This is a genomic window from Burkholderia mayonis (assembly GCF_001523745.2).
GTDB classification, from domain to species: domain Bacteria; phylum Pseudomonadota; class Gammaproteobacteria; order Burkholderiales; family Burkholderiaceae; genus Burkholderia; species Burkholderia mayonis.
In genome coordinates, this window is the sequence record NZ_CP013387.1 from 1,667,151 (window position 1) to 1,897,836 (window position 230,686).

Consider the following 230,686-nt stretch of genomic DNA (forward strand, 5'->3'; position numbering starts at 1 on the left):
CAGAGCATCGCGTCGGCCGATCGGCAGATCGCCGGCCAGCAAGCGTTCCTCGGCAAGGCGGAGGAGACATACGCCCGCCTCGCTTCGTCGGTCGGCCAGTCGTTGAAGGACAGCGTCGCCGAAAGCGCGCGCGTCGCCGGCGCGGCGCTGCAACCGGTCATGGAAACCACGATGGCGGGTCTCGCGCGCGAGACGGCCGCGCTGCACGACGCTGTCTCGCATGCGGTGCAGCGGCAACTGGATGGCCTGTCGGCCGGCTTCCAGGCGGCGGCCACGAACGTCGCCGACATCTGGAGCAAGGCGCTGGCCGAGCATCAGCGCTCGAGCGACGCGCTCGCGCAACGCCTGCATGGCTCGGCGGATCGGTTCGTCGAATCGTTCGAGAAGCGTTCGGCGGGCCTGCTGGACGGCGTCTCGGCGCGGCTGGACGCGACGGCGGGCAACGTGTCGGCGGCATGGAACGACGCGCTGTCGCGGCAGGAACACGCCAACGAGAAGCTGGCCGAGCGCAATCGGCAAGCGCTGGAGGCGGCCGCCGCGACTTTCGAGCGACATTCGGCGGCGCTGCTGCGCACGGTGGATCAATCGCATGCGGATTTGCAGACGGAACTCGCGTCGCGCGACGAGCAACGCTTGGCCGCCTGGACCGATGCGCTCGCGTCGATGGCCGCCAAGCTCGGCAACGAATGGGAACAAACGAGCGCACACGCCGCAGCCCGCCAGCAGGCAATCTGCGACGCGCTCGCGCAGACCTCGCGCGACATCTCGACCCAAGCCGCGACCTTCGAACAGCACTCCGCTTCGCTGCTGCGTGTGGTGAGCCAGTCTCATTCGGATTTGCAAACAGAACTCGCGTCGCGCGACGAGCAACGCTTGAGTGCCTGGACCGATGCGCTCGCGTCGATGGCCGCCAAGCTCGGCAACGAATGGGAACAAACGAGCGCACACGCCGCAGCCCGCCAGCAGGCAATCTGCGACGCGCTCGCGCAGACCGCACGCGACATCTCCGCCCAAACGCAAGCGCACGCGAGCGACACGATTGCCGAGATCTCCCGGCTCGTGCAGGCCGCGTCGGAAGCGCCCAAGGCCGCGGCCGAGGTCGTCGCCGAGCTGCGCCAGAAGTTGTCCGACAGCATGGTCCGCGACACCGCGATGCTCGAAGAGCGCAGCCGGCTGCTCGCGACGCTCGACACCCTCCTCGACGCAGTCGACCACGCGTCGACCAAGCAACGCTCGGCCGTCGATGCACTCGTTTCGACGTCCGCCGAGCTCCTGCAGCGCGTCGGCGCCCGGTTCACGGACATGGTCGACGCCGGGACCGGCAAGCTCGGCGCCGTCGCCGCGCAAGTCACCGGCAGCGCCGTCGAGGTCGCGAGCCTCGGCGAAGCGTTCGGCGCGGCGGTCCAGTCGTTCGGCGAATCGAACGACAAGCTCGTCGCGCACCTGCAGCGCATCGAAGCCGCGCTCGACAAGTCGCTCGCCCGCAGCGACGAGCAGCTCGCCTATTACGTCGCGCAGGCGCGCGAAGTCATCGACCTGAGCATGATGTCGCAGAGGCAGATCATCGAAGACCTGCAGCGCGTCGCCGGTCAGCGGGCGTCCGCCGGAGCCGAAGCGGCATGAGCGACGAAATCGACGGCGGCATCGAGCAGACCGCGCCGATCTGGGCCGCGTTCGGCGACCTGATGTCGGTGCTGCTGGGCGCGTTCGTGCTGATCCTGGTCGGCGTGATCGGCGTGCAGTTGGAGCTCTCGTCGAAGCTCGACGCCGAGGTCAGGCAGCGGCAGATCGAAACGCAACGCCGCAAGACGCTCGAGCAGGCGTTGGCGGGACCGCTCGCGGCGGGACGCGTGACGCTCGTCGACGGGCGCATCGGCATCAGCGGCAGCGTGCTGTTCGCGCTGAATTCCGACGAGTTGCAGCCGGCGGGCCGCGATCTGCTGAAGAGCCTGGCGGGGCCGCTCGCCGCCTATCTCGAGACCAATCGCGAGATCCTGATGGTGAGCGGCTTCGCGGACGACCAGCAAGTACGCGCGGGCAACCGCCACTTCGCGGACAACTGGGAGCTGTCGGCAAAGCGTGCGCTGACGGTGACGCGTGCATTCATCGACGAAGGCGTGCCGGCGGCGTCGGTGTTTGCGGCCGCGTTCGGCTCCGAACAGCCAGTCAGTTCGAACTCGGACGACGAAGGACGCGCGAAGAACCGGCGCGTGGAGATCGCGCCGGTCCCGCGGCCGACGACGGGCGACGGGCGGCGGTGAGCGCCATGAATAACGCCGCGGCGCACGCACGGGAAACGCTCGACGCATGGCGCGCGCGCGGCGCCGATCGGCTGGACCCCGTGCGCTTTCGCTTCATCGACGCGCTGCATCGCCGGACGGCCGGTCAAACGGGCGACGCGCGCCGCATTCTGGACGCGCGGCTGTCCGCGCTGCTCAACGCGTACGCCGATGATCTCCAGCACGCCGAATCGAAGGCCGACGCGGCCGAACGCGCGACGCCGACGCCTATGCCGACGCCCAAGCCGACGTCTATGCCTATGCCGCCCCCGATGCCGGCCGAGGCTGCGTGCGGACCGCTCGCCGCATTGCTCGACTACATCGGCAGCCAGGCGCGCCCGGACGCCGGCGGGCTCGCCGCCGGCGCCGCTGGCAGCGCCGCGAATCGCAGCCGCCTCGCCCTTCGCCCGGAGCCGGAGATGCTCGCCTACTTCCGGGAAACCTGGTCGAGGGTCAGCGCGGACAGCCAGTTGCGCGAATCGCTCGAACAAGTGCCGAGGAACGCCGGCCCGCTCAATTCGAGCAGCCTCGTGCATCGGTCGCTGTCGCTGATGCGCGAGCTGTCGCCCGAATATCTTCGACAGTTCCTGTCGTATGTCGACGCGTTGTCGTGGCTCGAGCAGATGAACGGCGACGAGGCCGCCGCGAGCGACGACGCGGCGCGCGGCGGAAGCGCGAAGAAGAGCGTGCGAAAGAAGTCGCGGTAGCACGGCGAACGGGGCGTCAGGCGCCGTGCACCGCAAACATGCCGCATACAGCGCAATTCGGCTCCGTATCGCCGTCGGCCGCTAACCGTCCGTCGCCACGAACGGGCCGTCGCCCTGCAACCGCCCATCCGCGCCGATGCGGGCGATAACGCCGCCCTTCTATCACGGTCATCCCTCGCCATTTCGCTGTTCCGCACAATCCACGCGCAATAGACATCGTGCATCGAGCACAGCACGAGCGGCATCAATGCGGCCGTGCCGCCGCGCGCGCCGACTACCGGGTGCTCAACCGCACCTGCTCACCGCTTCCATTGCGGATCAACGAAAACAATATCGAGCTCCCGCGCCGTTTCCACGTCACGATCATCGATATCTCGCTTCAGCCGCGACATTTCCATACTCGACGAACTTTTACTCGAAATCGAGCCGCTTTCCATTGCGGAAACATGCGGCGGCAATCCACGTCTCGAAATTTCTAACAAATGCGATATTGCATGCGACGCAAGCTTATTTAAAATCACCATCGTTCGCACCACTCGATCACACAAGGATAGCCAGTGGAATACCGCCCGAACCGATGCAGAAAATCTCTCGCGTCGCATGAATCTTCCAGAATCGCATGATCCGCCATTAACAAACACCACTCTCGATAGAGTCACTGCGAAATCCGGTAATTCATGCATTCGCACATTATTTTTCTCGACCTACATTCCCAGCACACTCCCATCACATAAAAATCAACCCGCATAGTTATTTGGCTCCACATCCAAATTATCATGCAAGGAGTTCGCAATGCGATTCGTCAAATATCTGATCGCCGTGTCCGTTATCGCTCTGCTCGTCATTTATGGCGCCACGCACTGGATTGCCCGGAAAGTTCCGAGAACGACAGCCGAAACATCGGCGCCGTCCGGTATTGCGACAAATCCGCCCCCCGCGCTCGCCAACCAGTTCACCGATGCAAACCGCCGATCGTCCGAGCCGGACATCGGTTCAGCGTCGGCAAGCAACAGAGAAGCCGCTGAATTCCAGCATTTCCAGGCAGCCGTCATTGCATTTCAGCAGAAACGCGACTCTCTATCGACCGAGACACGGCAAACCACGGTCAAGTCACTCGTGAACGCATTGCCGGATCGCGTACGAGCCGGACAAGTGCTGCCGATCCAGGCGCTTGCTCTTGGCGAAACGCTCCTGAACGAAGCAAATTTCAATCCAGCAGAGCGCGCGAAATTGTCTTCGAACTTGCGTCAACAGATCGAAGACTATTCAGCCCGATCGGTCGGCAACCCGCCAACCGACGATCCCCGATATCGGCGTTATCAAGAGCAGAGTGCGAGCGCGATAGACGATATCTCACATACGGTCGCACCTGAACAGCAACAAGCGGCTATCTCCGCGCGATTGCAACAACTGCGCGTACAGCTTTACGACAAGCAGGCCAATTGAAAATCACGACTCTCTTGACAAACATGATATGGGGGGAAAACATGAAACATGTCATCTCGCTGAACCGCAAGGCCTATCTGGGTGTGATGGCGGCGCTGTGGTCGGGCGCTGCATGCGCCGCACTGCCGTACGTGTGGGAACAAGTGACGTTGCCCGCGTCGAGCGGCGCGACTTGTGCGAACGGTACGCCGTACCGTTTCTACGTCAACCGATCGCTTCAGCTTTTCTCAAAGAACGTGCTGGTTGCCATAGAGCCGGGCGGCGCATGCTGGGACTACGCGAGTTGCCAAGGTAACGGCGAACTCGGCGCGTCGAATCCGAATGGTATTCCCGATGGTTACGTAAACGTTATCCATAACTGGGCATTCAATCCGTCCGGTCTCGTCGTCGCCATGCTCTCGCCAATCCTGAGCCGGCTTCCGATATTGGCGCTTTCCAGCACATGGCAGGCGCCGCCGACCATGAACTGGCATTACGTATATTTGCCTTATTGCACGGGCGACATCCATGGCGGCAACGCGGTGCGTGTCTACACAGCCCCGGACGGGCGCTCGACGCGCATTCAGCAATTCGCCGGCTTGGCCAATGTCAAAGCCGCAATCGAATGGATGACACAGAATGGACTAAGCAAACCTGATCAATTGCTGGTGTGGGGAGCAAGCGCGGGCGGATATGGCTCGGCGTTGAACTACGCTTCCATTCGCACGGCACTGCAACCTCGCAAGAGCGCGCTTTTCGATGATTCGGGGACGATATTTCCCGCGAACCTGAGTGGCGACGCCACGCAGCCAAGTCACGCTTATCGCATGTACGCCAAGGCGTTCGATGAATGGAACTTTCTTCGACCTGGCGGCGCAGTCGATCGGATTACGAACCTGCCCAATCTAAGCACGGCCGAAAAAAACAGCGTGATGAACAACCCGGCCGAGCTTTACGACATACTGGCACGCTCCTTTCCTAACGATCGCATGGGATTGTCGACATTCCAACGCGACGAAGTCATCGCGCAATTCACGTATGATCAGTTCTACCCCGAAATTGCCGCCGCCCCGGATGCGGCAACCAAGCAAGCGTTGCGCCAGGCACTGTTCACGAACGACCTGAGATTACTGACGAACGAACTCAAGGGACACCATCCCAACTTTGGCTACTTCATGCCGGAGGATCGCGCGGGGTTACTCGGCAACCATATGGTTTCCGCACTCACCTTCTTGGGATCGGAAATCAATGGCAACGGTCAGAACGTCGGCGCGTTCCTGAGCGATCTGCTGTCGAACCAAGATCCGCAGCACACGCCTGTCATGCAGGCGTACTCCACGAGTACGGATCGACCGCCAATCATCCGGGCGATATTCGACTTCGTCATGTCGACGCTCAAGGCATTCGGTCTTGGCACATAAATCGAGTCGACCTCGCATTCCCCCAACTGGTGCGGCATTCATTCGAGACGTAGATCCCGGTTTCCAGAGCTTACCGTGTCCCGCCGACGTATTCAGGCCCGTCGGCGGTCGCCCGGTTGCGACGGCGCGAAACAGGCCTGCATGACCAGTTACTTTGTCATCAGTTCGCTCATCGCATAGCCAACGATTTCGCCGCTGTGCAGATCTTTCAAGCCGGCGGGATACAGCCAACTCTCGTCGGTCGCGATTGACGTGATATCGCCGCATCAGGCCTGATTGGGCGCCGCCGCTGAAGATTGGGCGCCGCCGCTGAAAAATCCTGGTTTGACAGATTCGGCACGATAGCGCCGATCGTGCTTCGAATTGGCCGTAGCCTTGAACCGACGTTTCCGCTTGCAGTGCAGCCCCGGTTTCTTGCGCAATCGCTTGATCCGATACACGCCAATTCGGATGCCGCGCGCCTCGAGATGCTGTTGCCTGCGTTCGGAATCGCAACTTTTTCGCGTCCGCCGACGGGTCGCGAGCGCTTCCGCTTCCAAACGGGGGCCTGCTGCACTCTTTCGGCAGGCTTTCGCTTACGCGACGCATAGTAGCCGCTCATCGATACGCCCAGCAGGCTGGCAGATTGACGGTACGGGAGTCCGGTCGCATTCGTTCAATCTCGCCGCACCCACCACGACTCCTTCGCGAAGTACGTTGCGAATTTTCTCAAGAGATCGCGCTCCATCCTGACTTCCGCCAGTTCGCGCTTCATCTGCGCCAACCCGGCTTCCAATTCCATTAGCGGCTTCCGGTGGCGAGCGACATCCTTCAGCTTGCCGGTCTTCGCGGCTCGGATCCAGTTTGCCGGCGTCTTGATCGATATCGATAGCCGCCGGGCAGTTTCCGGCAATCCAACACCTTCGGTCAAAGCCGGCCTCATCGCCTCATCGCGAGCTCTTCCGCATAGACCGCTCTCGGAATTCGATTCACACATGCCTCCGTTTCTCAATTTTGCGAAACGTCGGCTTCCATTTTTTCGACCGGCCTCGGATGACCGACCACCCGCCAACGCGTTTCACAACGGCATCTGTCGCAACGATGTCAGTCGATGCGTGCCACGGTAAAATTCACCCGTTTCATCTTACTCGGCTCGTGCAGGCACCATGTGGGCAAATCGGCCGCAAGCACATCCATCTCGATCCACGTCGATCAGGGCGCGACATTCCCCGCTTCATCGATTTTTCTTGATTCAACAGCATCCCGAACATGACCTACACGCTCGCCGCCCGCTACACGCGCGAACTCGACATCCGCAAGAGCCGCTTCATCGCGTATGCGATCCCGGTCGAGGACCGCGACGCGGCGATGGTCGAGTTGCAGCGCCTGCGCGCCGAGCATCCGACCGCGACGCACGTCTGCTGGGCGCTGCTCGCGGGCGGCCAGTCCGGAATGTCGGATGACGGCGAGCCGTCCGGCACCGCTGGCCGGCCGATCCTCGAGGTGCTGCGCCATCACGATCTCGACGGCGTGCTTGCGGCGGTCGTCCGCTACTTCGGCGGCGTGAAGCTCGGCGCGGGCGGCCTCGTGCGCGCGTACACCGACGCGATCGCCGCCGCGCTCCTCGATGCCGAACGCATCGAGCGGATCGCGTACGCACGGCTTGCGATCGAAGTCGGCTATCCCGACGAGGCGCGCGTGCGCCGCTGGATTGAGCAGGAAGGGCACGATCTCGTCGACAGCGCGTACGGGATGACGGTCAAGCTCGTGGTCCGACTGCCCGCGACCGCGGTCGATGCGGCCCGCGACACGCTGTTCGATCTGACGCAAGGGCGCGCCGGGTTTCCTTCAGTCGATTGAACGCGCGACGCGCGCTCGGCTCGGCTCGGCGCAGCGTTCACGGACTGCCGGCCGCCGCGTCCGCATCGCGTGTCCGACATCGCGCGCCGTATCCGCCGAGCCTTCCGGTATCGATCGACGGCATGCCGAAGCGCTTTGGCACGAGGCGCCCCCCAACGACCCGCCTCGCTGCCGCCCGATCGGACAAGCCATCTGCGGCCCACCCTAAACGCACCATCCCGCCCCCGCGCCTCGACAAAACGGATGACCGCCGCCCCCGGTTTGCGCTATCGTGGCGTCACTTTTCCACGTCAATCCGCGCCGACCACGCAACGCCCCCATGCCCGCACGCCTGCACGCGGCGTTCACCGCCCTCCTCGCCGCCGCGCTGTTCGGCGCCGCCACGCCGCTCGCGAAGACGCTGCTAGGCTCGCTCACGCCGTTCATGGTCGCCGGCCTCTTCTATCTCGGCAGCGGCGTCGGCCTCGCCGCGTTCATGCTGATTCGCCGGCTCGCGCGCCGCGCCGACGCATCGCAGGCCGAGCAGTCGCGGCTGCCGCTCGCCGAACTCCCATGGCTCGCGGGCGCGGTCGCGGCAGGCGGCGTCGCGGGCCCCGCGCTGCTGATGCTCGGCCTCGCGACGACGCCCGCCGCAACGGGCGCGCTGTTGCTGAACCTCGAAGGCGTCTTCACCGCGGTGATCGCATGGGTGGTGTTCCGCGAGAACGTCGATGCGCAGATCTTCGTCGGCATGGTCGCGATCGTCGCGGGCGGCGTGCTGCTGTCGTGGCATCCGGGTGAGGCGGGCGTGCCGCTCGGTGCGCTGCTCGTCGCGGCCGCGTGCGCGTGCTGGGCGATCGACAACAACCTGACGCGCAAGGTCTCGACCCACGACGCCGCGACGATCGCCTGCATCAAGGGACTCGTCGCGGGCTCGGTCAATCTTGGGATCGCGCTTGCGCTCGGCGCGAAGCCGCCCACCGCCGCCGCGACGGCCGCCGCGATGCTGACGGGCTTCGCCGGCTACGGCGTGAGCCTCGTGCTGTTCGTCGTCGCGCTGCGCAACCTCGGCACCGCGCGCACCGGCGCGTATTTCTCGATCGCGCCGCTGTTCGGCGTCGGGCTGTCGCTCGCGCTGTGGCCCGAATGGCCGCCGCTATCGTTCTGGGCGGCCGCGGCGCTGATGGCGATCGGCATCTGGCTGCATCTGCGCGAGCGGCACGAACATTCGCACACGCACGACGCGCTCGAGCACAACCACCGGCATCGTCACGACGAGCATCACCAGCACACGCACGATTTCGCCTGGGACGGCGCGGAGCCTCACACGCATCCGCATCGGCACGCGCCGATCACGCATACGCACGCGCACTTCCCGGATATTCATCATCGGCACTCGCACTGAGTAACCGTCTGCCGAGTCAAGTGCGATGAAGGGAATTGTCCCAAGGGGTGTTGGATCTGACCATGGCATTGAGCATGGTCAGGGGCTTGCGCATGCAGACGACCAGCGCGACCTTGGGCAGTTTGCCGCCAGTGATCAAGCGCTGGTAGAAGGCGGTGATGGCGGGATGGCGGCTCGCGGCCGGCTTCGCGGCTTCGGGCTTGGCTTGGCGCGGCTTAGCTTTGGCCTCGGCCAGCAGCAAGCCTCGCGGCTTGGCCTCAGCGTCGACGTCGGCAAACCACAGGTCCGCTACCGCAGCGTCGCTCGCGTGCCAGCGTCACGATGTCACGACAACACGCCCGACGCCGCGCCGACGACCCCGGCGACGCTCACCGCCGCCGCCGCCACCGCCACGATCCACAGATAAGCGCCGCGCGGCCGCTGCGCGGGCGGCAGCGCGATCGCCGCGAGCGCGACCAGCAATCCGGCGACGAGCGGCAGCATCACCGCGTTGACCACCTGTGCGGCGACGTTCAGCGACACCAGATCGGGGGCAATCCAGACGATCGCCGCGCAGCCGGCGACCGACGCGACATAGATCCCGTAGAACCACGGCGCGCGCGTCGGCCGATCGTCGAGCGAGCGCTCGTAGCCGGCGACTTCGCCGAGCCCCCATGCGAGCGACAATGAGCAGACGATTGCCGCAACCATCGACGCGCCCAGCACGCCCGCGCCGAACAGCACGCGCGCCGCGTGCGGGCCGACCGCCGTTTCGAGCGCCGTGCTGATTTCGCCGACGCTGCCCAGCGCGCGGGCCGCGCCGTCGCCTGCGAGCGTCGCCGCGGCCGCGACGAGCACCGCGCCCGTCAGCAGTTGCGTCAGCACGGCGCCCGCCGCCGTCTCGGCGCGCGCCGCGCGATGGTCGCCCGGTCCGAGCCGCTTGTCGGCGACGGCCGCCTGCTGATAGAAGACCATCCAGGGATTGAACGTCGCGCCGATCAGCGCGGCCGCGAGATAGCCGAACGGCGCGCCGGCGGACACCGGCTGCTCGGCGTGCGAGAACAGCCCGCGCCACTGCGGATGGGCTTTCCACGCGACGACGAAGAACGTCAGCTCGAACGCGCCGATCACGATTGCCGCCTTGTCGACGCGCTTGTGCGAGCCCGTCATCACGATCGCGATCAGCAGCGCGACGGCGAGCGGCAGGCTGACCGCGCGCGGCACGCCGAACATCTCGCCGATGCCGGCGACGCCCGTGAACTCGGTCACGAGCGAGCCGAGCACCGCGACGACGAGGCCCGCCGCGGACAGCCACGCCCATCCCACGCCGAAATGCTCGCGGATCAGCTCGCCGTGGCCACGCCCGGTGAAGATGCCGAGCCGCACGGTCAACTCCTGGATCATGTACAGCAGCGGCACGAGGCCGAGCAGCAGCATCAGCGGGCCGACGCCCCACTGCACGCCCGCTTGCGCGGCGGTGACGACGTTCCCGGCGTCGCAATCCGCGAGCATGACGAGGAGTCCCGGCCCCCATAGCGCCGCCCATCGCCGGCCAGCGGGCAGATTCGATTTCGACGGAAGGGAAGAGCCCGGCATGGATACTGAAAGGTTACATCGGTAGTATGCGGCGGCCGATTGTAGCGCGCCGGACGCGGCCGACGCGAGCGGCGCATCGGCGCATCGGCGCGCATAGTACGCAGTTCCCCGCGACGGCGAACACGGCATCCCCTTCACTTCGATAATCGATATGGAAACCTACATTCTGCTTGGCGTCGGCCTCGGCGCAGGCCTGCTGATTGCGATCTGGGGCATCAGCCAGCTCAAGTAAGCGAAGGCGTGTCGAATGTGCGTGGGCGGCCGCGCGTGAAAGCGCCGCGCCGTCGTGCGCGCATGGCGCGGACATCGGCGAGGCTGACCAGGAACACAGGCGCCCAACGGGCGTGAGTCGGAACGAGACTCAGACGTCGCAACACGACGCCGCATGCCGCCGCACACGCAGCCATTGGAAAGCACACGTTCGCCGGACGCGCCCCCTCGCGACGCCCGCATCCCCGCCTCCGCCTCACCGTCGGTCCACGGCGAGCCCAGGTAATCGCCCGCGAGCAGCATGCGTCGGCGCGCGTCCGCGCTCGCGCGGTACGCGGCGATCGCGCGCGGCCGACGCGCGACAGCGGCTCCGCCGCTTCCCAGCGCCGAACGCGCACCGCCGTCACCGCGTCGGCGAGGCCCGGCGACAGCGCGTTCGCGTCGTCGAGCACGACACACGCGATCTCGTCGTCCGACGCGTCGCGCGGCGCGCTCGCACTGTCGTGCCCGAGCATTGCCGACACGACGTCGCCGTGCCCGCCGCCGATTCGGCGCCCGCGCTCGAACGTCAGCGCCGCGATGCGGCGCGCGCCCGGCGACAGCAGCGCGCCGTAGACGCATCGCAGCCGCGACGGCCCGCGCCAACGCGACGACAGGCCGAACGCGACGTGCACGGCGCGCGCATAGCCGGTCGGCGAGCAGTACGCGCTCGGCATCGGTATTGCGCGCGCCAGATGCGGCGCGCGACGGTCGCGGGCGTCGCGACGATCGCGGCGTCGAAGCGCAACGCGTGATCGCCGACGCGCGCCGTGACGCCGCGCGCGCGTCCGCCGACAGCGCGTCGACCGGCATCCCGTAGCGCACGTCGAGCCGGGCGGCGAGCGCGCCGGGCAAAGCAGCGTGGAGCGCGCCGACCGGACACCGAGCGTCAGCCGAGAAACAGTCGATAAGCGGGATTGCCGGTTTCCTCGCGAAACGGATAGCCGAGCGCCGCGAGGAAGCGGTCGAACTCCGCGTGGTCCGCCTGCGGCACCTGCAGGCCGACGAGGATCGAGCTGTAGTCGGCGCCCTGGTTCCGGTAATGGAACAGGCTGATGTTCCAGTCGGGCGCCATCGACGACAGGAACTTCATCAGCGCGCCCGGCCGTTCGGGGAATTCGAAGCGGAACAGCCGCTCGTCGTGCGCGAGCGGCGAGCGGCCGCCGACCATGTAGCGGATGTGCTGCTTCGACAGCTCGTCGCCGGACAGATCGACGGTCGTGAAGCCGTGCGCGGCGAAGGTGCGCGAGATCTCGTCGGATTCGTCGCGCCGCTTGATCTGCACGCCGACGAAGATGTGCGCCGATTGCGCGTCGGCGATCCGGTAGTTGAACTCGGTCACGTTGCGCTCGCCGACGAGCGAGCAGAAGCGCCTGAAGCTGCCGCGCTCCTCGGGGATCGTCACCGCGAACACCGCCTCGCGCGCTTCACCCACTTCCGCGCGCTCGGCGACGAAGCGCATCCGGTCGAAGTTCATGTTCGCGCCGGACGTGATCGCGACGAGCGTCTCGCCCTCGATGCCTTCGCGCTCCGCATACAGTTTCGCGCCCGCGACCGCGAGCGAGCCGGCCGGTTCGAGCACGCTGCGCGTGTCCTGGAACACATCCTTGATCGCCGCGCAGAGCGCGTCGGTGTCGACCGTCACGACATCGTCGAGATACGCGGTGCAGAGCCGGAACGTCTCTTCGCCGACGAGCTTCACCGCAGTGCCGTCGGAGAAGAGGCCGACCTCGGGCAGCTCGACGCGCTTGCCCGCCGCGAGCGAGCGCTTCATCGCGCACGAATCGTCCGTCTGCACGCCGATCACCTTGATCTCGGGGCGCACCGCCTTCACGTACGCCGCGACGCCCGCAGCCAGGCTGCCGCCGCCGATCGGCACGAAGATCGCATGGATCGGCCCCGAATGCCGATGCAGCACTTCCTTCGCGACCGTGCCCTGCCCGGCGATCACGTACGGATCGTCGAACGCCGGAATGAACGCGAGCCCGTCGCGCTGCTGCAGGCGCAGCGCGTGCGCATAGGCGTCGCTGTACGACTCGCCCGCCTGCACGACGTCGACGAACGCGCCGCCGTGCGCGCGCACCGCATCGACCTTCACCTGCGGCGCCGTCTGAGGCACGACGATCGTCGCCTTCACGCCGAGCCGCGCCGCCGCGAGCGCGACGCCCTGCGCGTGGTTGCCCGCCGATGCGGTGATCACGCCGCGCGCGAGCGCGTCGGCGGATAGATGCGCCATCTTGTTGTACGCGCCGCGAATCTTGAACGAGAACACCGGCTGCGTGTCCTCGCGCTTGAGCCAGACCGTGTTGCGCACGCGCGCCGACAGATTCCGCGCGCACTCGAGCGCCGTCTCGCGCGCGACGTCGTAGACGCGCGCGTTCAGAATCAGCTTCAGATAATCGTCGAGTGCGCTCGCGCAGGCCGCGATCGTCGCGGCTGCATCGGGCATGCGGGTTTCGGGCGTTTCCGTAACGGCGTCGGCTGACTGCATGACATGCTCTCCTGGGAATGGACGCCCGGGAGACGGAAACAAAAAACCCGCCTCACGAGGCGGGTTGCTGTGATTGCTTTCGGACGCGCGCTAACCCACCATTCGATGAATGGTGCGAATAATGTGCGCAATGCGGAAGCAACGGGAATTCATGTGCGCAAGCTTGAGCCGGCGCGCGCGGTTTGTCAATCCTTCGCCGACATCCTTCGCCGATAGGCCCGCGCGCCGCCGCACTGCGGGGCGGACGCCGGTTGCCCGGCCGCAGTCTCAGTAAATCTCCGGGACGATCATATCCGCCGGCACCGGACGCCGGATGTAGTCGTCGTGATGCTCTCGCTGCGGCAAATGCACCGGATCGCGTTCGATCTCGTAGTACGGCACGAGGCTCAGCAGATGGTGTATGCAGTTGAGCCGCGCGCGCTTCTTGTCGACCGCCTGCACGACCCACCACGGCGCCTCGGGGATGTGCGTGCGCATCAGCATCTCCTCCTTTGCCGCCGTATACGCCTCCCAGCGGCGCCGGCTCTCGAGATCCATCGGGCTCAGCTTCCATTGCTTGAGCGGATCGTCGATGCGGTTCTGGAAGCGCACTTCCTGCTCTTCGTCGGTGATCGAGAACCAGTACTTGACGATCTGGATCCCGCTGCGCGCGAGCATCTTCTCGAATTCCGGCACCGACCGGTAAAACTCTTCGTGCTCATCGTCGGTGCAGAAGTTCATCACGCGCTCGACGCCCGCGCGGTTGTACCAGCTCCGGTCGAACAGCACGATTTCGCCGCCCGCGGGCAGATGCGCGACGTAGCGCTGGAAATACCATTGCGTGCGCTCGCGATTGCTCGGCGCCGGCAGCGCGGCGACCCGGCACACGCGCGGATTCAGCCGCTGCGTGATGCGCTTGATCACGCCGCCCTTGCCCGCCGCGTCGCGCCCCTCGAAGATCACGACGAGCCGGTGCCCGGTGCGCACGACCCAGTCCTGCAGCTTCACGAGCTCGCCCTGCATGCGGAACAGCTCGCGGAAATAGTGCTTGCGCGCCTCGCGGCGCTCGGCGGAAAAGAGCGGCTCGTCGTCTTCGAAGCGACGATCGTCGAGCTCCATCTCGAGCTCTTCGTCGTACGCGTCGACGAGATCCTCCTCGAAGCGGCGTTGCCGCTCGTGCAGCGGCGCCGTGTCGCGCCGTGTTTCCTTCTCGCTCATGTCGGCCTCCTTGCTGCGCGTCGCAGACGCGTTCCGCGGACATTATCGCAGGCTCGAGTGTCGCGGGAATGACTGCGCGCCGGTGTTCGCGAGGCCAAAGGCTGCGAGCGGTGCCGGACGGCCGGTTGCGGTTGCGGTTGCGGTTGCGGTTGCGGTTGCGGTTGCGGTTGCGGTTGCGGTTGCGGTGGACGGTGGACGGTGGACGGTGGGCCGTGGGCGGTGAACGGTGAACGGCGGGCGGCGGGCGGCGGGCGGCGGGCGGCGGGCGATGGTCGACCGGCGGTCAGAAAACGAAGAAAGACGGTCGGTAAACGGCGAACGGCTAATGGCCGACGGCAACCGGCAGCGGACGATCCGACCGTAGAGGCGCGGTTGCAGCAGGCAGTTCTCGGCAGACCGCTCGCCGGGTCCGCGCATGGGCGGCGCGCCTGCCGAGCGCCGGTTGCAGCGCGCCGCTGTCGAAGCGCCGCTCGCGGACAGCCGACGGAACAGGCCGGCCGACGCCGCGCAGACACACCGCTCAGAACCGGTAATTGAGCAGCATCGTGCAGAGCAGGACGTTCGCGGAAAGCGTCGTCGTATTCGAGGCGAGGATCCGTTTCGCATCGTTGATGTTGACCGTGATCGCCGCCTTCAGCGGAATGTACGAGAGCGCCGTCGACAGCGACAACTGCCGCGTCAACTGATAGTTCGCGCCGATGACGAAGACGGGCGTCCACGCGCTCTTCACGCTCGCCGTCGCGCGGACGCCGTTCGGCAGCACGAGATTCGCGCCCGCCTGCAGCAGACGATCGAGCGCGCCCGGATCGGCGAGCAGCGATTGCAGGTCGCCGAGCGAGATGCCCGCCGATAGCAGGCCGCCGAGCGATGCGAGCTTGTTCGCGAACACCGGGTTCAGGTTCGTGTTCGTAAAGCGCGTGTAGCTGATGCCGAGGCCGAGATACGGCCGGAACCGGTCCTCGCGCTTGCCGAGGTAATACTTGAACACGGTCGACGCGAGCCACGCGCGCGTCGTGCCGAGCGGGTTGCTCTGCGTGTTGCCGAGGTCGACGAGCGGCAGCCGGCCCTGCACGCCCGGGAAAATCTTGTCGAACGGCAAACCGATGCTGCCATGGCCGCGCATCGTCAGCTCGGGCGGGATCCCGCCGACGATCTCGGCCGCGACGTGCTCGCCGAAGAAATGGGTGAACGTGAACGCGGGCGTGTTCGCGTTGCTGATCGACACCGCGGAGCCCGGATTCACGAAGCTGCCGATCCCAAGCGCCCCCGTCGACGTCGTCACGGGCGTCGAGCGTCCCGTCGACAGCACATAGTGCCAGCCGATTCCGATCATGTTGCTGTCGTCGCCCTGTAACTGCTCGAGGAGCGTCGGGCCCTGCGCCTCCGGCAGGTCGGGCAGCATCTCCGGGTCGATCGGATGCAGCTCGTACGGCATCCGGTCGTAGCGCACGCCGGCGATGAAGCGCGGCGACGCGTCGGCGGGCGGGCGCTGCGGCGCGCCGCTGTCCGGCGCGCACGGGCCGTCGCCGCACGCGGCGGCGGCGGCCGCGGCGGCGGACGACGCGCCGTCCGCCGCCGAGCCGCCCGGCGCGTCGGCGAAGCCGATGCCGTCGTCGCCTTCGGCGCGCGCGCGCAGTCCGCCCGGCGGCAGCGCGGCGCGCTGGCCGAGCGTGATCTTTTCTTCGGTGAGCTTGCGCGGACGCGGCGCATTCGGGTCCGAGGCGGATGCGGCCGATGCGGCTGCCCCATCGGCAGCCGCGCCGCCGTTCGGCGCCGAGCCGCTTCCCGCGTCCGACGACGCGGCGCCCGCCGCCTCCCGCCGCGCGCCGCCCGGCACCGCCCCCCACGCGCTCGCGCCGAAGCCCGGCGCGTCGCCGCCCGGAAAGAAGCCGATGCCGTCCGCGCCGTCGCGCCATCTCGCCGCGCCGCTGTCCTGCGCGTGCGCGGACCACGCGCACGCGAGCAGCGTCGCGCCAAGCCAGCAGGACACCGGGGCGCGCCAGCCACGGCGCGCTCGTTGACGGCGATGCTTGTCACCCATCTGCATCGAACGTCACGCGGGCGTACCGAACATCCGCTGCCGGATCCGATACAACGGTTCGAACAGCCATTCGAGCAAGCTGCGCTTCTCGAGCACGATGTCCGCCCGCAGCGTCATCCCGGCCTTCAGCGCGAGCGGCGTGCCTTCGAATGCCGGCTTGCGGTCGGCGAGCTCGACCCAACTCTTGAAGTAGGTCTGCGGCGAACCCGCGTCGGTCGGCAGATTCAGCTCCTTCGCGGTGAACGCGACGGGCGACACCGACACCAGCTTGCCGCGATAGGTGCCGAACTTCTCGACCGGATAGCTGCCGTACGCGAGCTTCACTTCCTGGCCGGGCTTGATGAATCCCGCCTTCGACGACGGGATGTATAGCTCGGCGATCAGCCCGTCCGCTTTCGCGGGCAGGATCTCGACGACGCGCGTGCCGGGCGGATCGATCACGCTGCCCTGCACGACGTCGAGCCGCACGATCTGCCCGTCGGCAGGCGCGTACAGCACCTGGTTGACGCTCTCGTCGATGTTGTATTCCTTCGAGTTCAGCTCTTCCTGCTTGATCTTCAGCTCGGCGTTCGAGCCGTCGTACTTGCTCTGCACCGTTTCGAGATCGCCGCGCAGCTTCATCGCGTTCTTCACGAGATCGGCGCGGCGCAGCATCAGGTCCTGATACGCCTGGCCCGCCTGCAGGTACTGCGTGTTCACCTGGTTGTACTGCTCGAGCGTGACGACCTGCTCGTTCAGCAGTTGCTTCACGCGATCGCGGCGTTCCTGGTATTCGGACACGATCCGCTTCTGGTCCTGGATCTGCTTGTCGATGAGCGCGCGGCTCTCCGACAGCGCGGCAATCTGCTGCTTGATCTGCTCGATGGTCGACTGGTATTCGAGCTTCGCCGCGCCCATTTGCTGATCGACCTCGACGCGCTGCCGCTTGATCGACTCGCGCATCCCCTGCACGTTGTTCGCCTGCGACACGAAGCTCGTGTCGCGCGTGACGCTCAGAAGCTTCTGCCCGGCTTTCACGTGCTGGTCCTTCGCGACGTACAGCTCGCGCACCGCCCATCCGGGCGGCGCGCCGACGCCGATCAGGCCCGTGCGCGGCGTCAGCATGCCCATCACGTTCTCGGTGTTCGCATACGTCAGACGAACGAGCGCGACGACGAACATCGCGAACATCGCGATCGACAGATAGCAGAAGAAGCGCATCGACACCGGCACGTCGACGACGCCGTTGATCACGGCGCCGAACGTCGTGCCGCGCGTCAGCTTGCGCGGCGTCTTCTGCTCTCTCAGGGTGGTCATCCAGGTAGGCATGGGCGAAACTCGTCAGGCGCTGCGCAGCGTCTGCGCGGCGGCGCGCGCGTTCTGCTCGAGCAACGGTGATGGCATCAGGTAAGGCGTGAAGTGCTCCCAGAAATGCCACTGTTCGGGCTGCTTCACGAGCGCATCCTCGAGCTTGTCGGCGATCCGCTGATGGGTCGCCGCGACGCGCGACGTCTCGTCCGCGACACCGAGCATTCGCGACGCGGGCCGCGCGTCGAGCTCGACGAAATGCATCCTGCACGCGTCGCGAAACGGCACGCCGGTCGCGTACGACACGAGGAGCGGAACGCCGTGCTCGACCGCGAGCTTCACGCCGCCGCCCGCGAGCCGCACCCAGCGGCCGCCGAGCCGGCATGCGTTGGTCTTGCCGAAGCGGCCGTGCAGGTCGGAGAACAGCAGGAACACGGGCGCTTCCTTGCGCAGCCCCGTGACGAGCCGGCGCAAATGCACGCGCTGCTCGATGTCGATCAGCTCGATCTTGCCCGCGCCGTATTCTTCGACGAGGCGCAGCGCATCGTCGAAGAACGCACCCGGCGCGTCCTTGTGCATCACGATCATCATCTTGCGGTCTTCGGGAATCATCAGCCGCAGCTTCGTGACGAACAGCATCAGGTTGCCGAAGTGCAAGCCCGCGAGCATCAGCGGACCGCCGCGCGCGAGCGCCGCGCGCAGCGCGGGCTCGCCTTCGCATTCCATCCGGTCGAGCATCGCCTTCATCGACGCGATGCTGTGCGAGCGCAGCATCAATCCGGCGACCTCGGCCTCGAACAGCTCGCGGACGATGCCGTCCGCGACGCCGCGAATGCGCACCGGATCGTCGTTCAGGTGCGCGCTCAGCATGTGCCTAACCGACATCTCGATCGAACAGCGGATCGACGGAAAGAGACGCAGGCACGCGCCCGCGCACCAGCGCATCATGCCGAGCCCGCGCTCGGGCGAGCGGCCGAGCGCGATCCGCTTGAAGATGCGCCGCACGAAAAAGCAATACGAGAACGCATTGAACAGAAAGAGCCGCATCAACGTCATCTTGGCGCCTCCAGCTCCGGTTGCCGCTCGGGCGTGATCTCGGCGAGGCGGCCGTCGCGCATCTCGTAGATGCGGTCGACCATCGACAGGATCGACGCATCGTGCGTGACGAGCACGATCGTGCACGGCAGCGTCAGCACGTTGCGGCAGATCTCGTGCGTCGTCGCCTGATCGAGATTCGACGAGAATTCGTCGAGGATCAAAAGTCGCGGCTCGCAGTACAGCGCGCGCGCGATCAACAGGCGCTGCATCTGCCCGGCCGACAGGAACTTCTGCGTGTCGCCGAGCGGCGTGTCGTAGCGGTTGTCGAGCACGTCGATGTCGCGGTCGATGCATGCAAGGCGCGCCGCCTCGTGCATCGCGCCCAGGCGCGGCGCGGGCGCGAAGTTCGTGATGTTGTCGCGGATCGTGCCGCGAAACAGTTGATCCGACTGCGTGACGGCCGCGACGTGTTTGCGGTAGAGCCTCAGGTTCACCTCGGACAGATCGACGCCGCCGACGAACAGCATGCCTGGCGTCGACTGATAGAGCCCGCAGATCAGGTTCAGCAGCGTCGTCTTGCCGCTGCCGGTGCGGCCGACGATCGCCACCTTCGCACCGGCCGGCACGTCGAGATCGATGTCCTCGAGGATCGCACGGCGGCCGCCCTTCGGTGTGTACGTCAGCGCACGGATCGACAGCGAGCCGTCGAAATGCTCGATCGAGCGCACCGGCGCGTCGGGCGCAGGCTCTTCGGTTTCGGTCTGAAGCACGTCGGCGACGCGGTCCATGTGGACCTGCAGCACCTTGCGCCGCACGTAGAGCTGGATCGAATCGATGAACTTGTCGGCGAACAGGTTCTTGTATTGGATGAACGCGTAGATGATCCCGATCGTGCTCTGCCCGTGCATCACGAGCCACGCGCCATACGTGACGATGACCAGCTGTTCGATGTGGACGATGCCCTTCGAGATCGCATCGAACAGCAGTTGCAGCCGCTCCTGCTGGCGAACCGCCTGCAGCTTCTGCGTGAACGCGTTCACCCACAGGCTGCTGCGCGACGTCTCCGACGACAGCAGCTTGATCGAATGCGCGGAGCGGATGTTCTCGATCAGGAGCGCGTCGGCCTCGGCGCCGCGCGTCAGGATCTGCGACATCGCATCCTGCAATTGCGGCTGGATCGCGAGCCGCGACAGCGCGAACAGCACCATCCCCGCGAGGCTGATGCCGGCGAGCACCGGGCTGTAGTACAGCATCAGCACGAGCGTGACGACGCACGTGAAGATATTGAGCAGCCCGCCGATCAGCCCATCGACGAGAAAGCGGCCGATCTCGGACACCGACGCGACGCGCGAGATCGAATCGCCCGTGTTGTGGAACAGGTAATAGCTGATCGGCAGCCGCGCGAGATGCCCGACCATGTTCGACGACAACTGCTGCGACACGATGTTGCGCAGGTAGCTCTTGATGTTGCCGACGAGGTTCGCGTACAGCGTGTCGAACAGGAACACGATGCCGAACAGGATCGTCAGCAGGTACAGGATGTCGACGTCGGTCTTCTTCAGCGCCTCGTCGATCGTCAACTGCACATACGACGGCCCGAGCAGCAGCAGCAACTGCGCGGCGATGCCGCCCGCGACGCCGAGCAGGATGCTCTTGCGAATGCCCGTCAGGCCGGCCAGATAGTCGCGCAGATGGATCTTGTCGGACGTGCCGACGTGCTTGAAGCCGATGTCCGGGTTGAGCTCGAGCGCGTAGCCCGTGATCTGCGCGAGCGCCTGCGCGAGCGGCAGCTTCGTCTCGCCCAGCGCCGGATCGACGATGTGCACGCTGCCGTAGCACACCTTCGTCAGCACGACGTAGTGGTTCATCCCCCAGTGCAGGATGCAGGGCAGCTTCAGCGCATCGATCTCGTTCGCCTCGAACTGAAGCCCGCGCGCGCGCATTCCGAGGTCGTTCGCGATCTCCATCAGGTCGAAGAACGACAGGCCGGAATCGATCTTGACGGGATACCGGTTGCGCAGCGTGCGCAACGTCGTGTCGCGGCCGTGCCAGGTCGCGATCATCGCAAGGCACGCGAGACCGCACTCGGTCACCTCGTCCTGAAGAATGGGCCTGACTTTATTGGTGTTGAACCACATAGCTTGCGAATCGCTGGACACGACAATACCGGCCCGCGCACGGCGCGGCCTGGCTCGAAGCCATCGCGCGAGCGCGGCGTGAACGCCGCGTCCGGCCTCGGCGGAACGCGGCTCTGGCGATACCTGGGATCGGCCTTAGCTGCCGGACCCCAGCGCCATCTTGAATTGGTTGACGGCCTCGGCCTGGTATTGGGTCAAGAGCCCGTTGACGACGGGACCGATCGATTGATTCGCAAGGGAAACCGTGTAGGCGGCCGAGTTGGCGTAGGCGGAACCTCCACCGCGGATCGCACGGGCTTGCTGCTCTGATATGGCTTGCATCGGGGTGGCCTTTACTCTTGTAGCGATGTCATCGACCCGAATCCGCATCCGCCAAAGCGGATGACACCATCCGGAGCTGCCTCGACATCACTGTCTCCTGATCATTTCCTCCGATTGCCAACCGAGACGAATGAATAATGTTTTTATATCTCGATTGACGACGGATTACCGTTTTTGCAGCTTGAAATTCAGATTATTTTACGCGGGGGGCGCCTCCCCGCGCAAATGCAACGGCTAGTGCTTACTTGCCGTTGCTATTGTAGTTCTTCGGGTTCTGCAGATAGCCGCCGAGCGTCGGCATGAACTGGCCGAGCGCCGTGAACAGCGGACCGGACGCTGCTGCCAGCGTGCCCAGCGAGCTGATCGGACCGCCACCGTGAATCGCCTTCGCCTGCTCCATCGTCATGACCTTCATAACTATCTCCTCGTAAAGAATAAAGACGGCGTCAAGACTTCTCTAATAATGCCAATGGCCGTAAATAACCGAACGACGTTTATTTTTTATCGCTGCGATTACAAGCCGGAATCAGGCTATCATGCGCTCAAGACAGAAACAAGATGGCCGGCCGCGTCTTATATAAGTTTTTGACGTTTTGGAATTCACCAAAAAGATGCATGCGTTTCAACTCATTATTTAAAACGTTTAATTTGCAGCGTCGGCGGCTTGACGCAAGGCAGGAGATGGAGACGAAGATGTTTGAAACAGCGAATTTGGGTGCCTCGTCTAAATTTTGGCATGCGGGTTTTCACTTAACGACAAAATCCTTTCGAGTCCGCGCCAATGTGGCTTACGTTACCGTTTGCGCAGCAATCGCCGCGCTCGGCACTGGTTCCGAATCGGCTCGCGCATTCTGTCTCGACGAGGCATATCAGCACGCCGTCTCGAACGATCCGAAATTCCTGCAGGCGCAGGCCGAATACGACGCCGCGCGGCAGAAATACCCGCAGGCCCGCGCGCAGATGCTGCCGCAGGCGAGCGCACAGCTCGAATGGGGCCGCTACGGCACGCACGCGAACCTGTTCGGCATCGACGTGAGCGGCAACAGCACCGCGGCGTACGGCGCCGCGCAGGTCACACAGGCGCTCTTCAACATGCCGTACCTGTACGACATGAGCCGTGCGAGGGAATTCGAGGAGTCCGCGCGGCAGCAGCTCGAAGTCGCGAAGCAGGAACTCATCATGCGCGTCGCGAACGCGTGCTTCGATCTGCTGTCGGCGCGCGAAAAGCTGCAGCTCGCCGACGACGAAGTCGACGCGCTCACGCGCCTCGAAAGCGATACGCGCAGGATGGCGCAGCTCGGAATGAAGACGATCGGCGACACCGCCGAGATCGAGGCGCGCAGAAGCCTCGCGCAATCGGACGAAGCGCTCGCGCGCACCGACGTCGAGGCGCGCCGCGCCCGCTACGAGACGCTGCTCGGCTCCGCGATCGACTTCACGCGCTGGCCGCGCCTCGCGATGCACGGCACGTCGCCGCGCATTCCGACGGGCGACTACCAGCCGCAGGACAATCCGTCGTATCAGCAGGCGTACCGCGATCTGCGCGTCGCGCGGCTCGCCGCGAAGCGCATCGGCGCCGAGCACCTGCCGACCGTCGACCTGTTCGCGTCATATTCGCGCGGGCTCAATCCGAACCTGCGCGGCCTCACCGACAAATCCGATTTCCATCAGAGCGCGGTCGGCGTGCAGGTGACGATTCCGATCTTCTCGGGCGGCAGCGTGCACTACCGGCAGGTCGAGGCCGAGCACGTCGCGACGCAATACCAGAACCGGCTGCGCGAAGTCGAGCAGCAGCTCAGCACCGACCATCGCGAGACGCTCGCGGGACTGCAGTCGATCGGCGCGCGGATCCGCGCGCTGCAGCAGTCGCTGCTGGCCGCGCGGCTCGCGTACGACTCGTCGATGAAGGCCCACCAGGTCGGCTACAGCACGACGTACGAGACGCTCAACCTGCGCACCGACATCTCGAACATCCGCCAGAAGCTGTTCGAAAGCTATCTCGACGCGCTGAAGCTGCAACTGAAGTTGAAAGGGATTCTCGGCACGCTGAACGAGCAGTCGCTCGCGGCGGTCGACAGCTTCCTGACGAGCAACGCGGTTTCGTCGGATCAGAAGAGCGAATGAGCATTTGACCGCGAGAACGCGGCCGTCGCGCGCCCGCCGCGTTCTCGCGCGCGTCGGAATGCGACGTCCCGCTTTCCGTCACAGAAATGTCATGATCTTCATGTGACGAAAGCGGGACGTCGTCGTTTTCGCCGCGCGCGCCGCGACGAACGGCGGGACGACGGCGCGATAAACGCGCAAAAGCAGCAGGAACAAGGCGAAGGCGGCGCGACCGCGACGCATGCGGAAAGCATCGCCGATCGACGCGCCGCGCGTTTGCCGCCGCGGCCGCCCTCGCCGCTTCCGCCTTCGACGCTACGCGCTCACTGGATCACGCGCGACACACCGCGGCCGCGCGGATCGGACACGGCCTCGGGCGTCTTGCCGTCGATCTGGATCGCCTGAATGTCGCCGCTGAAATCCTGGCCCTTCAGCGTGTAGCCCTTCGCTTCGATGCCCTTCGCGAGTTCGCCGTCGATCGGGTGGTACGGCTCCCAGAAGATCGTGTTCGGCGGCAACAGCTGATGGTGGAATCGCATCGCGCCCACCGCGTCCTTCAGCGGCATCTTGAAGTCGTACAGGTTCGTGACGACCTGGAAGATCGACGTGAAGATCCGCGAGCCGCCCGGCGTGCCGATCACGAGCGCGACCTTGCCGTCCTTCGTCAGGATCGTCGGCGACATCGACGACAGCGGCCGCTTCTTCGGCTCGATCGCGTTCGCGTCGCTGCCGACGACGCCGAACATGTTCGCGACGCCCGGCTTCGCGGAGAAGTCGTCCATTTCGTCGTTCAACACGATGCCCGTGCCTTCGGCGACGACGCCCGAGCCGAAGTAGCCGTTGATCGTGTACGTGTTCGACACAGCGTTGCCCCACTTGTCGACGACCGAGAAATGCGTCGTCTCCGCCTTCTCCGGCATCGTCGCGCCGAGGCCCGGCTGCACGCTCTTCGTGTCGGAAGGCTTCTCCGGATTCACTTCGGCCGCGCGCTTCGCGATGTACGCGTCGTCGGTCAATTGCGCGACGGGCACCTTGTAGAAATCCGGATCGCCGAGGTACTGCGCGCGATCGGCGAACACGCGCTTCTCGATCTCGGCGATCAGGTGCACGTATTGCGGCGAGTTCAGCGTGACGCCGTCGAAGTCGGCCTTGCGGTCCGCCTTCATCTTCAGCAGCTGGACGAGGCCGATGCCGCCCGAGCTCGGCGGCGGCGCGGTGATCACGCGATAGCCGTTCCAGCTCGCCTGGATCGGCTGGCGCCAGACCGCCTTGTATTGCACGAGGTCCTGCTTCGTGATCAGGCCGCCGTCCTTCTTCATCGACGCGGCGATCAGGCCGGCCGTCTTGCCGTCGTAGAAATCCTTCGCGCCGTCGTTCGCGATGCGCGTCAGCACCGCCGCGAGATCCGGCTGCTTGAAGTTCGCGCCCGCCTTCAGGCCGCTGAAGTATTGATCGAAGTTCGTCTTGCCGCCGAACTCCTTCGACGCGTCGACGCCGCGCTGCGCGAGCTGTTCGTCGACGATGAAGCCGCTGCGCGCGTAGCGGATCGCGGGCGCGAGCACCTGCTTCCACTTCAGCTTGCCGAAGCGCTTCTGCGCCTCCCACATCCCGGCCACCGTGCCCGGCACGCCGACCGCGCGATCGCCGTACAGGCTCATGCCCTTGACGACGTTGCCGTCCTTGTCGAGGTACATGTCCTTCGTCGCGGCGAGCGGCGCGCGCTCGCGATAGTCGAGGAAGTACGGCTTGCCGTCCATGTAGACGGTCATGAAGCCGCCGCCGCCGATGTTGCCCGCCTCTGGATAGGTGACGGCGAGCGTGAACGCGATCGCGACTGCGGCGTCGACCGCGTTGCCGCCTTCCTTGAAGATCTGCTCGGCGGCGTCGGCGCTGTACTTGTCGGCGACGGCGACAGCCGAGCCGTCCAGCACGACGCGCTGCGGACCTTTCGCGCAGGCGGGCGCGCTCGGCAGGAAGCCGACCGCGGCTGCGCTCACGAGCGCGGCGAGCACCGTCGACTTGAAGCGATTCGTTGCGTTCATTGCATGTCTCCCATTTTGATCTCCTTGCTAATTGGGGCACGAAAACCGGATGAATAGGCTTATAGCACGGCCGCGCGCGTATACAAAAATGACGTTTCGTAGGCGAGCCTGCCGACGCAGAGCGAGCGGACGACGCGCGGAAACGACCTCGCATCGCATGACGAGCGATTCACATCGAACGACAGGCGATGCAGACGGCAGATCCGTGACCGCACGTCGACGCCGCACACGAATCGTACGAAGCGGCGATTGCTTGGACGCATGACGCACTGGCGGATGACACATGGACGCCGTCCGTGCATCGGCAGAACGACTGCGTTCGCGTCTTCGCCGCGCCAGCAGCATCATCAATGGTGGTGAGTTGCATCGAGAAATTCGACGGCATTCCGTGTCTCGGCGGCGACCGCCCTCGCCATGCCGACATCGCCTGCGACATCCGCGGCATCCGCCGCTTCGCGCGCGCATCGCGTCGCGTCGCGTCGCTTGCAATTTCACGTTCGCCTCGCCCGATGCGCGCCGAAAACTTTTCTTCTCCGCCCCTGCGCGCCGCGCGCCAAATCTGCGAAGATAGCGCCCCTTTTCGATTTCACGGCGCGTCAACGCAACACCGGCATGGCATCACACGCAGCACATCATGCAAGCGGCTTGGCCGCGGGTCTCGTCGCCGCGGCGCTCGTCGGGCAGGCGGGCGCGGCAGGACCGTGGCATCTCCACAGCCTCGCCGCGTTCGCGGCAGGCGTCGCGGGCGGCACCGCGCCCGACTGGCTCGAAGTCGCTTGGTGGAGCCGCTCGCGACGGCTCTGGATCACGCATCGCACCGTCACGCACTGGGGCGTCGCGTGGGTCGCGATGCTCGTCTTCGCCTACCGGTCGCTCGACCATCGCCATCTTTGGGCCGCGCCGCTCTTCGGCTTCGCGTGCGGCGGCCTCGTCCATCTGATCGCCGACTGGCCGAATCCGCTCGGCGTGCCGTGGCTGTGGAAGCGCCATTCGCTCAACTGGTGGAACAGCGGGCACTGCGACCTGATCGTCGTCGCGACGGCCTGGGCCGGCGCGTTGTGGATCGCGCAGGCGGCGTGGGGACACGCGGCGCCGCTCGTGCACTGGCTCGGCTGGCTGCGCACCGTGTGACGCCGCGCCGTCCGACGCCGCCGCATCAGCGGACGGATTCGCGCGCGAGGCCCGCTCGCCGCACGCCGACAGGTCGACGCGATCCCCGCCGGTAGAATGGCGGGCGCGGCCCCGCCGCCCCCTTCGACGATCAGGCCGGATCGTTCGCACGACAACACACAAGAACATGACCGATGACATCACGACGCCTTCGTCCGCCACGCGCCCGGCGCCGGGATTCGGCCCGCTTCGCTGGATCGTGCGGCACTGGCGCGGCGACTATTCGCTCTCCGTCAGCTTCTGGCTGAACCCGTTGCCGCTCTCCGCGCTCCGGACGATCAGCAGCCACTTTCTGATGAGCCGCGCATTTTCAGCGTTGGATCAAGGGCCGGGCGGCGATTCACTGGCTCACGCGATGGCGGCCATCCCGACCGCCGTCTTCGCCGACGCCGCGCTGTCGCTCCTCAACATCTGGTGGATCGTCGGCGTCTGGCGCGCGGCCGCGCGTCACATCGATCGCACCGGCCGGCGCTTCTGGGCGCGCGCGGCACAGGTCGTGGCGGCGCTCGCCGCCGTGAAAATCGTCTACGGGATCGCGATCATTGCGCACACGATCGAGACGCTCCAACTCCTGCTCGTCAATCCGATGAGCGCGTTCACGGACCCGATCGGCACGCTGACGAAACTGCTGTTCTGACGACTATCGGCGCCGGCGCGCGATCGCCGTGACGCGGCGATCGCGCGCGCGGATGCCGCCTCTGCCGATGCCGATGCCGATGCCGATGCCGATGCCGATATCGACGCCAACGCCGATACGCAGCCGACGACGCGAAACCGCAATCCCATCCAATCGTCGCAACCAATGTGTTCGGCGCATTTCCTCCATCTGCGCCGCATGACTCGCGCCGTCTCGATCGCCCACGTCCCCTGCGAAACGCGATCCAGCGGTTAGTCGCATCCAGCGACTGCCCCCGCTTCCCGCCGCCGGGTCCGCACGGCGCATCGCGCCGCGCCCCTGTCTGCAGACCGCCCGCGCGTCTGGCACACTGTGTCGCCGGGCCGGGCCTTGCGACGCCCGCGCCCGCCCTCATTTACGGTTGCGATGAACGTCACCACACCCCGCCCCGCTGCCAGCGCGCTCGACGCGTTCCACCCCGTCGTCGCCGCCTGGTTCTCCGGTACCTTCGCCGCGCCGACCGGCGCGCAGGCGCTCGCGTGGCCGCACATCAAGGCCGGCCGCTCGACGCTCGTCGCCGCGCCGACGGGCTCCGGCAAGACGCTCACTGCATTCCTGTCCGCGCTCGACGATCTGGTGCGCGATGCGCTCGCGCACGACGGCGCGCTGCCGGACGAGACGCTCGTCGTCTACGTGTCGCCGCTGAAAGCGCTGTCGAACGACATCCACGTGAACCTCGACGCGCCGCTCGCCGGCATCGCCGCCGAGATCGCAAGGCGCGGGCTGCCGGCGCCGCAGATCCGCACCGCGGTCCGCACGGGCGACACGACGCAGGCCGAGCGCGTCGCGCACCGCAAGCATGCGCCGCACATTCTCGTCACGACCCCGGAATCGCTGTACGTGCTGCTGTCGTCCGAATCGGGCCGGCGGATGCTCGCGAGCACGCGCACCGTGATCGTCGACGAAATCCACGCGCTCGCGAACAACAAGCGCGGCAGCCATCTCGCGCTGTCGCTCGAGCGGCTCGACGCGCTCGCCGGCCGCAGGCTGCCGAGGATCGGGCTGTCCGCGACGCAAAAGCCGGTCGAGGCGGTCGCCCGCTTTCTCGTCGGCGGCTGCGGCGACGCGCCGCTCGACTGCGCGATCGTCGACACGGGCCACACGCGCACGCGCGACCTCGCGCTTGAATTGCCGCCCGTGCCGCTCGGCCCGGTGATGGCGAACGACGTGTGGGAGCGCCTCTACGACCGGATCGCCGAGCTTGCGGCCGCACACCGGACGACGCTCGTGTTCGTCAACACGCGCCGGATGGCTGAGCGCGCCGCGCGCCATCTCGCCGACCGCCTGGGCGCGGACGCGATCGCCGCGCATCACGGCAGCCTCGCGAAGGCGCATCGCCTCGACGCCGAGCAGCGCTTGAAGCACGGCAAGCTGAAGCTGCTCGTCGCGACCGCGTCGCTCGAGCTGGGGATCGACATCGGCGACGTCGATCTCGTCTGCCAGCTCGGCTCGCCGCGCGGAATCGCGCCGTTCTTGCAGCGCGTCGGGCGCTCCGGGCACCGCGTCGGCGGCGTGCCGAAGGGGCGGCTCTTTGCGCTGTCGCGCGACGAGCTCGTCGAATGCGCGGCGCTCCTCGACTGCGTGCGGCGCGGCGAGCTCGACCTGCTGCGAATCCCGCACGCGCCGCTCGACGTGCTCGCGCAGCAGCTCGTCGCCGAGGTTGCGTGCCGCGAGTGGGACGAGGACGCGCTCTATCGCTGCATGACGCAGGCCGCGCCGTACGCGGCGCTTTCGCGCGAGCAGTTCGACGGCGTGCTGACGATGCTCACCGAAGGCTTCACGAGCCGGCGCGGCGCGCGCGCCGCGTACCTGCATCGCGACGTCGTTTCGCACACGGTGCGCGGGCGGCGCGGCGCGCGGCTCGCGGCCGTCACGTCGGGCGGCACGATTCCCGACAACGCCGACTACGCGGTGCTGCTCGAGCCGCAAGGCGTGAACATCGGCACGGTCAACGAGGATTTCGCGGTCGAGAGCCTCGCGGGCGACGTGTTCCAGCTCGGCAACCAGTCGTACCGGATCATCCGGATCGAGACGGGGCGCGTGCGCGTCGAGGATGCGCATGGGCAGGCGCCGAACATCCCGTTCTGGCTCGGTGAGGCGCCCGCGCGCAGCGACGAGCTGTCGGCGGGCGTCGCGCGGCTGCGCGCGCATGTCGACGCGCTGCTGGCGCGCGGGGATGCGCGCGGCGCGCACGATGACGCGGATGTGGACGATGCCGATGCGGAGAACGCCGGCGCGGCGGTCGCGATCGGCGGCGTTTCGCGCACGGGCGACAACGCGCGGAATGCGCGGCCGAATGCGCCGTCAGCCTCACGCACGACGGCGAGCGCGCGACGCGATGCGCCGCTCGCGCGCGCCGATTCGCCGGCGTCTCGAACCCGCGTGCGGCTGCGCGCGGAAACCGGCACGCCGCCGCCCGGCAAAGCCGCTGCCGCCGCGCGCGCCGCGTCGCCTGGCGACGCAGGCACGCCGTTTGCCCGCGACGGCGAGGCCGCCCCTTTCGCGCAAGGCGACAGACAAGTCGCCGCCGCGGCTGCGGACGCCGCGGACGGCGACACATCGCGCAGTCGCGCCGCCGCCCGCCTCCCCGCTCCGGCCGCACCGGCCGCTGCGTCGCGGCCCGCCGCCGCATCCATCGACGCCGCGCCGTCCGAAGCCGCCCCCGAACCGCGCCGACTCGCGCCCGTGCTCGCGTGGCTGACGGGCGAACTCGGCCTCGACGCCGCAGCCGCGCGACAGATCGCCGACTACCTCGCGCGCGCGCGCGCGGCGCTCGGCGCGCTGCCGACGCAGGACACGCTCGTGATGGAGCGCTTCTTCGACGAATCGGGCGGCATGCAGCTCGTGATCCACTCGCCGTTCGGCAGCCGGATCAACCGCGCATGGGGCCTCGCGCTGCGCAAGCGCTTCTGCCGCACGTTCAACTTCGAGCTGCAGGCGGCCGCGACCGACGACGCGCTGATCCTGTCGCTGTCGCTCGCGCACAGTTTCGCGCTCGACGAAGTCTGGCGCTATCTGCGCCCGGCGAGCGCCGAGCACGTGCTGATCCAGGCGCTCCTCGACGCGCCGCTCTTCAATGCGCGCTGGCGCTGGAACGCGACGACCTCGCTCGCGCTGCCGCGCTTCGCGGGCGGCCGCAAGGTCGCGCCGCAGTTGCAGCGGATGAAGAGCGACGATCTGCTCGCGACCGTGTTCCCCGATCAGGTCGCGTGCGCGGAAAACATCGTCGGCGAGCGCGAAGTGCCGAAGCACCCGCTCGTCGACCAGACGCTCGACGACTGCCTGCACGAAGCGATGGACACCGAAGGCTGGCTCGCGCTGCTGCGGCGGATCGAGTCGGGCGGCGTCGCGCTCGTCGCGCGCGATTTGCCCGCGCCGTCGCCGCTCGCGGCCGAGATCCTCAACGCGAAGCCGTACGCGTTCCTCGACGACGCGCCGCTCGAAGAGCGCCGCACGCAGGCCGTACTCGCGCGGCGATGGAGCGATCCGGCATCCGCCGACGATCTCGGCGCGCTCGACGCGGGCGCGATCGATTCGGTGCGCGACGAGGCCTGGCCGCTCGTGCGCGACGACGACGAGATGCACGACGCGCTCGTCGGCCTCGCATGCGTGTCCGACGGCGAAATCGGCGCGAACGACGGCTGGCGCACGTGCGCCGAGCGGCTCGCGGCCCGCAGGCGCGCCGCGCGGCTCGCGCTCGCGGACGGCCGCGGACTATGGATACCGGCCGAGCGCGTCGCGTGCATGCGCGCGCTATACGGCGGCGACGCCGCGCTCGCGCCGCCGCTCGAGCCGCCGCCCGGCTTCGACGCGCCGTGGGAACCCGACGCGGCGCTCGTCGACGTGATCCGCGCGCGGCTCACGGGCTTCGGGCCGCTGACGGCCGACGCGCTCGCGACGCCGCTCGCGCTGCCCGCGTCGTCGGTCGCAATCGCGCTCGCTGCGCTCGAGCGCGAAGGCTACGCGATGCGCGGCCGCTTCACGCCGGGCGCGCGCGACGAAGAATGGTGCGAGCGGCATCTGCTCGCGCGCATCCACCGCTACACGGTGAAGCGGCTGCGACGCGAGATCGAGCCCGTCGAGCTCGCGGACTTCATGCGCTTCCTGTTCCACTGGCAGCGCGTCGCGCCCGACACGCGCGGGATGGGCGTGGATGCGCTCGCATCGGTCGTCCATCAGCTCGAGGGCTTCGAGGCGGCCGCGAGCGCATGGGAGGATGAGTTGCTGCCCGCGCGGCTCGCCGACTACGTGACGGGCGGCCTCGACGAGCCGTGCCGCGCGGGCAAGCTCGCGTGGGCGCGGCTCGGCGCGCCGGCGAAGGCCGCGAGCGCGCCCGTGAAGACGACGCCCGTCGTGCTGCTGCCGCGCCGCGAGCTCGCCGTCTGGCAGGCGCTGCGCGATCCGGCCGCGCAGCCGGCGCTGTCCGCACGCGCCGAGCGCGTGCGCGCGACACTCGCCGCGTACGGCGCGATGTTCTTCGACGAGCTCGTCGCGCACGCGCGCCTGTTGCCCGTCGAGCTCGAACGCGCGCTCGGCGAGCTCGTCGCGGCGGGCCTCGTCAACGCGGACAGCTTCGCGGGCCTGCGCGCGCTGATCAAGCCGGCCGCGCAGCGCAGCACGCACCGGTCGTCGCGCACGCGGCGCGGCGGCGCGCTGATCGGCGGGATGGACGACGCGGGACGCTGGGCGCTCGTGCAACGGCTGCCGCTGACTCGCGTCGATTTCGGCGGCGGCGGAAACGCGTTCGAAGACGTCGAGAACGGCAACGGCAGCGGCTACGCTCGCCATCCCGGCGATCCGGACACCGTCGCGCTCGGCGACGCGCGCGTGGCCCGCGCGATGCGCGCCGCACCGCCGCCGACGGGCCGCCATACGATCGCGCCGGCCGCGCTCGAGCACGTCGCGCGGACGCTCTTGCGCCGCTACGGCGTCGTGTTCTGGCGAATCCTCGCGTGCGAAGCCGAATGGATGCCGAGCTGGCGCGAGCTGCTGCCCGTCTATCGGCGGCTCGAGGCGCGCGGCGAGATCCGCGGCGGCCGCTTCGTCGCGGGCCTCGCGGGCGAGCAGTTCGCGCTGCCCGACGCGATCCCGATCCTGCGCGACCTCCGCCGCCGGCCGGCCGAAGGGCTGATGCTGTGCGTGAGCGGCGCCGATCCGCTCAATCTGACGGGCACGCTGCTGCCGGGCGACCGCGTGCCCGCGCTCGCGGGCAACCGGGTCCTGTTCCGCGACGGCGTGCCGATCGCGTCGCTCGTCGGCGGACAGTTCGTCTACGCGCGCGGGCTCGACGCCGTCGAGCAGGACGACGCGCGCGCGAGGCTCGCGCGGCATCGATGACGCACGCGACTGCCTCGACGACGCAAACGCCTGAGCCGCGACGTTCGGCCCGACACCGGCGCGCGCCCCGCCATCGACACGGCCGCCGCTTCGCCGCACCCGCGACGTCGACGCCGCATGCGGGACGGCGCGCTGCCCCCTGCTGGTTCGCGCGAGGCAGCCAGCCGGGCAACGCGCCCCGCGCAGTCTCGCGGTGATCGCGGCGCTGGCGGGCTGCGCGCTCGGCGTGACGGTCGCGACGGGGATGGGCCCGAAGCCGCTCATGCTCGCGACGTCGGGCAACTTCGTGATGGCCTACGTGCTCGGCGCGGCGGCGGCCGCGAAGCTGCTGCCGCGCGGCGGATTCGCGCATCGCAGTTCGATCGTCGCGTTTCTGTCGGCGATCCTGCTGCTCGCGACGACGGGATGGTATCTGCTCTGGCCGCTGCTGCTGACGGGCGCGGCGATCGGCTATCTTCAGGCGGCGGACAAGCGAGCGGCGGCGAGGCGGTAAAGGCCGCCGCCGCGGCTCGCGACGCCCACAGCCGCGTGCCCGCAGTCGCGCGGACATGCGCGCCGACGTCGTCGTCGATACGCTGCTGTCGATTCGCGAGTTGCCGAAGCGCATGGCGGACGCTTGGTCGAAGGCGCCCGCATCCGGCGCCGCGCGCCGTTTCGGATTCGATTCGTTCGCGGTCCTGCGACGCGACGAGCGCGAGCTGTCGCTCGGTCTCGTCGGCCGGTTCTGGCGACCGAATGTCGGGCTCGCTTCGATCCGCGATGCCGACGCATTCGAACGCCACCGCGATTCACGCGATACGAAGCTCGTGTTGCGGTTCAGCGTCGCCGACGCGCCGCAGCGCGGCCATCTTCTCAGGACCGAGACGTTCGTTTATTGTCCGAACCGTTCCGTGAAGCTGCTGTTGCTGTCGACGCCTTACTGGCTCGCGATCCGGCTCGCGAGCAGCTGGATCCGGCGACGCACGCTGAATGCCGTCGAGACATCGCCGCGAAATTCGGGACGCTGACCGACAGGCCGTCGCACCCTCGAGCGCATGCGCGACATGGCCGCCCGCAGCGCGCTCCTGGACACCGGCTTCCGAACGCCCCGGCCATCGACATAAAGTTTCGCCCGCTTCGGCCGATAACGCGAAAGCCGCCGATCGACGCGCATTCGAAGACGCGCTCCGCTCGCAGCGCGACCGGTGCGTCGTCCGCGCACTGCCGCACTGCCGCACTGCCGCACCGCCGTTCACCGATGACGATCCGTGAGCCCGGCGCGGCGCGCCCCCAACTCGGTACAAGAACCTCGCATCGTGATCGCCTGCATCCCGACCAGCCGCCTCGCCGTCCTGACCGGCCGCCATCCGTGGATCGTCGGCGCGCTGGGCACGCTGATGGCGTTCGGCGTGCTGTCGATCAGCCTGCTCACGCTCAATGCAGCGCGCAACGAGGCGATCGAGCATGCGCACGAAACGTCGAGAAACGTCACGACGATCGTCGTCAACAACATCGCGCGTACGATCGATGCATCCGATCACTCGCTGCTCACGCTGATCTCCGGCCTCCATCAGACCGACGTCCGGCGCCTCGATCGCGCGACGCGGCACGCGCTGCTGTTCGACCGGACGGCCGCCGCGAAGTACGTCACCGGCATGGGCATGATGGATGCGCAGGGGCATATCGTCGACGGCTGCTGCAGCGCGTCGCACGCGGGCAGCTTCACGGACCGGGATTATTTTCTCGTGCACGAGCAGGCCGGCGACGCGGGGCTGTACGTGTCCAAGCCCTACCGGTCACGGACGCGCGGCGGCGTCGAGTCGATCGCGTTGAGCCGGCGGATCGGCAAGCCCGACGGCACGTTCGGCGGCGTCGCCGTCGTCGCGATCGACGTCGCCTACTTCCAGCATCTGCTGTCGAAGCTGAACGTCGGCCCGCACGGCGTCAGCGCGATCGTTCACGTCGACGGCACGCTCGTCGCGCGCAACCCGGACCTGCCGCATGACGGGCCGAGCGTCGTCGTGAAATCGCCGACCTTTCCGCGGATGGCGAACCAGGACGCCGGATTCTATGCGGCGCGATCGCCGATCGACGGCGTGCTGCGCCTCTACACGTTCGAGCGCATTCCGGGCACGCCGCTGGTCGCGATCGTCGCGCCCGCCCAACAGGACGTGCTCGCATCATGGCGCTCGCTCGCGCTCAGCGTCGGCATCTCGGCCGCGTGCGTGAGCATCGCGTTTTCCGGCGTGGTCTGGCTGCTCGCATTCGCGCTCCGCGACCGTGCCGCCGCACAGGATCGATTGCTCGAGCTGTCGCAGACCGATCCGCTGACCGGCCTCAAGAACCGCCGCGCGCTCGATCATGCGCTGCAAAACGAATGGGAGCGGCTGCAGCGCAACGAAAGCCGCCTGTCGATCCTCTTCATCGACGCGGACCACTTCAAGCGCTACAACGACGCGCATGGCCACGCGCAAGGCGATCTCGCGCTGCAATGGCTCGCCGCGTGCATCGCGCGCCGCGCACGCCGTCCGGGCGGCCTGGCGGCGCGGTACGGCGGCGAGGAATTCGTCGTGATCCTGCCCGATACCGACGAGGCGGGCGCGATGACGGTCGCGCAGTCGATCCGCACGGGCATCCGCGACGCGATGCCGGCCGGCACGCCCGATACGATTCCGCCCTTCAGCGTGAGCGTCGGATGCGCGACGAGCCGGCGCTCGACGCATGCGTCGCTCGACGCGTTCGTCCGGGCGGCGGACGGCGCGTTGTACCGGGCGAAGACGGAGGGAAGGGATCGAGTCGTCGCGGCGGATTCGCTCGCGCCGTCGGCATATTGAATCGCAGCCGTCGCGCATGCCAGCCGCGCAGGCGAACGGTCGCGCCTGCGGATCGGCACCACGATCCGCCAAGGCGACGGCGCGAGCCCCATCGCGATGCCCGCGATGAATGCGCCGGTCCCGCCGAGCACGATCGCCCTCGCGCCGCTCATCACGACGGGCATGGCAATTACGGCGCGCAACAGACGGCGCGTCCACCGATCCGCTTCCTCGCCGGTCCGATAAAGAGTAATCTGACGCCGCTTCGATCAACGACACCCGCGATGAGCAAAACCAGAAAATTCGCACTAATCGCCCTGGCTTTCACGGTCCTGGGTTTCTATCACCTGTTCACGTTTTTCCACAACAACCAGACGGGCTGCGTTCCGTTTCGAGCGCATCTGACATGCCGATATCAGAACGTGGAGAATTTTCAGAACCTGCAGAATCTCGAGTTGTTTTTCGCGTGCGCGTGGCTCGCGGCTGCGGTGCTTTGTTGGATGACGGTGGCGCAGGCGCGCAAGGAGCGCGCATAACGGAGCGCCGACGGCGGGCGTGGTGAACGCCGGCGGCAATTCGGTTCACCGCCTTCGTCGATGGGCGCTGCCGGCTCTTCTTTTCGTCGGCATCCTGCATTAAGTACGGCCGGACGTTGGAATCGAGGAGATGAGCGTGGCCCCGCATGAGGTCTTGTGCCCGTCGAAAGCCACGGCACGCCCGTCAATGCGGACATTCTCGTCGCCCTCCACGATCACGCAATGATTGTGTCCATCCATCGGGCACGTGCAGCGGTCGCCGACACAGGCCACCGCCCGCCCCATTACGGTCGAGCCCTCGCGGCCGGTTTCGACGTGGCCGCCGTGCGTTGTCGAATCGCCGATGCGAATCACGCCGCGCATACGAGCCTCTTAGCGGAAAGGATTCAGATCCGGTTGCTTCTGCGTCGGTGGGCTCACCATTACGATCGTCGCCGTGCCGTTCGGCCGCCGATTGATCGTGGCGCTGGCTCCGCCTTCGTTGTAACCCGCGATCAAGCCGAGCCCGATCTGGACCAACGGCGAGCTGATACCCGTGTTACCGATCCGGTGGCCGATATCGTAGCCCTCTTTCACGTCATCGAGACTGGGCGAGGACGGACCGCTTTGCGCGAGCGCCTGATTGATCGGCGCCACCCATGTGCGATCACCCGTCGTGTCGTAGAAAATACGTTTCGGCGTTTCGCCGGCCGGCAGCGTGCCGATTGCCTGCTGCCAGCCAACCTTGAGCGCTTCCGCCTGCTGCGCGGTTTTGAACGGCTTGCCGTGCGAATCGGTGAGCTTCACGTCGACGGGCCGATGCAGATAGCCGAGCAGCGGCGCGTTGTCAAATTGTTTCACCTGCCACGTCGTCCAACGCACCGGGATATAGGGCGTCGGCTTGAATTCGCCCGGCCCTTTGTTGCTGATCGTCTTCCAGAATTCGGGAAGTTTGGTTTGCCACCACATAGAAGTGACGAAACCCGGTGACATCGGCGTGTCGACTCCTGCCTTCCGTTCCTCTGCATCATAATGTGCGGAGAAGCCGTCCGGCCCAGAATCATGATTGATCTGCCAGAAGTAGTTCCACAGCCGAGTGATATCGTAATCGGTCGTGTTCTTGTTGACGTTCTGAGTCTGCTCGACGGCGTACGGACGGATAAACCTGTCAACTCGATCCGAGCGGGACACAAGCATCGAGACCATGCTGTCCGGCATCGAGGGAATGTTCGACTGCTTGAATGTGTCCACATAGCCCGGCGTCTGGTTAAGCTTTCGGGTCGCTGCCCCATCAAACGTGACGACGACCGCTTCAGGGACATCTGGATGCGCGTCGAAGAATGCGAACAACTTCTCAATGATGCTGGCGCCGTCGTCGGTGTTCGCATCTTCCTGCCACAGCAGCAGCGTGACGCCCAGGCCCGCTTCTTGTCGAAGCCCGGAAAGTTCTGCGCCTGGCCGATCAGCGCGCTGCGCCTTTGGTGGTTCCCAAATGAACACCGGGACCGGCCAATACTCGACGGAATGATGGGCCGCCAATTGGAAGCTCAGGCCAGTCGCCACACTGAGGTAGGTCATCCGGCTATCCTCGTTATCCGGATAATCGGCAGGGTTTTGCGACATATAGGACGTGTGATTATCCGCCTTTGCTTGTATGGCCTTCCAGATTTCGTCATTCGCGTTGCGCTCGGTCACGAGCCCTAAGCCGCGGACCTCCAACACGAATTTCTCCCTTGTCGGGGCAAGCAATGCCGGCGCGCCATTGTTGCCGTGCATTACCGCTGCAGGTGTCTCCGCCATAGCGGACATTGAACTCGCGACCGCCGACGTAGGCTCGACAGGCGCACGATGCCGCCAGGCGTAGCTCGCCGCGAACGCTGTCGCAACGACACCCAGTGCAATCAATACACCGTTCCGAATGCTACTCGCCATGCCTGGCATCTCCTGTCCTGTTGCTTGCCAATAGTGATAATGCCGCGTCATCACGAGGAACGTCCAACCTAGCGCGATCAATACGAATACAGCCGCGAACGGCCAGATACGAGGTTTCATATCGCCTCTTCGATAATCTCATGTTTTGCTTTCAGCCTTCAGCTCGCTGGTGACCAATGGCGGAAAAGTAAGCGGCACAAACCTCTCGGCTGGGAATATGCCCGATCGGTAATATGTTGAGCACGCATCTAAAAAACCACGCGTACTTTGATCCAATCGGTTGAAGGCCTTGCATTCTTTCATCTGCTTAAATGCACGGGGCGTCATCTTCCAATCAGCCATCAATAGCAACAACTGCCGCCAGTCCGGATCATCCAACGTCACCGCCTGGCCGACCGCGACATCCATCGCCGTGACCCAGCGATGGTTCTCGGAGCTGAGCAGAACCCCCGAATGATAGTTGTTCGCTTCCAATTGATCGGCATCCGTGCCCATGCGCTTGCGAACCTCGTCCGGCGTTTCCTCGCGTTGGATCACGTACGTCTGATACCGTCCGCCCGTAGCGGCCGCCGAGAGAATCGAGCCGAGCGACTGACTCGGCACGATGCGCCAGTTATGCGACTGCTCGTCGATCGGACGGCCTCGATTGAACGTCTGCCTGTGCGGCTCGATGCTGGCGCCCGGGTCATCCGTCGTCGCGACGTCTTTCCATTGGAACTTCGCGTACTGGTTGCCGAGCGCGACGTTTTTCGTCACGTCATCCGGGCGCATCAGCCCGGCGACATCGGCGTGCCCGGGTCGCTGCCCGCCTTTCTTGACTTCGCCACCGTACAGGTCAGGCTCGTACGGCGGGTTCAGTTGCTCGCCGTTGATGAAGCGAATGTCGTTGCGCTTGAACGACGCCTGTAGCGCCATGTTCTTGCTGGACTCGACCACTGAGCCCAACATCGTGCCGTCCGTGTCGGGCCCTGGTGTCAATCGCTGAACCTGGTCCCGAACCGGCACGCGCGCGGGGGACGTACCGACAGCGACCTTCGACCGCTTCCCCCTGCCGTCCTGGTCGCGTTCCAGTCGCGTCCACATGCGCTGGAAAAAGCGTTTCGGCGCGAGCGTCGTCATCGCGGGCATCGTTTTGCCCTGCTTGGCGGCCGCGCCATCGGCCGGAACGTCGTCGGGCACGCCGAACGTCCCGATCCCGCGCACCTTGTCGAGGCCGACCACGGTGTCTTCGGGGCAGAAGTAAAGATAGACCTTGCCCCGGTTGTCGCGCTCGTCAAACGTGATCCAGTTCTTGCCATGCTTGTCCAGGCGCTTTCCCTGCGTCTGGCTCCAGTTCCGTCCAGCTCGTCCGCCCGAGCAAACCGAATCGATCATCAGGTCAGCCAAGTCCGGAAGCGTATGCGGCTCGCTCGTCACCGCGTTGACGATGTCGACCAGCGTCTTGAGCTTCGCGTGCCCGGTTTGCTGGCTGCCGTCCTTCGTGAACTGCAGGCTGTATGGCGTATCGACCATGATGATGCAATCGACGCAGCGTTGCCCTTGCTGCTTGAGCATCGCCTGCGCGAGCAGCGTGATGATCGTGCCTTGGCTGTGCCCCATCACCGTGATCGTTTCGTGCTTCGGATCGATTCCATGTTCCAACGCGAGCGCGGAGGGCTGGATGGCGCGCATTGTCTTGATGAGGTTCGCCAAGCGAGCTGCGGCGAGCACGAAGTAACGGCGGTCTGGTGAGTTGCCGGCGAAGATCGTATTGCCGGCAAGCGCATTTTGCATGACCGTGCGCTCGAGCTTGTCCGGTTCGAAGCCCCGGCTGTACATCTGAGGGATGTTGTTCGTCGCGTTGGCGAAGAACCCGCCCCCCTTGCCGAAATGGGCGTCGAGCCGGTTCGCGTGGATGTCCTGATACTGGCCGCGCGTCAGCAGATTGCCGTCGCTGTCCGCCACGCGGCTCTTGACCTCGCCAGAATTGTTCACCTTGGCAATTTCGTTATCCGCGGCTCGATAGCCCCAGTAGAACGGTAAAAACATGCTATGAGCGCCGCCGCTCTCCGAACGCCTATACAGGAACATGTCGGGATCGTTGGCGATCTTGCTATCGAAGAACCGGCTTTTTTGGCTTTTCGCTTTGATGGCCTCAGCATATTCCTGGCCGTATTCGCCCGGCCGCAGATCGCTCCGCGACAGGCGCTCGTTGAGCCCTTGGCAGAGCCCGCGCTCAACGGTCGCATAGGCCGCACCCGGATCGTTGACGCCGTGAATGAAGATCACCACGCCCGGAAGATCGGCCGGAATCTGAACGGGCCGATCGCCCGGCCGATTCGCCATCGTAACGCCCGCCCCTTGGGCGGCCGCGTGATACTGATCGTTGTTATCGCTCATCGTTCGTGTAGGCGTCGCAACTGGTCGGATGGCGCGGCAGCAACTGCTGGCAACTCAGGGGCTTACGTTTCGTGTGCGACATCATAGCGGGTCCTGCCGGACGAGTTCCATCATGCGCGCCCCGAAGTTGAAAGCGAGGAGATGAGCGTGGCCCCGCATGAGGTCTTGTGCCCGTCGAAAGCCACGGCACGCCCGTCAATGCGGACATTCTCGTCGCCCTCCACGATCACGCAATGATTGTGTCCATCCATCGGGCACGTGCAGCGGTCGCCGACACAGGCCACCGCCCGCCCCATTACGGTCGAGCCCTCGCGACCGGTTTCGACGCGACCGCCATGCGTTGTCGAATCGCCGATGCGAATCACGCCGCGCATACGAGCCTCTTAGCGGAAAGGATTCAGATCCGGTTGCTTCTGCGTCGGTGGGCTCACCATTACGATCGTCGCCGTGCCGTTCGGCCGCCGATTGATCGTGGCGCTGGCTCCGCCTTCGTTGTAACCCGCGATCAAGCCGAGCCCGATCTGGACCAACGGCGAGCTGATACCCGTGTTACCGATCCGGTGGCCGATATCGTAGCCCTCTTTCACGTCATCGAGACTGGGCGAGGACGGACCGCTTTGCGCGAGCGCCTGATTGATCGGCGCCACCCATGTGCGATCACCCGTCGTGTCGTAGAAAATACGTTTCGGCGTTTCGCCGGCCGGCAGCGTGCCGATTGCCTGCTGCCAGCCAACCTTGAGCGCTTCCGCCTGCTGCGCGGTTTTGAACGGCTTGCCGTGCGAATCGGTGAGCTTCACGTCGACGGGCCGATGCAGATAGCCGAGCAGCGGCGCGTTGTCAAATTGTTTCACCTGCCACGTCGTCCAACGCACCGGGATATAGGGCGTCGGCTTGAATTCGCCCGGCCCTTTGTTGCTGATCGTCTTCCAGAATTCGGGAAGTTGCGTCTGCCACCATTGAGCCGACATGAAGCCGAGAAAAGCGCGCGGCTGAATGCCCACCGCCTTTTGCTGCTCTTGATAGTACGCTTCAAAGCTGCCTGGTCCTTCCCCGTTGTTTTTCTCCCAGAAGAAGTTCCATAGCTTGGTGATGTCGTATTCGGTCGTGTTCTTGTTGACGTTTTCCGTCTGCTCGACGGCGTAGGGGCGAATCAGTTGGTCGACGCGATCCGAGCGGGACACGAGCATCGCGACCATGCTGTCCGGCATCGTAGGAAGGTTGGACTGCTTGAACGTGTCCACATAGCCCGGCGTCTGATTGAGTTTGCGGGTCGCCGCCCCATCAAACGTAACGATAACCGCCTCAGGCACGTCCGGATGTGCGTCGAAAAATGCGAACAGCTTCTCGATGATGGTTGCACCATCGTCCGTGTTAGCGTCTTCTTGCCACAGCAAGAGCGTGACGCCTAGGCTTGCCTCCTGTCGAATACCAGAAAGCTCATTAGCTGGCCGACTAACGTGCGGTGCTTTCGGCGGCTCCCAAATGAACACCGGGACCGGCCAATAGTCAACGGAATGATGGGCCGCCAGTTGGAAGCTCAGGCCCGTCCCAACCTCCAGGTAGGTCATTCGGCTATCCTCGTTGTCCGGATAGTCGGTGGGGTTTTGCGACATGTAGGTGGAGTGATTGTCCGCCTTAGCTTCGACCGCATTCCATATTTCGTCATTTGCATTACGCCCGGTCACGAGCCCCAAGCCACGAACCTCTAAGACGAATTTCTCGCCTGTTTGAGCGAGCACTGCCGGAGTCCCGTTATTGCTGTGCATTGCTGCGGCAGGCAATACTGGCGAAACGGATATTGAACTCGCGACCGCGTGCGGCGGCTCAACAGGTGTACGGTTAAGCCAAATGTAGCTCACCGCGAAGGCTGCCGCGACGACGCCCAGTGCAACCAATACACCGTTTCGAATGCTACTCACCATGCCTGGCATCTCCTGTCCCGTTGCTTGCCAATAGTGATAATGCCGCGTCATCACGATGATTGTCCAACCCAGCACGATCAAGATAAACCCAAGTACGTACGGCCAGATACGAGGTTTCATATCGCTCTTCGATAATCTCATGTTTTGCTTTCAGTCTTCAGTTCGCTGGTGACCAATGGCGGAAAAGTAAGCGGCACAAACCTCTCGGCTGGGAATATGCCCGATCGGTAATATGTTGAGCACGCATCTAAAAAACCACGCGTACTTTGATCCAATCGGTTGAAGGCCTTGCATTCTTTCATCTGCTTAAATGCACGGGGCGTCATCTTCCAATCAGCCATCAATAGCAACAACTGCCGCCAGTCCGGATCATCCAACGTCACCGCCTGGCCGACCGCGACATCCATCGCCGTGACCCAGCGATGGTTCTCGGAGCTGAGCAGAACCCCCGAATGATAGTTGTTCGCTTCCAATTGATCGGCATCCGTGCCCATGCGCTTGCGAACCTCGTCCGGCGTTTCCTCGCGTTGGATCACGTACGTCTGATACCGTCCGCCCGTAGCGGCCGCCGAGAGAATCGAGCCGAGCGACTGACTCGGCACGATGCGCCAGTTATGCGACTGCTCGTCGATCGGACGGCCTCGATTGAACGTCTGCCTGTGCGGCTCGATGCTGGCGCCCGGGTCATCCGTCGTCGCGACGTCTTTCCATTGGAACTTCGCGTACTGGTTGCCGAGCGCGACGTTTTTCGTCACGTCATCCGGGCGCATCAGCCCGGCGACATCGGCGTGCCCGGGTCGCTGCCCGCCTTTCTTGACTTCGCCACCGTACAGGTCAGGCTCGTACGGCGGGTTCAGTTGCTCGCCGTTGATGAAGCGAATGTCGTTGCGCTTGAACGACGCCTGTAGCGCCATGTTCTTGCTGGACTCGACCACTGAGCCCAACATCGTGCCGTCCGTGTCGGGCCCTGGTGTCAATCGCTGAACCTGGTCCCGAACCGGCACGCGCGCGGGGGACGTACCGACAGCGACCTTCGACCGCTTCCCCCTGCCGTCCTGGTCGCGTTCCAGTCGCGTCCACATGCGCTGGAAAAAGCGTTTCGGCGCGAGCGTCGTCATCGCGGGCATCGTTTTGCCCTGCTTGGCGGCCGCGCCATCGGCCGGAACGTCGTCGGGCACGCCGAACGTCCCGATCCCGCGCACCTTGTCGAGGCCGACCACGGTGTCTTCGGGGCAGAAGTAAAGATAGACCTTGCCCCGGTTGTCGCGCTCGTCAAACGTGATCCAGTTCTTGCCATGCTTGTCCAGGCGCTTTCCCTGCGTCTGGCTCCAGTTCCGTCCAGCTCGTCCGCCCGAGCAAACCGAATCGATCATCAGGTCAGCCAAGTCCGGAAGCGTATGCGGCTCGCTCGTCACCGCGTTGACGATGTCGACCAGCGTCTTGAGCTTCGCGTGCCCGGTTTGCTGGCTGCCGTCCTTCGTGAACTGCAGGCTGTATGGCGTATCGACCATGATGATGCAATCGACGCAGCGTTGCCCTTGCTGCTTGAGCATCGCCTGCGCGAGCAGCGTGATGATCGTGCCTTGGCTGTGCCCCATCACCGTGATCGTTTCGTGCTTCGGATCGATTCCGTGTTCCAACGCGAGCGCGGAGGGCTGGATGGCGCGCATTGTCTTGATGAGGTTCGCCAAGCGAGCTGCGGCGAGCACGAAGTAACGGCGGTCTGGTGAGTTGCCGGCGAAGATCGTATTGCCGGCAAGCGCATTTTGCATGACCGTGCGCTCGAGCTTGTCCGGTTCGAAGCCCCGGCTGTACATCTGAGGGATGTTGTTCGTCGCGTTGGCGAAGAACCCGCCTCCCTTGCCGAAATGGGCATCGAGCCGGTTCGCGTGGATGTCCTGATACTGGCCGCGCGTCAGCAGATTGCCGTCGCTGTCCGCCACGCGGCTCTTGACCTCGCCAGAATTGTTCACCTTGGCAATTTCGTTATCCGCGGCTCGATAGCCCCAGTAGAACGGTAAAAACATGCTATGAGCGCCGCCGCTCTCCGAACGCCTATACAGGAACATGTCGGGATCGTTGGCGATCTTGCTATCGAAGAACCGGCTTTTTTGGCTTTTCGCTTTGATGGCCTCAGCATATTCCTGGCCGTATTCGCCCGGCCGCAGATCGCTCCGCGACAGGCGCTCGTTGAGCCCTTGGCAGAGCCCGCGCTCAACGGTCGCATAGGCCGCACCCGGATCGTTGACGCCGTGAATGAAGATCACCACGCCCGGAAGATCGGCCGGAACCTGAACGGGCCGATCGCCCGGCCGATTCGCCATCGTAACGCCCGCCCCTTGGGCGGCCGCGTGATACTGATCGTTGTTATCGCTCATCGTTCGTGTAGGCGTCGCAACTGGTCGGATGGCGCGGCAGCAACTGCTGGCAACTCAGGGGCTTACGTTTCGTGTGCGACATCATAGCGGGTCCTGCCGGACGAGTTCCATCATGCGCGCCCCGAAGTTGAAAGCGACGAGATGAGCGTGGCCCCGCATGAGGTCTTGTGCCCGTCGAAAGCCACGGCACGCCCGTCAATGCGGACATTCTCGTCGCCCTCCACGATCACGCAATGATTGTGTCCATCCATCGGGCACGTGCAGCGGTCGCCGACACAGGCCACCGCCCGCCCCATTACGGTCGAGCCCTCGCGACCGGTTTCGACGTGGCCGCCGTGCGTTGTCGAATCGCCGATGCGAATCACGCCGCGCATACGAGCCCCTATCGGAAAGGATTCAGATCCGGTTGCTTCTGCGTCGGTGGGCTCACCATTACGATCGTCGCCGTGCCGTTCGGCCGCCGATTGATCGTGGCGCTGGCTCCGCCTTCGTTGTAACCCGCGATCAAGCCGAGCCCGATCTGGACCAACGGCGAGCTGATACCCGTGTTACCGATCCGGTGGCCGATATCGTAGCCCTCTTTCACGTCATCGAGACTGGGCGAGGACGGACCGCTTTGCGCGAGCGCCTGATTGATCGGCGCCACCCATGTGCGATCACCCGTCGTGTCGTAGAAAATACGTTTCGGCGTTTCGCCGGCCGGCAGCGTGCCGATTGCCTGCTGCCAGCCAACCTTGAGCGCTTCCGCCTGCTGCGCGGTTTTGAACGGCTTGCCGTGCGAATCGGTGAGCTTCACGTCGACGGGCCGATGCAGATAGCCGAGCAGCGGCGCGTTGTCAAATTGTTTCACCTGCCACGTCGTCCAACGCACCGGGATATAGGGCGTCGGCTTGAATTCGCCCGGCCCTTTGTTGCTGATCGTCTTCCAGAATTCGGGAAGTTTGGTTTGCCACCACATAGAAGTGACGAAACCCGGTGACATCGGCGTGTCGACTCCTGCCTTCCGTTCCTCTGCATCATAATGTGCGGAGAAGCCGTCCGGCCCAGAATCATGATTGATCTGCCAGAAGTAGTTCCACAGCCGAGTGATATCGTAATCGGTCGTGTTCTTGTTGACGTTCTGAGTCTGCTCGACGGCGTACGGACGGATAAACCTGTCAACTCGATCCGAGCGGGACACAAGCATCGAGACCATGCTGTCCGGCATCGAGGGAATGTTCGACTGCTTGAATGTGTCCACATAGCCCGGCGTCTGGTTAAGCTTTCGGGTCGCTGCCCCATCAAACGTGACGACGACCGCTTCAGGGACATCTGGATGCGCGTCGAAGAATGCGAACAACTTCTCAATGATGCTGGCGCCGTCGTCGGTGTTCGCATCTTCCTGCCACAGCAGCAGCGTGACGCCCAGGCCCGCTTCTTGTCGAAGCCCGGAAAGTTCTGCGCCTGGCCGATCAGCGCGCTGCGCCTTTGGAGGCTCCCAAATAAACACTGGGACGGGCCAATATTCAACCGAATTGCGCGCTCCGAATTTGAAGCTGATCCGAGTCGACAAACCGAGCTCGGTCATTCGCGCATCGTCGTTAGCCGGATAGTCGTCGGGGTTCTGCGACATGTACGTCGAGTGGTTGTCTGCCTTTGTCCCGATGGCATTCCAGATCTCCTCGTTCGTTTCACTACCAGTGACGAGTCCGAGGCCACGCACCTCCAACGCGAACTTCTCGCCGAACTGGGCAAGCAGCGTCGGCGTGCCGTTGTTTCCATGCACCACCGCAGCGGGCATCTCCGGTGCAGCGGACACCGAATTTGCGACCACAGACGCAGACTCAGCAGGCGCGCGATGCAGCCAAACATATCTCGCCGCGAAGGCCATAGCGATGACGCCCAGTGCAACCAATACACCGTTCCGAATGCTACCCACCATACCCGGCATCTCCTGTCCTGTCGCTGCCCAAACCTGATAATGCCGCGTCATCACGAGGAACGTCCAACCCAGCGCGATCAATACGAACACAGCCGCAAACGGCCAGATACGAGGTTTCATATCGCCTCTTCGATAATCTCATGTTTTGCTTTCAGCCTTCAGCTCGCTGGTGACCAATGGCGGAAAAGTAAGCGGCACAAACCTCTCGGCTGGGAATATGCCCGATCGGTAATATGTTGAGCACGCATCTAAAAAACCACGCGTACTTTGATCCAATCGGTTGAAGGCCTTGCATTCTTTCATCTGCTTAAATGCACGGGGCGTCATCTTCCAATCAGCCATCAATAGCAACAACTGCCGCCAGTCCGGATCATCCAACGTCACCGCCTGGCCGACCGCGACATCCATCGCCGTGACCCAGCGATGGTTCTCGGAGCTGAGCAGAACCCCCGAATGATAGTTGTTCGCTTCCAATTGATCGGCATCCGTGCCCATGCGCTTGCGAACCTCGTCCGGCGTTTCCTCGCGTTGGATCACGTACGTCTGATACCGTCCGCCCGTAGCGGCCGCCGAGAGAATCGAACCGAGCGACCGGCTCGGCACGATGCGCCAGTTATGCGACTGCTCGTCGATCGGACGGCCTCGATTGAAGGCTTCTTTGTGAGGGGCGATGCCGGTACTCGGATCGTCCGTCGTCGCGACGTCTTTCCATTGGAACTTCGCGTACTGGTTGCCGAGCGCGACGTTTTTCGTCACGTCATCCGGGCGCATCAACCCGGCGACATCGGCGTGCCCGGGTCGCTGCCCGCCCTTCTGCACTTCGCCACCGTACAGGTCAGGCTCGTACGGCGGGTTCAGTTGCTCGCCGTTGATGAAGCGAATGTCGTTGCGCTTGAACGACGCCTGTAGCGCCATGTTCTTGCTGGACTCGACCACTGAGCCCAACATCGTGCCGTCCGTGTCGGGCCCTGGTGTCAATCGCTGAACCTGGTCCCGAACCGGCACGCGCGCGGGGGACGTACCGACAGCGACCTTCGACCGCTTCCCCCTGCCGTCCTGGTCGCGTTCCAGTCGCGTCCACATGCGCTGGAAAAAGCGTTTCGGCGCGAGCGTCGTCATCGCGGGCATCGTTTTGCCCTGCTTGGCGGCCGCGCCATCGGCCGGAACGTCGTCGGGCACGCCGAACGTCCCGATCCCGCGCACCTTGTCGAGGCCGACCACGGTGTCTTCGGGGCAGAAGTAAAGATAGACCTTGCCCCGGTTGTCGCGCTCGTCAAACGTGATCCAGTTCTTGCCATGCTTGTCCAGGCGCTTTCCCTGCGTCTGGCTCCAGTTCCGTCCAGCTCGTCCGCCCGAGCAAACCGAATCGATCATCAGGTCAGCCAAGTCCGGAAGCGTATGCGGCTCGCTCGTCACCGCGTTGACGATGTCGACCAGCGTCTTGAGCTTCGCGTGCCCGGTTTGCTGGCTGCCGTCCTTCGTGAACTGCAGGCTGTATGGCGTATCGACCATGATGATGCAATCGACGCAGCGTTGCCCTTGCTGCTTGAGCATCGCCTGCGCGAGCAGCGTGATGATCGTGCCCTGGCTGTGCCCCATCACCGTGATCGTTTCGTGCTTCGGATCGATTCCGTGTTCCAGCGCGAGCGCGGAGGGCTGGATGGCGCGCATTGTCTTGATGAGGTTCGCCAAGCGAGCTGCGGCGAGCACGAAGTAACGGCGGTCTGGTGAGTTGCCGGCGAAGATCGTATTGCCGGCAAGCGCATTTTGCATGACCGTGCGCTCGAGCTTGTCCGGTTCGAAGCCCCGGCTGTACATCTGAGGGATGTTGTTCGTCGCGTTGGCGAAGAACCCGCCTCCCTTGCCGAAATGGGCATCGAGCCGGTTCGCGTGGATGTCCTGATACTGGCCGCGTGTCAGCAGATTGCCGTCGCTGTCCGCCACGCGGCTCTTGACCTCGCCCGGCCTGTTCACCTTCGCGATCTCGTTGTCCGCCGCCCGATAGCCCCAGTAAAACGGGAGAAACATGCTGTGGGTGCCATTGGCTTCCACGCGCTGGTGGAGATACATGTCTGGATCGCCCAATACCTCTGCGTATCGAACTGTATCGCCCTTCTTTTTGGCCGCCGACGCGCTCACATACCGCTGGCCGTATTCGCCCGGCCGCAGATCGCTCCGCGACAGGCGCTCGTTGAGCCCTTGGCAGAGCCCGCGCTCAACGGTCGCATAGGCCGCACCCGGATCGTTGACGCCGTGAATGAAGATCACCACGCCCGGAAGATCGGCCGGAACCTGAACGGGCCGATCGCCCGGCCGATTCGCCATCGTAACGCCCGCCCCTTGGGCGGCCGCGTGATACTGATCGTTGTTATCGCTCATCGTTCGCTCGGATTCAAAGCTTCGGCCTCAGATAGTCGACCTTCGCGATACGCATCGCGTCGTCCTTGACCAGATCCGTCAGGCCGCTCGCGTCGGTCTTGCCCTCGATGACGCGCCCGTCGTCCAGTGTGATCCGGAATGGCTTGTTCGCCGCCGCCGGCAGATCGCCATCCTCGCCCGGATAGTGCAGCTTGAAACGCTGATCCGTCGGCTGATGGTTGAACGCGCTCTTCGCCGCCTGCGCCGTCGACGGCCCGCCCCACTGGTGCGACGCCGACAGCAGCTTGATGTCGCCGTTCGTGCCGAGCGTGATGCCGTTGCCGATCTCGAGGTAGCTGCCGTCCTCGGCGACGAGCCGAATCTTCGGCGCGCTCGCGAATACCTCGTTCTCGTTCGTCGTGATCTTGACGCCCTTCTGCGCGTTCGCCGTCAACGTGTCGGATTGCGCCTGCAGCAACACTGGTCCTTCGCCGGCCACCGCCTGCACGCCCGTGCCGCGAGCGAACAGCTGCATCCCCTGTCCCGCCGTCGCGTTGAACCGCTGGCCGCTCATCAACTGAAGATGCTGCTGCGCGACCTGATCGATGTTCTCGCCGGCGTAGGTCACGTGCGTCTTCGGGGTGACGTTTACCGACCCAGCTTGTGCGCCGAACGCCATCAGTGCCTGATCTGCGCCGACGGCCGGCGCGCCGACGCTGCCCGCTCCCGCGCCGGTGCCCGGCGCCCAACTCTTGAAGGCCGCGGCCACCGCCTGCTGGCCGGCCGTATCCGCCGCCTGCCCGCCGTGCTGTCCCGCGTAATCGCCCAACGCCTTGAACAGCGCCGTGCATTCGCCGAGCAGCAGGACCAGCTCGTCACGGTCGAGTTGGCCGCCGCTCGCCTGCGTGCGCGCGTACGTCGTCAGCAAGATGCCTTGTGCCGCCCGCAGCGCCGCCGCGGCATCGGTGCGCAGCTCCGCGCCCTCGCCGCGGTCGTTGCCATGACCGTTCTCGCGCGGCTGGGTCAGATAACCGAGGTTCAGCTGCGAGTGCGCATGCTCGCTCGCCAGCTGCGCGCTGATCTGATTCGGCGTGTCGTCTAGGCGCAGTTGGTTGTACCGCTGCCCCTTGATCTCCTTCGTCTTGATGCCCGACAGGTAACGGTTGCCCGGCAGCCTGCCCGCATGGCTGAACGTCGCCGGCGGATTCGCACCGTTGCTCAGCACCCCGATGATCACCAACCGGTCCGGATCGCCGCCGACACAACCGAGCAACACTTCCATGCCGACTCGCGGCAGAAACGATGCGCCGAAATGGGTGCCGGCAAGACTCGTCGCCACGCGGATCGGTGCGCTGTCGCCCGCATTGTCGTTAGTGCCCGCGCCCTGCGCGTGCGCGTGGTCCACCGGGTCGAGGCCGTGAATCCGCACGCGCACCCGGCCGTCTTCGTCGCAGAACACTTCTTCGCCCTCAGCGCCGACGATCGTGCCTGTCAGCAGATGCACGGGCGGCAAGTCGGCTTGCGGATCGTACGCGGGCGCAAGCGGCACGCCGCGGCGCACGCAGGTGAACGTGTTCTCGTAACGGGTGTCGGCATCCTTCGCGAGCGCGGCCGGCAATGCAGGGGCTGCGTGCGCGAGATTGCGGCTCGCCGCGAACAGCGCCTGTACGCGTTCGTTGAGCCCTTTGGGCAGGTTGTTCCAAATGTCGTGGTCGATCGACGTGATCACGAACCGGCGTTTTTCGGGAAGTTGCTTGTCCCATTCCGGGTCGCCCGTCAGCGTGACCCATGCGCCCACGGCGAGGTCTCGCACACCGCTGACGCCGTCGTAACGTTCAGCTTCGAACTCGTGCGCGAGCATGCGCGCGTGCGTGAGCCGCTCGTGATCGCGCCACGAATCGCCCGCGTGCGGGATGTCGATCGCGACGTCGGTCAGCAACCTGGCCAGGTCGTTGCCTGCCTCGCCCTGATCGAGACTCGAACCGACGGTCGATTCGTCGATTCGGGCCTTCTTGTAATCCCATGACGGCCGACCGGCCTTGCCCGGAATCAGTTGCCGATGCAGCGCGAACAGCGTGACCGTGTCGCGCTGCTCGGTGCCGGCGTCACGCGGATGCAGTCGGACCGTGCCCGCCGGCGCTTCCGGCAGCGACATCGGATCGTCACAGCATACGAGCGTGTGCACTGGCGTTTCGTCGTGAACGTTCTGCGCGCGTTTCGCCCGACCGGCCTTTGCAAACGCGGTGATCCCTTCGCGGCGCAGCAGGCGACGCACGAAGTGCGCATCCGATTCATTGACCTGGCGGGTCAGTTCGCGGGGCGGATACCGGTCGGCGCGAAGGCCGGATAGATCGAACTCGAACGCGCGCGCAAGGGCCGGGCTGCGCTGCTGCCATTCGTTGAACAGCGTGGTGAGAATGTCGACGATATTCCGTTTCCGAAACACGCGCGAATTGGTGCGCTTGTCCATCAACGACAGTGCGTCGCACACGGTCAGTTGGTACACGCAGAGTTCGCCGTCGCTTTGTCCGATCTGGACGTCGCGGATGATTGCGTTCACCATGTGCAGCTGTCCGCGGTCGGTAACGAGCCGGATCGAAACCGGGATGCCGAGGAATACGCCGGGCGGCAGGTTGTGGCGGGTCGACACGCAGGTCAGACGCCCCCGGATCCCGCTCATCAGCCCTTCCTGAACACTCGCGTGCTGCAGCGCGAGGAGATGGCCGATCGCGGCCTGCGCGGCGCCAAAGTGCAACGCGACCGGGCGGTTATTCCAGTCGACCGCCCCCGACGCGAAACCGCGTAGCGTATCGTTCAAATTAGTCACGGCAGACTCTCAGGTTTCTGCTTGGATTTCGAAAGGGAGGAGTGTCGATTCTCGAGTCGACTGAAGTCCCCCACGGCGCGTTAATTTTAGCAAGGTCCGGACAAATGGTCGCCAAATTAACGAAGGTTCACGATCGCTTCGATGGTGAACCATGACGTGAGATGGCGTGAAACCTGTCAAAGTCAACGGGTCTATTCCGTCTATTGGCGCGCTGAGTGCCGGCCGCCGCACCCGTGGCATCGGAATTGACCGCGGAAGCGAAGACATCTCCGCCTACCGGCTCCTCTTATGGCTGTTGCAAGAGCGCATGGGCTTGAGTACCGTCCCGGCGCGCGGTTGCTGATTACGTGGGCCGATCAATAACGAATTCGTCGCGCGGCAGGCCAGACATCCATTTCGGAGTTCGGCCTCGACCGCTCCATGTCTCCCCCGTCATTGGGTTTCGATATTTCGGTGGAAGCGGGCCACGTCGCTTGTCAGGCGAGCGCAGGCGAGTCCAATGCGGAAAAATCTGCTCAGGCCGGATCTCGAATCTCAAGACAGCCTCTCGTATCTCCGAGAGTACCGTTGAGATTTCGCGCCGCTTCGCTGCTTCGGCTTCCTTATTGAGTGCATCGAGTTGAGCCTTCAGTTCTGGGTAGGTTGCCACAATAGCACTCCAATTGACATACGTTCCAGCGCGCGCACCGATCGAGGAGCGCGATAGCGGAATGGGTGTACTGGCGAGTTACGCCATCCAACACAACGGGAATAAAAAGGCGATCGTCGGTCCCGACGATCGCAAAACCGCCTGCTCCGAGGCAGATCGGAGGGCAGCAGGCGGTGGCCGATTCAAGCTAAGCGGTTAGGTATCGCCTGCGCCCTGCGCGGGAATGCAGCGAATCTCGTGTGGCGGGATAGCCGAATTCTCGCTTGGACGATGGTTGAAGCGCGGCGATGCACGCTGTCTGCGGATCGGACGGTCGATGGCTGCCACGCTTTCTGATGGATGCTGCGCGATTACGCGATGGTGCCCGCACGCCGAATTCGAGGCACGCGACGTTGATCTTGGGACGGCAATAGCAATCGTCGCCGTCGCGACCGGACGGGTGTGCCAATGTTGCCGTAAAATACGGTCAGCCATGGTGGCCTCTCATTGTGTTCACCTAGGTTAGGAGGCGGGCGATGTTCGCAGCATCGCCCGCCTCCGGTTCTCTTCAGACTTCCGCATTGAGGTTGCCCGCTTCGTGCTAGCGGGCCGGAGACGTGATGGTCGTCGTCCGTTCTCCTTCTGCGTTACCGATCCGCTGTATCGGGAGATACCTGAGTCTCATTGCAGTTCATCGGTTCCCCTTCAACTTCAACCAGACCTTGTTGCGCAACTGAATCGCGGCGGCCGAGCACATCTTGTACGGCTTGAGCCGCGCTTTGTATTGCTCCGGCGTCTTGACCGCTGGATTGCTCAACAGCGCTGCATCAACGTAGCGGTCGGAGCCGATGATCTCGTTGCTGTACCGGATAGCGTTCGTCACCTGCGCGATGTTCTCCGGCCGCATCATCCAATCGAGGAACTTGTAGGCTGAATCGACATTGCGAGCCTTTGCCGGGATGAGCAGGCTGTCCATGAACAGACGCACACCCTCCTTCGGATAGACGAACTTGATCGACGGGAGGCGCTCCTGCGCACGCACTGCCGCTCCGTTCCAAATATGCTGCACCGTGATCTGCTTGGACGCGAGGCGATCGACCGTGCCGTCGTTGCTGTACGTTTTCACGAATGGCTTTTGCTTTTGCAGAACATCGAGTACCCGTTTTGCGTCTGCTGGATTCTTCGTGCATTCATCTTGGCCCAGGTACCAACTCGCGGCCATGTACAACTCCTCTTCGACGTCCAGATCGCCAATCTGGCCGCGCAATGCTTCGGGCGGCTCGAAGAACGACCTCCAACTGTCGTCAAGTCGTCCGCCGGGGACGCGCGCGCTGTCGTAAGCGAAGCCCGTGAGCACGACCGTAAAAGGCATCGCATAGTCGCGTTCGGGATCGAATGCCGGATGACGGTATTCCGGCTTGATATTCGCCATATTCGGCAGCTTGCTCTTGTCGAGCTTGAGCAGCAGGCCGGACTTCACGAGCACGGGCACGTAATAATCACCGGCGATCACGACGTCGTACCCTCCTCCTCCGGCCTGCAACTTTTGCGTCAGCGCCGCATCGCTCGCGTAGGTGTCGAGCGTCGTCTCGATTCCCGTTTCCGCGTGAAACTTCTTGAGCAGTGCGACAGGCATGATGACAGGCCAGCTTCCAACATGTAGCTCAGCGGCCGTCGCGGTCCCAGCTGCAGCAAGTAGCATTGCCCCGATTATTTTCTTCATACGGCTCTCATTGTCTGAATGTTTGGGTGATGTGTTTCAACGCGGGTGCCCATGGATCTGCTTGCCCTGCGTGCGCCAAGGGCCCAGACCGTCAGGAGCTGAATGGATGAAAGCGCAACGACCGCGACCGAGACAGCGCTGACCTTCGGCGTAATTCCGATCTTTAGGGAACTGAAGATGTACATCGGCAAGGTGGTCATCCCGGCGCCCGCCAGAAAGTAGCTAGTGACGTAGTCGTTCATCGACGCGACGAACGAGAGGAGCGCGCCCGCGACAATACCGGGCAACGCCAAAGGCAATGTGATTTGTCGGAACGCAGCCCATGGAGGAGCCGAAAGATCAGCTGCAGCCTCGAGCAATGTGCGGTCGATCGTCTTTAACCGTGCGTTGATTGGCAGATACGCGAGCGGAACGCAAAACACCACGTGAGCGAACAAGACCGCAACAAAACCGACGTCGAGTGCGAACATCGAAAACAGCATCATCGTTGCGATAGCGAGCACCACCTCCGGAACCGCCAGCGGCAGCGCGATCACCAACGCACGCAGATCGATTGCTCGGCGCTCATTGCGTGACCACGCTGCGACGGCTGCGCTCGTAGCCAGCCCCGTCGAAACAACCATGGATCCGAGAGCAAGAGCCAGGGAATTCCGTACCGCCCGAATCAGTGTCGGGTCCGACCAAGCTTCGATGTAACCGCGCAGGCTCCACCCTTTCCACATAAGTGCGGAAGGCCCGTCATTGAAACTCATCCACCCAACGACCAGCAACGGCAGGTAGAGGAACATCAGCACGGCGATCGCGATCCCCGCCGTCAACGGAAACCGACGTAGCTCAGGCGAATTCATGTTCGTGCACTCGTCGTTGGAGGACGGACGTCAGGCGCAGCGCGAGCATGGCCAGGAGGACGACGGCGAGCAGTGCGAACGACATAGCCGCTCCCAGCGGCCAATCACGCCCCCCGGCGAACTGAAAGTCGATCAGGTTGCCGACCATGAACACATGATTGCCGCCTAGCAGCCCCGGAATCGCGTATGACCCGAGCGCGGGGACAAAAACGAGTCCAACGCCCGCCATGATGCCCGGCCGACAGACGGGCACGATCACATGCAATAGGGCGGCTGCTCTGTGCGCGCCGAGGTCATACGCTGCTTCGACCAACCGCCAGTCGAACTCGTCGAGCGCAGCGAAGATAGGCAGGACCATGAAGGGGATGAATGCATAGACGAGGCCGATTAGTGTCGCGAGATCGGTGTACAGGAGGCCGAGTGGACCGCGCAGCAGGCCCAAATAGCTCAGAGCTTGAGCCACCAGCCCATTGTCCGCCATGACGATAATCCATCCGGTCATCTGCACGACGACGCAAGTCCAGAACGGGATTGTCACGAGCACCAGCAGAGCGGCTTTCCATTTCGGCGTGCGCGTTGCGATGAACAATGCGGTAGGAAATCCGACAAGCAAGCACCCGGCGGTAGCGAACACCGCCATCGTCATGGACCGAACGAAGATGCTGATATAGCCTTGTTGGAGCACGAGCGCGCCGTCCCAATCCCGATCGAACACCACCCGTTCGTACGCTCGGAGCGTGAACTCTCCCCACGCGACCCCACCAAATTCCAGCGGCGCGTTGACCGATACCACAGCTAGCACGATCAGTGGGAGAACGACGCCCAACGTCATGACGAACACAGACGGCTCGAGAAGCACTCGCCACGATTTAAGCAAATCTAGTATGGGAATTCTAAAAACCACCAACTACCTCGAATCGGTTAGCTCGTAGGGACGAGAGTCAGACAAATTGGTCGCCATATTTTATAGAGCGGCCCCGAGCCTACCGCGTCAATCTGTTACCCCCAAGCGCCAAAATTGTTACGGCCAACCAACATCAATGCTAATTAGCTCAGTTGTTTTGATTATCGCAACGCTCAAACGCTGATTATTGATCGGGGGTCGGAGTGTCCAAGTAGTTGTGGTTTTTAAGATTACCATTGAAATGTATGGGCAATGAAAGGATGCGTGTTGACGGCGTGGTCCGTATTTGGCGTGGTGACAAGCTGCACCGATATCATGCGTGCCGCACGCTTTCGGTCCAGAGAGCGCCATTGCCTGCACCCAAATTGCCAGTATGAAGTTCGATCCTTGGGAAAATCGGAGCGATGCTCCGACATGTGTAACAATCGTACCGTAGGGATGCGCTGGATGAGCAAACATCAATGCACTTCACCATACGAAATAGAGAGAAGATGGCGAATATGATCACGGCCGAGCGTTTAGATTACCGCCCTATGAGGGAGGGTGACATTGGTGCATTTTACGATGTGCGCTTCTCGGTAAGCGAAAATAGGATTCACCCGCATCAGATCCATTTGCTGAATCGCGACCTATTGATCGAAAAGATCCGACAGGGCGGGGGCTGGATCTGCGAGTGCGGCGGCGAAGCGGCCGGGGTATGTCTGCCCGTCATTACCGATACACCGTTCATTTCTGCTCTATTTGTTAAACCAATCTTTCATGGCATGGGTATTGGACGCGAGTTGCTCGAGCGCGCGGTGAAATGGTTGAGGGTCAAAGGAATTGAGAAGGTCACCTTGGTCACCGACCCAGGTTCGCGAGCCGATGGCTTCTACCAGCATCTCGGATGGAAGCGCGGCGAGTTGGACGAGTACGGCTGCCAAGTCGTCTTTTCGAAATCGCTGAAAGAATAAGCTATCCGAGGATGTTGGATGAAGCCAGTAGCCATGACGGCCAATCGCAGCGCGACGCAGCGCCCTGCGCCGCTTCATACTATTTTTATTACGCTTGAGGTAATGAAGCGTATAGGATTATCGAGTGAGACTCTCCTAGTCGGCACCGGCATTCCGCCTTCTGACGTCGAGCGCCCCAACGCAATGGTGACGCATGCCCAAGAGATGGTCTTATTTGCAAATGCTCTGAAGATTACGGGAAATTCTGCAATTGGGCTTCATATCGGCAATGAAATTCCAGTGACGGCATACGGGCTTCGGGCCCACGCGATGCTTGTTAGCCCTACGTTGGGTGACGCGATGCGTCTAGCGTTTGAACATCCGTTACTAGGAATAAGTTATTTTCGGATGAAACTGTCCGTCGACGGCGATACGGCTCGAATTATTGTTGGTGGCTACACCTACCGGTCCGACTTGCTTGTTTTAAACACCGACATGTGCTTTACCGCGGTCCGGCGGCAGATGATGGACTTGATAGGAAAATCGCCAAACTTCACCCGTATCGGGTTTACCTTCTCAAGACCTCCTCACGAAAATATTTATTCCGAGTACTTTCCATGTCATGTGGCATTCGATTCTGAACAGAATTTTCTCGAATTTGATGCCTCAATTTTAGGTACGAAATTACCTCTCGCTCATCCTATTGAGTATGATGTCGCGAAGAAAGCGTGCGCGAAACGGGAGTTTGAATTGGCGCATTGGATGCCGACTGACCTCGTGGGACAACTGCTCTGTCTGATGTATGAAAATCCGAACTGTCAGGATGTCGTCAAGTTCGCCGAGCAGCTTGGTATGTCGTTACGCAGTTTGCAACGCAGACTTAAAGATATGGGAACATCGTTTAGTGCTTTGCAAGACCTCGTTCGACAGGATATCGCGTCGAAATACCTCGCTGAAAGACATTATACGGCCAAAGAGATAGCCGCCCGCCTCGGATACAAGAATGCATCTGCGTTTAGTCGCGCATTGAAGCGTTGGTCGAAGCTGACTGTCGACTGATTCCAATTCGTTGAAATTTACTAGGGGGCAATCATCGAACCGCGGCACCGTACACTGCCGCAGTGGCAAGCGTATTCTTGACGAGCTTGTTCCGAAACCGATCCGGTGACTTCTAGCCCGTAGTCAATGAAGAGCTCCTCGCCCGGGGCGATGTTCCGGGCCGCCTCGATGAAGATGCGGTTCTTCGACTCGACGGCTCGGCAGTTTGGGGCACACGCATGGTTGAGCCATCGTGCGCTGTTGCCCCCGATACTGCCGTCGATTACGTGACCGTTTGAGAGGCCGAAGTAGAACGTGTGTCCAGCGTGTCCGTGGCGACGATGTGCTTGCGTTGCCGTTCGCCACGCGATGACTTCGCCTTTGTACTCGAGCAGCAATTCGCCAGCCTTTAGCGGCCGCAGCGCGAACACTCCATTGCCATGGACGCTCGACTTGCGCACGACGAAGCGCTTCATATCGTTTTTCTGTTCCTTACGTATCTTGGGCGATGAACCTGGAAATGACCCGCTTTCGTGGACACGATCTATCCTGTTCGTGCCGCAGTCCGGCATTCCCTGGGAGATACGCTGACGGGCACGAACCGTAACGACGTCTTCCATCTATTGCCACTCGTCGAGGCGATCCCGCCCATCCGTGGCAAATGGGGACGGCCATCGCCGAAGCCGGTCGTCGTGCAGGCCGATCGTGGCTACGACCATGACAAATATCGCAAGCCACCGCACGCTGCCGGTGTTGCTACGCAGATCGCCCGTCGCGGCAAGCCACACGGAAGTGGCCTTGGCAAGACACGATGGGTTGTCGAGCGCACCTTCGCATGGCTGCACAACTTCAAGCGTCTGCGCATCGTGTTCGAACGCCTTGCGATCATACACGAGGCGTTCATGAAACGCAGCCTGCATCATCTGTTGGCGACAGCTTCAAAACGCTTTCTATTAGCGCTTTTAAGCCGCCTTCCGTCGCCCACCGCGCCGTTCGACCGAATGCCGCCCTTGCGCGCGCGACGCAAGCGCGACGCAATTCGCAAACTCCGCCGCCGCGGCCGGCGTCGCCCCCGTTACTATCTTCACACCCCGATAATTGGGGTTTTGGCCAGCCAGGCCCGGCATGATTCCCGCCCCCAGTCGCAGTCATGATCCGGGGGGTGTTGTCACCGGGCCTGGTGGGTGGCTGGTGATCGCTGATAGGGGTTTGGCCGGGATATCCCGACGCCGTCCGTAACGTGGATGCCGAGACTTGCCACCGTTGTTGCAAACCAACCCGTTCACTCTGCACAAACTGCGATGCAAGACACACAACAACGTGATGCCGTCGATGTCTTCGTCGGCGTCGATGTCGGTAAAGGCCAGCATCACGCCGTTGCACTCGATCGGAACGGCAAGCGCCTGTACAACAAGGCGCTGCCCAACGACGAGGCAAAGCTGCGCGCCCTCATCGCCGAACTCAAGACGCACGGCCGACTTCTATTCGTCGTCGACCAACCGTCCACCATCGGTGCACTTCCTGTAGCCGTCGCCCGCGCTGAAGGCGTACTCGTCGCCTATCTGCCGGGACTGGCCATGCGCCGCATCGCCGACCTGCATGCTGGTGAAGCCAAGACAGATGCCCGAGATGCCGCGATCATTGCCGAAGCTGCTCGCTCGATGCCGCACACGCTGCGCTCGCTTCGATTGGCCGACGAGCAGCTCGCCGAGCTCACCATGTTGTGCGGCTTCGACGATGATCTTGCCGCCCAGGTCACTCAAACCAGCAACCGCATTCGCGGCCTGCTCACCCAGATCCATCCGGCGCTCGAGCGCGTTCTCGGACCGCGCCTCGACCATCCAGCGGTGCTCGATCTCCTTGAGCGCTACCCGTCGCCCGCCGCGCTTGCCGCCACCAGCGAGAAGACGCTCGCCAACCGTCTGACCAAGCTCGCGCCCCGTATGGGTAAAAGCTTGGCGACTGAGATCGTTCAGGCTCTGAGCGAACAAGCCGTGATCGTGCCCGGCACGCAAGCCGCCACCATCGTCATGCCCCGCTTGGCCCAGCAACTCGCCGCCTTGCGCACGCAGCGTGACGAAATCGCCGCCGAAGTTGAGCGGCTGGTGCTCGCTCACCCTCTTTGGCCGGTCCTGACCAGCATGCCGGGAGTCGGCGTCAGGACCGCCGCCAGACTCCTGACCGAAGTCGCCCATAAAGCCTTCGCTTCGGCTGCTCATCTGGCGGCCTACGCTGGCCTTGCCCCGGTCACCCGGCGCTCAGGCTCGTCGATCCGTGGCGAGCACCCATCCAGACGGGGCAACAAGGTGCTCAAGCGCGCCTTGTTCCTCTCCGCCTTCGCTGCCTTACGAGACCCAGTCTCACGGGCCTATTACTCGCGCAAGATCCAGCAAGGCAAGCGCCACAACCAAGCGCTCATCGCACTGGCTCGGCGACGCTGCGACGTCCTGTTCGCCATGCTGCGCGACGGCACCATTTACCAACCCAAGTCAGCCCCTAACGCTTGACGAACAACATAGGGGCACCCCCCCGCATTCCGCTCGACAAGGCCGATCTCCCGGCGGAACGCGTCGTCCCCGAGCGACAGTTCAACGACGCCCTTCGGCATCTGCGGCGCAGCCGTGCGCGGCACGCGCGCGCCCCTGACGCCTGACGCAGGCGAAGCGTCAGCGCCCGCCCTTCGCGTTGTCGTCGATCTCCGTCTGCAGGCGCGCCTCCTGCTCCCGCAACTCCGGCGTCAGCTCCGCGCCGAAGTCCTCCATTTCGAACAACGGCCGGATCTCGATCTCCGACTCGCCTTCCATCGGATTCGGGCACCGCCTGACCCACTCGACGGCCTCGTCCATCGACGCGACCTTCCACAGCCAGAACCCGGCGACGAGTTCCTTGGCCTCCGCGAACGGCCCGTCGATCACGGTTCGCGCGCTGCCCGAGAAGCGCACCCGCTTGCCCTTGGCGCTCGGATGCAGACCTTCGCCCGCAAGCATCACGCCCGCCTTCACGAGCGCCTCGTTGAACTTGCCCATCGCTGCGAGCAGTTCCGTGCCGGGCATCTTGCCCGCTTCCGAAGCGTTCGTCGCCTTCACGATCACCATCACACGCATCGTCTTCTCTCCTTGAGCGAATTATTCGAGCCGCACCGCCACCGAACCCGACCCGGTTTCGTCCAGCCGCCTCGACACAACGACGAACCAGCGCCACCGAATTCGACATCTTTGCGCAAAAATACTCGGCGCGTGCGTCGACACCCGCCCGCCGCCGGCTCCGGGCGACGCGGCGCAATCGTTTGCCGCAACACAGCGCGAACGCGTTTGCCGCGCCGCCCCGGCGGCGGCGCGGATGCCATAATCGTGGCTCACTTCGCAGAATCGGGACCCCACCATGCAAAATATCGACAATCCCCAGCACGACCGGGAAGCGGGCTTCGCCGACGCGACGCAGGACACGACGCGCATCGACGACGTCCGCATCGGCGCGGTGCGCCCGCTCATCTCCCCGGCGCTGCTGCAAGACGAACTGCCCGTGCCGCCCGCCGTCCAGACGCTCGTCGAGAAACGCCGCCAGGCGATCGGCGACGTGCTGCACGGCCGCGACGACCGCCTCGTGACGGTCGTCGGCCCATGCTCGATCCACGATCACGACCAGGCGCTCGATTACGCGCGCCGGCTCAAGGCCGCCGCCGACGCGCTGCACGACGACCTGCTGATCGTGATGCGCGTGTACTTCGAGAAGCCGCGGACGACGGTCGGCTGGAAGGGCTACATCAACGATCCGCGGCTCGACGGCAGCTTCCGCATCAACGAAGGGCTGCGCGCCGCGCGCCAGCTTCTGCTCGACATCAACGCGCTCGGCCTGCCCGCGGGCACGGAATTCCTCGATCTGCTGAGCCCGCAGTACATCGCAGACCTGATCGCGTGGGGCGCGATCGGCGCGCGCACGACCGAGAGCCAGAGCCACCGTCAGCTCGCATCGGGCCTGAGCTGCCCGATCGGCTTCAAGAACGGCACCGACGGCGGCGTGCAGATCGCGGCCGACGCGATCGTCGCCGCGCGCGCGAGCCACGCGTTCATGGGCATGACGAAGATGGGGGTGGCGGCGATCTTCGAGACGCGCGGCAACGACGACGCGCACGTGATCCTGCGCGGCGGCAAGAAGGGCCCGAATTACGACAGCGCGAGCATCGACGACGGCTGCGCGGTGCTGCGCGCGGCGGGTCTGCGCGAACAGGTGATGGTCGACTGCTCGCACGCGAACTCGAACAAGTCGCACTTGCGGCAGATCGACGTCGCCGAGGACCTCGCGCGGCAATTGTCGCAAGGCGAGCGGCGCATCACCGGCGTGATGATCGAAAGCAATCTCGAGGCCGGCCGGCAGGACCTGAAGCCGGGCGTGCCGCTGCAATATGGCGTGTCGGTCACCGATGCGTGCCTGAGCTGGGCGCAGACCGAGCCGGTGCTCGACACGCTCGCGCAGGCGGTGCGGCGGCGGCGCGCGGCCTGACGGCGGGCACACCGAAACTTCGCGGTTGCCGTCCGTTCGACGCGGGCCGCGGCACACCATTCGCGCTCGCGAGGATCGCCGGAAAACACGATAGCCCCCGTCGATGAGGAAGCCATGAGCGCCAGTGCGGATGTCGATGCGGCAGTCGCCAAGCAGTACAACGGGTTCGGCCGATTCGGAGAGCTGGCGCAACTGGCCAGACGCTTCGACCGCGCCTTTCTGACGGCGGTCCGCGATGCGTTCCTGTCGACGGCCCACCCGGCCGAATCGCTTCAAATCTCGATGGGCTGGATCGACAAAAAGCTGTATGCGGACATGCAGCCTTACGGCGCCGTCGATTGCTACGCGAACACCATCCATCCACCCGCCCGGTCGAATTGGGCGACACCGCCATTTTCGTGATCGAGGCATTCGCCAGGGATCGCCGAATCACGCTTCGTCGCGGCAGAGGCTTGATCGTGCAGGCCAAGGCTGCGCCGGGCGCGCAACGGCCGAAGGTTCCCGTCACGTCGTTGTCGTTGTCGTTGTCGCTGTCCAATCCCGACGCATCGGCCAACAAGGAGCTTGCGCTGCTGTCGGCGTGGCCGAAGTTCGACCTGCATCGCGCGAATGCACGCCGCGAACCGCTAGGCGAGCGCGATGTCGAACAGCGCGATCGGACATTCGGTCGCTTGCGCCATTGGGAAACAACGGTATCCGGTCGTCGTCATCCATCGCACGCGGCCCGACTGAAGCCCGGTTCGGCATCCGGAAATCTCTTGCATCGCCGGGGTCCGACCTTCCGGGCCATTGACGGACATCCGCCTACACCGACGACACGACCGTCAACGCGAACCCGTCCCAGCCTTTCGAGCCGACCGTCTGCAGCGCGGTCGTCGTCAGGCGCGGATCGGCGGCGATCAGGCGGAAGTATTCGCGCACGCCGATCGCGTCCGGATCGTCGTTCCGCCGATCCGCGACACGCCCCTGCCGCACGACGTTGTCGGCGACGATGACGGTCCCCGCGCGGGCCAATTCGACTGTCAGCGGCAGGTAGTCCGGATAGCTTTCCTTGTCGGCGTCGAGAAAGATCAGGTCGAACGGCTCGGTCCGCTCGGCAATCAGCCGCTCGAGGCTGTCTTTCGCACGGCCGACGACGACCGACACGACGTCCGCCAATCCCGCGCGCGCGATGTTCTTCCGCGCGAGCGCCGCATGGTCCGGATTCGCTTCGAGCGTCAGCAGTACGCCGCCCGGCGGCAGCGCCCGCGCGAGCCAGATCGTGCTGTAGCCGCCGAGCGTGCCGAGTTCGAGAATCCGGCGCGCGCCGCGGATCGTCGCGAGCAGGTTCAGGAACTTGCCCTGATTCGCGGTGACGTTGATGGCCGGCAAGCCGGCCGCCTTGCTCGAAGCCAATGCCGCATCCAGCGACGGATCGGACGGCGCGAGCTGGCGGCAGAAGAAATCGTCCACCGCGTTCCATTGTCGTTCGCTCATCGCGCACCTTTCGCTGTCGGGAGAGAAGGCCATTCTATGCTCGGCGGCGCGCTGTCGCCTGACGATCTCGCCGGCTGGATTTGCCTGACCGGTCGTCAGGAGGAAATCGAAGTCGAAACGCGCGGCGAGCATCGCCGCTCGGCTGCGCCGCTGGTCAAGCTGGTCAAGCCGCTCGTGTCGCTCGTGCGGCCCAAGCGGATCGAAACCCCGAAGAAGACCGCTCAAAACCGCTGCGCCCGAGCGCCCCGAAGCTGCCCGTCGCATCAGCCGAGCCCGACGTCGGCCACGCGATTCCGGCCGCCCGCCTTCGCCTGATAGAGCGCCTGATCGGCCGCCTCGACGACGGCCTCGACGTGCGGCGCGGGCGTGCCGTCCGGCTGCCACGCCGCAACGCCGACGCTGACCGTCACGAACCCGACTTCCGATCCTTCGTGCTCGATCCCGAGCATCCGCACGCCCATCCGCACGCGCTCGGCGACGACGAGCGCGCCGCCGCGCGGCGTGTCCGGCAGCACGACGACGAACTCCTCGCCGCCGTATCGCGCGACGACGTCGCCGAGCCGCGCCGCCTGCTGCGCGATGCAGCGCGACACGGTCGCGAGCACGTCGTCGCCGACCTGATGCCCGTATGTGTCGTTGTAGCGCTTGAAGTGATCGATGTCGACGAACAGGATCGCGAGCGGCCGCTCGCCGCACACCGCGCGCCGCCATTCACGCTCGAGCGTCTCGTCGAGCGCGCGCCGGTTGTGCAGTCCCGTGAGGCTGTCGGTGCCCGCGAGCCGCGCGAGCGCCGCTTCGGCCGTCGACTTGCGCCACAGCGAATGCGCGAGATACGCGCTCATCGCGACGAAGATCAGCGCGAACACGCCCGTCAGCACGCCGAAGCGCCACGTGCGGACCCGCCACGCCGCATAAATGTCTTCGTCGGCGATCGCAACCTGCACGATCAGCGGAATCTCGTCGAGCCGGCGATACAGGTAGAAGCGCCTCACGTGATCGATCGGCGCGACGTCGAAAAACTCGCCCGAGCGCCCGAATTGCATGCGCATGTGCGGGCTCGTCCCGCTGAGGTCGAGGCCGATGGTCTTCTCGTCGAACGGAATCCGCGTCACGATGCGTCCATCCGCGTGAATCAGCGCGAGCGCGCCGTGCCGGCCGACGCCCGCCGCCGCCAGCAGTTGCCGGAAATATGACAGGCGCACCGCGAGCACGACGACGCCCGCGAACGAGCCGTCCGCGCGCTCGATGCGGCGCGACAGCGCGACGCTCGGCTCGCCGCCTCGCGCCGGAATCCGATACGGACCGCTCAGGAATGTTCCGAGCTTCGGATCGTCGCGTTGCGCGGAGAAGAAGTCGTACGACGCGAAACGCCCCGGCGGCGGACCGTCCACCGACGCGAGCTGCACGCGCCCGCGCGCGTCGAGCACGTAGATCGCGCCGGCCACGTTGGCGGCCACCGCGGCATCGAACAGGATCTCGCGGCGCAGGTCGGCGGACAACTTGGCGATCCGTCGGTCGCCGAGCTGCGCGGCGATGCGGCGCAGCGTCAGGTCGTGCAGGCGAAAGCCTCGCGTGACATCGTGCCCGATCATCCGCAGCGTGTTGCGCGCGGCGTCCTGCGCGTGCTCGAACGCGTCGTCGCGGCTGTCGCGCAGGATCGCCGCGCAAATGGACATCATGACGATCGCGATCGCCACCGCGCCGGCGATCACCATGTAGCCGAGCGGCATCCGGTGCGACGGCCCTCGCCGTCCGCGCAAGCCGGCATGTATCGATTTCATGCTTGTCTAGATGAGCGCGACGCGCTTCGTCACGGAAAAGATCGCCGGGCATTATCCCTGATGCGTGCCGCGCAACGCGCATCGGAAACGACGCGCGGTTGCGCGCCGCCGTGCCGAACCGGATCGGAATATTCCGACCGCGAAGAGTCTCGACATGCCGAATCGGCGACGCGAGCCAATCGATCGGAAGGCGTTTCGAATCGACGCCGCGAAATGCGGCGAGCGGCCATTTTATCGAACGTTCGGCGCCGTGTTGACCCTGCGCACGGCGATTCGACACACGTCGCGGGAAAGCGCTCAAGAACGCCGAATCGACGCCGATAACAACCCGCATGCACACGATCGTTCAGCCGTTTCCGCCTCGCTTGCGCGATCGAACGCACCGCCGTCGCCGCCGTTCGACGATGCAATCGCACTCGCGCACGCGAACCCGACCGCCATGCTTTTTCGTCATGCGTGATTGCATGTCGCACGAAGCGCGCGCTTGAGAGCATCGATCGTTTCGCGAAACGAAACACCGAATCAACATCCATTCGGAATTGCAAACGCCGTAGCAGGACGTCTAATCCACTCTCTCATTTTCGCCATGGCAACCGCTAAATCGTCATCGTCCATTCCCACCGAATTCCTCTACATCGGCGCGGCCGGCGAGCACTACATCATGTCCGAGTGCTTCCGCCACAACATGGAGGCGTTCAAGCTGCCGATCGACAAGGGTTTCGATCTCGTCGTCACGCGCGCGTACCGGCATCTGTCGCGGCTCGACGATGCGCCGAAGCCGGTCGATCGCAGCGTGCCGGAAACGCCCGTCTACGTGCAGGTCAAGAGCCGCCAGGCCACGCCGATCGCGCCGTCGAAGGACAAAGGAGACCGGCCGAGCTGGGAAGGCTATTTCTCGATCAAGCCGTCCGATCTCGCGCTCATCTGCGCGACGCCCAATTCGGCGCTTGCGTGCGTGCTGTTCGTCGACACGCGCGGCGAACTGATGCGCAGCCGGACCGCCTATGCGTGGTGGATGTCGAGCGCGTACGTGAATCTGATGCGCGACAACGGACATTTCATCGAGATGCCGAACAAGGACACGCTCGAGCTATGGGTGCGCTACGTCGAGCCGGCGCCGGACAGCGGCTACAAGCAGAACACGTACATTTCGTTCTTCAAGCAATGCCAGATCAAAGGCTCGGAGCCGGGCAAGAAATCGAGCGGCTTTTTGCTGGCCGAAGAGCGGTTCGACTTCGGCCAGCTCGGCGCGGAATGAAGGGGCGGGCGCCGTTCGGCATTCGCCGTCGCCGTGCGCTGTTCACCGCTCACCGTCACCGTGTGACGGACGACGCGATGCGTTCCGTTTGCGGCAAAGCAAGCGCGCCGTGAATGTTGGATGGCGCGGGCGTCCGCATCGCGGCGAGCCGCCGCGTCGCGCGCGACATTATCGGTGGGATGCGCGGCCGACTGGCAATCACATCGAAGCACGCGTGTGATCGATGACGATGGAGCGAATCGCCGGCTCGGTTGAAGCAGTCGAGGCGCGTGAGGCGACCGAATCGGTCGACGTGGACGTGGACGTGGTTGACGTGGATGTGGATCTGGTCGATGTGGCCGACGTGGTCAACGTAATAGGAATAATCGAAGCGGCCGACGCGATCCAAATGCTCGGAATGACCGAATTGGCAAAAGTGGGCGAACACGCCACGGCGATCGACAAGCGCGCCGACGGAGCGCCGACTGAGCGCCGACTGAGCGCCAACCGCACGCATGCGACGTCAGGACTTGCGCCCGCCCCCGCCGCGCGTTTTCTTCGCAACGTCCCGCTCCCCGCGCCGTCGCCCGCCCGCCGCGCCGAGACGCCGCCGCGCAACGGCCCGCACCGCTTCGATCAGCGAGCGGGCGACGGGCGACGGCTGCGCGTCGGTGCGCAGGATCAAGCCGACCGGTTCGTCCGCGCCCTCGACAGGCAGTGCGAGCCGCACGAGCGTGCCGGCCGCGAGATCGTATTCGGCCGCATAGCGCGGCACGAACCAGACCGCGTCGTTCTCGAGCGCGAGCGCGCGCGCGACCGACACCGACAGCACCTCGACGAACGAATCGAGCGGCGGCGCGCCGCACGCACTCAGCAGCTGCTCGGCCGCCTGGCGGATCAGCGTGCCGTACGGCGGCAGCACGACCGGATAGCGCGCGAGCTGCGCGGCGGGCGCGGCGCTCGTCGCGAGCGGGTGGCCCGCGCGCACGACGGCGACGAGCGGCTCGTTGTACAAGTGCTCGAACGACAGCCCGACCATCCGCTCCGGGTCGGACAGCCGCCCGATCGCGCACTCGATCGCGCCGGACTTCAGCCGCTCGAGCAGTTCGGCGTTCGCGACGGTCGTGACCCGCACGACCGCGCGCGGCCATTCGTTCGCGAGCGCCTTCAGCACGGCGGGCGCGAGCGACGCGGCGACGGTCGGCAGCATGCCGATTTCGAGCGTCGCGGCCGCGCCGCCGCTCTCGCGCGCGAGGAGCCCGACGCCCTGCCGCAGCGCGAGCACGCACGCGCTCGCATGCGGAATGAACAACTGCCCCTCGCGCGTCGGCCGCGCGCCGTGCCGGCCGCGCTCGAACAGCTTCACGCCGAGGATCGCCTCGAACTCGGCGATCGTCTTCGACACGGCCGGCTGCGTGATCGACAGGCTTTGCGCGGCCTTCTGCACGCTGGCGAACTGCGCGACGGCGAGAAAGCACTGCAGGTGCCGGAATTTGACCCGGCCGTCGGCGATCCGATGTTGCATAACGTCTGGTTATACGATCAGCGATAAAACATCATTTTGCATAACTTTCTCGATTAGCTAAAGTCCTTCCATTCCGCTTTGACAACCATCAATCTGGAGACGACTCGATGGATTCCTCGACGCTCGCGCCGCGCGACTGGCCGTCGCATCCCGCGTACATTCATCCGCCGTACCGTTCGTCGGTGAAGCGCGGCCCGACCCAGCCGCTGATTCCGCTGAAGGACAAGCTGCGCAACCAGCACGCGCCCGTCTACGGCGCCGACGACCTCGGTCCGCTCGACCACGACCTGACGAAGAACGCGGCGAGGAACGGCGAGCCGCTCGGCGAGCGGATCATCGTCACGGGCCGCGTGCTCGACGAAGGCGGCAAGCCGGTGCGCGACACGCTCGTCGAGGTGTGGCAGGCGAATGCCGCAGGCCGATACGTGCACAAGGCCGACCAGCACGACGCGCCGCTCGACCCGAACTTCCTCGGCGCGGGCCGGTGCCTCACCGACGAGAACGGCCGCTATCGCTTCCTGACGATCAAGCCGGGCGCATATCCGTGGGGCAACCATCCGAACGCATGGCGGCCGAACCACATCCACTTCTCGCTGTTCGGCGACTACTTCGGTTCGCGGCTCGTCACGCAGATGTATTTTCCGGGCGATCCGCTGCTCGCGCTCGACCCGATCTTCCTGGGTACGCCCGAGGACGCACGCGATCGCCTGATCTCGCGTTTCTCGATCGACACGACCGAAGAAGGCTTTGCGCTCGGCTACGAATTCGATATCGTGCTGCGCGGCCGCGACGCCACCCCGATGGAGCGCTGAGCATGACGACGCTGAAACAGACCCCTTCTCAGACCGTCGGCCCGTACTTCGCGTACGGCCTCTGCCCGCAACAGTACAACTACGACCTGAAGAGCCTCTTCATGCCCGTGATCGCGACGCCCGAAGCGGCGGGCGAGCATATCGTGCTCGTCGGCCGCGTGTTCGACGGCGACGGCAACGCCGTCGGCGACGCGATGCTCGAGTTCACGCAGGTCGACGGCGCGGGCCGCTATCCGGCGTCGCGCGAAGAAGCCGCTGCGAGCGGTTTTTGCGGCTTCGCGCGCGTCGGCACGGGCACGGATGCGCAGAACCGCTTCGTCGTCCATACGGTGAAGCCGGCTCGCACGTCGGAGACGGACGCGCCGCATGTCGACGTGACGGTGATGATGCGCGGGATTCTCACGCACGCGTTCACGCGGATCTACTTCGACGACGAAGCGGCCGCGAACGAAACCGATGCGGTGCTTGCAAGCGTGCCCGCCGCGCGTCGAGCGACGCTGATCGCGAAGCGCGACGCACAGGCGAACGGCGTGGCGATCTATCGCTTCGACATCCGCATGCAGGGCGAGCAGGAGACGGTGTTCTTCGACGTCTGAACGCCAAACGCCGCGGGACGCGCGAAAGCGGCCCGCGGCGCGCGAATCGCCCGGCCGGCACCCGCCGCCGGCTTCTTTTCCCTTTTCCTCTTGTCGACGAAGACAGTCGCCCTGCGCCATCGCTCGCCGCGCTCGCTTCGTTCGCTCCGCCCGCTTTTTCCTAGCCGCGATGGCCGCGGCGTTGCGCGGAATCGAGTCAATCATGGTTGACGACTCGACACAAAACGCAACGCGATCGCCGCGCATCGGCGGCATGGTCCTCGCACGGTCGACCGACCTTCGACGGCCTGGCCTCCCACCGCCCCGCACCTTCGTCTTTCTCATACGGTCCGTCGATACGGCGATCAGAATCGTTTTTTTGCATTCGAAATAAAAACAAACCGGATTGACCGATTTGAAATTACGCGCCGCCCTTATTCCCATAAAAGTAATTTCAATATTCCAAAAACAAACACCGTCATCAACTTGACATACTTGCATCACGACCTAGACTCGTTAATAAATTTATTCCGCTTTAAAAGTCCCCCATCAACGTCAAATCACAAAAATGCCAAATTCTTACAAACGCCCGACAAATTCGAATCGCGTATCCCTATTCAGGAATCAGATCCGGAATAAAAAATGCGTCAGGATAATCGAGTCATTCAGCCCGTTGAGCGCGCTGATCATCGAATCGCTCCGCAGCGGCCAGGACGGCGCGGAAATCCGCTATGACGGCTTCTGGTCGAGCTCGCTCACCGATTCGACATTGCGAGGCAAGCCGGACATCGAATTGCTCGACATACGCAGCCGCCTTTCGAACATTTCCGAAATCTTCGAAAACACCAATCTTCCGTTGATCATGGACGGAGATACCGGCGGGCAGCCCGAGCATCTCGCGATCAACGTTCCATTGATCGAGGCGGCCGGCGTATCGGCCGTGATCATCGAAGACAAGATCGGGCTGAAGCGGAATTCGCTGTTGGGCAACGACGTGTTTCAGGAACAGGCGTCTCCCGACGATTTCTGCGAGAAAATCGAGATCGCCAGGCGCGCCAAGCTCAACGACGACTTCATGGTGATCGCGCGCATCGAAAGCCTGATACTCGACAAGGGCATCGACGACGCGCTCCTGCGCGCCTGCCGATACACCGAGGCGGGCGTGGACGGCGTCATGATCCATAGCCGCCGGAGCTCGCCCGCCGAGGTATTCGAGTTCGCGCGCCGTTACCGGCGCGCGTTCCCGTCGACGCCGCTCGTCTGCGTGCCGACGAGCTACAACGACGTGCATTTCAGCGAGCTGGCGGGCGTCGGGTTCAACGTCGTCATCTACGCGAATCACCTGTTGCGCGCCGCGTATCCCGCGATGCGGCGGGCCGCGCAAGGCATCCTCGAGAACGGCAGATCGCTGGAAATCGAATCCATGCTGTTGCCGATCAGGGATGTCTTGTCACTCATCCCGGGGCCGAGCCCCGGTTGATTCACAGCATCGCGCAGACCGCCTTCAGCGCATTGGCCGCGTAAAGGCGCAATCGAGGCGGAATCTGATGCGATTGAATGTCGGGGCCGAGAATGCCGACGCCGACGGGTTTCATGAATTCCAGCTGCAAATCGACGAGAGAACGGATCACGGCCTGCGCCATCACGAGCCCATGCTGAGTTTCGCCCTTTTCGATGATTCCGAGAACGACGACCGCATCGACGTTCTCTTCCATCAGCGCACGCTTGGTGGCAAGCGGCTTTTCCATGGAGCCCGGCACGCCTTTCTCGTAGACGATCTCGGCCCCCGCCGCGAGCGCTTCGGCTCGCACCGCGTCGCGCATTTGCGCCGCTTCGCTTTCGTGATAAGTGCCGTAAATGACTGCAATTCTTTTCATGTTGCCCTCGTTATGAAGGAGCCTGTGTTCGACACCGACGGTCATTCGCCGGCATTGGCCGCGACGCTCGATTGATTCATTCTCGCATAACTCTTTTTAAAGGATGATCGAATGAAACTCGATACGCACGTTCATCTTCTTCCCGGCAAAAGCGCGTCGCCGGATTGGGACGAGATCCGCTTCACGTTCGACGCTGCGCGCCACGACGGACTCGACGCGGTATGCATCTGCGAACACCTGGACGCGACGCATTACCACGCGTTGCTCGCCGATCTGTTCGACCGCAACGTGCTCGCCGGCACGCCGCTTTCCGCCGGCGTGCTTCGTCTCCCCGGCGGCCTCACGGTCAGCGCCGGCGCCGAGGTGTCGCTGCGCGGCGGCGGCGACGCCGGCGTTCACGCGGCGCCGTCGACGCTGCGCGCGCTCGATTCTCAAAAAGGGGCCTACGCCCTGCCCGCGCTGCTCGACGCGCTCGACGCCACGGGCGAGCCTTACGCGATCGTCGCGCACCACGTCTACTTCCATCACAAGTGGATCGACGAGTTGCCGGCCGTCGGCGGCCGCCTCGATGCGATCGAGCTGCCCGCCAAGGATCTCGGCGCATCGGATCGATACCGCAGCCTCGCGTCGCGACTCGAATTGCCGCTCGTGGGCGGCGGAGACGGACATACGTGGCTGCAGATCGGCGCGTGCTACACGTTCGTTCCGGACGACGCATGGTCGAGCGACGCCGGCTTCTCCGTGCCGCGCTTCAAGGACGCGCTGAAGGCTCGTCACGCCGAGCCCGTTCCCGTTCCGGGCGCGGACCGGTTCATCAGGATGTCCCGCCTCTATCGCGATCGAATCAATCGCGCGACGCCGCAATGACGGCGCGCGCAGGATCGCCCCATTTCGGAGGACTGACCACATGACGAAGCGAAAAACCATCCTGACCTGCGCCGTGACGGGCAGCCAGACCCGCCAGGACCAGAATCCCAATTTGCCGATCACGCCTCGGCAAATCGCGGAATCGTCGCTCGAAGCGGCCGACGCCGGCGCGGCGGTCGTCCATCTGCATGTGCGCGACCCGCACACGGGCAAGGCGTCGATGGACATCGGGCATTACCGCGAGGTCGTCGAGCGCATTCGCGAGCGGAATCCGGCGCTGATCCTCAACATCACGACCGGGCCGGGCGGACGTTTTCAGCCGGGAGAGCCCGACCCGCTCGTCCCCGGCCCCCGCACGAACCTTCTGCCGCCGGAACGGCGCGTCGCGCATCTCGGCGTGCTGCGTCCCGACATCGCGACCGTCGATCTGGACACGATGTTTTTCGGCGGCGACGTCGTCATCAATACGCCGGCGAGCATCCGGACCATCGCGCGCGCGATCTACGAGACGGGCGCGATCCCCGAGCTGGAACTCTTCGACAGCGGCAACCTGCATCTCGCGCGCGATCTGTTCGACGACGGCACGTTCAGTCATCCGGCGATCGCGAGCCTCATCGTCGGCATCAAATACGGCATGCCGGCGACGCCGGAGGCGCTCGTCTTCGCGAAGTCGCTGCTGCCGCCCGGCGTCGAATGGACCGGGTTCTCGATCGGCCGGCACGCATTTCCGATGCTCGCGCAATCGTTCATCCTCGGCGGACACGTCCGGATCGGCATGGAAGACACGATCTACATCGACAAGGGCAAGCTCGCGTCCGGCAACGCCGAATTGGTCGACAGGGCGAAGTGGATCGTCGAGCGCCTCGGCGGCGAGCTCGCGTCCGCCGAGGAGGCGCGCGTGCAGCTGGGGCTCGAGACGCAGCCAGCCTGAACGATCCGTCCCGGCCGCGTTGCGCCGCCCGGCCGGCTCGCCAACTCTCACGGGAGTTCCCTTGCCTTTCTCCGTCATCCTGATCGTCCTGTTCGCCGCGTTGCTGCACGCGACCTGGAACGCGCTGATTCGCAGCAGTGGAAGCCGCCTCTGGTCGTCGACCGTCCTGTGCATCGCGATGGGCCTCTTCGCACTGTGCTTCGTTCCGCTGCGGCCGACTCCGCCGCGCGACAGCTGGGCCTGCATCGTCGCTTCCGCCGTGCTGCACGTCGTGTACAACCTGATGCTCGTGCGCGCGTACCAGCGAGGCGAATTGAGCGTCGCCTATCCGATCGCGCGCGGCACGTCGCCCGTGCTCGTCACGACGGGCGCGGCGCTGTTCGTGGGCGAACGCATCGGCGCGCCGACGCTGCTCGGCCTGCTGCTGATCTCGGGCGGCATCTTCGCCGTGGGCCTCGACCGGCGCGCGCTCGGCGACGATGCATGGACGCGCGCGCTGCCCGACGCGCTCGGCACCGGCGCGTCGATCGCCGCGTACAGCGTCGTGGACGGCATCGGCGCGCGCGCGGCCGGCGACAGCATCGGCTACGCGGCGTGGATGTTTGCGCTCACCGCGCTGATGATGCTGCCGACCTACTGGCTGCTCGAAGGACGCCTGACGCTCGGCGGCCGCAAACGGGAACTGGTCAAGGCGGGCTTCGGCGGCATGTCGGCCGCGCTCGGCTACGGCATCGTCATCTGGGCGATGAAGCAAGGCGCGATGGGGCCCGTGTCGTCGCTGCGGGAAACGAGCGTGGTGTTCGCGGCGCTGATCGGACGTTTCTTTCTGTCCGAGCCGGCTTCGGCCAGGAAGGTGCTGGGCTGCTCGATCATCACGACGGGCACCGTCCTGATCGGCTTTTCCGGCGCGTTGACGAAGTAGGCGGACCTCGCATGAACGACGGCGCGCGACGGCGTTCGGCATCCCAATCAATCTCAACGGAGCATCGCCATGCATGCAATCATCTTGGAAGACACGACGCTGCGGGACGGCGAGCAATCGCCCGGAATCGCGTTTTCGAGGCCGCGCAAGAAAGCGATCTTCGGCGCGCTCGTCGATGCGGGCGTCCGCTGGCTCGAAATCGGCATTCCGGCGATGGGCGGCGAGGAGCTGCTCACCATCCGGGAATTGCTCGAACGAAAGAACGAAGCGCATCTCGTCGGCTGGAACCGCGGCGTGCGCAACGATGTCGAGCAGTCGCTCGACCTCGGATTCGAGGCGATCCACATCGGCTTGCCGACGTCGGCCATTCATCTGAACGACAGCGTCAAGAAGGATCGCCAATGGCTGCTCGACAGCTCCGCCGATCTCGTGAAGCTCGCGAAGGATCGCGGCGCGTTCGTGTCGATCAGCGCGGAGGACGTCGGCCGCTCAGACATTTCGTTCGTCGAAGCGTATGCCGCACACGTCGCGCGCGCAGGCGCGGACCGCATCCGGCTGTCCGACACGATAGGCATCCTGACGCCCGAGCAGTACGGGGACATCGTCGCGCGCGTGAAGCGCGCATCGGGCATCGCGGTGCAATGCCACGCGCACAACGATTTCGGATTCGCGACCGCCAATACGATCGCCGGGCTGCTCGCCGGCGCGACGTTCTTCCACGTCACCGTCAACGGTATCGGCGAGCGTGCAGGCATGCCCGATCTCGCGCAAACGGCGATGGCGCTGCAGCGGCTCTACCACGCGGACCTCGGCATCGACACGACGAAGCTCATCGCGCTCAGCCGGCTCGTCAGCGAAGCGTCGCACGTGCCTTGCCCGCCGTGGCAGCCGGTCGTCGGCGGCAACGTGTTCGCGCACGAGTCCGGCATCCACGCGAACGGCACGCTGCGCAACAGCAGCGCGTTCGAGCCGTTTCCGCCGGAAATCGTCGGCGGCGAACGGCGGATCGTCATCGGCAAGCATTCCGGCCGCGCTTCGATCGCGCATGTGCTCGAGCAACGGGGCATTCGCGCGGCGGACGCGGAATTGGGCGCGTGCCTCGACGAAGTGCGCACGCAGTCGATGCATCGCGAGCGCGCGCTCGACGTGGACGAACTGCTCGGCATCTATGCGTCGGTTCACGCGGGATTCGAGCGAGCGAGCGCGTCGCCGCTCGGGCGCTAGCGACAGGTCGTTCGCGTTTCGTCGCCGCGCGCCGCGACGCGCCGCACGCTCGGCGCCCGGCATGCGCGGAACGCGCCGCTCAACGCAGCATGAACGACATCGCCGACAGACAGTTCAACGTCCGCACGACGTGCTCGATCGACGGCGCAGAGAACCGCAGCGTGACCGCGTCGACACGTTCGAGCGACGGCCATTGGCAAAACAGATCGGCGGCCGCGACGGTCTGCGTCTGCAGCTCGCCGATCGCCGCGCGCGGCGCGCGCGGACGCGCCATGCGCGCGACCTCGCGCGCCTGCTCGACCGCCTGCCGCGCCGCGACGCCGAGCGCCGCGCACGCGGCGGCGGGCGTCATCGACGCGCCGCTCGCGAACCCCGTCGCCTCCTTCACGGTCACGAAGCGCGCCGCCGGAAACAGCGGCCGCGTCTCGTCGACGAATACGTCGTCGCCGGACAGCAGCACGACGTGCGCGCCGTACTCGTGCGCAAGCGCGCCATAGAGTCCCGCTTCGCCGATTTCACGTCCGTCGAGCAGCACGCGCGCGAACGCGAAGCTGTTGATCGTGTGCGCGAGCAGGCCGCGCGTCTGCGCCTTCGCGTGATAGCCGATCATGAACACGAGATCCGGCCCGCCTTCGAGGCCCGCCATCATCCCGAGCGTGCGCGGCTTGCCGAGCACGACGCGCGCGCGGGCGTCGAGGCCGTCCGGCAGCAGGTTGCGAAAGCCGCCGTGCGAATCGTTGACCCACACGCGCGTCGCGCCGCCCGCGAACGCGCCTTCGACGGCGGCGTTCGCCTCGGCCGTCATCCAGCGGCGCGCGCGTTCGTATTCGGGATTGCCCGCGCGCGTCTGCTCGACGCTCACGACGCCCGCGATCCCTTCGATATCGGTCGAAATCAGGACTTTCATCAGTCTCCCGCGCGCGATTCGCGCAGCCATCGTTCGAGTTCCGGCGCCGCGTCGCGCAGCGCGCGGCGCGCATGGCCGTCGCGGCCCGCGACGCGCGTCGCCTGCCACAGCGCGTCGACGATCGCCTGCTCGACGCTGTCGGCTGCGGCGGCGAACAGCGGATCGAGCGCCGCATCGGCGACGAGCGCCGGCAGCGCGACGCGCTCGGCGTCGTGCGGCACCGTGTATGCGGTCGAGAACGCGAGCGCGATGTCGCCGCTGCCGTGGCCGTACACCGACCCCGTCCGCGCAAGGCCCGCAGCCGCGCGCAGCGCGACGCGCTTCAGCTGCCGCGACGACAGCGGCGCGTCGGTCGCAACGAGCATGATGATCGAGCCCTGCTCGGGCGGCGGCGCGTCCGGATGCGAAGCGGCGGCGTCCGGCGCGCCGCGCGGCGCGATCCCGCCGCCCGCGCCATCCGGATCGCCCGAACGGCCCGCCTTGCCTGAGCCGCCCGCATCCCGCCCGGCGATCATCCGGCCGACCGGCACGCCCGCGATCGTCAGCATCGGCAGGCGTCCGAAATTCGCGAGCACGAGCGCGCCGACCGTCCACGCGTCGCCCGCCGCGCGCACGACGCGCGACGCCGAGCCGATCCCGCCTTTCAGGTCGAAGCACGACATCCCGCGCCCCGCGCCGACCGCGCCGCGCGCGAACCCGGGCCGCGCGTCGGCGAGCGCCTGCGCGTAATGCGCGGGCGTCACCGCGAACGCGTGCAGATCGTTCAGATAGCCGTCGTTGCACTCGAACACGAGCGGATTGACAGTCGGCCATGCGCGGCCGATCCGCGGATTCGCGTCGATCGCCGCACGGATCTGCGCGTGCGCGACCGCGGCGACGCCGAACGTGTTCGTCAGCGCGAGCGGCGTCTCGACCACGCCGAGTTCGTCGACCTGCATGAGCCCGATGCTCTTGCCGAAGCCGTTGATCACCGCGGCGGCGGCGGGCGCCTTGTCGCGATAGACGTCGCCCGCGTGCGGCCGCACGACGGTCACGCCGGTCTGCACGCCGTGCGCGTCGAGCGTCGCGTGGCCGACCGTCACGCCCGCGACGTCGGCGAGGCTGCCGAGCGGCCCGGCAGGCAGCGCGCCGACGTGCGGCGCCGCCGCGGCCGGCGCGCGTTCGGAAGACGCGCCCATCACTGCCGTTCCAGCTTCGGATCGAGCGCGTCGCGCAGCCCGTCGCCGAGCAGGTTGAATGCGAGCACGGTCAGAAAAATCGCGATGCTCGGAAAGAGCGCGACGTGCGGCGCGTTGACCATGTCGGCGCGCGCCTCGTTGAGCATCGCGCCCCACTCGGGCGTCGGCGGCTGCGCGCCGAGGCCGAGGAACGACAGGCTCGCCGCCGTGATGATCGACGTGCCGATCCGCATCGTGAAGTAGACGACGACCGACGACACCGTGCCCGGCAGGATGTGCCGCATGATGATCGTCCGATCGGACGCGCCGATGCTGCGCGCGGCCTCGACGTAGGTCATCTGCTTGAGCGCGAGCGTGTTGCCGCGCACGAGCCGCGCGAACGCGGGCACGCTGAACACGGCCACCGCGCAGATCACGTTGATCATCCCGTTGCCGAGGATCGCGACGACGCCGATCGCGAGCAGGATCCCCGGAAACGCGAACAGCACGTCGGCGACGCGCATCGTCGCGCGGTCCCACCAGCCTTCGTAGTAGCCGGCGAGGAGGCCGAAGAACGTGCCGATCACGGCGCCGAGCGCGACCGAGAAGAAGCCTGCGGCGAGCGAGATCCGCGCGCCCGCGACGATCCGGCTGAAGATGTCGCGTCCGAGCGAATCGACGCCGAACCAGTGCGCGGCCGACGGCCCCGCGTTCAGTGCATCGTAGTCGAAATAGTTCTCCGGATCGTACGGCACGAAATGCGGGCCGACGATCGCGACGACGACGAGCAGCAGCACGAACGCACCCGCCGCGAGCGCGACGTGCTGCTTCCTGAACTTGCGCCAGAATTCGCTCCACGGCGTGCGGATCGCGGTCGACGCGACGGCAGTGGCGGACGCGGAAGGGGTGGGAACAGTCGCGTTCATGCGCGCCTCACTTGAAACGGATCGTCGGATTGATGACCGCATACAGCACGTCGACGGTCAGATTGATCAGGATGAACTCGAGCGAGAACAGCAGCACGATCGCCTGGATCACCGGGTAGTCGCGCATCGTCACCGCATCGACGAGGAGGCGCCCGAGCCCCGGCCAGTTGAACACCGCCTCGACGACGATCGACCCGCCGAGCAGAAAGCCGAACTGCAGCCCCATCATCGTGACGACCGGAATCATCGCGTTGCGCAGGCAGTGCTTCAGCACGACCAGCGGCTCGCGCACGCCTTTCGCGCGCGCGGTGCGCACGAAATCCTCGTGCAGCACTTCGGCGAACGACGCGCGCGTGAAGCGCGCCATCACCGCCGCCACGGCCGCGCCGAGCGTCAGCGACGGCAGCACGTAGCTCCGCCACGAGCCGTCCGGCACGACGGGCAGCCAGCCGAGCTTCACCGAGAACACTTCCATCAGCAGCATCCCGAGCGCGAACGCCGGAAACGAGATGCCCGACACCGCGAGCGTCATCCCGATGCGGTCCGGCCAGCGGTTGCGCCACACGGCCGACGCGATGCCGATCGCCATCCCGAAGAGCGTCGCCCAGACCATGCTGACGAGGGTCAGCGACAGCGTCGGCATGAAGCGCTCGCCGATCTCGGTCGAAACAGGCCGCCTGCTGCGCGTCGACGTGCCGAAATCGAAATGCGCGATCCGCACGAAGAAGTTCGCGAACTGCGTCGGCAGCGGCTTGTCGAGGCCGAGGTCGGCGCGCACGAGCGCGACCGTCGCGTCGTCGGCCTCGGGACCGGCCGCGAGCCGCGCGGGATCGCCCGGCAGCAGGTGGACGAACAGGAACACCAGCACCGCGACGCTCACGAGCGTCGGCAGGAGCCCGAACAATCGTTTGACCAGAAAATTCAGCATGCGCTTGCACCTCGATGCGGCGCGCGGTCGGACCGCGCGCCGCCTATGCCCGAAGCGACCGGATCGTTCGGACCGTTCGGATCGTTCGGATCGTTCGGATCGTTCGGATCGTTCGGATCGTTCGGATCGTTCGGATCGTTCGGATCGTTCGGATCGTTCGGATCGTTCGGATCGTTCGGACCGTTCGAATCGCCCGGGTCGTTTCGCGTCACTTGATCGCGATCTCGTCGAAGTTGAACGAGCCGTCGGGCATCACGTACGCGCCCTGCAGACGCTTGCTGCGCGCATAGACGATCTTCTCCTGCACGAGCGGAATCCACGGCGCGTCGGACCAGATGCGCTTTTGCGCGTCCGCATACAGCTCGGCCTTCTTCGCGCGATCGGTCGTCGCGAGCGCCTTCGCGAGATCGGCGTCGACCGCGTCGTTCCTGTAGTACGCGGTATTCACGAGCTTCGGCGGAAACGACGCGGAAGCCAGCAGCGGCGTGATCGCCCAGTCCGACTCGCCCGTCGACGCGGACCAGCCGATGTAGTACATCCGCACGGGCGCCTTCGCCGGGTCCTGCGCGCTCTCGACTTTCGCGACCCGCTCACCCGCCTCGAGCGCCTGCACCTGCGCCTTCACGCCCACTTGCGCGAGCTGCTGCTGGACGAACTGGATCGCCTTTTGCGACGTCGAGTTGTTGTACGCGGACCAGAGCGTCGTCTCGAAGCCGTTCGGATAGCCCGCCTCCTTCAGCAGCGCGCGCGCCTTCGCCGGATCGTACGGCCACGGGCCGAGCTTCACTGCGTAGTCGACGCCCTGCGGCACGATGCCCGTCGCGGGCGTCGCGTTGCCGGCGAACGCGACCTTCGCGAGCGCATCCTTGTTGACCGCGTAATTGAGCGCCTGGCGGACCTTCGGGTTGTCGAACGGCTTTTGCATCATGTTCAGGCTGACATAGCGCTGGATGATCGACGTGCGCTCGATCACGTCGACCTTCGCGTTCGCCTTCAGGTCGGCCGTCTGCTCGAACGGAATGCGGAACGCGAAGTCGGCCTCGCCCGTCTTCATCAGCGCGGCGCGCGTGTTGTTGTCGACGACGGGCTTCCAGTCGATCGCATCGATCTTCGGATAGCCCGGCTTCCAGTAGGCGGCGAACTTCTTCACCTTCAGGTCGTCGGTCTGCTTCCATTCGACGAACTCGAACGGGCCGGTGCCGACCGGATGCAGCGCGATGTCGCGCCCGTATTTCTTCAGCGCGGCGGGCGAGATCATCACGGCGGACGGGTGCGCGAGCACGTTGATGAACGCGGAGAACGGCTCGGTCAGCGTGACCTTCACCGTGTACGGATCGACGACCTCGGTCTTCGCGATCCGGCGGAACAGGTTGTAGCGCTTGAGCTTGTTCGCCGGATCGGTCACGCGGTCGAAGTTCGCCTTCACCGCGGCGGCGGTGAAATCGGTGCCGTCCTGGAACTTCACGCTCTGGCGCAGCTTGATCGTGTAGACCTTCGCGTCGGGGCTCGCGTCGTAGCCGGTCGCAAGCACGTTCACGAGCTTCATGTCCTTGTCGAAGCCGAACAGGCCCTGATAGAACGACTTCGACACCGCCTGCGACAGCGTGTCGTTCGAATCGTACGGGTCGAGCGTCGTGAACGTCGAATCGACGGCCATCACAGCGGTCCGCTCGGCGAACGCGAGCGAGGCGGACGACATCGCGATGACGCCTGCGCAGGCGGCGATCAGCGAGCGCGGCGAGAATGGCAAGAACGAATGCGGCATAGTCATGTGTGGGCTCCTTTGCGATGCTTCGGTAGTGCGTGGATCTGGGCTCGTGTGGTCCTGCTGCCGTGCGTTTCGCGAATCCGGAATCCTGATGCTCCGGAATCCTGATGCTCCGGAATCCTGCGCGCCGGGCTTCCTGCGGTCTTCCTTGCTTCCCTCGTGATTCGATGCTGCCTGCATGTTGCGTTTGCCTGTTGCCGCTGCGTTTGCGCAACCGTCGCGCCGCGCCGTCAGCGCTTTGCGTGTCTGTATGTCTGCGTGTCTGCAAGCCTCAATACGCGCCGCCAACCCGATGCTCGGCGACGAAGTGCTCCGGCCCGACCGCGACGAGCGGCGCGACGACAGGCTCGTCGCCGAACGCGCGGATCGGGCTCGGCAGATCGTCGGCGGGCAGCGTGCGCTGCGCGTGGCGGCGCGCGGGATCGGCGATCGGCACCGCGCTCATCAGCTTCTTCGTGTACGGATGGCGCGGCGTCTCGAACACCGCGCGGCGCGGACCGATCTCGACGATCTGGCCGAGGTACATCACCGCGACGCGATGACTGATCCGCTCGACGACCGCCATGTCGTGCGAGATGAACAGATACGCGACGCCGAGCTCGCGCTGCAGGTCGAGCATCAGGTTGACGATCTGCGCCTGCACCGACACGTCGAGCGCCGACACCGACTCGTCGGCGATCACGACCTTCGGGTTCAGCGCGAGCGCGCGCGCGATCGCGATCCGCTGCCGCTGGCCGCCGGAGAACTCGTGCGGATAGCGGCGCGCGGCGTCGGCGGGCAGGCCGACGCGATCGAGCAGCCAGTCGACGCGCGCCTGCGCCGCCTTGCCGCTCGCGACGCCGTGCACGAGGAGCGGCTCCATGATCGAGAAGCCGACTGTCAAGCGCGGGTTCAGCGATGCGAACGGATCCTGGAAGATGAACTGGATGTTTCGGCGCAGCGCCTGCAGTTCGCGGCCCTTCAGCGCGCGGATCTCGCGGCCTTCGAATTCGATCGAGCCGCTCAGGTTGTCGACGAGGCGCAGCAGCGAGCGGCCCGTCGTCGACTTGCCGCAGCCCGACTCGCCGACGAGCGCGAGCGTCTCGCCCGCGCGCAGGTCGAAGCTCACGCGCTCGACCGCATGCACGTATTGCGACACGCGGCTGAACGCGCCGCTCTTGATCGGGAAGCGCGTGACAAGGTCGCGCACGCGCAAGAGCGGCGCGGACGAAGGGTCGACCGCCGCTTGCGCGGAAGGCGGCGCGGCGGGCGCCTCCGGCGCCGGCGGAGCGACCGGAGCAAGCGTCGCGGCGGGCGTCGTGGGCGTCGCAGGCGTCGTGGGCGTCGCGGGCGCGGCGGCGTCGCTCGCGACCAGGACCGCGTCGCCCGCCACCGGATCGAAGCGCAGCAGCGGAAACTTCGCCGGCGCGTCAGTGCCCTGCATCGACCCGAGCCGCGGCACCGCCGCGAGCAGCGCCTTCGTATACGGATGCGACGGCGCGGCGAAGATCGCATCGGACGCGCCCGCCTCGACCTTCTCGCCGCGATACATGACGAGCACGCGATCGGCGACCTCCGCGACGACGCCCATGTCGTGCGTGATGAAGATCACACCCATGTCCATTTCGTCCTGCAGCCCGCGGATCAGCTGGAGGATCTGCGCCTGGATCGTCACGTCGAGCGCGGTCGTCGGCTCGTCGGCGATCAGCAGCGCGGGCCGGCACGACAGCGCCATCGCGATCATCACGCGCTGCCGCATCCCGCCCGACAACTGATGCGGATGGCGCGCGAACACGCGGCGCGCCTCCGGAATCCGCACGAGGTCGAGAAGACGCAGCGCCTCCGCGCGCGCTTCGCTCGCGCGCTTGTTCTGATGCAGCGCGATCGCCTCGCTGATCTGGTCGCCGACCGTGAAGACCGGATTGAGCGACGTCATCGGCTCCTGGAAGATCATCGCGACGTCCGCACCGCGCACCGTGCGCAGCATCGACGGCGACGCGCGCACGAGATCGAGCGCCGCGCCATTGCGCCGGCGCAGCACGATCCTGCCGCCCGCGATCGCGCCGCCGCCGTGCTCGACGAGGCGCATCAGCGCGAGCGACGTCACCGACTTGCCGGAGCCCGATTCGCCGACGATCGCGAGCGTCTCGCCGCGATCGACGTGGAACGACAACCCGCGCACCGCTTCGAACGCGGCGCCCTCGCGGCGGAACGTGACGGACAGCCCGTCGACTTCGAGCACGCGCTGCTCGGGCAGGCTCGGGGCGGATCGGCTCGCGCTCATCTGGCTCTCCTGTTTCTGCGATCGGACGGCCGCGCCGTCACGCCGCCTCTTCACGGTAGATCGCGGTCACGGGCGTCTCGCCGACGCGCGCGTAGCCGCGATACATCCCTTCGGTGTTGAACGGCATCGCGAGATTGCCGCGCGCATCGATCGCGATGATCCCGCCGCGGCCGGCGATCCGCGGCAGCTTGTTCATCACGACGTCGTACGCGGCCGATGCGAGCGTCGCGCCGCGGTATTCGATCTGCGCGGACACGTCGTACGCGGTCGCGAGCCGGATGAACATCTCGCCCGTGCCCGTCGACGACACCGCGCACGTCGCATCGTTCGCGTAGCAGCCCGCGCCGATGATCGGCGTGTCGCCAACGCGCCCCGGCTGCTTGTTCGTGATCCCGCCCGTCGACGTGGCTGCGGCGAGATGGCCGCGCAGATCGCGCGCGACCGCGCCGACCGTGCCGTGCTTGCGATCCGGATCGAGCGGCTGCGGCGCGAACGCGGCGCCGTTGCCGTTGCCGTTGCCGAACGCGAGCGTCGCCGCGTCGTGGTCGAGCAGCACGCCCGACGACTGTCGCGCCTTCAGCCACTGCGCGCGGCGGAACTCGGTGTCGAAGTAGCCCGGCTCGGCGAGGTCGAGCCCCTGCGCGGCCGCGAACGCGTCGGCGCCCGCGCCCGCGAACATCACATGCTCGCTCGCCTCGAGCACGCGCCGCGCGGCGAGCACCGGGTTGCGCACGCGCGTCGCGCAGCAGATCGCGCCCGCCTTCAGCGTCGCGCCGTCCATGATCGCGGCGTCGAGCTCGTGCGTGCCGTCGGCCGTGTAGACGGCGCCGCGCCCCGCGTTGAAAAGCGGGCAATCCTCGAGCATCCGCACCGCGACGCTGACCGCGTCGAGCGCGTTGCCGCCATCGGCGAGCACGGCCTGTGCGGCGGCGAGGATCGCGTTCAGCTCGGCGCGGTACTGCGCTTCGGCGTCGGCCGTCATCGCGTTGCGCAGGATCGTGCCTGCGCCGCCATGAATCGCAATGATTGCGGGTGAAGTCATCAGTCGGTTTTCCTGGAACGGCGCGGCGGGCGAAGCGGCGCGGCGGTCGCGCCCCGCGCTTCGAGCCACGGCAGCATGAATTCGGTCACTTCGGCGGCGGCGCGCGCCGAGCGCTGCGAACGATGCGCGACCGCGTCGATCAGCGCTTCGACGAGCGCGAGCACCGCGGCCTCGGACGTCGCCGCGAGCCGCCGCTCGGCATTCACGTAAAGCGCGCACATCGCGAACGACGCGATCGGCGACTCCGGCCCGTCGGTGATCGCGAGCACCGGCGCGCCCCGCTCGGCCGCGCGGCGCGTGAGCTCGATCGTGTCGTACACGTAGCGCGGAAACGCGATCGCGACGACGAGATCGTCGTCGCGCGCGCTGAACAGGCGTCGCGCGGCGTCGGTCGGGCCGCCTAGCAGCGCGAGCGACTGCACGTTGTCGCGATACACGGACAGCCCGTGCTCCATCAATCCAGCGAGAAACGCGCTCGCGCCCATTCCGACGATGAAGATCCGGCGCGCGGCGAGCAGCGAGTCGACGGCCGCCTCGACGTTCGCGCGATCGAGCCGCTCGCGCGTGCGTTCGAGGTTCGCGACCGCTTGCTCGAAGCTCGCTTCGATCAGTTCGCCGCCGCGCGCGCCCGCATCGCGCTCCTGCGCGGAGCGCAGCCGCTCGACGGGCGCGAGCGTCGCCTCGAAGCCGCGCACGAGCGCCGCGCGCAGCGCCGGATAGCCGTCGAAGCCGAGCGCGCGCGCGAAGCGGTTCGCGGTCGCGATCGACGCATCGACCGCGTTCGCGAGCTCGTCGATCCGCATCGTCGCCGCGCGGAACGGATGGGCGAGCACGTACTCGCCCATCCGCCGATGAATCGGCGTGAGCGACGGCAGCGCGGCGGCGAGGCGCGCGGAGATCGACGGTTCGGCGCCGAGCGGCGTGGCGGTCGGACTGGAGCTGGGCATGCGGCGGATGCGGTGCGGCGTATATCGATGAAAGTAAATTTACACAATTGGCTAGATGGAAAAAATAAATTTTCATCGGGGTTTGCACTGCCTCCGGACGATCGCCGGAAACCCATGCCAGATGGTGCGCTCGAGGTAATCCGCCCCGCTTTTTCGGGCAACTTCGCCGAATAGCTTACAATCTGTCAGTTTCAGCCTGCATCCTCGCTGCTCCCGCCCCTCCACCCTGCGCTTCGCGCGCGCGTTGCCGCAGCCGGGCCGTCCGCGCCGTCCCGGCGCCGGCCTCGGCTGACGCGCACGCTCCGCGACGCCACTTTTTCCGGAAACCCGCTTATGCCCTCATCCCGACCTACGCCGCGCACGACGCTCAAGCCGCAAGTCGTCGTGCCGTCACTCGCCGTGATCGGCGCGCTCCTCGCCGTCTGCGCGCTGCGGCCGAACGAAGCGGGCGCGCTCTTCGGCGCCGGCCAGCAATGGATCATCGCGCGTTTCGACTGGTTCTACGTGCTCGCGATCACGACCTTCCTGATCTTCCTCGTGCTGATCGCGGCAAGCCGCTTCGGCAACATCAAGCTCGGCCCCGACGACGCCGAGCCCGAATTCAGCTTCGTGTCGTGGACCGCGATGCTGTTCGCGGCCGGCATGGGCATCGGCCTCATGTACTTCGGCGTCGGCGAGCCGATCCAGCACTACCTGAAGCCGCCGACGGCCGCAGGCGGCACGCCCGCCGCCGCGCAGGAGGCGATGCTGATGTCGTTCTTCCACTGGGGGCTGCACGCGTGGGCGACCTACGGCGTGATGGGTCTCGTGCTCGCGTACTTCGGCTTTCGCTACAACCTGCCGCTCACGCTGCGCTCGGGCCTCTATCCGGTGCTGCGCGAAGGCGTGAACGGCTGGATCGGCCACACGGTCGACGCATTCGCGCTCGTCGGCACGATCGCCGGGATCGCGGTGACGCTCGGCTACGGCGTACTGCAGCTGAGCGCGGGCCTGCATACGGTCGCCGGCTGGGACACCGACAGCGATACGTTCCGCGTCGGCCTCGTCGCGGTCGTCGTTACGCTGGCCGGGCTCTCCGCCGCGAGCGGGCTCGACAAGGGCGTGCGCCGGCTGTCCGAGCTGAACCTGATGCTCGCGTTCGCGCTGCTCGCGTTCGTCGTCATCGCGGGGCCGACGTCGTTCCTGCTGCGCGCGATGGGCGACAACATCGGCGAGTATCTGTCGAAGCTCGTGTCGCTGTCGTTTCGCACGTACGCGTACGAGACGCCGAACGAGAAAGGCTGGTTCGGCGGCTGGACGCTGCTCTACTGGGCGTGGTGGGTGTCGTGGTCGCCGTTCGTCGGGATGTTCATCGCGCGCATCTCGCGCGGCCGCACGATCCGCCAGTTCGTGATTGGCGTGCTGCTCGTGCCGACCGCGTTCAATCTCGTCTGGATGACCGCGTTCGGCAACAGCGCGATCTGGATCGACACGCACGCGGCCGCGGGCGCGCTCGCGCAGACCGCGACCAACGTCGATGCGCTGCTGTTCCGCTTCTTCGATTACCTGCCGCTCACGCAACTGCTGTCGCTCGCGGCGATCGTGCTGATCGCGGTGTTCTTCGTGACGTCGGCCGATTCGGGCGCGTTCGTGATCGACGCGATCGCGACGCGCGGCGCCGCGCATTCGCCCGTCTGGCAGCGGCTCTTCTGGGCGGCCGTGCTCGGCGTGACGGCGTCGGTGCTGCTCGTCGCGGGCGGGCTGAAGGCGCTGCAGGCGCTGACGCTCGTCGCCGCGCTGCCCGTCGCGCTCGTGATGCTCGCGCTCTGCTACGGGCTCTGGCGCGGCCTGAAGGCGGACCACGCGCACTACTCGCAGGACATGGCGCCCGCGACGAATTTCTGGACTGGCCAGCACTGGCGTCACCGTCTGTCGCAGATCCTGCGGCAGACGACCGACGCCGAGGCCCGGCAGTTCGTCGCGGAGACGGTCGAGCCCGCGCTGCGCAAGGTCGCGGGCGAATTGAAGGCGGGCGGCGTCGACGCGCACGTCGCGCGCGACGACGACGACGCGGTGCGCCTCACCGTGCCCGCGCCCGCGCAGCGCGACTTTGTGTACGGCGCGCGGGTGTCGCGCAAGTCCGCGCCTGCGTTCCGGATCCGCGAGGCGGCCGAGCCCGAGGCGCAGCGCGAGCACGTGTACGAAGTGCTGACGTTCTTCGCGGACGGGCGGCTCGGCTACGACATCGAGTATCTGCGCGGCGACGAGATCATCGCCGACGTGCTGCGGCAATACGAGCGCTACGTGTCGCTCGCGGCGGATACGCGCACGCATCTGCTGAACCGCGCGCCCGAGCATGCGGGGCCGGATGGGCAGGGCTAGCGGCCGGCGGCCGATGCGTGCGCGGCTCGTGCGCGGCGCGAGCCGCGGTCGCCCGCCGTCGCCCGCCGTCGCCCGCCGTCGCCCGATGTGGACGATGTGGACGATGTGGACGATGCGGACGATGCGGACGATGCGGACGATGCGGACGATGCGGATGCGCCGCGCCGAATCGCGACGCGGCGCGGCGCGCCCGACGCCGCACCTTCGCGCATCGACCGGCGCGACGCCGCGCGCCGCCTATCGTCACGCCGCGCAATCGCCGCACCGGCCCGCCGATTACACGTGATTACACGCGATAAACCGCGTCGCGCACCTCGACCGTCAACGGCCCCGACATCCCTTCATACGCGGTGTTCGTCATCAGCAGCACGGTGAGGCCGCGCGCCGCGTCGACGAACCACGAATGCCCGTAGACGCCGCCCCATTGCAACGTCCCCGCGCTTTGCGGCGACTGCGCGAGCGCCGGATCGGACAGCACCGCGCCGCCGTAGCCGAAGCCCCAGCCGGGCCCGCGCGTCTCGGCGGCCGGTCCGGTGTGGTCGGTGCGCGTCGCCGTGACGAGCGCCGCCGGCAAGAATCCGTCGCCGCCCGTGCGAATCGCCTCGAGCAAGCGCAGCACGTCGTCGGCGCTGCCGTACATCCCCGCGCCGCCCGACGGAAACGCCGACGCGTCGAACACGCGCGACGGCGCGAAGCGCACCGCGACGCCCTGCCCTTCGGGCAGCGGCACGTCGAGGTTGTCGGTGATCCGCGCGGGTTCCGGCGCGGCGTTCGCGTACGCGACCGCGAAGCGCGCCGGATCGGACGCGACGAAGCCCGTGTCGCGCATCCCGAGCGGCGTCGTGACGAGCTGCGCGACCGCGTCGGGCAGCGCGAGCCCCGTCACGCGCTCGATCGCCGCGCCGAGCACATCGAGCGAGAGCGAATAGCGCCACGCGCTGCCGGGCTCGAATGCGAGCGGCGCGGCCACGATGCGCCGCAGGTTCTCCGCGAGATCGAAGTCGACGAGATCGATCCCGTCCGAGATGCCGAGCGTGTGGTAGATCGAGCCCGGTTCTTCGAGCAGCCCGTAGCTCAACCCCGCCGTGTGCGTCAGCAATTGATGCACGGTGAGCGCGGGTGCGCGACCGTCGGACAGCTTCGGCGCGAACGCGGGCAGCCATCGCGTGATCGGCGCGTCGAGCGCGATCCGGCCGTCGGCGACGAGGCGCAGCACGGCGGCGGTCACGATCGGCTTCGTGATCGACGACAGGCGCAACAGCGTGTCCTCGCGCATCGGCCGCTGCGTTTCGCGCTCCGCGAAGCCGTGCGCGCGCCGGTAGGCCACCTCGCCGTGCCGCGCGACGAGCGCGACCGCGCCGACGACGCGCCGCTCGGCCAGCGCCGTCGCGAGCACGCGATCGAGCCGCTCGGCGAGCGCGGCATCGTCCGTTGCGGCGGATGCCGCGGATGCGGGAGCTTCGAAAACCGATTTCATCGTGCAGATCCTCGTGGGTCGGAAAGCGTCGATTCTAGACAGACCGCGCGGGTTCCGCTGGCGTCGCCCCGATTCTGACAAGGGCAACGTGCGCAACCTGTGCGCGTTCGATGCGATTCGCTAAGATAGCCGGCCGTTTCCGACTTTTCCGACACGAAGAGGTGCCGATTCGATGACCGCCCCCGCCACGCTCGCCGCCGCCGGCACGACGCCTTTCGCCGAATGGATCGGACTCGGCACGCTGGCGACGCTGTATCTGTTCGGCCTCGGCTGGGCGCTGTACTCCGCGCTCAGGCAAGCGCGCGGGCGCGGATACTGGCTCGCGTGCGCCGCGCTGATCGTCGCGGGCGCCGCGTGCGCGCTGCTCGCGAAGCCATCCCCGCCCGGCTCCGGCGAGATGCCGCCCGGCTTCGGATCCGGCGTGCTCGTCGCGATGCTCGGCATCGCGGGCGCGACGGCCGGCTGCGCGTGGCAGACGCTCGCGCGGCTGCGGCGCGAGCGTCGGTAGGCGCGCCGCGCCCCCGCTGCAGCATCACCACCGAATTCTGCCGGGAACCGCGTGACGTCCGCTCGTCTACGAGCGGCGCCGACCTCGTCGCGATCGTCACTGCGATCGCGGCGGTCGTGGGCAGCGTCATCGCGCCTTGTTTTTCCCGAAATATCGGATATATCTAATCCATATTTCCGCGCGGAGGCGCCACAAGCGGCACGACACGCGCCTCCCCGGATCGACGCCCGAACGTCAGCCGCCGCGCGGCGCACGGGGCCCGTCGCACGCGCCCGGCAGGACGCTCCGCGACGCCGTTTGCGCATAAGAAGGAGAAGATCGTGGCGAAGATCCTGGAAAACGTCGAGCACGTCGTCGTCGTGATGTTCGAGAACCGCTCGTTCGACACGATGCTCGGCTGGCTCTATCCGCCCGGCACGCAACCCGCGCACGTGCTGCCCGCGCACAGCTCGCCGCAGTTCGACGGACTGAAGCCCGAGATGGCGAATCCGTCGACGGCCGGCAAGATGATCGCCGTCACGCTGGAAGCCGCGAACAGCGTGACCCCCGATCCGCAGGAGACCTTCGTCAACGTGACGAGCCAGATCCTCGGCCCGAGCGGCGCGAACGCGCCGTGGCCGCCGATGCAAGGCTTCGTCGTCAATTACGAGACGACGCGGACGACCGATCCGAGCCACGTGATGCAATGCCACAGCGTCGCGCAGCTGCCGACGCTGACAGCGCTCGCGCGCGCGTACGCGGTGTCCGACGCGTGGTTCGCGTCGGTGCCGAGCCAGACCTGGCCGAACCGCGCGTTCGCGCACGCGGGCACGTCGAACGGGCACGTGAACAACGGCGCGATGCCCGATCCGCTCGCATGGAACGTGCCGACGATCTTCGACGTGCTGACGTCGATCGGCGCGAGCTGGGCGGTATACAGCGACACGATCGTCACGCCGTCGCTGACGCACACGATGTTTCCGACGCTGTGGGCCGACGCGATGGCCGACCATTTCAAGCATTTCGGGGACTTCGCCGCCGCGTGCCGGAACGATGCGCTGCCGCAATACGCGTTCATCGAGCCGAGCTTCCTGTTCGAGCCGAACGACCAGCATCCGCCGCACGACGTGCGCGCGGGCGACTCGTTCCTGCACGACATCTGGACGGCGATCAGCACGTCGCCCGGCTGGCCCCGTACGCTGCTCGTCGTGACCTACGACGAGCACGGCGGCTGCTTCGATCATGTCCTGCCGCCCGCGAACGCGACGCCGCCCGACGACGCGAGCGCCCCCGGCGACGAGACATTCGGCTTCTATCGCTTCGGCGTGCGCGTGCCGGCCGTCGTCGTGTCGCCGTACATCGAAGCGGGCACCGTGTTCCGCTCGCCGACCGCGGTCCCGTACGACCATACGTCGATCCTCGCGACGCTGCGCGACTGGCTCGGCATCCCGCCCGACAGGATGCTGAAGAGCGCGCGGATCGCGAACGCGCCGACGCTCGCGCAACTCTTCACGCGCGACACGCCGCGCGCCGATCTGCCGGCGATCAGCGCGTCGGCCACGGACTTCGTTCATCCGCCGCCCACCGCGCCGCTCAACGATCTGCAGAAGAGCCTCGTGACGGGCACGTCGCGGCGCGACGGGCTCGATCCGGCCGCGAGCCTCGCGCCGATGACGACGCGCCAGCACGCGCTCGATTTCTTCGCGCGCCGGGCATCGGGCAAGCCCGCGTAGCGGCCCGTGCCGGACGCGTGCCGGACGCCGGCGCGTCGGACGAACGTTTCGCTCGAAGCCGGCAAAAATCCGGCATGATGGGTGCGTGCAATAAAACGGATGCGATCCGCGCGCCGACCGCGCCCCGGTCGGTCCAACGGACCACGTCGCCGCCATGAAAATACGCCCCGGTCTTCTCGCTGAATTGACGGTGAACCTGCTGCTGCCCTGGGCCGCGTATCGCGCCGCCGTGCCGTATTGGGGCGAGACGGGCGGCCTGATCGCGTCGGCCGCGCCGCCGCTCGTCTGGAGCGGGCTGGAGCTCGCGCGCTTCAGGCGGGTCGACGCGCTGTCCGCGCTCGTGCTGCTCGGCATCGTGCTGTCGATCGCCGCCGCGCTCGCGGGCGGCAGCCCGCGGATGCTGCTGATGCGCGAATCGCTCGCCTCCGGTGCGATCGGCGTCGCGTTCCTCGTGTCGCTCGCGCTGCAAAAGCCGCTCGTGTTCCATCTCGCGCGGGCGACGGTCGCGCGCGAGGCGTACGACGGCGCCGCGCGGATCGACGAGCTATGGGCGGAACGGCCGGCGTTCGTGTCGTCGATGCGGCTGATGACGCTCGTCTGGGGCGCCGGCCTCGTCGCCGAGAACCTGCTGCGCGCGTGGATCACCTGGCATTGGCCGGTCGAGCGCGCGCTCGTCGTCGCGCCATTCGTCGGCTACGGCATCTACGGCGCGCTGATGACGTGGACGCTGTGGTATCGGAAGATGATGCGCACGCATGCGCTCGCCGGCCTGCCGCCGGGCGGCGCGCTCGGCTGAAGCGTCGGGCGCGCGCGTCGATTGACGGCGCCTAGCGGCGCCGGCGGAGAAACGCGATCGGGTTCGCCGCCGCGCGTGCGCCCCAGCAGGCCTGCGCGCGCGTCGCGAAATCGAGCGCATCGTTCGACGCGGCCTCCGCGTGCCCTTCGTGCCAGATGCCGGCGAAACGGCTGCCGATCCGATACGGATTCGGCCGGCCCGCCAGATAGTCGGCAAAGCCCTGCCGATACGCGCCGTACAGCGTGAGCGGCGGCGCCTGATCGCGCGGCGCGGCGTCGGCCGCGGCGAGCGTCTCGGACGCCACCTCGGCGATCAGCGCCGCGCCGTCGATTTCGTTCGACTCCGCGACGCTCCCGCGCCGGCGCCCGACCTCGACGAATCCCATTTGAAGCTCCCTGAATCCGGTTCCCTCCCATTCAAGAGCAATAAGAGTGCCAACCGAACGACGCGCCGTCGATGCCGGCGCGGCGAGCCTGCGCCGGCGCGGCGCCGCGCGGACCGCGCCGACGTTACGGAACATGTAACGTGACGCCGGCCGCACGGGCCGGGCCGCGCAGCGGCCCGTTCCGTCTCATTGGTGAAACGTCGCGTCGCCGCTGTCTTCGTCGCTCGCGAGCCGCGCGCAGGAATTCGGGCAAGAGCGGCACGGCCTTCGGCGGCGTGCGCCCTGCGCCGCGGTCCGGCTCGCTAGTTCGCGAGCACCCGCCGCGACAGCGCGTGGCGGCAGCGCTCGCAGCGCGCGTCGTCGCCGGCGTGCGCGTCGACCGTCGGCTCGTGCCGCCGGCAGCGCTCGCAGCGCGCGAGACGCGTGCGCGTCACCGCGACCGCGATTTCCTCGCCCGCCTCCAGCCTCACGTCGGCGACGACAAAAACCGCGGCCAACGCGGCGCGCAGCGGCGTCAGCGCGTCGAGCATGTCGCGCGGCGCGCGCACGACGACGTCGGCTTCATTCGATCGTCCGATCCACCCCGCGCCGCGCGCCTCTTCGAGCGCCTTCGTCAGATGCTGATCTGAACCAGTTGCGGCTGCGCGCGGCGCTGCGGGAATTGCAGGCCGGCCGGTCGCTCGCCGACGCCGCGCTGACATCGGGCTTCTACGATCAAAGCGCGCTCTGCAACCACTTCAAGCGCACGTTCGGGATGACGCCGATGCAATACACGCGCGCGCTCGCGCCGGGCAAGCGGGCCGCCGCGCCGACCGGGATTTGAAGACGAGTGACAGAACCGCAGTGGGCCTGCTGCCTGCTGCCTGCTGCCAGTTGCCAGTTGCCAGTTGCCAGTTGCCGGCCGCCGGACGATCGCAATACGAGCGTCGGCGACGACGGCGGCTGCCACCCGCGCGCCGCCGCCGCTGCCGCCGTTTCGCCGTGCGAACGCATCGCCCCGCCCATCGACGTGAACACGGGCGCCGAATCGAGACAGCGCCCCGGCGCGTCGGATCAGCCGTCGCGGAACAGGAAGCTGTACGCGTTCAGCGCGGGCACGCCGCCGAGATGCGCGTACAGCACCTTCGAGCCGGCCGGGAATTCGCCGAGCCTCACCTTCTCGATCATCCCGTGCATCGACTTGCCTTCGTAGACAGGGTCGGTCAGCATGCCTTCGAGCTTCGCGCACAGACGGATCGCATCGAGCGTGCCCGCGTTCGGCAGCCCGTACTCCGGACCGCCGAAGCGCGCGTCGAGCACGACGTCGTCGCCCGTGATGTCGCGGCCGAGTTCGACGCGCTCGGCGGTGTTCCTCGCGATCCGGAGGATCTGGTCGCACGTCTGCGCGGGCTTCGCCGACGCGTCGATGCCGATCACGCGGTCCGCACGCCCGTCGGCCGCGAAGCCGACGACCATCCCCGCCTGCGTGCTGCCCGTCACCGAGCACACGACGATGTAATCGAACTTGAAGCCGAGCCCGGCCTCCTGCACGCGCACCTCCTCCGCGAAACCGACGAAGCCGAGGCCGCCGAGCGGATGATCGGAGCAGCCGGCCGGAATCGCGTACGGCTTGCCGCCGCTCGCGCGGACGTCGGCTAGCGCGTCCTCCCAGCTCTTGCGAAAGCCGATGTCGAAGCCGTCCGGCACGAGGCGCACGTCCGCGCCCATCATCCGCGACATCTGGATGTTGCCGACGCGATCGTAGACGGCATCGTGATAATTGACCCAGTTCTCCTGGACGAGCACGCACTTCATGCCGAGATGCGCGGCGACCGCCGCGACCTGGCGCGTCTGGTTCGACTGGATGCCGCCGATCGACACGAGCGTGTCGCAGCCTTGCGCGAGCGCGTCGGGGATCAGGTATTCGAGCTTGCGCGTCTTGTTACCGCCGAACGCGAGGCCGCTGTTGCAGTCGTCGCGCTTCGCGTACAGCTCGACCTTGCCGCCCAGATGCGCGGTGAGCCGCTTGAGCGGCTGGATCGGCGTTGGGCCGAAAGTCAGCGGGTAACGCGGGAATTTCTGAAGATTCATCGATCGCTCCTGTCATCGAAGATACGGGCGCGCGAACGCATCGAACCGCGCGCCGCGCCGCCCGATCGCGATCCGCCGCGACGTCCCATGTTAGGAACGATCGGGGAAAACAGGGTTGCGAATATATTGCCAGGAGCCTACTTTTATAACGATACGTAATTATTTCAATTAATTTAGTTAGGAATTAGCGATCATGTGCGCAACAAAAAAATCCACGCCGAAGGCCGCCGCCCAGCCGGCCGGCGCGGACATCGACCGCGTCGATCGCGCGATCCTTCGCGTGCTGCAGCGCGATGCGTCGATCTCGAACGTCGCGCTCGCCGCGAAGGTGAACCTGAGTGCGCCCGCGTGCCTGCGCCGCGTCGAGCGCCTGAAGGAAATGGGCCTGATCCGCGGAATCGTTGCGCTGCTTGCGCCGAAGGCGCTGAACGCGGGGATGCTCGTGATGATCGGCGTCGTGCTCGACCGCTCGACGCCCGATTCGTTCGACGCGTTCGAGCAGGCCGCGCAGAAAGTGTCCGGCTGCATGGAGTGCCATGTCGTGACGGGCGAATTCGACTACATCATGCTGATCCGCACGCGCGACAGCGATACGTTCAACCGGCTGCATGCGGAACAGTTGCTGTACCTGCCCGGCGTGCGGCAAATCCGGACGTTCGTCGTGCTGAAGGAGATTCTGTCGACGACGAGCTTTCCGATTTGAGCGGCACGACAGCGCTTGCACGCGGTACGCAATGCGCAGTGCGCTTGCGTGCGACCGCCTCTGCGCCGCCGCGCGCACACGTCACGCGATGTCGCATCGCCGCAGTACCGGCGGCTCGTCGAGCATTTCGCCGATCGCACCGTCCCGCGTTCATCGATTGACTGACCACACGCATCGCAGCGCGACGACAGCAATAGAGCGGCCGGCGAAGATCGATCGGCTCCGGACGCGTCCCATTCCGCCTCGCCGCGTCATCGCGGCTTGACGCAGGTGTCGAGCGCCCCGCTCGACACGCCGCACTTTTTCGACGGCGCGAGCGACGTGCGCACAGGCCTCGGCGAGCGGCAGGACACGCTCGCGCGCCTGCGCGGCGCACGCCGAACGCACGGCGAAACGTCCGTTGCGGCCCCGCCATCCGCCTCCGAGTTCGCCCGTCGTCCCACGCGGATTTCCGCTCCACCGCGCCGACCCGCTATCATGTTCGCCATTCTCGATCGCAAGATCGACCCGCACTCAGTTGGAGACCTCATGGCCTTACCCCAGGACAGCGTCAACATGGCGCTCTTTTGCGACTTCGAAAACATCGCGCTCGGCGTGCGCGACACGAAGTTCGAAAAATTCGACATCAAGCCCGTGCTCGAGAAGCTGCTGCTGAAGGGCAGCATCGTCGTCAAGAAGGCGTACTGCGATTGGGATCGCTACAAGACGTTCAAGGCGGCGATGCACGAAGCGAGCTTCGAGCTGATCGAAATCCCGCACGTGCGGCAGTCCGGCAAGAATTCGGCGGACATCCGGCTCGTCGTCGACGCGCTCGACCTCTGCTACACGAAGGCGCACGTCGACACGTTCGTCATCATCAGCGGCGACTCGGACTTCTCGCCGCTCGTGTCGAAGCTGCGCGAGAACGCGAAGCGCGTGATCGGCGTCGGCGTGAAGAACTCGACGTCGGACCTGCTCGTCGCGAACTGCGACGAATTCATCTTCTACGACGACCTCGCGCGCGAGCAGCAGCGCGCGCTCGCGAAGCGCGACGCGCGCACGGCGGGCGCGGGCTCGAAGCGCGCGGCCGACGACGACAAGCAGCGCAAGCACGACGGCGACGCGCGCAAGGCCGAGGCGATCTCGCTCGCCGTCGAGACGTTCGACGCGCTTGCGTCGGAGCGCGGCGAGAGCGGCAAGATCTGGGCGTCAGTGCTCAAGAGCGCGATCAAGCGCCGCAAGCCGGACTTCAACGAGTCGTACTACGGCTTCCGCGCGTTCGGCAACCTGCTCGACGAAGCGCAGGCGCGCGGGCTGCTCGATATCGGCCGCGACGACAAGTCGGGCACGTTCGTGTTCCGGTCGATCCAGCCGATGGCCGTCGAAACGGCGAAGCCGGTCGAGACGGCCGCGGCCGTCGAAGAAAACCACGCCGGCGCGAAACCGTCGGGCAAGAAAGGGCACGGCAAGGGCCGCGGCGCGAAGAAGCGCGTGCCGGAGCAGATGCCGCTGATCGTCGAGACGGTCGCGGGCGCGGAGGGCCACGGCGGCATCGAAGCCGATGCCGATATCGTCGACGTGGATGTCGTCGAGACGCGCGAAGCCCGTCGCGAGCGCGCGGCGGACGAAACGCGCGAAGCACATCCGGCCCACGAAGCACACGACACGCACGCGGCGCGCGAGCCGGCTCGCGCGAGCGAGACGGGTGAAGCGCAGGAAGCCGAGGCAACAAAGCCCGCGCGTTCGCGCGCACGCAAGACTGCGGCGAAGAAGAGCAAGCCGCGAGCGGCCGACGCAGCGGAGCGGCGGCACGCGGCAGCCGAAGCGGCGCCGGCCGGCGAAGCCGCAACGGGCGCTGCCGGCGAACCGGCGGCCGAAGCGGCGCCGGCGAAGGCTTCGCGCAAATCGCCCGCCCGCGTGCGCCGCCCGCGCAAGACTGCGACGGCAAGCGACGCCTGAGCGGTGCAACGCGGGCCGCGCGGCTCGCGACGACAGTCTGTCGTCGCCAGGACATTCGCGCGCCCGAAACGAGCGAGGCATCGTGCGGGCCGTCGACGACGCAGCGTGATCGCCTGGAACGGCCGCGAATCCGCGAGCGTGCCGTCGAAATCGAAGGCGATGAGCTTGCAGGCCAAGTTTTACTCGTTATGTTTATCGTGGCCGAAAGGAAATCGTCGGATCGACAATGCGCGCGATTGTGTCACGAAACGCGCCGACGACGAAATTGCGCTGAACGAATCGGACGATTCGAACCATTCGCTCGGCTGCACACGAGCCCCGCGCACCAAACGAACCGGGCGGCGTGCTCGCGCAACGCCGCCCGGACAGGCTCATTCATCGTAAGCTCATTCATCGCGCCCCGCCCCTGAATCGCCGGAGGCATCGCCGACGACGCCTCATGCGGCGCTCGCTCACGCCGTCACGCCCTCCCGCGGCCGCCGGCCGGCCATCGACGCGGCAGCCAGCATGCCGACGCCGAGCGTCGCGAGGCACACGACGGGCACGAGCATCGGCGCGCCCGCGTTGCCCGCGACCTTGCCGACATACGGCATCAGGTTCTGCGCGAAGAAGCCGCCGAGATTGCCGATCGAGTTGATCGCGGCGATGCTCGCGGCAGCCCGCGCACCGGAGAAGAAACGTGGCGGCAGCGACCAGAAGCACGGATACAGGAGCGGGATGCACGCGCCGCCCAGCACGAGCGCCGCGAAGCGCAGCGGCAGGCCCGGCAGCGCGAGGCTCAGCGCGAAGCCGGCGACGCCGACGCCCGCGACGACCGCCATCGCCTTCAGCACGATCCGCTCACGCTTGAGCCGCGCGGGCAGCCACAGCAGCAGCAACGCCGCGATCGCCCACGGAATCATGTTCAGCAGCCCGTTCGACGACGACGACACGCCGCTGCTCTTCAGCAGCGTCGGCAGCCAGTACGTGACGCCGTAGAGCGACGTCGACATCAGCATGTACGCGAGCGCGAACATCAGCACGCGCGGATCGATCAGCGCGCGCCACGGCGATTCGGACACCGCGTCGGGCGACGCCTCACGCTTGAGCGCGGCGAGCACGAGGCGCTTCTCGTCGTCGGACAGGAACGTCGCGCGCTCGACCGACTCGGGCAGGAAGCGCAGCGCGACGAGCGCGACGGCGATGGCCGGCAGCCCCGTCGCGACGAACACCCATTGCCAGCCGGCGAGCCCGAACTGGCCGTCGAGCGACAGCAGCAGCCCGCCCGCGAGCGAGCCGAGCATGTTCGCGAGCGCGCTGCCGAGCGTGAAGAGCCCGAGCACGCGCGTACGATGGCTCTGCGGAAACCACAGCGTCAGGTAATAGATGACGCCCGGATAGAAGCCCGCCTCCGCGACGCCGAGCATGAAGCGAAACACATAGAAGACGCTCGTCGAATGGGTGAAGCCGAGCAGGACCGTGATCACGCCCCACGTCATCATGATGCGCGCGAGCCAGAGGCGCGCGCCGAACCGATGCAGCGCGAGCGTGCTCGGCACTTCGAACAGCAGGTAGCCGATGAAGAACAGCGACGCGCCGAGCCCGTACGACGTCTCGGTCATCCCGAGCGCGTGCACCATCTGCAGCTTCGCGAAACCGACGTTCTGCCGGTCGATGAACGCGATCAGGAACATGACGACGAGCAGCGGCATCAGCCGCCGCGCGATTTTCGTCATGACCGCCCGTTCGCGGGTTGAGGACTCGTCCACTTGCCGTCTCCTTGCTCATAAATTCATATAGATGATTGGTTGATTAGTGGAGTGCGGCAATGCGTAATTACCCGCGCCGCCTACATATTGATCCCAGTCATCGCCGGGTTTCCACCGATTCGCGTCGGTCCAAGTCATGCAAACATATAGATGAATTTGGAGAAACCATGCACGCCACCGACGACCGACTCCCCCGCTATCAGCGTCTGCGCGACGAACTGGCCGCGCTCATCGCCGCCCGGCATTGGCGGCCGGGCGAGGCGATCCCGACCGAGCAGGCGCTCGCGAAGCGCTACGACGTCGCGGTCGGCACCGTGCGCAAGGCGGTCGACCTGCTCGTCGCCGACGGGATGCTCGAACGCTTCCAGGGGCGCGGCACGTTCGTGCGGCGCGCGAGCTTCGACAACTCGCTGTTCCGCTTCTTCCGCTTCCAGAGCAAGCGAGGCGAGCGCCGGATCCCCGAGAGCCGGATCCTGCGCCGCGAGGTCGTCGAAGCGCCGTCGGCCGTCGCCGCCGCGCTGCAGATCCCGAGCCGCGCGTCCGTGATCGAGATGACGCGCCTGCGCCTGATCGACGGCGCGCCGATGCTCGCCGAGGAAATCTGGCTGCCTTACGACCGCTTCGCCGCGTTCGCGCGGCTCGAGCCCGACGCGATCGGCGACCTGCTGTATCCGGTCTACGAAGCGCACTGCAACCAGATCGTCGCGTCGGCGACCGAGACCTTGACGGTCGAGGCGATCGGGCCCGTGCACGCGCGCCTCTTGCGCATCGAGCCGGGCACGCCCGCCGTCGTGATCGAGCGGCTCGCGTACGGCTACGATCGCCGGCCGCTCGAATGGCGGCGCTCGCGCGGCCCCGCGAGCGAATTCATCTATCAGGCGGAGATCCGCTAGGGTCCGTTCACGCGAGCGCGACCGACCGGCGACCGACCGGCGACCGCCGTGCCGCGAGCAGCGGCAGGCGGCGACCGTCCGGCGCGGAACAGGAGACGACAGTGTTCAAATGGTTCGGCATGGTATCGGCCCGCGAACGGCGCACGTTCTGGGCCTGCTTCGGCGGCTGGGCGCTCGATGCGCTCGACGTGCAGATGTTCAGCCTCGTGATTCCCGCGATCATCGCGGAGTGGTCGCTCTCCCGCACGCAGGCGGGCTTCGTCGGCGGCGCGACGCTCGTCGCGTCGGCGATCGGCGGCTGGGCGGCCGGCCTGCTGTCCGACCGCTTCGGCCGCGTTCGAACGCTGCAATGGACGATCGCGTTCTTCTCGGTCGGCACGTTCCTTTGCGCGTTCGCGACGAGCTATCCGCAGTTCGTCATCCTGAAGACGCTGCAGGGCCTCGGCTTCGGCGGCGAATGGGCGGCGGGCGCCGTGCTGATGGCGGAAACGATCCGCGCCGAGCATCGCGGCAAGGCGATGGGGACCGTCCAGAGCGCATGGGCGGTCGGCTGGGCCGCCGCCGTGCTGCTCTATGCGCTCGCGTTCTCGCTGATGCCCGCCGCGCTCGCGTGGCGCGTGATGTTCGGCGTCGGTCTGCTGCCCGCGCTGCTGATCGTCTACGTGCGGCGCGGGATCGTCGAGCCCTCGACGGATGCGCCCAGGACGCCGGCTGCATCGCAAGCCGCGGCGGCCGCGCCGCTCGTCGGCATCTTCGCGCGGGAGACGCTGCGGATGACGCTGATCGGCGCGCTGCTCGGCGTCGGCGCGCACGGCGGCTACTACGCGCTGATGACGTGGCTGCCGACCTATCTGAAGGTCGAGCGGCATCTGTCGGTGCTCGGCACGGGCGGCTATCTCGCCGTCATCATCGTCGCGTTCTTCTGCGGCTGCGTCGCGAGCGCGCACCTGCTCGACCGCATCGGACGGCGCAACACGATCCTCGCGTTCTCCGCGTGCTGCGTCGCGACCGTGATCGCATATCTGTTCCTGCCGCTCGGCAATGCCGCGATGCTCGTGCTCGGCTTTCCGCTCGGCTTTTTCGCGGCCGGCATCCCCGCGAGCATGGGCGCGCTCTTCAACGAACTCTATCCGCGCGGCATCCGCGGCACGGGCGTCGGCTTTTGCTACAACTTCGGACGCGTCGCATCGGCCGGCTTTCCAGTGCTCGTCGGCCACATGTCGGCCGGCATGCCGCTCGGCACCGCGATCGGCATCGACGCGGCGATCGCGTATTCGATCGTCGTCGCCGCCGTGCTGATGCTGCCCGAGACGCGCGGGCGCGCGCTCGACGAAAGCGCCGATATCGATGCGCACGCGCATCGCATCGCGACGCCGGGTGCGCAGCATCGTTGATCGTCGTCGCATGGTTTTCAGGTTGTCGTTGTCGTTTCATCGAATGAGGAGCATCGAGCGTTGAGCGAGCAGGAGCGGAAAGCGCGCGCGCACGAAGCGCCGGCGCACGACGAGTCCGGCCGCATGACCGCCGTCGACGCGCACGCGCACGTCTTCGAGACAGGACTGCCGCTCGCCGGCCGGCGTCGCTACGCGCCCGGCTACGACGCGCCGCTCGACGCGTACGTTGCGCAGCTCGACGCGCATCGCGTGTCGCACGGCGTGCTCGTGCAGCCGAGCTTTCTCGGCAGCGACTGCCGCTACCTGCTGCGCGCGCTCGCGCGACAGCCGGGGCGACTGCGAGGCATTGCGGTAATCGACGCCGGCTGCGGGCAGGACGCGCTCGATGCGCTCGATCGCGCGGGCATCGTCGGCATTCGGCTGAACCTGATCGGACTGCCGGACCCGGCGCTCGACAGCCCCGCGTGGCGCGCAACGCTCGAACGCGTTGCGGCGCTGCGATGGCATGTCGAGCTGCACGCGGAAGCGGGACGGCTCGAACGGCTGATCGCGCCGCTGCTCGCGCATGGCGTGGATATCGTCGTCGATCACTTCGGCCGCCCGGATCCGGCGCTCGGCATCGCCGACGCGGGGTTTCGCCATCTGCTGCGCGCGGCCGCGACACGGCGCATCTGGGTGAAGATTTCGGGCATCTACCGCAACTGGCCGCTTGCGCCCGAAGAAGCGGCGGCCCGCGCGCGCGAAGCGTTCGACGCGCTCGAAGCCGAATACGGCGCCGAGCGGCTCGTGTGGGGCAGCGACTGGCCGCACACGCAGTTCGAGCGAACCGAGACGTTCTGCCGTGCGTTCGCGTTCGCGCAGCAATGGATGCGCGACGACGCGATGCGACGCGCGATTCTCGTCGAGACGCCCGCGCGGCTCTTTCGATTCGACGAGGGACGAGCCGCGTAGCCGCGAGCGGTGGTGGCGCGCCGATATGCAGCGGGGGGCCTGCGAAGCACTGCGTTGCGTCGCGCGCCGGTCATCCGCGCCGCCGATCCGGCGGGGCGGCAGCGATGGTGGGGGGCATCGCACGCGTCGCCTGCCCTGCCTCGCGCCCCGATTACCGCCTCGCGCTGTCACGCCACGTCACGCCACGTCACGTCACGTCACGTCACGCCACTCGATGATGTCACGCCGCCTTCACACTTATTACATCGGCCATGCGTACTTTTACGGCTTTCCAACAGGAACGACCATGCCACGACCGATTCTTCGCCGCGCCGCCGCGCTCCTGCTGACGCTCGCGGGCGCCACGCTGTTCCACGCCTGCACGAGCAGCATCGACAGCCAGCCGGACGCCGCGAGCGCGTCCGCGAATATCCAGGCGGCGTGGGTCGAGATCGGCGACGCCAATCAGGCGATCGCCCGCGTGATCACGAGCTACACGCCGCCCGCCGCGGCATCGGGCGACCCGGCGCCCACCGTCTGCCCGCAGTTGAGCGCCGACGGCAAGATCGCGCGGATGACGCTGCGCGCCGCCGCGGGCACCGTCGCGCAACGTCCGACCGCGAGCGATCCGGCCGATTCGAAACCGTCGAGCTTTCCGGTGTCCGTCTGCGAAGCGACGCTGCCTGCGGGCGCGAAGGACGTGACCGTCGCCGGGCGGGCGCTGCCGCTGCCGAAGGCCGAGCCGCAGCGCGTCGCGATCATCGCCGACACCGGCTGCCGGATGAAGAAGGCCGACAACGCGTTCCAGGCGTGCAGCGACGCGACGGCATGGCCGTTCGCGACGATCGCGTCGAGCGTCGCGCGGCTGAATCCGGATCTCGTGCTTCACGTCGGCGACTATCACTATCGCGAGAACGCGTGCCCGCCCGACATCGCCGGCTGCAAGAACAGCCCGTGGGGCTACGGCTGGGACACGTGGCGCGCGGACCTGTTCGAGCCCGCCGCGCCGCTCCTCGCGAAAGCGCCGTGGGTCGTCGTGCGCGGCAACCATGAGGAATGCGCACGCGCGGGCCAGGGCTGGTATCGCTTCCTCGATCCGCACCCGTACTCGGACGCGCGCTCGTGCAACGATCCGGCGAACGACGGCAACGCGAACTATTCGGAGCCCTACGCGGTGCCGCTCGGCACCGGCTCGCAGGTGATCGTGTTCGATACCGCGAAGGTCGGCCGCGCGGCGCTCAAGACAACGGACGTGCAATTCCAGATCTATCAGAAGCAGTTCCAGACGGTGGCCGCGCTCGCGAACCAGCCGGGCATGTCGACGACGATCTTCACGAACCATCATCCGATCCTCGCGTTCGCGCCGATCCCGGGCAGCACGCCCGCGCCGGGCAATCTCGCGCTGCAGTCGGTGATGTCGAGCCTCTATGCGCAGGCGTACTACCCGCCCGGCGTGCAGGTCGCGCTGCACGGCCACGTGCACGACTTCCAGGCGATCAACTTCGCGTCCGGGCATCCGGCGACGATCGTGTCAGGCAACGGCGGCGACAACCTCGATGTCGCGCTGCCCGATCCGTTCCCGGCGAACCTGACGCCGGCGCCGGGCGTCGTCATCGACAAGCTGTCGCACAACAACAGCTTCGGCTTCCTGATGATGGAGCGGCGTGCGGCGCCCGCGCGCGGCTGGACGTTCAAGGCGTACACGGCAGCGGGCAAGCTGCTCGCGACCTGCGACCAGGCCGGCACGACGCTCACGTGCGACAAGACCGGCTTCGTCGCGCCGTGACGGGCGGGACGCGGATCACGCCGGCGCGGCATGCGCCGGCGTTCGCGGAACGCGCGGGCCGCGCCGCATCGTCGAGCACGCCGAATGCAGCCGCCGCCGACACGATCGACGCGATCGACGCGGCTGCGCCGCGCGCCGGCCGGCTTGATCGCGCGCCGGCGCATCACGTCGCGGCGCGCGTCGAGCACCGAGCATCCGCTCGATGCACGCTCGACATCGCGAGCCGCGCGCTCGCTGCCGCGTTCGCCGATCCGTCGTCCGAGTCCGAGTCCGAGGCCGCTCCGGAAACGGATGCGGCGACTCCGCCGCCGTTCGCGCCGCATCGACGCACAAAGAGAAGACACAACACCATTTCGACATTCGCACGCACCGCCTGCGGCGCGCTCTTCGCGTCGATGGCGGCACTGGCACTCGCGGCCGGTCCCGCCGCGACGAGCGCAACGAAGGCGATGAGCACAGCAGGCGCAACGAATACGACGAATACGACGACCACGCCGAACACCGCCCGCGCCACCGCCGCGTCATCCCGATCGCCAACGACAGTCCTGCTCCCCGGCGCACCGCCGCAGCGCATCGTCGACACGGTCGGCCGCGGCACGCCGCAGGTCGCGTCGAAGTTCGATACGACGACGGCCGTGTTCCGCCCGGACCCGGCGCTCATCGCGCTCGGCCGGCGCGTGTTCTTCGATTCGCGGCTGTCGGAGCCGCGCGGCACATCGTGCGCAAGCTGCCACGATCCGGGCCGCGCGTTCGCACCCACGCTGTCGCCCGCCGCGCTCGCTGGCCCGCGCGTGCCGCAGGGCAGCCGCCCCGGACACTTCAGCCGGCGCAACGCGCCGTCGCTGCTGTACGTGCGCTACGTGCCGCGCCGCCACTTCTACCAGGACGACGACGCGCTCGCGCCCGCGCCGTTCGGCGGCCTGTTCTCGGACGGCCGCGCCGACACGCTCGCCGAGCAGCTGCGCGGCCCGCTCTTCGATCCGGACGAGATGAACAACGCATCGCCCGCCTCGCTCTTGCGCAAGATCGACGGCACCGCACTCGCCGTAGCGCTCGCCGGGCGCTTCGGCCCGGCGGTCCGGCGCGATCCCGAGCGGACGGTGCGCGCGCTCGGCGACGCGATGCAGGCGTATCTGCAAAGCGACGAAATGGCGCCCTTCTCGTCGCGCTTCGATGCATACGTGACGAAGCGCGCGCCGCTCACGCCGCAGGAATTGCGCGGGCTCGCGCTCTTCAAGAATCCGGACAAGGGCAACTGCATGAGCTGTCATACGCTGTCGGATACCGCGAGTCGCCCCGAGCGCTCGCTCTTCACCGACTTCGGCTACGACGCGATCGCGGTGCCGCGCAACCGCGCGCTGCCCGCGAACCGCGACCCGCGCCGCTTCGACAACGGCCTGTGCGATACGGCCGCGAAGCTGCGCTGGCCGGAGCCGACACAATGGTGCGGCTATCTGCGCACGCCGGGGCTGCGCAACGTCGCGATCAAGGAGTCGTTCATGCACAACGGCGTGTTCGATACGCTGCGCGACGCGGTCGCGTTCTACAACACGCGCTCGACCGATCCGAAACGCTGGTATCACGGCCGCGACACGTTCGACGACGTGCCGGCCGCTTATCGCGGCAACATCAACGTGAACTCGACGCCGATGAATCGCCGCCCCGGCACGCCGCCCGCGATGACGGACGCCGACATCGACGATCTCGTCGCGTTCCTGCGCACGCTGACGGACGAGCGCTACGTCGGACTAATGCCGGCGACGCCGGGCGGCAAAGCGGCGCGGCCGTGACGTTCGCCCGAGGAAAGCCCGCCCGATCCGAAATGGACCGGCCTCTTGGGGCGACGCCGAACGATCGATACACTGTGACGGTCGACGACATTCGTCTACGGGATAGGGAAACGTCATGCCGAACAAATCCATCGCTGCCCCGGACAGCACCGCGGTGCGAGTCGCTCTGTGGCGGGCCATGCATGTGCAGATCGATCCGCCGCCGCACGTGCTCGAAGACGAGATCGGTCTGCAACTGGCGGCGCCGGACGACGACTGGCGCGACCGTCCGGACATGGATCCGCAAGCGACCCGCGGCTACCGGGCGGCGATCGTCGGCCGGGCCCGCTTCATCGAGGATCTGGTCTGCGAGCAGGCCGAACACGGCGTCGCCCAGTACGTGGTGCTCGGCGCCGGCCTCGACACGTTCGCCCAGCGCAGAACGAAGCTCGCGTCGCGCCTTCGGGTATTCGAAGTCGACCAGCCCGGCGCGCAGGCCTGGAAGCGGCAGCGCCTGATCGCACTCGGCTTCGGCATCCCGGAATGGCTGCGGCTCGTGCCGGTCGATTTCGAGGCAGGAGGATCCTGCCGGGAACCGCTGGAGGCCGACGGCTTCGACGCCGGTCGGCCGGCCGTCGTGTCGTCGACCGGCGTCTCGATGTATCTGACCCGGGACGCGGTCGCCGCCACGCTGCGCGAGATCGCGACGCTCGCTCCGGGCTCCACGCTGGCGATGACGTTCCTGCTGCCGCTCGAACTCCTCGATCCCGCCGAGCGCCCGCAGCACCAGGCGGTCTACGAGCGCGCACGGGCGGCGGGCACCCCGTTCGTCAGCTTCTTCAGCCCGCCCGAAATGCTCGCGCTCGCCCGTGAAGCCGGATTCCGCGAAGTCCGGCACGTGTCCACCGACGATCTCACTCAGCGCTATTTCGCCGGCCGGACTGATGGTCTGCGGCCGTCGAGCGGCGAAGCGTTTCTGGTCGCGACGACTTGAAGACGCGACTTGAAGACGCGACCGGAAGCGCGACCGGAAGCGCGACCGGAAGCGCGACCGGAAGCGCGACCGGAAGCGCGACCGGAAGCGCGACCGGCGCCGATTGAATACGACTTTCCGTCCGGCAACCCGGTCGCGCGCCATTGAACGCAGCTTGGCGGATTGTCGGCGCGTGCGCCGCGACGTCAGTATCGAGCGCTGTCGGAACGACAGCCGCCGCGCGACAGGGCTCCGGCACGCGCCCCTTGTAATCGCCTGATTCACCACCTCGATCCGATCGGTACAACGACCATCGTTTTAACTGCTCACCGAAAAAGTCGACCGGTCTCCCCGGTTCTTTGAAGCCCGCTTCCGGCGCCGACGTTTCTTTTCGATTGTCGCCGGCGCTGCGACACACAAGTGGTCGCTCGTTCAGTCGCGCCCGACGATTGAATTCACTGCCCGCGCGATGTACGACGATCTCTCGTATCGCGTCGAACCCGGCGCGCTGCCCCGCTGCCCCGATTCCAGACTGCCGCGACGACCGCATCGCGATCCAATCCGCGACCAGCGCGCCGGCCCCGGCATTTCGATCGGAAAGTGCAAATTGTCGCAGCAAGCCGGCTTCGATCCGATTCAAATCTGCTCGATTTACCGAATCAATCGATTTATAAAATCCGACCCCGTCGCCTGGAATCGCATCCATTCGATCAAATCGCCATTTTTCAGCAATGCCTCATTCACGTATGAAAATATGGGAAAAATATACTACCATTTTCATGGCGATGGCTCGATTCAGGAAATCAGGAACGAAGCGCAAATCTTTTGCCTCATCAAATACCTGTCGTTGCATCATGCGAGCCGGATCGTCACGCGTCCCATGACGAACAACTAACTTTACATTCGTTTCATTTTTATAAAATTTAATAAATCCTAATTTATCGATTACCGCTTGGATGATCCGATTTCGTCAATCGAATCACGACATGCTGCACACTTAAAAAGGGGAAATCAGCATGACATATCTACGTAAAAACGTCTGGAATTTGGGTTCCGATTGGGCCGATCCCATTCTCTGGTACGCACGCGGCGTAAAAGCGATGCAGTCGCGCGCCCTCGACGATCGAAACAGCTGGCGTTTCTACGCGGCCATTCACGGATTCAAAGAAAGCCTGTGGCGCCATCTCGGCTACCTGGACTCGCGTGACCGGATGCCCAGCACCGCCGACATTCAGGCTTACTGGAAGCAGTGTCAGCACGGCAGCTGGTACTTCCTGCCCTGGCATCGCGGCTACTTGCTCGCTTTCGAGGCCGTCGTTCGAGACGAGGTCATCAAGCTGCACGGCCCCAAGGATTGGGCGCTCCCCTACTGGAACTACTTCGAGCCCGGCGAGGACCGTCTGCCCAAAGCCTTTGCGTCGCCCGACTGGCCGGACGGCAAAGGCAACAATCCGCTCTATGTGAAGCAGCGCTACGGCCCGTATAACAACAGCGAGGTCTACGTGCCGATCAGCTTGGTCAATCAAAACGCGCTGGGGGATCCCGATTTCGAAGGCGTCGCAAGCGGAGGCGGCCCCGGATTCGGCGGCGTCTGCACGGGCTTCCATCACAGCAGAGGGATTCACGGCGGTATCGAGACGCAGCCACACGACGCCGTGCATGGCATCGTCGGCGGACGAGACCCGCTTACGCGCCAACCCGGATTGATGTCCAACCCGGACATCGCAGGACTGGACCCGATTTTCTGGCTTCACCACGCGAATATCGATCGGTTGTGGGAAGTCTGGCGCAGGCATCCCCCCACTCACGTCGATCCGACCAAAGTGAATTGGCTGAAAGGTCCGGCATTCATAGGCGAGCGGCCTTTCAAAATGCCGATGCCGCACGGAGACGACTGGACCTACACGCCCGGCGAAATGAGCAACCTTTCGAAGCTCGGCTATGCTTACGATGATGTATCGGCGCCGCCGAAAACGCCGCCGCTGACGGTCGCTCGCCTGAATCGCCTGCGCACGGGTCAGGTCACGGCCGAAACGCTCGAGGAGGACATCGCCTTGACCGACCCCAAGATCGTCGAACTGTTCGGCGCAAGCGACCGGAACCTCGCGGTGAAGGGCGCGGAGGCGCGGTCTTCCGTCACGCTCGACGCCGCCGTGCAACGCAAGATATCCGCCAATCTGACGAAGACTGCCGCCGCCACCTCGGCCACGCCCGACCGGGTCTTCCTGAATCTCGAGAATGTCCGCGGCCTCGACGACGCCACGATCCTCAGCGTCTACATCAACGTTCCCGAAGGCGGAGATCCCGCCAAATATCCCGACCATCTTGCCGGCAGCGTCGCCCTCTTCGGCGTGAGCAACGCGACGGTGGTGGGCGAGGAGGGGCACGCGGGCGACGGCCTGACGTTCGTGGTCGAAATCTCGCACATGATCGATGCGCTGCATCTCGCCGGCGCCTTGCCTCTGTCCAAACTCGACGTGCGGCTCGTCGCGCTCACGCCGGTGGCGGAAGAATCGCAAGTGAGCATCGGCCGCATCAGCGTGTATCGGCAAAGCACGTGACGCGAGTGCAGTGATGAAGCACGCCGGGCAGCGGCTCGACGCGTCGTTCGTCGTACCCGTGTCGATCAGCCTGATCGCCTGGTCCGCGTTGCTCGTCGACGCGGGCGGCCTGATGCCGCCCGCGCTCTGCTCGATCTCGGGAGACTACTGGCGGCTGCCGCTGTCGACATGGCTCCATCTTGCGTTCTTGTCCAACTCGCCGTCGAAGTTCGCATCGGATTCGGTGCTGATGGTGGCGGCCATGATGGCGCCGCTCGCCGCATCGCCGCTCCGACACGTCCTGGAGCGCAGTTTCGCGCGACGCCGCATGCGATCTGCGCTCTGCTTCGTTGCCGGTTATGCGGCTGTCTGGATCGCCGCGTGGATCGGTCTGCAGGTCGTCGCGATCGCATTCACCTGGGCCGTGCCGCCCCCCCTGACGCGCGTGGGCCTCGGGTTCGCGCTGGCGGTGCTTTGGCAGTTTTCGCCCGCCAAGCAATGGTTCCTGAACGTCTGCCACCGCCGGCCGTCCCTCGCGGCGTTCGGCATGGCCGCTGATCGCGATGCGCTGCGTTTCGGCCTGGCGAGCGGCGTCTCCTGCGCCGGGAATTGCTGGGCGCTGATGTTGCTTGCGCTGCTGACAGGACCGTTGCACGTTTTGACGACGATCGTCGTCATGTGCTTCATCTTTGCCGAAAGGCTCGAACGCCCGGCTCCGCCTGCATGGCGCTCCCGCGGTCCCGGCAAGGCCGTGCGCATCATTGCGGAGAAAGTGCGCACGAGACTGGCTTTGTTGCGCGCGCCGACATGATGTCCGCGGACGACTGACCGGGTGGGGCCGTCACGACACATCCCCCTCGTCGAACCGTGCTCGCGCTCATGTTGAAACTTCGTTACCCGGCGAGATGAAATCCTGCGGAGGATCGAAGCGGGATGCCGACGACTTTCCTGTCACCCGGTCCCGGCTTCATCAAATCCCCTGAATTCCCACGCACAAGAGAACCCACTCCCGCTAGGCCAAGCGGTTCTGCCCAGCTCTCCCCGGCTACTTCACAACCGCATCGACTTCGCTTCGCGCGGCGCATATTTCCAGCTTCCGACCGCCCATCGCGACCCGGTTTGCACCCCATTTAATACGGTTGCACGCTCGAGAAATACTGGATAAATTAACAGCACTGTATTTTTAACCAGTGAGGTGTCAGATGGAGCACCTGGTTCGCATCGTCAACGATACCGACCGTCAAATCCTCGTCTGGCTGCGCAGCCAGGTCGGTGACGAGCGCGTGGAGCGCGCAGCGCTGCGCATGGGGCGCGTCCGCAAGCCGTACCTGTCCGCCGTTTGCCGTTACCTGGGCGTCTCGCCGCCGATTTCGCTGCGCTATCCGACACGGCGCGCCGAGACCGATCACACGGTCGGCGACCGTTACCTGACGCTGATCCGCCAGCACCTCGCCACACGCGCCGCAGGCCGGTAAGCATCGCGCCGAGCGTCCGATTGGCGCGAATGGTGCCGGGCGGCGCCAAATGGCATCGGCTGGCATGGCGCAACGTAGCGCTGCGCGACGCGACGTCGCATCGCGCGATTCGATGCGCAATATCAAGGCAAGTCCGTCGCCCGATCGACAGAATGGGCAGGTCGCGGCGACAGAAACCTTGTCAGCTCGCCACGCACGAAGTCGTGCGCGCGTCGCGCCTTTCCAAGTCGTCTACCCCGCCCACCAGGGCGCCGTCCTGACATCGCTCGCCGCGACACCCTCCAACGCACTTTGCGAGGCACTCCGGCATGGCGAAGAAATTCCCGCTGCATCCGAAGCACCCTGAACGCAACTGCTGGGGATGCGACCGATATTGCTCGGTCGACGCGCTGTCTTGCGGCAACGGTTCCGACCGGACGCAGCATCCGATCGAATTGCTTGGCGACGACTGGTACGAATGGGAACAGGAAAACGAAGCGGCGGCCCAGCAACAGCGGCTGGCGCAAACCGTCGTTCGATGACAACGCCTCACGTAACAAAGCGCCGCGAACGTGTGGCGTGAATGCGAGTCGTTCAGCGGGTTGATCGCCCGCCCCGGCGAAGCAAGAAAACGTGCATCGGACGGCGACGATGCCGGAGCGCGCCGGCCATCGACTGATTCGAGCGATCGAAGCGAGCGCGACGACCAACTCAGCGCGGCGCTTATCGAGCGAACGGACGCCGCACGACCGCGGCGGAACCGCGGCGGAACAAGCACGTCGACAGTGCATGCGGCCGGATACGTCTCGCTTATCGTCAGCACTGCGCTCAACGCAACATTCGAACCATGTGCTGCTCGTCGCAAAACCGATCGCCGACACGCATCGCGCGCCGCTCGACGCCGAACGTCTCGAATCCGAGCGACGCGTAGAGCGCTTTCGCGGGCTCATTCTCGATATTCACGCACAGATTGACCTGCGCGATGCCCCAGTCGCGCGACACGTGCGTCAACGCCGCGCCCATCAGCCGACGGGCGAGCCCTTTGCCGCGATGCGCGGGCGCGACGAACACACCCCAAAGCGTCGCCTTATGCCCGACTTGCACGAGCGCATCCCTGCGCACGCCGGCGATCGCGGCCAACTCACCGTCGACGGTCAGCGCGCCGAAAACCGCCTGCGTATCCGATGCCCGGAGCCGCGCTTCCACTTCCTCGATCGAACGCGCGGCTTCCTCGGCGCGTGTCGGCCAGATCGCGGTCGGCGACGTGTCGATCGCAACGAGACGCAACGCTTTGAACGCGGATGCATCGGCAGGTTCGAGCAGGCGGATCGAGATCATCGGGCAGTCGAAATCGAAAACGAGAAGGAGCCGATCCTACACAATCTTGCGTTTTCACGGCGAGCCCCACGTGCACGCTCACACCGGCCACACGCGTCGCTCAACGCTTCGCTCTGGCGCGCTCGCTCCACTCGAACGCAGCCATCCCGACCAGCATCGCCGCGACAAAGCCGAACGCCTTCGCTCCACCCAAGCCGAGCGACACGACGGCCGGCCCCGGACAAAAGCCGACGAGCCCCCAGCCGACCCCGAACGCCGCGCTGCCCGCGACGAGCCTGAGCGTGACGGACCCGCGCGGCGGAATCAGCATCGGCAGTCCCAGCAGCGAACGCTCCCGCCGCTTCGCGATCGCGAACGCGATCGAGCCGACCGCGATCGCACCGGCCATCACGAACGCGAGCGACGGATCCCAATCGCCCGCGAGATCGAGAAAACCCTGCACCTTCGCGGGATTCGCCATCCCGGACAGCAGCAGCCCCGTGCCGAACAGCAAGCCCGACAAGAATGCGAAAAAGACGCTCAAGTCACCCTCCCAAGACGTGGCGCAGCACGAACACCGTCGCAATGCCCGCGGTCATGAATACGGCGGTGGCGACGATCGAACGCAGCGCACCGCGCGAGATTCCGCAGACGCCGTGTCCGCTCGTGCAGCCGCCCGCATAACGCGTACCGACGCCGACCAGCACGCCGCTGACGATCACCCTTGCCCAACCGGCGTCGACGACCGGCGTCGGGAACCAGCCGAGCACATGCGCGACGAGCGCGGCCGAGATCAAACCGGCGAGAAACGCCGCGCGCCATCCGGCATCGCTGCGCCGGCCGGCGAGCAGCCCGCCGACGATGCCGCTGATGCCGGCAATCCGGCCGTCGAAAAACACGAGCAGCGCGGCGGCCGCGCCGATCATCAGGCCGCCCGCGAGCGACAAGCCCGGCGTGAAATGAACAAGATCAACGGCCACGACGCTTCCCCTTCTTGCTCGTTGCACAGAACTGCTCGTAAAGCACGGACATGATTGCGATCGCCGGCTCGCTCGCCAGCGCATAGTAGATGTTCTTGCCGTCGCGCCGCGTCTCGACGAGCGCGTTGTCGCGCAGCACCGCGAGTTGTTGCGACAGCGTCGGCTGATGGATGTCGAGGCGCGCCTCGATGTCGCTCACGCACAGCTCGCCGCATTGCGCGAGCTCGCACAACAACAGCAGTCGATCAGGATTCGACAACACCTTCAGCAGCGCGCACGCGGCATCGGCCGACGCACGCATTTCGGACAGGTCGATCGACGAGCCGGCAGCACGCATCTTTTCACCCCAATCAATCTATCAAATAACATTCTATATTCTCACATAATGATTCGCACAGTGCAAAGAATGTGCGCTGGTGCCGCGGCGTTCGAACCGGACCGTTAAGCATGCCTTAAGCGCATACTCGTCATAGTAGCGGCAAGCGAATTCGGAAGCCGCACCGGCAAGAAAGATATGAAACGCATTCTCATTTTCCTGCTCTGTCTCAGTACGCTTTTCGCGGCGAGCGGATGTGCGTCCCAGCAGACCGTCGCCGACGCACATGTCCACACCCCTCACCCCGCGCACATGGGCCGGCCGAATTGGCTTTGAGCCGCCCGCTGCACAGCGCGAACCGATCATTCGGCTCGTCGCCGCCACGACCTTAAGATTTCCATAAGAATCGCGCGCGATAATCGGTCCGGCCCGGCAACGCACGACACGTCGGCCGGCTGATCCCTACGAACGGCTTTCCCCACAGGACGATTCGCGCGATGACACGCTCCACCCGAACCCCAGATCGTTACGACCCGCTCAGCCGCCTCCTGCACTGGAGCGTCGCCGCGCTCGTGCTCGCCCAATTCGTGCTCGGCTGGACGATGCCGGACGTGCATGGCACGACGCCGCCCGCCGGCCTCGTCGCATGGCACGTCGCGCTCGGCACCGCGCTGATCGCCGCCATCGCGGCACGCATACTGTGGTCGCTCATGCGCCGCAGTCCGCCCGCGCATCGGCAGAGCGCGCTTCTCTCGTTCACCGCGAGCGCGGTTCACAAGCTGCTGTATGTCGCGCTGATCGCCGTGCCGCTGCTCGGCTGGCTGAACGCGAACGGCCGCACGTGGCAACTGAAGCTCGCGGGCGTCGTGCCGCTTCCGACCATTGCCGCACCGCACTCGCTCGGCGCGTCGATCGGCGAATGGCACAGCCTGTCGGCGACGCTCTTCATCGTGCTGATCGGCATGCACGCGCTCGCGGCGCTCGTGCATCGCTTCGTGATGAAGGATGGCGCGTTCGAACGGATGATCTGATTGAAAGGCGCGCGCGGCGATCGATTGCACGTCGGTCGCCCCACGCGCAACGACCACGCAGAGTGATGTCGTTGCGATGAGGACTTGCTGGTTGCATGGCCATGGCCGGCCCAGTCTTCGCCGCTTGCATCGCTCTCTTCGACCCGGTTCTGAACCGGGTCTTTTTTCGTATGACGAAATAAATGCAGACCGGGATTTCGGCCGTTCGACGACGCGGCAGCCGAATCGTTCGAGTCGGTCGAGTCGTGCGAATCGACCGATCCAGCCCTGCGGCGAAGTGAAGCCGGCTTATGCGCGTCGCGCGGCCAGCCGCCGCACGACGTCGATCATCGCATCGACTTCGTCGCACGTGTTGTAGAACACGAACGACGGACGCACGCTGGCTTCGAGTCCGAAACGGCGCAAGATCGGCTGCGCGCAGTGATGTCCGGAGCGCACCGCGATGCCGTGCTCGTTCAGCGCCTGCCCGACCTCTTCCGTCTCATAGCCCTTCAGCACGAACGACAGCACGCTCGCCTTGTCGCGCGCGGTTCCGACGAGCCGCACGCCCGGCACCGGCGCGTACACGCTCGTTGCGTACGCGAGCAGATCGTACTCGTAACGCGCGATGTTCTCGATGCCGATCCGCGTCACGTAGTCGAGCGCCGCGCCGAGTCCGACCGCGTCGGCGATGTTGCCCGTCCCCGCCTCGAAACGGTTCGGCGGCGGCGGAACACGGTGCGCTCGAACGTCACGTCGGCGATCATGTTGCCGCCGCCCTGCCACGGCGGCATGGCGTCGAGCAGCGCACGCTTGCCGTACACGACGCCGATGCCCGTCGGCCCGTAGATCTTGTGCCCGGAAAACACGAAGAAATCGGCGGCGAGCGCCTGCCACGGCACGATGTTCGCGTGATGCTCGAGATGCGACACGACGATCTCATCGCCTTCTCCGACGTTCTGGACTCCCCAAGTTTTTGCGATCAGATTGATCGCTTCCTTCGTGCCGCGCATGAACACGATCTCGTCCGGCGACGCCGCGCCGATGAAGCGCTGCACGGTCGCGCGCGCGTGCTCGTATGCATTCGTCGCGCGACCCGCGAGCGTATGCGCGGCGCGGTGGATGTTCGAGTTCTCGTGCACGTGGCCTCGGCCTGCGCGGAAACGTCGCGCCGGACCTTGTAGCTCAACTCGAGCCGTGCCTGCGCGAGGAGCGCGTGCAGACGCCGGCCGTTGGTCGCGCCGCGATGGCCGGCGTCGTCGAGATCGCCTTCGAAGCCTTCGAGGACGTTGAAAACCTGCGTAAAGCCCGCCTTGTCCGCAGCTTCGGCGGCAAGCGCCGAGCGGTTGCCGCTGCGGCACAACAGCAGCACGACCGCATCCTTGCCCCGCTTCGCTTCGAGCTCGCGCACGAAGCGCGGATTGCGCGTCAGGCTCGTGCCTGCCGCCCACACCACGTGCAAATTCTCGGGCACGTGGCCGACGAATGTACGCTCCTCGGCCGTGCGCACGTCGACGAGCAGCGCGTCGCCGGCCTCGACGAGCGCCCAGGCATCCTGCGGCGTCACGCCGCCCGCGTACGGTGAGCCCGCCGAGCGCGCGGCTTCGAGCACTGCATGAGTGGAGCGTGCTTCGAGTTCAACTGTCATGGCATCTCGTGATGGATATCGCGCATCGTGCGCGAGACATGGGCCCGGCTCGACGGCGAGCGCCGTCTATAGCCACTAGAGATCCATTATGGAAGAGGCGCCGCAAAAGCCGAACCCATTATTTTTTCATTTCGAAATGAGACCGCGCATGAGGGCGATAGTCAGGAAGGCGAATGGGTCCGGGCGGGACGCGAAGCGCGCACGCCGCCGCCATTCAGAGCGTTCATGTATGACGAAATCGTGTGTAAGGCGCAAGCATCGCCTCACGGCGAACCTCGATAAAGGACAGCCGAGCATCGATCGCTTCAGAATCGACGCGCGAGCAAACCTCGGCTTACGCTACCATTACGCACAATATCTCTCGTGAATTCTCCATGCCACATGCTTTCTGGCCCGAACAGGCCGATCCGTATCTCTTCCTCGAAGAACTGGACAATCCCGCGAGCGCCGACTGGGTCGACGCACAGAATGCCCGCACGCGCGACGCTCGATGGCTGAACGACGCGCGCTATCGCGAGCTGGTCAACCGCTTCACGAAAGCGCTGCTGCCGCGCGAACGGCCGGTGATCCCGCAGCGCTGGCAGCACTGGGCCTACGACGTATGGCAGGACGAGCGCCATCCGAAAGGCCTGTGGCGTCGCACGTCGTGGGCGAGCTGGCGCAGCGGCCGCCCCGAGTGGCAGACGCTTATCGATCTCGATGCGCTCGGCGAAGCGGAAGGCGTTCAATGGGTGTTCGACGATCAGCTCATCCTCGATCCGGACGGCGACCGCGCGCTGATCGTGCTGTCCGACAGCGGCGCCGATGCGGTCGTCGTGCGCGAGTTCGACATCGAACAATGCCAGTTCGTCGACGACGGCTTCGCGATCGAAGCGGCCGGCAAGCATTCGATCGAATGGATCGATCGCGACACTCTCTATGTCGACTGGGACAACGGCGGCGCGACCGTCACGCGTTCCGGCTATCCGCGCGAAGTCAGGCGCTGGACGCGCGGCACGCCGCTATCCGATGCGCCCGTCGTGTTTCGCGGCGCGCGCGGCGACATCGCCGTCGACGCGCAATATGATTCGATCGATCGGCATCATGCAATCGAGCAGGCGATCAACTTCTATGACGCGAACACGTATCGCCTCGACGAAAACGGCGCGTGGATTCGCTACGACGTGCCGGCGCACGTCGAGGTCGGCGACTGGAGCGGATGGCTGCTGCTCCAGCCGATGCTCGACTGGAATTGCGATGGCGCTCGCTATGCGAGCGGCAGCCTTCTCGCGATCCGCGAAGATGCATTCGTCGCCGGCGACCGCGCGTTCGCGACGCTGTTCGAGCCGAACGATCGCACGTCTGCCTGCGGCTGGACGCATACCCGCCATTTTCTGCTGGTGTCGTGGCTCGACGACGTGCTCACACGCACGATGCTCTGGCAGCCCGAGCGGCAAGTCGATGGCGCATGGAGCTGGCGTGCGCGACCGTTCCCGGCGCGCGGACTCGCGCAAGTCAACGTGTCGCCGGTCGAACCGACGTTCGACGACGAAGTGTACGTAAGCGTCGACGATTACCTGACGCCGCCCGAGTATTCGCTTGCCGACCTCGCGGCCGACGACCTGTCAGCGTGGACGCTCCTCGATCGCTGGCCGACGCAATTCGACGCCGCCGCGCTGACGGTGCGGCGCGAACATGCGCGCTCGCGCGACGGCACGCTGGTGCCCTATACGCTGGTCGGCCCGCGCGACGCGTTGGACGATGCAGAGCGATCACCCCGTCCGTGCTTGTTGAACGGCTATGGCGGCTTCGCGATTCCGCTCACGCCGAACTACGATCCGCTGCTCGGCATCGGCTGGCTTGAAAAAGGCGGCATCGCGGTCTTCGCCCATATTCGCGGCGGCGGCGAGTTCGGCACGCAATGGCACGAAGCCGCGCGGCAAGCGGACCGTCAACGTTCGTTCGACGATTTCATCGCCGTCGCCGAAAAGCTCGTTGCCGACGGCGTGACGACTGCCGCGCAACTCGGCATCCGCGGCGGCAGCAACGGCGGACTGCTGGTCGCGGCATGCATGATCCAGCGCCCGGACCTGTTCGGCGCAGTGGTCAGCGAAGTACCGCTGCTCGACATGCAACGCTACCCGCTGCTGCACGCGGGCGCGTCGTGGCTCGACGAATTTGGCGATCCTGACGATCCGGCACATGCGAAGACACTCGCGTCTTATTCGCCGTATCACCAGGTGACGCGCGACGTTGCCTATCCGCCGGCACTCTTCACGACGTCGACGAGCGACGATCGCGTGCATCCCGCGCATGCCCGAAAGATGGTGGCGCGCATGCAGGCACAGGGGCATCGGAACGCATGGCTGCTCGAGAAAACCGATGGCGGTCACGGCAGCGCCGACGCAATCGACACGGCCAAACACGAGGCGATCGGGTATGTGTTCCTGTGGAGTCATTTGTCGCGCGGCGCGGGCGACGCACGCGAGTAAGTCGCCGTGATAAGACGGGCGGATGCGTGATATCCGCCCGTCTCGCGCTCATCGTGAAGGGTAGCTCAAGGTTGTCGCCCGCACGCAGAAGTCTTGCCGATACGAACGAAATTCCGCCGCTCGTCGCTCGTCCCTGTTTGCGGGAATCGCCGCTTTATCGCGCACTTCGCTGCGTTGTTCGCGAAACGCACTCGTCGATCGCGGCTAGGGACATTATCGTTGCGGACCTGCATCGGCAAGTCACGCGATCGCACTCGACGAGAATCTCGTCGTGATGAACTACTCGCTCTGTCGGCGGAGAGGGAGATGCCGCAGTGCGGAAGACGAGCGATACAGGCACGCTTCGCTCGTCTTCCGCATCGAGATCGTGTGACATGACGCCGCTCATTCGATCGCGTCGCGTCGTCCGCCCATCCTGGAAGCGCGCCGATTCGGCGGAATCATGCGTATCACGGCGATGGGCCCGACGCGCATCCATCGCTCGCCCGATCGATCGACGCCCGCAACGCCGGTTCACCTCCCCCCGTCATTCGCCCGAATCACCGCCTCGGCCGCCGCATCGGCATCGCCCGCATAGCCGTCGTGCACCCGCGTGCGCAGCCCCGGCAGCGGCGCTTCGCCGTCGAGCAGATGGCCGCCGCGTTCCTTCGTCTGAACCGTCGCCCGCATCGACAGCCCCACCCGCAGCGGATGCGCCGTCAATTCCGACGGCTCCAGCGAGATCACCACCGGCACCCGCTGCACCACCTTGATCCAGTTCCCCGCCGCGTTCTGCGACGGCAGCATCGAGAACGCGCTCCCCGTCCCCGCCGAGAAGCCCTCCACCCGCCCCCGATACGTCACCCGCGAGCCGTACAGATCCGACTCCAGCCGCACCGGCTGGCCAACCCGCATGTGGCGGATCTGCCCTTCCTTGAAGTTCGCCTCCACCCACACCTGCCGCAACTGCACCACCGACATCAGCGGCACGCCCGGCCCCACCTGCTGGCCGATCTGCACCGTCCGCTGACCCACCGTGCCGTCCACCGGCGACACGATCGTCGTCCGCTTCAGATTCCGGTACGCAAGCCTGAACTGCGCGGCCGCCTGCTGCACCGACGGGTTCTGCTCCACCGGCCGCTCGCTGCCCAGCGCGCGCGCCGCGTCCAGTTGCGCCTGCGCGCCCGCCAGCGCCGCCTGCGCGTTCGCCAGGTTCGACTTCGCCCGCGCCAGCTCCTCCGGCGCCACCACCTCCACCGACGCCCCCGCCCGCGCGCGATACGCCTGCTGCGCGAGCTTCAGGTCCGCCTCGCGCGCCTTCACCGTCTCCTCGTACATCCCCATCGAGATCCGCGTGTTCGCGACCTGCCGCACCGCCTGCGCGAGCTGCGCCTGCGCCTGCGCGAACGCCGCCGACGCGTCCGCGTCGTCCAGCTTCGCCAGCACCTGCCCCGCCTTCACCTGCTGCGTGTCGGTCACCAGGATGTCGGTCACCGTCCCCTGGATCTGCGCGGCAATCTGCACGATGTTGCCGGCGACGTACGCGTCGTCGGTCTCCTCGCTGTAGCGGCTGACGAGGAACCAGTAGAGCCCCGCCGCCAGCGCCAGGATCGCCAGCAGTCCGAAGAACAGCGTGAAGCGGCGGCGGCGCGTCGCGCGGCGGGCGGCCAGGAGCGCGGCGTCTCCGGGGCGGGCGGGCGCGCCGTCCGTGGCCGGATGCTTCGCGGACGAGCCGTCGGCGCTCGCCGTGTCGTTTGGCGTCTTCGCGCGCAGCGTGTCGGTGGCGGTGTCGTTCAAGGTCTTGGCGTGCGTCGGTGGCGTGGCGCCATGGGGCGGCGGCGCAGCGTGCTCAGCGTGCTCAGCGTGCTCGGCGTCGACGGCGGTCTTGTCCGACGCGCTGGCATGCGCGACGGCGGTATCGTTCGAATCTCTCGTATACACAATGGTGATGGCGTTGGATGCGTTCGTGTTGGATGGGTTCGGGTGAGCGGCATGCTTGCCCATGTCGGCGGGGTCATCGGCGGGGTCGTCGTGCATGCGCTCGGTCGATCAATCGTGCGCCGGCTCGGCCGGCCGCGACGCCGCCGCGAACGGCTTGCCCGCCTGCGCGAGCGGCGCGCCGCTCGCCTGCCGTCCGTCGAAGCCGCCGCCCAGCGCACCAATCAGCCCCACCCGCAGCGTCCGCCGACGCGCCTGCAGCTCGATCGCGTGCGCCCGCTCGTCCAGCAGCGTCAGCCGCGCCAGGTTCACGTCCTTCTGCATCCCCATCCCCCGCCGGTGCCGGTCCTCCGCCAGCGCCACCATCCGCTGCGCCGACCGCACCGCCTGCTGCTGTTCCTTCAGCAGCGCATCGACCGTCGACAGCGACGTCAGTTGCCGCGCCACCTCGCCCAGCGCCCCATCCACCGTCTGGTTGTACAGCGCCAGCGCCACGTCCGCGTTCGCCACGTCGCCCCCCAGCTTCGCCTTCAGCCGGCTGCGATCGAAGACCGGCAGCGACAGCGCCGGCCCGATCGAGCCGCCCAGCGCATCCCGCGAGAACAGCGACGCCGGCGTCAGCGCGAACAGTCCGCCCAGCGCCGCCAGGTTCACGTCCGGGTAGAACGACGCGCGCGTGCCGTCGATCGCCGCGTACGCCGATTCCACCCGCAGCCGCGCCGCGACGATGTCCGGCCGCCGCCCCAGCAGCGCCGCCGGCAGCCGCGCCGGCAGCGGTGCGTCGGCGAGCGGCGCGAGCTTCGGCCGCGCGAGCGACAGCCCACGCTCCGGCCCCCGGCCCGTCAGCACCCCCAGTTGCAGCTTCAGCAACTGGATCTGCTCGTCGGTCAGCGCGATCTGCTCGAGCAGCTTGCTGCGCTTGAGCGCCGCGTCGTCCGCGTCGTAGCCGTTGTCGATCCCGCGCGCCGCGCGCTCGCGCAGCACCGTCTCGACCTGCTCGCTCGACCGGCGCTTCTGCTGCAGCAGGTCGCGCAGCGCGCAGGCCCGGTCCAGCTCGCCGTACAGCGTCACCACCGCCACCGACAGCGTGAGCCGCGCCTGCTCCGCGTCGACCCGCGCCGCGTCGCGCATCGACATCAAGCCGCGCGTCGCCGCCGCGTTCTTGCCCCACAGGTCCAACTGGTAGTTCAGCCCGACGAACAGCGACGATGACGACATCACCGATTCGCCGACGAGCGGCACCGACACCGGAAAGCCGTTCACCACCGTGTTCACGGTGCCGCCCGAGCGCGGCAGGTGCGCCTTGCTCAGCGACGCGCCCGCCGTCGCCGTCAGGCCCGTCAGCGACTCGAACTGCTGCAGTTGCGACTGCGCGACGCCGATCCGCGCCTGCGCGGCCTGCAGCGTCGGGTTGCGCTGCAGCGCTTCGCCGACCAGCGTGTCGAGCTGCGGATCGCCGAACTGCCCGACCCAGTCGGGGCTCGGCCACGCGCCGTGCGTGGCGCCGCCCGTCGTCCGCGCGAGCGCGTCGTCGTCCGGCTCGCGCGGCGCGAGCGCCGGCTTGAAGCCCGACGGCACGCAGCCGGCGAGCGTCCATGCGAGTGCCGCGAGCGCGAGCCAGCTCGCCGCGCGTCCGACTGTCGTTCTCTTTGCGTCCTGATTCATCCGCGTCGGGTGTCCTTCGTGCGCGCCGGGTCGTTGGTCATGGTGTAACGTCGAATGCGTCAAGTTCGACAGATCTTCCGCCTACGGTCTGGTTGCGTCGGCAAGCTGATTCCGGTGTTATCTCGCGGCGATCTCGCCATCGTGACTCAAATCGTCTGACATCGCGTCGCGGCGAGGTTCGTTCGGGATGCTTGACGATTCCGGTTGCCCCGTGCTGCGTTGCTGCACGCTCGCCCAAGCCGCCCCGCGCGAGCGCGCTGCGTCGATCGCCCCCAGGCGACCGAACAATCCGTCGAGCACGCCCAGCGCGATCCCGCGCAGCTTCGCCCCCTTCTCCCGCTCGCACAGCACCACCTGGATCACCTGCCACACCGTCAGCAGATTCGGCACCAGCGCGACCGGGAACCGCAAGCCGTACTGCAGCCCCACCTGCATCGCGTTGCGCGCGCTGTAATATCGCCGCTGCCACGAATGGTGCATCGCGCTCAGCTCGAACGGCCCCACCCGGTGCCGCCGGCGCGCGCCGATCCGGTGCGTCAGCACGAGCGACGGCACCACGTACAGCGGCACGTTGCGCGCCAGCGCCCGCAGGCAATACTCCGTGTCGACGTGGTCGATGAACAGCGCCTCGTCGAACCGCCCCAGCTCCGTATAGGCCGCCCGCGAGATCACGCTGCCCGACGAGATCAGGAACGCGCAGCGCTGCGGCGCCGTCTCGCCTTCCACCCGCACCCGATGCACCGTCACGCCGCTCGTCATCAGCTCCGGCAGGAACCGTTGATCGTTCGCGTCGTAGATCCGCGGCCCCGCGATGAACGCGCCCGCGCCCAGCCGCGCGCACGCGTCGCGCATCTGCGCCAGGAACGTCGCCGGCACCGTCGAATCCTGGTCGAACAGCGCGACCGCGTCGATGCCCTGCGCGAACAGCGCCGACAGCCCCGCGTTGTACGCGCCCGCCACCCCGCCACGGTTGCCGTGGCGCCGCCACACGACGTTCGCCCGCGACGCCAGCGCGCGCACCCGCTCGCGCGCCGACGGGTGCGCCTGCGGCGTGTTGTCGACCACCACGAGCGCGTCGCTGTCGCGCGCGAGCGCCTCCAGCCCCGACAGCTGCTCGTCCGTCGGGTAATACAGAATCACCAGCGCACCCAAGGTCGTCATCGTGCTTCCTTCGTTGTCGCTTCGTCGCCGCTTCGATGCCTCAAGTCGTCAGGACTTCGACGCATCGCCCTTCGGCTTCGGCTTCGGCTTCGGCTTCGGCTTCGGCTTCGGCTTCGGCTTCGGCTTCGGCTTCGGCTTCGGCTTCGGCTTCGGCTTCGGCTTCGGCGAATCAGGAACGCGGCGGCTACCGCCTCAATGCCCCAGCGTCGTCGCCGCCCCCCGCTTCGGCCGCGTCAGCCACATCAGCCCCGCCAGCAGCAGGCACGTCCCGCTCGCCATGTAGAACATGTCGTTCGTCGCCATCATGTACGCCTGCTGCCGCACCACCTGGTGCAGCGAGCTCAGCTCCCGCGCCCCGTGCATCCCCATCGCGTGCAGCGTGTCCACGTACCGCTGCGTGTTCTCCGACGCACGCGTCACCGACTGCGACACCACCGCGTAGTGGTACGTCGCACGGTTGTCCCACCACGTCACGCTCAGCGCCGTCCCGAACGCCGCCGACAGCGTCCTTAAAAAGTTCGACAGGCTCGACGCCGCCGCCAGCTTGTCGTCCGGCACCCGCGACAGCGTCGCCGCCGTCAACGGAATGAAGAAGCACGGCAGCCCGATCCCCTGGATCAGCCGCGGCGTCGCCACCTGCGCGAACGTCATCGTCAGCGTGAAGTGCGTGCTCCACCACATCACCCCCGCGAACACCCCAAACCCGAACGTCACCAGCACCCGCGCGTCCACCCGGCTCGCGTACAGCCCCACCAGGATCGAGAACACCAGCGCCAACACGCCCATCGACGCCGTCGCCAGCCCCGCCTGGTAGGCCGTGTATCCCATCACCGCCTGCAGCCACAGCGGAAACACCACCCCCACCACCGAGAAGCTCATCATCCCCAGCGAGATAATCACCACGCAGAACGTGAAGGTCCGCTCCCGGAACAGGCTCAGATCCACCACCGGATGCACCTCCCCCGCCTCCCAGATCAGCAGCGACGTCAGCGACACCGCCGCCGTGATCGCCAGCGTCGTGATCAGCGACGAATCGAACCAGCCCCGGTCGCGCCCCAGGTCCAGCATCACCTGCAGCGCCCCCACCCCGATCACCAGCAGCACGATCCCCGGCACGTCGATCGGGCTCGCTTCGCCCCGCTGCGCCTCCGGGTGCAGCATCAGCGTGCACACCGCGAACGAGAACAGCCCGATCGGCAAATTGATCAGGAAGATCCACGGCCACGAGAAGTTGTCGATCAGCCAGCCCCCCACCACCGGCCCGAAGATCGGCGCGAGCAGCACCGTCATCCCCCACAGCGCGAGCGCGAGCGTGCGCTTCGCCGGCGGGAACGACCGCATCAGGATCGTCTGCGACAGCGGCACCATCGGCCCCGAGCACAGCCCCTGCAGCGCACGGCACGCGACCAGCATCTCCAGGTCCCGCGCGAGCCCGCACAACAGCGACGTCAGCGTGAACAGAATCACCGATCCGACGAACAGCCTCAGCTCGCCCACCCGCCGCGCGAGCCAGCCCGTCAGCGGCACCGCGATCGCCGCCGCCACCGAGTACGAGCTGATCACCCACGTGCCCTGGCTGTTCGACACCCCCAGGCTCCCCGAGATCGCCGGCACCGCCACGTTCGCCACCGTCGAATCCAGCACCTCGATGAAGGTCGCGAGCGACAGCGCGAACGTCAGGAGCGCGAGCCTCGCGCCGCGCAGCGGCCGGGCGGCGGGTTCGTTGTGCGACGGAAGGCTTGCCGCCGAATCGGCGTCGTTCGCGGGTACGCGCGCCGACATCGATTGCCCGCTCATGCCGGCTGCGCCTGCCGCGCCGCGACGCTCGGAGCGAAGCGCTCGATGAAGCGCGCCGCCTCGTCGCAGCCGTTCGGCTCCGCCTCCATCCGCGCCCGCACCTGCGCGCAGCGCGCCGCGATGGCCTCATCGCCCAGCACTCGCAGCAGCGCCCGGCCGAGCGACTCGCCCTGCACCGGCGCGTCCAGCCTCACCCCGCAGCCGCTCGCCGCGACCCGCTGCGCATTGTCGAACTGGTCGTGCGCGAACGGCGTCACCACCTGCGGCACCCCCGCCGCATACGCCAGCGACGCCGTCCCAACCCCGCCGTGGTGCACCAGCGCGCGACACCGCGGCAGCAGCGCCGCCAGCGGCACGTAGCGCCGCTTCAGCAGCGATACGCCATCCGGCTGCGCTCCATTCGTCTTCGTTCTCGTTGGCCCCGTCGTCCCCTCCGATGCCGCCGGCGCGTCCGGCGCGAGCAGGATCCCCCGCACCCCCGTCGTCCGCAGCACCGCCCTCACCGCCTGCTCGTAGGTCGCGCCGTCCACCCGCGTCGAGCCCGCCGTGAACACCACCGGCGCATCGCCCGACGCGACGAACGCGTCCAGCTCCGGGTCCGCGTCCCGCGCCCCCGTCTCGTTGAACAGCGGAAACCCGCTTTGCAGATGATTCGCCGGCCAGTCCGGCTGCGCCGCCGCAAACCACGACGGAAACAGGCACAGCACCCCGTCCGTCGAATGCAGCCAGCGCCCCAGGATCCGCCGCGCCGGACCGAGACCCAGCGACTGCCGCGCCGCATTCAGCTCCGGCCCGCACACCCGGTCCAGCACCTGACGCTCGATCAGCGTCATCAGCCCCGCCTTCACCGCCAGCGGCAAGCCCTTCGGGATCGTCAGCCGCTTGTGCGTCGGCGGCGCGTGCGCCGACAGCAGCGTCGACGGCGACACCTGCACCGACACGTAGCGCGTCCCGTAGCGCTCCTGCATCAGCCGCGCCGAGAACGCCCACAGCGTGCCCACCAGCACCGTGTCCGCGTCGCTCAGCGAACGCAGCACGTCGAAGTGCGGCCGCACCACCGGCGCGATCACCCGCCACAGCGTCCTGAACGACGTCCGCGGATGCCACAGCGCCGGGTCCGCCATCGCCTGCGCATAGTCTTCCGCCGTGCCCACCGGCTCGAACCCGAACCCGCTCGCCCGCACCGCCGCCTCGAACGGCGGATGCGTGCAGAACACCACCTCGTGGCCGCGCGCCGCCAGCGCCCGGCTCACCCCGAGCAGCGGGTGCACGTCCCCCGCCGACCCGATCGCCGTCACGATTACTTTCGACATCGCTTCGTCACTCAATGCAGCGCGGCAGCCGACGCACGCGCGCAGCGGGCCGTGGCGGACCGGATCGGCCGCCATCGGCTGGCGCTCGATACGCACCGCCGCGCGCTTCCGTCCAACGAACGCCCCTCGCCTTGGCCTTCCGTCGCCGCAAGGCCCGATGCGCATCACGCCGATTTGCCTGTTTGAACGAGCCGGGAACGACGCGCGCCGAACGTCGACGCGCACACCCCTGTCCCGGCTGCCTTGGACCGCCGCGCGCTACGACAGCGCCGGCATCTGCCCGAGCGGCGCGAGCGTCTCGCCCTGCGCCGCGTCCCGCGCCCCGCTCGCCCGCTCCTCGCCGAAGAAGCTCAGGAGCATCGAGCGTACCTGCTCCTGCTGCTGCCGACCTTCGAGATCCAGGAAGTGGCCCGCCTGGCGGATCGTCGCAAACTCCGCCCGGCGCACGTACGCGCCGAGCCGGCGCACGTCCGACGCCGTCGTGTACTCGTCCAGCTCGCCGTTGACGAACTTCACGTCGCAGCCGATGTTGTGGAATTCCGGCAGGTACTGCTCCGGCTGCATCGACAGGATCTGGTCGACGTGGAACGCCACCTGGTCCTGCTCCTTGCGCGGCAGCTTCGTCAGGTAGCGGTAGTTGTACAGCTTCATGATCCGCGGCAGGTAGCGCCCCACCGTGTCGTTCAGGAGCTGCGCCGCCTTCAGGTTCTCGCCCGCCGCAATGTGGTCGCGCGCGCGCGTCACGTAGTCCGTCATCGCGTCGTTCAAAAACGGCGAGAACGACGCGATCACCGCCCGGCGCACGCTCGCGCACCCCCGCGCCAGCGCGAACAGCGACGCCACCCCTCCCCACGACACCGACAGCAAAAAACTCGGCTCGAACCGCTCGGCCAGGTGCAGCAGAATCTCGACCTCGTCGTCCTTCGTCAGAATGTACTCGCCCGGATTGTGCTGCCGCGACTGCCCCGCGTACGGCAAGTCGAAGCACACCGCGTTCAGGCGCTCGCCCAGGTAACGGATCGTCTGGCCGAACGACGCGGTCGTCGCCAGCGCGCCGTTGACGAGGATGACCGTCTCGAAGGCCGGATCGAACACGTGACGCTCGACGTGGACCTTCAGTCCGTTCGGCAGCGCTACGACCTGTTTCTCGATAGGCATGGCGTAATCTCCCGCATCTGCTCGGCAAATGAGCTGATCCCGCGCCCCTCCCCTTGAAGGACGCCTCCACGTAGCCGCACGCCCTCCCGCGCGATCCGCCCGCCCTGCCTCGCGCGCGCCGTGACGGCTACCCACTCGCCGGAGCCGCGCATCGCCTCATATTCCACAGGCAATACGCTCCCCCGAGCCCGTCGCGGTCACCCCGCTTCTCTCGGCCCGTGGTCTCCAGCGCCTCTATCTCGCATGACGCCTCTCCAGGAAATTACCGCTTTCCGTCGCCTTCCCGCTTTCATTGCTGTCGCGCGGTGATTTGCGTTTTTGCGGTATTAATACTAATACGCTGAATACAATCTCCTCAACTATTTTTAATGTTTCGCCTCAAAAAAATCATCAGTGTGTCCTTTCGCACATTTAACAAATCACTCTAAAACATCTCCCCGATCAACCCCTTCATCGCAGCGAAATATTTTTTGTGATATAGAACGCATCGTGCGGGTATCGATTGAGACGTCCGTCGCACAACCCCCACCCGACCCAACGCAGGCCGACAAAGGCGGACATCGCATCCATCGACCCAATTACATCGCAAAACGAAAAATCCACAATCCAGCTCGATCCCAATATCTCAAGCACATCATTCATTCATCATCTCGCCATACCCAATCTAGGGCAGTCGTGCACCAAAACAGACACCCCAATCCATATCGCTATCATTACCGACCGCCCATAACACGAATTCACAATACAGGAATTACCGATTAAAACGTTTTAAACATTCTCAACTTACTTTCCATTAACTTTCACCGCCGCGCGGCTTAACCATGCATCGGCGTCGGTGCGCCGGATGACCACCGACGCCGAACGGCACAGCGGACCAACCACCTCGCCCACACCATCGCCATCCGGCGATCGATCCCCATATATTTTTATTAATTGAACGATCAATAAAAAACCGCTATCCTTCGGACTTCGCCACCCGCCGCGTATACAAAGGCCCCGCGATGCCCAAACTCGGAATGCGCGAGATCCGCCGCGCTCAATTGATCGACGCGACGCTCCGCACCATCGACGAGGCCGGCTTGCCCGGCACGACGCTCGCGTCCGTCGCGCAGCGCGCGAACATTTCGACGGGCATCGTCAGCCATTACTTCGGCGACAAGGACGGCCTGCTCGAAGCGACGATGCGCCACGTGCTGCGCGACCTGTGGGCCGCGACCGCGCGCCATCGCGCCGCCGCGACCGCCAAGCCGCGCACGCGCCTGCGCGCCGTTGTCGCCGCCAATTTCGACGACACGCAGATCAGCGCTCCCGTGATGAAGACCTGGCTCGCGTTCTGGTCGCAGAGCATGCACGAGCCGACGTTGAGACGCCTGCAGCGCGTCAACACGCGCCGACTCTATTCGAATCTGTGTGCGGAATTTGCAAAAACGCTGCCGCGCGCACGAGCCCGCGAGGCCGCAAGCGGCCTCGCCGCGCTGATCGACGGCCTGTGGCTGCGCGGCGCGCTCGCGGGCGAACCGCTCGACACGAAGGCGGCCCTGAAGCTCGCCAACGATTACATCGACCTGCTGCTCGCGCCGCGCGCCTGACGCGCAACGCGCCCTCGCCCACCCAAGGAGATCCTTATGTCCGTATACGGTCTGCAACGCCTTTACATCGCCGGCGCCTACGCCGAAGCCACGAGCGGCAAGACGTTCGACACGTTCGATCCGGCGACGGGCGAACGGCTCGCGAGCGTCCAGCAAGCGAGCGCCGACGACGTCGAGCGCGCGGTCGCGTCCGCACACGAAGGTCAGCGCGAATGGGCCGCGATGACTGCGATGCAGCGCTCGCGCATCCTGCGCCGTGCGGTCGAGCTATTGCGCGAGCGCAACGACGAACTCGCCGAGCTCGAGATGCGCGACACGGGCAAGCCGATCGCGGAGACACGCGCCGTCGACATCGTCACGGGCGCCGACGTGATCGAGTACTACGCGGGCATCGCGACCGCGATCGAAGGCCTGCAAGTGCCGCTGCGTCCGGACTCGTTCGTCTACACGCGCCGCGAGCCGCTCGGCGTGTGCGCGGGCATCGGCGCATGGAACTATCCGATCCAGATCGCATGCTGGAAGAGCGCACCTGCGCTCGCCGCCGGCAACGCGATGATCTTCAAGCCGAGCGAAGTCACGCCACTGTCCGCGCTCAAGCTCGCCGAGATCTACACCGAAGCGGGCGTGCCCGCCGGCGTGTTCAACGTCGTGCAGGGCGACGGCTCGGTCGGCGCGTTCCTGACCACGCATCCGGGAATTGCAAAGGTGTCGTTTACGGGCGGCGTCGAGACCGGCAAGAAGGTGATGTCGCTCGCGGGTGCGTCATCGCTGAAGGAGGTGACGATGGAGTTGGGCGGCAAGTCGCCCCTCATCGTTTTCGACGACGCCGATCTCGACCGCGCGGCCGACATCGCCGTCACCGCGAACTTCTTCAGCGCCGGCCAGGTGTGCACGAACGGCACGCGCGTGTTCGTCCAGCAGGCGGTGAAGGATGCATTCGTTCAGCGCGTGCTCGAACGCGTCGCGCGGATCCGCATCGGAAAACCTTCGGATTCCGACACGAATTTCGGCCCGCTCGCGAGCGCGGCACAGCTCGACAAGGTGCTCGGCTACATCGACAGCGGCAAGGCCGAAGGCGCGAAGCTGCTCGCGGGCGGCGAACGCCTCTCGCACGATCACTTCGCGAACGGCCAGTATGTCGCGCCGACCGTGTTCGGCGATTGCCGCGACGACATGAAGATCGTCCGCGAAGAAATCTTCGGCCCGGTGATGAGCATTCTGTCGTTCGAAACGGAAGACGAAGCGATCGCACGCGCGAACGCGACCGAATACGGCCTCGCGGCAGGCGTCGTCACCGAGAACCTGTCGCGCGCGCACCGTGCAACCCATCGTCTCGAAGCCGGCATCTGCTGGATCAACACGTGGGGCGAATCGCCTGCCGAGATGCCGGTTGGCGGCTATAAGCAATCCGGCGTCGGACGCGAGAACGGCATCACGACGCTCGAGCACTACACTCGAATCAAATCGGTGCAGGTCGAACTCGGCCGCTATCAACCGGTGTTCTAAGCATCCAGGAGAACCGCAACGATGACGACACGCGAATTCGATTACATCATCTGCGGCGCAGGCTCCGCGGGCAACGTGCTCGCGACGCGCCTCACCGAGGATCCGGACGTCACCGTGCTGCTCCTCGAGGCGGGCGGCCCCGACTACCGGTTCGACTTCCGCACGCAGATGCCGGCGGCGCTCGCGTACCCGCTGCAGGGCCGGCGCTACAACTGGGCATACGAAACCGATCCCGAGCCGCACATGGACCATCGCCGGATGGAGTGCGGACGCGGCAAGGGCCTCGGCGGCTCGTCGCTGATCAACGGGATGTGCTACATCCGCGGCAACGCGCTCGACTACGACAACTGGTCGACCCACAAGGGCCTCGACGACTGGACGTACCTCGACTGCCTGCCGTACTTCAGGAAAGCCGAGACGCGCGACGTCGGCGCGAACGACTATCACGGCGGCGACGGCCCGGTGTCAGTGACGACGAGCAAGCCCGGCGTGAATCCGCTCTTCGAAGCGATGGTCGAGGCCGGCGTGCAGGCCGGCTATCCGCGCACCGACGACCTCAACGGCTATCAGCAGGAAGGCTTCGGGCCGATGGACCGCACGGTTACGCCGCGTGGCCGCCGTGCGTCGACCGCGCGCGGCTATCTCGACCAGGCGCGCCCGCGGCCGAATCTCGAGATCGTCACGCATGCGCTCGCCGATCGCATCCTGTTCTCCGGCAAGCGCGCGACAGGCGTCACGTTCCTGCACGGCAGCGAGCGCGTCACCGTGCATGCGCGCCGCGAAGTGCTCGTCTGCAGCGGCGCGATCGCGTCGCCGCAACTGCTTCAACGCTCGGGCGTCGGCCCCGGCGAATGGCTGCGCGAACTCGACATTCCGGTCGTGCTCGATCTGCCCGGCGTCGGCCGCAATCTGCAGGATCACCTGGAGATGTACATCCAGTACGAATGCAAGGAGCCCGTATCGCTGTATCCGGCGCTCAAGTATTGGAACCAGCCGAAGATCGGCCTCGAATGGATGATCAACGGCACAGGTCTCGGCGCGAGCAATCATTTCGAGGCGGGCGGATTCATCCGCACGCGCGACGACGATCTCTGGCCGAACATTCAGTACCACTTCCTGCCCGTCGCGATCAATTACAACGGCTCGAACGCGATCGAGATGCACGGTTTCCAGGCACACGTCGGCTCGATGCGCTCGCCGAGCCGCGGTCGCGTGAAGCTGCGCTCGCGCGATCCAAATGCGCATCCGAGCATTCTGTTCAACTACATGTCGGAAGCGCTCGACTGGCGCGAGTTCCGCGATGCGATCCGCGCGACGCGCGAGATCATGTGTCAGCCGGCGCTCGACCGCTATCGCGGCCGCGAGTTGAATCCGGGCGTCGACCTGAAGAGCGATGACGATCTCGACACGTTCGTGCGCGCACGCGCGGAAACGGCGTTCCATCCGTCGTGCTCGTGCAAGATGGGCTTCGATAACATGGCCGTCGTCGACAACGAAGGGCGGGTGCACGGGCTCGAGGGACTGCGGGTCGTCGACGCGTCGATCATGCCGATCATCACGACCGGCAACCTGAACGCGCCGACGATCATGATCGCCGAGAAGATCGCCGACAAGATCCGCAAGCGCAAGCCGCTCGAACGCTCGAACGCGCGGTACTACGTCGCGAATGGCGCGCCCGCGCGCGGCAACAAGCCCGCCGGAGCGCCCGCCACCGTATAAACGTCGGCGGAAACCGCGCCGGCGGTCGTCGATGCCCGAGAGCATCCGATAAGACCGTCGGCGCGCCACACGCAGCTGGCCACGCGTTCTGCCGGCCGATGCAAGCGCGCTCGACGCGCGCAATTGATCTCGCAACCGGAACCGCACGCGTTCCGGGCAATCCCTCCATCCTCTGCAGAGATTCGGTGTCGACAACGACAACAAGAACGACGGCGCGCCACTCCGCGAACACTACGTGCACCACGTCGCGCAATTTCAGTCATCGCGAGCGAAATACACCAAAGGCCCTCGTGACACGGCGCTCTCAACCGCGTCAACCGCGGGCCGCCACTCGCGGCAAATCGATTGCGCACCACCCGTTCTGCGGACCGTTTGCTTTCGGCTCATCCCTTCAAGATCGCCAAACGACACGGGATGGCTCGTACTGCTGGCAAGAACAATGACGCACGCCTTCGTGCAGCGCAGCTACCGGATGATCGTCGTGAGCTCCACCGTGATCACCGAGCATCCCCCAAACTCCGTTCGAACCGCGATTCCACGCCCGCCCTCTCGCGCGCCGCGCTCGAATCCACCCATTTTTCGCTTGCCCCAATTATCGAACTCGGCATTTACGCATGCAATGCATTCGACGCAACATTGACGCAATGGGAAAGCAACCCAACGGAACATCAATTTCAGAAAACAAGCACCGCTCGAACCCACTCCGATAAAGCAAATGCAACGTCAGGCATCGAATCAATTAAATATTCCAATCACATCATTCTTAACCCGATTTTTTCGCAAAAAGATCGCACCCCGCTTATCGCAATATCGAAATCAAGATAAGGCACAAGCCCTAACCAACTGCACGCCAGGCCACGCGCCGCAACTCATGGCAAACATCTGCCCCAACTGCGCCATCGGAATTCGACCCCACCGAAACAAATGACCCGAACAAATTAACCATCATTGAAATTACATCTATTTTAATTTCGACATATTCAACATGGAATTATTTTTATAAATCTCCGTAATTTTATTGTAAGATAAGCGCAAGGCACCTTACAGAAAGCCCAACAAGATGCCTCCCGCATTTAGGCGGACGAGCCGTTTTTCGATCTGGTTCCGACGGAATACACCCTCCCTCGGCCCGGTGACTCGACGGCGCCATGAAATGCCGTATCCGATCTCAGTTATTTAGGATCACTTTCCAACGTAATTCAGGACGATCATGGTCAAGACCTTCTACATCACCGCAGCCCCCGTCGGCGCTGTCCCGAAGTTCCTCGATCCGCTGGAGCCGAAGTTCATCCCGGATGTCCTGCTCGGGCTGCTGCCCGCCGACATGCGCGAAGCGACGACCAACGCGCTCGCGGCAAACGGATGGGAGGCCATACCCGCAGGCGGTATCGTGCGCGAATACGGCTTCGACGCACCGATCGACCTGGCCGGATATGACGGCGCACGCGAAGCGGCGTCCGTGCCGGATGCGCTGCGCCAGAGCGGCTGGGCGCCGAACGGCGCCGTATGGCACCGCACGTCGATTTCACATTCCCTCGCTCAACCGCCGCTGATCACGCGCACCACGCTCGAACGCCTGTCGTCGATCGAGCTGGTCCGGCAGATCGTCCTGCAGCTCACGACATTCGGCTGGACCGCGACCGACGACGGGCATCTAACCTGGACCCACGATCGAATCCACACTTATCTGTCGCCGGATTTCGTCGAGCGAATTCGCGCCGACAACGCGGCCGTGCTCGATTCGCTGTTCGAAAACGGCTGGCAGACGTGCGGCGCCGGCTATTGGCAACCGGGCAAGGCGCGTTCGCCTTATCTGCCGATCACGGCGGACGGCATCGTCGAGGCTTCGCGCGAAGCCCTCCGCGAAGGCGCGGCGGCAGTCCACTTGCACACGCGCGCAACCGACGATCAGGCGACACTCGCCATTCCCGGGCTGAACGCTCCGATCAGCATCGGCTCACAGCGCAACCACATCGTGCTCGAAGACTATGACCACATCATGCCCGCGCTGCTCGACCTGGAGCCGTCCGCGATCCTGAATCTGTCGACGAGCGCGCGCGGCGACCGGCGCGCGTCGCAAAGCCCGCTGCGACGTGCGCACCTGAAGCGCTACGGCCATGCGCAGCTCGCGCCCGACGTTGCGTCGTTCAGCCCCGGCCCCGTCGTATTCCAGGCGGGCGGCGGCTACGATAACCCGAACGCGTTCCTCGCCGATCAGCTCGCCCATTTCGCGGACGTCGGCGTGCGGCCCGAGATCGAAGTGTTCAACCACACGATCGTCGAGAATTCGATCACGCTCTATCAATCACCGCTCGTCAAAGCCGGTGTGCCAGTGCTGTTCATGCTCGTCGCCGCGGTCGATCAGCACCATCGCGACCCCGTCAGCGGCGACACGAGCGACGACTCGCTGATCGACGTGCCCACGCGCAAGGCGATCGCGAAGCTGCTGCAAGCGGGCACCGACGATGCGCACGAGAAGGCCGTCGAACTCGCCGCCACGCAACTGCGCCCGACCGTCGACAAACTGCGCGACAACTTCCCGTCGTGCAAGATTTCTCTGCTGCTGCCAGGTCCGTTCCAGGCGATGCTCGTCGACGTGGCGATCGCGCTCGACCTCGACGGCATCCGCGTCGGCCTCGAAGACGCGCTGAACGTGTTCGACACGCGCGTGCCGGGCGGCGTGCGCAAGGCGTGCGGAACGGGTGATCAGGTTCGTTGGCTGCGGCTCGAGCTCGAGCGCCGCGGCATCGGCATCGTCGATGCCGAAACGCTGCGCGACGAGCTAGGCATGTCGCGTCCCGACGTCGCGCTGTTCCGGCAAGCGGAGGCGGCGCTCGCGCACTATCCGGCCGACGAGCGTCTCGTATCGGCGGACACGATCCTCGATGCGCTGCGGCCGATCGTCGACACGTATCGCAAGATCGAGGACCGGCTCGCGACCCACCTCGCGCGCCCGGCGTCGCTGCCGACCGATCCCGCCGCGCTCGCGGAGCACGTATTCACGGCCGCGCGCAGCTTCGGCGTTACGATTCGTTCGTTCGTCGAAGAACTCGATCGCTATGAAGACCACGAATATCTGGTCGCCCGCTACATCCAGATCCCGCAGGCGTTGAATTTCGCGCGTGAGCTGCTCGTGCCGCGCGGCCATTCGATCGATGCGTACGACCGCGCGCTCGAAGACTATGCGCGCCCCGGCAAGACCGTGACGCGCGACAACGCGAGCTACAGCGTGCGCGTCGACCAGTTCAAGCCGCTGCCGCTGCGCTGCCTCGAATATCTGGTCGGGATTCCTTGCCGATACAACAGCGACTACAGCAACGTCGTCAATCTCGGCCTGCGCCAGAGCCCGCGCTACAGCGCGACGATGGCGCTGCTCTATCACGCGCTGCGCGAGCTCACGCTCGAGTTGCGCGACCGCTCGAACGCGTCGCACAAGGCGTGCGGCCCTGTCTGGACCGTGCTCGAGACGTCGGCGGCAGCGGGCGAGCCGCCCGTACGCCGCGACATCGCGCCGGACGATCTGCCAGCCGCGATCGACAGCGCCGACTGGGTCGTGCTGCCCAGCACGCCGACCACGAACTATCCGCTCGGCCTCAAGCTGTCGAACGGAATGGCTCAGCTATTCCACGGCTTCGTCGCGCAGATCGCCGCCGATCCGACGCTGCGCCCGCCCAAGCAGGCGCCACGCGACACGCCGCTGCGCCTGCTCGCGATCACGCATTCGGGACGCCGCGACGACGGCGAAACAGTGATCGAAGCCAGCATGCTGCACAACCGCTTCGCGCTGAACGCGGATCCGGCCGGCAGCTACTTCAGCCAGGAATCGCAGCTGATCTACGAGCGCCTGATGCTGCCGCGCCTCGTCGACAAGCCGGCCAAGCTCGCCTACACGGACCGGCAGCTCGTGCGCCGCGACGCGGCAGGATTCCCGCTGTATCTGGACGGCTCGCGCGCACGACGCATCAAGCCCGAGCAGATCGCACGGCTGCCGTTCCTCAAGTGCTTCGCGCACAGCTCCGGGATCGCGACCGCGCAGCAACTGGACGTGCAGGCGTGCCGCGACGGCGAGCGTCTCGGCCTCACGAGCGACGAACTCCGGACGTTCTTCGATCGTGCGCTCTTCGTGTCGTTCGGCTCCGCTGCGGACATCCACCTGGACTGGCTCGGCACGTCGGTCGTCGACGTGACCGCCTTCAACGACGTGCGCAGCCTCGCCGGCACCACGAGCCGTCATTACGTGATTCAGCCGGGCGAACATGCGGACGTGCTGCAGCATTGCCTCGTGCACACGCAGCCCGCCGACTATCGCTACGATCACGCGACGCCGATCTGGCAGGAAGGCCAGCAGGGCAAGATCGTCGCACGGCTAACGGGCGTGTTCCTGCTCGACGACCACGCGCGACTCGACGACGGCCACTCGATTCGCCGCTACCTGGCCGCGAGCCCGTTGTGGCTTCGTCAGTGGATCGCGCGATTCCACGACGCGCCCGCCGACACCGGCGCGCATGCGATCTTGGTCGAACTGCAGTCGTCGATGATCGACTACCGGGCGAGCGCGAATCAGACGACGCGGCGAGCGCTCGCGTAAGCGGGTCGGCGTGTCGGCTCCGAGCGCGCCGACATGCCGGTTCCCGCTGACGCAAGGCGATGTCCGATCTCATCGTTGCGGGACGAACGCAATTGCCAGCGAGGCGCGACGACGTCCGAATGACGAAGCGCGACGGCGACGATCCGCCTCGCGCATCGAACGGGTGCGCGACGGGCGTCGCGCCCCATCTGCAACGCCCGTCACCCTGGTTTCTTCGCTACCACGCCGCATCGGCAGGCGCGCATGGGCGCCCTGCCAATGGCGCACCCGTTCCAGCCGCATGCCGCTTTCCTTCTATGGCGGCGAATAATGGTCAAGTCTACTGAAGGAGCCGCACGCGCCGCGCATCCCGCGCCGGGCCGCCTTCCGACCAGAGACCGCCATGCCAGCCGCCCCCGCCGCCCCTTCGAACGCCGCGCGCGCCAGCGCCGCCGCCCGCCTCGAACGATTGCCGTTTTCCGGCTATCACAAGCTCATCTTCGTGATCATCGCGATCGCGTTCTTCTTCGATTCGGTCGACCTCGGCACGATGACCTTCGTGCTCGGCTCGATCAAGAGGGAGTTCGGCCTGTCGACCGCGACAGCCGGCCTCGCCGCCAGTGCGAGCTTCTTCGGGATGGTGCTCGGCGCCGCAGTCGCGGGCCTCCTCGCCGACCGGTTCGGCCGGCGCCCCGTGCTCCAGTGGAGCATGGTGTTGTGGGGCGCGGCGTCGTACCTGTGCTCGACCGCACAGAGCGTCGACGCACTGATCGTCTACCGCGTGCTGCTCGGCATCGGCATGGGGATGGAGTTTCCGGTCGCGCAGACGCTGCTATCCGAGTTCGTCCCCGCCGCGAAGCGCGGCCGTTTGATCGCGCTGATGGACGGCTTCTGGCCGCTCGGCTTCATCACCGCCGGGATCGTTTCGTACTTCGTATTGCCGCTGTTCGGCTGGCGCACCGTGCTTGCGCTGCTCGCGCTTCCCGCCGTGTTCGTGCTCGTCGTGCGCCGACTCGTGCCGGAATCGCCGCGCTGGCTCGAGCATCACGGCCGGTTCGCCGAGGCCGAGCGCGTGCTCGCGCACGTCGAGACGAAAGTGATGCAGTCCGCGCGCGTCTCGAGCCTGCCGGCGCCATCGCGACTCGCGGAGCCCGTCGCCGTGCGCGGCCGAGGCGCATTCCGCGAAATCTGGAGCGCCGCTTACCGTCGCCGCACGACGATGGTATGGCTGCTGTGGTTCTTCGCGCTGCTCGGATTCTACGGCCTCACGTCGTGGCTCGGCGCACTGCTGCAGCAAGCCGGCTTCGCCGTCACGCAATCGGTGTTCTATACGGTGCTGATCTCGCTCGGCGGCATCCCCGGCTTCTTGTGCGCCGCTTGGCTCGTCGAGTGCTGGGGACGCAAGCCGACGTGCATCGCTTCGCTCGTCGGCGGAGGCGCGATGGCTTACGCATACGGCCAAAGCGCGCTGTTCGGCGGCAGCGTGACGCTGCTCGTCTGCACAGGGCTTGCAATGCAGTTCTTCCTGTTCGGGATGTGGGCGGTGCTCTATACGTACACGCCGGAGCTGTACGGCACGGGCGCGCGCGCGACGGGCTCGGGTTTCGCATCGGCAATCGGGCGGGTCGGCTCGCTGATCGGCCCGTATGCGATCGGCGTCGTGCTGCCGATCTTCGGGCAAGGCGGCGTATTCACGCTCGGTGCGCTGTCGTTCGTCGTCGCTGCGCTTACGGTCGGCGTGCTGGGTATCGAGACGAAAGGCATGGCGCTCGAGGCGCTCGCATCGCCGGATGACGCGAGCGACACCGCGCGTGATCCCGCCGGCGCGGCTGCAAACTGATCGGCGGCCGCAGTCGCGGCGAACGGCACGAACGTGGCCGCAGACCGCTACGACGTGGCGCGCTCCGACCCGGTTCCATGCACGTATCGCTTCCGATATTCGGCCGGCGCGACGCCCACGTGCTAGGCGAATGCGCGTCGCAGCGAGATTCGGTTCGCAGCGACACCCGCCAGCAACACGGACGGCGGAGCGCTACGCTTCGGCGTTCAGCCGGACCGCGGCTCATGGGATACGTCTCAATCTCGCGTTCCGTCGGCAGATGCTCGGCAAGATCGCGCGGGAGGCGCGCTAGCAGCGCCGCGTCCATTCGCCCCGGCAATCGCGACTCGACTCTCGCTCATTGCACGGCGAGCCGGCTGCCGTCGGAAAACGTCGGCATGCCAACTTGCATGACCGACGTGCACGGCGCGCTTCGCTTGACATGCGCCTGCCATGCGTCGTTCGTTCGCGGCTTTCGTCAGTCGGGCGCGCGCTCGTGCGCCCAGTTCCCTTCGACGCCGATCTCGGTCTTGACCGAGTTCGCAAGATAGCACGCCTCGTGTGCCGCGTGATGCAGCCCGTCGACGTCCTCGCGCGTGGGTCCGCGTTCGCCGCCGAACGTCACGTGCGGCTTCAGCACGACGCGCGTCATCACTTCCTTGCCCTCGGCGTTCTTTTCCATCGTGCCTTCAGCCACGTCGCGATAGCCCGTCACCACGAACTTCTTCTGCGCGGCGAGCGACAGGAACCACAGCATGTGGCAGCTCGACAATGCCGCGACGAACGCCTCTTCCGGATCGATCGCCGCCGGATCGGAAAACGGCACGCGCACCACATGCGGCGAACTCGACGCCGGCACGCGGACACCGCCGTCGAAGCGCCACTCGTGCTTCCTGCTGTAGCGATTGTCCGTGAACGCCTCGCCTTCCTGCTTCTGCCACGCCACTTCGGCCGTATAGGTCGACATCGCTTCTCCTTCAGTCAGCGTTGGGATTCCTGTTCGTCAGATCGGCGTCAGCACCGGCTGCCCCGCGAAGTGACGCGCCGCGTTGTCGAGGAACTGCCGCACCGAACGGTCGAGCGCCTCCGGCGACCAGCCGCCCAAGTGCGGCGTCAGCACGACGTTGTCGAGACCGATCAGCGCGCTCGGCGGCTCAGGCTCGCCTTCATAGACGTCGAGCCCTGCGCCGGCAATGCGGCCCGCACGCAGTGCGTCGGCAAGCGCCGCCGTGTCGACGACGCTGCCGCGCGACACGTTGACGAGAAAACCGTGCTCACCGAGCGCACCGAGAATGCGCGCGTCGATCAGATGCTGCGTCGCCGCGCCGCCCGGCGTCGCGATGACGAGAAAATCCGCCCAGCGCGCGAGCGCTTCGAGGTCGGCGAAATAGCGGTACGCGACGCCTTCTCGCGGCGTGCGGTTGTGATAACCGATCTCGAGGTCGAAGCCCGCCGCGCGGCGCGCGACTTTCTGGCCGATGTTGCCGAGGCCGACGATCCCGAGCTTCTTGCCGGAAACGTTCGGCTGCATCGGCAGCGCGTCGCGCCACACGCCCGCACGGCATGCCGCATCGAGCTTCACGACGCCGCGCACCGCCGCGAGCAGCAGCGCGAACGCGTGATCGGCGACGCAGTCGTCGTTGGTGCCGGCGCCGTTGACGACGACGATCCCGCGCGAGCGCGCGCCGGCAACCGCGACGTTCTCATAGCCGGCGCCGAGCGCGCCGACGAACTCGAGGTTCGGCAGGCGTGCAATCTCGTCGGCGAGCAGACCGGTAGTGCCGTTCGTCAGCACGGCGCGCACGGCGGCGCCGCGTTCCGTCATCGCGTGGCGGCGCTCGCCGGGGTCGGGCGCGTAGATGACGTCGAATACGTCGGCAAGTTGCGCGTACGCATGATCGCGCAGCGGGATCAGCACGAGAAGCTGGGGCTTCATGGCGGGCTTCGGCGGAGGGACAGTTGACGTAAGTGTAACAATGGAACGCGCGATGCCGGCAGGAAGCCCTGTTCGGAGAGAGGGCTCGGCGGGATCGGATGAATGCGCCGGCGGCGCACAGCGTGGCGCAGCTTGGCACGACGCCGTCGTCGGACACGCGGCAGCGGGAACCGCATCTTTCAGCAGCCGAATTCGCCCTCGCCCCGCCCGAATCTCGCGATTCGGCACATTTCCCCAGTCGAGCTCCGCAATTCGGCATACGCTGCGGTCCGCCCCGGTCAATTCAGCATCGCTGCGACGCGGTCTGCGCTTAAGCTGATCGCACGCCGAACGATGTCCGGCGCGACACGCGGCCGGCCCCCCGGCAGCGCGCGCGAATCCGCGACGCTTGACGCTGGCCGCACTGCCGCCGTCGTCATCGGCATCGAATGCCGGCGCGTCGACATTCATCATGTCGGCCGGCCGAATCACGCGTCACATCGCCCAACCCATCGAGCCCGACCCACCATGAGCCTCACCCGATTCAAAGTTCTGACCTTCGACGTCGTCGGCACGTTGATCGACTTCGAGCGCGGCATGCTCGACTACGTTCACGACGCCGCGCCCGACGCGCGAATCACCGACGAGGATTTCCTGCGTGCCTACCGCATCGCCCGCAAGGACGCGAACGCGACCTGGTATCCCGACGACCTCGTCCGATGCTGGCATGCGGTCGCGCCCGCGCTCGGCCTGCCCGACGACGATGCGATCGCCCGAGGTTTTCGCGACTCGGTCGCGCGCTGGCCCGCCTTCGACGATTCGGTCGATGCGCTGAAGCGCCTGCGCAAGCATTTCAAGCTGGTGACGATGACGAATGCGCAGCAGTGGGCGCTCGAGCATTTCTCCGCGACGCTCGATCACCCGTTCGACCTCGAACTGAGCTGCGACGACGCGCTATGCGAAAAACCCGATCCGCGCTACTTCGCGTATGCGCGCGGCCGTTTCGAAGGCGCGTGGGGCTACCGGCAGGAAGACAACCTGCACGTCGCGCAGAGCCAGTATCACGACATCGGCGTATCGATGGGGCTCGGCATCGCGACTTGCTGGATCGAGCGCCGCCATGCGCAGCAAGGCTCGGGCGGCACGATCGAATCCGAGATCTCCCGCCCCGACCATCACTTCCGTTCGCTTGCGGAACTCGCGGACGCGGTCGACGCCGGCCGTTGACCGGCGCGCCGCGCGCAGCGTTCCTTTCAATGTCCAATCAGCACGAACAGTACGGAACAAGTCCGATGTCCATCACCGTCATTTCTCAATCCGTCGACGCCGCCGGCCTCGAGGACGCCGGCGCGGTCGCCCGCCCGCTCGGCGCGACCGTCGTGCATACCCGCTGTCTCGACGTTCCGCTCGAAGGCGCGGGAGACAACCAGGCCGGGCTGTGGGAATGCTCGCCGGGCCGCTTCGAGCGGCAACTCGCGAACGCCGAGGTGATGCACATCCTGTCGGGCGCGTGCACGTTCACGCCTGCGGGCGGCGAGCCGGTCGAGATCCGCGCGGGCGACACGCTGTTCTTCCCCGCCGATACCGTCGGCGTATGGCAAATACGCGAGACGCTGCGCAAGGTCTACGTCGTGATGGCGTGACCGCCTCGGTCCACGGGCGGCCGCTGCGTCACGCGTCCTCGGGCGGATGCGCTTCGAGCCACGCGACGATTTGCTGCTCGGCTTGCAGCGGCGTCACGGTTTCGCCCACCGCGAGCACTTCATATTTGTAAGGATCGGAGCCGTCGAAGTTGTCCGGCTCCGGCTGCGAAATCGTCCAGCGCCAGTCGATCCGGTCGGCGATCGGCGACGGCGCACCTTCGATGCTGCAACGGCATCCATCGATTTCCGCGACAAACCCGGTGGCGGTCGGTTCAAAACTCGCAAACACGGCGACTCCCGTCGATGTACGCCGCAACGCGGCAGGGTGGCGAGTATCTCACGACCGCGCCACCCGCTCCGCCGCGCCAGGCCCGTTACACATTGTCACGCATCGTTGCAACGATACGAGGCTATCCGCGATTCGCTGGTCAACCGGTTGCGCGGCCCGGGAGTTATTGACAGTACTGACGCATGCTTCCGCGTCAGTACTTCACGCGTGTTGCAACACGAGCGCGCAAGGTCACGCAAGCGCATATGCGCCAACCCGGATAATCAGGAGTTGAAATGAAAAAGACCGCCATTCTCTCGGCACTCGCCGCCGGCTTGTGCATCTCGATCAGCAGTTTTGCACAAGCGCCGGCAAGCGCGCCCGCCGGCACGACCGGTCTTTGCAAAGACGGCTCGTTCTATTCCGGCGCATCGAAGAAAGGAGCATGCTCGGGCCACAAGGGCTTGAAGACCTGGTACGGCGCATCGAAGGCCGCAGCAGCGAGCGGCACGCCGATGGCTGCCGCGCCCGTCGCGGCGGCATCGGGCGCGCTTGCCCCGTCGGGTATGGCGGCAGCGAAAAGTTCGGCACCGGCCGGCGCTCCGGGCCAAGTGTGGGCAAATACCGGCACGAAGGTCTATCACTGCCCGAGCGACAAGCAATACGGCAAGACCAAGCAAGGAGCATACATGTCGGAATCCGAAGCGAAGGCGAAGGGCTTCCGCCCGTCGCACGGCAGGACCTGCTCGTAACGTCGCGCGGCATCATCGCGCGACGAAATCCGGGGTGGCCTCATGCGCCCGCCCGGGCGTCAGCGGAAGCCTTTCCGCGAGCGCCCGGCGCGCGGCGTCGGATTCGACGCATTGTAAATCGGCGCAGAACGCGCAAGTCGATGTGCGTCGCCACGCAACATCGCAATGCGAACCGTATCGCATTCTGCCGGTTCGCTCGCCCGCGCGTCGCGCACCCTTGCGCGACGCGTCGATACTCAGCCGCACGTATCGATCCAGTTGCGCGCCCAGCAGCTCGAGTAGTGAACCGCCTCTTCCTCGGTGGAAAAATAGTCGAGCCCATAGAAGCGATAAAGCGCCTCTTCAGCGTGTGCCGGCGATTTTTCGAGCAACAGGTTGGATGAAAAATAGCCGTCGGACAGACGGTGCGCGAAAGATTGAACCGCGTAACCGCGGTAAGTCATAGAAGTCATTTGCATTGTAATTTTAGTAGTCGAACGTGAATTCCGCCGATCTCTGGCGGCACGATTTCGTTCGCGGGACGGTGCGGACGCAGGCAAGTGGGCGAGCGTCGCCTTGGGAGGGGAGATCGATGCGCGGCCGGTTTCATGAAATCCGGCCCATAGCCCCAATGCGCGTTTGCGGCATCGGGCGTATAAAGCGTTACAGCTTACAGCCCTTGATGTTGGCTGCCTGAAGGCCCTTCGGGCCTCGCTTCGTCTGGAAGCTCACCTTCTGATTCTCGGCCAGCGTCTTGAACCCTTCGCCCCTGATTTCGGAGAAGTGCGCGAACAGGTCGTCGCCCCCCGAATCCGGCGAAATGAAGCCAAAGCCCTTGCTGTCGTTGAACCACTTGACGGTACCGGTATCCATAAGAATCCCTAAAAAAGTTGATACGCTCCTGCCCCGCCGCAGGTATGGGGAAGCATCAAGGAGCGAGGGGACAACGAATTCCGCGCGAGTGGCGGCAAAGTGATGAACAGCAATCGGACTTCTTGAGGGCTTCTGCCGCGGCCATACGCGGCACGAAGCACTCGGTCAAGCCATTTCTGAAAATAATCGGAACGCGCGCTTTCGATGCATCCCCGCGCCGCTCGCTAACGCGTGGTGCTCGCATCGAGCGCATCATGTGCATCGCCGCGCGATTCGGCCCGTCGCCAAAAATGAATCGTGCTTCACGTTGATTCACGTGTATAGTGGCACCGTCGTATCTTCGGGCTTCCGTGCTCCAGATGCGCCACAACTGACTGCATCGCGTGCGTTCGGCTTCGAGGCCATCGCGCGCCCGCGGTCGCCGCGTCGCTCCGCGACGCGTGCCAATGCACACGCTGCACTCGACATGCAGCAACCCGTGTCGGCCGACATTTCCGCCACGCTGCGTTCCACGCGTCAACCAGCCGACGTTCGCCGACGGAAGGAAGCAAGCGCATCCGTCGTCGCCCTCCCCAAGGCCTACGCGCTACTGGCGAGCCGCGAATGCGCGTGATCGCGCCGACGCCCCATCGCCCAGGCCCCAACCAAGGACCAATTTGACCACGATCATCCTCAATCCAAACGAACCGGTAGAAGTCGCACTGCGGCGCTTCCGTCGCACGATCGAAAGAACCGGCCTGATCAAGGAGCTTCGCGCGCGGACGAGCTATGAGAAGCCCACCACCGAGCGCAAGCGGAAGAAGGCTTCCGCCGTCGCGAGACTGCGCAAGCAAATTCGCCGATCGATGCCGCCGAAGAAGATGTATTGAACATCGGCGTCCGGGCCAGGCCGGCGCGGGCGCGCCGCCAGGCGCGTCACGCTCGAAGAGCGTCCATTTCGCGCGCGGGCCGGGCTACCGACGTCACCGCGACGCCACCTCGCAACGGCCTCGGCCCTCGGCGATGTCGTTCGCATACATGCGATCTCGTCACGCCACTCATGCGTTGTTCGATACGACGGTTCGATCGCCGCTGGCGATGCCGCATCATTACTGCAACGGACGGGCGGCGCGGAATGACTTCCGCCACGCTCCGCACGCGCTCAGGCGCTCAGGCGCTCAGGCGCTCAGGCGCTCAGGCGCTCAGATGGTCGATGAACAAACTGTCGACCGCTCATTCACCACTCATCGGCCACGCACGACGGCGCGCATCCATCGCATGCCGCATTCGACGTGCACGCGCAATGCGCGTCCGCCGTCCTCGATGCTCGACGCATGCACATGTCGGCGCCGCTGCCCAATATCGGCCAAAGCCATGCGCTGACATCGGCATTGGCCATTAGCCTCGCTCGCATCATCCCGCCGCACAACCGCGTGAATGCCGTCAATTCCGAGCGGCGCCACTCATCATGCGTCTCCGCATTCCGACGACGCCGTCCTGTGGTCAGTCGAATCTACTCGCACGGGCGGCCATTCGAGGAGATCGTGCCCGGATCGGGCTCGAACAGGACCGCGCGCGACTGTTGCAAATAATCGGTCGACATTTCCGCCAGAGAGCGGATCATGGTTGAATCGTATAGGGTGCGCATCCACCCCTGCGCATCATGAACGCTTCGGCGCGGCAATCCGGATTGCCCAAGCGGCACCGACACCGCGCTCACCCGATCCAAGCCTTCGAGCTGACCGGTGAGTCCCCCTTTACGATAGACGGCGATGCGCAGCGCATCAGCCGCAGACGACGTTGCGTTCACGCCCAGCCGCTCGAACGACCGACTCAAAGAGGGCCGAGCGATGTCTCGGCAGTTGTGATGAATCGAGATGACGTACTGAATCTGGTGTACCAGAATGAAATCGTTCAGGCCGACAGCAAGCGCCTGAACGAAACCGACATCAACCTGGAATGCAATCAGCGCGAATTTCTGATGTTCGCTGCGCTTCGCGAGCTGTTGCGTGCGAACGGGTACTCGGAATTCGAGGCGGACGAGATGGCGAGCGATGTAATGTACCAACTCAGATGACCGCATGCGCGTTCCCCGGAACCCACGACTCGCGCGCCATGTGCCGACGCGATCGACATTGTGCTCGAAACCGCTTCCGGGATCGAGGCCAATTGAAAACCACGCCGCGTCAAGCCGGCGATCCCGAACCGGATCGCCGGCCGGGCGCCTCCGACAAACGCCGACAACCCGACCGCCATCATGAAGAATCGACTCGATAAAACGTTCGGACGTACGCCCAGCCGCTTCGAAACGTTGCAACAAGATCGCTTGCGCACGCTGAAACTTGCAGACGAAGCACGCGCGCTGCAACGGGACAAAGAGTATCGCCTGATCGATCCATCGGCGGAAAAATGGCGCTACAAGCCGTGAGCCGCGCGTTCCTTCAAACGGGATATCCGTCGGATGCCTGAAGAAATTCCAGCTTGCGAGACAATGCGTCAAGCCGCCCGCACTCCGTGGTGTCGCGCGACCGTGCCGCTCCACGTCAGATAATCCGCCCGCGTCCAATCCAGCTCGACGCCCACCCGCTTCGTTCCCGGTCGAATCTTCGGCTTGTGCGCGGCGATCGTCAGCGTCTCCAGCGCCGGCCATTCCCGAAACGACAGCACCGCAATTTCCGCGACGAGGGTTTCCAACAGCCTCGTATGCGGCTTCGCCGCGAGGTACGCCGCGATTTTCGCGCAGTATCCGTCGTAATCGATCCAGCCGCCTTCCTCGCTCGGCGCGCATCGATAGCCGAGCCGCGCATCGATCACGATCGGCTGCGGCGCGTCATGCTCGTGCGGATGAATGCCGATGCGCGCCGGCACCTCCAATCCGTCGACGAAAATGCTCCAGCCGCGCCCGCTCAGGCGCGGCGCATCGAGCGAGACGAACGGCTCGTCGACGGGCTTCATCAGACGAGCGGCGCCGCCGCGTCGAGCATGATGCGGCTGAAGTAATCGGCGAAGCTGCGGCGCACGACGATGTCGAACGTATCGCCGCCCATCGGCACGAGCGCGATCGACGCCTTGAAGTAATGACTCTGCGCACACTGTCCGACGCCGAACATGCGCGGATGCAGATCGAGCGGGCAGCCGCGCGCGAGCACGTCGCGCGCGCGTTCGCCGCTCACTTCGACGACCGTGTAGCCGCTGCCGACGTCGACGGCCGCCGCATACATCCCCTGCACCGCCTCCGCAAGCTTCGCTTCGAGCGCGCCCGCCGCGACCGCGCCGTTCGAGCGCACGAGCCATTCGTCGGGGCCGAGCCACAGCACGTCGTAGTCCGCGCTGCGCGCGACCGTATTCGGCTTCATGGGCGGCCGGCAGCCGACCACCTGCTCGAATGCGCGCACGAACGCGGGATCGTTCGGCTCGCCGCGCACGTTCACGAGATCGAGGAACGGCCGCTCGCGGAACCGGAATTTCTTCGATGCGCGCGCGTCGTGCGCCTTCAACGCGTCGCCCGCGCCGACGAGCGGCGATTCGAGCCGTGCGCCGTCCTGCGCGCGCGCCGCCACCGAAGCTTCATTTCTCGTTTCATTCCACATGCTGACGTACCCCTTCGGTGTCGTAGAAAACCGGGCTCGAAATCGTCGCGACCACGCGCCGGCCGTTTGCGAGCGAGATCCCGACGCGCTCGCCCATCCGGGTCAATCCGCCTTTCACGACCGCGAGTGCGATCGAGCGTTTCAGGATCGGGCTGTAATAGCTCGACGTCACGTGGCCGAGCATCGCGGTCGTGCCGTCCGTGCACGCGGCCGCATCGGCCTCGACGATCTGGCCGCCTTCGGGCAGCACGTATTGCGCGTCTTCGGTCAGCAAGCCGACGAACTGCTTGCGCCCGCTCTTCGCGGTATCGGCGCGCGTGAGCGACCGGCGGCCTAGGAAGTCCTTCGACTTCGCGACGAGCCCGCCCATCCCGAGATCGAACGGCGTGATCGATCCGTCGGTGTCCTGACCGACGATGATGTAGCCTTTCTCCGCGCGCAGTACGTGCATCGTCTCGGTACCGTACGGCGTGATGTCGAACTCCGCGCCCGCCTCCATCAGCGCTTCCCATACCGCGCGGCCCGCGTTCGCCGGCACGTTCACTTCATACGCGAGCTCGCCCGAGAAGCTGATCCGCATCACGCGCGCCTTCACGCCCGCGACCGTTCCGTCGCGATAGCTCATGAACGGGAACGCGTCGTTCGCGAAGTCGATGTCCTTGCATACCTTCTGCACGACCTTGCGGCTCTTCGGGCCGACCACCGCGAACGTCGCCCAGTGATCGGTGACGGACGCAAGGCGCACCTTCATGTCGGGCCACTCGGTCTGCAGCCAGCGCTCGAGCCACGTCAGCACGCGCGCGGCGCCGCCCGTCGTCGTCGTCATCATGAAGTGCTGGTCGCCGAGGCGCACGGTCACGCCATCGTCGAACACCATCCCGTTCTCGTCGAGCATCAGCCCATAGCGGCATTTGCCGACTTCGAGCTTGCTCCACGGATTCGTGTAGACCCAGTTCAGCAGCTTCACCGCGTCCGGGCCCTGGATGTCGATCTTGCCGAGCGTCGACGCATCGAGCATGCCGACGGCGCTGCGCACCGCGAGGCACTCGCGCGCAACGGCAGCGTGCAGGTCCTCGCCCTTCTTCGGGAAATACCACGGCCGCTTCCAGTTGCCGACGTCCTCGAACATCGCGCCGTGCTCGACGTGCCATTCGTGGACGCAGGTCTTGCGGACCGGATCGAGAAAGTCGCCGAGCTCGCGGCCCGCGAACGCGCCGAACGATACGGGCGTGTAGTTCGGGCGGAACGTCGTCGTGCCCGTCTCGGGAATCGTCTTGCCGAGCGCCTGCGCGAGGATCGCCATCCCGTTGATGTTGCCGAGCTTGCCCTGGTCGGTGCCGAACCCCATCGCCGTATAGCGCTTCACGTGCTCGACCGATTCGAAGCCCTCGCGCGCGGCGAGCAGGATGTCGGCCGCGCCGACGTCGTTCTGGAAATCGACAAACTGCTTCGGACCGCGAACCGCCGCGTCGGCGCCGCTCGCGAGCCACAACGGCAGCAACGCGTCCTCGACCGCCTCGGCGACCTTCGGCACCGGCGGCCGTTCGGCCGCGTGGCCCGACGACTTCGCGGCGGCGACGCCCGCGTCGACGGCGAGCCGCAGCGCGCGCGACAGCTCGAACTCGCCGACCGCCGCGCCGACGCTCGCTTCCGGCTGCACCGGCTTGCCCGGCACGAAACACACCTTGTCGTCGTTCCAGTGCGCCTTGCCGCCCGATTGCGCGAACAGATGCAGCACCGGGCTGAAGCCGCCCGACATCGCGACGAGATCGCACGGCAGCGTCGCGATCTTGCCGCCCGTCTTGCCATTTGCATACGACGCGACGTCGATCGATGCGACGCGCAGCTTGCCCGTCGCGGCCGACACGACCGCGCCGCTCATCACCGCGATGCCGTTGCGCTTCGCGACCGCGGGCAACGCGCCGCGCGTCGACGCGCGCGCGTCGACGACCGTCACCTTTGCGCCGCAAGCCTTCAGATCGAGCGCGCATTGATAGCCGCGATCGTTGTTCGTCGCGACGACCGTGACGCGCCCCGGCAGCACGCCATAGCGATGGATGTAGGTTGACACGGCCGACGCGGTCATCACGCCGGGCAGGTCGTTGTTGCCGAATACGAGCGGACGCTCGTGCGCGCCTGTCGCGAGGATCACGCGCTTCGCGCGGACCTTCCACATCAGCTCGCGCGTGCCCTTGCGCATCGATACCGGAAGATGGTCGGTCAGCCGCTGCACGACGGTCACGAGATTGTGATCCTGATAGCCGAATGCGGTGCTGCGCGTGAGAATCTTCACGTCGGGCAGCTTCGCGAGCTCGGCTTCGATCTTCTCGACCCATTGCAGCGCGGGCTTGCCGTCGATCTCTGCGCGGCACGCGAGCAGGCTGCCGCCGAGTTCGCGCTGATCGTCGACGAGGGTCACGCGCGCGCCGTTCACGGCCGCCGCATGCGCGGCCGCGAGCCCCGTCGGGCCGCCGCCGACGACGAGCACGTCGCAGTGCGCGTAGCACTTGTCGTAGCGGTCGGCGTCGAGCGTGTCGGGCGCCTTGCCGAGGCCTGCCGCGTCACGAATCTTCTCTTCGTATGTCGGCCACATCTTGCGCGGCCACATGAACGTCTTGTAGTAGAAGCCCGCCGGCAGGAAGCGTGAGAACTTCTGCATGACGGCCATCCGGTCGCGCTCGAGCGACGGCTGCGCGTTCACGCTCGTCGCGACGAGTCCCTGATACAGCTCGATCTCCGTCGCGCGCGCGTTCGGCACCGTGTACGCGCCGGTTTCGAGCTGCACGACGGCGTTCGGCTCGTCGACGCCCGCCGTCACGATCCCGCGTGGCCGGTGATACTTGAAGCTGCGCGCGACGAAGTGCACGCCGTTCGCGAGCAGCGCGGACGCCAGCGTGTCGCCCTGGAAGCCCTGATACGTGCGGCCGTTGAACGTGAAGGTCAGCGGCTGTGCGCGGTTGATGCGCCCGCCTGCGCCGAGTCGGTCTTTCTGGCTCATTTGCTCGTGTCCTCTGCTGCGGTGGCGGCCGGCTTGCCGTCGGCGGCACCGCCGAACGTGTCGTAGCCCTGGATTTCGTAAGTGACGGTATCGCGCTGCGCCATGAACCAGCGGCGGCAGCCCTGCGTGTGCAGCCATTGCTCGCGATGCGCGCCGCGCGGGTTCTTGCGCATGAACAGGTAATCGCCCCATTCGCGGTCGGACAGCGTGTCCGTATCGAGCGGGCGCGCGATGTCGGCTTCGCCGCCGCAGCTGAATTCGGATTCGGCGCGCGGACCGCACCACGGACATTCGATCAGCAACATGTTCGTTCTCCTCTGTCGACCAGAGTTAGCGCTTTAGCGCTTACTCTGGTCCCATGCTTCGCGGTCGACCAGAGTTAGCGCTTTAGCGCTTACTCTGGTCCCATGCTTCGCGGTCGACCAGCGTTAGCGCGTTAGCGCTTTACTCTGGTCCCATGCACGTCAGTGCGTGGTGGTTCGGTCAGTGCGCGACGGCGGCCGCGCCGTGCTCGTCGATCAGATGACCGCTGTAGAAGCGCTCGAGCGCGAACGGCGCATTGAGCGGATGCGGCTCGTCGCGCGCGATCGTGTGCGCGAACACCCAGCCCGAGCCCGGCGTCGCCTTGAAACCGCCCGTGCCCCAGCCGCAGTTGAAATACAGGCCCTTCACGTCAGTCTTGCTGATGATCGGGCACGCGTCCGGCGACACGTCGACGATCCCGCCCCACTGCCGGTTCATCCGCACGCGCGAGAACACCGGGAACATCTCGACGATCGCCTCGAGCGTGCCTTCGATGATCTGGAAGCTGCCGCGCTGGCCGAAGCCCGTGTACTGGTCGATGCCCGCGCCGATCACGAGATCGCCCTTGTCGGACTGGCTGATGTACGCGTGCACCGCGTTCGACATCACGACCGTGTTGACGACGGGCTTGATCGGCTCCGACACGAGCGCCTGCAGCGGATGGCTTTCGAGCGGCAACCGCACGCCCGCCATGTCGGCGAGCGTCGTCGTGTTGCCCGCGGCGGCGACCGCGACCTTCTTCGCCTTGATGAAGCCCTTCACCGTGTCGACGCCGACCACCGCCCCGCCTTCGCGGCGAATGCCCGTCACCTGGCAGTTCTGGATGATGTCCACGCCCGCGCGGTCCGCGCCGCGCGCGAAGCCCCAGGCCACCGCATCGTGGCGCGCGACGCCGCCGCGCCGCTGAATCGACGCGCCCAGCACCGGGTAGCGGCTGTTCAGGTTGATCGTCGGCTCGATCTCCTTGATCTGCGCAGGCGTCAGGAACTCGGCGTCGACGCCGTTCAGGCGGTTCGCGTTCACGCGCCGCTCGGTGTCGCGCACGTCCTGCAGCGTATGCGCAAGGTTCATCACGCCGCGCTGGCTGAACATCACGTTGTAGTTCAGGTCCTGAGACAGGCCTTCCCACAGCTTCATCGCCTTTTCGTAGAGCGCGGCGGATTCGTCCCACAGGTAGTTCGAGCGGACGATCGTCGTGTTGCGCGCGGTGTTGCCGCCGCCGATCCAGCCCTTCTCGAGGATCGCGACGTTGGTGATCCCGTGCTCCTTCGCGAGGTAATACGCGGTCGCGAGGCCGTGTCCGCCGCCGCCGACGATCACGACGTCGTACTCGCGCTTCGGCTCCGGGCTCTTCCACTGCTTTTCCCAGTTCTCGTGATACGACAGGCCGTTGCGGAACAGGCTGAATATCGAGTAGCGGCTCATGTTGATGGACCCTTCGTTAGCATTCGATGACGTTCACGGCAAGGCCGCCGCGCGACGTTTCCTTGTATTTCGTCTTCATGTCGGCGCCCGTTTCGCGCATCGTCTTGATGACGGAATCGAGCGACACGTAGTGCTGGCCGTCGCCCTTCAACGCGATCCGCGACGCGTTGAGCGCCTTGATCGCGCCCATCGCGTTGCGCTCGATGCACGGAATCTGCACGAGGCCGCCGACGGGATCGCACGTCATCCCGAGGTTGTGCTCCATGCCGATCTCGGCTGCGTTCTCGACCTGGCCGGGCGTGCCGCCCATCACCGCCGCGAGCGCGGCCGCGGCCATCGAGCACGCGACGCCGACCTCGCCCTGACAGCCGACTTCCGCGCCGGAGATCGACGCGGTTTCCTTGTAGATGATCCCGATCGCGGCGGCCGTCAGCAGGAAATCGACGATCCCCTGCTCGTTCGAGCCGGGCACGAACTTCACGTAGTAATGGAGGATGGCCGGAATCACGCCCGCCGCGCCGTTCGTCGGCGCGGTGACGACGCGCCCGCCCGCCGCGTTCTCCTCATTGACCGCCATCGCGTACAGGTTCACCCAGTCGAGCATCGACAGCGGATCGCGCAGCGACTCCTCCGAGCGGTTACGCAACCGCGCATTGAGCTCGGCCGCGCGGCGCTTCACGCGCATCGGGCCCGGCAGCTCGCCGTCGACCTTGCAGCCGCGCTCGACGCAGGCGGCCATCGTCCGCCAGATCGCGAGCAGGCCCGCGCGCACCTCTTCGGCCGGGCGCAGCGCGCATTCGTTGCGGAACGTGAGCCCGGCGATCGACAGGCCGCTGTCGCGGCACGCACGCATCAGGTCGTCGCCGGTGCGGAACGGATGCGGCACCTCGGCCGCCGCGCGCACGCCGTTCACGCGATCGCCATCGCGATTGACGACGAAGCCGCCGCCGACCGAGTAATACTCCTTCTCGACGAGCAACTGGCCGTGCTCGTCGAACGCCTGGAAGCGCATCCCGTTTGGATGGACGATGCTCGTGCCCCCCATCAGCTTCCGGTAGAAGCCAAGATCGTCCTTCTCGTCAAAGCGGATGCCGCGCTTGCCGAGCACCGAAAGCGACTTCTCGGCGCGGATCGCCTTCAGCCGGGGTTCGATCAGATCCGGATCGATCAGATCCGGCAGATGGCCTTCGAGACCGAGCAGCACCGCCTTGTCGGTGCCGTGGCCCTTGCCCGTCGCGCCGAGCGAGCCGTACAGCTCGACCCGCACGCGGCGCACGAAGCCGAGCAGGTTCGCATCCTCGACATGCGACGCGAACCGGCGCGCGGCGATCATCGGCCCCACCGTGTGCGAGCTCGACGGCCCGATGCCGATCTTGAACAGATCGAAAACGCTGACGTTCATCTGGCTGCCCTTGCGTAGCGAAGCTTGGTTGACATTGGACGTCAGTACATCAAAGCGTAAAATCCGCCGATAGAACAAAAACGGCATTGGCGTGGGACGCCGCCGCCAACCGCCGCGCGCGACGGGCGCTTCATGCGTTTCGGCGATGATTCGCGGCGAAAAAACACAAGTCCCGCGCAGCCCGATCGGCGACGCTCGCAGTACAGACTGCGCGGCGGCCGGCCTTCGGGCGCCCCGCAGACTGGAGACACGCCGGGCCGAGCCCGGCCAACCGACGATTGCAGCCATGACCGCCGACGTATCCGCTTCCCCCCTCGCCGCCGATTCCTCGCAGCCGCGCCTGCGCTTCGGAATCGTGCTGCTGCCGAACTTCACGCTGACCGCGTTCTCGGGGTTCGCCGACATGCTGCGGCTGTCCGCCGACGACGGCGACTACAGCAAGCCGGTGCGCTGCTCGTGGACCGTGATCGGCGACACGCTCGCGCCCGTGCGCGCGAGCTGCGGAATCCAGGTGACGCCGTGGCGGACGTTCGACGATGCCGATGCCGACGCGTTCGACTACGTCGTCGTCGTGGGCGGGCTGCTGCATTCGGGGCCGCAAGCGGGGCCGGAGACGCTGCAGTTCGTCCGCCGCGCGGCAGCGGCGGGCGCGAACCTCGTCGGGATCTGCACAGGCGCGTTCGCGCTGATGCGCGCGGGCGTGCTCGACGGGCACCGCGTCTGCGTCAGCTGGTTCCATTATTGGGACTTCATCGAACGCTTTCCGAGTGTCGATCCGGATCTCCTGATCGCCGATCGCCTGTTCGTGATCGACCGGCGGCGGATCACCTGCTCGGGCGGGCGCGCGTCGATCGACGTCGCCGCGGCGATCCTGTTGCGCCACTTCGATCACGCGACCGTGCAGAAGGCGCTGCGGATCCTGCTCGTCGGCGAGATGCAGAAAGGCAACGCGCCGCAGCCGCATCCGCCCGGCCTGGAGCCGGCGACGCATCCGAAGGTCAAGCGCGCGATTCTGCTGATGGAACAGCACGTCGGGCGCGCGCTGCCGCTCGACGAGCTCGCGTGCAAGCTCGATCTGTCGACGCGCCAGCTCGAGCGGCTCTTCAAGGCGGAGACGGGCAAGAGCCCGCAGGCGTTCGCGAAGCAGGTGCGGCTGCGCACCGCCGCGTGGCTGCTGACGAGCTCGGACCGGACCGTCGCCGACATCGCGTCGAGCTGCGGGTTCGCCGATGCGTCGCACCTCGGGCGCGAATTCCGCAAGCAGTTCGGCGCGCCGCCCGCGGCATACCGGGAGAAAGGCGGCGCGGGCGGCGACGGGGACGCGTCGGCAATGGCGTGCGCGCTCGACAATGTGGATGCGGACGTCGATGCGGGTACGGATTCGGATTCGGATTCGGGTGCGGGTGCGGGTGCCGATGCGGATGCCGATGCGGGTGCCGATGCGGATGCCGATGCGGATACGCGTCGGGACGGCGTGGGCGCCGCCTGAGCGCGCGGCGGTCAGCGGCGCCGTCGTGCGGCGCCGAGCGCCCGGCAAGCACCGCCGCGCGCAGGCGCGTCAGTTCCCCGCACGCCGCTCAATGCGCGTCGACGAACGCCCTGAGCCGCGCATCCCGAATTTCCAGCATGTCGAAGAACCCGAGCGCACGCAGCGACGGCAGCGCGTCGAGCATGTCGCGCTCGGCCTCCGCGCGCGCTTCCGTCGATGCGCGCGCGTCGGTCCAGACGCGCGCGTTGGCAAGGAACGCTGCAACGGTCCCTTTGCGAGCCGACACGCCGCCGATTTCGATCCGGTCGACGTGATCGGGAAGGATTGCTTCTGCTTTCATCGTGAACGCCAGAGGGGTGGTGAAGAAGCCCACTGTAGATCGTCCTGTGTGGCGCAACTGCGGTATAAAGGCCAATCGATACGGTTTCCACGCCATGCGTTCGTCGACGCCTCCTGTTCCGCCCCTTGTGCGGCCCCTTGTGCCGCCGCGCTCAGCCAATCGGCCGACGGTCCGATGCTGCACGCTGCCCAGCTTCGCAGCGGCGACGTGCGCGTCACGCGCCGGCACTGGCACGCGTCATAGGGCCGGTCGATCGCAATTGCAAGTGCGAGGCAAATGCGCGTGCAGGCAAGTGCGGGTGCACGGCTTCGGCCCACCGGTCGCCCTGCTCTCGTTCGAGCGAGGAAACCAGCGGATAGATTCGCACGGCCGCTCGACCGGACGTCAGTCGCCGCCCGGCCCCACCGCCGATTTTCGCAACGCGCCCGGCGGCGCCCCATGAATGCGCTTGAACACGCGCGTAAGGTGCGCCTGATCCGCAAAACCCGTTGCGGCCGCGACTTCCGCGAGCGACATGCCGTCCCTCATCAGGGCCTTTGCCTTCGCGACGCGCCAATTGCGCAGCCACGCGTCGGGCGGCAGCCCATAGCGCCGCGCGAACTGCTTGCTCAACGTGGTCCGATGCATGCCCCAGCGTCGGGCGAGTGCATCCACGTCGGCTTTCGGCAGATCCTGGCGGCTCATCGACGCCTGCAACTCGGCGCACGCGTCGGCATCGGCCGCGACGGGCGTCGGTGCGCATTCGGCCACACCGTGCGCCATCAGCAGATCGAACAGCGCGGCGGACAGATCGGCCTTGCGCTCGGCATCCGTGAGTCTGTCGCGCGTCAGCACGGCCGCCCATCGACGGCATGACGACGCGTCGGAAATCACGACGTCGGCAAACCGCACGGGGCCCCCGCAAGACACCGCCGCGTGAGCGTCGAACCAATTCGTCTGGATGTACGCCATGCCGTACACGAGCAGACCGTCGGACGTTCCGCCGGTATGCACGGCGCGCGGCGGGATGACGACGAGGTCGCCCTGCCGGGCGACGTGGCGGACGCCTCGGCAGACGAACGTGCAATGCCCTTCCGCGATCGCGCCGACCGACCAGACGTCGTGAAAATGCGGCTCGAAATGGTAATCCTCGAGCGCGGCGGCCATGACTTCGCCCGGCAGTTCCGTTCCGCAATACCAGGTGAAACTCGAAATTCTCACGACCACTCCCCACCAAGCCGGTTAATCGATGCCGTAGCCGCCGTCGGCAAGCGAGCGGACCAGCAGCCACGCATTGCGCGGATTCTCGCCGACCCGGCGAACCGCGTAGGGCCACCAATCGTTTCCGAACGGCAAATAGACACGCACCTGGTAGCCCATCCGGCGTAGTTTAAGCTGCCAGTCGGTTCGCACGCCGTACAGCATCTCGAACTCGAATTGTTCCGGCGCCCAGCCACCGCGCGCCGCGCATTCGATGATCCGCGACGCGAGCCTGTCGTCGTGCGTGCCGAAAATCGGATAGAACCCGGCGTCGCGCGCGTCGCGCGACAGCATCAGGCGCGCCGCGTTGTCATAGCCCCGGTCGATGGCCTCGCTCCCTCGATGATCGTGCGACGCGGACTCGGGGAACGCGCCCTTCACGAGCCGTACCGCCGTGGGCTGCCTGACGAGGCGCGTCAAATCGTCGTACGTGCGCAGGCGGCGTCCCTGCAGTGTGACGGCGACTGGTAGGCCGTCCGCGCACAGCAACCGATGGAGTTCGCAGGTCCGGTCGAGGATCGACAGATCCTCCATGTCGAGCATGACCAGATTTCTGCCGCCGGGCCGCGCCGCATGCCGCGCGGCGCGCCGCGCGATCCGTCGCGCGTTCGCGGCGCCGTACGCATCGCTTTCCATGAAGCCGATCGCGGTCGGATCGATCGATACGTGCACGTCGAGCCCCGCGCTTGCGAGCGCATCGATCGCGGCGAGCGCCTCGCTCACGTTGATCTCGATCGCCGAGCGCTCGACCACGTATTCGCCCAGGTAAAACAGCGACGCACGGATGCCGTGCCGGTCGAACAGGCGCGCGGCCGTCGCGACCGCCGCGTCGGCATTCGCGCCGCCGACGAAACGCGTCGCGAGCGCGCTCCGCGCGGCGGCGGCGCGCATGATGCGCGAGACGACCGCGTTGCGCGCGAGCGAGATCATCGCATTTTGCAGCCGGCTCATCGCGCCGGCCTCGTGTAGTCGTCGGCCACGTGAACGTCGTCCACGGTCAGCGAGACCGTCATGCGAAAGCCCCGTCCGACGGTCAAGGGCCGGAAAGCGGCAAGCTCGAGGCCGGGATGATCGAAGAAGGTCAGCGACGCGTCGCCCACCATCGGATTTTCGATCGACACGTTGCGGGCGCGCAATCGCGCGAGTTCGTGAACGGAAGGCTGATCGTGCCGGCCGGCGCTCAGGCGCGGGAAGTGGCGCACGTTGAAGGTCGACGCGAAACCCGGATCGGGCAGCCGGTGGCTTTGCCCCTGCAGCGTGATCCGCGCGTCCGCGACGCGACGATCGCGAAACGTGAGCGTCGCGCCGAAACGCCCGCCCGCAGACAGGGCCGGCGACGCCGGCGAGCGCGCGCCGTAGCTGCGCGTCATCCCTGTGCGCCCGAATTGCTTGGGCCAGCCCTGAATCAGGCCACGCATCATCGCGAGATCCTGATCGACCCAGATGTACGGACAGTACGACACGCACTCGCCGTCACGCTCGCAAGCCATCAACAGGATGGTTTCCTTGTACTGACTCACGACCGGGTCGAGGTATTCGAAACCTTCGTCGGTGGCGAACTGCCAGTCGCAAAAATAGATCGCGCAACGGCCGGCGCGCTCGCCGCTCGCGGGCGCGAGGCCGTCGGGCAGGTAGGCCGCGACGGCCTCGGCGTCCGCCTCGAATTCGATCGCGAGACATTCGCCCGCATAGTGCCAAGGCGGCCGAGGCGCAAGGGACGAGCGTCCGGCCGGTGTCAGGGGGGTGGAATAACCTTGCAGCATAGCGCCTCCTTGGGATGAGGCCCCCAGTATCGGAAGCGGCGCGCGGTGCGTCTTGAATGCCAGTGACGCCTGACGCCTGACGCCTGGCGTTTGGCGTTTGGCGTTTGGCGTTTGGCGTTTGGCGTTTGGCGTTTGGCGTTTGGCGTTTGGCGTTTGGCGTTTGGCGTTTGGCGTTTGGCGTTTGGCGTTTGGCGTTTGGCGTTTGGCGTTTGGCGTTTGGCGTTTGGCTTGACGTCGATCGCCACGACGCGTCGGCGCGGCGGGCGAATTGAAGCGTCCTGCGGCGTTCGGAAGCGACGGATGCGTGTCGAGACATTCAGGCTCGCCGGCCGTCTCGCCGCCGGACCGCGGCGAGACGGATCATCGCGCGCGGCGGCCCTCGCCGCGCCCTTCGCCGCTTACGACTCGCGCGTGAACTTGTCGGCGTCGATGCCCAGTTCGGCGGCCATGTGCTCGACGAACGCCCTGAGACGGGCCAGCTCCGCCGCCAATTGCTTCTGCTCGGCTTTCAGCGCTTCGAACTCCGACGGCGGAACCGCATCGTCGTGAGCGCCGCGCTCGGGCACCTCATCCGGAATCACGTCGCCGCACAACAGATGCATCCACCGGCTTTCCCGCTCGCCCGGCGCGCGGTGCAGCTTCACCACGAGCCGCGGCGTGCGCGCCGCGAGTTCGTCCAGGAACGCCTCGACCGACGAGATGTCGGCGAAGCCATGCAAGCGCGCGCTGTTCAGGCGCAGCTCCGCGCCCGTCTGCGGGCCGCGCAACAGCAGCATCGTCAGCAACGCGGCCGCCTGGCTCGGAATGCCGAGCACGCGATTCATGTTGTGCTCGAAGCGCGGCACGCGGCTGCTGCTTCCTTCCGACGCCAGACTGAGACGCTTCAAGCCGTCGATGGCCGTGAGCACCTCGGCTTCCGTGACGCTCATCACCGGCGATCGAGCGGTTTTCTGGTTGCATCCGGCCGTCAATGCATTGAGCGACAACGGATACGTGTCCGGAACCGTGTGCTGCTTCTCGATCAATACGCCGAGCACGCGCGCCTCGAGGGGCGTCAGCGCGCGAATGGCCGGGCGTTGGAAAGCGTCGGGAGTGGAGTTCATAGGTGACGTCGCTACGTGCTGCTCTTGTGTTGAAATCGGCTCGTGAACCAGCCGGAAAACCGGCGGGCGAATCAAATGATAGCCGGGCTCGGCGCAACGGATAATACCGCGTGCGGTCGACGCAAGCGGGCGGCGCCCTTCGGCGAACGCGTCGACCAGATGCGCGGCTTCTCCGGCCGCGAAGCAGCGGCGCAGCGACTGCACGCACGCATCGATTGGCACATCGGGATGGAATAAGAAAGAGGCGCTGTTCGTTTATGCCGAGCGACCATGCGCGCGGCGTTTCGCCGCAGGCAGTCGTTGCTCCCGTCAATTGCGCTGTCAGGCAATCGGGATGATCTCTCCACGTCTCGAAAAATGGAGTCACGCCATGAAAGCTCTGCGTCATGTTTCCTCCCCCGACCCGCCCTCCCGCATCGCAGGCCCGCCGACGTTCGCGCGCGCGTATCGCGCCGTCGCACGCGGCCTGCGCAATGCCGCATGCGGGGCCGGCATCGTCGCGCTATCGTCCGCTCTCGCATGGGCGGGCGGCAACGAAACGATTCTCCCGCCGTCTTCGATGACGACATCGACCGTCCCCGCGAACGGCGACGTCAATCCATACGGCATCGCCTTCGTGCCGAGCGGCGTGCCGTCGTGGAGCACGCTGAAGCCGGGCGACGTCGTCGTCTCGAACTTCAACAACAAATCGAATCTGCAAGGCACCGGCACGACGATCGTGAAACTCGTTCCCAACGCCGATCCGGTGACCTTCTTCCAGGGCAGCAACCTGGGCCTCACTACCGCGCTCGCGGTGGTGAGGAGCGGCTTCGTGCTCGTCGGCAACCTGCCGACGACGGACGGCTCGACGATCGCGTCAACCGGCTCGCTCCTCGTCATCAATCCGCAAGGCAGGCTCATCAAGGCGCTGACGAATCCCACGCTGCTGGACGGGCCGTGGGATCTCGCGGTGATCGACCGGGGGCAACGGATCACCGCGTTCGTGTCGAACGTGCTGAACGCCACGGTGACGCGGCTCGACATGACGATCGGCGACAACGGCGTCATGGTGATGCCGAGCTCGCTCGTCATCGCGTCGGGTTATCTGCATCGAACCGATCCCGCGGCGCTCGTCGTCGGCCCGACGGGCTTGGCATACGATTCGACCCGCGACGTGCTGTACATCGCGTCGACGGGCGACAACGCGGTGTTCGCGATTCACGGCGCCGCGTCGACGACGCGCAACAACGGCGTCGGACGGATGATCTATTTCGACAACGTGCATTTGCACGGACCGCTCGCACTGGCGCTCGCGCCGAACGGCCATCTGGTCGTATCGAACGGCGATGCCGTCAATCCCGATCCGAATCAACCGAGCGAAATCGTCGAGTTCACGCCGGAGGGACGATTCATCGCACAGATGCAGGTCGATTCGGTGCCGGGGGCTGCGTTCGGTCTCGCGTTCGGCATGAGCAGCAGCGGGCAGCCACAGTTCGCGGCGGTCGACGACAACACGAATACGGCAACCGTCTGGGCGTTGCGCAGCAAAGACAAGGGCGACTGAAGGTCCGGTCGCAGCGGGCCGCCGGTAGCAAGGTTTCGTGCCGGCGGACAGCGACCGGCCACTCAAGCGGATCGCGCTGGTTGAAAGCCACGGTGAGGTATCGATGCACGCGATCGCGTGTCGCGCCATCGCGACCGAATCGGCGGCATCGGATTGCGGGAGAAACAGCGATGCGGGATTCGCGATGGCTCGCGCCGGCCAGTCGGGAATGGGCGGATTATCAACGTAGGAAGCGTGCCGGCCGAGGCGCGGCCTTTTCGGCATCGCTCATCGATCCAGTTCGGCGTAGTGCCGGAATATCCCTTCTTCGTTGAACGGAATGCGCCGATCGGACGCCAGATAGCGCGCGATCGGCGCATGCTCCGCCACCCTGCGGTGCAGTTCGATCAGCCCGGCGTGCTTTCGTTCGATGCGGGCCATCGCGTTCGGGAACGCGTAGCGCAGGCCCTCGATCAACTGGAATATCGACAGATCCGCGTAGGTCAGATCGCTGCCGGCCATGTAACCGCTCTTGTGCGGGTTGTGGGCGAGCACCTTGCCGAAATAGCCGAGGAACTTGGGCAGGCGATGCTCGATGAAATCCTCCGCCCGCATCGCCGCTGCCGCCTTTTGATCCTCGTAATACAGGCCGCTCGCGATCGGATGATGGGTGTCGTGGATCTCGACGACGAAATCGGACACCGTCAACTGCAACTGGTGCACCCACTGCCGCCCGGCCTCGTCCCGCGGCGCGAGGCGATGCCGGGCGCCGAGGAACAACAGGATGTTGGCGGTCTGTCCGACGATCTGGTCGCCGGCCTTGAGAAACGGCGGCGCAAACGGCAGGCATTCAGCCGATGTGCTCTCCATCAGGCGCATCATCGCCGACACACCTCGCGACGATTCGCGCGCCACATCCACGTATTCGGCTTCGGCCGCTTCGAGCGCCAGCCGCACGAATTCGCCGCGGCCCTGGATTTCTGGCCAGTAGTAAAGCTCGTAGCGCATGCTGCCCTCCATGAGGCATTTTTCCATTTTACGCGTGGGGTCAGCGCCCGGATTCGCCCCGAAAGCGACATCCCGCTCGCCTTGAACACGGAAACTCTGACACCCCCGCGGTCATATGTTCGAGAACCCGGAGAGCAGTCATTCGTCATTCATGCGGCAAAGGCACACGAACACCCGTCAAGTCCGAAAACCAGCCCATTGCCGCGCGATGCCCTCCTGACATTTCACACCGCCCCACCACCCTCCAACTCGACATACCCCTCCACTTCCCCCGCCACAAAAAGCCGCTTCCCGACCCGCGGATAATCACAGACATCATGCTCCAACCGCTGCCCGGCGGCGATGAACACAAGCGGCACGTCCCCCGAATTCTTCAGCACATGCGCGGGCCCGCATCGTGCAAATCCCAGAAAATCCCCCGGCCCGACCGGATACACCCGTTCATCGATCGTCGCCTCCCCATATCCGGACAAGACGTACACGCACTCCTCTTCGTAAAGATGCCGGTGATACTCGGACGATTCATGCCCCGGCATGATCGTGATGATGAGAAACCCGAACTGCGTGATTCCGGTCTTGTCGCTCAACGGCTTCTTCAAACGGACCGCGTTTTCGTTCAGCGAATGAACTGAGCGCACCGCATCCATTGCATCGATATCGGCCGCTTTCAGCAATTCCGGAGGGTTGTTCGACATGATTTATCTCGCTCGAATGGGGATAAGATTGATCTGAATGAAACAATTGCGCTCGACAAGCCGCGCCATAAAACGCAAACCAACGCAAGCCGACGCAACTCAACGCAGCGCAAGCACACGCACAAACGCCGCCCAGGGCCACGCAAGCACGCGCGCCCGCCGACCACCACCGCACATCTAAACCAGTTGCCGCTTCTCCAGCTCTTCCGCCAGCGCATCCGTACTCACGAACTTGCATCCCAGCAGCCCCGCGTTCACCGCGCCTTCGACGTTGGCATCGGCGTCATCGATGAAGAGCGTCTCGTCCGCCGACGCGCCGAGCCACCCGACGCATCCCAGATAAGCCCGCGCATCCGGCTTCGCCGCGCCGAACGTCGCCGACGGATAGACGTCCGCCCCGAAGACCCGCGCGACAGGAGGATTCAGATAATCGATGTAATCGGTGACGAGCCGGCAGTTGTTCGTCAACACCGCAATCCGGCTGCGTTGCGCGACCCGCTCGGCAAGCGCGATCGCATCCAGGTTTGGCGTGATCGACGCCCTGCGCGCGATCAGCCAATCGTCGCGGCTCACCGGCGCGCCGAGCAGTCCGCCCAGCTCGGTCAAATATTGGTCGACGCCGATGAGCCCCGCGTCGGCGCGCGCCTCGAGGCCCGAGCCCCAGATCGCGTGGCGCACCACGTCGGGTGGCCGCCCCGTCAGGTCGGCAAGGCGCACGGTGCGCGCGGCGCGATCGTAGATCGACAGCACGCCCTCCATATCGAACAGGACCAGCTTGATCGGCTGCGTCATGCGGTCGGCCTCCCGTAGAGCGCCCGGAAGCGCCGATCCGCCAGCGGGCGGCGGGTTCCGGACGGCGGACAGTCTCTATTCTGCTAGCCCGGCGCCGTTTCGCCAAAACCCGCTTCCCGAGGGTTATCCCGAATGCTCACCCAAAATCAAAGTTGTATGATGACCACATCACCTTACAAAATAAGCGCGATGTTCGAGAAAATCCCGACCCGGGCGATGAGCGACACGGTCGCCCAGCAGCTTCTGAAGCAGATCGAGATCGGCAGCTTCGCCGGCACCGGCAAGCTGCCGACCGAAGCCGTGCTCGCGCAGGAGTTCGGCGTGAGCCGCACCGTGATCCGCGAGGCGATCTCGCGTCTCAAGAACGAAGGCGTCGTCGAGCCGCGTCAGGGCAGCGGCGTCTACATCGCGCAGCACGCGGCGATCCGGCCGCTGCGAATCGATTATGCGGAGGCCGTCGAAGCGACTTCGCTGCCGCATCTGCTCGCGGTGCGCCGCGCGATCGAGGCCGAAGTCGCCGCCGAAGCCGCGCTCTGCCGCACCGACGAGGACATGGAAGACATCGACGCCGCACTCGCGAAGATCGACGACGCGGTCGCCGAAGGCCGCGATGGCGTCGCGGAGGACGTCGCGTTCCATCGGACGATCGCGAGCGTCACGGGCAATCCGTACTTCCTGAAGACCCTCAGCTTCCTGAACCAGTATCTCGAGGCGGGCGTCACGGTCACGCGTCGCAACGAGGCGACCCGCGAGGACTTCTCGCGGCAGGTGCGCGAGGAGCACGCGGCGATCGCCGACGCGATCCGCGCGCGCGATCCGTCTGCGGCCCGCAACGCGGCCCGCGCGCACATGTACAACGCGGCCCGCCGTCTCGCGGAAGCCGGCATTTGCTGATCCGCGGTCCGCGAACGGCCGCACGCCGCGCGAGGATCGCATCCCGAACGAATCGAGAAGAAGGTTGACCATGTCACGGAATGTTGGAGTCATCGGACTGGGCGCGATGGGCCTGGGCGTCGCCCGTTCGCTGTTGCGCGCGGGCTTTCGCGTGCATGCGTGCGACGTGCGCGAGAACGTGCTCGCCGCGTTCGCCGCCGAAGGCGGCGCGCGCTGTGCGACGCCCGCCGAGCTCGGCGCGCGGTGCGATGTCGTGATCACGCTCGTCGTCAACGCGGAGCAGACGGACGCGGTGCTGTTCGGCGAGCACGGCGCGGTGACCGCGATGAAGCCCGGCGGCGTCGTGATCTCGAGCGCGACGGTCGCGCCGGAGTTCGCCGTGCAGCTCGGCGCGCGGCTCGCGGCGGCCGGCATGCTGATGCTCGACGCGCCCGTGTCGGGCGGCGCGGCGCGCGCGGCGTCGGGCGAGATGACGATGATGACGTCGGGCCCCGCCGCCGCGTACGAAGCGTGCGACGACGTGCTAGCCGCGATCGCGGGCAAGGTCTACCGGCTCGGCGACGCGCACGGCGCGGGCGCGAAGGTGAAGATCATCAATCAGTTGCTCGCGGGCGTGCACATCGCGGCGGCGGCCGAGGCGATGGCGCTCGGCCTGCGCGAAGGCGTCGATCCCGACGCGCTCTACGACGTGATCACGCACAGCGCCGGCAACTCGTGGATGTTCGAGAACCGCGTGCCGCACATCCTGAACGGCGACTACACGCCGCTGTCGGCGGTCGACATCTTCGTGAAGGATCTCGGCCTCGTGCTCGACACCGCGCGCCGCAGCAAATTCCCGCTGCCGCTTTCCGCGGCCGCGCACCAGATGTTCATGAGCGCGTCGAGCGCGGGTCATGGCGGCGAGGACGACTCGGCCGTCATCAAGACCTTCCCCGGCATCACGCTGCCGGCGCACCGCTGATTCTCCGGAGGCCTCTGTCGCCATGAACACCGATCAAGTCTCTCGTCCCCTGCTCGGCTGCATCGCCGACGATTTCACCGGCGCCACCGATCTCGCGAACATGCTCGTCAAGAACGGCATGCGCACCGTGCAGACGATCGGCGTGCCGGCTGCCGGCGCGTCGGTCGAAGCCGATGCGATCGTCGTCGCGCTGAAGTCGCGCACGATCCCCGCCGCCGACGCGGTCGCGCAATCGCTCGCCGCGCTCGAATGGCTGCACGCGCAGGGCTGCCGCCAGTTCTTCTTCAAATACTGCTCGACGTTCGATTCGACCGACGCGGGCAACATCGGCCCCGTCGCCGATGCGCTGCTCGACGCGCTCGGCGGCGAAGACGCGTTCACGATCGCGTGCCCCGCGTTTCCCGAGAACGGCCGCACCGTCTATCGCGGCCACCTGTTCGTCGGCGATGCGCCGCTCAACGAATCGGGCATGGAAAACCATCCGCTCACGCCGATGAAGGACGCGAACCTCGTGCGCGTGCTGCAGCGGCAGACGCCGTCGAAGGTCGGCCTGATCCGCTACGACGTGATCGCGCTCGGCACGTCCGCCGTGCGCGAGACGATCGACACGCTGCGCCGCGAAGGCGTGCGGTTTGCGATCGCCGACGCGCTGACCGACCACGATCTGTACGTGCTCGGCGAAGCGTGCGCGGACCTGCCCCTCATCACGGGCGGCTCGGGCGTCGCGCTCGGCCTGCCGTCGAACTTCCGGCTCGGCGAGCTGCTGCCCGAGCGCGGCGACGCGGCCGCGCTGCCGAAGATCGGCGGCGCGTCGGCGGTGCTCGCCGGCAGCGCGTCGAAGGCGACCAACGCGCAAGTCGCCGCATGGCGCGTCGAGCGCCCCGCGTTCCGGATCGATCCGCTCGCGGCCGCGCGCGGCGAGCCCGTCGTCGAGCAGGCGCTCGCGTTCGCACGCGCGCATCTGCCGCAGCCGGTGCTGATCTACGCGACCGCCGCGCCTGACGAAGTGAAGCAGGTGCAGCAGGCGCTCGGCGTCGAGGCCGCCGGCCATCTCGTCGAAACGACGCTCGCCGCGATCGCGCGCGGGCTGCGCGCACTCGGCGTGCGCAAGTTCGTCGTCGCGGGCGGCGAGACGTCCGGCGCGGTCGTGCAGGCGCTCGACGTGAAGGCGCTGCGGATCGGCGCGCAGATCGACCCCGGCGTGCCCGCCACCGCCACGACCGGAGGAAGCTCCCGCGGGACGCTCGGCGCCGAGCCGCTCGGTCTCGCGCTCAAATCCGGCAACTTCGGCGCGACCGATTTCTTCGACAAGGCGCTGCGCGCGCTGGAGGGCGCGGCATGAGCACCGCCGAAGCGAAGCTGCGCGACGAGATCTGCGAGATCGGTGCGAGCCTCCATGCGCGCGGCCATGCGGCCGGCAGCGCGGGCAACATCAGCGCGAAGCTCGACGACGGCTGGCTGATCACGCCGACCGACGCGTGCCTCGGCCGGCTCGACCCGGCCGGCATCGCGAAGGTCGACCTGAACGGCAACGCTGTGTCCGGCGGCAAGCCGTCGAAGACGCTCGCGCTGCATCGCGGCATCTACGCGCGCAACGCCGACGCGCGCGGGATCGTCCACACGCATTCGACGCACCTCGTCGCCCTCACGCTCGCGGGCGTCTGGAGCGAAGCCGACGTGCTGCCGCCGATCACGCCGTACTACGTGATGAAGGTCGGCCACGTTCCGCTCATCCGCTATCGCCGTCCGGGCGATCCCGCCGTCGCCGCCGAGGTCGCGGCGCTCGCCGATCGCGTGCGCGGCGTGCTGCTCGAACGGCTCGGCCCGGTCGTCTGGGGCCCGTCGGTCGCGCACGCGTCGTACGCGCTCGAAGAGCTCGAGGAGACCGCGCGCCTGTGGCTGATGACGAATCCCAAACCCGAGCCGCTCGACGACGCCGCGCTGAACGAGCTGCGCGATGCGTTCGGCGCGCGCTGGTAACGCAGTCCCGCCCGCCGTGTGCGCGGGCCAACCCGCCAGCACACAACGAAACGCACCGGCCGCGCGCGCGGCCGGCGTCGATAACTCATGGAGACACCGGAAATGATTCCCAGCCCAGCAGCCGCGGCACGGCCGCTCGACACGGCCGGACAGGCCGAGCTCGACCTGACCTACAAGAAAGTGTTCTGGCGCATCGTGCCGTTCCTGATGCTCTGCTACGTGGTCGCGTATCTCGACCGCGTCAACGTCGGGTTCGCGAAGCTGCAGATGTCGCAGGATCTCGCGTTCAGCGAAACCGTGTTCGGCCTCGGCGCGGGGATCTTCTTCCTCGGCTACTTCCTGTTCGAGCTGCCGAGCAACATGCTGATGCACCGGATCGGCGCACGCATCTGGATCGCGCGGATCATGATCACGTGGGGCCTGCTGTCCGCGCTCTTCGCGTTCGTGAAGACGCCGACGCAGTTCTACGCACTGCGCTTTTTGCTCGGCCTCGCGGAAGCGGGCTTCTATCCGGGCGTGATCCTGTATCTCACGTACTGGTTCCCGACGCACCGCCGCGCGAAGATCATCGCGGTGTTCATGTCGGCGATTCCGGTGTCGGGCATCTTCGGCAATCCGCTGTCCGGCTGGATCATGGAACGGTTTCACGGCGGCGTCGGCTTCCACGGCTGGCAATGGATGTTCGTGATCGAGGCGGTGCCCGCGATCGCGATCGGCATCGCGACGATCCTCTATCTCGACAACAGCATCCGCGGCGCGAAGTGGCTGACCGAGCGCGAGAAGAAGCTGCTGATCGACGAGATCGAAGCGCAGCCGCACGAGCGCAACAAGCACGCGCACTCGCTTTCGACGGTGCTGCGCGATCCGCGGATGTGGTGGATGTCGCTGATCTACTTCACGTTCGTCACCGGCCAGTACGGACTCACGTTCTGGATGCCGACGCTCGTCAAGTCGACGGGCATCACCGACACGCTGCAGATCGGCCTCCTGAGCGCGATCCCGTTCGCGGTGGCCATCGTCGTGATGAACCTGTTCGGCCACAGCGCCGACAAGCGCCGCGAGCGCCGCTGGCACCTGATCGTGCCCGCGCTGATGGGCACCGTCGGCTTCGCGGTCGCCGCGTCGTACTCGCACAATACCGCCGTGTCGATCCTGTTCCTGTCGATCGCCGCCGGCGGCGTGCTGACCTGCGCCCCGCTCTTCTGGTCGCTGCCGACTGCGTTCCTCGCGGGCAGCGGCGCCGCGGCCGGCATCGCGATCATCAATTCGATCGGCAACCTCGCCGGCTTCGCGAGCCCCTATCTGATCGGCTATCTGAAGGACGCGACGAGCAGCACCGCATCGGGCATGTACGTGCTCGCCGCGATGCTCGTGATCGGCTCGATCGCCGTGTGGCTCACGCCGGCGAAGCTCGTCAACCGATAATCGATCGTCGGCGGGGCGGCGCACGCGTTGCGATACGCCGCCCCGCCGCCCACTCAACCTCCGGACCTGGAACCGACGCCATGCCACGCTTCGCCGCCAACCTCACGATGATGTATAACGAGCACGCGTTCCTCGATCGCTTCGCCGCTGCGGCACGCGACGGCTTCAAGGCGGTCGAGTACCTGTTCCCGTACGATTTCCCCGCCGCCGAGCTGAAAGCGCGCCTCGACGCGCACGGCCTCGTGCAGGCGCTCTTCAACGCGCCGCCCGGCGACTGGGCGGCGGGCGAGCGCGGAACCGCGTCGCTGCCGGGCCGCGAGGACGCGTTCAGGCGCGCAATCGACACCGCGCTCGACTACGCGCGCGTGATCGGCAACGACAAGATCCACGTGATGGCGGGCCTGATCGCGCCGACGCAGGATCGCGCGAAGCATCGCGACACGTATCTGCGCAACCTCGCGCACGCAGCCGACGCGGCGCGCGCGGAGAACGTCACGATCGTCATCGAGCCGATCAATCCGCGCGACATGCCGGGCTTCTTCCTGAACCGCCAGGGCGACGCGCAGGCGATCTGCCGCGAGGTCGGCGCGCCGAACCTGAAGGTCCAGTTCGACTGCTATCACTGCCAGATCGTCGAAGGTGATCTCGCAACGAAGCTCAAGCGCGACATCGCGGGCATCGGCCACATCCAGATCGCCGGCGTGCCGGAGCGCCACGAGCCGGACATCGGCGAAATCAACTATCCGTATCTGTTCGAGCTGATCGACGCGCTCGGCTACGACGGCTGGATCGGCTGCGAGTATCGGCCGAAGGCCGGCACGTCCGAGGGCCTCGGCTGGCTCGCGCCCTACCTGTAATCCCGCATTCTCACGAGGCACACTTCGATGAAAGTTCTGATCACTGGCGGCGCCGGCTTCCTCGGCCAGCGTCTCGCGAAACAGCTGCTCGCGCGCGGCGAGCTGGCCGGCCCGAACGGCGCGCCGGAACGGATCGACGCGCTCGTGCTGCTCGACGTCGTCAAGGGCAACGACTTCGGCGATCCGCGCGTGACGACGATCGTCGGCGACATCGCCGAACGCGTCGTGCTCGACAGCGCGATCGACGCGCACACGCACGCGATCTTCCATCTCGCCGCGATCGTCAGCGGCCAGGCGGAAGCCGACTTCGATCTCGGGATGCGGATCAATCTCGATGCGTCGCGCCTGCTGCTCGACGTGTGCCGCGCGCGCGGACACCGGCCGCGCGTCGTGTTCACGAGCTCGGTCGCGGTCTACGGCGGCGCGCTGCCCGACGTCGTGCTGGACGACACGGCGCTCGATCCGCAGTCGTCATACGGCGTGCAGAAGGCGATCGCCGAGTTGCTGCTGTCCGACTACGCGCGGCGCGGCTTCGTCGACGGCCGCGTGCTGCGGCTGCCGACGATCAGCGTGCGGCCGGGCCGGCCGAACGCAGCGGCTTCGTCGTTCGCGAGCGGGATCATCCGCGAGCCGCTGAACGGCGAGGAAGCCGTATGCCCGGTGCCGGGCGACACGCGGCTCTGGCTGCTGTCGCCGCGCCGCGCGATCGAGGCGCTCGTCGCCGGCTGCGAGCTGGACGGCGCGAAGCTCGGCAACCGGCGCGTGATCAATCTGCCGGGGATCTCGGTGACGGTCGACGAAATGATCGACGCGCTGCGCGAAGTCGCCGGCGCCGACGCGGTGAAGCGGATCCGCCGCGCCGAGGACGAGCGCGTCGTCAAGATCGTCGGAAGCTGGCCGGGACGGTGGGACACGTCGCGCGCCGAGGCGCTCGGCCTGAAGGGCGATGCGAGTTTCGTCGACGTGATCCGCAGCTACATCGACGACGATCGGCGTTGAGTCCTGCGCCCGCCCGTCCGAGTCGTGCCGCGGGCGGGCGTATCGAATCGGTTCCAATCGCGCGCCCTCGTCCGGCATGAGCGATGCGGCGGCGGGCGATCCTCGCGCAGCGCGCCGATGACGCTCGCCGACGACGCTTTCCATGTCGCATGTCGCGCACGACCCGCCGGCATCGGCGCTTTCGCGGTCAGCCCGCCGACACCTTGCTCGGCCCGTCCCTCACCGCCGCGCTCACATCCGGCCCGTTCGACTCATCCCGAACCGAACCGGCCGGGATCGACGCTCGGCGCTCCCCGCCTTTACGGGACGTTGAATTACGCCGCACCGCGCTGCGCTGCATTGCGCTGCGTCACGTCACTTCATGCCACGACGCGCCCGCGCCCGCGCCCGCGCCCGCGAGCTTACGTTTCACCCATCGCTCGCTTTCATGCGACAAACGCACGCACCCGGCGTTACGCTTCGAAGGCCAATGCGACAGCGGCGCACGGCCCACCCGCCGCGCCGCGTCAAGCCCCGCGCCTGCGACACCGCCAGCATCCGCGCAGCAAGCCGCGTTTCGGACTATCGTTATAAGAATCCGGTCCTTGATTTCGCGCCGGTGTGCCACCGGACGACCGGACGAGCCGCGCGCGACGCGCCGGCTCGACGAACGCTAGGATATGGCTGCCATCTACGATTTCAGCGCGCGCAAGCTGCGCGACCTCTACGATCGACGGCTCCGCTGCGGCGCGGTGCTGGACACGGCCGCGCTGTTTCCGGACGCCGCGCGCTTCACGGCCGCGTGGCACGCGATCCGCGACGAGGCGCTCGCGGCGGCGCGCGACCTGAGCCGGATTCCGCGCTTCCACGAAATCATGCGCGAGCAGGCGGCGATCTCCGCGAACGACGCGCGCGACTGGCGGATGTTCATCATGCAGGCATACGGCGTGCGCTTCCCGCAGAACCTGGGGCGCTGCCCAACGCTCGCGTCGATTGTCGCGGCGTCGCCCGACGTGCTGTCCGCATCGTTTTCGTTTCTCGCGCCGGGCAAGCACATCCCGCCGCATCGCGGTCCGTTTCGCGGCATCCTGCGCGGCTATCTGGTGCTGTCGATGCCGACACGCGCGGACGGCGCGCCCGCCGCCGTCCTGAAGATCGACGGCCGTGACTACCGGCTCCACGACGGCCAGTTCCTGCTATGGGACGACACGTTCGAGCACGAGGTCTGGAACGAGAGCGACGCAGTGCGGATCGTGCTGCTGCTCGACATCCGCCGCCGCGACCTGCCGCCCGCGCTCGCGCTGCTGTCGGGCGCGCTGATCCGGCTCGTGCGCGTCGCGATCCGGTTGCGCGGCGGCGCGATTCCGGTCTAGCTCGCTCGCGCGCCGGGTCGAATGCACGCCGTTCGCCGCTACGGAATCGCAACGAGAATCCCGCCGGACAACTGCCTGAAGCACCCGTGACGCATCTTGCCGCGCCGATGCGTAAATATCGCGCATACCGCACGTGCGATGAAGATGAATGGAATGGCGCCCAACGCATCGGTTTGCAGCGCCCCGTTACCGCGTATACCGGCGCATGCGGGCGCATCCAAGAAAAACGTTCAGTTTTCTGCTTTCCCCCCCGCGAACAGGGAGCGGGCGCGCGATTGGCGCCGACGGGAGGGATCGACCGGCGAAACGAACGACAGCCCGCTCGACGGCCGGCTCGATGAAAAACCCGGCCGACGAGCGCGCGCCGCGCGGGCCGCACGCCTGCGCAGCGCCTGCCGCGCTTACTGAATGCCAAGATAATGCCTGACGGCCGGCAGGCCCGGCTTGCCGTCGAACGTCGTCACGCCGGCGAGCCACTTGTCGAGCGCCTGCGGATTCGCCTTCAGCCACTCGCTCGCCGCCTTGTTCGGATCTTCCTTGTTCATGATCGGCAGCATCACGTGGTTCTCGATCGACGTCGTGAACTGCAGGTTCGACACGAACTTCGCGACGTTCGGGCAGCGCGCCGCATAATCGGGCGGCGTCGCGGTCAGCACCTTCGCTTCGCCGTAGTTCGGGCCGAACACGTCGTCGCCGCCGCTCAGGTAATCGATCTTCATCTGCACGTTCATCGGATGCGGCTCCCAGCCGAGGAACACGATCCACTGCTTGTCGCGGATCGCGCGGTTCACCTCGACCAGCATCCCCGCCTCGCTCGACTCGACGAGCTTGAACTTGCCAAGGCCGAACTGGTTGCCGTCGATCATCTTCTTGATGAGCGCGTTGCCGTCGTTGCCGGGCTCGATCCCGTAGACCTTGCCGTTCAGCTTGTCCGCGAACTTCTGGATGTCGGCGAACGACTTCAGGCCGCCCTGGTACACGTAATCCGGCACCGCGAGCGTGTACTTCGCGCCCGTCAGGTTCGGCGCCGCCAGCACCTTGATCGTGCCCGCCTTCGTGAACGGCGCGATCATCGGATCCATCGTCGGCGACCAGTAGCCGAGGAACACGTCGATCTGCTTGCTCTTGATCCCGGCGAACGTGATCGGCACCGACGCGATCGTCTTCGTCGGCGTGTAGCCGAGTCCGGCGAGCATCGTGGACGCGAGCCCCGTCGTCGCGGCGATGTCGGTCCAGCCGACGTCCGCAAAGCGCACTGCCTTGCAGGTCGACGGATCGCCCGCCCAGGCGCTCGCGAGTGGCGCAGCCGCAATGGCGAGCCCGCAGGCCGCCGCGATCAGATTTCGCTTCATCGTGCTTCTCCTCATCAACAAAGATGTCGTCAACATGGGATCGAATCGTTGCTTGAACGCGCGCCGCGATCCCGGCGGCCACGCGTTTCGTTCGATGCGCTCAGCGCACCGGCACGCGCCGCTCGTGGCTCGGCGCATGGCCGAACTGCGCGCGGTACGCCTTGCTGAAATGGCACGGCGAATGAAAGCCGCAGATCGTCGTCACGCGCGCGATCGACGCGTCGGTCGTGCGCAGCAGATCGCGCGCGCGTTTCAGGCGCAGCGTCAGGTAGTAATGCGTCGGCGACACGTTCAGATAGACCTTGAACATGCGCTGCAGATGCCGCTGCGACAGCCGCACGAGCCGCGCGAGCTCCTCGAGCGACAGCGGCTCTTCGATGTTCGCCTCCATCAGCCGCACGACCTCGATCAGCTCCGCGCGCGAGAAGCCGACGCGCGCGTCGACCGGAATCGGCTGTGGATCGGTCGCGCCGCGAATGCGTTCGAGAATGAACTGCTCGGATACCTGCGCGGCGAGCGGCGGCCCGAGCCGCGCGCCGACGAGGTTCAGCATCAGGTCGAGCGGCGCGGTGCCGCCCGTGCAGGTCAGCCGGTCGCGGTCGACGACGAACAGCTCGTCGGCGAAGCGCACTTGCGGAAACTCCGCGTGCAGCGCCGACAGGTTCTCCCAGTGCACCGCGCACCGGTAGCCGTCGAGCAGGCCGCACGCCATCAGCGCGTATGCGCCCGTGCAGATGCCGCCGAGCGGCACGTCGCGCGCGGCGAGCGCCGCGAGCGCGTCGCGCACCGGGGCGTCGACCGCCTCGCGAATCCGGATCCCGCCGCAGACAATCACCACGTCGGGCGGATCGTCGACGTCGAGCCTCTGCGTCGGCCGCACCGCGATCCCGTTGCTCGCGCGCACGGGCGCGCCGTCGAGCGAGAAGATCGACCAGCGGTAGTGCTCGGCGCGCGCGACGTAGTTCGCCATGCGCAGCACCTCGACCGCGCTCGTGAACGCGATCATCGAAAAATGCGGCAACGTCAGGAACCCGAAATGCGCGACCGGGGAAACCGGCTCGGCGCGGGCGGCGGGTGCGGCAGCGGCGGCGGACGTCACATCGTTCTCCGGCGAACGGGTTGCACGAAGCCGCTCCGGCGGCGGAACGCCCGTCGGAGACGACTCGATTGATCGATTGGCGAAACGAAGGAAGGGGAAAGCGTCAGGCCTGCGCGACCGACGAGCGCGAGCGCGGACCGAACAACTGCCTGAAGCCGGAGAAGAGCGGCGCTTTCACGGCGCCCGGCGCGCGGCCGAAGCTTTCGGTGATGCGGTCGAGGATGATCGCGAGCAGCACGACCGACAGGCCGCTTTCGAAGCCGAGGCCGATGTCGAGACGCTGGATGCTCGCGAGCACGTCGTTGCCGAGGCCGCCCGCGCCGACCATCGACGCGATGATCACCATCGACAGCGCCATCATGATCGTCTGGTTCACGCCCTGCATGATCGACGGCAGCGCGTTCGGGAACTGCACCTTGTAGAGCAGCTGCCACGGCGTGCAGCCGAACGCCTGGCCCGCTTCGACGATCTCGCGGTTCACGTGGCGGATGCCGAGGCTCGTCAGGCGCACCGCGGGCGGCATCGCGAAGATCACCGTCGACAGGATGCCCGGCACGCGGCCGAGGCCGAACAGCATCGCGGCCGGAATCAGGTAGACGAACGCGGGCATCGTCTGCATCAGGTCGAGGATCGGACGCACGATCGCCGCGACCCACTTGCTCTTCGCAGCCCAGATGCCGAGCGGAATGCCGAGCACGAGGCTCACGATCGTCGACGACAGCGTGAGCCCGAGCGTGACGATCATCTGATCCCAGAAGCCCGTCGCGAAGATCAGGAACAGCGCAAGCGCGGTGAAGATCGCGAAGCGCCAGCCGACGCGCCAGAGCCCGACGCCGATGAAGAGCGCCATCATCGCCCACATCGGCACGGCCTGCAGCCCGTGCTCGACGAGCGCGGCGAGTCCTTCGATCGCGCGGCCGATCGCATCGAACGTCTTCGCATCGTGGTCGAGCAGATAGTGAACCGACTGGTCGACCCAGCTACCGAGCGAAATGAGTTCAGACATGGGAACCTCGCGAACGCGTAATGGCTTTCAGAAGCACGGCCCGATCGACCGAGCCGCAATAACAGCCGTCGTCGTCGACGACGGGCAGCGCATGCGGATGCGCGACGACGCGCTCGACGACGTGGTCGAGCGTCGCATCGCGCCGGATGCTCTCGACCTGGCGGACGTTCGGCGTCGCGCTGTTCAACGCGTCGCGCGTGACGAAGCCGCGAATCTTGCGCGCCTCGTCGAGCACGAATGCGTACTCGGCACTGCCGTTCAGCGACGCGGCGACGTTCGTCGCGTCGAGCTTCGACACGAGCGGCACGGCGCCCGTCAGCATCAGGTCGCCCGCCGTCAGATAGCGGCTCGTGTCGATGCCTTCGAAGAACGCGCGCACGTAATCGTCGGCGGGGTTCGCGATGATCTCCTGCGGCGTGCCGACCTGCACGAGCCGGCCGCCTTCCATGATCGCGATCCGGCTGCCGATGCGCAGCGCCTCTTCGAGATCGTGCGACACGAACATGATCGTGCGGCGCTGCTCCTTCTGCAGTTGCAGCAGCACGTTCTGCATTTCCTTGCGCTTCAGCGGATCGAGCGCGGAGAACGCCTCGTCCATGATCATCAGCGACGGGTTGACGGCGAGCGCGCGCGCGAGGCCGACGCGCTGCTGCATGCCGCCCGACAGCTCGGCGGGCAGCTTGTGCGCGAACTGCGCGAGGCCGACCTGCTCGAGCACGTCCATCGCGCGCCGCTCGCGGTCCTTGCGGCTCATGCCGCCGACCTCGAGGCCGAACGCGGCGTTCGACAGCACCGAGCGCTGCGGCATCAGCGCGAACGACTGGAACACCATGCTCATGTCCGTGCGGCGCAGCGCGGTCAGCTCGGAACGGCGCACCGCGGCGACGTCGCGCCCGTCGATCAGCACTTTGCCGGCGCTCGGCTCGACGAGCCGGTTGACGAGCCGGATGAGCGTCGACTTGCCGGAGCCGGACAGGCCCATCAGCACGAAAATCTCGCCCTCCCGCACGTCGAACGATACGTTGTGCACGCCGACCACCTGGCCCGTGCGCGCGAACACGTCGTCCTTCGTCGCGCCCGCGGCGAGCATGTCCAGCGCTTGCCGCGGATTGCTTCCAAACACCTTGCACAGACCTTCGACTACGACCTTCGGGGCATCCATTGCAACGTCTCCTCGTGTAGCGGGGAAATACGCCGTCACAGCGTGCCTACATGGTTGCTAGAAAAAACCCCGTGCAGCCGACGAATTACGACAAACGCTTGCGCAAATACGACACGCTCGGCGCACCGCAACAATGGTGCGGCGCACCGAGCGCGCGACGCCGCCGCGCCGTCGCTCCCGGCCCGCGCGCGCCGACTCGCGCGGCCACCGCGTTGCCGACGACTTTCGGCGGCGAAAACAGCGCCTGATAGTCGACATAGAGGGGGTTGCCGTCGAGTTTTACGCCGTTCGCGTAAATCGGCACGATCGACTCGAGCTTGATGCCCGTCGCGCCGGGCACGGGCGTGATCGGCACGCTGGGCCGCGGCAGCAGGCCGAAGGAGTTCGCGCGCCCGGTGATCTTGAGCTGACGCGACGAGTAGTAGCTCACTTTGACGTCGGCGAGACGCGCCCCCGGATACGCGAGGATGTAGCGATTGAACAGCGTTTCCAGCACGTCGAACGACACCATGATCTCGCCGTTGGCGATATACAGATCGAAATCGTCGAGTCTGTCGAAATCGACCACCGCGTGTGCACGCTTCGATTCGAGCCAGCCGTCGAGTTCCAGCACGTGAAATCCGAGATCCCCGCTCATTCCGCGCGCTCGCGCAGCCACAAAAAAAGCCCCGCCGACATTCCAACCGGCGGGGCCAACCCATGTCAGAGAAGTTCTCATGGAGGAGACGGAAGCGATCATATCGACCCGCCCACCGCATCCCAACCAAGCATTTCTGCTATCCAATTGCGCCGCGCGCGACGCCGTTCAACCGTCCGCCGGGCATATCGATAGAACGAAAAGTCGTTTCCCGGACGCCGATTGGATCGCTACCATGCAACTTTCCGCCTGCTGAAATCAGGCTCCGCATCCTCAAGGAGCGCACTTTGACCGCATTCGATCAACATCGCCGACCGTTCATCGTCGGCATCGGCGGCACGACCCGCGCGGCTTCGTCGACCGAGCGCGCGCTCGGCTTCGCGCTGCGCGGCGCGCAAGCCGCGGGCGCCCGCACGCGCTTGTTCGACGGCCCGTTCCTGCATACGCTGCCGCACTACGCACCCGAGCGGCGCGCGCTCACCGATGCGCAGCGCGAGCTGATCGACGCGGTGCGCGCGGCCGACGCGATCATCATCGCAACGCCCGGCTACCACGGCGGCGTGTCCGGCCTCGTGAAAAACGCGCTCGACACGCTCGAGGAGCTGCGCGCCGACGAGCGGCCCTATCTCGACGGACGCGCGGTCGGCTGCATCGTCACCGCATACGGCTGGCAAGCAGCGGGCACCGTGCTGACGTCGCTGCGCGCGATCGTCCACGCGCTGCGCGGCTGGCCGACACCGTTCGGCGCCGCGGTCAACACGCTCGAAACGCGCTTCGAAACGATCGACAGTTGTTCCGACACGAAGGTCGCGGCGCAACTCGAGACTGTCGGCGCGCAGGCCGCCGAGTTTGCGCTCGCGTTCGCGTCGCACCGCGCGGCGACTCGCGTCGCAAACGGCGGCGCGCCCGCATCGGTGCTGGAAGTCGCGGCAAGCTGAACGCACACGCGCGGCGCGCGCTTCGCTCCGATCGGCGCCCCGTCGCCCTGCCCGCGATCACCGAGATCATTCACTCGCGCTCCCCCATTTCAAGCCGCCCGATCGGCGAACGACGGCCGCCCTTCGCTCGACTGGCGCGTCTCTTCGTCGCAGCGCGCGGCCATCGCATCACCCGGCATCGACGGACGCCACGTCGATCGTTGACGCGTCCGGCGACGCGCAACGGCCCTCGCCGCCGCGCATATCGCCTCGACATGCGCGGTCATGACCATTCGCGTGCGCCGGATGATTTGCTTACGCATAAAGATTGGTTCACGCGCACGCGTCGATTGCTTACGCTGCACGCTCGTTCCATCTCTTCGCGATAGCCATGAACCATTCGATCCGCTACAAGGGCTACGAGGTCGCGCCCGCGGCGGCGCGCTTGCCGAACGGCCTGTTCGCCGCGAACCTCACGATCGAGAAGGCCGGCCCGGCGCCCGCCCACGCCTACTCGTTCGACGCAATCGATTTCTTTTTCGACGAAGAGCACGCGCTCGCGTATGCGTTCCGCTGGGGACGCATCTGGGTCGACGCTCACTGTTGAGCGCGCCGCCGGCATCGGCCGGCGCTTCCGTCGCCTCCGCCCCACGCCAGCGGCGCTTCCGGCATCGGCCGCCAAAATACGTGATTCATCGAGCTATGTGAAAATCGGCAGCTCCTGACATCACGACACCAATCAAGCCATGTCTGACACGCTGCGACGAGAGCAAGCGGCGGATCACGCTATGCGCAACTGGGTCCATGAGAGTCGCGGCCCAGTGCAAATCGGTTCCGACACGCACAAGCAGATGTTCTGCCGAATGCTGCTCGACACCCACAACCCATACAAGCCGGCCGTCATCGACTGGCCTCCCCTCGAATCCGAAGCGCTTCGGCGCCTGACGTCGCTGCCCATCTGGGACATCGCCGTGCAGACTGAAAGTCGCGCATCGATCCGCGTAGCAACGTTCGCATCGACGGTGCGCGACCCGCTGCTGCGCGAAGCGCTCGACATGGACGCCGCCGAGGAGGCGCGCCACAAGGTCGTGCTGTCGAAGCTCGTGGGCGCATACGGAATCCGGCTCGCGCCGGAGCCCGCCTATCCGGCGCCGAGCGACGCCGAATGGGCATGGATGGTCACGGGCTTCAGCGAATGCATCGACAGCTTCTTCGCGTTCGGTCTGTTCCGCTCCGCGCAGCGCTCCGGCTATTTTCCGGAGGAACTCGTCGAGACGTTCGAGCCGGTGATCCAGGAAGAAGGCCGCCACATCCTGTTCTTCGTGAACTGGTTCGCCTGGTACCGGCGCAACCTGCCGTGGTGGCGACGGCCGTGGTTCTTCGCGCGCGTCGCGGCGGTGTGGGCGTTCCTGATCTGGGAACGAATCGGCATCGCGCGCGGGATCGACACCGACGGCGTCGCGCGCGACGCGAACTTTCCGGCCAACACCGCGGCGACGGTCGGCGATGCGCTCGATCCGCGCGATCTGATCGAGCTTTGCCTTTCCGAGAACGATCGTCGAATGGCCGGCTACGACAAACGGCTGCTGCGACCGACGATCGTGCCGCGGCTCGCGCGGTTCGCGCTGCGCTTCATCAAGAAGTGACGGTCCGCCTCGGCGCAGGGCGTCGTCGCGGCTCGCCGCATCAAGACGGGCAAGCGCGCGACGATGCCAGCGGCGAACCGCCCGCCGCCGTCCGATGCAATGCGCCATCCCTTTACGACTGCTTCGAGATACACCGCGCGCATGCCGCAGCGCATGATCGAACTTCCGTATGAGCGCCCGTCGCACGCCGCAGTTGACGATGGTCGCAAAGCACTGCATTACGGCCGCCTGACGCCTAGCTAAAAAAGAGGCGCCCCCCAACCCTGGATCAGCAAAAAATACCTTTCGTGCCAGCCGCTCTGACTCTGCACGTCTGCGCCGTCGTGCAACGTCGGGCACATTTTCGTGCGCGTCTGGAAGGATTCGGCCGCATTCCCAGCGCGCGGATCGCCAATCCGTCAACCTGATAGACATTTGAAAGCGTATGACAAAGCGTTCCTGACCGGTAACGATTCCCTGCCATCCACCAGCAATGCGTAAATGTGCGAAAGAGATTTGGAAGTCTCTCCAAATTTGTTCCACATTTTGCACATGACGCGAGCAATTGATCGCGTGTCGCCTGATAAACCACCGGCGTCCGCCGGGCGCGGCACCGCACGATCCGGCGCATTGGCGAAGAGACATGCGCCATCGACTTTCCGGACACAAAGCCTGATTAAAACCAAATGCATTTCATCGAAATAAAAATTTTATTAATCAGTTAATCAATCGCAAAACAAACAAGCAGGATATCAATCGACAGATTCATTACAAACAGAAAGGCAAATATACGCGCAAACGTTTTCCGATGAATCAGCGTCTCTTTATGCTTGCCCGGGCAACTTCATCCAAGCCACCAATTCCGCCCTCCCCTTGCCACACGGCGCGCTACCAGCGCCGTCAAATTTTCACCCATTCATTCGTATTACGTTTCGAATTAACATAAATTAACCAACCTCATAACATCCTCATCAAACTCTTTTTAAACATTATGCATTCTTATTTTGCAATTCTTTTAAGTTAAAAAAACATCAATCAAATAGACTCCGCACACCAAATTTAAAAGCGCGAGCACGGACTCCCTGGTCAGACAAATAACTCTGCCGTGTTGCGCCAGTCCCCGGAGGCCTTTTTCGTATGAACCGCTCGTACCGCTCAATCTGGAATGAAGCCCTTGGCGCGTGGGTCGCCGCTTCGGAAATCTCGTCTGCCCGCGGCAAGCCGAACAAGTCGGCCGTCGCGAAAGCGGTCGTCGCCGCCGCACTGCTTACCGGCGGCAGCATCGACGTCGCGCAGGCGCAATACGCAGTGGGCGGATCGTCGACGTTCAGTTGCACCGGGGCAGTCTGCGCGACAGGCACCCAGTCGATCGCGATCGGCGGGGGCGCTGGCAGCACGACCACCGCATCGGGCTCGACCGCGATCGCGATCGGCGCGAATGCGACAGCGTCGGGCAACTACTCGCAGGCATTCGGCCAGGCGTCGACCGCGAGCGGCAGCAGCGCGATCGGCATCGGCTCGGGCTCGAAGGCGCTCAACACCGGCGCGACCGCGGTCGGCAACGACGCGACGGCGTCCGGCACGAGCGCCATCGCGATCGGCGGCGGCAACAGCAGCGGCACGGGTGGCTCGGCGGCACTCGGAAACAACTCGATTGCGATCGGCCGATTCGCGAACACGACGGCGGCGGCGACGGGCGGCATCGCGATGGGCACGAGCTCGACGGTTTCGACGATCAACGGCATCGCGATCGGTAACGGCGCGCTCGCGACCAACACGACGTCGAATCCGGCGCTCGCGATCGGCAATCTGGCGTCGGCCACGAACACCAATGCATCGGCGCTCGGCAACGGCGCGCTTGCGAGCGGCTCGGCAGCCTCGGCGCTCGGCACGCAGGCGGTCGCGACGGGCAGCAACTCGGTCGCGGCGGGCGCCGGCGCGACGGCGGCCGGCACCGGCTCGGTCGCGATCGGCAACAACAGCTCGGCTGCGTACGCGAACAGCGTCGCAATCGGCGCCGGCAGCGTGACCGGCACGGCTGCGCCCACCGGCACCGGCTACCTGACGGGCAGTGCGGCGCCGCTGTCCGAAGTGTCGGTCGGCAGCTCGACCGCCCTTCGCCGCATCACGAACGTCGCCGATGGCTCCGCACCGCAGGACGCAGTGACGGTCTCCCAGTTGAGCACTGGCATGAGCACGACGGCGAGCAGCATCGCGAGCCTGTCGACGTCGGCGTCGACAGGCGTCAACTCGTTGTCCACGGGCCTGTCCACGACCAACAGCACCGTTGCGTCGCTGTCGACCTCGACCTCGACGGGCCTGAGTTCAGCCAACAGCTCGATCGCCTCGCTCTCGACCTCGTCGTCCACCGGCATCAGCTCGTTGTCCACTGGCCTCTCGACGACCAACAGCAATCTCGCGTCGCTGTCCACGTCGACCTCGACCGGCATCGGTTCGCTGTCCACCGGCCTGTCGACGACCAACAGCAATCTCGCGTCGCTGTCGACCTCGACTTCGACCGGCATCGGTTCGTTGTCCACCGGCCTCTCGACCACCAACAGCAACGTCGCTTCGCTTTCCAGCGGCCTCAGCACTACCAACAGCTCGCTGACCTCGCTGTCGACCTCCACGTCGTCCGGCATCAGCACCGCGCAGAGCGGCGTCAACTCGTTGTCCACGGGCCTGTCCACGACCAACAGCACCGTCGCGTCGCTGTCGACCTCGACCTCGACGGGCCTGAGTTCAGCCAACAGCTCGATCGCCTCGCTCTCGACCTCGTCGTCCACCGGCATCAGCTCGTTGTCCACTGGCCTCTCGACGACCAACAGCTCGGTCGCTTCGCTTTCAACTTCGACGTCGACGGGCCTGAGCCTGGCGAATAGCTCGATCGCGTCGCTGTCCACATCGACCTCGACCGGCATCGGCTCGCTGTCCACCGGCCTGTCGACGACCAACAGCAATCTCGCGTCGCTGTCCACGTCGACCTCGACCGGCATCGGTTCGTTGTCCACCGGCCTCTCGACCACCAACAGCAACGTCGCTTCGCTTTCCAGCGGCCTCAGCACTACCAACAGCTCGCTGACCTCGCTGTCGACCTCCACGTCGTCCGGCATCGGCTCGCTGTCGACCAGCCTCTCGACCGTCACGACGACGACCAACAACCTCGGCAGCAGCACCGCCGCGGCGCTTGGCGGCGGCGCGACGTACAATCCGGCGACCGGCACGATCTCCGCTCCCTCGTACACGACGTACAACGCGAACGGCACGACGACGACCAACAACAGCGTCGGCGCCGCAATCGACAACATCAACGCGAACGGCATCAAATACTTTCACGCGAATTCGACGGGCCCCGACAGCATCGCGACCGGCACCGACGCCGTCGCAATCGGTATGGGCGCGACGGCCGCGACGGCGAACTCAGTCGCGCTCGGCGCGAATTCGGTCACGGCCGCGGCCAATCCCACCAGCAGCGCGACGGTCGGCTCGACCACGCTCGCCGCGTTCGCGGGCAGCGCGCCCGTGGGCGTCGTGAGCGTCGGCGCGTCGGGCGCTGAACGCCAGATCACGAACGTCGCCGCCGGCCAGGTCACGGCCACCAGCACCGATGCGATCAACGGCAGCCAGCTCTACTCGGTCGCGTCAAAGCTCGACTCGGCTTCGAGCTCGATCGCGTCGCTCTCGACTTCCTCGTCCACCGGCATCAGCTCGTTGTCCACTGGCTTGTCCACGACCGATAGCAATCTCGCGTCGCTCTCGACCTCCTCGTCCACCGGCATCGGTTCGTTGTCCACTGGCCTCTCGACCACCAACAGCAACGTCGCTTCGCTTTCCAGCGGCCTCAGCACCACCAACAGCTCGCTGATCTCGCTGTCGACCTCCACGTCGTCCGGCATCAGCACCGCGCAGAGCGGCGTCAACTCGTTGTCCACGGGCCTGTCCACGACCAACAGCACCGTTGCGTCGCTGTCCACGTCGACTTCGACCAGCTTGTCGTCGGCCAACAGCTCCATCGCTTCTCTGTCGACCTCGACTTCGACCGGCATCGGCTCGCTGTCTACCGGCCTCAGCACGACCGATAGCAATCTCGCTTCGCTTTCGACCTCCTCGTCCACCGGCATCGGTTCGTTGTCCACTGGCCTGAGCACGGCCAACAGCTCGCTGACCTCGCTGTCGACCTCCACGTCGTCCGGCATCAGCACCGCGCAGAGCGGCGTCAACTCGTTGTCCACGGGCCTGTCCACGACCAACAGCACCGTCGCGTCGCTGTCGACCTCGACGTCGACGAGCCTGAGCTCGGCCAACAGCTCGATCGCCTCGCTCTCGACCTCGTCGTCCACCGGCATCAGCTCGTTGTCCACTGGCCTCTCGACGACCAACAGCTCGGTCGCTTCGCTTTCGACTTCGACGTCGACGGGCCTGAGCCTGGCGAATAGCTCGATCGCGTCGCTGTCCACATCGACCTCGACCGGCATCGGTTCGTTGTCCACTGGCCTCTCGACCACCAACAGCTCGGTCGCCTCACTTTCAACCTCGACCTCCACGGGCCTGAGTTCAGCCAACAGCTCGATCGCCTCGCTCTCGACCTCGTCGTCCACCGGCATCAGCTCGTTGTCCACTGGCCTCTCGACGACCAACAGCTCGGTCGCTTCGCTTTCGACTTCGACGTCGACGGGCCTGAGCCTGGCGAATAGCTCGATCGCGTCGCTGTCCACATCGACCTCGACCGGCATCGGCTCGCTGTCCACCGGTCTCTCGTCCACCAACAGTTCGGTCGCCTCGCTGTCGACCTCGACGTCGACGAGCCTGAGCTCGGCCAACAGCTCGATTGCCTCGCTCTCGACGTCGACCTCGACCGGCATCGGCTCGCTGTCCACCGGCCTGTCGACGACCAACAGCAATCTCGCGTCGCTGTCCACGTCGACCTCGACCGGCATCGGCTCGCTGTCCACCGGCCTGTCGACGACCAACAGCAATCTCGCGTCGCTGTCCACGTCGACCTCGACCGGCATCGGCTCGTTGTCCACCGGCCTGTCGACGACCAACAGCAATCTCGCGTCGCTGTCCACATCGACCTCGACCGGCATCGGCTCGTTGTCGACGAGCATCAGCTCGATCACGTCGAACACGAATAATCTCGGCAACAGTACCGCGGCGGCGCTCGGCGGCGGCGCGACGTACGATCCGGCGACCGGCACGATCTCCGCGCCCTCGTACACGACATACAACGCCGACGGCACGACGACCAGCAACAACAACGTCGGCTCCGCGATCGACAACATCAACGCGAAGGGCACCAAGTACTTCCACGCGAACTCGACCGATCCGGACAGCCAGGCGACGGGCGCCAACAGCATCGCGATCGGCCCGAACGCGATCGCGAACATCGACGATTCGGTCGCGATCGGCAACGGCGCGACGACGGCGGCGGCCGTATCCGTCACGTCGGCGACCGTCGGCGGCCTGACGTTCGGCGGCTTCGCGGGCAGCGCCCCGGTTGGCGTGTTCAGCGTCGGCGCGCCGGGGGCGGAGCGCCAGGTCACGAACGTTGCCGCCGGCCGCATCTCCGCAGCCAGCACCGACGCCGTCAACGGCAGCCAGCTCTATGCGACCAACAGCAACGTCGCGTCGCTGTCGACCAGCCTGAACACGACGAACAGCAACGTCGCGTCGCTGTCCACGTCGACTTCGACCGCCGTCGGTTCGCTGTCCACCGGCCTGTCGACGACCAACAGCAATCTCGCGTCGCTGTCCACGTCGACCTCGACCGGCATCGGTTCGTTGTCCACCGGCCTGTCGACGACCAACACCACCGTCGCGTCGCTGTCGACGAGCGTGACCAACCTCAACACGCAGGTGTCGTCGCTGTCGACGACGCTCGTCAACAGCACGAACAACGTGATCCGCTCGTTGCCGGCGAGCACGGGCGTCGCCGCCGACATGAGCGCGCCGACCGCCGCCGCGCCGTCCGTCACGGCCGGCTCGAACTCGGTCGCAATCGGCGCGAACTCGAACGACGGCGGCCGCTCGAACGTCGTCTCGGTCGGCAGTTCGACGCAGCAGCGGCAGATCACGAACGTCGCCGCCGGCACGGAAGGCACCGACGCGGTCAACGTCAACCAGTTGAATGCGCTGTCCACTTCTATGTCACAATCGCTGACGGGTCAGCAATCCCAGATCAACACTCTGGGCACGCAGCTGAACCAGACTCAGCAAGCGCTGCAGCAGACCGACACGATGGCCCGTCAGGGCATCGCGGCCGCCACCGCGCTGACGATGCTGCCGCAGGTCGAACCCGGCAAGACGATCAACGTCGCCGTCGGCGTCGCCCGCTTCGCAGGTCAGTCGGGGATGGCGTTCGGCGCGAGCGCGCATGTGACAACCAACGGCATTCTCAAGCTGGGCATCGGCGTGTCGGGGCAGAACAAGACCTTCGGTGCAGGATATGGATATAGCTGGTGATCGATTCCGTCCGATCTTCGTCAACCGGGCCGCATGACGCGCCCGGCAAACGCCTCGCCGTCGGCATCTCGCTCTTCGCCCGCGACGGCCAGGCGATCTGGGAAAACGGCATTCATCAGAACATTGCGTTCCTGGCGATGATGCTCAAGCAGTCGGACCGGGTCGGCCCGGTCTACTTCCTGAACGGCGGCGACGCGAAAGCGTTGCCCGCCGGCCTCGATCTCGCCGGCCTCGACGTGCCGCTCGTGCAGCCGCGCGACGTGTCGCACGCGCTCGACGTCGTGATCGAGATGGGCGCGCAGCTGCCCGTCGACTGGCTCAAGTACATGAAGGCGCTCGGCAAGAAGCTCGTCGCCTGCTTCGTCGGCCACACGTACAGCGGGCTCTGCGAGACGCCGATGTTCAATCGGCCGTCGGGCCACATCTTCAACGGCGGGCCGTTCGACGAAGTATGGATCTTGCCGAAATCCGAGAAGATCGACGCGCCGCTCTTGCGCACGCTCACGCGTGCGCCGGTGCACGTCGTCCCGCACATCTGGTCGCCGTACTTCATCGAGCGCCGCGCGCGCCAGCTCGACGCCGAGGGACTGCGCTTCGGCTACGAGCCGGGCCGCGCGAAGTGGCGGCTGTCGATCCTCGAGCCGAACATCTCGGTCGTGAAGACCTGCCACTACCCGATGCTCGCCGCCGACGAATTCCACCGCGCGCAGCCCGATGCGGTCGAGCATCTGTTCGTCGTCAACTCGCTGCACATGAAGGAACATCCGACATTCGTCCATTTCGCGAACAGTCTCGATCTCGTCCGCCAGCACAAGGCGACCTTCGAGCCGCGCATCGATCTGCCGTCGTTCCTCGCGCAGCACGGCGACGCGGTGATCTCGCACCAGTGGGAAAACGCGCAGAACTATCTGTACTACGACGTGCTGTACGGCGGCTATCCGCTCGTGCACAATTCGCCGCTCCTCGGCGACGCAGGCTACCGCTACCCGGAATTCGATTCCGCGGCGGGCGGCCGCGCGCTGCTGCACGCATGGCGGCATCACGATACGCATCTCGACGACTACCGCCGTAAAGCCGATGCGCTCCTGCACGGCGTGTCGATCGACAACCGCGACAACCTCGACGCGTACGTCGCGCGTCTGGCCGCCTGAGCCTTTTCCCCGGAGAGAATGCATGTCCGAAACCACCGCCCGTGACGTGCCGAACGGCGGCAGGCGTCTCGTCGTCGGCGTGTCGCTGTTCGTACGCGGCGCCGGCCAGTCGCTGTGGGAGAACGGCATCTTCCAGAACTGCCTGCTGCTCGTGCTGCTGCTGCGCCAGTCGCCGCTCGTCGCCGAAGCGGTGATGATCAACGGCGGCGCGAACGACGCCGATCCGCAGTTGATGCTCGGCGAATGGAACGTGCCGCTCCTCTCGATGGACGACGCGATGACGCGCTGCGACGTGGTGATCGAGATGAGCGCGCAGTTCAACGCCGGCTGGATCGCCGCGTATCAGCAGCGCGGCGGCAAGGTCGTGACGATGCGCGTCGGCAACGACTACGTGATCGACATCGAGCGCGCGATCTTCGACAAGCCGTCCGGCTTCCAATTTTCGGGCGCGCGCTACGACGGCGTCTGGACGATTCCCGAATTCGAGCACTCGTGCGGACACTACCTCGAATCGGGGCTGCGCAGCCCGGTGACGATCGTGCCGCACATCTGGCATCCGCTGTTGTTCGACAAGGCGCGCGCGACGCTCGGCCCGGGTCTCGAATTCGGCTACAAGCCGGGCAAGCCGCGCTGGCGCGTCGCGATGTTCGAGCCGAACATCTGCATGGTGAAGACGAGCATCGTGCCGATGCTCGTCGCCGAAGAGGCGTATCGCGCCGAGCCGGGCTTCGTCGAATTCGTGCGCGTGTGCAACACGATGCACATGAAGGAGCACACGACGTTCGTCCACTTCGCGCGCAGCCTCGACATCGTCAACCACGGGCTGACGACGTTCGAAGGGCGTTTCGCGGTCTACGAATTCATGGCGGCGCACGGCGACGTGGTCGTGTCGCATACGTGGGAGAACGCGCAGAACTATCTGTACTACGAGTTGCTGTACGGCGACTATCCGCTCGTCCACAACTCGCCGTACGTCGGCAAGGCCGGCTATTTCTATTCGGCTTTCGATTGCCAGGAAGGCGGCCGGCAGTTGCTGAAGGCGTTCCGCGAGCACGACGCGAACCTCGATGCGTATCGCGAGCAGTCGCGGCAGCTTCTGGATTCGGTCAGCATCTATAACCCGGATAACGTCGCCGCGTATACGGACGCGATCGCCGCGCTGTATCGGTAAGCCGGCAGCGCGCCTCAAGTTTCCGCTCGTCTCCCCGAACGTCGCTTGAACAAGCGCGTAGCGTCAATGCGTGGTCGGGCAACAATAGGCCGCGCCGAAAAAAGATCCGGCGTGAACCACCGTGATCGATGCGCCCGACGCGAAGACCAAGGCGAAGGCGAAGACGCCGCGATCCCGGCCGCGCCCGCACCTGCCGCCGCTCGCGCGACGTTCAGCGCCCGCAGTCATTGACGAGATTCGCGAGCAGCGTGTCGTATTCGGCGACGAGCGCCGGGTTCTTCGACGTATAGCGGCGCAACAGGCTGCGCTGCCGCGCCGCGTAGCCCTCCCAGTCGTCGTCGTGCTCGCGCAGCACGCGCATCAGCGTTTCCGTTCCCGCCTGCACGTCGTTGTCCGGATAGTAGTAGCCGATGTCCGGCACGAGGTGTGCGTTGTGGACGAGCGGGTAGCCCTGCCAGCAGACGTCGAAGTAGAAATAGTTGAGCGGGTTCTCCCACTGGTGCGACACGACGACGTCCGTGTATTCGGCGAGGAACGCCGGCGTGTCGAAGCGGCCGACGAAGCTCGCCTTGCTCGCGCGGACGACCTCCAGATAGTTCATCAGCATCACGAATTCCGGACTGTCGTGCGCGAGACGCTCGGCGTTCGTCACGTGCGTGAACGCGATCGCGTCCGGATCGCGCCGATACGCTTCGTCGATGATCAGCATCGGATACACGCAGAACTTGACGACGTCGTGGTTCGGCTCCATCACGGTGAGCCGCTTCGCCCGCTTGCCGCTCGGCCGATACTCGCCGTGCTCGTGCATCAGCCGTGTACGCTCGGTCAGGAACATCGGGTCCCAGACGAACGGCACGACGCGTCCCGGGCAGCGACGCAACGACTGCATGAACGGCAGCGACGACGGCGCGATCTGCGGAATCGCCCAGATCTCGTCGTAGCCGCGATTGATGAAAAGCGTATCCCACATCCGGCGGCCGAACAGGATCGACTGCGTCACGTGGATGTACTCGAAGCCGCAGCAGTAGCTGACGAGCTTCACGCCGCGCGCCTTCAGGTATGCAGTCTGCTCGCCGTCGATCTGGCCGCCGAGCTCGATCAGCACGTCGAGCGAATCCTTCATCTCGGTGAACGAGCGCGTATCGAAGATCCGGCAGTCCCACGGCAGCGCATCGGTGATCGGCACGTCGGTCGTATTGACGATCGTCACGCGGTAGCCGCGCGACGATTTCATCAGCAGCTTCGCGAGAAACAGCGCGTTCTGCTTGATGCCGTTGATCCAAAGGCTCTCGTTCGGCTCGCGCAGGCCGATCGTGATACCGATGCGCAAGCCGTTCAAATCGACAGGGGAGGTCATCACATGCTGGAGGGAAGGGAAGTTCGCAGTGTAGCGCACCGCCCGTTGCGTATTCCGCGCTACCGCCCGCACCACTATACGAGTCTAGCGGACATCATATGACCGGACTGTCAGATATCGTCAACGTACGCACCGCCGCGTCAACCTTGCCCCATGACGAGTAGCTGCGCGCCGTCCGCAACCTGGTCGCCCACCGCGTACAGCACCTCGCTGACGACGCCTGCGGCCGGCGCGCCGATCGTGTGCTCCATCTTCATCGCCTCCATCACGATGAGCGGATCGCCCTGCTCGACCTTCTGCCCCGGCTCGACGAGCACCGCGATCACCTTGCCCGGCATCGGCGCGGTGAGCCGGCCTTCTCCTTCCGTCGAATCGGCCGCGTGCGCGAGCAGGTTGCGCCATTCGAACGCGCGTGCGACGCCCTGGCAGAACACGTGGAACGTGTCGCCGTCGACATGAACGCGCCCGCTCGCCCGCACGCCGCCCAGCGTCACGTCGAAATCGAGCGGGCCCGCGCCGCGCGTCCACGCGAATGGCTTCGCGACGCCGCCGACCTCGAGCGACTCGATCCCGCCCTTGTCCACGTAGTGCGATTCGAGTGTCGCATCGTCATCGAGCGTGCGCCATTCGATCGTCCGGCGGTAGCCGGCGTTCAGCCGCCAGTTCGGCAGCGCGCCCCACGGCGACGCCGCGCCGCCCGCCCCTGCCCCCGCCCGTTCGCGCTCGCGTGCGAAAAGCGCCGCGCACGCGAAACCGAGCGCCGCCGCGGGCGCCGGCTGCGGCGCAAATAGCGCATCGCGGTGGCGCTCGATCAGGCCGGTGTCGAGATCCGCGTCGGCGAACGGCCGGCTGGCGACGATCCGCTGCAGGAACGCCGCATTCGTATGCAGGCCGACGACCTCGCATTCGCGCAGCGCGCGAGAGAGCGTCGCGAGCGCCTGCGCGCGCGTGTCGCCATGGACGATCAGCTTCGCGATCATCGGATCGTAGAACGGCGTGATCGCATCGCCTTCGCGCACGCCGCTGTCGATCCGCACGGCCGCGCCGACGGCGAACTCGACGCCCGCCGGCAATCGCAGATGTTTCAGACGCCCGGTAGACGGCAGGAAGCCGCGCGCCGGATTCTCCGCGTACAGGCGCGCCTCGATCGCGTGCCCGCGAACCCGCAAGTCCGGCTGCCCGAGCGGCAGCGGCTCGCCCGCCGCGACGCGCAGTTGCCATTCGACGAGATCGAGCCCCGTGACCATCTCCGTCACCGGATGTTCGACCTGCAACCGCGTGTTCATCTCCATGAAGTAGAACGTGTCGCCCGTCATGATGAATTCGACGGTGCCCGCGCCGACGTAGCGGACCGCGCGCGCGGCCGCGACGGCCGCCTCGCCCATCGCCTGCCGGACCTCGTCCGCGAGCCCCGGCGCGGGCGCTTCCTCCAGCACCTTCTGGTGGCGGCGCTGCACCGAGCAGTCGCGGTCGAACAGGAAAACCGCGTTGCCGTGCCGGTCGCCGAATACCTGCACTTCGACGTGGCGCGGGCGCTGCAGGTATTTCTCGATCAGCACGCGGTCGTTGCCGAAGCTCGCGGCGGCCTCGCGCTGGCACGAAGCGAGCGCCGCCGCGAAATCGGCCGCGCGCTCGACGACCCGCATCCCCTTGCCGCCGCCGCCCGCGCTCGCTTTCAGCAGCACCGGATAGCCAATGCGATCGGCTTCGCGCTGCAGCAGCGCGAGATCCTGGTCGTCGCCGTGATAACCGGGCACGAGCGGCACCGCGGCCGCATGCATCAGCGCCTTCGCGGCGGCCTTCGAGCCCATCGCGGCGATCGCCTCGACGGGCGGCCCGACGAACACGATACCCGCCTCCTCGCACGCGCGTGCGAAATCCTCGTTCTCCGACAGGAAGCCGTAGCCCGGATGGATCGCTTGCGCGCCCGTCGCGCGCGCGGCGTCGATGATGCGCTCGATCCGCAGATAACTGTCGGCGGCCGCCGCGCCGCCGATGTGCACGGCCTCGTCGCACGCGGCGACGTGCTTCGCATGCGCGTCGGCGTCCGAATAGACCGCGACGCTCGCGATGCCGAGGCGTTTGCAGGTCGCGGCGACCCGGCAGGCGATTTCGCCGCGATTGGCGATCAGGATCTTGTCGAACATGGTGGGTCGGGAAACGGGGATGTCGGTAACGAATTCGGTCAGTGCACGAGCCGCGCAGCGGCGCCCGGCACGGCCGCCGTGACGCCGTGACGCCGCGACGCGCCCGGCGGCTCATGCCGCGTCACGCGCGCCACGCCGGCGGGCGCTTCTCGAGGAACGACGCGACGCCTTCGCGCGCCTCGGCGCCGGCGCGCGTCCGTGCGATCCAGCCGGCGGTCTGTTCGATCAGCGCGGCGTCGAGCGTGCGGCCCGCGACGTCGCGCACGAGCGCCTTGCACGCGCGCACGGCCTGCGGGCCGTTCGCGCACAAGGTCTCGGCGAGCCTGGAAACGGTCGCGTCGAGCGCATCGGCAGGCACGCACTCGTGGACGAAGCCGAGCTGCGCGGCCTTCGCGCAGTCGAACACTTCGGCCGTCGCGAAATAGCGGCGCGCGGCGCGCTCGCCCATCGCGCGCACGACGTATGGCGCGATCGTCGCGGGAATCAGCCCGAGACGCGCTTCCGACAGGCAGAATTTCACGTCCTCGGCCGCGACCGCGATGTCGCACGCGGCGACGAGCCCGACGCCGCCCGCGTACGCGTCGCCGTGCACGCGCGCGATCACGGGCTTCGCGCAGCGGTGGATCGCCTCGAGCATCCGCGCGAGCCGGCGCGCGTCGGCGCGGTTCTCGTCGTCCGAGAAGCCCGCCATCTTTTTCATCCAGTTCAGGTCCGCGCCCGCGCAGAACGCCGGGCCGCGCGCGGCGAGCACGACCGCGCGCAGCGCCGGATTCGCGTCGATGCGGTCGAACGCGGTCGTCAGCTCGGCGATCATCGTCTCGTTGAACGCATTGCGCACGTCGGGACGCGCGAGCATGACGGTCGCGACGCGGCCGTCGTCGGTCACTTCGATCGTTTCATGGCGCATCGTCGGCTCCTCAGCTCCGTCACATCCGGAACACGCCGAACCGCGTGTCCTCGATCGGCGCGTTCATCGCGGCGGCAAGGCCCAAGCCGAGCACGTCGCGCGTCTGCGCGGGGTCGATCACGCCGTCGTCCCACAGGCGCGCGCTCGCGTAGTACGGATGGCCCTGGCGCTCGTACTGGTCGCGGATCGGCTGCTTGAACGCCTCTTCGTCTTGCGCCGACCACTCGCCGCCCTTCGCCTCGATCCCATCGCGGCGCACGGTCGCGAGCACCGAGGCCGCCTGCTCGCCGCCCATCACCGAGATGCGCGCGTTCGGCCACATCCACAGGAAGCGCGGGCCGAACGCGCGCCCGCACATCCCGTAGTTGCCCGCGCCGAACGAGCCGCCGATGATCACCGTGAACTTCGGCACCTTCGCGGTCGACACGGCCGTCACCATCTTCGCGCCGTGACGCGCGATGCCTTCGTTCTCGTACTTGCGGCCGACCATGAAGCCGGTGATGTTCTGCAGGAACACGAGCGGGATCTTGCGCTGGCAGCACAGCTCGATGAAATGCGCGCCCTTCGTCGCCGATTCGGAGAACAGAATGCCGTTGTTCGCGACGATGCCGACCGGGTGTCCCCAGATGTGCGCGAAGCCCGTGACGAGCGTCGTGCCGTAGCGCGCCTTGAATTCGTCGAATGCGGAATCGTCGACGATCCGCGCGATCACCTCGCGCACGTCGAACGGCTTCCTCGTATCGACGGGAATCACGCCGTACAGGCTTTTCGCGTCATGGCGCGGCGGCAGCGGCTCGCGAAGCGCGAGCGGCGCCGCGCCGCGCGCGCCGAGATGGCCGACGATCGTGCGCGCGATCGACAACGCATGCGCGTCGTTCTGCGCGAGGTGATCGGCCACGCCGGACAGGCGCGTGTGCACGTCGCCGCCGCCGAGATCCTCGGCGCTCACTTCCTCGCCGGTGGCCGCCTTCACGAGCGGCGGCCCGCCGAGAAAGATCGTCCCCTGGTTCTTGACGATGATCGATTCGTCGCTCATCGCGGGCACGTACGCGCCGCCCGCGGTGCACGAGCCCATCACGACCGCGATCTGCTCGATGCCCGCCGCCGACAGGTTCGCCTGATTGAAGAAGATTCGGCCGAAATGATCGCGGTCAGGAAACACGTCGTCCTGATTCGGCAGGTTCGCGCCGCCCGAATCGACGAGGTACACGCACGGCAACCGGTTCTCGGCCGCGATCTCCTGCGCGCGCACGTGCTTCTTCACGGTCATCGGATAGTAGGTGCCGCCCTTGACGGTCGCGTCGTTGCAGACGATCACGCACTCGCGGCCCGCGATCCGGCCGATGCCGGTGATGATGCCCGCGCCCGGCGCGTCGTCGTTGTACATCCCGTACGCGGCGAGCTGCGACAGCTCGAGGAACGGCGCGCCCGGATCGAGCAGTTGCGCGATCCGGTCGCGCGGCAGCAGCTTGCCGCGCGACAGATGCTTGTCGCGCGCGGCCTGCCCGCCGCCGAGCGCCAGCCGGTCGACCTTGTCGCGCAGATCGGCGACGAGCGCCTCGAGCGTCGCGGCGTTCGCGCGAAATTCGTCGGAACGCGGGTTCAGCTTGGATTCGATGATCGGCATCGCGTGTGCTCCGCGCGCGGGGTCAGGCCGTTTCCGCGAACAGCTCGCGGCCGATCAGCATCCGGCGGATCTCGCTCGTGCCGGCGCCGATCTCGTAGAGCTTCGCGTCGCGCCACAGGCGCCCGACCGGATATTCGTTGATGTAGCCGTTGCCGCCGAGGATCTGGATCGCCTCGCCCGCCATCCACGTCGCTTTTTCCGCGGTGTAGAGAATCACGCCCGCGCAGTCCTTGCGCACCTGGCGAACGTGCGCGCCGCCGGCCGGGGCCATGCCGCCCGCGTCGAGATGGCGGCCGACCGCGTACAGATACGCGCGGCACGCCTGGAACGTCGTGTACATGTCGGCGATCTTGCCCTGGATCAGCTGGAATTCGCCGATCGGCTGACCGAACTGCTTGCGGTCGTGGACGTACGGGATGACGGCGTCGAGGCAGGCGGCCATGATGCCCGTCGGGCCGCCCGCGAGCACCGCGCGCTCGTAGTCGAGCCCGCTCATCAGCACTTTCACGCCGCCGTTCAGCTCGCCGAGGATGTTCTCTTCCGGCACCTCGACATCCTCGAACACGAGCTCGCCCGTGTGCGAGCCGCGCATCCCGAGCTTGTCGAGCTTCTGCGCGACCGAGAAGCCCTTCATCCCCTTCTCGACGATGAACGCGGTGATGCCGCGCGCGCCGGCGTCGGGCTCGGTCTTCGCGTAGACGACGAGCGTGTCGCAGTCCGGGCCGTTCGTGATCCACATCTTCGTGCCGTTCAGCACGTAGCGGTCGCCGCGCTTGTCCGCGCGCAGCTTCATGCTGACGACGTCCGAGCCCGCGTTCGGCTCGCTCATCGCGAGCGCGCCGACGTGCTCGCCGGAGATCAGCTTCGGCAGGTACTTGCGCTTCTGCGCTTCGGTGCCGTTGCGGTGGATCTGGTTCACGCACAGGTTCGAGTGCGCGCCGTACGACAGCCCGACCGACGCCGACGCGCGCGAAATCTCCTCCATCGCGACCATGTGCGCGGTGTAGCCGAGACCCGCGCCGCCGTATTCCTCGGCGACCGTCATTCCGAGCACGCCCAGCTCGCCGAACTTGCGCCACAGGTCCATCGGGAACTGGTCGGTGCGGTCGATCTCGGCCGCGCGCGGCGCGATTTCCTTCGCGGCGAAATGGGCGATCGAATCGCGCAGCATCTCGATGTCTTCACCGAGCATGAAGTTCACGCCGGGCAGGTTGCTCATGTCTCCTCCGTCTCCAGGAAGTCCTTGGACGCGCCGATTATTGAGTCCAGCTCAAATCGACGATTCCATCGGTTCATTGCCATATGTTGCGGAAATTTTCGCTAGTTTCGCGCTTGACCCGCACGATCGTCAATAGTTTTTTGAGCAACACTCAGCTATGATCGGAAGCATCGCGACGACACCCGATTCCGCAGGAAACCCCGTATGACCGCCACTCAGAAAACCGACCGCGCGGACGCGCCGCGCGCGCCCGCCGGACGCAAATCGCAGCAGCGTGTGCAGGACATCCTGCGCGCCGGACGCGAAATCTTCGCGGAGAAAGGCTACGAGCATGCGACCGCGGCAGAGATCGCGCAGCGAGTCGGCGTGTCGGAGGCGACCGTGTTCAGCTACTTTCGCGGCAAGCGGGAGCTGTGCGCACGCGTGATCGCCGATTGGTACGACGAAATCATCGACGCGTTCGAGACCGGGATGCCGCGCGACGCGTCGGTGCGCCAGCAATTCGCATTCATCGTCCGCACGCACCTGCGGCTGATGCTCGTGAACGGCACCGGTCTGTGCGCGCTGGTGCTGTCCGAAGGGCGCGCGAAGCAGCACGCGCTCGCCGACGAACTGACCGCCTTGCAGCGCCGCTACACGGCGCCGCTGATGGACGTGCTCGCGCGCGGACAGGCGGCGGGACAGGTGCGCGCCGACATGCCGCTCAGCCTGTTGCGCTCGATGGTGTTCGGACCGATGGAGCACGTGCTGTGGGATGCGATCCTCGGGCATCGCAAGCTCGATACCGAAACGACGGCCGGGCAATTGATCGATCTGCTGTGGGCGGGATTGCAGCCGCCCGCGCCGGAAAACGCCGCACTCGTGCGCTTCCGGAGCGACGTCGCGGACGCGGTGAGGCGGCTCGACGAAGCGTGCGCGCAGGCGGAGCGCGGAGTAGCGGCGTGCCGCAAGGCGGAAAAGCCGGCGTAGCGGCGACGCGCGCCGGCGAGCACCCGCGCGGCCCCAGTCCGGCACGCTAGCGGGCAGCGGACTCCGGCAACTTCGCGATCACCTTGATCTCGAACTGAAAGCCGTAGAGCCACGTCACGCCGATACCGGTCAGCGTCGGGTGCGGCGCATCCCCCCAGTAGTCGGCGGCGACCTTCCAGATCGCGTCGAAGCGTTCAGCGGGATCGACGACGAAGATCGTCACGTCGACGACATCGTCGAACGTGCAGCCGGCAGCCGAGAGAATCGCGTTCAGATTGCCGAACGCGAGCCTGACCTGCGCGTCCAGATCCGGCTCCGGGGAACCGTCGGGCAGGCTGCCGACCTGCCCCGACACGAAAAGAAAACCGTTGGAACGAACGGCCGGGGAATAGCGGTTTCGCTCGTACAGCGCCTGACGCTCGGGCGGAAATACGACATCACGTGCGGACATCAATCTCTTCCTTGAATGTGAATGGATCGGTTGCGAACGGCTCGACCGTCGCGATCGGCAAGCCGACGCTCGACACGCGGGCGATGCATGACTGCGGGACGACATCGCCTCGCGCTGAACGAGGCGGCGCGCCGGATCGTTGCGGCCGATATCGCATCGGCGCCGTCGGTCGACCGCGCATCGCGATGGAAAGACTGTAAGGGGTTCGTCACGTCCGGATAAACAGGCAAGACGTACAATCACTGTTTGCCGTCGCCAAACAAACTCTGAAACGCTGGACGCAGGGAGCCAAAGTGGATCGCTTCGATGCTTTGCAGGCCTTCACCCGCGTGGTCGAGGCCGGGAGCTTCACCAAGGCCGCACAGACGCTCCACATCAGCAAGACCACCGTGACTCAGTTGATCCAGCAACTGGAGGCGCGGCTGCGTGTCAAATTGCCGAATCGCACCACACGTCAGGTCAAGCTCACAGCCGACGGCGCCGCGTATTACGAGCGCATCGCGCAGCTGCTCGCCGACCTGGAGGATGCCGACGCCAGCCTGTCGAGCGCGTCGGCGTCGCCGAAGGGGCGTCTTCGCGTGGACGTTCCCAGCCCGTTCGCCCTCATGATTCTCGTCCCCGCGTTGCCGGCATTTCATGCGCGCTATCCGGACATACAGCTCGACATCGGCGTCAGCGACCGAATGGTGGACCTGATCGGCGATAACGTCGATTGCGTGCTGCGCGGCGGCGACCTTCCCGACTCTTCGCTGATCGCCCGTCGCATCGGCGAGCTGCGGCTCGGCGTTTACGCGGCGCCGCATTATCTGGACGCAGCCGGCACGCCGTCCCATCCTCGCGAACTGAACGGCACGCATCATCGAATCGTGGGCTTCCTGAGCCCACGCAGCGGCAGAGTCGCTTCGGTCGCGCTTCGGTCGCGCTGCGGCGCGATGGCGAGCGTGGCGAGAGCATCCGGATCGAAAGCCGCTATGCGGTCGCCATCGATGACGGAAACGCGTACCTCGCGGCAGGGCTCGCGGGCCTCGGCGTTCTCTGGCTGCCGCACTACATGGCGGAAGCGCCCGCCGCGCGACGCGAGCTGGTGCCGCTATTCGACGATTGGAAACTCGAGCCCATGCCGATGTATCTGGCGTATCCGCCCAATCGGCACCTCGGCATGAAGCTGAGGGTGTTCATCGCATGGGTGGAAGAGCTGATGGCGCGACATGCGCCGATTTCCGCCGCACGAGATCGGCGACATGGTGCGGCCGGCGCGCGCGATCCGCGTCGCCGAGACGCATAGAACCGCATCGGCCGATTGGAACGCCGCGTCCGCGGCGCCCCCGTTGGCGGCGCGGTTCGTGCGCGCATGGAAATCGCGAGACGCATCGCTCGAGCGCCGGCCGCGACATGATCGACGCGCGAAGATCGGCGGATGAAGACGCGTGCCCCGCACGCCCGCGGTCTCGTGGGCCGGCGGCACGCGCTCAAGAATGATCCGCCTGCCGCCGGCACGGATCGCCTCGACAGCCGACGGATCGCTCGCCCCTTCTCCCGCTAGCGTTTTGTTGAAGCCGCACAGCGCAATTCACGACGCGCCTGTCACTGGCCAAGGCTCTCGCTTCGCCAATGCTCCCGAAATCGCGCTTTATCGGTCGATTCAAATCTGCTCTTCAAAAATCGCAACCGCAATTACGCGAGACGAATATCCAATTCGCCGGGGCAAAGCGCAAACAAAATGCGGCCGAAGATTTTCATCGACAGAATTCCCGAGCGTCTCATTCGCCCCGAGACAAATCTTCACACGAATCCGGTCGACATTTCCGGGTTAACCATGAGACGATCCGCGGCTCATTAGATTTTCGTCGCTACTCGCCGCATGAATTTCCCGAAATCGCGCGCGGCACTGGCCGCGATCCTGCTGGCGGCGTGCATGAGCGCGGGAGCGCAGCCGCTCGCCGGCTCGCCGTCGAGCGCAACGCCGGCATCCCGAGCGACGCCCGCGCAGACACGCCCGCACACGCCACCGCCCGCCAATACCCGCCTTCATTCGCTGCCGGCTCCGAGTCTCGCGTCCCAAACGCTGTCGACACACGCGCCGCCTGACGCGAAGCCGCAGTACACGGCCCCGCTGCAGCGCAATTTCGCGTTCGCGCAGGACAACGACCGACAGCAAGCGTGCGACGAGCTGGCGTCGAAGATCGACAATCTGGCGCGCCACGCGGAAGCGGCCGCGCGCTCGGCCCCGCCGGCGCTGCTCGCGCCGAGCACGATCAACAGTTCGACACCGTGGAAAGTCCCCGCGCCGCCCGTCTACGAGCCGCCGCCGTCGCGGCCGCTGCCGTCCGCGAACAGCCGCGCGCCGTCGAACTTCGCGCCGCCCCCTTCCGGCTACGGAAGCCGTCCGTGGGCGCATAAGCCATACCCGGCCACCGAGAAGGACGCGAAGGAACAACGCGAGCGCAGCGAGCGGCAGATCGAGCTCGAAACCCGTTATCGCCAGTTGCACTGCCGTCCCTAGACGCCGCGCCGTCCGCGCGCGCGGCGAGCGACGCCGCGCTCATGCACGCGCGGACGCCGGCGGGTAACATGTCGTCGACCGCGGCGCGCGCAATGCGCGCCGCTCTTCTCTCGACGCCCTCGCCATGACCGCCCGACAACTGACGCCCGCCCTCGCCTCGCAATTCGCGAACCTCGCGCTCGGTCACCTGACGCGCGAATATCCGAACAAGCTCACGCATTCGCTCGCCGGCCCGGAAGACGTGCGCGGACCGCGCGCGCTGCATCCGATCTTCTACGGCAGCTACGACTGGCATTCGTGCGTGCACGGCTACTGGCTCGTCACGCGGCTGCTCGATCGCTTTCCGGACCTGCCGGAAGCGCAACAGATCGTCGCGACCGTCGACGCGCACTTCACCGCCGACAATGTCGCTGGCGAAGCGGCGTACCTCGATCTGCCGCACAACCGCGGCTTCGAGCGGCCGTACGGCTGGGGATGGCTGCTCGCGCTGTCCGCGCAGCTCGCGTCGATGACGTCCGAAACGGGCCGCCGCTGGTCGGCGACGCTCGCGCCGCTGACCGGCATCTTCGTCGAGCGCTTTATCGAGTTCCTGCCGAAGGCGACTTATCCGCTGCGCGTCGGCACGCACTTCAACACCGCGTTCGCGCTATCGCTCGCGCTCGATTTCGCGCGGCAGACGCGGCATCCGGCGCTCGAAGCGCTGATCGTCGACACCGCGCGGCGCTGGCATCTGCGCGACGCGAACTGCCAGGCGTGGGAGCCGAGCGGCGACGAGTTCCTGTCGCCTGCGTTGATGGAGGCGGAGCTGATGCGGCGCGCGCTGCCGGCGGCCGAGTTCCTGACATGGTTCGACGCGTTCCTGCCGTCGCTCGCCGCGCGCGAGCCGGCGACGCTCTTCACGCCGGCCACCGTCACCGATCGCACCGACGGCAAGATCGCGCACCTCGACGGCCTGAACCTGAGCCGCGCGTGGTGCCAGCGCTCGCTCGCGCGGGCGCTGCCGGACGGCGATCCGCGCCAGGCGGTGCTCGCCGACGCGGCCGACACGCATCTCGCGAGCGCGCTCGCGCACGTTGCGGGCGACTACATGGGCGAGCACTGGCTCGCGTCGTTCGCGCTGCTCGCGCTGGAGGCCTGAGTCGGGCGGCGAAAATGCCGCGATTGAATTCGGCGTGGCGCGAAGCCGGAGAGCTGCCGCAAGTCGAGCGAGCTGTGGCGGCGGGTCGAGAAAGCTCGCGGCGAATCGAGAGAACTGTCTCCGATCGGGCAAACTCGTCGCAAATCGGGCGAGTTGCCGCAGTGCAGGAAAGCTCGTCGCGAATCGGGCGAGCCGCCGCAGTTCAGGAAAGCTCGTCGCGAATCGGGCGAGCCGCCACGGATCGGAAAAGCCGTCGTGGGTCGCGTCGAATGCAAGACACGCGCGGCTTGGGCTCGCCTGCAGCTTGGGCTCGCCCGTCCGACGCTCGGCGCCACGCCTTGCACGCCGGAATCGGGCATAGCCGCGTGGATCGCGCCGAAAGCCAGCGCCGGACGCGCTCGCCGCCAAGCCGAACGGCACGCGTGCACGCTTCGAACGCGAACGCCCCCACGCACGCGCCGCCCGCCCGTCGCGCATCAATGCGAAATCGCCTCGAGCGCGATCCCCTTGGTTCTCGGCCCCATCAGCCCGATCGACGCCATCACGATCGCCATCGCGCCCGCGATGAACACGAACGCGCCCGGCGTGCCGAATCCTTTCAGCACGGCCGCGATCGCGAACGACGTGAAGATCGCCGAAAAGCGGCTCCACGAATAGACGAAGCCGACCGCGCGCGCCCGGATCGCGGTCGGGAACAGCTCCGCCTGATACGCGTGGAAGCTGTAGGACATGATGTTGTTCGCGAGCGTCAGGCACACGCCGAGCGCGACGAGCAGCCACGCGGCCGACGCCTGGCTGAACATCAGCCCCGAGATCATCGCCGCGCCGGCCATCGCGACGATCGCCGTCTTGCGCTCGAAGCGATCGGCGATCGCGAGACCGATCAGCGGCCCGATCGGCGCCGCGAGCGCGATCACGCTCGAATACATGAGGCTCGTCGTGACGGTGATCCCCTGCTTGATGAGGAGCGTCGGCACCCAGTTCGCGAAACCGTAGAAGCCGACGGTCTGGAACACGTTGAAGATCGTCATCATCACCGTGCGCTTGCGGTACGGCGGCGCCCACATGTCGCGGAACCGGCCGCGCGGCGCGACCGGCTCGGCGGGCGCGGGCGGCGGCAGCGGCCGGCCGTGCTCCGCCTCGACCCTCGCCTCGAGCGCGGCGAGCACGCGCTCCGCCTCGTCGAGCCGGCCTTGCTGCGCGAGCCAGCGCGGGCTCTCCGGCAACTGCCGGCGAATCCACCAGACGAAGATCGCGCCGTGCGCGCCGATCAGCACGACCCAACGCCAGCCGTCGAGGCCGAACGGCGCACGCGGGACGAGCAGGTACGCGAGCAGCGCGACGACGGGCACCGCGACGAAGCCGACCGCCTGCTCGCACGCGAACGCGCGGCCGCGAATCTGTTTCGGGACCAGCTCGGAGATGTACGTGCCGATCGTCACCATCTCGACGCCGAGCCCGAGCCCGACGACGAAGCGCCAGAAGTTGAGGCCCGCGGCGGTGTCCTGGAACGCCATCACGATGTTCGCGGCCGTGTACCAGAGCAGCGACCACGTGAACACCGCGCGGCGGCCGAAGCGGTCGGCGAGAAAGCCGCACGCAATCGTGCCGATGAACAGCCCGGCAAACAGCGCGGCGATGAAGCTCGCGACGCCCGTCGTGCCGAACAGGCCGTGCGTCGTCGCGGTCAGGATGCCGCTCTTCACGAGGCCGGGCGCGACGTAGCCGCTATAGAGCAGATCGTAGAGCTCGAAGAAGAAACCGAGGCTCAGCAGCGCGACCAGTTTCCAGACGCTGCGGGTGGGCGGCAGGCGGTCGAGGCGCGCCGAGATGACGCCGGCGTCGATCGTCGTCGCGGACGCCGACGCCGACGCGCGCGAGGCGCTTTCCGTTGAAGCCATGGCGGGAGTGTCTCCGAATGTCGTTGTGGCGAATGACGGCCGTGCGCGGCCGTTGGGGTTTCGGGCATTTTACCGGCCGGGCGGCCTGCGACCCAACCGCATCGCCGCCTCGCCCGAATCCGCTCGACGGTCGAGCGGCCCGCCCTTCCGATGCGCCCGGCGCGCGCATCTGCGCCGTTCTCACGCGTCAGGCGTCGCTGCTGCGCGACGCCGCGATCAGCGCGGCGAGCGACTGCCGCTGCCGCCCTCGCGCGTCGAAATTCTCCGCGGCGAGCCACTGCCGGAAGGCCGATCGCAACGCCGGCCATTCATGATCGACGACCGAATACCACGCGGTGTCGCGCGACCGCCCCTTATAGACGACGGCCTGCCGGAACACCCCCTCGCACGTGAAGCCGTAGCGAAGCGCCGCCGCGCGCGACGGCGCGTTGAGGCTGTCGCATTTCCATTCGAAGCGGCGATAGCCGAGCTCGTCGAACACGCGCTGCATCAGCAGGAACATCACTTCGGTGCCCGCGCACGTCTTCTGCAACAGCGGCGAATAGGCGACGAACCCGACCTCGGTCACGCCGTTCGCCCGGTCCGTCCGCATCAGCGCGCAGGTGCCGACCGCCTTGCCCGTCGCCAGATCGACGATCGCATGGTGCAGCGGATCGTCGGTTTCGGCCGCCTTCGCCAGATACGCGCGATAGCTCGCGGCGTCGGCAAAGGGGCCGGCGCTCATGTACGTCCAGTCGCGGCCGTCGGCGGCCGATGCATACGCCGCATGCAGGTCGTCCGCGTGCCGGCTCACGTCGACCGGCTCGACCCGGCAGAACCGGCCTTGCATCGGCGTGCGCGGCGGCGCGGAACGCGGCTGCCAATCGGGCACCGGCGCGCCGATCGGCTGCCCGAATTCGTTGGTGAAAACGCTGTCACTCACTGGCTTGTCCCGGAACGTTGGATGGATCGCGGATTCGCGCCGAAGCCTGCTCGAAGTCTGCTCGAAGACCTCGGACTGCCGCCGCCGACGCATCGACGGCGGATTCGATTGTAAAAGGCATCGACGAGACATGCCGCGTCGGCGCCCGCGAACGGGGGCGTCGGTCGACGAAGTCCGTTTGCGCATCGGCGAGCGACTCACGGAATGTATCGTCAGCCAGGTCGCGATGGAAGCAGACTCGCGGAAAATCAGACCGGCCGTTCCGCTCAATGGAATGCCGCGCGTCGATGCCAAGCGATGAAGCATGGCGGCGCGACGCGAACAGCGTCGGTGCGCGACATCGCATGTCGTCGAGGTCGCGCTTCGCATTTCGCACGACGAGCGGCGCATGACGCACTGCGAACTGCGAACCGTGAGTTGCGAGCTGCGAACAGCAAATAGCGAACAACGCGCGGTAAGCAGTGGGCGGTGGGCGGCAAATGGCAAATGGCAAATGGCAAGCAGAAATCGTACGAAATACGCGAACCATCGAGGAATGCAAACCTGCGCCGCCGCTTGCAAGGCTCGACGAGCATCCACTCGGACAGCCGCCGAAAGCGTGCGTGTGCTGCAAACGCGCACGCGTCAAGAAACCTGCGCGGCGACCCGCATGGAACGTGGCGCGGTGATGATCGGCGACGTCCCGCCGCCGTCCCCATCCGCGCAAGGACGTGCGAAAACGCTAGACTTATTGAATGTCGGCTGTCGCGTTAGCCCACCCGAACCGCCGCCGAACCAACCCGGCGCGATCTGACTCGTCGATTTTTGCGCACGCCGCGTTCGGCGCACGGTTTCACGCATGCCCCGGCAATTTCGGCCCGGCCGCAAGAAAGAAACCCGAACGGCGCACGGCAACCGCCGCCGCGCCCGCCGTCCCGATCTCAAGTGCCCGCAACCGCCGGCTGCGGCGTCCGCTTCAGCGCGCCGACCGCAACCGCCGTCACGAGCGTCCCGACGACGATCGCCAGCGCATACACGCCGAGATGCGTGACCGCATTCGGAATCGGCAGCACGAAGATCCCGCCGTGCGGCACCTTCAGCTCGGCGCCCGCCGCCATCGAGATCGCGCCCGTCACCGCCGAGCCGGCGATGCACGCGGGAATCACGCGCATCGGATCGCGCGCCGCGAACGGAATCGCGCCTTCGGTGATGAACGCGATGCCGAGCACCGCGGCCGCCTTCCCCGCTTCGCGCTCCTCGGCGCCGAAGCGCTGGCGGAACAGCCAGGTCGCGAGCGCGATGCCGAGGGGCGGCGTCATCCCGGCCGCCATCGTCGCGGCCATCGGCGTGTAGACGTGGCTCGCGATCAGTCCCGCGCTGAACGCATACGCGGCCTTGTTCACCGGACCGCCCATGTCGACCGCCATCATCCCGCCGAGGATCAGCCCGAGCACGACCGCGCTGCCCGCCTGCATCGAGCGCAGCCAGCCTTCGAGCGCGTGCAGCGCGGCCGCGACGGGCGAGCCGACCACGTAGATCATCAACAGCCCGACGATGAGCGTCGACAGCAGCGGAATGATCAGCACCGGCTTCAGCCCTTCGAGGTTGCGATGCAGCTTCAGATGCCGGTTGATCAGGAGCGCCGCGTAGCCCGCGAGGAAGCCCGACGCGATCCCGCCGAGAAAGCCCGCATTCAGGCTCGCGGCGAGCATCCCGCCGACCATCCCCGGCGTGATGCCCGGCCGGTCGGCGATCGAATATGCGAGGTAGCCGGACAGCGCCGGCACGATCAGCGCGAACGCCGACTTCGCGCCGATCTGGAACAGCGACCACGCGAGCGTGCCCTTGTGTGCGTCGTCGAACGCGTAGATGCCGCCGAGCGCGAACGACAGCGCAATCAGCAGGCCGCCCGCGACGACGAACGGCAGCATGTACGACACGCCCGTCATCAAATGTCGATACGGGCCGCCCGCTTTCGCGGCGCGCGCCTGCTTCGCGGCCGCGACCTGATCGGCAAGCGCCGGCGCGCCCGCGCCCGCCCCGGCGCCCGCCGCCGCGCCGCCTTCGATGCGCGCCTCGGCGATCGCCCGCCCGATCAGCGCCGCGCCCTTGCCGATCGCGCCCTTCGTGCCCGTCTCGTAGAGCCGCTTGCCCTTGAAGCGGCGCTTGTCGACCTGCGTGTCGGCGGCGATCACGACGAGATCCGCTTCGGCGATCTGCGCATCGGTCAGCTTGTTCTGCGCGCCGACCGAGCCCTGCGTCTCGACGTGGATCGCATGGCCGAGCGCCTGCGCGCCTTGCGCGAGCCCCTCGGCCGCCATGAACGTATGGGCGATGCCGGTCGGGCACGACGTGATCGCGACGATCTTCAGCGGACGGGCGTCGGCCGACGCCGCAATCGGCGCGCGCGGCGCTTCGGCAACGCCGGAACGCGCCGCCGCGAGCGACGCGGCCGGCGCGCCGCGCACCGCTTGCGCCTCCGCTCGCGAAGCAGCCGATACCGCGCCGCCGACGGGCGCCGCGCCGTTTGCCGCGTGTGCGGACGCATCCGCGACGGCCGCCTCGGACGCGCAGCCCGCCGCGCGCGCGAGCACCGCGTGCGCGTCGCGGATCGCGTCGTCGACCGACACGCGGTGAATCGTCTTGCCCGCGAACGGCGCTTCGTCGATCGACGCCGGGTCGTCCGCCGCGATCAGCACGGCGCTCGCCGCGTCGATCTGGTCGGCGGACAACGGTGTCTGCACGCCGAGCGCGCTGCGCGTTTCGAGCGCGAGCGCGATGCCGCGCGCCTGCGCCGCGCGGTTCAGCGCGTGCGCGGCGAAGGCCGGCGCGGCCGTCCGCGCCGGCGCCGCCACGAGTCCGATCAATTTTTTCATGCGTGCCTCCGGCCTGCCGGCTTATGAATGAACGACGCCGTCCGCCGCGGCGGTCAGCGTGAAAGTCTCGACTTCGACCTGCGCGGCGAGTGCGTCGAGCGTCGTGCGATCGGGCAAATGCGGGCCGACGCGCGCGAGCTTCGCAGCCGCGAACGCGGTGGCGCGACGGCCCGCGTCGCCCCACGCGCGCGCTTCGGTCAGGCTCGCGACGAGCCCAGCGACGAACGCATCGCCCGCGCCGACCGTGCTCGCGACGGGCACGCGCGGCGGCGTCGCGCGGAAGATCCGATAGATGGCCGGATGCGGGGTGGCGCGTTGCGGCGAGGTCGGCGCGCCTGCGGTTGTCGATGTGGGTGATGCCGATACGGGCGATGCCGATACGGGCGATGCAACCGATGCGGGCGATGCCGAACGTACCATCGACAACAGCCGCCCTTCGGATCCCGGCGATGCGGTCGAAGATGCGAGCGCGTCCACGGTCTCCAGCTTCGACGACTTTGTCGCATCGAACGTCCGCGATCCGACCGATGCCTTCGATGCCGCCGGCGCTTCCGATACTTCCGATACTTCCGATACCTCCGATGCGCCCAAAGCCCTCGCCCCGACATCCGCCGCGACGCCCAACGCGCCCTTCGCGCCAAGCGACACGACGACATACGCGATCCCGCGCGCGGCAAGCTCGCACGCCGCACGCACGATCGCGTCCTCGTCGCGCAACGCGCGGCCGAGCGCCGCTTCGAGCTCCGCGAGATTCGGCTTCACGAGATCCGGCAACTCGCGCGGATCGTCGGCCGCGAGCGCATCGGCGAGCGGCGCGCCGCTCGTGTCGAGCGCGACGCGCGCGCCTGCGCCGTGCAGCGCGCGCGTCGCGCGCCGGTAGAACGACGCGTCGACGCCCGGCGGCAGGCTGCCCGCGAGCACGAGCCAGCGGCCGGGCGCCGCGAGCTCGATCATCCGGCGCTCGAGCGCCGCGACGTCGGCGGGCGTCGGCAGCGACGTCGCGAGATTGATGTCGGTCGTCTCGCCGCGCGCCGAATCGACGAGCTTCACGTTGATCCGCGTGCGCCCCGCGATCCGCACGAAGCGGTCCGCGATCTGCTTGTCGGCGAACATCGCGTCGAACGCCGCGCTGTCGGCCGCGCCGAGCAGCCCGGTCGCGATCGTCGCGATCCCGTAGTCGGCGAGGCAGCCGGCGACGTTCACGCCCTTGCCGCCCGCGTTGAATTCGAGCGACTCCGCGCGGTTCACGTCGCCGAGCGTCAGGTTGGACACGCGCACGGTCTGGTCGAGCGCCGGATTCGGCGTCACGGTCACGACGGTCGTCATGCGGCCACCCGGATCTCGGCCGAATCGAGCGCGCGCACCGCATCGACGTCCGCGCAGTCGAGCGCGCGCCGCGCGAGCGCCTGCAGCGCGTCGAGCCGCGCGCCGCGCAGCCGCGTCTTCACCGCGGCGACGTCGCGCGCGCTCATCGACAGTTCGTCGACGCCCAGGCCCGCGAGAATCGACGCGCCGAGCGGATCGCCCGCGAGCCCGCCGCACACGCCGACCCACTTGCGATGACGGCGCGCGCCGTCGACCGTCTGCCGGATCATCCGCAGCACAGCCGGATGCAGGCTTTCGGCGAGCCGCGCGAGCTCCGGGTGCTCGCGGTCGATCGCGAGCACATATTGCGTCAAGTCGTTCGTGCCGATCGAGAAGAAGTCGACGACCTGCGCGAAATGATCGGCGAGCGCAGCGGCCGACGGCGTCTCGACCATGATGCCGAGCGGCACCTTCGGCGCGTCGAGCTCCGCGCGCACGGTTTCGGCGAGCGCGATCGCCTCGCGCGCCTCGTCGAGCGTCGACACCATCGGGAACATGATCCAGAGCGGCCCTTCCTTCGCCGCGCGATAAAGCGCGCGAAGCTGCGGCACGAACAGGTCAGGACGCCGCAGGCACAGGCGCAGCCCGCGCACGCCGAGGAACGGATTCGATTCGTGCGGCAGATTCAAATACGGCACCTGCTTGTCGCCGCCGATGTCGAGCGTGCGAATGATGAGACGCCGGCCGCCGCTCGCGTCGACCATCTGCTTGTAGCACGCGTATTGCTCGTCCTCGTCGGGCGCGTCGCGGCGCTCGAGAAACAGGAACTCGGTGCGCATCAGGCCGACGCCGTCCGCGCCCTGCGCGAGCGCGTCGGCGACCTGGCCCGGCCGCGTGATGTTCGCGCCGATCTCGAGCACGTGGCCGTCGAGCGTCGCCGCAGGCAGCGCGCGGTTCGCGCTCGCGCGCCGCCGCTCCTCGAGCAGGCGCTGCTCGACCTGACGCGCGCGCTCGGCGTCGCGCGCCGACACGCCGACGTACAGCCGCCCCGCGTTGCCGTCGAGCACCGCGCGCGCGCCGTCGGCAACCTCCATCAGCCTCGCGCCGCACGCGACCGCCGCCGGCACGCCGAGCGTGCGCGCGAGGATCGCCGTGTGCGACGTCGGGCCGCCCGCGACCGTGCAGAAACCGAGTGTCACGGCCGGGTCGAGCCGCGCGGTGTCGGATGGTGTCAGGTCTTCGGCGATCAGAATCGACGGCGCGTTTGCGTCGCCGCCGCCACCCGTCGCGTCGCCCGCGCCCGTCTCGCCGAGATGCCGCAGCACGCGCCGCGCGACGTCGCGCAGGTCGGTCACGCGTGCGGCGAGGAGCGAATCGGGCAGCGCGGCGAGCCGTTCGGCCTGTGCTTCGGCGGCCTGATGCCACGCCCACGCGAGCCCGTGCCCGTCGACGATCAGTCGCGCGGTCTCGCCGAGCAGCTCGGTGTCGTTCAGCAGCTCCCGCTGCGCGACGAAGATTTCGCCTTCGGCCGCGCCGAGCCGCGACGCGGTCTCGCGCGCGAGCGCGTCGAGCTCGGCGGCGGTCTCGATCAGCGCCTGGTCGAGACGACGCGTCGCGTCGAGCGTGTCGCCCGGCCTGTCTTCGATGTCGACGCGCGTCGCGCGCAGCACGCGCACCGGCCCCGTCACGAGGCCCGGCCCCGCGCCGATCCCTTCGATCGCGGTCGCAGGATCCTCCGGCGTCCACAGCGCGGGCTGCACGCTCTGCCGGCGCGCCTGCGCGGCCGCCGCGCGCGCATGCTCCTCGGCGGCGAGCGCTTCGATCGTGCGTGCGAGCGCCGCGAGCGCGTCGGCCGCGTCGACGCCCTGCGCGGACACGACGAGCCGCGCCTGCGGGGTCGCGCCGAGCTGCAGCAGGCTGACGAGGTTCTTCGGATCGGCGGCGACGTCGCCATGGCGCACGCGCAACGCCGCCCGATACCGCTTCGCGGTCGCGACCCACGCGCTCGCGGGCCGCGCGTGCAGGCCGTGCGGGTAGTCGAGGATCACGTCGACCTTGTGCGCGTAGTCGGCGGGCGTCGCCTCGACGACGGCGGCGCCTGCCGCGCGCGCTGCGCCCGCGCCGTTCAGCGCGTCGACGATCGCTTGCGGATCGCGCGCGGCGAGCAGCCGCTCGAGCTGCGGCGGATCGCCGATCAGCCGGGTCAGGCGCTGCAACAGCGCGATGTGTTCGTCGGACTGCGCGGCGATCGCGACGATAAGACGCGCGCGCTCACCGCCCTGCCACTCGACGCCGTCCGGCACCTGCAGCACCGCGACGCCCGTGCGGCGGATCAGATGGCGATCCTCCTGCAACCCGTGCGGAATCGCGACGCCGCTGCCGAGATACGTGTTCGCCACCGTCTCGCGGCCGTGCAGGCTGTCGACATAGCCGGGCTCGATGACGCCCGCCTCGACGAGCAGCGCGCCGGCCTGGCCGATCGCATCGTGTTTCGAACCGGCCTTCGCGCCGAGCCGGACGAGTTCCGCTGTGAGCAACGGCGGCATCGCGTCTCCTGAGATCAATCGTTGGAATGTGCGTATTGAAATCGATACCACTTTCACCGTCAAGCGTTCCCTGATTTCAGGAAACTGCGTGAAATGTACGACGGCCCTCGCTAGAATAGCCAAAAGGCCTGTCCACGGGCGGCGGCGGCGTATGCGCCAGGCAGTGTTTCCGTCACCCGGATTCAGGGTAAATACCGATCCGAAAAGAAATCGATTCCAGTTGCCATGGCGTTACGAATCAAGGATGTCGCGGAAGCAGCGGGCGTGTCGGTCACGACGGTCTCGCGCGTGCTGTCGAACAACGGTCCGGTGCGCGACACCGTGCGCCGGCGCGTGCTCGAGGTGATCGAGCGGCTCGATTACCGGCCGAACGCGGCCGCGCGCCGGCTGCGCTCGGGCGATACCGCGACGATCGGCCTCATCGTCTCCGACGTGCGCAACCCGTTCTTCACCGAGGTGAGCCGCGCGGTCGAAGACGCCGCGTATGCGCAAGGGATGCGCGTGATCCTCTGCAACACCGACGAGAATCCGGAAAAGGAAGCGATGTATCTGCGACTGATGGAGAGCGAGCGGGTGACGGGCGTCATCTATTCGCCGACGTACGACGCCGCGCGGCATTTCGATGCGCGCGCGCACGCGTTTCCGGTCGTGATGATCGACCGCGCGGGGCCGGCGGGCGTGGCCGATGCAATCACGCTCGACAACCGCGACGCGGCGACGCGGCTCGTCGAGCACCTCGTCGAGCGCGGCTACCGGCGCGTCGCGGGACTGTTCGGCAACGCGAGCACGACCGGCCGCGAACGACATGCGGCGTTCGTCGACGCGCTGCGCCGCCACGCGTTGCCGGCCGAAGCGGAGTTCGTCGATCCGCATCCGCAGGCCGCACATGCGCGCGTGCACGCATGGCTCGCGAGCGATGCGGCCGCGCGGCCCGACGCGATCGTCGCGAGCAACGGCCTGCTGCTGCTCGGCGCATATCGCGCGCTGCGCGAGCACGGCGCGCGCGTGCCGGACGATGTCGCGCTCGCGGGCTTCGACAACGACGCGTGGACGGATCTCGTCACACCCGGCGTGACGGTGATCGCGCAACCCGTCTACGAAATCGGCAAGAACGCGATGCAGTTGCTGACGCAACGGCTCGCCGATCCGGCGATGTCCGCGCGCACGCTGGTACTGCCCGGGGAGTTGATCGTGCGGGGCTCGACTGCGGCGCGAGCGGACGCGTAAGCGCTCAGCATGCCGGAGCAGCCTGTCCACGGCCCGGTGCGGTAAAGCCGACGAGCCGCAGCCTTCGTACGTGCCCGCCGTTCGTGAACCATGTTCGGCGCCGTTCGCGCATCGACACGATGGCATGCCGCGCTCGCCGCGCGTCTTGTCCGGGCGACGACCACGCATGACGGAATCGAAACCCGAGGCGCACTGGCGTGAAGCGGCAAATTCCGCCCGCCGCCGTCAAAAAAACCCATTCCCCAACAATGTCAAGCTAACAAAAATGGTGGGTATTCGCCACTGAATAAATCCTAATCTTTAGTCGAGAGATGGTCGGCACGGCTCTCACATTCAAATTAAATCCGTGCTTTTCGAGGAGTCACAAAATGAGCCAATTTGTCGATGTCCTGGAGGAAATGCGCACGCACTACAAATCCTCGCTCGGTCAAACGTCGCCTCGTCGCTATGCCGCATCGCAGCATCTTGCTTCTTATTTCAGTGCAGCGCAGTCGTCTTCCGCGAAGCTTTCGGCGCAGGAAAACGATTTGCTGAAGGGTTTGCAAATCGACGCTCAATCGTCGGGGCAGGAAGAAGCGAGCGGAATCGAAACCGGTATCGTCCGCGCAACCGAAGCACTGAAGAGTTCAGGAGCGTCTCCCGCTTCCGTCGAAGAATTCAAAAAGAAGATGGAAGAACAGAGAAAAAAGGCGAAGGAGGATTCCAACACGAGAATCGACAAGATTTTCGACACGGCGATCAAAATCGGACTGGAACACCCTGAACTTCAGCACCCCATTGTTGCGTTGATGGATAAGATCGGCAACTTCTTCAATGATCTTTTCAACAAGATTGCGGATTTCATCGTGGGCGTCGTAAGAGATGTCGTCGCGTGGCTCCACAACGCCTGGGACAGCATCAAAAGTACGTTCAAGGGAATCGCGGGATGGATATCCGGCTGGTTCTGACGCCCCGCACCATCATTTGCCGATCCGCTTTCGCGCCAAGCGCCGGCCTCGACGAAATACGACAAGCCGTCGGCCTTCGCTACCGGGCCGCGATCCCGGCAAACGCTCGCCGAACGCACGCGTCGGCCTGACATGGGCGGCTGCGTGCAGCGACGATCGGAATCGGCGCGTGCCGGAAGCGCGACAGGAAAAAGGCTCGGAATCGACCCCGAGCCTTTTTCTTCGGGCGGCGCGCAAGCGGACCACACGCGCGCCCTTCCGAACCGCCGTGCTGCCGCTTACACGTCGAACTTCACGCCCTGCGCGAGCGGCAATTCGCGGCTGTAGTTGATCGTGTTCGTCGCGCGGCGCATGTAGCTCTTCCAGGCGTCCGAGCCCGATTCGCGACCGCCGCCCGTCTCCTTTTCGCCGCCGAACGCGCCGCCGATCTCCGCGCCGCTCGTGCCGATGTTCACGTTGACGATCCCGCAATCGCTGCCCGCCGCCGACATGAACTGCTCGGCTTCGCGCACGTCGTTCGTGAAAATCGCCGACGACAGCCCTTGCGGCACGCCGTTGTGGATCGCGAGCGCATCGCCGAAGTCGTCGTAGACAAGCACATAGAGAATCGGCGCGAACGTCTCGCGCGTGACGACGGCCGTCTGCTTCGGCATCCGCACGAGCGCCGGGCGCACGTAGTACGCGTCCGCATGGCCCACGTCGACGCGCTCGCCGCCCTTCACATCGCCGCCCTGCTCGCGCGCATCGGCGAGCGCCTTTTGCATCGCGTCGAATGCCGCGCGGTCGATCAGTGGGCCGACCAGCGTGCCCGTCTCGAGCGGATCGCCGACCTTCACCGATGCGAACGCCTTCTCGAGGCGCGGCAGCAGTTGATCGGCGACGCTGCGATGCACGATCAGCCGGCGCAGCGTCGTGCAGCGCTGGCCCGCGGTGCCGACCGACGCGAACGTGACCGCGCGCACGACGAGATCGAGATCCGCGCTCGGCGCGACGATCATCCCGTTGTTGCCGCCGAGTTCGAGGAGGCTGCGCGCGAGGCGCCGGCTCAGCACCTGCGCGACCTCGATGCCCATCCGCACGCTGCCCGTCGCGGACACGAGCGGCACCTTCGGCGAAGCGGCGAGCGCCTCGCCGACGTCGCGGCCGCCGAGCACGAGCTGATGCAGCCCTTCCGGCACGACGCCCGGATGCGTCTTGTCGAATGCGCGTACCGCCTTCGCGAACAGCGCATGGCAAGCGATCGCGGTGAGCGGCGTCTTCTCGGACGGCTTCCAGACGACCGGGTCGCCGCAGACGAACGCGAGCGCCGCGTTCCACGACCATACGGCGACCGGGAAATTGAACGCGGAGATCACGCCGCACACGCCGAGCGGATGCCAGGTTTCCATCATCCGGTGGCCGGGGCGCTCGGACGCGATCGTGAGGCCATACAACTGCCGCGACAGGCCGACCGCGAAATCGCAGATGTCGATCATCTCCTGCACTTCGCCGAGGCCCTCGGACGCGATCTTGCCCGCTTCGAGCGTGACGAGCCGGCCGAGCGCCGCCTTGTGCTCGCGCAGCACGTTGCCCAACACGCGCACGAGCTCGCCGCGCACGGGCGCGGGCACCGTGCGCCACTTGAGGAACGCTTGATGCGCGGCGTCGATCTTGCGCTCGGTTTCGGCCGGGCTGTCGGCGGCGAGCGTCGCGAGCGTCGCGCCGTCGACGGGCGACCGGGCGGTCAGCGCGCTGCCTTGCCAGCCGGCCAGATCGACGTCGAGCGCGGCGAGAATGTCGTTGAATTGCATCGCTTCCTCTTCAGAACGGAATCAGGTTGATCGGTGCGGCGTCGCCGCCGCGAATGAATCGATTGGACCGCGTTCGCGCGCCGCATGCAAGCGGCCTGGCCGTTCGGCCTAGCGGTCCGCCGCGAGCGCCGCGCGCAGCCGGCGCACGCCCTCGAAGATCTCCGCTTCGCCCGGTGCGGCGAACGACAGCCGCAGGCTGCTCGCGTCCGCGTCGCGCGCGTAGAACGCCGCGCCCGGCACATACATCACGTTGTGCGCGAGCGCGCGCTTGAGCGCCTCCGCGGCGTCGCGGCCGGCCGTCAGGCGCGCCCACACGAACATGCCGCCCGCCGGCTCGCGCCACTCGACTTCGTCCGGCACGAATTGCCGGAGCGCGCTGACGAGCGCGCGGCAGCGGCTCCCGTAAGTCTGCGCGATCGTGCGCAGATGCGCGGCGAGCCGGCCGCTGTCCAGATAGCGCCGGATCGCCTCCTGCGCGATCGGCGCGGTGCACAAATCGCTCGTCTGCTTCGCGACCGTCATCCGGCGCGCGATCGCGGCGGGCGCGACCGCCCAGCCGATCCGCAAGCCCGGCGCGACGATCTTCGACAGACTGCCGAGGTAGACGGTCCAGTCTTCGGCGCCGGCGTGCGCGAGCACCGGCTTCACCGGCTCGCCGGAGAAGCGCAGGTCCGCGTACGGGTCGTCTTCGACGAGCACGAATTGCGCGTCGGCCGCGAGCGCGGCGAGCGTCGCGCGGCGCGCCGGCGGCAGCGTCGCGCCCGTCGGGTTCGCGAACGTCGGCACCGTGTACAGCAGCTTCGGGCGACGCTCGCTCGCAGGCCACGCGGCGAGCAGCACGGCGAGCGCATCGGGATCGACGCCGTCGCCGTCGGTGCGCACCGGCACGAGTTTCGCGCCCGCGAGCCGCAACGCCTGCAGCGCGGCCGGATACGCGGGCGCCTCGACGAGCGCGACGTCGCCCGGCTCGATCAGCGTGCGCACGAGCAGGTCGAAACCTTGCTGCGAGCCCGTCGTGACGAGCACCTGCGAAGCGTCGCACGTCACGCCGCGCGCGCTCGCCATCCAGTCCGCGAGCGCGCGGCGCAGGCCCGGCTGGCCCGCCGTGTCGCCGTACTGCAGGCACGCGAGCGGATCGTCGCGGGCCGCGTCCGCGAACGCGGCCGCGATGCCTTCCCGATCGAACAGATCGGCGGACGGATAGCCGCCCGCGAACGAGATCATCCCCGGCTTGCCGACGTGCTTGAACAGCTCGCGGATCGGCGATCCCTGCGGATCGGCGAACGGCGCGGCGAACGGGTAATCGACGGCGGCGGCGAGCGTCATGGCGGCTCCGGTACGATGGAAGTCGGGCGAAAGGCGGACGGAAAGCCGGGCGACTCAGGCGGCGGCCGTCATCTTGAAGATGCCGGTGGCGTTGCCCGCGTCGAAGCTCAGATCGAGCGCGCGGCGGCCGGTCTCGGCATCGGCGACCGCGTCACGCGTGATGAATTCGTAGAACGAGCCCGGCACCTCGCGCTCGACGAGCGCGCCGGACGCGTCAACCAACGTGCGCGTCACAGGGTCCGCGCGGAATGCGGTCTGCCGCACGCGCCCCGAGCGCGACACCTCGACGGCCGGCTTGATCGGCCGCCCCAGCGCGCGCTGCGCGGCGGCGAGCGCGTCGACGTCGGGCACGCGGTCGGTCGCATGATTGAACGCGTTGCCTTCGGTCGCGATCCACGCCATCTCGGCCGACTCGGCGAGCAGCGTTTCGTAATCGGCAAGCGCAGGCGACGCATGCTGGCGATCGAAGCAGCGCACGAGCACGGGCACCAGCGCGCAGGCGCCGGCAAGCGGCAGCGACGCGTCGCGCTCGAGCTCGGCGAGCGTCGCGACCGCCTGCGGCGTCAGCGGATCGGCCGACGTCCCGAGCACGTTCGTCACGGCCTGCTGGAACGCGGCGCTGAAGCGCTCCGGATGCAGTTCGCTGACGAAGAACTGCGCGATCTGGTCGGGCGCGTCGAGATGCGCGTACGAGCGGCCCGTCATCTTGAGGCGTTCGAGCGGATACGTGCCGTTCAGCCGATAGCCGAGCGGCCGAAGAATGCGCGTGAATGCCGCTTCGCCGGGCGGCAGCGCGCCGCACGACGGCCAGCGCACGGTGCGCAGCGCGCCATGGTCGAACGTCACGCGGCCGCCGTCGCGCGCGACGTCGCGCGTGTACGCGCGGCCCGTCGGCACCCGTTCGAGCAGATCCGCGAACAGCGCCATGTTGAGCGCCTGCGCGAGCTCGGCGCGCGTGACGACGCCCGGCTCGCAGCGCTCGAAACACGTCGGGACATGCATCAGCCGCATCAACTTGTCGATGGTCGGCTGATCGGAAACGGTGGCGAGCAAGGCGGCGAGGTTCGCGTTCATCGGGTTCTTCCGTGGGTTTGCGTCTTTCTGGCGGCATGCGCGCCACGCATTGAGCGGCGCGCTGAAATGATCAGAGGGTCAATTCTCAATGCGCGAAATTGGCTCGGCAATTGATATAAACTCACCAGTTCATTCCAAAAACTCACCAAGTTACAAATTTCCGATCTTTCATCCGTCGATGCGAAAAGGCATTCCGAACCTCGCGGCGCTGCAGGTCTTCGAAGCGGCGGCCCGCCACGAAAGCTTCACCCGCGCGGCCGACGAGCTCGCGCTCACGCAAAGCGCGGTCAGCCGTCAGATCACGTCGCTGGAGGAGCGGCTCGGCGTCGCGTTGTTCCTGCGGATCAAGAAGCGGGTCGTGCTGACGCCGCACGGCCGGCACTACGCGGCGCTCGTGCGCCGCAACCTCGAGCGGATCGAGCGCGATACGCTCGAACTGATGGCGCAGCGCGGGATCGGCGCGACGCTCGAGCTCGCGGTCGTGCCGACGTTCGCGAGCCAATGGCTGATTCCACGCCTGCCGCGGTTCCGCGCGCTGCGGCCCGACATCACGGTCAATCTGTCGGTGCGCACTGAGCCGTTCCTGTTCAGCGATTCGACGTTCGACGCGGCGATCTATTTCGGCCACGCGCTGTGGCCCGGCACGCAAGGGCGGCTGCTGTTCCTCGAAGGCGACATGCTGCCCGTCTGCAGTCCGGCGCTGCTGCCCGCGGGCGGACGGCGGATCACGCGCGACGCGCTGCTCGATTTGCCGCTCCTGCACCTGTCGACGCGCGCGGACGCATGGCGCGACTGGTTCCGCGCGCACGGCCTCGACAACGACCTGCGCGCGGTGCGCGGGCCGCGCTACGAACTGTTCACGATGCTGACGGCGGCCGCGCACGCGGGAATGGGGGTCGCGCTGATGCCGGCGCTCCTCGTCGCCGACGAGCTTGCGTCGGGGCGCCTTTGCGCGCCGCTCGACCTGCGGCTGCCGAGCGACGCCGGCTACTACCTCGTCGCGCCCGACGCCGCCGCCGACAGCGAGCCGTTCGTCGCGTTGGCCGAATGGCTGGATTCCGTCGCGCCGACACGGACGATAAGCTGACGCGACCATCCTGTTCATCCGTTCATCGGCCGGCGGCAGCCGGCCACGCGAGATCGACCATGACCATTCACATCGGCGACATCGTGCCACTGTCCATCGCCCGCGCCCGCTTTTCCGAGCTGGCCGACGAGGCGCGGGACGGCGGCGAGAAGATCATCACGAAGAACGGCGCGGCGTACGTCGCGCTGATCGACGCCAGGCGGCTCGATCACTATCATCGGCTCGAGCGCGATCGGGCGGCGCAGACAGAGGCCGGGCCGATGCACGGCGGGACCGGGGGCGGCAAAGGCGGCGATGGGAGCGATGAGGTCGCAGATATTGCGGCCGAAGGCATTGCGCCTTTGGCCAATGACAGTACGACGGGCGACTCGGGTGGCGGCTTGGACGCGTCGCCAGTTGAGTGCCGCACCGGGGGCGCCCGCGACGCCGCGGACGGCTCGCCGCGCGGCGGCGGCACGCGTCCGATGCACGACGCATGCGGTTCACGCGCCGCAGACGACGGTTGATGGCCGGGGCGGTTGGCGGTTGACGCCGCGCGGTTCGCGGTAGTCGGTAGTCGGTAGTCGGCGGTCGGCGGTCGGCGGTCGGCGGTCGGCGGTCGGCGGTCGGCGGTCGGCGGTCGGCGGTCGGCAAAGATTGAAACAACTGGCCGAGCGTCGAGCCGCGAGAAATCACGCCCCGAACACAAAGCCCCGGGAACAACGACTCGAAATCGGAATCCGCCAGCCTCCAAGGGCTGCCGGCAACGCGCGACGCCCGCCCGTCCATCCGGGCAGACTCTGCTTCAACGCACGCGAGACACCCGATACGATAGTCAGATCATTCATCCTCGTTCGCTCACACACGACAACCGCATGCAGAACTACTACGAAGCCACTGCGACACGCACGCTCTACCCCGCGCTCGCCGATCGCGTCGACGTCGATGTCTGCATCGTCGGCGGCGGCCTCGCCGGCCTGTCGACAGCGCTCGGGCTCGTCGAGCGCGGCGTGCGCGACGTCGCGGTGCTCGACGCGCAGACGGTCGGCTTCGGCGCGTCAGGCCGCAACGGCGGCTTCGTGTTCGGCGGTTACAGCCTCGACAACGCGGATCTCCTGCGCATGCTCGGCCCCGAGTCCGCACGCGCGCTCTATCGGTTGACGATCGACGCGATCGACCTGATCCGCGCGCGCGCCGCGCGCTACGGCATCGACTGCGAGCTGGTCGACGGCGGCGTGATCCTCGCGAACTGGTTCGACGATCCGGCGCGCCTGAACGCACCGCGCAAGCTGATGAAGGAAGTGTTCGGCGTCGAATGGGAGCCGCTCGACGCAAACGCGTTGCGCACGCGCCTGAAAACCGACCGCTATCACGGCGGGCTCTTCGAGCGCAACGCGTTCCACTTCCATCCGCTCAAGTACGTGCTCGGCATCGCGGCCGCGGCCACGCGCGGCGGCGCGCGGATCCACGAGCATTCGGCCGCGCGCACGATCCGCCGCGACGGCGCGGGCTTCGTCGTCGCGACAGACGGCGGCGCCGTGCGTGCGCGGCGCGTCGTGTTCGCGGGCGGCGGCTATGCGCGCGGCGTGTATCCGCGCATCGAGCGTGCGGTGCTGCCGATCGCGACCTACGTGATCGCGACCGAGCCGCTCGGCGCGCGGCTCGCCGACGCGATCGCATGCCGGTCGGCCGTCTACGACACCCGCTTCGCCTTCGACTACTACCGGCCGCTCGCCGACTCACGCATCCTGTGGGGCGGCCGCATCTCGGTGCTCGAACGCGGGCCGGACGCCATCGCGCGGCTGCTCAAGCACGACCTCGTGCGCGTCTATCCACAGTTGCGCGACGTTGCCGTGCAGTTCGCGTGGGGCGGGCTCATGAGCTACGCGCGCCACAAGATGCCGCAGATCGGACGCGACCCGGATGGCGTCTGGCACGCGGTCGGCTTCGGCGGCCACGGGATGGCGCCGACGACGGTCGCGGGCGAGGTGCTCGCAGCAGCGCTCGCCGAACGGCGGCCCGTGCCGGACGGCTTCGCAAGGTTCGGCCTCACACGCACATTCGGCCTCGCCGGGCTGGCCGCCGCACAACTCACGTACAGCGCGTACGAGGCGCGGGATGCGCTCGCCGCGCGCCGCCGCACACGTTTCGACAAACCCGTTTTTTAGGGTTCTTCGGGGATTTTCGGGAGACGCGAGGCAGACCGTCGCCGGTCGGTGAAGCATCGCTTGTCCGATCTGTAGCGCGAATACTTTTACCCGCCAAAATAAAAAATATAGAGATGTGGCCTGGGTGTTTTGGAAGGTGAAATATTCGCGCCTGTTATTCGCCGCAGATCAACCGTTATTCGTTGGTGCCTGTTGCCCACACGGGTACTTGCGGTTCGTAAATGACGACGTTTCCGTCATTCTGGACGATGAGCGTCGAATACGGCTTGCCATTTGTGTCGCTTGCCCATACGGCTCCGGGATAGCCGTAGATCACAAAATTGCCGTCTTGTTGCATGATTGCTTTTGAGACGGCCTTGCCATTCGTGCCGGATGCCCATAGTGCCCGATGATCGCTCAGACGGTACAGCACGAGATTTCCATCGTCCTGCAAAATGAACTGGTATCGACCATCCGTGGAGACAAGGTAGTCTTCCTTGAGCAAAAATTGATTCGTCAGCAATGTTGCGCCTTTATATGCCATGATGATATCTCCGATTGTAAATTGGGCGACAAGCGCCAATCCACCGTGAACATTCGCGGTGAGATTGCATCCGGATAAAATCTGTTTCTAAAATGTTGAGTTGGTTTCCGCTTCTTCAGCATGAGGCCACTCGTTATAGCGTGGTAAGAAGAATGGTAGGCCGGCCTTGTCATCCGTCAGGCAAAATATTTATATCGTTTACCCTATATTGAACTGGCATATTATTTGTTGGGTAAATTGCTAAAAAATCGCCGATTTAATTAACCTGATATTGTATTTCCCGATCTCGTGGCGGAAACTTCGGACGCTCGAGCACGGACCTTCAAAAGGCGGCAAGGGGGCGGACAGCGACATCCCCGGAAATCTTCGAAGGACCTTTTTTAGAGCCAGGAATCGGGCCGAAGCCAATTGGGGCGCGTGCTAGAATGCGCCGACCATGCCGCCGCCCGATGACGCCAAAATGAAACAAGGAAGCAAGGCCGCCGCGCCCGACGCCGATGCGCGGCGCGATGAGGCGCGCCGCAAATACGATCCCGAACAGACGAAGCGCAACATCCTCGACGTCGCCACGCAGGAGTTCTCCGCGATGGGGCTGTCGGGCGCGCGCGTCGATTCGATCGCCGAACGCACGAACACGACGAAGCGGATGCTCTACTACTACTTCGACAGCAAGGAAGGGCTGTACGAAGCAGTACTCGAGAAAGTCTACGGCGACATCCGCGCGCTCGAACTCGAACTGAACGTCGGCGAACTGGAGCCGCGCGAGGGCTTGCGCCGGCTCGTCGAATTCACGTTCGACTACCACGACAAGCATCGCGACTTCGTGCGCCTCGTGACGATCGAGAACATTCACGGCGCGAAGTATCTCGAGCAGCTGAAGTCGTTCAAGAACCGCAACGTCAGCATCATCAAGACGCTCGAGGACCTGCTCGCGCACGGCGTCGAAAGCGGCGCGTTCCGCGAGGATGTCGATCCGTTCGATCTGCATCTGCTGATCAGCTCGTTCTGCTTTCATCGCGTCGCGAACCGCTATACGTTCGGCACGGCGTTCGGCCGCGATCCGTCGTCGCCGCGACTGCGCACGCGGCATCGCGCGATGATCGCCGAGACGGTCTTGCGTTACGTCGCACGCTGATCGTCGGCGCACGGCGCGTGGGGCCGCGCGCTCGTCGCGCAGCCCCACGACGAGCGCCGAAGTCCGCTCAGGCCTGCGCGTGCGTCGCCGGCGCCGGCTTGGCAAGCGCGATCCGCGCCTTCTCCTCCGGGCTTCCCGCGACGAAGTACTTCTTCGCCCACCGCGAATCCGGCTGCAACGCAAGCTTGCCGCGCACGCCCGTCCCCGAACCCGCATCCGAACCCGAGCCGCGACGCGAAGCGATCGCCAGCGCGCGCGCACGATAGTGCTCGTAAAGCCGCAAGAACTCCGCGAGATAGATCGCCGCGACGCGCGCATCGCGAATCTCCAGCAGATTCTCGTCGTTGAAATGCTCGGAATTCCCGCTCATGTTCGCCGAGCCGCTGTAGACGATCGGATCCGCCCCCTCCGCGTCGATCACGATGAACTTGTGGTGAATGACGACGGGCGGATAAGCGGGCGGCGCTTCCCCCGGAAAGAGCCGCAGCTCCGTCTCGAAGCCGTCCGGCACCGCTGCGGGAGAGAAATACGCGGCGTCGATCACGTCGCGATTCGAACGGCTGCGGTGATACAGCTCGAGGTTCGCGAGACGCGCGGCATCGAGCGTCTTGCCGTCGCGCTGATCCGCGTCCGCCTGCTGCGCGCCGCGCGCGCTGATCCCGTTGACGAGCCCGAACATCATCAGCCCGCGGTCGCCCGCTTCGAAGCACGCGTCGCGCAGCGCGGCATCGGTCGGCATGAAGAGACAAAACGCAACCGAATGCTGCGCACCGCGGATCGCGTCGACAACCGTGTCGATCTGCGTGCGCACGCCGCGCGGCTCCGGCGAAAACGACACGCGCACGCGCGCCGAACCGATTTCGATCGCCTCCGACCAGCCGGGCGCGAGCCGCGCGGTCTCGGCGATGCCCGGATTCGACGCGAGCGCGCGCGCTCGCGCGTTGTACAGCTCGGCGAGCGCCGCCGACTCGAACGTGTGCAGTACGTTCGCCTGCTCGGTGATGCCCTCGGTCGTGAAGTTCGCCGAGCCGGTCAGCACGCGCGCGGGCCCCGTCTCGTCGCCCGCGACGATGAACTTGTCGTGCATGATCCGCGTCTTGTCGCGCGGTGCGAGCGTCGCGATGCCCGTCAATCGGTCGACGGCCGGCTGGTTCGGCGACGGCAGCGGCGGCTCGCCGCGGCCGCGCTGCGTCTCGTGCGCGTCATAGACGATCGCGAGCGCATCGGCGCCGTGCGCGCGGCCGAACGCGTCGAATGCCGGAATCGCCCAAAGCGGATCGGTCAGGTGATAGACCGCCGACACCGCGCGCCGCGCATCGCCGCCGAGTACCAATCCGAAGGTCTCCTGCAGATCGTTCGCAAGCCACGTGCGCAGCTTCAGCGCCGCGTCGGGCGGCGGCGCATCGCCTGCGGCGAGATGCAGCGCGCGAACCTGCTTCGCGAACGCCTGCGAGCTCACCACCGCGCGGTTGAACCACGTGCCGATCCCATCCTCGACGTGCGCGGGCAGCGTGACGCTGCATACGCCCGCATCGGCTTCGAGCACGTGCAGCGACGCGGGCGTGCCGACGACCGGATAGACGTCGTAGCGAAACGTCCGGCCGCGATCCGGTGGATCGATCCGCGCGTCCCACCACATGAATTTCTGGATCGGCGCCTGATCGGTCGGCGCATCGCCTTGGGTGCCGGCCGCGGGGCCGTCGAACGTCAGCCGGTTCGGCAGCCAGCTCGTCGCGGCGCGCGTCTTGCCGTCCGTCGACCAGAAGCCGGGCGTACGCTTGATCGCAAAACCGAGAAAATCATCGCGCCGCCGCGCGTCGGGCCAATCGAAGGCCAGCAGGACCAACGTCGGGGAAAGATAGCTGCGCACGCTGACGGACATCGCCGCCCTCCTCGGCTCATCGCCTTCCAAAGTCGAAGCGTCGAGTGTTCAGCGCTTGCTTGCCGTGCGTGTGACGTTCCGATGAAGTTTCCGTGTCGTGTTTGCTTCGACGCGGCTCGAGGCGGCGGATGGGGCATGGCGAAGGGCGGGCGCACGAGAGGCAGGTGATCGAAGCGGAACGAGACAGGGCGAGGTTCGACGGCACGCTGCGCGGCGCAGCGCAATGCGAGACACATGACCTGCATCGCGGGTGTGCGACACATCGACCGACGCAGCAGCGATCAGCCGCAGGACAATCTCGATCTGCCGGAATGTCGGCGCACGCCGCACCGCCTTGTCGTGCTCGCGCCGGAACACGAAATAGCGCCCCGCTTATCGGAACATGACGTGCATCGCGCGCTCGCGACGCATCGGCCGTTGCCACCACGATCCGCCGCAGACAACAATCCCGCTCCCCAGAACGTCGGCGCGCCGCATCGCCTTGTCGTGCTCGCGCCGGAACACGAAATAGCGCGCCACTTGTCAGAACATCCCGCGCATCGCGCCGTCCACCACGCACCGCCCCACACCGCACCGCTCAACCACAGACGACGAGCTCGATCCCGCGCAACGTCAACGCCCGCCGCATCGCCTTGTCCGGCGCGCGCTCGGTCACGAGGAAGCGGGCCGCCTCCGAGCCATTGATCCGCACGGGCATCACGCGTCCGAACTTCGAGTGATCGGCGACGACGACGGGCGCCGCCGCCGCCGCGAGCATCCGCCCGCGCACTTCGGCGACGACGCGCGAATAATCGGTCAACGTGCCGTCCGGCGTGATCCCGCCCGCGCCGACGAACGCGAAATCGACGTGGTATTGCCCGAGCTGCTGGATCGTGTCGAGGCCGAATGTCGCGTCTTCGTCATCGGACAGCTCGCCGCCGAGAAGCGTCACGCGGTTGCCGTTGCGGCGGCCGAGCACGCCGGCGATCCGCCAGTCGTTCGTATAGACGGTCAGTCGATGCCGGTCGACGAGCGCGAGCGCGACCGCATGGACCGTGCTGCCCGAGTCGAGCAGCACCGACGCGCCATCGGCCACGAACTCGGCCGCGCGCCGGCCGATCGCGCGCTTCGCGTCCGCGTGCGACGCATCGCGCTCGGACACGCTCGGCTCGTGCCGGTCGGCGGCGAGCGCGCCGCCGTGCGTCGTGATCACGAGGCCGCGCGCGGCAAGCGCGTTCAGATCGCGGCGGATCGTCTCGCGCGACACGTTGAGCGCGTTCACGAGCTGTGCGACCGACAGTGCGCCCGCGCGACCGAGTTCGGACAGGATGTAGCGATGACGTTGTTCTGCAAGCATGGCGCGCGGCGCGGCCGGGCCGCGAGTCGGATCGTGAATGACGGATGGCGGGCTATTGTAGTACGGCGCAATGATCTCGCGCCGATCGCCCGCCTGTCCGGCGGCGCCGCGAGCCGGCCTACAGAATCGGGATTTCGCGCAGCATGCGCGTGTCGCGCGGACGATTGCGGAGAAACAGCGCGGACAGCACCGCGCCGATCAGCGCGATCGCACCCGCGAGCACGAACGCGGACACGAACGAGCCGCTGCGTTCGACGATGAAGCCGGTGACGGCCGGCCCGACGACGCCCGACAGGCTCCCCATGCAGTGCAGGCAACCGCTGACGGCGCCGACCCGCGCGGGCACGACGAGGTCCTGCACGATCGCCCAGTAGATCGCGCCCGTCACGTAGAGGAAGAAGAGCGACACGGACATCAGCGCGACCGCGCTCTGCGACGAGCGCACCGAGCCCGCCACCGCGACGCAGATCCCCGCGCCGAGCAGGCAACTCACGAGCACGATCCGGCGCGACAGCATCGCGTTGCCGGTGAGCTTGTAGATCGCGTCCGAGATGACGCCGCCGCACGCGAGGCCGACGGTGCCGACGAGCCACGGCACGACGGTCGCGACACTCATCTCGCGGATGTTCAGGTGATGCGCCTGCACGAGGTAGCTCGGGAACCAGCTCAGGAAGAAGAACAGCACATAGTTGTAGCCGAAGAACGCGACGCCCGTCGCGAGGATGCGCGGCTGCTTCAGGTAATGGCGAAGCGGCGGCGCATCGGCGGTGCCGGCGGCCGGTTGCTGCGCCGCCGCGCGGGCCGGCGCGACACCGCCGGGCACGGCTTGCTCGGCCGTCGATACGCGCTGCGCGGGCCGATCGGACGTCGTCGCAACCCAGACGAGCACCCATGCGAGGCCGATCGCGCAGACGATCCAGAAAGCCGGCCGCCAGCCGAACTCGACGGCGAGCACCCCGACGATCGGCCCGGCGATCGCGCCGCCCAGCGGCGAGCCGGCGCTCAGGAGCCCCATCGCGGTCGCCGCCGATTCGCGCGGCAGCCAGTTGTTGACCATCTTGTTCGCCGCCGAGCAGAGCGGCCCTTCCGCCATGCCGAACAGCAGGCGCACGATCAGCAGACTCACGAAGCCGATCGCGATCGCCGTCATCCCGCAGAAGATCGACCACAGGCCGACCGCCAGCACATAGACGAGCTTCGGCCCGAGCCGGTCCGACGCGAGGCCGCCGATGAAGTTGAACAGCGCATAGCCGACGAAGAACGTGCTGAAGACGATGCCCATCTGCGCAGCGTCGATCCCGAGATCCTTCTGCACCATCGGCGCGACGATCGACAGCGCGACGCGGTCGAGATAATTGATGCCATACACGATGAACAGCAGGAATACCGTGATCCATCCCATCGTTTTCTGGTTCATGCCTGTCTCCTTCATGCCGATGCTGCCGGCGTTCATGTGATTTGTCGTTGCCGCCGGCGCGTCGACGGAAGGCCGACCGCGGACCGACTTCGGCAGTGTGTCGCCGGCGGATGCGGCGGTCGGGCGACGCGTCTTCGGCTCGGCTTTGCGCGCGAAATCCGCCGCACGAAAAACGAAGTCCTTCGCACGGCGGGCGATGGCGAATGCAAACGCGGATGCGAGCGCCCGATCCCGCAGCCGGCCCGCGCGATCAAGCGTCGAGCAACGGCCGCAGCAGCGCGTCCGTGCCGCGTTCGCGCAGCGTCGCCAGATGCATGCCGACGCGCGCCGTCAGCGCATCGGGCCATCGCGCCGCGTCGCGCGACGCGAGCGAATCCAGCGCCGCGCGCACCGCATCGGCCGCGGTCCGCGCCCCGCGAAGGCGATCAGCAAGCGCATCGGCGCCGGGATCGTCGAGCGCGAGCGGCGCGCCCGCCTCGTCGCGCGCGACTTCGACGTAATGCAGCCACGCCGCGAGCGCACGCTCGACAAACGGCCGCTCGACGCCCGCCATCGCGCTCTCCGCGAGCGCCGGCAGCCAGCGCAGCGGCACCTTCTGCGTGCCGTCCGTCGCGATCTGCGCGGTGCGATGCGCGAGCGTCGGGTTGCGAAAGCGCTCGATCAACGACGCGCAATACGCGCGCGCGTCGTAGCCGGCAGGCACGTCGACCGTCGCGAGCAAGTCGCGCGTCATCAGGCCGCGCACGAATGCGTCAATCAGCGGATCGGCCATCGCGTCGGACACCGTGCGCCGCCCGCGCAACTGGCCGACGTAGGCGATCGCGGAGTGCGCGCCGTTCAGCAGGCGCAGCTTCATTTTCTCGTACGGACGCACGTCGGTCGCGACGAGCGCGCCCGCGTCCTCCCAGCGCGGCCGCGCGCCCGCGAACCGGTCCTCGAACACCCATTGCGCGAACGGCTCGCAGACGATCGCCGCCTCGTCGCGCACGCCGATGCGCGCCTCGACCCAGTCGAGCGATTCGGGCGTCGCGGCCGGCACGATCCGGTCGACCATCGTGTTCGGAAACGCGACGTCGCCGCGGATGCGCCGCGCGAGCGCGCCGTCGAACTGCTCCGCGTATTGCGTCGCCAGCATGCGCAGCGTGTCGCCGTTCGACGGTATGTTGTCGCAGCAGACCACCGACAGCGGCGCGCCGGACGCACGCAGCCGGATGCCCGCGGCCAGGACGCCGAGCGTCGTCCAAGGCGCGTCCGGTTGCTGCAGGTCGCGGCGGATCGCCGGATCGTCGACGTCGAGATCCGCGCCGCCCGCCTTCCGGTAATAGCCCTTCTCGGTGACGGTCAGGCTGACGATCGACACGTCCGGATCGGCGATCAGGCTCAGCAGCGGCGCGAGCGCCTGCGGCGCGAACAGCGCGCGATGCACGGCGCCGACGATCCGGGTGCGCGCAGCGTCGCCGTCGCGCTCGGTCACCGAATAGAGATGATCCTGCGCGGCGAGCAGATCGACCGCATGCCTGCGCCGCAGCTCGACGCCGGCGATCCCCCATCGCGTATCGCCGCGGTCGAGCAGCGTCTCGGTGTAGCGCGCCTGATGCGCGCGATGAAATGCGCCGAGACCGAGATGGACGATGCCCGTGCGAAGCGCGCGCCTGTCGTAGCGGGGGCGGGACACGTCGGCCGGCAGATCCCGGCATTGATCAGACGAAAGAAGCGGCATGGTGATTGAATCGGCGATTTGTACCATGGTAGTCAATGCATTGCCGGGAGATTATTCCGAGTGCACATCTATTTTTATCGGTGTAAACGCTATATCGGCTATCTGGCGCGTCAGATGTACCATGGTAGACAGATGAGAGAGACCCTGTCTCGGCCCTTGATGAAGACCCAGTTGATGAACGACAAGGAATCCACGGAAGACACCGTCGTCGCGGCGCTGAACGGCTTCGTGCTCGATGCCGGCAAGTCGTATACGCAGCAGGTGCACGCGCTGCTGCGCAACGCGATCGTGCGCGGCGCGCTGCCGCCGCGCACCGCACTGTCGGAGGCGGTGATCTCGGCGACGATCGACGTGAGCCGCACGCCGGTGCGCGAAGCGCTCGCGCAGCTCGCCGACGAGCGGCTCGTGCAGATCTACCGCAAAGTCGGCACGATCGTCGCGCCGATCTCGGTGTCGATACTCGAGGAAGGACGCTTCGCGCGCAGCACGCTCGAATGCGCGAACCACGTCGATCTCGCGCAGAAGATCACGCCGGCGCAGCTCGCGGAGCTCGCCCGACTCGTCGACGCGCAGCGCGACGCAGTGGCCGCGCGCGACATCGACACGTTCTTCGCGCTCGACGAAACGATGCACGGCCGGATGTTCGAATTCGCCGGCCGGCCGCACGTGTGGGAAATGCTGCAGCCGATGAAGCGGCAGTTCGACCGCGTGCGCTGGCTGCTGCTCGATCGTGTCGAGGACCACGCGCGCCGCGCGCTGCACGAGCACGAGCAGATCCTCGCGCACATCGCGTCGCGCAACATGGCGCTGCTCGGCGCGTCGGTCGCGATGCACGTCGACCGCGTCAGCTCCCATCTGCCGGAGGTGCGCGACCGCGCGCCGCATTACTTTGTCGACTGAACCCCTCACCGGAGAAGCCGGATGAAAATCGAACGGCTGCACCTCATCGTCACCTGCCCCGGCCGGAATTTCGTGACGGTCAAGATCGTCACCGACGAAGGCGTCTACGGCCTCGGCGACGCGACGCTCAACGGGCGCGAGCTCGCGGTGCGCGCGTATCTCGAGGACCACGTGTTCCCGTGCCTCGTCGGCCGGGACCCGCGCGACATCGAGGACATCTGGCAATACCTGTATCGCGGCGCGTACTGGCGCCGCGGGCCCGTGACGATGACGGCGATCGCCGCGATCGACATGGCGCTATGGGACATCAAGGGCAAGCTCGCCGGCATGCCCGTCTATCAGCTGCTCGGCGGCAGGAGCCGCGACGGGCTGATGGTGTACGGCCACGCGACCGGACGCGATCATGACGAGGCGATCGACGCCGTGCATCGGCACATCGAGCAAGGCTACCGCGCGATCCGCGTGCAGTCCGGCGTGCCGGGGCTCTCGAAAGTGTACGGCGTCGGCAAGACCGCGGGCGCGTACGAGCCCGCCGAGAAGGGCCTGCCGCCCGAGGAGCCGTGGGACACCGCGCTCTACCTGCGCCACACGCCGGAGCTGTTCCGCAAGGTGCGCGACGCAGTCGGCGACGCGCCGCATCTGCTGCACGACGCGCATCACCGGCTGACGCCGATCGAGGCGGCGCGCCTCGGGCGCGATCTCGAGCCGTATCGACTGTTCTGGCTCGAAGACGCGACGCCCGCCGAGAATCAGGACGCGTTCCGGCTGATCCGCAGCCATACGACGACGCCGCTCGCGGTCGGCGAGGTCTTCAATTCGATCTGGGACTGCAAGGACTTGATCCGCGACCAGCTGATCGACTACATCCGCGCGACGATCGTCCACGCGGGCGGCATCACGCACGTGCGCCGCATCGCCGACTATGCGGCGATGTACCAGGTTCGCACCGGCTTCCACGGCGCGACCGACCTGTCGCCCGTATGCATGGCGGCCGCCGTCAACTTCGGCCTGTGGGCGCCGAATTTCGGCATTCAGGAGCTGATGCCGCACACCGCGCTGACCGACGAGGTCTTCCCGCACAATTATCGCTTCGAGGACGGCTGTCTCGTGATGGACGACGTGCCGGGCCTGGGCGTCGACATCGACGAGGCGCTCGCCGCGAAATATCCGTACGAGCGCGCGTATCTGCCCGTCGCCCGCTTGCGCGACGGCTCGATGTGGAATTGGTGATCACGCATGAGTGATCACCCGAATGCACGAAACACGAAGGAGAATCAGGACATGCTGAGCGTCGTCGTCGATCGGCCCAATAGCATGGGCGTGCGCGA

Annotated in this window: 188 protein-coding genes and 11 pseudogenes (2 of these 199 only partly in view); 93 read left to right on the forward strand and 106 right to left on the reverse strand. The window is 66.5% G+C overall.

The window, feature by feature from the left end; translation table 11 throughout:
* The 3 genes in view from WS70_RS26025 to WS70_RS26035 are tightly spaced (at most 5 nt apart) and all read left to right on the forward strand, a layout consistent with a single transcriptional unit that may run on beyond the window.
* On the forward strand, positions 1 to 1,623 hold the 3' portion of the coding sequence (locus tag WS70_RS26025; RefSeq protein ID WP_059597514.1) for a DUF802 domain-containing protein. 714 nt of this gene lie to the left of the window's left edge; only the last 1,623 of its 2,337 coding nucleotides appear in the window; the start codon falls outside the window, past its left edge; its stop codon occupies positions 1,621 to 1,623.
* Positions 1,620 to 2,261 (forward strand): OmpA family protein, encoded by a 642-nt coding sequence (locus tag WS70_RS26030; protein WP_059597513.1) that lies wholly within the window; start codon positions 1,620 to 1,622, stop codon positions 2,259 to 2,261. The genes WS70_RS26025 and WS70_RS26030 overlap by 4 nt, the downstream gene beginning before the upstream one ends.
* 5 nt (positions 2,262 to 2,266) lie before the next feature.
* A complete protein-coding gene (locus WS70_RS26035; RefSeq protein WP_059597512.1) occupies positions 2,267 to 2,986 on the forward strand; it encodes a DUF2894 domain-containing protein in 720 nt (239 codons plus the stop codon).
* Positions 2,987 to 3,285: 299 nt separating this feature from the next.
* Here the strand turns inward: WS70_RS26035 and WS70_RS31905 are convergent, their stop codons facing one another.
* Positions 3,286 to 3,588: a hypothetical protein gene (locus tag WS70_RS31905; protein WP_156438177.1), complete on the reverse strand. Its 303-nt coding sequence runs from the start codon at positions 3,586 to 3,588 to the stop codon at positions 3,286 to 3,288.
* Positions 3,589 to 3,778: 190 nt separating this feature from the next.
* On the opposite strand from WS70_RS31905, the gene plcR reads away from it, so the two are divergent.
* A complete protein-coding gene (gene plcR / locus WS70_RS26040) occupies positions 3,779 to 4,432 on the forward strand; it encodes a phospholipase C accessory protein PlcR (RefSeq protein ID WP_108034062.1) in 654 nt (217 codons plus the stop codon).
* A 41-nt stretch (positions 4,433 to 4,473) separates the two neighbouring features.
* Positions 4,474 to 5,832 (forward strand): pectin acetylesterase-family hydrolase, encoded by a 1,359-nt coding sequence (locus WS70_RS26045; RefSeq protein WP_159082971.1) that lies wholly within the window; start codon positions 4,474 to 4,476, stop codon positions 5,830 to 5,832.
* 152 nt (positions 5,833 to 5,984) lie between these two features.
* Here the strand turns inward: WS70_RS26045 and WS70_RS33250 are convergent.
* Positions 5,985 to 6,804: pseudogene (locus WS70_RS33250) on the reverse strand (transposase family protein); the annotation flags it as partial.
* A gap of 276 nt (positions 6,805 to 7,080) precedes the next feature.
* Here WS70_RS33250 and WS70_RS26055 point away from each other — a divergent pair.
* Positions 7,081 to 7,671, forward strand: coding sequence for an IMPACT family protein (locus tag WS70_RS26055; protein ID WP_059597510.1), 591 nt, complete (start codon positions 7,081 to 7,083; stop codon positions 7,669 to 7,671).
* A 319-nt stretch (positions 7,672 to 7,990) separates the two neighbouring features.
* Complete coding sequence (locus WS70_RS26060) at positions 7,991 to 9,055, forward strand: DMT family transporter (RefSeq protein WP_059597509.1); 1,065 nt, start codon at positions 7,991 to 7,993, stop codon at positions 9,053 to 9,055.
* 16 nt (positions 9,056 to 9,071) lie between these two features.
* On the opposite strand, the pseudogene WS70_RS26065 reads toward WS70_RS26060, so the two are convergent.
* From WS70_RS26065 to WS70_RS32535, 11 genes and pseudogenes are all read right to left on the reverse strand, one after another.
* Positions 9,072 to 9,227 (reverse strand): annotated as a pseudogene (locus WS70_RS26065) (IS110 family transposase); the annotation flags it as partial.
* A 152-nt stretch (positions 9,228 to 9,379) separates the two neighbouring features.
* Positions 9,380 to 10,630, reverse strand: a complete 1,251-nt coding sequence (locus WS70_RS26070; protein WP_059597508.1) for an NRAMP family divalent metal transporter — start codon at positions 10,628 to 10,630, stop codon at positions 9,380 to 9,382.
* A 438-nt stretch (positions 10,631 to 11,068) separates the two neighbouring features.
* Positions 11,069 to 11,734 (reverse strand): annotated as a pseudogene (locus WS70_RS33720) (FAD-dependent oxidoreductase); the annotation flags it as partial.
* A 34-nt stretch (positions 11,735 to 11,768) separates the two neighbouring features.
* A complete protein-coding gene (gene ilvA, locus WS70_RS26080) occupies positions 11,769 to 13,328 on the reverse strand; it encodes a threonine ammonia-lyase, biosynthetic (RefSeq protein WP_162499016.1) in 1,560 nt (519 codons plus the stop codon).
* A gap of 309 nt (positions 13,329 to 13,637) precedes the next feature.
* Positions 13,638 to 14,567: a polyphosphate kinase 2 gene (gene ppk2 / locus WS70_RS26085; protein ID WP_059471019.1), complete on the reverse strand. Its 930-nt coding sequence runs from the start codon at positions 14,565 to 14,567 to the stop codon at positions 13,638 to 13,640.
* A gap of 520 nt (positions 14,568 to 15,087) precedes the next feature.
* The gene (locus WS70_RS26095) at positions 15,088 to 16,608 is read right to left on the reverse strand and encodes an OmpW/AlkL family protein (protein ID WP_059598024.1); all 1,521 of its coding nucleotides are present in this window, start codon (positions 16,606 to 16,608) and stop codon (positions 15,088 to 15,090) included.
* A 12-nt stretch (positions 16,609 to 16,620) separates the two neighbouring features.
* On the reverse strand, positions 16,621 to 17,916 hold the full coding sequence (locus tag WS70_RS26100; RefSeq protein ID WP_059471017.1) for an HlyD family secretion protein: 1,296 nt from the start codon (positions 17,914 to 17,916) through the stop codon (positions 16,621 to 16,623).
* 12 nt (positions 17,917 to 17,928) lie between these two features.
* Complete coding sequence (locus WS70_RS26105) at positions 17,929 to 18,951, reverse strand: lysophospholipid acyltransferase family protein (RefSeq protein WP_059598023.1); 1,023 nt, start codon at positions 18,949 to 18,951, stop codon at positions 17,929 to 17,931.
* Complete coding sequence (locus WS70_RS26110; RefSeq protein WP_059471015.1) at positions 18,948 to 21,071, reverse strand: peptidase domain-containing ABC transporter; 2,124 nt, start codon at positions 21,069 to 21,071, stop codon at positions 18,948 to 18,950. Before WS70_RS26110 ends, WS70_RS26105 begins: the two co-directional genes overlap by 4 nt.
* 135 nt (positions 21,072 to 21,206) lie before the next feature.
* The gene (locus tag WS70_RS26115; RefSeq protein WP_059471021.1) at positions 21,207 to 21,392 is read right to left on the reverse strand and encodes a hypothetical protein; all 186 of its coding nucleotides are present in this window, start codon (positions 21,390 to 21,392) and stop codon (positions 21,207 to 21,209) included.
* Positions 21,393 to 21,633: 241 nt separating this feature from the next.
* Positions 21,634 to 21,807 carry a hypothetical protein gene (locus tag WS70_RS32535; protein ID WP_082716138.1) on the reverse strand — a complete coding sequence of 58 codons (174 nt, stop codon included), beginning with the start codon at positions 21,805 to 21,807 and terminating at the stop codon, positions 21,634 to 21,636.
* Between the two features lie 143 nt (positions 21,808 to 21,950).
* On the opposite strand from WS70_RS32535, the gene WS70_RS26125 reads away from it, so the two are divergent.
* Positions 21,951 to 23,516: a TolC family protein gene (locus WS70_RS26125; protein ID WP_059598022.1), complete on the forward strand. Its 1,566-nt coding sequence runs from the start codon at positions 21,951 to 21,953 to the stop codon at positions 23,514 to 23,516.
* 302 nt (positions 23,517 to 23,818) lie between these two features.
* On the opposite strand, the gene ggt is transcribed toward WS70_RS26125, so the two are convergent.
* The gene (gene ggt, locus WS70_RS26130) at positions 23,819 to 25,537 is read right to left on the reverse strand and encodes a gamma-glutamyltransferase (RefSeq protein WP_059471013.1); all 1,719 of its coding nucleotides are present in this window, start codon (positions 25,535 to 25,537) and stop codon (positions 23,819 to 23,821) included.
* A gap of 612 nt (positions 25,538 to 26,149) precedes the next feature.
* Here ggt and WS70_RS26135 point away from each other — a divergent pair.
* Positions 26,150 to 26,668, forward strand: a complete 519-nt coding sequence (locus WS70_RS26135; RefSeq protein ID WP_059471012.1) for a metal-dependent hydrolase — start codon at positions 26,150 to 26,152, stop codon at positions 26,666 to 26,668.
* 166 nt (positions 26,669 to 26,834) lie between these two features.
* Positions 26,835 to 27,344 (forward strand): hypothetical protein, encoded by a 510-nt coding sequence (locus WS70_RS26140; protein WP_059471011.1) that lies wholly within the window; start codon positions 26,835 to 26,837, stop codon positions 27,342 to 27,344.
* Between the two features lie 3 nt (positions 27,345 to 27,347).
* Here WS70_RS26140 and WS70_RS31915 read toward each other — a convergent pair whose 3' ends face one another.
* Positions 27,348 to 27,569 carry a hypothetical protein gene (locus WS70_RS31915; protein ID WP_159082972.1) on the reverse strand — a complete coding sequence of 74 codons (222 nt, stop codon included), beginning with the start codon at positions 27,567 to 27,569 and terminating at the stop codon, positions 27,348 to 27,350.
* A gap of 180 nt (positions 27,570 to 27,749) precedes the next feature.
* On the opposite strand from WS70_RS31915, the gene WS70_RS33255 reads away from it, so the two are divergent.
* The 5 genes and pseudogenes from WS70_RS33255 to WS70_RS33260 all read left to right on the forward strand — a co-directional run bounded on the left by WS70_RS33255 (position 27,750) and on the right by WS70_RS33260 (position 36,048).
* Positions 27,750 to 32,720, forward strand: a complete 4,971-nt coding sequence (locus WS70_RS33255; RefSeq protein WP_059598021.1) for a DEAD/DEAH box helicase — start codon at positions 27,750 to 27,752, stop codon at positions 32,718 to 32,720.
* A 122-nt stretch (positions 32,721 to 32,842) separates the two neighbouring features.
* Positions 32,843 to 33,213, forward strand: a pseudogene (locus WS70_RS26155) (amino acid permease); the annotation flags it as partial.
* A gap of 55 nt (positions 33,214 to 33,268) precedes the next feature.
* Positions 33,269 to 33,727, forward strand: a complete 459-nt coding sequence (locus WS70_RS26160) for a hypothetical protein (protein WP_059471008.1) — start codon at positions 33,269 to 33,271, stop codon at positions 33,725 to 33,727.
* Between the two features lie 288 nt (positions 33,728 to 34,015).
* On the forward strand, positions 34,016 to 35,533 hold the full coding sequence (locus WS70_RS26165) for a sensor domain-containing diguanylate cyclase (RefSeq protein ID WP_059471007.1): 1,518 nt from the start codon (positions 34,016 to 34,018) through the stop codon (positions 35,531 to 35,533).
* Positions 35,530 to 36,048 carry a hypothetical protein gene (locus WS70_RS33260; RefSeq protein ID WP_226382867.1) on the forward strand — a complete coding sequence of 173 codons (519 nt, stop codon included), beginning with the start codon at positions 35,530 to 35,532 and terminating at the stop codon, positions 36,046 to 36,048. The genes WS70_RS26165 and WS70_RS33260 overlap by 4 nt, the downstream gene beginning before the upstream one ends.
* Before the next feature lie 99 nt (positions 36,049 to 36,147).
* On the opposite strand, the gene WS70_RS26175 is transcribed toward WS70_RS33260, so the two are convergent.
* From WS70_RS26175 to WS70_RS26240, 14 genes are all read right to left on the reverse strand, one after another.
* Positions 36,148 to 36,411: a PAAR domain-containing protein gene (locus WS70_RS26175; protein WP_108034064.1), complete on the reverse strand. Its 264-nt coding sequence runs from the start codon at positions 36,409 to 36,411 to the stop codon at positions 36,148 to 36,150.
* A 9-nt stretch (positions 36,412 to 36,420) separates the two neighbouring features.
* A complete protein-coding gene (locus tag WS70_RS26180) occupies positions 36,421 to 38,079 on the reverse strand; it encodes a type VI lipase adapter Tla3 domain-containing protein (protein ID WP_162498998.1) in 1,659 nt (552 codons plus the stop codon).
* 18 nt (positions 38,080 to 38,097) lie between these two features.
* A complete protein-coding gene (locus WS70_RS26185; protein ID WP_108034066.1) occupies positions 38,098 to 40,338 on the reverse strand; it encodes a DUF3274 domain-containing protein in 2,241 nt (746 codons plus the stop codon).
* Between the two features lie 110 nt (positions 40,339 to 40,448).
* Positions 40,449 to 40,712 (reverse strand): PAAR domain-containing protein, encoded by a 264-nt coding sequence (locus WS70_RS26190; protein WP_108034067.1) that lies wholly within the window; start codon positions 40,710 to 40,712, stop codon positions 40,449 to 40,451.
* Positions 40,713 to 40,721: 9 nt separating this feature from the next.
* Entirely contained in the window at positions 40,722 to 42,380 is a 1,659-nt protein-coding gene (locus WS70_RS26195; RefSeq protein ID WP_162498999.1) for a type VI lipase adapter Tla3 domain-containing protein, read from the reverse strand.
* A 17-nt stretch (positions 42,381 to 42,397) separates the two neighbouring features.
* The gene (locus WS70_RS26200; RefSeq protein WP_108034068.1) at positions 42,398 to 44,638 is read right to left on the reverse strand and encodes a DUF3274 domain-containing protein; all 2,241 of its coding nucleotides are present in this window, start codon (positions 44,636 to 44,638) and stop codon (positions 42,398 to 42,400) included.
* 110 nt (positions 44,639 to 44,748) lie between these two features.
* Entirely contained in the window at positions 44,749 to 45,012 is a 264-nt protein-coding gene (locus tag WS70_RS26205; protein ID WP_108034069.1) for a PAAR domain-containing protein, read from the reverse strand.
* A gap of 8 nt (positions 45,013 to 45,020) precedes the next feature.
* Positions 45,021 to 46,679 carry a type VI lipase adapter Tla3 domain-containing protein gene (locus tag WS70_RS26210; RefSeq protein WP_162499000.1) on the reverse strand — a complete coding sequence of 553 codons (1,659 nt, stop codon included), beginning with the start codon at positions 46,677 to 46,679 and terminating at the stop codon, positions 45,021 to 45,023.
* A gap of 18 nt (positions 46,680 to 46,697) precedes the next feature.
* Complete coding sequence (locus WS70_RS26215; RefSeq protein WP_108034071.1) at positions 46,698 to 48,938, reverse strand: DUF3274 domain-containing protein; 2,241 nt, start codon at positions 48,936 to 48,938, stop codon at positions 46,698 to 46,700.
* Positions 48,939 to 48,951: 13 nt separating this feature from the next.
* Complete coding sequence (locus WS70_RS26220) at positions 48,952 to 51,744, reverse strand: type VI secretion system Vgr family protein (protein ID WP_059597981.1); 2,793 nt, start codon at positions 51,742 to 51,744, stop codon at positions 48,952 to 48,954.
* A gap of 343 nt (positions 51,745 to 52,087) precedes the next feature.
* Positions 52,088 to 52,393, reverse strand: a complete 306-nt coding sequence (locus tag WS70_RS26225) for an H-NS histone family protein (RefSeq protein ID WP_082716289.1) — start codon at positions 52,391 to 52,393, stop codon at positions 52,088 to 52,090.
* A gap of 670 nt (positions 52,394 to 53,063) precedes the next feature.
* Complete coding sequence (locus tag WS70_RS26230; RefSeq protein WP_059472110.1) at positions 53,064 to 54,095, reverse strand: extracellular solute-binding protein; 1,032 nt, start codon at positions 54,093 to 54,095, stop codon at positions 53,064 to 53,066.
* The gene (locus WS70_RS26235; protein WP_059472109.1) at positions 54,092 to 54,943 is read right to left on the reverse strand and encodes an ABC transporter permease; all 852 of its coding nucleotides are present in this window, start codon (positions 54,941 to 54,943) and stop codon (positions 54,092 to 54,094) included. The genes WS70_RS26230 and WS70_RS26235 overlap by 4 nt, the downstream gene beginning before the upstream one ends.
* Positions 54,930 to 55,775: an ABC transporter permease gene (locus WS70_RS26240; RefSeq protein ID WP_162499017.1), complete on the reverse strand. Its 846-nt coding sequence runs from the start codon at positions 55,773 to 55,775 to the stop codon at positions 54,930 to 54,932. Before WS70_RS26240 ends, WS70_RS26235 begins: the two co-directional genes overlap by 14 nt.
* 572 nt (positions 55,776 to 56,347) lie before the next feature.
* On the opposite strand from WS70_RS26240, the gene WS70_RS26250 reads away from it, so the two are divergent.
* Positions 56,348 to 56,800, forward strand: a complete 453-nt coding sequence (locus tag WS70_RS26250; protein WP_059597985.1) for a GNAT family N-acetyltransferase — start codon at positions 56,348 to 56,350, stop codon at positions 56,798 to 56,800.
* 18 nt (positions 56,801 to 56,818) lie between these two features.
* Positions 56,819 to 57,838 (forward strand): AraC family transcriptional regulator, encoded by a 1,020-nt coding sequence (locus WS70_RS26255; RefSeq protein ID WP_059597982.1) that lies wholly within the window; start codon positions 56,819 to 56,821, stop codon positions 57,836 to 57,838.
* A gap of 20 nt (positions 57,839 to 57,858) precedes the next feature.
* Here WS70_RS26255 and WS70_RS26260 read toward each other — a convergent pair whose 3' ends face one another.
* A complete protein-coding gene (locus WS70_RS26260; RefSeq protein ID WP_059472107.1) occupies positions 57,859 to 58,293 on the reverse strand; it encodes an SET domain-containing protein in 435 nt (144 codons plus the stop codon).
* A gap of 111 nt (positions 58,294 to 58,404) precedes the next feature.
* Between WS70_RS26260 and WS70_RS31920 the strand changes: the two are divergent.
* Both WS70_RS31920 and WS70_RS26275 read left to right on the forward strand, forming a co-directional pair.
* Positions 58,405 to 58,774, forward strand: a pseudogene (locus tag WS70_RS31920) (transposase); the annotation flags it as partial.
* 344 nt (positions 58,775 to 59,118) lie between these two features.
* On the forward strand, positions 59,119 to 60,324 hold the full coding sequence (locus tag WS70_RS26275) for an IS110 family RNA-guided transposase (protein ID WP_059598524.1): 1,206 nt from the start codon (positions 59,119 to 59,121) through the stop codon (positions 60,322 to 60,324).
* A 159-nt stretch (positions 60,325 to 60,483) separates the two neighbouring features.
* On the opposite strand, the gene WS70_RS26280 is transcribed toward WS70_RS26275, so the two are convergent.
* A complete protein-coding gene (locus WS70_RS26280) occupies positions 60,484 to 60,921 on the reverse strand; it encodes a YciI family protein (protein WP_059472104.1) in 438 nt (145 codons plus the stop codon).
* 277 nt (positions 60,922 to 61,198) lie between these two features.
* Here WS70_RS26280 and WS70_RS26285 point away from each other — a divergent pair, with 277 nt between their 5' ends.
* Positions 61,199 to 62,317, forward strand: coding sequence for a 3-deoxy-7-phosphoheptulonate synthase (locus WS70_RS26285; protein ID WP_059472103.1), 1,119 nt, complete (start codon positions 61,199 to 61,201; stop codon positions 62,315 to 62,317).
* 114 nt (positions 62,318 to 62,431) lie between these two features.
* Entirely contained in the window at positions 62,432 to 62,719 is a 288-nt protein-coding gene (locus WS70_RS26290) for a hypothetical protein (RefSeq protein WP_059472102.1), read from the forward strand.
* A 402-nt stretch (positions 62,720 to 63,121) separates the two neighbouring features.
* Here WS70_RS26290 and WS70_RS26295 read toward each other — a convergent pair whose 3' ends face one another.
* On the reverse strand, positions 63,122 to 63,793 hold the full coding sequence (locus tag WS70_RS26295; protein WP_059598521.1) for an O-methyltransferase: 672 nt from the start codon (positions 63,791 to 63,793) through the stop codon (positions 63,122 to 63,124).
* Between the two features lie 36 nt (positions 63,794 to 63,829).
* Here WS70_RS26295 and WS70_RS26300 point away from each other — a divergent pair, with 36 nt between their 5' ends.
* On the forward strand, positions 63,830 to 64,108 hold the full coding sequence (locus WS70_RS26300; protein WP_059598520.1) for a hypothetical protein: 279 nt from the start codon (positions 63,830 to 63,832) through the stop codon (positions 64,106 to 64,108).
* Here the strand turns inward: WS70_RS26300 and WS70_RS26305 are convergent.
* Complete coding sequence (locus WS70_RS26305) at positions 64,057 to 65,523, reverse strand: GGDEF domain-containing protein (RefSeq protein ID WP_059472099.1); 1,467 nt, start codon at positions 65,521 to 65,523, stop codon at positions 64,057 to 64,059. The two genes, WS70_RS26300 and WS70_RS26305, sit on opposite strands and share 52 nt — an antisense overlap.
* A 3-nt stretch (positions 65,524 to 65,526) precedes the next feature.
* Between WS70_RS26305 and WS70_RS33725 the strand changes: the two genes are divergently transcribed.
* From WS70_RS33725 to WS70_RS26315, 3 genes are all read left to right on the forward strand, one after another.
* Complete coding sequence (locus WS70_RS33725; protein WP_082716286.1) at positions 65,527 to 65,898, forward strand: hydrolase; 372 nt, start codon at positions 65,527 to 65,529, stop codon at positions 65,896 to 65,898.
* Complete coding sequence (locus WS70_RS32540; protein WP_203236004.1) at positions 65,828 to 66,034, forward strand: hypothetical protein; 207 nt, start codon at positions 65,828 to 65,830, stop codon at positions 66,032 to 66,034. The genes WS70_RS33725 and WS70_RS32540 overlap by 71 nt, the downstream gene beginning before the upstream one ends.
* Before the next feature lie 126 nt (positions 66,035 to 66,160).
* Positions 66,161 to 66,832 (forward strand): hypothetical protein, encoded by a 672-nt coding sequence (locus WS70_RS26315; RefSeq protein ID WP_059472097.1) that lies wholly within the window; start codon positions 66,161 to 66,163, stop codon positions 66,830 to 66,832.
* Positions 66,833 to 66,887: 55 nt separating this feature from the next.
* Here WS70_RS26315 and WS70_RS31925 read toward each other — a convergent pair whose 3' ends face one another.
* A complete protein-coding gene (locus tag WS70_RS31925; protein ID WP_159082974.1) occupies positions 66,888 to 67,328 on the reverse strand; it encodes a hypothetical protein in 441 nt (146 codons plus the stop codon).
* A 6-nt stretch (positions 67,329 to 67,334) separates the two neighbouring features.
* Positions 67,335 to 68,336, reverse strand: a complete 1,002-nt coding sequence (gene pcaQ / locus WS70_RS26325; protein ID WP_059472095.1) for a pca operon transcription factor PcaQ — start codon at positions 68,334 to 68,336, stop codon at positions 67,335 to 67,337.
* Between the two features lie 107 nt (positions 68,337 to 68,443).
* On the opposite strand from pcaQ, the gene pcaH reads away from it, so the two are divergent.
* The 3 genes from pcaH (at position 68,444) to aepX (ending at position 71,203) form a co-directional block, all read left to right on the forward strand.
* On the forward strand, positions 68,444 to 69,148 hold the full coding sequence (gene pcaH, locus WS70_RS26330; protein WP_059472094.1) for a protocatechuate 3,4-dioxygenase subunit beta: 705 nt from the start codon (positions 68,444 to 68,446) through the stop codon (positions 69,146 to 69,148).
* A 2-nt stretch (positions 69,149 to 69,150) separates the two neighbouring features.
* Positions 69,151 to 69,744 carry a protocatechuate 3,4-dioxygenase subunit alpha gene (gene pcaG / locus WS70_RS26335; RefSeq protein ID WP_059472093.1) on the forward strand — a complete coding sequence of 198 codons (594 nt, stop codon included), beginning with the start codon at positions 69,151 to 69,153 and terminating at the stop codon, positions 69,742 to 69,744.
* Positions 69,745 to 70,291: 547 nt separating this feature from the next.
* Positions 70,292 to 71,203, forward strand: coding sequence for a phosphoenolpyruvate mutase (gene aepX, locus WS70_RS26345; protein ID WP_059472091.1), 912 nt, complete (start codon positions 70,292 to 70,294; stop codon positions 71,201 to 71,203).
* Between the two features lies 1 nt (position 71,204).
* On the opposite strand, the gene WS70_RS26350 is transcribed toward aepX, so the two are convergent.
* Positions 71,205 to 71,645, reverse strand: coding sequence for a 6,7-dimethyl-8-ribityllumazine synthase (locus WS70_RS26350; protein ID WP_203236005.1), 441 nt, complete (start codon positions 71,643 to 71,645; stop codon positions 71,205 to 71,207).
* 66 nt (positions 71,646 to 71,711) lie between these two features.
* Here WS70_RS26350 and WS70_RS26355 point away from each other — a divergent pair, with 66 nt between their 5' ends.
* The 4 genes from WS70_RS26355 to WS70_RS26370 all read left to right on the forward strand — a co-directional run bounded on the left by WS70_RS26355 (position 71,712) and on the right by WS70_RS26370 (position 75,544).
* The gene (locus tag WS70_RS26355; RefSeq protein WP_059598516.1) at positions 71,712 to 72,467 is read left to right on the forward strand and encodes a PHP-associated domain-containing protein; all 756 of its coding nucleotides are present in this window, start codon (positions 71,712 to 71,714) and stop codon (positions 72,465 to 72,467) included.
* 40 nt (positions 72,468 to 72,507) lie between these two features.
* Positions 72,508 to 73,398 (forward strand): beta-keto acid cleavage family enzyme, encoded by an 891-nt coding sequence (locus WS70_RS26360; RefSeq protein WP_059472089.1) that lies wholly within the window; start codon positions 72,508 to 72,510, stop codon positions 73,396 to 73,398.
* A 61-nt stretch (positions 73,399 to 73,459) separates the two neighbouring features.
* Positions 73,460 to 74,320: a DMT family transporter gene (locus tag WS70_RS26365; protein ID WP_059598515.1), complete on the forward strand. Its 861-nt coding sequence runs from the start codon at positions 73,460 to 73,462 to the stop codon at positions 74,318 to 74,320.
* 69 nt (positions 74,321 to 74,389) lie between these two features.
* Positions 74,390 to 75,544: a homocitrate synthase/isopropylmalate synthase family protein gene (locus tag WS70_RS26370; protein ID WP_059472087.1), complete on the forward strand. Its 1,155-nt coding sequence runs from the start codon at positions 74,390 to 74,392 to the stop codon at positions 75,542 to 75,544.
* Between the two features lie 79 nt (positions 75,545 to 75,623).
* Here the strand turns inward: WS70_RS26370 and WS70_RS26375 are convergent, their stop codons facing one another.
* The 9 genes from WS70_RS26375 to WS70_RS26415 form a co-directional block, all read right to left on the reverse strand.
* A complete protein-coding gene (locus WS70_RS26375) occupies positions 75,624 to 76,451 on the reverse strand; it encodes a M55 family metallopeptidase (RefSeq protein ID WP_059598514.1) in 828 nt (275 codons plus the stop codon).
* Entirely contained in the window at positions 76,451 to 77,629 is a 1,179-nt protein-coding gene (locus tag WS70_RS26380) for a DmpA family aminopeptidase (RefSeq protein WP_059472085.1), read from the reverse strand. The genes WS70_RS26375 and WS70_RS26380 overlap by 1 nt, the downstream gene beginning before the upstream one ends.
* Entirely contained in the window at positions 77,629 to 78,534 is a 906-nt protein-coding gene (gene gsiD, locus WS70_RS26385) for a glutathione ABC transporter permease GsiD (RefSeq protein WP_059598513.1), read from the reverse strand. Before gsiD ends, WS70_RS26380 begins: the two co-directional genes overlap by 1 nt.
* Positions 78,535 to 78,541: 7 nt before the next feature.
* Positions 78,542 to 79,462: a glutathione ABC transporter permease GsiC gene (gene gsiC, locus WS70_RS26390; RefSeq protein ID WP_059472083.1), complete on the reverse strand. Its 921-nt coding sequence runs from the start codon at positions 79,460 to 79,462 to the stop codon at positions 78,542 to 78,544.
* Complete coding sequence (locus tag WS70_RS26395; RefSeq protein ID WP_108034072.1) at positions 79,456 to 79,674, reverse strand: hypothetical protein; 219 nt, start codon at positions 79,672 to 79,674, stop codon at positions 79,456 to 79,458. The genes gsiC and WS70_RS26395 overlap by 7 nt, the downstream gene beginning before the upstream one ends.
* On the reverse strand, positions 79,671 to 81,233 hold the full coding sequence (gene gsiB / locus WS70_RS26400; protein WP_059598511.1) for a glutathione ABC transporter substrate-binding protein GsiB: 1,563 nt from the start codon (positions 81,231 to 81,233) through the stop codon (positions 79,671 to 79,673). Before gsiB ends, WS70_RS26395 begins: the two co-directional genes overlap by 4 nt.
* Positions 81,234 to 81,501: 268 nt before the next feature.
* Positions 81,502 to 83,493: a dipeptide ABC transporter ATP-binding protein gene (locus WS70_RS26405; protein ID WP_059598510.1), complete on the reverse strand. Its 1,992-nt coding sequence runs from the start codon at positions 83,491 to 83,493 to the stop codon at positions 81,502 to 81,504.
* Positions 83,494 to 83,530: 37 nt separating this feature from the next.
* Positions 83,531 to 84,535 carry an isoaspartyl peptidase/L-asparaginase family protein gene (locus WS70_RS26410; RefSeq protein ID WP_059472079.1) on the reverse strand — a complete coding sequence of 335 codons (1,005 nt, stop codon included), beginning with the start codon at positions 84,533 to 84,535 and terminating at the stop codon, positions 83,531 to 83,533.
* Positions 84,535 to 85,482: a MurR/RpiR family transcriptional regulator gene (locus WS70_RS26415; protein WP_059472078.1), complete on the reverse strand. Its 948-nt coding sequence runs from the start codon at positions 85,480 to 85,482 to the stop codon at positions 84,535 to 84,537. Before WS70_RS26415 ends, WS70_RS26410 begins: the two co-directional genes overlap by 1 nt.
* Positions 85,483 to 85,815: 333 nt before the next feature.
* Here WS70_RS26415 and WS70_RS26420 point away from each other — a divergent pair, with 333 nt between their 5' ends.
* Complete coding sequence (locus WS70_RS26420) at positions 85,816 to 87,843, forward strand: BCCT family transporter (RefSeq protein WP_059472077.1); 2,028 nt, start codon at positions 85,816 to 85,818, stop codon at positions 87,841 to 87,843.
* Positions 87,844 to 88,129: 286 nt separating this feature from the next.
* On the opposite strand, the gene WS70_RS26430 is transcribed toward WS70_RS26420, so the two are convergent.
* Entirely contained in the window at positions 88,130 to 89,320 is a 1,191-nt protein-coding gene (locus WS70_RS26430; protein WP_059598508.1) for a serine hydrolase domain-containing protein, read from the reverse strand.
* A gap of 172 nt (positions 89,321 to 89,492) precedes the next feature.
* On the opposite strand from WS70_RS26430, the gene WS70_RS26435 reads away from it, so the two are divergent.
* The 3 genes from WS70_RS26435 to WS70_RS26445 all read left to right on the forward strand — a co-directional run bounded on the left by WS70_RS26435 (position 89,493) and on the right by WS70_RS26445 (position 92,336).
* Complete coding sequence (locus tag WS70_RS26435; RefSeq protein ID WP_059472074.1) at positions 89,493 to 89,828, forward strand: hypothetical protein; 336 nt, start codon at positions 89,493 to 89,495, stop codon at positions 89,826 to 89,828.
* A 320-nt stretch (positions 89,829 to 90,148) separates the two neighbouring features.
* Positions 90,149 to 91,540 carry an alkaline phosphatase family protein gene (locus tag WS70_RS26440; protein WP_059598507.1) on the forward strand — a complete coding sequence of 464 codons (1,392 nt, stop codon included), beginning with the start codon at positions 90,149 to 90,151 and terminating at the stop codon, positions 91,538 to 91,540.
* Positions 91,541 to 91,694: 154 nt separating this feature from the next.
* Positions 91,695 to 92,336, forward strand: a complete 642-nt coding sequence (locus tag WS70_RS26445) for a VC0807 family protein (RefSeq protein WP_059472073.1) — start codon at positions 91,695 to 91,697, stop codon at positions 92,334 to 92,336.
* 31 nt (positions 92,337 to 92,367) lie between these two features.
* On the opposite strand, the gene WS70_RS26450 is transcribed toward WS70_RS26445, so the two are convergent.
* Together WS70_RS26450 and WS70_RS26455 are read right to left on the reverse strand one after the other, a co-directional pair.
* Positions 92,368 to 92,721 carry a hypothetical protein gene (locus WS70_RS26450; protein WP_059598506.1) on the reverse strand — a complete coding sequence of 118 codons (354 nt, stop codon included), beginning with the start codon at positions 92,719 to 92,721 and terminating at the stop codon, positions 92,368 to 92,370.
* A gap of 302 nt (positions 92,722 to 93,023) precedes the next feature.
* A pseudogene (locus WS70_RS26455) lies at positions 93,024 to 93,341 on the reverse strand (isoleucine--tRNA ligase); the annotation flags it as partial.
* On the opposite strand from WS70_RS26455, the pseudogene WS70_RS26460 reads away from it, so the two are divergent.
* Positions 93,341 to 93,544: pseudogene (locus tag WS70_RS26460) on the forward strand (helix-turn-helix domain-containing protein); the annotation flags it as partial. The pseudogenes WS70_RS26455 and WS70_RS26460 sit on opposite strands and share 1 nt — an antisense overlap.
* Positions 93,545 to 93,774: 230 nt before the next feature.
* On the opposite strand, the gene WS70_RS26470 reads toward WS70_RS26460, so the two are convergent.
* The gene (locus tag WS70_RS26470) at positions 93,775 to 94,791 is read right to left on the reverse strand and encodes a 1-aminocyclopropane-1-carboxylate deaminase (RefSeq protein WP_059472069.1); all 1,017 of its coding nucleotides are present in this window, start codon (positions 94,789 to 94,791) and stop codon (positions 93,775 to 93,777) included.
* Between the two features lie 193 nt (positions 94,792 to 94,984).
* Between WS70_RS26470 and WS70_RS26475 the strand changes: the two genes are divergently transcribed.
* The 3 genes from WS70_RS26475 to WS70_RS26485 all read left to right on the forward strand — a co-directional run bounded on the left by WS70_RS26475 (position 94,985) and on the right by WS70_RS26485 (position 97,816).
* Complete coding sequence (locus WS70_RS26475; protein WP_059472068.1) at positions 94,985 to 95,494, forward strand: Lrp/AsnC family transcriptional regulator; 510 nt, start codon at positions 94,985 to 94,987, stop codon at positions 95,492 to 95,494.
* Positions 95,495 to 96,022: 528 nt separating this feature from the next.
* Entirely contained in the window at positions 96,023 to 97,432 is a 1,410-nt protein-coding gene (locus tag WS70_RS26480) for an NYN domain-containing protein (protein ID WP_082716292.1), read from the forward strand.
* A gap of 105 nt (positions 97,433 to 97,537) precedes the next feature.
* A complete protein-coding gene (locus WS70_RS26485; protein WP_082716283.1) occupies positions 97,538 to 97,816 on the forward strand; it encodes a hypothetical protein in 279 nt (92 codons plus the stop codon).
* Positions 97,817 to 97,884: 68 nt separating this feature from the next.
* Here the strand turns inward: WS70_RS26485 and WS70_RS26490 are convergent, their stop codons facing one another.
* The gene (locus WS70_RS26490) at positions 97,885 to 99,147 is read right to left on the reverse strand and encodes an MFS transporter (protein WP_082716282.1); all 1,263 of its coding nucleotides are present in this window, start codon (positions 99,145 to 99,147) and stop codon (positions 97,885 to 97,887) included.
* Between the two features lie 200 nt (positions 99,148 to 99,347).
* On the opposite strand from WS70_RS26490, the gene WS70_RS26495 reads away from it, so the two are divergent.
* From WS70_RS26495 to WS70_RS26510, 4 genes are all read left to right on the forward strand, one after another.
* Positions 99,348 to 100,073: a GntR family transcriptional regulator gene (locus tag WS70_RS26495; protein WP_059472064.1), complete on the forward strand. Its 726-nt coding sequence runs from the start codon at positions 99,348 to 99,350 to the stop codon at positions 100,071 to 100,073.
* Positions 100,074 to 100,174: 101 nt separating this feature from the next.
* Complete coding sequence (locus WS70_RS26500; protein WP_059598504.1) at positions 100,175 to 101,467, forward strand: MFS transporter; 1,293 nt, start codon at positions 100,175 to 100,177, stop codon at positions 101,465 to 101,467.
* A gap of 60 nt (positions 101,468 to 101,527) precedes the next feature.
* Positions 101,528 to 102,418, forward strand: coding sequence for an amidohydrolase family protein (locus WS70_RS26505; protein ID WP_059472062.1), 891 nt, complete (start codon positions 101,528 to 101,530; stop codon positions 102,416 to 102,418).
* 286 nt (positions 102,419 to 102,704) lie between these two features.
* Complete coding sequence (locus tag WS70_RS26510; RefSeq protein ID WP_059598503.1) at positions 102,705 to 104,183, forward strand: metallophosphoesterase family protein; 1,479 nt, start codon at positions 102,705 to 102,707, stop codon at positions 104,181 to 104,183.
* Positions 104,184 to 104,346: 163 nt separating this feature from the next.
* Here the strand turns inward: WS70_RS26510 and WS70_RS32210 are convergent, their stop codons facing one another.
* Positions 104,347 to 104,766, reverse strand: a complete 420-nt coding sequence (locus WS70_RS32210) for a hypothetical protein (RefSeq protein ID WP_162498987.1) — start codon at positions 104,764 to 104,766, stop codon at positions 104,347 to 104,349.
* Between WS70_RS32210 and WS70_RS26520 the strand changes: the two genes are divergently transcribed.
* From WS70_RS26520 to WS70_RS26550, 7 genes are all read left to right on the forward strand, one after another.
* Positions 104,756 to 105,973: a cytochrome-c peroxidase gene (locus WS70_RS26520; RefSeq protein WP_226382975.1), complete on the forward strand. Its 1,218-nt coding sequence runs from the start codon at positions 104,756 to 104,758 to the stop codon at positions 105,971 to 105,973. The genes WS70_RS32210 and WS70_RS26520 overlap by 11 nt on opposite strands.
* A 115-nt stretch (positions 105,974 to 106,088) precedes the next feature.
* The gene (locus tag WS70_RS26525; protein WP_059472060.1) at positions 106,089 to 106,946 is read left to right on the forward strand and encodes a class I SAM-dependent methyltransferase; all 858 of its coding nucleotides are present in this window, start codon (positions 106,089 to 106,091) and stop codon (positions 106,944 to 106,946) included.
* Positions 106,947 to 107,394: 448 nt separating this feature from the next.
* Positions 107,395 to 107,820: a hypothetical protein gene (locus WS70_RS26530; RefSeq protein ID WP_059598502.1), complete on the forward strand. Its 426-nt coding sequence runs from the start codon at positions 107,395 to 107,397 to the stop codon at positions 107,818 to 107,820.
* 121 nt (positions 107,821 to 107,941) lie between these two features.
* The gene (locus WS70_RS26535; protein WP_059598501.1) at positions 107,942 to 109,486 is read left to right on the forward strand and encodes a tyrosinase family protein; all 1,545 of its coding nucleotides are present in this window, start codon (positions 107,942 to 107,944) and stop codon (positions 109,484 to 109,486) included.
* A gap of 13 nt (positions 109,487 to 109,499) precedes the next feature.
* A complete protein-coding gene (locus tag WS70_RS26540) occupies positions 109,500 to 110,276 on the forward strand; it encodes a copper chaperone (RefSeq protein WP_059598500.1) in 777 nt (258 codons plus the stop codon).
* A gap of 391 nt (positions 110,277 to 110,667) precedes the next feature.
* Positions 110,668 to 110,940, forward strand: a complete 273-nt coding sequence (locus tag WS70_RS26545) for a CppA family protein (RefSeq protein WP_059472057.1) — start codon at positions 110,668 to 110,670, stop codon at positions 110,938 to 110,940.
* Positions 110,941 to 111,248: 308 nt separating this feature from the next.
* Positions 111,249 to 111,461 carry a DUF3079 domain-containing protein gene (locus WS70_RS26550; RefSeq protein ID WP_059472056.1) on the forward strand — a complete coding sequence of 71 codons (213 nt, stop codon included), beginning with the start codon at positions 111,249 to 111,251 and terminating at the stop codon, positions 111,459 to 111,461.
* Between the two features lie 286 nt (positions 111,462 to 111,747).
* Here WS70_RS26550 and WS70_RS26555 read toward each other — a convergent pair whose 3' ends face one another.
* The 4 genes from WS70_RS26555 to WS70_RS26570 form a co-directional block, all read right to left on the reverse strand.
* Complete coding sequence (locus WS70_RS26555; protein WP_059472055.1) at positions 111,748 to 112,257, reverse strand: GNAT family N-acetyltransferase; 510 nt, start codon at positions 112,255 to 112,257, stop codon at positions 111,748 to 111,750.
* A gap of 100 nt (positions 112,258 to 112,357) precedes the next feature.
* On the reverse strand, positions 112,358 to 112,780 hold the full coding sequence (locus tag WS70_RS26560; RefSeq protein ID WP_059472054.1) for a DUF6691 family protein: 423 nt from the start codon (positions 112,778 to 112,780) through the stop codon (positions 112,358 to 112,360).
* A 1-nt stretch (position 112,781) separates the two neighbouring features.
* On the reverse strand, positions 112,782 to 113,216 hold the full coding sequence (locus WS70_RS26565; RefSeq protein ID WP_059472053.1) for a YeeE/YedE family protein: 435 nt from the start codon (positions 113,214 to 113,216) through the stop codon (positions 112,782 to 112,784).
* On the reverse strand, positions 113,206 to 113,553 hold the full coding sequence (locus WS70_RS26570) for an ArsR/SmtB family transcription factor (protein WP_059472052.1): 348 nt from the start codon (positions 113,551 to 113,553) through the stop codon (positions 113,206 to 113,208). The genes WS70_RS26565 and WS70_RS26570 overlap by 11 nt, the downstream gene beginning before the upstream one ends.
* Positions 113,554 to 114,029: 476 nt before the next feature.
* Between WS70_RS26570 and WS70_RS26575 the strand changes: the two genes are divergently transcribed.
* Positions 114,030 to 114,563, forward strand: coding sequence for a cytochrome b (locus WS70_RS26575; protein WP_059472051.1), 534 nt, complete (start codon positions 114,030 to 114,032; stop codon positions 114,561 to 114,563).
* 288 nt (positions 114,564 to 114,851) lie between these two features.
* On the opposite strand, the pseudogene WS70_RS26580 reads toward WS70_RS26575, so the two are convergent.
* Positions 114,852 to 115,702: pseudogene (locus WS70_RS26580) on the reverse strand (aminotransferase class V-fold PLP-dependent enzyme); the annotation flags it as partial.
* Between the two features lie 50 nt (positions 115,703 to 115,752).
* A pseudogene (locus WS70_RS26585) lies at positions 115,753 to 116,190 on the reverse strand (rhodanese-like domain-containing protein); the annotation flags it as partial.
* Positions 116,191 to 116,564: 374 nt separating this feature from the next.
* On the opposite strand from WS70_RS26585, the gene WS70_RS26590 reads away from it, so the two are divergent.
* A complete protein-coding gene (locus tag WS70_RS26590) occupies positions 116,565 to 118,661 on the forward strand; it encodes a prolyl oligopeptidase family serine peptidase (protein WP_059598499.1) in 2,097 nt (698 codons plus the stop codon).
* Between the two features lie 513 nt (positions 118,662 to 119,174).
* Here WS70_RS26590 and WS70_RS26595 read toward each other — a convergent pair.
* From WS70_RS26595 to WS70_RS26625, 6 genes are all read right to left on the reverse strand, one after another.
* Positions 119,175 to 120,437, reverse strand: a complete 1,263-nt coding sequence (locus WS70_RS26595) for an HlyD/EmrA/EmrK family protein (protein ID WP_082722319.1) — start codon at positions 120,435 to 120,437, stop codon at positions 119,175 to 119,177.
* 252 nt (positions 120,438 to 120,689) lie between these two features.
* Positions 120,690 to 122,243: an efflux transporter outer membrane subunit gene (locus WS70_RS26600; RefSeq protein ID WP_108034076.1), complete on the reverse strand. Its 1,554-nt coding sequence runs from the start codon at positions 122,241 to 122,243 to the stop codon at positions 120,690 to 120,692.
* Between the two features lie 117 nt (positions 122,244 to 122,360).
* Complete coding sequence (locus WS70_RS26605) at positions 122,361 to 123,404, reverse strand: glycosyltransferase family 2 protein (RefSeq protein WP_108034077.1); 1,044 nt, start codon at positions 123,402 to 123,404, stop codon at positions 122,361 to 122,363.
* Positions 123,405 to 123,596: 192 nt separating this feature from the next.
* Positions 123,597 to 125,186 (reverse strand): DHA2 family efflux MFS transporter permease subunit, encoded by a 1,590-nt coding sequence (locus WS70_RS26615; RefSeq protein ID WP_059598079.1) that lies wholly within the window; start codon positions 125,184 to 125,186, stop codon positions 123,597 to 123,599.
* An 11-nt stretch (positions 125,187 to 125,197) separates the two neighbouring features.
* Positions 125,198 to 126,514, reverse strand: a complete 1,317-nt coding sequence (locus WS70_RS26620) for a glycosyltransferase (protein WP_059598078.1) — start codon at positions 126,512 to 126,514, stop codon at positions 125,198 to 125,200.
* Positions 126,515 to 126,772: 258 nt separating this feature from the next.
* Complete coding sequence (locus WS70_RS26625; protein ID WP_059598046.1) at positions 126,773 to 127,672, reverse strand: alpha/beta fold hydrolase; 900 nt, start codon at positions 127,670 to 127,672, stop codon at positions 126,773 to 126,775.
* Between the two features lie 1,001 nt (positions 127,673 to 128,673).
* Here WS70_RS26625 and betI point away from each other — a divergent pair.
* From betI to WS70_RS26655, 6 genes are all read left to right on the forward strand, one after another.
* Positions 128,674 to 129,261 carry a transcriptional regulator BetI gene (gene betI, locus WS70_RS26630; protein WP_059471344.1) on the forward strand — a complete coding sequence of 196 codons (588 nt, stop codon included), beginning with the start codon at positions 128,674 to 128,676 and terminating at the stop codon, positions 129,259 to 129,261.
* 36 nt (positions 129,262 to 129,297) lie between these two features.
* The gene (betB, locus tag WS70_RS26635; protein WP_059598302.1) at positions 129,298 to 130,767 is read left to right on the forward strand and encodes a betaine-aldehyde dehydrogenase; all 1,470 of its coding nucleotides are present in this window, start codon (positions 129,298 to 129,300) and stop codon (positions 130,765 to 130,767) included.
* A gap of 21 nt (positions 130,768 to 130,788) precedes the next feature.
* On the forward strand, positions 130,789 to 132,486 hold the full coding sequence (gene betA, locus WS70_RS26640; protein ID WP_059471342.1) for a choline dehydrogenase: 1,698 nt from the start codon (positions 130,789 to 130,791) through the stop codon (positions 132,484 to 132,486).
* Positions 132,487 to 132,900: 414 nt separating this feature from the next.
* Positions 132,901 to 133,311 carry a hypothetical protein gene (locus tag WS70_RS31935; RefSeq protein ID WP_203236006.1) on the forward strand — a complete coding sequence of 137 codons (411 nt, stop codon included), beginning with the start codon at positions 132,901 to 132,903 and terminating at the stop codon, positions 133,309 to 133,311.
* 385 nt (positions 133,312 to 133,696) lie between these two features.
* Positions 133,697 to 137,074, forward strand: coding sequence for a 3-keto-5-aminohexanoate cleavage protein (locus WS70_RS26645; RefSeq protein ID WP_059471341.1), 3,378 nt, complete (start codon positions 133,697 to 133,699; stop codon positions 137,072 to 137,074).
* A gap of 382 nt (positions 137,075 to 137,456) precedes the next feature.
* Positions 137,457 to 138,893 carry an MFS transporter gene (locus WS70_RS26655; RefSeq protein ID WP_059598301.1) on the forward strand — a complete coding sequence of 479 codons (1,437 nt, stop codon included), beginning with the start codon at positions 137,457 to 137,459 and terminating at the stop codon, positions 138,891 to 138,893.
* A 457-nt stretch (positions 138,894 to 139,350) separates the two neighbouring features.
* Here the strand turns inward: WS70_RS26655 and WS70_RS26665 are convergent, their stop codons facing one another.
* Together WS70_RS26665 and WS70_RS26670 are read right to left on the reverse strand one after the other, a co-directional pair.
* Positions 139,351 to 139,839, reverse strand: coding sequence for an OsmC family protein (locus WS70_RS26665; RefSeq protein ID WP_059598300.1), 489 nt, complete (start codon positions 139,837 to 139,839; stop codon positions 139,351 to 139,353).
* Between the two features lie 36 nt (positions 139,840 to 139,875).
* On the reverse strand, positions 139,876 to 140,808 hold the full coding sequence (locus WS70_RS26670) for a 2-hydroxyacid dehydrogenase (RefSeq protein ID WP_059471338.1): 933 nt from the start codon (positions 140,806 to 140,808) through the stop codon (positions 139,876 to 139,878).
* A 507-nt stretch (positions 140,809 to 141,315) separates the two neighbouring features.
* On the opposite strand from WS70_RS26670, the gene WS70_RS26675 reads away from it, so the two are divergent.
* Entirely contained in the window at positions 141,316 to 142,014 is a 699-nt protein-coding gene (locus tag WS70_RS26675; RefSeq protein ID WP_059471337.1) for an HAD-IA family hydrolase, read from the forward strand.
* Positions 142,015 to 142,079: 65 nt separating this feature from the next.
* Positions 142,080 to 142,430, forward strand: a complete 351-nt coding sequence (locus WS70_RS26680) for a cupin domain-containing protein (RefSeq protein ID WP_059471336.1) — start codon at positions 142,080 to 142,082, stop codon at positions 142,428 to 142,430.
* A 28-nt stretch (positions 142,431 to 142,458) separates the two neighbouring features.
* Here the strand turns inward: WS70_RS26680 and WS70_RS26685 are convergent, their stop codons facing one another.
* The gene (locus WS70_RS26685; protein WP_059471335.1) at positions 142,459 to 142,719 is read right to left on the reverse strand and encodes a hypothetical protein; all 261 of its coding nucleotides are present in this window, start codon (positions 142,717 to 142,719) and stop codon (positions 142,459 to 142,461) included.
* Positions 142,720 to 142,994: 275 nt separating this feature from the next.
* Between WS70_RS26685 and WS70_RS32215 the strand changes: the two genes are divergently transcribed.
* Complete coding sequence (locus tag WS70_RS32215; RefSeq protein WP_059471334.1) at positions 142,995 to 143,450, forward strand: DUF3761 domain-containing protein; 456 nt, start codon at positions 142,995 to 142,997, stop codon at positions 143,448 to 143,450.
* A gap of 236 nt (positions 143,451 to 143,686) precedes the next feature.
* Here WS70_RS32215 and WS70_RS26695 read toward each other — a convergent pair whose 3' ends face one another.
* Positions 143,687 to 143,902, reverse strand: a complete 216-nt coding sequence (locus WS70_RS26695) for a hypothetical protein (protein WP_082716189.1) — start codon at positions 143,900 to 143,902, stop codon at positions 143,687 to 143,689.
* A 190-nt stretch (positions 143,903 to 144,092) separates the two neighbouring features.
* Positions 144,093 to 144,302 carry a cold-shock protein gene (locus WS70_RS26700; RefSeq protein WP_059471332.1) on the reverse strand — a complete coding sequence of 70 codons (210 nt, stop codon included), beginning with the start codon at positions 144,300 to 144,302 and terminating at the stop codon, positions 144,093 to 144,095.
* Positions 144,303 to 144,958: 656 nt separating this feature from the next.
* Between WS70_RS26700 and rpsU the strand changes: the two genes are divergently transcribed.
* Complete coding sequence (gene rpsU / locus WS70_RS26705; RefSeq protein WP_010109316.1) at positions 144,959 to 145,171, forward strand: 30S ribosomal protein S21; 213 nt, start codon at positions 144,959 to 144,961, stop codon at positions 145,169 to 145,171.
* A gap of 623 nt (positions 145,172 to 145,794) precedes the next feature.
* On the opposite strand, the gene WS70_RS32545 is transcribed toward rpsU, so the two are convergent.
* The 7 genes from WS70_RS32545 to WS70_RS26740 form a co-directional block, all read right to left on the reverse strand.
* Entirely contained in the window at positions 145,795 to 146,781 is a 987-nt protein-coding gene (locus WS70_RS32545; RefSeq protein ID WP_203236007.1) for a hypothetical protein, read from the reverse strand.
* Positions 146,778 to 147,236 carry a dihydroneopterin aldolase gene (locus WS70_RS26715; RefSeq protein WP_059471330.1) on the reverse strand — a complete coding sequence of 153 codons (459 nt, stop codon included), beginning with the start codon at positions 147,234 to 147,236 and terminating at the stop codon, positions 146,778 to 146,780. Before WS70_RS26715 ends, WS70_RS32545 begins: the two co-directional genes overlap by 4 nt.
* Positions 147,236 to 147,871, reverse strand: coding sequence for a sarcosine oxidase subunit gamma (locus WS70_RS26720; protein ID WP_059471329.1), 636 nt, complete (start codon positions 147,869 to 147,871; stop codon positions 147,236 to 147,238). Before WS70_RS26720 ends, WS70_RS26715 begins: the two co-directional genes overlap by 1 nt.
* The gene (locus WS70_RS26725; protein WP_059598299.1) at positions 147,861 to 150,869 is read right to left on the reverse strand and encodes a sarcosine oxidase subunit alpha family protein; all 3,009 of its coding nucleotides are present in this window, start codon (positions 150,867 to 150,869) and stop codon (positions 147,861 to 147,863) included. The genes WS70_RS26720 and WS70_RS26725 overlap by 11 nt, the downstream gene beginning before the upstream one ends.
* Positions 150,866 to 151,174, reverse strand: coding sequence for a sarcosine oxidase subunit delta (locus tag WS70_RS26730; protein ID WP_059598298.1), 309 nt, complete (start codon positions 151,172 to 151,174; stop codon positions 150,866 to 150,868). The genes WS70_RS26725 and WS70_RS26730 overlap by 4 nt, the downstream gene beginning before the upstream one ends.
* Before the next feature lie 178 nt (positions 151,175 to 151,352).
* On the reverse strand, positions 151,353 to 152,597 hold the full coding sequence (locus WS70_RS26735; RefSeq protein WP_059598297.1) for a sarcosine oxidase subunit beta family protein: 1,245 nt from the start codon (positions 152,595 to 152,597) through the stop codon (positions 151,353 to 151,355).
* A gap of 16 nt (positions 152,598 to 152,613) precedes the next feature.
* Positions 152,614 to 153,999: an L-serine ammonia-lyase gene (locus WS70_RS26740; protein WP_059471325.1), complete on the reverse strand. Its 1,386-nt coding sequence runs from the start codon at positions 153,997 to 153,999 to the stop codon at positions 152,614 to 152,616.
* 286 nt (positions 154,000 to 154,285) lie between these two features.
* On the opposite strand from WS70_RS26740, the gene WS70_RS26750 reads away from it, so the two are divergent.
* Positions 154,286 to 155,488, forward strand: coding sequence for a GlxA family transcriptional regulator (locus tag WS70_RS26750; protein ID WP_059598296.1), 1,203 nt, complete (start codon positions 154,286 to 154,288; stop codon positions 155,486 to 155,488).
* 88 nt (positions 155,489 to 155,576) lie between these two features.
* Here WS70_RS26750 and WS70_RS26755 read toward each other — a convergent pair whose 3' ends face one another.
* The 5 genes from WS70_RS26755 to WS70_RS26785 form a co-directional block, all read right to left on the reverse strand.
* On the reverse strand, positions 155,577 to 155,828 hold the full coding sequence (locus tag WS70_RS26755; RefSeq protein ID WP_059471323.1) for a hypothetical protein: 252 nt from the start codon (positions 155,826 to 155,828) through the stop codon (positions 155,577 to 155,579).
* Between the two features lie 384 nt (positions 155,829 to 156,212).
* Complete coding sequence (locus tag WS70_RS26765; RefSeq protein WP_059598304.1) at positions 156,213 to 157,028, reverse strand: helix-turn-helix domain-containing protein; 816 nt, start codon at positions 157,026 to 157,028, stop codon at positions 156,213 to 156,215.
* A 21-nt stretch (positions 157,029 to 157,049) separates the two neighbouring features.
* Complete coding sequence (locus WS70_RS26770) at positions 157,050 to 158,018, reverse strand: proline dehydrogenase family protein (protein ID WP_059598295.1); 969 nt, start codon at positions 158,016 to 158,018, stop codon at positions 157,050 to 157,052.
* Positions 158,015 to 158,830, reverse strand: coding sequence for an acetoacetate decarboxylase family protein (locus tag WS70_RS26775; RefSeq protein WP_059471321.1), 816 nt, complete (start codon positions 158,828 to 158,830; stop codon positions 158,015 to 158,017). Before WS70_RS26775 ends, WS70_RS26770 begins: the two co-directional genes overlap by 4 nt.
* Before the next feature lie 398 nt (positions 158,831 to 159,228).
* Positions 159,229 to 159,933 (reverse strand): YceH family protein, encoded by a 705-nt coding sequence (locus WS70_RS26785; RefSeq protein ID WP_059471320.1) that lies wholly within the window; start codon positions 159,931 to 159,933, stop codon positions 159,229 to 159,231.
* A gap of 42 nt (positions 159,934 to 159,975) precedes the next feature.
* On the opposite strand from WS70_RS26785, the gene WS70_RS31965 reads away from it, so the two are divergent.
* Both WS70_RS31965 and WS70_RS26790 read left to right on the forward strand, forming a co-directional pair.
* The gene (locus WS70_RS31965; protein ID WP_156438122.1) at positions 159,976 to 160,170 is read left to right on the forward strand and encodes a hypothetical protein; all 195 of its coding nucleotides are present in this window, start codon (positions 159,976 to 159,978) and stop codon (positions 160,168 to 160,170) included.
* Between the two features lie 133 nt (positions 160,171 to 160,303).
* The gene (locus WS70_RS26790; RefSeq protein ID WP_082722419.1) at positions 160,304 to 161,476 is read left to right on the forward strand and encodes an NHL repeat-containing protein; all 1,173 of its coding nucleotides are present in this window, start codon (positions 160,304 to 160,306) and stop codon (positions 161,474 to 161,476) included.
* Between the two features lie 267 nt (positions 161,477 to 161,743).
* On the opposite strand, the gene WS70_RS26795 is transcribed toward WS70_RS26790, so the two are convergent.
* The 3 genes from WS70_RS26795 to WS70_RS26805 all read right to left on the reverse strand — a co-directional run bounded on the left by WS70_RS26795 (position 161,744) and on the right by WS70_RS26805 (position 163,950).
* On the reverse strand, positions 161,744 to 162,463 hold the full coding sequence (locus tag WS70_RS26795; protein WP_059471347.1) for a glutathione S-transferase: 720 nt from the start codon (positions 162,461 to 162,463) through the stop codon (positions 161,744 to 161,746).
* Positions 162,464 to 162,687: 224 nt separating this feature from the next.
* Positions 162,688 to 163,158 (reverse strand): cupin domain-containing protein, encoded by a 471-nt coding sequence (locus WS70_RS26800; protein WP_059471319.1) that lies wholly within the window; start codon positions 163,156 to 163,158, stop codon positions 162,688 to 162,690.
* A 177-nt stretch (positions 163,159 to 163,335) separates the two neighbouring features.
* Positions 163,336 to 163,950 carry an HAD-IA family hydrolase gene (locus WS70_RS26805; RefSeq protein WP_059598294.1) on the reverse strand — a complete coding sequence of 205 codons (615 nt, stop codon included), beginning with the start codon at positions 163,948 to 163,950 and terminating at the stop codon, positions 163,336 to 163,338.
* 189 nt (positions 163,951 to 164,139) lie between these two features.
* Here WS70_RS26805 and WS70_RS26810 point away from each other — a divergent pair, with 189 nt between their 5' ends.
* The 8 genes from WS70_RS26810 to WS70_RS26845 all read left to right on the forward strand — a co-directional run bounded on the left by WS70_RS26810 (position 164,140) and on the right by WS70_RS26845 (position 172,418).
* A complete protein-coding gene (locus tag WS70_RS26810; RefSeq protein ID WP_059598293.1) occupies positions 164,140 to 164,844 on the forward strand; it encodes a FadR/GntR family transcriptional regulator in 705 nt (234 codons plus the stop codon).
* Positions 164,845 to 164,884: 40 nt separating this feature from the next.
* Complete coding sequence (gene ltnD, locus WS70_RS26815; protein ID WP_226382977.1) at positions 164,885 to 165,805, forward strand: L-threonate dehydrogenase; 921 nt, start codon at positions 164,885 to 164,887, stop codon at positions 165,803 to 165,805.
* A 22-nt stretch (positions 165,806 to 165,827) separates the two neighbouring features.
* Complete coding sequence (otnK, locus tag WS70_RS26820) at positions 165,828 to 167,147, forward strand: 3-oxo-tetronate kinase (RefSeq protein WP_059598291.1); 1,320 nt, start codon at positions 165,828 to 165,830, stop codon at positions 167,145 to 167,147.
* Positions 167,144 to 167,785 carry a 3-oxo-tetronate 4-phosphate decarboxylase gene (gene otnC / locus WS70_RS26825; protein WP_059598290.1) on the forward strand — a complete coding sequence of 214 codons (642 nt, stop codon included), beginning with the start codon at positions 167,144 to 167,146 and terminating at the stop codon, positions 167,783 to 167,785. The genes otnK and otnC overlap by 4 nt, the downstream gene beginning before the upstream one ends.
* Positions 167,786 to 167,887: 102 nt before the next feature.
* Positions 167,888 to 169,210 carry an MFS transporter gene (locus tag WS70_RS26830; RefSeq protein WP_059471313.1) on the forward strand — a complete coding sequence of 441 codons (1,323 nt, stop codon included), beginning with the start codon at positions 167,888 to 167,890 and terminating at the stop codon, positions 169,208 to 169,210.
* An 80-nt stretch (positions 169,211 to 169,290) separates the two neighbouring features.
* Positions 169,291 to 170,067 carry a 2-oxo-tetronate isomerase gene (gene otnI, locus WS70_RS26835; RefSeq protein WP_059471312.1) on the forward strand — a complete coding sequence of 259 codons (777 nt, stop codon included), beginning with the start codon at positions 169,291 to 169,293 and terminating at the stop codon, positions 170,065 to 170,067.
* Between the two features lie 27 nt (positions 170,068 to 170,094).
* Positions 170,095 to 171,066: a D-erythronate dehydrogenase gene (denD, locus tag WS70_RS26840; protein WP_059598289.1), complete on the forward strand. Its 972-nt coding sequence runs from the start codon at positions 170,095 to 170,097 to the stop codon at positions 171,064 to 171,066.
* A gap of 659 nt (positions 171,067 to 171,725) precedes the next feature.
* Positions 171,726 to 172,418, forward strand: coding sequence for an aspartyl/asparaginyl beta-hydroxylase domain-containing protein (locus tag WS70_RS26845; RefSeq protein ID WP_059471310.1), 693 nt, complete (start codon positions 171,726 to 171,728; stop codon positions 172,416 to 172,418).
* A 401-nt stretch (positions 172,419 to 172,819) separates the two neighbouring features.
* Here WS70_RS26845 and WS70_RS26855 read toward each other — a convergent pair whose 3' ends face one another.
* The 4 genes and pseudogenes from WS70_RS26855 to WS70_RS26870 all read right to left on the reverse strand — a co-directional run.
* Positions 172,820 to 173,770, reverse strand: a complete 951-nt coding sequence (locus WS70_RS26855) for a choline ABC transporter substrate-binding protein (RefSeq protein WP_059471309.1) — start codon at positions 173,768 to 173,770, stop codon at positions 172,820 to 172,822.
* A gap of 100 nt (positions 173,771 to 173,870) precedes the next feature.
* Entirely contained in the window at positions 173,871 to 174,869 is a 999-nt protein-coding gene (locus tag WS70_RS26860; protein WP_059598288.1) for a GlxA family transcriptional regulator, read from the reverse strand.
* 103 nt (positions 174,870 to 174,972) lie between these two features.
* Positions 174,973 to 175,875 (reverse strand): choline ABC transporter permease subunit, encoded by a 903-nt coding sequence (gene choW / locus WS70_RS26865; RefSeq protein ID WP_059598287.1) that lies wholly within the window; start codon positions 175,873 to 175,875, stop codon positions 174,973 to 174,975.
* A pseudogene (locus tag WS70_RS26870) lies at positions 175,868 to 177,247 on the reverse strand (quaternary amine ABC transporter ATP-binding protein); the annotation flags it as partial. The gene choW and the pseudogene WS70_RS26870, both read right to left, overlap by 8 nt.
* Before the next feature lie 714 nt (positions 177,248 to 177,961).
* Here WS70_RS26870 and WS70_RS26885 point away from each other — a divergent pair.
* The 6 genes from WS70_RS26885 to WS70_RS26915 all read left to right on the forward strand — a co-directional run bounded on the left by WS70_RS26885 (position 177,962) and on the right by WS70_RS26915 (position 189,000).
* On the forward strand, positions 177,962 to 178,612 hold the full coding sequence (locus WS70_RS26885) for an NADPH-dependent FMN reductase (RefSeq protein WP_059471304.1): 651 nt from the start codon (positions 177,962 to 177,964) through the stop codon (positions 178,610 to 178,612).
* A gap of 370 nt (positions 178,613 to 178,982) precedes the next feature.
* On the forward strand, positions 178,983 to 179,198 hold the full coding sequence (locus WS70_RS26895) for a hypothetical protein (protein WP_059471346.1): 216 nt from the start codon (positions 178,983 to 178,985) through the stop codon (positions 179,196 to 179,198).
* A gap of 139 nt (positions 179,199 to 179,337) precedes the next feature.
* Entirely contained in the window at positions 179,338 to 180,237 is a 900-nt protein-coding gene (locus WS70_RS26900; protein WP_059471302.1) for a hypothetical protein, read from the forward strand.
* A gap of 1,116 nt (positions 180,238 to 181,353) precedes the next feature.
* A complete protein-coding gene (locus WS70_RS26905; protein WP_108034130.1) occupies positions 181,354 to 186,678 on the forward strand; it encodes a YadA-like family protein in 5,325 nt (1,774 codons plus the stop codon).
* Positions 186,675 to 187,829 (forward strand): DUF2827 domain-containing protein, encoded by a 1,155-nt coding sequence (locus tag WS70_RS26910; protein WP_059469964.1) that lies wholly within the window; start codon positions 186,675 to 186,677, stop codon positions 187,827 to 187,829. Before WS70_RS26905 ends, WS70_RS26910 begins: the two co-directional genes overlap by 4 nt.
* Before the next feature lie 22 nt (positions 187,830 to 187,851).
* Positions 187,852 to 189,000, forward strand: coding sequence for a DUF2827 domain-containing protein (locus tag WS70_RS26915; protein WP_059597401.1), 1,149 nt, complete (start codon positions 187,852 to 187,854; stop codon positions 188,998 to 189,000).
* Positions 189,001 to 189,211: 211 nt separating this feature from the next.
* On the opposite strand, the gene WS70_RS26920 is transcribed toward WS70_RS26915, so the two are convergent.
* The 5 genes from WS70_RS26920 to WS70_RS26940 all read right to left on the reverse strand — a co-directional run bounded on the left by WS70_RS26920 (position 189,212) and on the right by WS70_RS26940 (position 196,257).
* The gene (locus WS70_RS26920; RefSeq protein ID WP_059469962.1) at positions 189,212 to 190,357 is read right to left on the reverse strand and encodes a DUF2827 domain-containing protein; all 1,146 of its coding nucleotides are present in this window, start codon (positions 190,355 to 190,357) and stop codon (positions 189,212 to 189,214) included.
* A gap of 140 nt (positions 190,358 to 190,497) precedes the next feature.
* Positions 190,498 to 192,504: an acetyl-CoA carboxylase biotin carboxylase subunit gene (locus WS70_RS26925; RefSeq protein WP_059469961.1), complete on the reverse strand. Its 2,007-nt coding sequence runs from the start codon at positions 192,502 to 192,504 to the stop codon at positions 190,498 to 190,500.
* 121 nt (positions 192,505 to 192,625) lie between these two features.
* Complete coding sequence (locus tag WS70_RS26930; RefSeq protein WP_059469960.1) at positions 192,626 to 193,411, reverse strand: enoyl-CoA hydratase/isomerase family protein; 786 nt, start codon at positions 193,409 to 193,411, stop codon at positions 192,626 to 192,628.
* A 19-nt stretch (positions 193,412 to 193,430) separates the two neighbouring features.
* On the reverse strand, positions 193,431 to 195,038 hold the full coding sequence (locus WS70_RS26935) for a carboxyl transferase domain-containing protein (RefSeq protein WP_059469959.1): 1,608 nt from the start codon (positions 195,036 to 195,038) through the stop codon (positions 193,431 to 193,433).
* Positions 195,039 to 195,060: 22 nt separating this feature from the next.
* Complete coding sequence (locus tag WS70_RS26940) at positions 195,061 to 196,257, reverse strand: isovaleryl-CoA dehydrogenase (protein ID WP_059597402.1); 1,197 nt, start codon at positions 196,255 to 196,257, stop codon at positions 195,061 to 195,063.
* 204 nt (positions 196,258 to 196,461) lie between these two features.
* Between WS70_RS26940 and WS70_RS26945 the strand changes: the two genes are divergently transcribed.
* Positions 196,462 to 197,226, forward strand: a complete 765-nt coding sequence (locus tag WS70_RS26945; RefSeq protein ID WP_059597403.1) for a TetR/AcrR family transcriptional regulator — start codon at positions 196,462 to 196,464, stop codon at positions 197,224 to 197,226.
* 46 nt (positions 197,227 to 197,272) lie between these two features.
* On the opposite strand, the gene WS70_RS26950 is transcribed toward WS70_RS26945, so the two are convergent.
* Entirely contained in the window at positions 197,273 to 197,677 is a 405-nt protein-coding gene (locus WS70_RS26950) for a RidA family protein (RefSeq protein ID WP_059469956.1), read from the reverse strand.
* Between the two features lie 293 nt (positions 197,678 to 197,970).
* Here WS70_RS26950 and WS70_RS26955 point away from each other — a divergent pair.
* The 3 genes and pseudogenes from WS70_RS26955 to WS70_RS26970 all read left to right on the forward strand — a co-directional run bounded on the left by WS70_RS26955 (position 197,971) and on the right by WS70_RS26970 (position 201,318).
* Positions 197,971 to 198,962: pseudogene (locus WS70_RS26955) on the forward strand (LysR family transcriptional regulator).
* Between the two features lie 576 nt (positions 198,963 to 199,538).
* Positions 199,539 to 200,180, forward strand: a complete 642-nt coding sequence (locus WS70_RS26965; protein ID WP_059597404.1) for a hypothetical protein — start codon at positions 199,539 to 199,541, stop codon at positions 200,178 to 200,180.
* 124 nt (positions 200,181 to 200,304) lie between these two features.
* A complete protein-coding gene (locus WS70_RS26970; protein ID WP_059469952.1) occupies positions 200,305 to 201,318 on the forward strand; it encodes a DUF2891 domain-containing protein in 1,014 nt (337 codons plus the stop codon).
* Between the two features lie 476 nt (positions 201,319 to 201,794).
* Here the strand turns inward: WS70_RS26970 and WS70_RS26975 are convergent, their stop codons facing one another.
* The 5 genes from WS70_RS26975 to ptsP all read right to left on the reverse strand — a co-directional run bounded on the left by WS70_RS26975 (position 201,795) and on the right by ptsP (position 210,847).
* The gene (locus WS70_RS26975; protein ID WP_059597405.1) at positions 201,795 to 203,219 is read right to left on the reverse strand and encodes an MFS transporter; all 1,425 of its coding nucleotides are present in this window, start codon (positions 203,217 to 203,219) and stop codon (positions 201,795 to 201,797) included.
* A 187-nt stretch (positions 203,220 to 203,406) separates the two neighbouring features.
* Positions 203,407 to 204,141, reverse strand: a complete 735-nt coding sequence (locus WS70_RS26980) for a GNAT family N-acetyltransferase (protein ID WP_059469969.1) — start codon at positions 204,139 to 204,141, stop codon at positions 203,407 to 203,409.
* Between the two features lie 920 nt (positions 204,142 to 205,061).
* The gene (locus WS70_RS26985) at positions 205,062 to 206,996 is read right to left on the reverse strand and encodes a PTS fructose-like transporter subunit IIB (protein ID WP_059597406.1); all 1,935 of its coding nucleotides are present in this window, start codon (positions 206,994 to 206,996) and stop codon (positions 205,062 to 205,064) included.
* Positions 206,997 to 207,017: 21 nt separating this feature from the next.
* Positions 207,018 to 208,322, reverse strand: coding sequence for a 1-phosphofructokinase family hexose kinase (locus WS70_RS26990; protein ID WP_082722293.1), 1,305 nt, complete (start codon positions 208,320 to 208,322; stop codon positions 207,018 to 207,020).
* Complete coding sequence (ptsP, locus tag WS70_RS26995; protein WP_059597407.1) at positions 208,319 to 210,847, reverse strand: phosphoenolpyruvate--protein phosphotransferase; 2,529 nt, start codon at positions 210,845 to 210,847, stop codon at positions 208,319 to 208,321. The genes WS70_RS26990 and ptsP overlap by 4 nt, the downstream gene beginning before the upstream one ends.
* Before the next feature lie 225 nt (positions 210,848 to 211,072).
* On the opposite strand from ptsP, the gene WS70_RS27000 reads away from it, so the two are divergent.
* On the forward strand, positions 211,073 to 212,074 hold the full coding sequence (locus WS70_RS27000) for a LacI family DNA-binding transcriptional regulator (protein WP_059597408.1): 1,002 nt from the start codon (positions 211,073 to 211,075) through the stop codon (positions 212,072 to 212,074).
* A gap of 368 nt (positions 212,075 to 212,442) precedes the next feature.
* Complete coding sequence (locus WS70_RS27005) at positions 212,443 to 213,021, forward strand: hypothetical protein (protein ID WP_059597409.1); 579 nt, start codon at positions 212,443 to 212,445, stop codon at positions 213,019 to 213,021.
* A gap of 278 nt (positions 213,022 to 213,299) precedes the next feature.
* Here WS70_RS27005 and amaB read toward each other — a convergent pair whose 3' ends face one another.
* The 3 genes from amaB to WS70_RS27020 form a co-directional block, all read right to left on the reverse strand.
* On the reverse strand, positions 213,300 to 214,811 hold the full coding sequence (gene amaB, locus WS70_RS27010) for an L-piperidine-6-carboxylate dehydrogenase (RefSeq protein ID WP_059469945.1): 1,512 nt from the start codon (positions 214,809 to 214,811) through the stop codon (positions 213,300 to 213,302).
* Positions 214,812 to 214,919: 108 nt separating this feature from the next.
* Positions 214,920 to 216,137 (reverse strand): aminotransferase-like domain-containing protein, encoded by a 1,218-nt coding sequence (locus WS70_RS27015; RefSeq protein ID WP_059469944.1) that lies wholly within the window; start codon positions 216,135 to 216,137, stop codon positions 214,920 to 214,922.
* Between the two features lie 54 nt (positions 216,138 to 216,191).
* Positions 216,192 to 217,211, reverse strand: a complete 1,020-nt coding sequence (locus WS70_RS27020; protein ID WP_059597410.1) for a DUF1338 domain-containing protein — start codon at positions 217,209 to 217,211, stop codon at positions 216,192 to 216,194.
* A 178-nt stretch (positions 217,212 to 217,389) separates the two neighbouring features.
* On the opposite strand from WS70_RS27020, the gene WS70_RS27030 reads away from it, so the two are divergent.
* The 3 genes from WS70_RS27030 (at position 217,390) to WS70_RS27040 (ending at position 220,445) form a co-directional block, all read left to right on the forward strand.
* Entirely contained in the window at positions 217,390 to 218,298 is a 909-nt protein-coding gene (locus WS70_RS27030; protein WP_059469942.1) for a LysR substrate-binding domain-containing protein, read from the forward strand.
* A gap of 59 nt (positions 218,299 to 218,357) precedes the next feature.
* A complete protein-coding gene (locus WS70_RS27035; RefSeq protein ID WP_059597411.1) occupies positions 218,358 to 218,804 on the forward strand; it encodes a type II toxin-antitoxin system Phd/YefM family antitoxin in 447 nt (148 codons plus the stop codon).
* Between the two features lie 348 nt (positions 218,805 to 219,152).
* Positions 219,153 to 220,445: an NAD(P)/FAD-dependent oxidoreductase gene (locus WS70_RS27040; protein WP_059469940.1), complete on the forward strand. Its 1,293-nt coding sequence runs from the start codon at positions 219,153 to 219,155 to the stop codon at positions 220,443 to 220,445.
* A gap of 175 nt (positions 220,446 to 220,620) precedes the next feature.
* Here WS70_RS27040 and WS70_RS27045 read toward each other — a convergent pair whose 3' ends face one another.
* Positions 220,621 to 220,968, reverse strand: a complete 348-nt coding sequence (locus WS70_RS27045; RefSeq protein ID WP_059469968.1) for a hypothetical protein — start codon at positions 220,966 to 220,968, stop codon at positions 220,621 to 220,623.
* Between the two features lie 436 nt (positions 220,969 to 221,404).
* Between WS70_RS27045 and WS70_RS27050 the strand changes: the two genes are divergently transcribed.
* Entirely contained in the window at positions 221,405 to 222,103 is a 699-nt protein-coding gene (locus WS70_RS27050; RefSeq protein WP_082715992.1) for a TetR/AcrR family transcriptional regulator, read from the forward strand.
* Between the two features lie 67 nt (positions 222,104 to 222,170).
* Here WS70_RS27050 and WS70_RS27055 read toward each other — a convergent pair whose 3' ends face one another.
* The 4 genes from WS70_RS27055 to WS70_RS27075 all read right to left on the reverse strand — a co-directional run bounded on the left by WS70_RS27055 (position 222,171) and on the right by WS70_RS27075 (position 228,458).
* Positions 222,171 to 223,985, reverse strand: a complete 1,815-nt coding sequence (locus WS70_RS27055; RefSeq protein WP_059597412.1) for a phospholipase D-like domain-containing protein — start codon at positions 223,983 to 223,985, stop codon at positions 222,171 to 222,173.
* A 577-nt stretch (positions 223,986 to 224,562) separates the two neighbouring features.
* Positions 224,563 to 225,321, reverse strand: coding sequence for a DeoR/GlpR family DNA-binding transcription regulator (locus tag WS70_RS27065; RefSeq protein WP_059597413.1), 759 nt, complete (start codon positions 225,319 to 225,321; stop codon positions 224,563 to 224,565).
* A gap of 118 nt (positions 225,322 to 225,439) precedes the next feature.
* Entirely contained in the window at positions 225,440 to 226,738 is a 1,299-nt protein-coding gene (locus WS70_RS27070) for an MFS transporter (protein ID WP_059469967.1), read from the reverse strand.
* 250 nt (positions 226,739 to 226,988) lie between these two features.
* On the reverse strand, positions 226,989 to 228,458 hold the full coding sequence (locus tag WS70_RS27075) for a mannitol dehydrogenase family protein (RefSeq protein WP_059597414.1): 1,470 nt from the start codon (positions 228,456 to 228,458) through the stop codon (positions 226,989 to 226,991).
* Between the two features lie 174 nt (positions 228,459 to 228,632).
* Between WS70_RS27075 and WS70_RS27080 the strand changes: the two genes are divergently transcribed.
* The 3 genes in view from WS70_RS27080 to WS70_RS27090 are tightly spaced (at most 51 nt apart) and all read left to right on the forward strand, a layout consistent with a single transcriptional unit that may run on beyond the window.
* Positions 228,633 to 229,358 (forward strand): GntR family transcriptional regulator, encoded by a 726-nt coding sequence (locus WS70_RS27080; protein ID WP_059469936.1) that lies wholly within the window; start codon positions 228,633 to 228,635, stop codon positions 229,356 to 229,358.
* 21 nt (positions 229,359 to 229,379) lie between these two features.
* Positions 229,380 to 230,588, forward strand: coding sequence for a D-mannonate dehydratase ManD (manD, locus tag WS70_RS27085; protein ID WP_059597415.1), 1,209 nt, complete (start codon positions 229,380 to 229,382; stop codon positions 230,586 to 230,588).
* A gap of 51 nt (positions 230,589 to 230,639) precedes the next feature.
* On the forward strand, positions 230,640 to 230,686 hold the 5' end (the start) of the coding sequence (locus WS70_RS27090; RefSeq protein ID WP_059597416.1) for a Zn-dependent oxidoreductase. 985 nt of this gene lie beyond the right edge of the window; only the first 47 of its 1,032 coding nucleotides appear in the window; its start codon is at positions 230,640 to 230,642; its stop codon lies beyond the right edge, outside the window.

Bases quoted from the DNA above. Each gene is read 5' to 3' on its own strand.
- WS70_RS26795 (WP_059471347.1), bottom strand. From the start codon at position 162,463: ATGCGCTACGAGCTTTACTACTGGCCAGAAATCCAGGGCCGCGGCGAA.
- WS70_RS26930 (WP_059469960.1), bottom strand. From the start codon at position 193,411: ATGCGCCATGAAACGATCGAAGTGACCGACGACGGCCGCGTCGCGACC.
- pcaH (WP_059472094.1), top strand. From the start codon at position 68,444: ATGGATTCCTCGACGCTCGCGCCGCGCGACTGGCCGTCGCATCCCGCG.
- WS70_RS26810 (WP_059598293.1), top strand. From the start codon at position 164,140: ATGTTCGAGAAAATCCCGACCCGGGCGATGAGCGACACGGTCGCCCAG.
- WS70_RS26785 (WP_059471320.1), bottom strand. From the start codon at position 159,933: ATGAACTCCACTCCCGACGCTTTCCAACGCCCGGCCATTCGCGCGCTG.
- WS70_RS26035 (WP_059597512.1), top strand. From the start codon at position 2,267: ATGAATAACGCCGCGGCGCACGCACGGGAAACGCTCGACGCATGGCGC.
- WS70_RS26410 (WP_059472079.1), bottom strand. From the start codon at position 84,535: ATGACTTCACCCGCAATCATTGCGATTCATGGCGGCGCAGGCACGATC.
- WS70_RS32535 (WP_082716138.1), bottom strand. From the start codon at position 21,807: ATGAAGGTCATGACGATGGAGCAGGCGAAGGCGATTCACGGTGGCGGT.
- WS70_RS26430 (WP_059598508.1), bottom strand. From the start codon at position 89,320: ATGAAATCGGTTTTCGAAGCTCCCGCATCCGCGGCATCCGCCGCAACG.
- otnI (WP_059471312.1), top strand. From the start codon at position 169,291: ATGCCACGCTTCGCCGCCAACCTCACGATGATGTATAACGAGCACGCG.
- gsiD (WP_059598513.1), bottom strand. From the start codon at position 78,534: ATGAACGCGACTGTTCCCACCCCTTCCGCGTCCGCCACTGCCGTCGCG.
- WS70_RS26175 (WP_108034064.1), bottom strand. From the start codon at position 36,411: ATGCGCGGCGTGATTCGCATCGGCGATTCGACAACGCACGGCGGCCAC.
- WS70_RS26535 (WP_059598501.1), top strand. From the start codon at position 107,942: ATGACATATCTACGTAAAAACGTCTGGAATTTGGGTTCCGATTGGGCC.
- WS70_RS26790 (WP_082722419.1), top strand. From the start codon at position 160,304: ATGAAAGCTCTGCGTCATGTTTCCTCCCCCGACCCGCCCTCCCGCATC.
- WS70_RS26285 (WP_059472103.1), top strand. From the start codon at position 61,199: ATGCAAAATATCGACAATCCCCAGCACGACCGGGAAGCGGGCTTCGCC.
- WS70_RS26280 (WP_059472104.1), bottom strand. From the start codon at position 60,921: ATGCGTGTGATGGTGATCGTGAAGGCGACGAACGCTTCGGAAGCGGGC.
- WS70_RS26435 (WP_059472074.1), top strand. From the start codon at position 89,493: ATGACCGCCCCCGCCACGCTCGCCGCCGCCGGCACGACGCCTTTCGCC.
- WS70_RS26895 (WP_059471346.1), top strand. From the start codon at position 178,983: ATGAACCATTCGATCCGCTACAAGGGCTACGAGGTCGCGCCCGCGGCG.
- WS70_RS26185 (WP_108034066.1), bottom strand. From the start codon at position 40,338: ATGAGCGATAACAACGATCAGTATCACGCGGCCGCCCAAGGGGCGGGC.
- WS70_RS27075 (WP_059597414.1), bottom strand. From the start codon at position 228,458: ATGCCGCTTCTTTCGTCTGATCAATGCCGGGATCTGCCGGCCGACGTG.
- WS70_RS26725 (WP_059598299.1), bottom strand. From the start codon at position 150,869: ATGAGCCAGAAAGACCGACTCGGCGCAGGCGGGCGCATCAACCGCGCA.
- WS70_RS26700 (WP_059471332.1), bottom strand. From the start codon at position 144,302: ATGGATACCGGTACCGTCAAGTGGTTCAACGACAGCAAGGGCTTTGGC.
- WS70_RS26140 (WP_059471011.1), top strand. From the start codon at position 26,835: ATGACCGATGACATCACGACGCCTTCGTCCGCCACGCGCCCGGCGCCG.
- WS70_RS26925 (WP_059469961.1), bottom strand. From the start codon at position 192,504: ATGTTCGACAAGATCCTGATCGCCAATCGCGGCGAAATCGCCTGCCGG.
- WS70_RS26545 (WP_059472057.1), top strand. From the start codon at position 110,668: ATGGAGCACCTGGTTCGCATCGTCAACGATACCGACCGTCAAATCCTC.
- WS70_RS26950 (WP_059469956.1), bottom strand. From the start codon at position 197,677: ATGTCCGCACGTGATGTCGTATTTCCGCCCGAGCGTCAGGCGCTGTAC.
- WS70_RS26180 (WP_162498998.1), bottom strand. From the start codon at position 38,079: ATGAAACCTCGTATCTGGCCGTTCGCGGCTGTATTCGTATTGATCGCG.
- WS70_RS27050 (WP_082715992.1), top strand. From the start codon at position 221,405: ATGCCGCCGCCCGATGACGCCAAAATGAAACAAGGAAGCAAGGCCGCC.
- WS70_RS27080 (WP_059469936.1), top strand. From the start codon at position 228,633: ATGAACGACAAGGAATCCACGGAAGACACCGTCGTCGCGGCGCTGAAC.
- WS70_RS27065 (WP_059597413.1), bottom strand. From the start codon at position 225,321: ATGCTTGCAGAACAACGTCATCGCTACATCCTGTCCGAACTCGGTCGC.
- WS70_RS26405 (WP_059598510.1), bottom strand. From the start codon at position 83,493: ATGAGCGCGAGCCGATCCGCCCCGAGCCTGCCCGAGCAGCGCGTGCTC.
- WS70_RS27000 (WP_059597408.1), top strand. From the start codon at position 211,073: ATGGCGTTACGAATCAAGGATGTCGCGGAAGCAGCGGGCGTGTCGGTC.
- WS70_RS26370 (WP_059472087.1), top strand. From the start codon at position 74,390: ATGCATGCAATCATCTTGGAAGACACGACGCTGCGGGACGGCGAGCAA.
- betA (WP_059471342.1), top strand. From the start codon at position 130,789: ATGACGACACGCGAATTCGATTACATCATCTGCGGCGCAGGCTCCGCG.
- WS70_RS26135 (WP_059471012.1), top strand. From the start codon at position 26,150: ATGGCATCACACGCAGCACATCATGCAAGCGGCTTGGCCGCGGGTCTC.
- WS70_RS33255 (WP_059598021.1), top strand. From the start codon at position 27,750: ATGAACGTCACCACACCCCGCCCCGCTGCCAGCGCGCTCGACGCGTTC.
- WS70_RS26195 (WP_162498999.1), bottom strand. From the start codon at position 42,380: ATGAAACCTCGTATCTGGCCGTACGTACTTGGGTTTATCTTGATCGTG.
- WS70_RS26655 (WP_059598301.1), top strand. From the start codon at position 137,457: ATGCCAGCCGCCCCCGCCGCCCCTTCGAACGCCGCGCGCGCCAGCGCC.
- WS70_RS26715 (WP_059471330.1), bottom strand. From the start codon at position 147,236: ATGAAGCCCGTCGACGAGCCGTTCGTCTCGCTCGATGCGCCGCGCCTG.
- WS70_RS32215 (WP_059471334.1), top strand. From the start codon at position 142,995: ATGAAAAAGACCGCCATTCTCTCGGCACTCGCCGCCGGCTTGTGCATC.
- WS70_RS26445 (WP_059472073.1), top strand. From the start codon at position 91,695: ATGAAAATACGCCCCGGTCTTCTCGCTGAATTGACGGTGAACCTGCTG.
- plcR (WP_108034062.1), top strand. From the start codon at position 3,779: ATGCGATTCGTCAAATATCTGATCGCCGTGTCCGTTATCGCTCTGCTC.
- WS70_RS26935 (WP_059469959.1), bottom strand. From the start codon at position 195,038: ATGCCGATCATCGAATCCAAGCTGAACCCGCGTTCCGACGAATTTCGC.
- WS70_RS26720 (WP_059471329.1), bottom strand. From the start codon at position 147,871: ATGTGGAATGAAACGAGAAATGAAGCTTCGGTGGCGGCGCGCGCGCAG.
- WS70_RS26215 (WP_108034071.1), bottom strand. From the start codon at position 48,938: ATGAGCGATAACAACGATCAGTATCACGCGGCCGCCCAAGGGGCGGGC.
- WS70_RS26855 (WP_059471309.1), bottom strand. From the start codon at position 173,770: ATGAAGCGAAATCTGATCGCGGCGGCCTGCGGGCTCGCCATTGCGGCT.
- WS70_RS26070 (WP_059597508.1), bottom strand. From the start codon at position 10,630: ATGCCGGGCTCTTCCCTTCCGTCGAAATCGAATCTGCCCGCTGGCCGG.
- betI (WP_059471344.1), top strand. From the start codon at position 128,674: ATGCCCAAACTCGGAATGCGCGAGATCCGCCGCGCTCAATTGATCGAC.
- WS70_RS26730 (WP_059598298.1), bottom strand. From the start codon at position 151,174: ATGTTGCTGATCGAATGTCCGTGGTGCGGTCCGCGCGCCGAATCCGAA.
- WS70_RS26740 (WP_059471325.1), bottom strand. From the start codon at position 153,999: ATGAACGTCAGCGTTTTCGATCTGTTCAAGATCGGCATCGGGCCGTCG.
- WS70_RS26600 (WP_108034076.1), bottom strand. From the start codon at position 122,243: ATGAATCAGGACGCAAAGAGAACGACAGTCGGACGCGCGGCGAGCTGG.
- WS70_RS26985 (WP_059597406.1), bottom strand. From the start codon at position 206,996: ATGAAAAAATTGATCGGACTCGTGGCGGCGCCGGCGCGGACGGCCGCG.
- otnC (WP_059598290.1), top strand. From the start codon at position 167,144: ATGAGCACCGCCGAAGCGAAGCTGCGCGACGAGATCTGCGAGATCGGT.
- WS70_RS26510 (WP_059598503.1), top strand. From the start codon at position 102,705: ATGCCACGACCGATTCTTCGCCGCGCCGCCGCGCTCCTGCTGACGCTC.
- WS70_RS26300 (WP_059598520.1), top strand. From the start codon at position 63,830: ATGCTCGGCGGCGCGCTGTCGCCTGACGATCTCGCCGGCTGGATTTGC.
- gsiB (WP_059598511.1), bottom strand. From the start codon at position 81,233: ATGACTATGCCGCATTCGTTCTTGCCATTCTCGCCGCGCTCGCTGATC.
- WS70_RS26645 (WP_059471341.1), top strand. From the start codon at position 133,697: ATGGTCAAGACCTTCTACATCACCGCAGCCCCCGTCGGCGCTGTCCCG.
- WS70_RS26105 (WP_059598023.1), bottom strand. From the start codon at position 18,951: ATGACGTTGATGCGGCTCTTTCTGTTCAATGCGTTCTCGTATTGCTTT.
- WS70_RS26205 (WP_108034069.1), bottom strand. From the start codon at position 45,012: ATGCGCGGCGTGATTCGCATCGGCGATTCGACAACGCACGGCGGCCAC.
- WS70_RS26470 (WP_059472069.1), bottom strand. From the start codon at position 94,791: ATGAATCTTCAGAAATTCCCGCGTTACCCGCTGACTTTCGGCCCAACG.
- ggt (WP_059471013.1), bottom strand. From the start codon at position 25,537: ATGAACGCAACGAATCGCTTCAAGTCGACGGTGCTCGCCGCGCTCGTG.
- otnK (WP_059598291.1), top strand. From the start codon at position 165,828: ATGAACACCGATCAAGTCTCTCGTCCCCTGCTCGGCTGCATCGCCGAC.
- WS70_RS26100 (WP_059471017.1), bottom strand. From the start codon at position 17,916: ATGCCTACCTGGATGACCACCCTGAGAGAGCAGAAGACGCCGCGCAAG.
- WS70_RS26920 (WP_059469962.1), bottom strand. From the start codon at position 190,357: ATGACCTCCCCTGTCGATTTGAACGGCTTGCGCATCGGTATCACGATC.
- WS70_RS26900 (WP_059471302.1), top strand. From the start codon at position 179,338: ATGTCTGACACGCTGCGACGAGAGCAAGCGGCGGATCACGCTATGCGC.
- WS70_RS26295 (WP_059598521.1), bottom strand. From the start codon at position 63,793: ATGAGCGAACGACAATGGAACGCGGTGGACGATTTCTTCTGCCGCCAG.
- WS70_RS26200 (WP_108034068.1), bottom strand. From the start codon at position 44,638: ATGAGCGATAACAACGATCAGTATCACGCGGCCGCCCAAGGGGCGGGC.
- WS70_RS26845 (WP_059471310.1), top strand. From the start codon at position 171,726: ATGGCTGCCATCTACGATTTCAGCGCGCGCAAGCTGCGCGACCTCTAC.
- WS70_RS26380 (WP_059472085.1), bottom strand. From the start codon at position 77,629: ATGGGCGCGTCTTCCGAACGCGCGCCGGCCGCGGCGGCGCCGCACGTC.
- WS70_RS26530 (WP_059598502.1), top strand. From the start codon at position 107,395: ATGTACGACGATCTCTCGTATCGCGTCGAACCCGGCGCGCTGCCCCGC.
- WS70_RS26095 (WP_059598024.1), bottom strand. From the start codon at position 16,608: ATGGGTGACAAGCATCGCCGTCAACGAGCGCGCCGTGGCTGGCGCGCC.
- WS70_RS26755 (WP_059471323.1), bottom strand. From the start codon at position 155,828: ATGAAAGCAGAAGCAATCCTTCCCGATCACGTCGACCGGATCGAAATC.
- WS70_RS26360 (WP_059472089.1), top strand. From the start codon at position 72,508: ATGACGAAGCGAAAAACCATCCTGACCTGCGCCGTGACGGGCAGCCAG.
- WS70_RS26235 (WP_059472109.1), bottom strand. From the start codon at position 54,943: ATGAATTCGCCTGAGCTACGTCGGTTTCCGTTGACGGCGGGGATCGCG.
- WS70_RS26255 (WP_059597982.1), top strand. From the start codon at position 56,819: ATGAAGCCAGTAGCCATGACGGCCAATCGCAGCGCGACGCAGCGCCCT.
- WS70_RS26375 (WP_059598514.1), bottom strand. From the start codon at position 76,451: ATGAAAGTCCTGATTTCGACCGATATCGAAGGGATCGCGGGCGTCGTG.
- WS70_RS26060 (WP_059597509.1), top strand. From the start codon at position 7,991: ATGCCCGCACGCCTGCACGCGGCGTTCACCGCCCTCCTCGCCGCCGCG.
- ilvA (WP_162499016.1), bottom strand. From the start codon at position 13,328: ATGCCCGATGCAGCCGCGACGATCGCGGCCTGCGCGAGCGCACTCGAC.
- WS70_RS26190 (WP_108034067.1), bottom strand. From the start codon at position 40,712: ATGCGCGGCGTGATTCGCATCGGCGATTCGACAACGCATGGCGGTCGC.
- denD (WP_059598289.1), top strand. From the start codon at position 170,095: ATGAAAGTTCTGATCACTGGCGGCGCCGGCTTCCTCGGCCAGCGTCTC.
- pcaQ (WP_059472095.1), bottom strand. From the start codon at position 68,336: ATGCAACATCGGATCGCCGACGGCCGGGTCAAATTCCGGCACCTGCAG.
- WS70_RS26970 (WP_059469952.1), top strand. From the start codon at position 200,305: ATGACCGCCCGACAACTGACGCCCGCCCTCGCCTCGCAATTCGCGAAC.
- WS70_RS26480 (WP_082716292.1), top strand. From the start codon at position 96,023: ATGGCCTTACCCCAGGACAGCGTCAACATGGCGCTCTTTTGCGACTTC.
- WS70_RS26475 (WP_059472068.1), top strand. From the start codon at position 94,985: ATGTGCGCAACAAAAAAATCCACGCCGAAGGCCGCCGCCCAGCCGGCC.
- WS70_RS26905 (WP_108034130.1), top strand. From the start codon at position 181,354: ATGAACCGCTCGTACCGCTCAATCTGGAATGAAGCCCTTGGCGCGTGG.
- choW (WP_059598287.1), bottom strand. From the start codon at position 175,875: ATGTCTGAACTCATTTCGCTCGGTAGCTGGGTCGACCAGTCGGTTCAC.
- WS70_RS26415 (WP_059472078.1), bottom strand. From the start codon at position 85,482: ATGCCCAGCTCCAGTCCGACCGCCACGCCGCTCGGCGCCGAACCGTCG.
- WS70_RS26250 (WP_059597985.1), top strand. From the start codon at position 56,348: ATGATCACGGCCGAGCGTTTAGATTACCGCCCTATGAGGGAGGGTGAC.
- WS70_RS26800 (WP_059471319.1), bottom strand. From the start codon at position 163,158: ATGTCGAACAACCCTCCGGAATTGCTGAAAGCGGCCGATATCGATGCA.
- WS70_RS31925 (WP_159082974.1), bottom strand. From the start codon at position 67,328: ATGCGTGCGGTTGGCGCTCAGTCGGCGCTCAGTCGGCGCTCCGTCGGC.
- WS70_RS26975 (WP_059597405.1), bottom strand. From the start codon at position 203,219: ATGGCTTCAACGGAAAGCGCCTCGCGCGCGTCGGCGTCGGCGTCCGCG.
- WS70_RS26260 (WP_059472107.1), bottom strand. From the start codon at position 58,293: ATGAAGCGCTTCGTCGTGCGCAAGTCGAGCGTCCATGGCAATGGAGTG.
- WS70_RS26160 (WP_059471008.1), top strand. From the start codon at position 33,269: ATGCGCGCCGACGTCGTCGTCGATACGCTGCTGTCGATTCGCGAGTTG.
- WS70_RS26420 (WP_059472077.1), top strand. From the start codon at position 85,816: ATGCCCTCATCCCGACCTACGCCGCGCACGACGCTCAAGCCGCAAGTC.
- WS70_RS26570 (WP_059472052.1), bottom strand. From the start codon at position 113,553: ATGCGTGCTGCCGGCTCGTCGATCGACCTGTCCGAAATGCGTGCGTCG.
- WS70_RS26525 (WP_059472060.1), top strand. From the start codon at position 106,089: ATGCCGAACAAATCCATCGCTGCCCCGGACAGCACCGCGGTGCGAGTC.
- WS70_RS26110 (WP_059471015.1), bottom strand. From the start codon at position 21,071: ATGTGGTTCAACACCAATAAAGTCAGGCCCATTCTTCAGGACGAGGTG.
- pcaG (WP_059472093.1), top strand. From the start codon at position 69,151: ATGACGACGCTGAAACAGACCCCTTCTCAGACCGTCGGCCCGTACTTC.
- WS70_RS26620 (WP_059598078.1), bottom strand. From the start codon at position 126,514: ATGTCGAAAGTAATCGTGACGGCGATCGGGTCGGCGGGGGACGTGCAC.
- WS70_RS27015 (WP_059469944.1), bottom strand. From the start codon at position 216,137: ATGACGCTCGCCGCCGCCGTCGATTACCCGTTCGCCGCGCCGTTCGCC.
- WS70_RS26615 (WP_059598079.1), bottom strand. From the start codon at position 125,186: ATGTCGGCGCGCGTACCCGCGAACGACGCCGATTCGGCGGCAAGCCTT.
- WS70_RS26770 (WP_059598295.1), bottom strand. From the start codon at position 158,018: ATGAGCCGGCTGCAAAATGCGATGATCTCGCTCGCGCGCAACGCGGTC.
- WS70_RS26750 (WP_059598296.1), top strand. From the start codon at position 154,286: ATGACCGCCGACGTATCCGCTTCCCCCCTCGCCGCCGATTCCTCGCAG.
- WS70_RS26665 (WP_059598300.1), bottom strand. From the start codon at position 139,839: ATGTCGACCTATACGGCCGAAGTGGCGTGGCAGAAGCAGGAAGGCGAG.
- WS70_RS26055 (WP_059597510.1), top strand. From the start codon at position 7,081: ATGACCTACACGCTCGCCGCCCGCTACACGCGCGAACTCGACATCCGC.
- WS70_RS26555 (WP_059472055.1), bottom strand. From the start codon at position 112,257: ATGATCTCGATCCGCCTGCTCGAACCTGCCGATGCATCCGCGTTCAAA.
- WS70_RS26945 (WP_059597403.1), top strand. From the start codon at position 196,462: ATGACCGCCACTCAGAAAACCGACCGCGCGGACGCGCCGCGCGCGCCC.
- WS70_RS27070 (WP_059469967.1), bottom strand. From the start codon at position 226,738: ATGAACCAGAAAACGATGGGATGGATCACGGTATTCCTGCTGTTCATC.
- WS70_RS26240 (WP_162499017.1), bottom strand. From the start codon at position 55,775: ATGACGTTGGGCGTCGTTCTCCCACTGATCGTGCTAGCTGTGGTATCG.
- WS70_RS27035 (WP_059597411.1), top strand. From the start codon at position 218,358: ATGACCATTCACATCGGCGACATCGTGCCACTGTCCATCGCCCGCGCC.
- WS70_RS26575 (WP_059472051.1), top strand. From the start codon at position 114,030: ATGACACGCTCCACCCGAACCCCAGATCGTTACGACCCGCTCAGCCGC.
- WS70_RS26030 (WP_059597513.1), top strand. From the start codon at position 1,620: ATGAGCGACGAAATCGACGGCGGCATCGAGCAGACCGCGCCGATCTGG.
- WS70_RS26290 (WP_059472102.1), top strand. From the start codon at position 62,432: ATGAGCGCCAGTGCGGATGTCGATGCGGCAGTCGCCAAGCAGTACAAC.
- WS70_RS26590 (WP_059598499.1), top strand. From the start codon at position 116,565: ATGCCACATGCTTTCTGGCCCGAACAGGCCGATCCGTATCTCTTCCTC.
- ppk2 (WP_059471019.1), bottom strand. From the start codon at position 14,567: ATGAGCGAGAAGGAAACACGGCGCGACACGGCGCCGCTGCACGAGCGG.
- WS70_RS26735 (WP_059598297.1), bottom strand. From the start codon at position 152,597: ATGAGCCGCTACTCGATATTCAGCCTGTTCCGCAACGGCCTGTCGTAT.
- WS70_RS27055 (WP_059597412.1), bottom strand. From the start codon at position 223,985: ATGTCCGTCAGCGTGCGCAGCTATCTTTCCCCGACGTTGGTCCTGCTG.
- WS70_RS27040 (WP_059469940.1), top strand. From the start codon at position 219,153: ATGCAGAACTACTACGAAGCCACTGCGACACGCACGCTCTACCCCGCG.
- WS70_RS26540 (WP_059598500.1), top strand. From the start codon at position 109,500: ATGAAGCACGCCGGGCAGCGGCTCGACGCGTCGTTCGTCGTACCCGTG.
- WS70_RS26915 (WP_059597401.1), top strand. From the start codon at position 187,852: ATGTCCGAAACCACCGCCCGTGACGTGCCGAACGGCGGCAGGCGTCTC.
- WS70_RS26965 (WP_059597404.1), top strand. From the start codon at position 199,539: ATGAATTTCCCGAAATCGCGCGCGGCACTGGCCGCGATCCTGCTGGCG.
- WS70_RS26940 (WP_059597402.1), bottom strand. From the start codon at position 196,257: ATGAGCAACCTGCCCGGCGTGAACTTCATGCTCGGTGAAGACATCGAG.
- WS70_RS26450 (WP_059598506.1), bottom strand. From the start codon at position 92,721: ATGGGATTCGTCGAGGTCGGGCGCCGGCGCGGGAGCGTCGCGGAGTCG.
- WS70_RS26680 (WP_059471336.1), top strand. From the start codon at position 142,080: ATGTCCATCACCGTCATTTCTCAATCCGTCGACGCCGCCGGCCTCGAG.
- WS70_RS26305 (WP_059472099.1), bottom strand. From the start codon at position 65,523: ATGCCGCTCGGCTACATGGTGATCGCCGGCGCGGTGGCGATCGCGATC.
- WS70_RS26625 (WP_059598046.1), bottom strand. From the start codon at position 127,672: ATGCCTATCGAGAAACAGGTCGTAGCGCTGCCGAACGGACTGAAGGTC.
- WS70_RS26675 (WP_059471337.1), top strand. From the start codon at position 141,316: ATGAGCCTCACCCGATTCAAAGTTCTGACCTTCGACGTCGTCGGCACG.
- WS70_RS26830 (WP_059471313.1), top strand. From the start codon at position 167,888: ATGATTCCCAGCCCAGCAGCCGCGGCACGGCCGCTCGACACGGCCGGA.
- WS70_RS26805 (WP_059598294.1), bottom strand. From the start codon at position 163,950: ATGACGCAGCCGATCAAGCTGGTCCTGTTCGATATGGAGGGCGTGCTG.
- WS70_RS27005 (WP_059597409.1), top strand. From the start codon at position 212,443: ATGAGCCAATTTGTCGATGTCCTGGAGGAAATGCGCACGCACTACAAA.
- WS70_RS27020 (WP_059597410.1), bottom strand. From the start codon at position 217,211: ATGAACGCGAACCTCGCCGCCTTGCTCGCCACCGTTTCCGATCAGCCG.
- WS70_RS26990 (WP_082722293.1), bottom strand. From the start codon at position 208,322: ATGACGACCGTCGTGACCGTGACGCCGAATCCGGCGCTCGACCAGACC.
- gsiC (WP_059472083.1), bottom strand. From the start codon at position 79,462: ATGCTGAATTTTCTGGTCAAACGATTGTTCGGGCTCCTGCCGACGCTC.
- WS70_RS26210 (WP_162499000.1), bottom strand. From the start codon at position 46,679: ATGAAACCTCGTATCTGGCCGTTTGCGGCTGTGTTCGTATTGATCGCG.
- WS70_RS26695 (WP_082716189.1), bottom strand. From the start codon at position 143,902: ATGACTTCTATGACTTACCGCGGTTACGCGGTTCAATCTTTCGCGCAC.
- WS70_RS26275 (WP_059598524.1), top strand. From the start codon at position 59,119: ATGCAAGACACACAACAACGTGATGCCGTCGATGTCTTCGTCGGCGTC.
- betB (WP_059598302.1), top strand. From the start codon at position 129,298: ATGTCCGTATACGGTCTGCAACGCCTTTACATCGCCGGCGCCTACGCC.
- WS70_RS26355 (WP_059598516.1), top strand. From the start codon at position 71,712: ATGAAACTCGATACGCACGTTCATCTTCTTCCCGGCAAAAGCGCGTCG.
- ptsP (WP_059597407.1), bottom strand. From the start codon at position 210,847: ATGCCGCCGTTGCTCACAGCGGAACTCGTCCGGCTCGGCGCGAAGGCC.
- WS70_RS27045 (WP_059469968.1), bottom strand. From the start codon at position 220,968: ATGGCATATAAAGGCGCAACATTGCTGACGAATCAATTTTTGCTCAAG.
- WS70_RS26495 (WP_059472064.1), top strand. From the start codon at position 99,348: ATGCACGCCACCGACGACCGACTCCCCCGCTATCAGCGTCTGCGCGAC.
- WS70_RS26670 (WP_059471338.1), bottom strand. From the start codon at position 140,808: ATGAAGCCCCAGCTTCTCGTGCTGATCCCGCTGCGCGATCATGCGTAC.
- WS70_RS26605 (WP_108034077.1), bottom strand. From the start codon at position 123,404: ATGACGACCTTGGGTGCGCTGGTGATTCTGTATTACCCGACGGACGAG.
- manD (WP_059597415.1), top strand. From the start codon at position 229,380: ATGAAAATCGAACGGCTGCACCTCATCGTCACCTGCCCCGGCCGGAAT.
- WS70_RS26315 (WP_059472097.1), top strand. From the start codon at position 66,161: ATGGCAACCGCTAAATCGTCATCGTCCATTCCCACCGAATTCCTCTAC.
- WS70_RS26230 (WP_059472110.1), bottom strand. From the start codon at position 54,095: ATGAAGAAAATAATCGGGGCAATGCTACTTGCTGCAGCTGGGACCGCG.
- WS70_RS26045 (WP_159082971.1), top strand. From the start codon at position 4,474: ATGAAACATGTCATCTCGCTGAACCGCAAGGCCTATCTGGGTGTGATG.
- WS70_RS31905 (WP_156438177.1), bottom strand. From the start codon at position 3,588: ATGCGACGCGAGAGATTTTCTGCATCGGTTCGGGCGGTATTCCACTGG.
- WS70_RS26490 (WP_082716282.1), bottom strand. From the start codon at position 99,147: ATGACGAAAATCGCGCGGCGGCTGATGCCGCTGCTCGTCGTCATGTTC.
- WS70_RS31935 (WP_203236006.1), top strand. From the start codon at position 132,901: ATGGCTCGTACTGCTGGCAAGAACAATGACGCACGCCTTCGTGCAGCG.
- amaB (WP_059469945.1), bottom strand. From the start codon at position 214,811: ATGCAATTCAACGACATTCTCGCCGCGCTCGACGTCGATCTGGCCGGC.
- aepX (WP_059472091.1), top strand. From the start codon at position 70,292: ATGCCAAATTCTTACAAACGCCCGACAAATTCGAATCGCGTATCCCTA.
- WS70_RS26775 (WP_059471321.1), bottom strand. From the start codon at position 158,830: ATGCTGCAAGGTTATTCCACCCCCCTGACACCGGCCGGACGCTCGTCC.
- WS70_RS26125 (WP_059598022.1), top strand. From the start codon at position 21,951: ATGGCCGGCCGCGTCTTATATAAGTTTTTGACGTTTTGGAATTCACCA.
- WS70_RS26550 (WP_059472056.1), top strand. From the start codon at position 111,249: ATGGCGAAGAAATTCCCGCTGCATCCGAAGCACCCTGAACGCAACTGC.
- WS70_RS27030 (WP_059469942.1), top strand. From the start codon at position 217,390: ATGCGAAAAGGCATTCCGAACCTCGCGGCGCTGCAGGTCTTCGAAGCG.
- WS70_RS26350 (WP_203236005.1), bottom strand. From the start codon at position 71,645: ATGACCGTCGGTGTCGAACACAGGCTCCTTCATAACGAGGGCAACATG.
- WS70_RS26115 (WP_059471021.1), bottom strand. From the start codon at position 21,392: ATGCAAGCCATATCAGAGCAGCAAGCCCGTGCGATCCGCGGTGGAGGT.